Origin of the sequence: Streptomyces sp. NPDC047085, assembly GCF_040643735.1 — a bacterium.
In the GTDB taxonomy this organism is placed as follows: domain Bacteria; phylum Actinomycetota; class Actinomycetes; order Streptomycetales; family Streptomycetaceae; genus Streptomyces.
This window is the reverse complement of sequence record NZ_JBEYUW010000015.1, coordinates 1-222722: the sequence shown is the minus strand read 5'-3', so window position 1 is coordinate 222722 and position 222722 is coordinate 1. Positions and strand designations below refer to the sequence as shown.

Below are 222722 nucleotides of genomic sequence, written 5' to 3'. Positions count from 1 at the left end.
ACGCCCGGTTACATTCCGAACCCGGAAGCTAAGCCTCACAGCGCCGATGGTACTGCAGGGGGGACCCTGTGGGAGAGTAGGACGCCGCCGAACAAATTTTGAAAGGGTTGGATCCCGAACTTCGGTTCAGGGTCCAACCCTTTTTTGGTATGCGTAACTTCACGTTCACGTTGCGCACTCAGCATCCATCACATGGGTACTGCTGCAATGCTCAGGGCCGCCGGCGTAGGAGTCGGTGACGAGGTCGTCGTGCCGGCCTTCGGGAACGTCGAAGTCTCCGAGGCCGTGACCCTGGCGGGTGCGCTCCCGGTGTTCGCGGACATAGATCCGCTCACGTACTGCCTGGACACGGCAGCCGTGGAGGCGGCCATAACCCCCCGTACCGCGGCGGTCGTTGTCGTACACCGCTTCGGGCGGCGGGCCGGCGTCGGGCGGTTGCACGAGGTCGGTCAGCGGCACGGGCTGCTCGTGCTGGAGCAGGGTGAGTCCGAGGCGCCGTACGACGAGATAGCGCAGCGCAGGGAGCGGGCGGCGTATCTGGACGCCAAGCTCAAGGGTGTGCGGACGCCGGACGGCGGTGACGGGCACACCTACCAGCAGTACGTGGTGCGGGTGCCGGGCAACGGGCGGCCGGACCGCGACGCCTTCGCTCGGGCTCTGCGGTCCAGGGGAGTTGACTGCCGAGTGCCGGTGAAGACGCCCGTGCACCGGCTGCCGGAGTTCCGGCGCTGTGTGGCGCTGCCGGAGACCGAGCTGGCCGCCGACGAGACGCTGGCGCTGCCCGTGGACGCTTCGCTGACCAAGCGGGAGATGCAGCGCATCGTCTCCGCCTGCAATGCTCTCGGGGGACTGCTCCAGCCCGCCTTCTGAACGAGGCCGAACGGATTTGGGAAGTCGGGCCTGTTCAGGGTACGATCTTCTTGTTGCCGCGAGGGAAACCTCGAAAGTGACAAGCCCCTATAGCTCAGTCGGCAGAGCGTCTCCATGGTAAGGAGAAGGTCAACGGTTCGATTCCGTTTGGGGGCTCAAGGAAAAGGCCTCGCCCATAGGGCGGGGCCTTTTCGCATGCCCGGGTGGGTCCGGGCGCACCCGGAGTCCGGGGCGGGGCCCGGGCCTCAGTCCTGCTGAAGACCCGGGACCCGCATGGCCAGAATGGCCATGTCGTCCGACGGTGCGTCGGACGCGAAGCGTTCCACCGCGCGCATGATGCGGGCCGCGACCGCGCCCGCGGTGAGGCCCGTGCAGGTCGTGAGGACGTCGGCGAGGCCGTCGTCGCCCAACATGCGCGTGCCCTCGCGGCGTTCGGTGACGCCGTCCGTGACGCAGAGCAACACGTCGCCGGGGTCGAGCGTGACCGTCTCCTCGTACAGCTCCAGGTCCTCGATCACGCCCAGCAGGGGTTGCGGCTCGGCCGACGCGGCCACCGTGCCGTCCTGGCGCAGACGCAGCGGGAGCGGGTGGCCGGCGCAGACCAGCTTCAATTCGGCGCTGCCGTCCTCCTGGGGCCGCAACTCGCCGTAGAGCAGCGTCAGGAAGCGGCTGCGGTCGCCCTCGTCGAGGATCGCCGAGTTCAGGCGCTCCAGGACCGCCGGGGCGCTCAGGCCCTCCCGGGCCAGCAGGCGCAGGGCGTGCCGGGCCAGGCCGGTGACCGCCGCCGCGTTGGGGCCGGTGCCGCAGACGTCGCCGATGGCGAAGCCGTACGCGCCGTCGCCGATGGGGAAGACGTCGTAGAAGTCGCCGCCGACCTCGTTGCCCTCGCCGGCCGCGCGGTAGATGACCTCCACCTCGACGCCGTCGATCTGCGGCAGGCCCGGTGGGAGCAGGCTGCGCTGGAGGGACTGGCTGATGGCCGTGCGCTCCGAGTACAGGCGGGCGTTGTCCAGGGCGAGGGCGGCCCGGCGGGACAGGTCCTCGGCCAGTTCCAGGATCTCCTGGCGGAAGTGTTCGTCCGTGGGCTTGCCGAGGGTCAGCATGCCGATGACGCGGTTGCGTGCGACCAGCGGCAGCACGACCGTCTCGCCGCCGACGGCGGAGGCCGTCGCCAGGGTCGGGCCGATACCCGGGGCGACCTGGTGCGTGGGGCCGCCGGACAGGCCGAGGCTGCGCATCGAGGAGCGCAGGGCGGCCTGGTGGGCGAGCTCGCCGGGGGCGGTCCAGACGCGGGCGCCAGGCGTCGGCACCGGGTCGGGCGGGGGGACCTTCGACAGCAATGACTTGATGCCGTCGATGAGTTCCTCGTCCTCGTGCAGGACGTACGACAGATACGGTTCCGAGGCCTGGTCGGCGATCGTGTAGACCGCGCACCAGGTGGCCAGAGTCGGGACCGTCATCTGGGCCATCAGGGCGAGGGTCTGGTCGCGGTCCAGGGTGCCGGCCAGCAGGTCGGAGGCCTCGACCAGGAAGCTGAGGGAGCCGCGGCGCAGCCGCTCCAGCTCGCCGAGGCGGGCCGACTCGACGGCCAGGGCGATGCGGTCGGCGGCGAACTGCAGGCGCAGCGCCTCCTCGTTGGAGTACCGGCCGGGCGCCTCCGCCGCGACGCCGAGGGAGCCGGTGAGGCGGCCCTCGACCTTGAGCGGGACCGTGACGACCGAGCGCATGCCGGTGCCCGCGAGGAGCGGTACGGCGCCGGGTACGGCGGTGAGGTCGTCGTGGACGGCCGGCATGCGCGCGGAGCCGTAGCGGCCGGGGCCGGCCTCGACGGGGACGCGGGCGAAGCGCTGGCGGGCGGAGGGCAGGCCGGTGGAGGCGCGGACCTCCAGTTCGGTCTCGTCGTCGGTGGCCAGCAGCAGGAAAGCGGAGTCGCCGTCGAGCATGTCGCGGGCGCGCTCCACGGTGCGCTGCAGGAGGCCGTCGAGGTCGTCCGGCGCGGGGGAGCCGATGAACACCTCGAAGGGGTCGGCGTTCTGGCCGTCGGATCCGGTGCTCTGGTCGCCGGCGGGGACGCGCTGGGGTGTCTGCAGGACGGCGCGTTCGTGGTCGCGTACCAGGAGGCAGACGGTGGAGGGTTCGCCGCCGGTGTCGCGGACCCTGAGGTGGGAGGCGTACACCTGGGCGACCCGGCCGTCGGCCCCGCGGATGCCGTAGCTGCCCTCCCAGCGGGAGAGCTGCAGGGCCTCGGCGATGCCGGTGGCGGTGCCGGGGGTGTGCGGCCAGGCCGCGAGGTCGGTGAGCGGCTTGCCGATGACGTCGCTCGGCGCGTAGCCGAACAGTTCCTCCGCGTCGTCGTTCCAGGCGGCGATGGAGCCCTTCCGGTCGATCTGGAGGACCGCGACGCGGACCCGGCCGTCGGCCAGCGGCAGGAGGTCGGGGGGCAGGGCGGGGCCGGCGGCGCGGGTGCCGAGCGCGCGTTCGGGCAGGTGCAGCTGGAACCAGACGTTCTTGTGGGTGGGCGTGTAGTCGACGCCCCACCGGGCGGCCAGGGCCGCGCAGAGCTGGAGGCCGCGGCCGCCCTCGCGGTCGAGGTTGCCCATGGCGGCGTGGGCGCTCTGGAGGGGTACCTCCCGCTCCGGGTAGCGGTCCGACACCTCGATGCGCACGCCGTCGTCGGCGCGCAGGCACAGCACCTCCGCGTGCGTGCCCGCGTGCACGACGGCGTTGGTCACCAGTTCGCTGGTGAGCACCACGGCGTCGTCGACGACGTCGGCGAAGCCCCAGCCCTGGAGCGTGTCGCGGACGAAGGAGCGGGCGGTCGCGACCGATCGCCCCACGGGCTCGAAGCTGGCGGCCGCGCGCGCGGTGATCACAGAACTCCTCGGCCTGTCGTCGACGTGCAGGGCTGACCGGCCGACCGGCTCGTGCCGCTGCTGCGGCATGCGTTCGCCCGTCGGCCGTGGCTCCGGGGGATGTCCCCCCGGGATCAGTCCGGTGGTCATGGTCTGCGGCCGCCCCTCCGATGCCCGCTCGTTCTGGTGCCACCGCCCGGGCCGGTCGGACCGGTGCGGCTGGACAGCCGCATGCAAGGTTACTTACCTTCACCGTCCGAGCGGGTCCCGGTCGCCGGTGTTTACCCCCCAGGGTGTGCGGACGATGTGCGAAGCTGCCGAACTGTTATGGCCTGGTTCGGCGGGGGTGAAACACTGGGCAAGCTTCTGGTGAAGGTCCGGCCTGGCCGCGTGTGTTTCGTGAACGGCGGGAAGCAGCCCCTGGTGTGGCCGGATCTCGTCTGGCACAAATACCGAGCAGTAATGAGTACGCGGAAGTAACCGGTATGTCGGAACGGAACCGGCACGCTGGGCCGACGCGGCTGAGCACGGCAGTAACGGTCTACCCCTTCGGGAGGGACACAGTGGAGTCTGGCGGAGCGACGCGGGGCACGAAGACGCGCGCGAATGGCGGACCGTCCCTGGGCAGGAACGGTGGCACCACCACCGTGGACACGGCTGCCCTGAACCGGCTGCTGGCGGCTCTCGTGGCGATGCGCGACGGGAACTTCCGCAGGCGGCTCACGGTGTCCGGCGACGGTGTCATGTCGGAGATCGCGGCGGTCTTCAACGAGGTGGCCGACCGGAACATGCACCTGACAGGCGAGCTGTCCCGGGTGCGCCGCATGGTGGGGCGTGAGGGAAAGCTCACGGAGCGGCTGGAGACGGGCGCCTGCGAGGGTTCCTGGGCGACCGCTGTCGAGCACTCCAACGCGCTCGTCGACGACCTCGTGTGGCCCGTCTCGGAGGTCGGCCGGGTCCTGTCGGCGGTGGCCGAGGGTGATCTCTCGCCGCGCATGGACCTGCGCACGCAGGCACCGGACGGGACCGGACATCCGCTGCGGGGCGAGTTCCTGAAGGTCGGCCGTACCGTCAACAACCTGGTCGACCAGTTGTCGACGTTCACCGACGAGGTCACCCGGGTGGCCAGCGAGGTCGGCACCGAGGGCAAGCTCGGCGGTCAGGCCCGGGTGCGCGGCCTGTCCGGCTCGTGGAAGGACCTCACGGACTCCGTCAACACGATGGCGTCCCGGCTGACCGCCCAGGTGCGGGACATCGCACTGGTGACCACCGCGGTCGCCAAGGGTGACCTGTCACGGAAGGTCACCGTCCATGTCGCCGGCGAGATGCTGGAGCTGAAGAACACCGTCAACACGATGGTCGACCAGCTCTCCGCGTTCTCCTCCGAGGTGACGCGGGTCGCGCGCGAGGTCGGCACCGACGGCATCCTCGGCGGCCAGGCACACGTTCCGGGTGTCGACGGCACCTGGAAGGAACTCACCGACTCGGTGAACCTGATGGCCGGCAACCTGACGGCCCAGGTGCGGGGCATCGCCCAGGTCACCACCGCGGTGGCCAACGGTGACCTGTCGCAGAAGGTGACCGTTCCGGCGCGGGGTGAGGTCGCGCAGCTCGCGGACACGATCAACCAGATGACCGAGACGCTGCGGATCTTCGCCGACGAGGTCACGCGCGTGGCCAACGAGGTCGGTGCCGAGGGCCGGCTGGGCGGTCAGGCGACCGTGCCGGGCGTCGCCGGGACGTGGAAGGACCTCACGGACTCCGTCAACACGGTGTTCCGGAACCTGACGACGCAGGTGCGGGACATCGCCGCGGTGACGACCGCCGTTGCGAGTGGTGACCTGTCGCAGAAGGTCACCGTGGACGTGGCCGGCGAGATGCTGGAGCTGAAGAACACCGTCAACGGCATGGTGGACCAGCTGTCGGCGTTCGGTGCCGAGGTGACCCGGGTCGCGCGGGAGATCGGTGTCGAGGGTGAGCTGGGCGGTCAGGCACAGGTGCCGGGAGCGGCCGGTACATGGAAGGACTTGACGGACTCCGTCAACACTGCATTCCGCAACCTCACCGGGCAGGTGCGCAACATCGCCCAGGTGACGACCGCGGTGGCCAACGGTGACCTGTCGCAGAAGGTCACCGTGGACGTGTCCGGTGAGATGCTCCAGCTGAAGAACACCGTGAACACCATGGTGGACCAGCTGTCGAGCTTCGCCGACCAGGTCACGCGGATGGCCCGGGACGTGGGTACGGAGGGCCGGCTGGGCGGTCAGGCCCGGGTGGACGGCGTGTCGGGCACGTGGAAGGAGTTGACGGACTCCGTCAACTTCATGGCCGGCAACCTCACCTCCCAGGTGCGGCAGATCGCCCAGGTGACGACGGCCGTGGCGCGCGGTGACCTGTCGCAGAAGATCGACGTCGACGCGCGGGGCGAGATTCTCGAGCTGAAGAACACGATCAACACGATGGTTGATCAGCTGTCCGCCTTCGCCGACCAGGTGACCCGGGTCGCCCGGGACGTGGGTACGGAGGGCCGGCTCGGCGGTCAGGCCCAGGTGCCGGGCGTCGCCGGTGTGTGGCGGGACCTCACCGACTCCGTGAACGGCATGGCGGGCAACCTCACCGCCCAGGTGCGCAACATCGCTCAGGTCGCCACCGCCGTGGCCCGTGGTGACCTCTCCCAGAAGATCACCGTGGACGCGCGCGGGGAGATCCTGGAGCTGAAGAACACGCTGAACACGATGGTCGACCAGCTGTCGTCGTTCGCCCAGGAGGTCACGCGTGTGGCCCGTGAGGTGGGTACGGAGGGCATCCTCGGCGGTCAGGCCGAGGTGCAGGGTGTCTCCGGCACCTGGAAGGACCTCACGCAGTCCGTGAACTTCATGGCGAACAACCTGACGATCCAGGTGCGCAACATCGCCGAGGTCACGACCGCGGTCGCCAAGGGCGACCTGTCGAAGAAGATCACTGTTGACGCGAAGGGCGAGATCCTTGAGCTCGTCACGACGGTCAACACGATGGTTGATCAGCTGTCCAGCTTCGCCGAGCAGGTGACCCGGGTGGCCCGTGAGGTGGGCACCGAGGGCATCCTGGGCGGCCAGGCGCACGTGCCGGGTGTCACGGGCATCTGGAAGGACCTGAGCAACAACGTCAACCTGATGGCCAACAACCTGACCATGCAGGTGCGGAACATCTCCCAGGTGTCCGCGGCCGTCGCCAACGGTGACCTGACGCGGCAGGTCACCATCGAGGCGCGCGGCGAGGTGGCGCAGCTCGCCGACACCATCAACACGATGGTCAAGACGCTGAGTTCGTTCGCCGACCAGGTCACCAAGGTGGCCCGTGAGGTGGGCACGGACGGCATCCTGGGCGGCCAGGCGCACGTACCGGGTGTGGCCGGCACCTGGAAGGACCTCACCGAGTCCGTGAACCAGATGGCGTCCAACCTGACCGGCCAGGTTCGCAACATCGCCATGGTCACCACGGCGATCGCCAAGGGTGACTTGACGAAGAAGATCGACATTGACGCCCGCGGTGAGATTCTTGAGCTGAAGACGACGATCAACACGATGGTTGATCAGCTGTCCAGCTTCGCCGAGGAGGTCACCCGAGTCGCCCGCGAGGTGGGCACCGAGGGGCAACTCGGCGGCCAGGCACGCGTGCGTGACGTCGACGGCACCTGGCGGGACCTCACCGAGTCCGTGAACGAGATGGCCGGGAACCTGACCCGGCAGGTGCGCGCCATCGCGCGCGTGGCGACCGCGGTGACCCGCGGTGACCTGAACCTGAAGATCGACGTGGACGCGTCCGGCGAGATCCAGGAACTGCAGGACTACATCAACAAGATGATCGCCAACCTGCGCGACACCACGATCGCCAACAAGGAGCAGGACTGGCTCAAGGGCAACCTCGCCCGCATCTCCGCGCTGATGCAGGGCCGCCGGGACCTGGAGGACGTGGCCTCGCTCATCATGAGCGAGCTGACCCCGGTGGTCTCCGCGCAGCACGGCGCGTTCTTCGTGACGATGCCGCTCATGGACGGCCAGGACCTCGCCGGTGACGCCGAGGACCGCTACGAGCTGCGGATGCTCGGCGCGTACGGCTACTCGATGGGCTCCATGCCGACGTCGTTCCGGCCCGGTGAGGGGCTGATCGGCACGGCCGCCCAGGAGAAGCGCACGATCCTGGTGGAGAAAGCGCCCAGCGGCTATCTGAAGATCTCCTCCGGGCTCGGCGAGGCGCCGCCCGCGCAGGTGATCGTGCTGCCGGTGCTGTTCGAGGGCAAGGTGCTCGGCGTGATCGAGCTGGCGTCGTTCACGCCGTTCACGCAGATCCAGAAGGACTTCCTCAACCAGATCGCCGAGATGATCGCGACGAGCGTCAACACCATCTCGGTCAACACCAAGACCGAGCAGCTGCTGAAGCAGTCGCAGGAGCTGACCGAGCAACTGCGGGAGCGGTCGGCCGAGTTGGAGAACCGGCAGAAGGCGCTGCAGTCGTCCAACGCCGAACTGGAGGAGAAGGCCGAGCTGCTGGCCCGGCAGAACCGGGACATCGAGGTGAAGAACACCGAGATCGAGGAGGCCCGGCAGGTCCTGGAGGAGCGCGCCGAGCAGCTCGCGGTGTCGATGCGCTACAAGAGCGAGTTTCTCGCCAACATGTCGCACGAGCTGCGGACGCCGCTCAACTCCCTGCTGATTCTCGCCAAGTTGCTCGCCGACAACGCCGAGGGCAACCTGTCCCCGAAGCAGGTCGAGTTCGCCGAGACCATCCACGGCGCCGGCTCCGACCTGCTGCAGCTGATCAACGACATCCTCGACCTGTCGAAGGTCGAGGCGGGCAAGATGGACGTCTCCCCGACGCGCATCGCGCTCGTCCAGCTCGTGGACTACGTGGAGGCCACCTTCCGGCCGCTGACCGCCGAGAAGGGCCTGGACCTGTCCGTACGGGTCTCCCCGGAGCTGCCCGCGACCCTGCACACCGACGAACAGCGGCTGTTGCAGGTGCTGCGCAACCTGCTGTCCAACGCGGTGAAGTTCACCGACTCCGGGTCGGTGGAGCTGGTGATCCGGCCCGCCGGTCAGGGCGTGCCGCAGAAGATCAGGGAGCAGCTGCTGGAGGCCGGTTCGCTGACCGATCCGGACGCCGAGCTGATCGCGTTCTCGGTGACCGACACGGGCATCGGCATCGCCGCCAGCAAGATGCGGGTCATCTTCGAGGCGTTCAAGCAGGCGGACGGCACGACCAGCCGCAAGTACGGCGGCACCGGCCTGGGTCTGTCCATCTCCCGGGAGATCGCGCAGCTGCTCGGCGGTGAGATCCACGCGCAGAGCGAGCCGGGCCGCGGCTCGACGTTCACGCTGTACCTGCCGCTGCACCCGAGCGAACTCCCGCCGCAGGGCTACCAGCAGTCCGTGGCCCCGCTGGAGGCCGGCGAGCTGGTCGCCTCCGAGGCGCGGCTGTCCTCGGAGCTGTCCGCCGTGGAGATCGAGATGCCGGCCGAGGTGAAGTCGTACCGGGAGACGCAGAACGGGGCCGCCGCGCTGTTCCGGCGCCGCCGCCGGAGCCTGCCGCCGGCCGAGCAGCGGCCCGAGCAGTGGGCGGCCGCCGACGAGCACCAGGAGAGCGCGGCGGAGCAGGCCCGCGCGGTGCGGTTCGGCGGCGAGAAGGTGCTGATCGTCGACGACGACATCCGCAATGTGTTCGCGCTCACCAGCGTCCTGGAGCAGCACGGACTGTCGGTGCTGTACGCCGAGAACGGGCGCGAGGGCATCGAGGTTCTGGAGCAGCACGACGATGTCGCGGTCGTCCTGATGGACATCATGATGCCGGAGATGGATGGGTACGCGACGACCACGGCGATCCGCAGGATGCCGCAGTTCGCCGGGCTGCCGATCATCGCGCTGACCGCGAAGGCCATGAAGGGCGACCGGGAGAAGGCGATCGAGTCGGGTGCCTCCGACTACGTCACGAAGCCGGTCGACCCCGACCATCTGCTGGCGGTGATGCGGCAGTGGATGGGTGCCGAGTGAGGGAACCATCCGACTGTCGGTGAACGTTGCGGGTACGTCGGGTGTGCATACGGAACCGTCGGCGCGGCGGCGCCGACGGCATGATGGAATCTGGGATTCCGGGAACGTTCCGGGCTCCCTGCCCGTTTTTGCTATGTGCACAGTGACATCGCGGTGACAGGGTGTGGCGACGGGCGGGGTGCGGCTACGATGACCGGCACAAGGACGGGCGGCGAAAGGGAGTCGTCCCCTGGGGCGGCGCCCGGTGTACCGCCGGGGCGAGGAGGGCGGGCCATGGTGCAGAAGGCCAAGATCCTCCTGGTCGATGACCGGCCGGAGAATCTGCTGGCGCTGGAGGCCATCCTCTCTGCGCTCGATCAGACACTGGTGCGGGCATCGTCCGGGGAGGAAGCGCTCAAAGCACTGCTCACGGACGATTTCGCGGTCATTCTGCTGGATGTCCAGATGCCGGGCATGGACGGTTTCGAGACCGCCGCGCACATCAAGCGGCGGGAGCGGACCCGGGACATCCCGATCATCTTCCTCACCGCGATCAACCACGGCCCCCACCACACCTTCCGGGGCTACGCGGCGGGCGCGGTCGACTACATCTCCAAGCCGTTCGACCCGTGGGTGCTGCGCGCGAAGGTCTCGGTGTTCGTCGAGCTGTACATGAAGAACTGCCAGCTGCGCGAGCAGGCGGCGCTGCTGCGGCTCCAGTTGGAGGGCGGCGGCAAGGGCGCGGTCGCCGGCAAGGAGTCCGCCGGACTGCTCGCCGAACTCTCCGCGCGGCTCGCGGCCGTCGAGGAGCAGGCCGAGGCGCTGTCCAAGCAGCTGGACGACGAGTCCGCGGACGCGGCCGCGGTGGCCACGGCCGCCCATCTCGAGCGCAAGCTCACCGGGTTGCGCCGCGCGCTCGACGCCCTGGAGCCGGGGACGAACGGCAGCGGACCCACGGTGCCGACGCAGAACTGACGTATCGGGGCAGCGAGGTTGCCCATGAGCGGGCGTCAGTTCCGCGTCACGGCAAGGGCGACACGAACGGGTGAAGCACTGGGCACACGTGTCCGCTGTCGTCTCCCCCGGTAACCTCACACCCATGGCCTCACGTCCCTCCGCAGCCAAGAAGCCGCCCGCCAAGAAGGCGGCCGCTCCCGCGAAGGCTGCGGCGAAGAAGGCCGCCGCGAAGAAGGCCCCGGCCAAGAAGGCGCCCGCCAAGAAGGCTCCGGCGAAGAAGGCCGCGCCGCCCAAGCCGGCCCCGAACCCCACCGGGGGCGTGTACCGGCTCGTGCGCGCCCTCTGGCTGGGCGTCGCGCACGCGGTCGGCGCCGTCTTCCGAGGCATAGGGCAGGGCGCGAAGAACCTCGACCCGGCCCACCGCAAGGACGGTGTGGCGCTGCTGCTGTTCGGCATCGCGCTGATCGTCGCCGCCGGCACCTGGGCCGATCTGCGTGGTCCCGTCGGCGACCTGGTGGAGATCCTGGTCACCGGCGCCTTCGGCCGGCTCGACCTGCTGGTGCCGATCCTGCTGGCCGTGATCGCCGTACGGTTCATCCGGCACCCGGAGAAGCCGGACGCCAACGGCCGGATCGTGATCGGTCTGTCCGCGCTCGTGATCGGCGTGCTCGGCCAGGTGCACATCGCCTGCGGCTCGCCCGCCCGCAGCGACGGCATGCAGGCCATAAGGGACGCCGGGGGCCTCATCGGCTGGGCGGCGGCGACCCCGCTGTCGTCCACGATGACCGAGGTGCTCGCCGTACCGCTGCTGGTGCTGCTGACGATCTTCGGCCTGCTCGTGGTGACCGCCACCCCGGTCAACGCCATCCCGCAGCGCCTGCGCGGGCTCGGCGTGCGCCTGGGCGTGCTGCACGACCCCGTGGAGGACGAGTTCTCCGAGGACGACGAGCGGTACGACGAGCAGTGGCGCGAGGCGCTGCCCGCGCGCCCCCGCGGGCGCCGGAGCGCCCCCCGGGCGTACGACCCCGACGGCGCCGAGGAAGAGGCCCTCTCGCAGCGCCGCGGCCGCCCCAGGCGCTCCGCGGTGCCGCAGCCCGATCCGCAGCGGCGGATGGACGCCGTGGACGTCGCCGCGGCAGCCGCGGCCGCGCTCGACGGTGCCGTCCTGCACGGCATGCCGCCGTCCCCGCTCGTCGCCGACCTCACCCAGGGCGTGAGCGTGGGCGAGCGCGAGGAGACCACCCCCGTACCCACGCCCTCGCCGGTGCCCGCCCCCACCTCCCGCCCCAAGCAAGAGAAGCTCAGCGTCCCCGACCTCACGAAGGCCGCCCCCGACGCGCCCCGCGACCTGCCCGCGCGCGCGGAACAGCTCCAGCTCTCCGGGGACATCACCTACTCCCTGCCGACGCTGGACCTCCTCACGCGCGGAGGCCCCGGAAAGGCGCGCAGCGCGGCGAACGACGCGATCGTCGACTCCCTGCGCACCGTCTTCTCCGAGTTCAAGGTGGACGCCGACGTCACGGGCTTCACCCGCGGCCCGACCGTCACCCGCTACGAGGTCCAGCTCGGCCCCGCCGTGAAGGTCGAGCGGATCACCGCGCTCACCAAGAACATCGCGTACGCCGTCGCCAGCCCGGACGTGCGCATCATCAGCCCGATCCCCGGCAAGTCGGCGGTCGGCATCGAGATCCCCAACACCGACCGGGAGATGGTCAACCTCGGCGACGTGCTGCGCCTCGCGGAGTCCGCCGAGGACGACGACCCGATGCTGGTCGCCTTCGGCAAGGACGTCGAGGGCGGGTACGTGATGCACTCGCTGGCGAAGATGCCGCACATGCTGGTCGCCGGCGCGACCGGCTCCGGCAAGTCGTCCTGCATCAACTGCCTGATCACCTCGGTGATGATGCGGGCGACCCCGGAGGACGTCCGGATGATCCTGGTCGACCCCAAGCGCGTCGAGCTGACCGCCTACGAGGGCATCCCGCACCTCATCACGCCGATCATCACCAACCCCAAGCGGGCCGCCGAGGCGCTGCAGTGGGTCGTGCGCGAGATGGACCTGCGCTACGACGACCTGGCCGCGTTCGGCTTCCGGCACATCGACGACTTCAACCAGGCCATCCGCGACGGCAAGGTGAAGCTGCCCGAGGGCAGCGAGCGCGAGCTGCACCCGTACCCGTACCTGCTGGTGATCGTGGACGAGCTGGCCGACCTGATGATGGTCGCCCCGCGCGACGTCGAGGACGCGATCGTGCGCATCACGCAGCTCGCGCGCGCGGCCGGCATCCATCTGGTGCTGGCCACGCAACGGCCGTCGGTCGACGTGGTCACCGGCCTCATCAAGGCCAACGTGCCCTCCCGGCTGGCCTTCGCCACCTCCTCGCTCGCCGACTCCCGGGTCATCCTCGACCAGCCCGGCGCCGAGAAGCTCATCGGCAAGGGCGACGGCCTGTTCCTGCCGATGGGCGCGAACAAACCGACCCGTATGCAGGGCGCGTTCGTCACCGAGGCCGAGGTCGCGGCCGTCGTGCAGCACTGCAAGGACCAGATGGCGCCGGTCTTCCGGGACGACGTCGTCGTGGGCACCAAGCAGAAGAAGGAGATCGACGAGGACATCGGCGACGACCTCGACCTGCTGTGCCAGGCCGCGGAGCTGGTGGTCTCCACCCAGTTCGGGTCCACGTCCATGCTCCAGCGCAAACTGCGCGTCGGGTTCGCCAAGGCCGGGCGGCTCATGGACCTCATGGAGTCCCGGAACATCGTCGGACCGAGCGAGGGTTCGAAGGCTCGTGATGTTCTTGTGAAGCCTGACGAGCTGGACGGCGTGCTCGCGCTGATTCGCGGGGAGTCTGAGGGATAGGGCGACGGGCCGCCCGGCGTGTCGGATTACGCCGGGTGGCCGCATCGTCGTGACCTGCCCGTCCGAACTCGTGATCCACCCGTTAGAAGCCGGCGAGCAACCGTTTCCCTTTGACGTACGTCAAGTTGAGCGAGAGGACAGACACGGAGCCCAAGCTGGGCTTCGTGCCCGTTCCGCCGTCGGGCTGACCGGCCGATCCGATGGCGTACAAATCCCACTGCCCGGTTGCCCCACCCTTTCGTACCCCCCCTAGACTGAACCTCCAGCACAGGTGGCTTAAACGCTCGAAAGGCGCCCCCGTGTCCATCGGCAACTCCCCTGAAGACGAGCGTCCGTTCCAAGACGAGTCCGACGAAGTCCGTCCCTCCGTGGGCCGCGCACTGCAGCAGGCGCGCATCGCGGCCGGGCTCACCGTCGACGACGTCAGCAGTGCCACTCGCGTCCGTATCGCCATCGTGCACGCCATCGAGGCGGACGACTTCGCCCCCTGTGGCGGCGACGTGTACGCCCGCGGGCACCTCCGCACGCTGGCCAGGGCCGTCCATCTCGATCCCGAACCGCTGATCGCGCAGTACGACGCCGCGCACGGCGGGCGCCCCGCTCCCACCCCCGCGGCACCTCTGTTCGAGGCCGAGCGGATCCGTCCCGAGCGGCGCGGGCCCAACTGGACCGCGGCGATGGTCGCCGCGATCGTCGCGGTGATCGGCTTCGTCGGGTTCACCGCGGTCAAGGGCGGCGACAGCGGGAGCGACGGCAAGTCGCAGGTCGCCGGTGGCGGCGCCACACCCGCCGCCAGCAAGTCCGCCTCGCCCACGCCCAAGAAGGACAAGCCCGCCCCGCCGAAGTCCTCCGACCCGTCCGACAGCGCCATCGCGGCCGCGCCGCAGGACAAGGTGACCGTCCAGGTGAGCGCGGCCAACGGGCGCAGCTGGATCTCCGCCAAGGACCACAACGGCCGGATGCTCTTCGACGGGCTGCTGAAGAAGGGCGAGTCCAAGACCTTCCAGGACAGCTCCAAGATCAACCTGATCCTGGGCGACGCCGGTGCGATCCAGCTCTACGTCAACGGCAAGAAGATCGAGGACGACTTCCGGCCGGGCGCCGTCGAGCGCCTCACGTACACGAAGGGTGACCCCGAGGTCGGGTAAAGGGGCCTTCGACGAGCGGATGTGACGGGGTTGGCCAAGATCGGCCAACCCCGTCGACGTGGGGTGTCAGACAGACAAAGTAGTCTTGAGCCCATGCCTGAACGCCGTACCGTCGCACTCGTCACTCTCGGCTGCGCCCGTAACGAGGTGGACTCGGAGGAGCTCGCAGGCCGTTTGGAGGCGGACGGCTGGCAGCTCGTCGAGGACGCCGCGGACGCCGATGTCGCCGTGGTCAACACCTGTGGTTTCGTCGAAGCCGCCAAGAAGGACTCCGTCGACGCCCTCCTGGAGGCCAACGACCTCAAGGACCATGGCAGAACCCAGGCCGTCGTGGCGGTGGGCTGCATGGCCGAGCGGTACGGCAAGGAGCTGGCCGAGGCGCTGCCCGAGGCCGACGGCGTGCTCGGCTTCGACGACTACGCGAACATCTCCGACCGCCTGCAGACCATCCTGTCCGGCGGCATCCACGCCGCCCACACCCCCCGTGACCGGCGCAAGCTGCTGCCGATCAGTCCGGCCGAGCGCCAGGAGTCCGCCGCCTCCGTCGCGCTGCCCGGCCACGCCCCGGCCGACCTCCCCGACGGCGTCGCGCCCGCCTCCGGCCCGCGCGCACCCCTGCGCCGCCGCCTGGACGGCGCCCCGGTCGCCTCGGTCAAGCTCGCGTCCGGCTGCGACCGGCGCTGCTCCTTCTGCGTCATCCCGTCGTTCCGCGGCTCCTTCATCTCCCGCCGCCCCAGCGACGTGCTGAACGAGACGCGCTGGCTGGCCGAACAGGGCGTGAAGGAGATCATGCTGGTCTCCGAGAACAACACCTCCTACGGCAAGGACCTCGGCGACATCCGCCTGCTGGAGTCCCTGCTGCCCGAGCTGGCCGAGGTCGACGGCATCGAGCGGGTGCGCGTCAGCTACCTCCAGCCGGCCGAGATGCGCCCGGGCCTGATCGACGTGCTGACCTCCACCCCGAAGATCGCCCCGTACTTCGACCTGTCCTTCCAGCACTCCGCGCCCGACGTGCTGCGCGCCATGCGCCGCTTCGGCGACACCGACCGCTTCCTGGAGCTGCTGGACACCATCCGCACCAAGGCCCCCCAGGCCGGCGTGCGCTCCAACTTCATCGTCGGCTTCCCCGGCGAGAGCGAGTCCGACCTGGCCGAACTGGAGCGCTTCCTGAACGGCGCCCGCCTGGACGCCATCGGTGTCTTCGGCTACTCCGACGAGGAGGGCACGGAGGCGGCGACCTACGACGGCAAGCTCGACGAGGACGTCGTCGCCGAGCGCCTCGCCCACATCTCCCGGCTCGCCGAGGAGCTCGTATCGCAGCGCGCCGAGGAGCGCGTCGGCGAGACCGTGCACGTCCTCGTGGAATCCGTGGACGAGGAGGAGGGCGTGTACGGCCGTGGCGCGCACCAGGCGCCGGAGACGGACGGCCAGGTTCTGCTCACGAGCGGCGAAGGCCTGACCGTCGGACGTATGGTCGAGGCGAAGGTGGTCGGTACGGAAGGTGTCGACCTGGTGGCCGAGCCGCTGGCCGGCTCGCTCGCGTGTAGTGAGGAGGCGGGCAGATGACCGGAGTACCGGCATCCGCCGCGGGCGGCTCCTCCGGCGCGCACGGCGCCCGGGGCCATGCCGCCGCCGACGGCGCCGCTCCCAAGGCCGCCGGCTCTGCTCCCAAGGCCTCCGGCTCCGCTCCCGGCTCCGGCCCGGCGGGTGACACGAAGCCCGTGCGCGGCGGGAAGCTGGCGGCCGCTGCCGTCAACCAGGCCAGCGTGTGGAACGTCGCCAACCTGCTGACGATGCTCCGGCTGGTCCTCGTGCCCGGCTTCGTGGCACTGATGCTGGCGAACGGCGGCTACGACCCGGCCTGGCGCTCCCTCGCCTGGGCGGCCTTCGCCATCGCCATGATCACCGATCTGTTCGACGGTCATCTGGCGCGCACCTACAACCTGGTCACCGACTTCGGGAAGATCGCCGACCCCATCGCCGACAAGGCGATCATGGGGGCGGCGCTCATCTGTCTCTCCGCCCTCGGCGATCTGCCGTGGTGGGTGACGGCCGTGATCCTCGGCCGGGAACTCGGCATCACGCTGCTGCGTTTTCTGGTCATTCGCTACGGCGTGATCCCCGCCAGCCGTGGCGGCAAGCTGAAGACGCTCACCCAGGGCGTGGCAGTCGGGATGTACGTCCTGCCACTGACGGGGTGGCTGGCCACCCTGAGGTTCTGGGTGATGGCCGTGGCGGTCGTCCTCACCGTCGTCACCGGCCTCGACTATGTGAGACAAGCCATTGTGCTGCGCCGCCGGGGAATCGCCGAGCGCGCGGCGGCGTTGGAGGAGAACGAATCGTGAGTTCCACGGCCACCGAGCTGGTGCGACTACTGACGGTGAGAGGCGAGACGCTCGCTGCCGCCGAGTCGCTCACCGGTGGCCTGGTCGCCGCGGAGATCACGGCGGTGCCCGGCGCCTCCAAGGTGTTCCGGGGCTCGGTCACGGCCTACGCGACCGAGCTGAAGCAGCAGCTGCTGGGCGTCGACGCCACTGTGCTGGCCGAGCACGGAGCGGTGGACCCGCAGGTCGCCGCCCAGATGGCCGCCGGGGTGCGTAAGGCGCTCGGCGCCGACTGGGGCATCGCGACGACCGGCGTCGCCGGTCCGGACCCGCAGGACGGAAAGCCCGTCGGGACGGTGTTCGTGGCCGTCGACGGGCCGCTCACGGGCGGCTCCGGTTCTGCCGGTGGCGGAAAAGTGGAGGCCCTGCGGTTGAACGGCGACCGTGCGGACATTCGTATGGAGAGTGTACGGAGCGTACTCGCACGGCTCCTGAAGGAGCTTGCGGGCGAACAGACCGGGAATGAGCGGGCACAGGATACGGAACGGAACGGGGGGTTTTGATGTTTGCAGCCCTGAGTGAACACGACATCGCTCCCCGCACGGCCGCAGCGCGAGGCGGTACGGTGGGGCGAGAAGGATGCGGCTACGCGGTCCGAGGAGGGAGCCACCGATGATTCTGCTCCGTCGCCTGCTGGGTGACGTGCTGCGTCGGCAGCGCCAACGCCAGGGCCGTACTCTGCGCGAAGTCTCCTCGTCCGCCCGAGTCTCACTCGGCTATCTCTCCGAGGTGGAGCGGGGGCAGAAGGAGGCTTCCTCCGAGCTGCTCTCCGCCATCTGCGACGCGCTGGACGTACGGATGTCGGAACTCATGCGAGAAGTGAGCGACGAGCTGGCGCTCGCCGAACTGGCCCAGTCCGCCGCGGCCACCGAGCCCGTGCCCACGCCGGTCCGTCCGGTGCTGGGTTCCGTGTCGGTGACCGGTGTGCCACCGGAACGGGTGACCATCAAGGCGCCCGCCGGTGCGGTGGACGTGGTCGCCGCGTGACGTACGCGTCCGCGGTCTAGCGATCCGACAGATGTGAAGCCCCGTCCGGGCTTCTCCGGGAACTCCCGGGGGAGCGCGGTCGGGGCTTTCGCGTGCCCCGGTGCGCTTCACAGGGCTCCAGGTGCGCGCGGGCCTGGTGTGGCGGGTCCCAGTGCGTCTGTGGTGGCGGCTTTTGCTCCGTTTGCCGGTGTTCGGCGGGACGGTCATGGTGGAGGGACGTGATGGCCGCCGATGTGCCGGAGGAAGCGCATGTACGTGGTGAAGAGCCCGTTGCCCGACGACGATCTGAAGATCGTGTCCGAGGCGCTCCAGGGCGCGCTCGTCGACCTGGTGGACCTCTCACTGGTGGCCAAGCAGATCCACTGGAACGTGGTCGGACCCCGATTTCGGTCCATCCACCTCCAGCTGGACGAGGTGGTCGCCTCCGCCCGTACTCACTCCGACACGGTGGCCGAGCGGGCGTCCGCGCTGGGGGTCTCGCCGGACGGACGGGCGGCGACCGTGGCCTCCGGCAGCGGCATCGGGGCGACCCCGGGTGGCTGGATCAAGGACGCGGACGCGGTCGGCGCGATGGTGAAGGCACTCGGCGCGGTCATCACCCGTATGCGTGAACGGGTGACCGCGACCGCCGAGCCGGACCCCGTCTCCCAGGACATCTTCATCGGGATCACGGCGGACCTCGAGAAGCATCACTGGATGTTCCAGGCGGAGAACGCGTAGCGGAACCGGCCGGGGCAGAGGTGCCCGGCGTTGCATCGGTGAGCCCTTGGTGCGCCTTTCTCGCGGGTCGTGCGGCGGTCTAGGGTCTGTCTTCCGGATCAGGCCGGCTCCGGCCGACCGAGCCTCCTGGCCCGCGACCCCGGCAAGATCCGGAAGACAGGCCTAGCGTCCGGCTGGAGGTGGCGGCCATGGTGGAGCGGGCAGTGCGCTGGGGGGCCGGTCTCTGCTTGGGCGCGGCCTGGTGGTGGGCCGTGCTGCGGATCACCCTGGGGCAGGACGCGGGCGTTCTCGAAGGGGCCGTGGCGGTCGGAGGCTGGGGGCTGAGCCTGCTGCCGGTCCACTGCGTGCCCAAGGGGCGGGCGGCAGGGGCCGTGGCAACGGGGCGGTGGACGAGGGCCTGGCGGACGCAGGGCGCTACCACGGCATCGCCACACCCCCGTTCGGGCGAAGAATCTGACCCGTCGTGAACGCCGACGCGTCCGACGCCAGATGCAGCACCGTGTGCGCGACGTCGTCCGGCTCACCGACCCTGCCCAGCGGTGACATGCGCGCCATCAGCGACTCGGAGTGCGCCTGCGCCGCGCCGTCGTGACGGTCCGTCATGGGGGTGCGGATCCATCCCGGTGCGACCGCGTTGACCCGGATGCCGTGCCGGCCGACCTCCGTGGCCAGCGTCTTCGTCAACTGGACCACGGCCGCCTTCGCCGCGCCGTAGCACAGCAGCCCGGGGCCCCCGGTGTCGACGGCGCCGGAGGCCATGGTGACGATGCTGCCCCGGGTGCCGTGCTCGATCATCAGCCGGGCTGCCTCCTGGCAGGCGTACAGCACGCCCTTGAAGTTGACGTCGAGCACCCGGTCGAGATCCTCGTCCCGGGTCTCCAGGACGGGGCTGCTGTGCATGATCCCGGCGATCGCCGCCATCGCGTCCAGGCGGTGGCAGGAACGGACGGCCGCACCGAGAGCGGCCCGGTCGGTGACGTCGAGGACGTGTGTACGGGCGCTGCCGCCGCCGTCCTCGATCAGTTCGGCGGTGCCGCGCAGCCCGTCCGCGTCCCGGTCGGCGCAGTGCACCGTGGCTCCGGCCTCGGCCAGCAGAACGGCGGAGGCCCGGCCGATGCCGCCGGCGGCTCCGGTGACGAACGCGGTGCGTCCGGTGAGGTCGTACGCCATGAGGGGCATAGGGGGACGGTACGAGTGAATCTGACGGATCGTCAATTGGTCGGGTGGGGGCGGCTGGAGCGCCGGCGTGGGTCGGTGGGATGGGGAGCGCCGGCGTGGGTCAGCGGAACGGGGCGGGGATGGCGTGGGTCAGCGGAACGAAGAGGGGCGGCGCGGGTGGCGCTCGCGCCATTGCTGTGCCGCTCCCGGTGCCGGGGCGGGGCCGACCTGGCAGGTGGGGCACCAGTAGGTGGGGCGTTCCTGGGACCCGTCGCCCTGGTCGGCCACGCGGACCGAGGTGTGGCAGCGCAGGCAGGGGCGGGGCGCTCGGCCGTAGACGAACAGGTCGTGCCGGTGCAGGCCCGTGGTCTGGCGGACCGGGCGGTCGCGGTTGACCTCCAGGAGCTTCTTGGCGACGGCGGGCAGCTGGGCGGCGCGGTCCGCGGGCAGCGCGCCGACCGGCAGCCATGGGGTCACGCCGAGCAGGAAGCACAGCTCGCTCTTGTAGATGTTGCCGATGCCGGCGAGATTGCGCTGGTCGAGCAGGGCCTCACCGAGAGGCCGGGCGGGGTCCGCGAGGAGGTTGGCGAGGGCGCGCTCGGGGTCCCAGTCCGGGCCGAGCAGGTCCGGGCCGAGGTGGCCGACGACGCGCTCCTCCTCGCCGGTGCGCAACAACTCCAGCACCTGGAGGCGGTAACCGACGGCCGTGCGGTCGACGGTGCCGAGGACCACGCGGATCTGGTGGGCCGGGCCGCCCCGCCAGCGCTCGCCCGTGCCGTACACCTTCCAGGCGCCCTCCATGCGCAGATGCGTGTGGAGGGTCAGGCCGCCCTCGAAGCGGGTCAGCAGGTGTTTGCCGCGCGGTGCGGTGTTCAGAACCGTACGGCCGGTGAGGTCGACCGTGGCGTACTTCGGCACCCGGAAGTCGCTGCGGGTCAGCGCCTTGCCCGCGAGGGCCTCGTGCAGCCGCTTCGCGGCCTGCCAGACCGTGTCACCTTCGGGCATGGGTCCAGGGTGCCATGGCGGGACCGGGTCCGGCGGGCCCCCGGTGGCGGGCGGTGGGCTGCCGAGGTGCGCTCAGGCCCGCAGGCGCAGGCCGCGCGGGGTCGCTATGAAGCCGGCTCCTTCCAGGAGGGCGCCCATGGGGGAGGTCAGGGCCTGAGCGCCGTTGATCCGCTCGACCGTGACCGTGCCGAGGGAGCCCGCACGGGCGGCCGCGGCCAGGGCTTGCGCGGCCATGCGCAGGCGCGGATCGTCCTCGGCTGCGGTGTCCGGTGCGGCGGTCCAGGCCAGCAGGGTCTTGCCGCCGCGCTCCATGTACAGCGTCAGTTCGCCCTCGACCAGGACGACGAGCGAGCCCGCCTTGCGGCCCGGCTTGTGTCCGGCCCCGGTCGGCGGCTCGGGCCAGGACAGGGCCGCGCCGTAGGCGTTGGCGGGGTCGGCCGCGGCCAGGACCACCGCACGCGGGTCGGGGGCCGAGGCGCGGGTGCGGCGGTCGCCGAAGCGGCCGTTCGGCTGCGACCCGTACGGGGAGGCGGAGCCGCCTCCTCGGGGGCCGCCGTAGCCGGGGGAGGCGAAGGGGTCGGCGGGGGCGAGGTCGCGGGGGGACACGTAGTCGCCCGGAGCGGTTGGATGTTGCCTCGGGGGCCGGCCGAAGTCGCCGGGGGCGGCGGGGGTCGCCGGTGGCCAGGTGGGGCCGCCGGGAGTGACGGGATCGTCCTCCGGGGGCCACGTGAAGCCACTGGGAGTGGCGGGGCGGTCCCCAGGGGGCCAGGTGAAGCCGCCGTCGAGGCCCGGGTGGGCCAGCCCGCCGTCGCCCTGGTCGAACGGGCTCGGGGCGGTGTGGCCGCCGCCGAGGAGGAACGGGTTTCCGTCACCGCCGCCCAAGCCGTTCGCCGGGCCCGGGGCGGGCAGGGCCTCGCCGCGTTCGCGCGCGTTGGACACCGCGCGGAGCCGGTCGACCGCGCCGTCCATCGCGAACTGAGCGGCGCCCAGCCCCTCGACCACGTAACCGCGCCTCGCCTGGCCGCTCTCCTCGAAGGCGGACAGCACGCGGTACACCGCCGAGAAGCCGCCCTCGACGCCCTCCGCGGCGACCGCTCCCCGGGTCACCACCCCGTGCCGGTCGAGGAGCGTGCGGGCCCGTGCGTGGGCGCGCACGGTGGCGTCCGGTTCGGGGCCGGGGAGCAGGGACCAGCGGCCCGCGACGGTCGGCGGGCCGGTACGGGAGGCGGTCCGCGCCGCGGCGGTCAGGGAGCCGTAGCGCCCGCGCGGGACGGTGCGCTTGGCGCGGTGCGCCGTCGAGCCCGCCGTACGGCCGGAGCCCAGGAGGGAGCGCATCGGGGCGAGGGTGTCGTTGGTGAGCCGCCCGGACCAGGCCAGGTCCCACAGGGCGTCGGCCAGTTGGGGATCGGTGGTGTCGGGGTGGGTGGTGGCGCGGACCTGGTCGGCGATCTGTCGGAAGAACAGGCCGTAGCCGCCGGAGAGGGCGTCCAGGACGGACTGGTGGAGCGCGGTCAGCTCCAGGGGGTGCGGTGGCGGCAGCAGCAGCGGGGCCGCGTCCGCCAGATAGAGGGAGACCCAGCCGTCCTTGCCGGGCAGCGCGCCTGCTCCGGCCCACACCACCTCGCCCGCGGCGGTGAGTTCGTCGAGCATCGACGGCGTGTAGTTCGCCACCCGGGACGGCAGGATCAGCTTCTCCAGCGCGGACGCGGGCACGGACGCGCCCTGCAACTGCTCGATGGCACGCACCAGTCCGTCCAGACCGCGCAGGCCGTGGCCCCTGCCGATGTGCTGCCACTGCGGCAGGAACTGCGCCAGCGCGGCGGGCGGCACCGGCTCCAGTTCGTGCCGCAGCGCGGCCAGGGAACGACGGCGCAGGCGGCGCAGCACGGCCGCGTCGCACCACTCCTGGCCGATGCCCGCGGGGTGGAACTCGCCCTGTACGACTCGGCCGCTCGCGGCGAGCCGTTGCAGAGCGCCCTCGGTGACCGCCACGCCCAGGCCGAAGCGGGCCGCGGCGGTGGCCGATGTGAAGGGGCCGTGGGTGCGGGCGTAGCGCGCGAGGAGGTCGCCGAGGGGGTCCTTGACCGGCTCGGTGAAGGCCTCGGGGACGCCGACCGGCAGTGCCGTGCCGAGCGCGTCGCGCAGGCGGCCCGCGTCCTCGACGGTTGCCCAGTGGTCCGCGCCGGCGATGCGGACCTTGATGGCCCGCCGCGCCGCGGCCAGTTCCGGTGCCCACTGCGGCTCGGCGCCGCGCTCGACCAGCTCGGCGTCGGTCAGCGGGCCGAGCAGACGGAGCACGTCGGCGACGCCCTCGACGTCCTTGACCCGGCGGTCCTCGGTCAGCCACTGGAGCTCGCGCTCGAGCTCGGTCAGCACCTCCGCGTCGAGCAGCTCGCGCAGCTCCGCCTGGCCGAGCAGCTCGGCCAGCAGTCGGGAGTCCAGGGAGAGCGCGGCGGCGCGGCGCTCGGCGAGCGGGGAGTCGCCCTCGTACAGGAACTGGGCGACGTATCCGAAGAGCAGGGAGCGGGCGAAGGGGGACGGCTCCGGGGTGGTGACCTCGACCAGGCGGACCTTGCGGGACTCGATGTCGCCCATCAGCTCGACCAGGCCGGGAACGTCGAAGACGTCCTGGAGGCACTCGCGGACCGCCTCCAGGATGACCGGGAACGAGCCGAACTCGCTCGCCACCTGGAGCAACTGGGCCGCACGCTGACGCTGCTGCCACAGCGGGGTGCGCTTGCCGGGGTTGCGGCGCGGCAGCAGCAGCGCGCGGGCGGCGCACTCGCGGAACCGGGAGGCGAACAGGGCGGAGCTGCCGACCTGGTCGGTGACGATCTGGTCGACCTCGCCCTTGTCGAAGGCGACGTCCGCCGCGCCGACCGGGGCCTGCTCGCTGTCGTACTCGGTGCCGGCCTTCATGGGCTCCTGGTCGAGCAGGTCCAGGCCCATCAGGTCGGCGTCGGGCAGGCGCAGCACGATGCCGTCGTCGGCGTGCATGACCTGCGCGTCCATGCCGTAGCGCTCGGAGAGGCGGGCGCCGAGCGCGAGGGCCCAGGGGGCGTGGACCTGGGCGCCGAAGGGGGAGTGGATGACGACCCGCCAGTCGCCCAACTCGTCGCGGAAGCGCTCGACCACGATCGTGCGGTCGTCCGGGACATGACCGCAGGCCTCGCGCTGCTCGTCCAGGTACGACAGGACGTTGTCCACGGCCCACGCGTCCAGGCCCGCGGCGAGCAGGCGCGGCCGGGCGTCCTCCTTGGTCTGGGAGCCGACCTCGCGCAGGAACGCGCCCACCGCGCGGCCCAGTTCGAGCGGGCGGCCCAGCTGGTCGCCCTTCCAGAACGGCAGCCGGCCCGGCACGCCCGGCGCGGGGGAGACCAGCACCCGGTCGCGTGTGATGTCCTCGATGCGCCAGGAACTCGTGCCCAGCGTGAAGACGTCGCCCACCCGGGACTCGTACACCATCTCCTCGTCCAGCTCGCCGACCCGGCCGCCGCCCTTCTTGGGGTCGGAACCGGCGAGGAAGACGCCGAAGAGGCCCCGGTCCGGGATGGTGCCGCCGGAGGTGACGGCCAGGCGCTGGGCGCCCGGGCGGCCGGTGATCGTGCCGGCCACGCGGTCCCACACCACGCGCGGGCGCAGCTCGGCGAACGCGTCGGACGGGTAGCGGCCCGCGAGCATGTCGAGGGTGGCCGTGAACGCCGACTCGGGGAGCGAGGCGAAGGGTGCCGCGCGGCGGACCGTGGCGAGCAGGTCGTCGTACTGCCAGGTGTCCAGCGCCGTCATGGCGACGAGCTGCTGGGCGAGCACGTCCAGCGGGTTCGCCGGCACCCTCAGGGACTCGATCCGGCCCGAACGCATCCGCTCGGTGACCACCGCCGACTGCACCAGGTCGCCCCGGTACTTGGGGAAGACCACACCGGTGGACACCGCGCCCACCTGGTGCCCCGCGCGGCCCACCCGCTGCAGCCCGGAGGCCACCGAGGGCGGGGACTCGACCTGCACGACGAGGTCGACGGCGCCCATGTCGATGCCCAGCTCCAGGCTGGACGTGGCGACCACGGCGGGCAGCCGGCCCGCCTTCAGGTCCTCCTCCACGAGGGCGCGCTGCTCCTTGGAGACCGAGCCGTGGTGCGCGCGGGCGATCACCGGGGGCGCGCCCTGGGCCGCGCCCGAGCCGCCCATCAGCTCGGCCGGGGCGTGGTGCTCGTCCAGCGTCTCGCCGGTCGCCCGCTCGTAGGCGATCTCGTTGAGCCGGTTGCACAGCCGCTCCGCCAGGCGCCGCGAGTTGGCGAACACGATCGTCGAACGGTGGGCCTGGACCAGGTCGGCGATCCGCTCCTCCACGTGGGGCCAGATCGACGGCCGCTCCGCCCCTTCATTGCCGTCGGCGGCCGGGGAGCCGCCCAGCTCGCCCATGTCCTCGACCGGGACCACCACCGACAGGTCGAACTCCTTGCCGGACTCCGGCTGGACGATCTCCACCTTGCGGCGCGGCGACAGATACCGGGCCACCTCGTCCACCGGGCGGACGGTCGCCGACAGACCGATCCGGCGGGCCGGCTTCGGCAGCAGCTCGTCCAGCCGCTCCAGCGAGAGCGCGAGGTGCGCGCCGCGCTTGGTGCCCGCGACCGCGTGCACCTCGTCCAGGATCACCGTCTCCACGCCCGTCAGCGCGTCGCGCGTGGACGACGTCAGCATCAGAAAGAGCGACTCCGGGGTGGTGATCAGGATGTCCGGCGGTCGCGTGGACAGGGCGCGCCGCTCGGCGGCCGGGGTGTCGCCGGACCGGATGCCGACCTTGACCTCGGGCTCGGGCAGGCCCAGACGCACGGACTCCTGGCGGATACCGGTCAGCGGGCTGCGCAGGTTCCGCTCCACGTCGACCGCGAGGGCCTTCAGCGGGGACACGTACAGCACCCGGCAGCGCTTCCTCGGGTCGGCCGGAGGAGGGGTCGAGGCCAGCTGGTCCAGGGCGGCGAGGAACGCGGCCAACGTCTTGCCCGAGCCGGTCGGGGCGACCACCAGCACGTCCGAGCCCTGCTGGATGGCCTGCCACGCGCCCGCCTGGGCCGCGGTGGGCGCGGAGAACGCCCCCGTGAACCAGCCGCAGGTCGCGGGGGAGAAGCCGTCGAGGGCTCGGTGTGCGGAGCTGACCATGCGTCCATCCTGCACCCCGCCACTGACAATCGCTCTGACCTGGGCAAACGGGACGGGTGGGGGGGTGGTGGCCGTGGTGGGCCGTCGGGCGTGGCGGAGGGGCTGCCCGGTGTGGGGAAGAGGGGATGGCTCGTCGGGCGCGGAGGAGGGGGCGGGTGGTCTGCGGGGGGGCTTGTGGGTGTGGTGGGCCGGCGGGCGTGGCACGGCGTGGCCCGCCGGGCATGACGGAGGGGCGCCGGGCGTGGCGGAGGCTGGCCCGCCGGGCTCGGGGGAGGGGTGCTGGGTGTGGGTGTGGGTGTGGGGGTGGAGGGCGGTAGGCGGTGTGGCGGAGGTTGCCCACTAAACGGGGCGGAGGGGGTCCGGAGGGCGTGGCGGAGAATGGGCGTATGGCGGGTTCAGGGGAGCGGGCGCGGCACTGGCGGTACGAGGAGCTGCCCGGCGTCGACCTGCTGCGGGCCCGGTACATCCGCAAGACCTTCGTCCGGCACACCCACGAGAACTTCGTGATCGCGGCCATCGCCGACGGGGTCGAGGTCTTCCAGCACCGCGGCTCCGACGTGTCCGCCGGGGCGGGAGCACTCGCCCTGGTCAATCCGGACACCCCGCACACCGGCCGGGCCGGCGTGCCCGAGGGCTGGCGGTACGGCGCGGTCTACCCGTCGCCCGAGGTGGTGGCCCGCATCGCGGCCGAGACCACCACGATCCGGGGCACGCCCGGCTTCGTCAGTCCGGTCCTCGACGATCCGTACACCGTTCGCCTCGTCCACCAGGTGCTCCGCGCCGCCGAGGAGGGCAACGCACTGGCCGCCGACACCCTGCTGAGCGTGGCCGTGACCAGGCTGCTGCGGCTGAACGGCGGGCCCCTGCCGCAGCGCCGGACGCGGACGGCCGGTGCCGTGGTCGCCGCACGCGCGCGTGCCGTCCTCGAGGAGCGGATGGCCGAGCCGCCGACCCTGGAGCGCCTGGCCACCGACCTCGGGACCAGCCCCTTCGCCCTGCTGCGGGCGTTCCGCGACGCCTACGGCATGCCCCCGCACACCTGGCTGACCGACGCCCGGGTGCGCCGCGCGCGGCTCCTGCTGGACGCGGGGACCGCCCCGGCCGAGGCGGCGGTCGCCGTCGGCTTCACCGACCAGCCCCACCTCAACCGGCACTTCACCCGGATCGTCGGCGTACCCCCGGGCGCCTACCAGCGCGAGCGCAAGAACGTACAAGACCCGGACTGAAGAGCGGCCGTACCGTCCGAGGCGTGGCACAACGACAGACAGCACTCGCCGACAGGACCGCCGAGGACGTGGGAAAGCCGGACCGAGCCGTCGTACGGGACGCCTTGGGCGTCGGCGTCGCCGTAGGACTGTCCGGGTTCGCCTTCGGGGTCACCTCGGCGGGCAGCGGGCTCGGACTGCTCCAGACCTGCGCGCTCAGCCTCCTGGTCTTCACCGGAGCCTCCCAGTTCGCCCTGGTCGGCGCGCTCGCCGCCGGGGGCAATCCGTTCACGGCCGCCGCGGGCGCCTTCTTCCTGGGCGTGCGCAACGCCTTCTACGGGCTGCGCCTGTCACAGCTGCTGGCCCTCCCGCGCGCGGTGCGGCCGCTCGCCGCCCAGTGGGTGATCGACGAGACCACCGCGGTGACCCTGGCCCAGCCGGGCCGGCGGGCCGCGCGGATCGGCTTCACCGTCACCGGGCTCAGCCTGTACCTGCTGTGGAACCTGACCACCCTGCTCGGTGCCCTGGGCGCCAAGGCCATCGGGGACACGGACGCCTGGGGCCTGGACGCGGCCGGGCCCGCCGTCTTCCTGGCCCTGCTCGCCCCCATGCTGAAGACGCCCACCGAGCGCGTGGTCGCCGGGCTCGCGGTCCTCCTGGGCCTCGGTCTGCTGCCGGTCCTGCCGGCCGGAGTACCGGTCCTGGTCGCGGCGCTGGCGGCGCCGATCGCCCTGTTCGCAGAGGGCCGCCTCCGCCCCGGCCGTGCCGACGGCGACGCACCGGACTCGGCTGCCGTAGAGAGCGCATCGGAGGAGGATCGTTGAACACCTGGATCGCCATCGGTATCACCGCTGTCGGCTGCTACGCCGTCAAGCTCGCCGGACTGCTCGTGCCGGCGGGCGCCGTGGAGCGGCCGCTCGTCCGGCGGCTCGCCGCCCTGCTCCCCGTCGCTCTCCTCGCCGCGCTCACGGCCCAGCAGACGTTCGCCGACGGGCACGCGCTGGTGCTGGACGCCCGGGCAGCGGGGCTCGGCGCGGCCGCCGTGGCACTGGTGCTGCGCGCGCCGTTCCTGCTGGTCGTGGCGGCCGCCGTGGTGGTGACGGCGGGGATGCGCGCCCTCGGCGGATGAGGGGCCCGTCGGAGAACGCGGCGGGCCGTCGGCCGAACAACGTGCCTGGTCAGCCAGTGAAGCGGGGAGCCAGGTCGGCCCCGTAGCGGTGTGACCGGGTCAGCGCACGGATCGGTGGGCCCGGTCAGCCGACGAAGCGGCCGTACGCCCGGAGGATGCGCAGGGACTCGATCGTCACCATGGGGCGTGCCTCCAGCGCGGGAACCGGCGCCCACTGGCGCCAGCGGACCGGCCAGCCGCCGTCCTTCTGCTGCTCGGCGGCGAGGAAGTCCAGGGAGCGTGCCATCTCCTCGTCCGTGAACCACGCGCGCGCGAGCGACTGAGGGCTCTTGGCGAAGTCGTGCGGGAAGTGGTGCTCGCCCGGGGCGTACCCGGGGGCGACCGGATACGCGTCCAGGCGGTCCGGATCCAGCGCGGCGAGCCGCTGCTCACGCACCAGGCGACCGAGCCGGTCGGCCGCCGCCTGCGCGCGCGGGCGGTCGGGAGCGGAGTCCAGGAAGGCGACGGCGGCCTCCACCTCGTAGGGATGGGACTTCGCCAGGGACTCCACCGCTTGCCAGCAGAAGTCCGTCGCGCGGAACAGCCACGCGTGCCACACCTCGTTGCGGTGCAGCAGGCCCACCACCGGCCCGGTCGCCAGCAACTCCGCCGGAGGGTCGTCCACGACCGGCACGAACGGCGCCACCGGATAGCCGCGCTGGCTGGGACAGATCGCCGGCAGCGCGCCGTCCGCGGTGGACACGGACGTCAGATACCGGCACACGCGCTCCACCCGCTGCCCGCCGCAGCGCCCGACGGCGTCCAGCACGCGCAGCGCGTGCCCGGTGTGCAGGGGCTGGCTCACGGGGCCGCGCAGGTCGGGTTCCAGCGCGTGGCCGTACCCGCCGTCCTCGTTGCGGTAGGCGTCCAGGGCCACCTCCACCGGATCGGCGGCGCCGTTCAGGAAGTGGTACGCGAAGAGCCGCTGCTCCAGCACGCGCGCGGTGAGCCAGACGAACTGTTCGGCGCGGAAGAGCGGGGAGCGCGCCTGGGGCGTTGGGGGGAGTGGGGAAGCTCCTGTTTCGGCCATGCGTCAGACCGTAGGACGGAAAGCGGTCTCGGCAAGCGGTCCCGTGCGGGGCCCACTCTCAGGGGCGGGATACTGGAGTCATGCGGTTGACGGTCTTCTGGCAGCGGATGGCGGAACACTTCGGTCCGGGGTACGCCGAGAACTTCGCGCGCGATCACGTCATGTCCGAGCTGGGCGGGCGCACGGTGAACGAGGCCCTGGACGCCGGCTGGGCGGCCAAGGACGTGTGGCGTGTGGTCTGCTCGGTCATGAACGTGCCCGCGGAGAGGCGCTGAGCGGCAAGCGGTGACGGGCTCCGTGGATCACACGGGCGCACGGGGCACTCGTCGGTATGGGTGAGACTTGGCCCGTGGCTCCCATTGACGACACCGAGCCGGTAGACCGGCACGCAGCATCCCCGACCGGTACGACGCCGTCCGCCCGGCCCCCTGCCGACGGCGCCGCCGCCGCTCCGAGCGGCCGTATGCCGCGCTGGCTGCCGCGCGCCATGGTGCTCGCGCTCGCCCTGATCGCCACGTTCCAGTTGGGGAGCTGGGCCTTCCACCAGCTGACCGGGCTCCTGATCAACATATTGATCGCGTTCTTCCTGGCCCTGGCGATCGAGCCCGCGGTGAGCTGGATGGCCGCTCGCGGGATGCGCAGGGGGCTCGCCACCTTCCTGGTCTTCCTCGGCCTGGCGATCTTCGTCGCGGGCTTCATCACCTTGCTCGGCTCGATGCTGGCCGGCCAGATCATCAAGATGATCGAGGGCTTCCCGGACTATCTGGACGCGCTCATCAACTGGGTCAACCAGAAGTTCCACACGGACCTCAGGCGGGTGGACGTCCAGGAAGGCCTGCTGCATTCCGACTGGCTGCGCAAGTACGCGCAGACCAGCGCGGCCGGCGTTCTCGATGTGTCCACCCAGGTGCTCGGCGGCCTCTTCCAGCTGCTCACCGTCGCGCTGTTCTCGTTCTACTTCGCCGCCGACGGCCCCCGGCTGCGCCGCGCCCTGTGCTCCGTCCTGCCGCCCGCGCGCCAGGCCGAGGTGCTGCGCGCCTGGGAGCTCGCCGTCGACAAGACCGGCGGCTACCTCTACTCGCGCGGCCTCATGGCGCTCATCTCCGGAATCGCGCACTACATCCTGCTGCAGGCGCTCGGAGTGCCGTACGCGCCCGTGCTCGGTGTCTGGGTGGGGCTCGTCTCGCAGTTCATCCCGACCATCGGCACCTACCTCGCGGGCGCGCTGCCGATGTTGATCGCGTTCACCGTTGATCCCTGGTACGCGGTGTGGGTGCTGATCTTCGTCGTGGTCTATCAGCAGTTCGAGAACTACATGCTGCAGCCCAAGCTGACCTCCAAGACCGTCGACATCCACCCGGCCGTCGCCTTCGGCTCGGTGATCGCCGGCACCGCCCTGCTCGGCGCGGTCGGCGCGCTGATCGCCATCCCGGCCGTCGCCACGCTCCAGGCGTTCCTCGGGGCCTACGTGAAGCGGTACGACGTCACGGACGACCCCCGCGTGCACGGGTACCGCTCCCGCGGGCCGAGCGGGCCAGGGATGCTCACCCGGATACGGCGGCCGCGGGAGAGCCGGGCCGAAGCGGAGGAGCCCTCATAGGGACGTAGGGACCCTTTCAGGAGGGAATGCCTTCAGTACGTCAGCACCGCCCACACCCCCGCCCCGGCGACAGTGGCCCCGTAACAGCTGGCCGCCGTCGCCACGAGCCGCCACCGCGTCCGCTCGCTCCACGTGGTGCGGGACAGCAGCCAGGCCAGCAGCGGCAGGACCAGTACGGCGTGCAGGCTCACCCCGTGCAGCGGCTTGAGCGGGGCCGTCGAGTGGTAGGCGGCCTCCTGGTGGCCGGTCCGGGTGAGGACGACCCCGCGCGCGATCATCGCCGCGCCCGACGCCAGGGCCACGAGCAGGAAGGCGAACCCGGAGCGCACCGCGAGCGGCATGCCGGCGGGGCCCGTGGGCCGGTGCCGGAAGGACGCGACGGCGAACACGGTGAGCAGCGCCACCAGGACGCCTCCGCCCACCGCGAGCGTCATGGACACCGTCGTGTCGAAGGGCGTCTCCATGTTCAGGTGGGAGGGCACCCGGCGCCACGCCTGAAGAGTGATGCCGCCGACCTCCACCACGCAGTCCGCGGCGAAGACGACGAGCAGCACCGTACGCAGCCGCTCTCCGACGCGCAGGTATGACGTGACCCAGGCGAGCGCGATCAGCGTCACCCCGAAGGACAGCCCGAAGGTGACGGGCTTGCGCCAGGAGACGGGCCCGTACCAGGGGCCGCCGTCGACCGCGAACACCACGAGGTGGACGAGACCGGAGAGCACCAGGAGCAGACCGGTGGCGTGGCAGAGCCGTTCGACGGAGCGCGCGTTCTTCATGCGCCAAGGCTCCCGGGGGCGCCCCGGCCCCGTCGTCGTCCCGCCGAAGACAGCCGTCGTACGCCACCGGGAGTAGCGGTACCCGGCGCGGGGGAGGGGGAACCCGCCACCGGGCGATCGACTCGCTCAGCCGAGGTAGTTCGCGCGCCCCTCGTCGTCGAGCTCGAAGGGGCCCTCGGGGATGATGCAGAACTCATTGCCTTCGGGGTCCGCCATGACCAGGAACCCGCCGCCGGAGTACTGCTCCAGCCTGCTTCCGCCGAGCTTCTCGACCCGTTGCTGCTCGGCGGCGGGGTCGGGAGAGGTGATGTCGAAGTGCATCCGGTTCTTGCCCGACTTGGGTTCGGCCGTGCGCTGGAAGCCCAGCCCCAGGCCGTCTTCCCGCCGCAGCCAGACGTACGGGCCCATGCGGCCCACGACGGGCCTGCCGAGCAGTTCGGACCAGAACAGAGCGAGCCGCTCGGGGTCCGTGGCATCGACGATGAGGGCATTGATCTTCATGGGTGAGTCCGTCATGGCCCGATCCTCCCAAGCGGGCCAGAGCCGCTCAGCACCGGTGGTGCCCTTGACACGAAAATCGAACATCCATTCTCATGAAGGCTCAGGCGAGGCTCTCGACGGGGATTTCGGCGTGGTTTTGGTAGAGATGTCCCCCCGTTATCCACAGGCCGGGCCGACGTCGGGGCGCATTGTCAGTGGTAGGCGTTAGCGTCTTTGACGTGAAGCGATCGACTCAAGCAAACCGGGTGGAACCCATGGCAGGAACCGACCGCGAGAAGGCGCTCGACGCCGCGCTCGCACAGATTGAACGACAATTCGGCAAGGGCGCGGTCATGCGCATGGGTGAGCGGTCCAGGGAGCCCATCGAGGTCATCTCGACCGGCTCGACCGCGCTCGACGTGGCGCTGGGCGTCGGCGGCCTGCCGCGCGGCCGTGTAGTGGAGATCTACGGCCCGGAGTCCTCCGGTAAGACGACCCTGACCCTGCACGCCGTCGCCAATGCCCAGAAGGCGGGCGGCCAGGTGGCCTTCGTGGACGCCGAGCACGCCCTCGACCCCGAGTACGCGAAGAAGCTCGGCGTCGACATCGACAACCTGATCCTGTCGCAGCCGGACAACGGTGAGCAGGCGCTCGAGATCGTCGACATGCTGGTCCGCTCCGGCGCCCTCGACCTCATCGTCATCGACTCCGTCGCCGCACTCGTGCCGCGCGCGGAGATCGAGGGCGAGATGGGTGACAGCCACGTCGGTCTCCAGGCCCGTCTGATGAGCCAGGCCCTGCGGAAGATCACCAGCGCGCTCAACCAGTCCAAGACCACCGCGATCTTCATCAACCAGCTGCGCGAGAAGATCGGCGTGATGTTCGGCTCGCCGGAGACCACGACCGGTGGTCGCGCGCTGAAGTTCTACGCCTCGGTGCGCATCGACATCCGCCGCATCGAGACCCTGAAGGACGGCACGGAGGCGGTCGGCAACCGCACCCGCTGCAAGGTTGTGAAGAACAAGGTCGCCCCGCCCTTCAAGCAGGCCGAGTTCGACATCCTCTACGGCCAGGGCATCTCCCGCGAGGGCGGCCTGATCGACATGGGCGTGGAGCACGGCTTCGTCCGCAAGGCCGGCGCCTGGTACACGTACGAGGGCGACCAGCTCGGCCAGGGCAAGGAGAACGCGCGCAACTTCCTCAAGGACAACCCCGACCTGGCCAACGAGATCGAGAAGAAGATCAAGGAGAAGCTGGGCGTGGGTGTCCGGCCGGAGGAGCCCGCCGCCGAGCCCGGCGCGGACGCCGCGGTCACCACCGCGGCCGCCGACGACGCCAAGACGGCGCCCGCCCCCGCCGCCAAGGCCACCAAGCCCAAGGCCGCCGCAGCCAAGAGCTGACCCGTGACACGACGAACCGACTGGGCCGAGTACGAGTACGCCACCCCCGGTGCCCCACGGGGGAGGGGCACCGGGGGCGACACTACCTCTGCCCCGGCCGGTGACGACGGATACGGGGACCCGGCGTACGGCGGCCCCGGGGACCGCGGCACCCACCCGGACGACGAGCCCCACGGGGGCGGCTCGTCGGGCCGCGGCTCCCGGAGCACGGCCGGACCTGGCGGCGGCCGAGGGCGCGGCCGCCGACGGCGCGGCTTCGGGGAGCCGGCCGGTGAGGACGAAGGCGCCCCTTCCTCGTCGAGGGCCGAGCGGGGGGAGTCTTCAGGGGACCCGGCTGAGCGGGCGCGGGCCATCTGCCTGCGCCTGCTCACCGGGACCCCGCGCACCCGCAAGCAACTCGCGGACGCCCTGCGCAAGCGGGAGATCCCCGAGGACGTGGCCGAGGAGGTGCTCTCGCGGTTCGAGGAGGTCGGGCTGATCAACGACAGTGCCTTCGCGGACGCCTGGGTGGAATCCCGGCACCACGGCCGGGGGCTCGCCCGCCGCGCACTCGCCCAGGAACTGCGCACCAAGGGCGTGGACTCGGCGCTGATCGACGAGGCCGTCGCCCAGCTCGACTCCGAGCAGGAGGAGACGACCGCCCGCGACCTGGTCGCCCGCAAGCTACGGGCCACCCGCGGCCTCGACCGCGACAAGCGCATCCGGCGCCTCGCCGGCATGCTCGCCCGCAAGGGCTACCCCGAGGGCATGGCCCTCCGCGTCGTCCGCCAGGCCCTGGAGGAAGAGGGCGAGGACACGGAGTTCCTCGAGGGCGAGGGGTTCTGACGAGGGCGCTCTGAGGGGCTCGCACTTCTCCGCGTATCTCCGCGCACGAGGACGCCGGCCCTCTGAATTGTCATGTGCAGGCCAATGAAGGGGCGGCCTCGCCCCGGTGGGGTTAACCCCCGCCCAAGACGCCGGGTCGCCGCAATGCCCCCGGACCCGTGCGCGGGCGAAGGTGTATCCACGCTCCGGATCACGGCCCATGCCGGTCCCGGCAGGCGCACGGACAACCGAGCCCCATAACCGAGACGCACAACAGAAGAGAGCCCGCCCCGATGATGCTGCGTTACGCCCTCCAGACCGTCCGCGCCCGCAAAGCGGGCTTCCTCGGCGCCTTCCTCGCCCTGATGTGCGCGGCCGCTCTGATCACCGCCTGCGGCACCCTCCTCGACACCGGCCTGCGCGGCACGATCCGCACCGAGCGCTATGCCGCCACCCCCGTCGTGGTCTCCGCCGACCAGTACGTCCACCGCACCACCGTCAAGCACAAGCACGGCAAGACCAAGGTCAAGCACAAGGCGAAGCCGATCGCCGAACGCGCCTGGCTTCCGGCCCACTTGGAGGACGCCCTGGCCCGCACTCCCGGCGTGGCCCGTGTGGTCCCCGAACTGACCTTCCTCGCACAGCCGTTGACGCCAGCCGGCATGGGTGGCCGTACCGCCTACGGGCACGCCTGGGACTCCGCCGCGCTGACGCCGTACCGGCTCACCGAGGGCAGCGCGCCCAAGGCCGCCGGTGACCTCGTCATCGACCGCGACCTCGCCGCACGCGCCCACCTCCGGCCCGGCGACCGTCTCACCGTGCAGTCGACGCAGTCCCCGCGCGCCTACCGCATCACCGGTATCGCCGCCCCGGCCTCCCCGGTGCGCCACCAGACGGCCCTGTTCTTCTCCACCACGGAGGCTCGCCGGCTCGCCGCGCACCCCGGCCAGGTCACCACGTTCGGCGTGCTGCCGGCCAAGGGTGCCGATCCCGAGAAGGTGCGGCAGGCCGTGACGCGGGTGCTGCACGGCACCACCGCCCAGGTCAGCACCGGCGATGCCCGCGGCCCCGTCGAGTTCCTGGACGCGGCCACCGCCCGCACCCGACTGGTCAGCATGGGCGGCGCCATGGGCGGCACCTCGCTGCTGGTGGCCGTGCTCGTGGTCGTCGGGACCTTCGCGCTCACCGTCCAGCAGCGGCACCGCGAACTCGCCCTGCTCCGCGCCATCGCCGCCACGCCCGGTCAGATCCGCAAGCTGCTGGGCCGGGAAGCCCTGATCGTCGGCGCGGCGGCCGGCACCGTCGGCGCGCTGCTCGGGCTGCCGCTCGGCGGCTGGCTGCACTCCCGGTTCGTCGCCCTGGGCGCCGTACCCGACACGCTCCAGCACACCGTCAGCGTCTTTCCGCCGCTGGCCGCTCTCGCCGCCACCCTGCTCGGTGCCTGGGCCTCCGCCCGGATCGCCTCCCGCAGGGTCGCCCGGATCCGCCCCGCGGAAGCCCTGGCCGAGGCCAGGACCGAGGGCACCCGTCCCGTCTGGGGGCGTATCGTCGCCGGCCTGCTGCTTCTCGCCGGCGGAGTCGTCCTGGTCGTCGTCCTCACCTCCCTGCGCACCGAGCCCGCCTCGACTCCCGTGACCTTCCTCGCCGTCGTAGTGCTGTCCACCTCCGTCGCCCTGCTCGGCCCCCTCCTGGTCAAGGCGGCCGCACTGCTGCTCGCCGGTCCGCTGCGGCTCACCGGGCACGGCGGCCGGCTCGCCACCGCCAACCTGCGCGGCAACGCCGCCCGGATGGCCTCCGTCGTCACCCCCCTCACCCTGCTCATCGGTATGACCTGCACCGTGCTGTTCGTCCAGTCGACCCTCGGTGACGCCGCCCGGACCCAGGCACGCGAGGGTGTCACGGCCGACTGGGTCGTCGCCGCCCAGGGGCCCGGCGTCCCGGCCGATGCCGCACGGCGCCTGCGCGCCCAGCACGACACCGTCACCGAGGTGGTCCGCACGACCGTCCGTGTCGGACTCGACAAGTACCCCGCCCAGGGCGTCACTCCGGAAGGGCTGACCCGCACCTGGGACCCGAAGGTCACCGCGGGCTCCCTCGGCGACCTCGCCCCCGGCACCGTGGCCGTCAGTGAACTGGCCGCGGACCAGCACCACTTGAAGCCCGGCAGCACCCTGAAACTCACGCTCGGCGACGGCACGCCCGCCACGCTCACCGTCGCCGCCGTCTACGCCCGGGGTCTCGGCTTCGGCGATCTCACCTTCGCCCACGACCTCGTGGCCCGCCACGTCGACAACCCGCTCGCCTCCTCCGTCCTCGTCAGCACGACCCGTACACAGACACAACTCGCGACTACCCTCCGTGAGTTCCCGGCGCTGCGAATTCTTTCTCCGGCCGCGGCCGACCACCTCCAGGCCGACCGGCAGCAGACGAACGCCGAGGTCAACTACCTCGCCATGGGGCTCGTCCTGGCCTTCACCGCCATCGCCGTCGTCAACACGCTCGCCATGTCGGTCGCGGAACGTGTCCGGGAGTTCGCCCTGCTCCGCCTCGCCGGTGCGACCCGCCGGCAGGTGCTGCGCATGCTGCGTACCGAGGCGCTGTCCGTACTGCTGATCGGCACCGCGCTCGGCAGCGGCATCTCCCTCGCCGTGCTCACCGCGTTCAGCGTCGGCATGACGGGCCGCGCGGCCCCCACGGTCACCCCTCTGCTCTATGTCACCGTGGTCGCGGTCGCCGCCCTCCTCGCCCTGGTGGCCAGTGCCGTGCCCGGCCGCGCGGCGCTCCGCGTGCGGGCGGTGACGGTGGCCACCGCGAAGGAGTAGGGCGTCAGGGACGCGCCGACCGGCTCTCCAGCCAGCCTGGAGAGCCGTGTCCGGTTCAGGCCTCCGCCGCCTCCACAGCCTCCACCGGCAGCCCCGCCCTCCGCCATGCCTGGAAGCCGCCCACCAGGTCCGTCGCTCGGTGCAGGCCCAGCTGGTGGAGGGAGGCGGCGGCCAGGCTGGAGGCGTAGCCCTCGTTGCAGATGAGCACGACGCGCAGGTCGTGTCCGGTGGCCTGGGGAACGCGGTGGCTGCCCTGGGGGTCGAGACGCCACTCCAGTTCGTTGCGCTCGATCACGAGGGCGCCCGGAATCAGACCGTCCCGCTCGCGCAGGGCCGCGTACCGGATGTCGACGAGCACGGCCTCACCCGTCCGCGCCGCCTCGTGCGCCTCCCGTACCTCGATGCGCCGGTACCCACCGCGCACCCGCTCCAGCAACTCGTCGATCCCGACCGGCCGCACACCCGTACCGCTGCCCGGTGCCGGTCCACCACCTGGTGTCACTCCACCACCCGGTGCCGTTCCGCCGCTCGCCCCCGGACTTTCGGCCATCGCCGGCCCACCGCTCGCTGCCGGTCCCTCGGTCACTGTCGCCCCGCCACCCACTGTCACACCCGAGCCGCTCACTGCCAGTCCTCCGGCCGCTCGACCTGCTCCAGGCGCAGCACCTGGCCCGTGCGGCTGTAGCGACGGATGCGGGGGAGTGGCGGGTAGTAGGCGTGGACGGAGATCGCGTGACGGTCGGGGGACTCGTTGAGCACCTCGTGCACATGGTGGTGGCCGAAGGCGCGGCCCTGGCCGGCGGGCAGCCGGCGTTCACGGTCCACGCCGTCGGCGAGCTCAAGGGTCTTCCAGCCGTCGGTGGGCGGCCGGGTGGCCAGCGCGTTCTCCTTGAGTTCGCCCGAGGCGGTGACGAAGGCGCCGACCGAGTCCGCGTGGTCGTGCCAGCCGGTACCGGTACCGGGCGGCCAGCCGATCAGCCAGGCCTCGCTGCCGCCCGGACCCTCAAGCCGCACCCAGGTGCGGCCCTCGGGGTCGAGCGGGAGGGAAGCGATCAGCTCGGTGTCGGCGGCCGTGCGCCGCGCGAAGTCGAGGAGGTCCGCCTGGGTGGGCGCCGCCCCGGAGACACGGGGCGCTGCGGCAGGGGACGCGGATGAGGAGGCGGAGGCGGTGGGGAAGGCAGAGGTGGAGGAAGAGGCAGACGCGGAGGAAGAGGCAGACACGTGCACCGTCCTGAAGAGGGTTCGCCGAACGGGCGCACGACGGCACGGCGCCCGGAGAAAAATGGGGATGCGAATTCAGCAGGACGGGCGACACACGCAGCCCGCGTAGCGGACGAGGTCCATATGGACCCTCCGCCACAGGCGCACACAGGTGTCGGTCACGATCCGGAGTACAGCATGCCGCCGTACTCCGGTCAATTCACCGACACCATGTGGACACGGCGTGACCTGACTCACGGTCACCGCATGGCCGAGCCGGCCTCCGCCGTCGCCTCGTTCTCCTTCGCGGCACCGCCCAGCGTGGCCTCCGCCGCCGCGTACAGATCGGCCGGGCGAACTCCGCTCAGCGCGGTGACCAGGTGGCCGTCGGGGCGTACGAGCAGCACGCTGTGCGCCGGCGCACCCGGATACTCCTCGGCGACCAGCAGCTCGGCCGGGTGCGGCAGCGCGGTCACCGCGGCCGCGAGGCGGGGCATCACCCCGGCGGACACCCAGTGCTTGCGGTCCCACACGCCCGTGCCCGGCGCGATCAGCACCACGAGCAGCGCGCCCCGGCCGAGCCGGTCCCGTAGCCGGACGAAGGAGCCGTCCTCCGCCGTGACCCGCACATCGGTGACCGGTGCGCCGGGCGGCGTGTCGACCGCGATCTCGGCCTCCAGATGCCGGGGCGCGAGCGGCGAGCCGGCGTACGCCCCCGGCGCACCGAGAGTCCCGCGCCCCAGATGACCGTCGGTGAGCAGCGCGTCGTGGCCCCGGGCCACGCCGGGGACGTAGTGGCGCAGCCCGCCACCACCGCGCAGCACCGGCAGCAGCTGGTCGGCGGCGCGCAGCCGGGCGGCGACCACCGCGCGCCGCTCGGCCTGGTAGCTGTCCAGCAGTGCGTCGTGCGGGCCGTGGTGCCAGGCCGGGGCGAGCTTCCAGGCGAGGTTGTCGGCGTCGCGCAGCCCCTCGTCGAGCCCCTGGGTGCCGAGTGCGCCGAGCAGGTGGGCCGCGTCCCCGGCGAGGAAGACCCGGCCCGCGCGCCACCGGCGGGCCAGCCGGTGGTGCACCGTGTGGACACCGGTGTCGAGGAGGTCGTACGCCGGTGTGGGGCCGTCGCTCCAGCCCGCGAGGGTCTCGCGGATCCGGGCCACCAGCATCTCGGGTGTGACCAGGTCCTTGCCCGGCGGCAGCAGCCAGTCCAGGCGCCAGACGCCGTCCGGGAGGGGGCGGGCGGTCACCTCCCCGGCCGAGGGCCCGGACGGCCGCCACGGCGGCATCCGATGAAGCAACGCCTGACCCTCCCAAGGAAGTTCCGCGCGCAGGGCGGCGACCGCGTGCCGCTCCACCGCCGTACGGCCGGGGAAGCGGATGTCCTGCAGTTTGCGCACGGTCGAGCGGGGGCCGTCGCAGCCGACCAGGTAACTTCCGCGCCACCATGTGCCCTTGGGGCCACGGGTGTGCGCGGTGACGCCGGAACGCTCCTGCTCCATCGAGTCGAGCCGGCTGTCCACGGCAAGCTCGACCAGCGGCTGGTCCGCGACGGCCGCGCGCAGGGCGCGCGTGAGGACGTGCTGGGCGAGGTGCAGCGGGGCGGGTTCGTCCGCCGTGAAGTCGATCTCGCTCATCACCTGCCGGCGGCGCAGTGACCGCCAGCCGGTCCAGCGTGTGCCGTGGTCGCCGAGGGCGGCTCCGGTCAGCCGCTCCAGGAGGGCGGCCGTGTCCTCGCGTAGCACGACCGTGCGCGCCGGGCGGGGCTCGTCCTTGCCGGGGCCCTCGTCGAGGACGACGGACGGCACCTCCTGGCGGGCCAGCGCCAGCGCGAGCGTGAGCCCGACGGGCCCCGCTCCGACGATGATCACCGGGTCCATGACGCGGTGCCCCCTGCCCGTGACGATGCCCTGACGGTCACAAGTGAACAGGAAGGTGGAGCGGGGTGCACGATCACAGAACGTATGCAACCCATTGGCAGAGTTTGCGTCAAGCGAACGGAGGCAGTGGCGATCATGCCACTGCCTCCGGGTGGTGCATTCGGGTCTGAACGGGTGTCAGGCCGCCGTTCCGGTCGAGGCGGTGCCCGCGATGTCCGCCACGTCCTGGGCTGTGAGAACCGCACCGGTCGACTTCTTGCGCCGTCGCAGCCTTCCCTCCAGCCAGCTCGCGAGGGAGGTCAGCGAGAAGTTGATGATCACGTAGATCACGGCGATGACGGTGAAGGAGGCGATGGTGTTGGCGCCGTAGTAACCGCTCATCGGGTTGGCGGACGCGAGCAGTTCGGGGAAGGTCAGGACCGCACCGCCGAGTGCGGTGTCCTTCACGATCACGACGAGCTGGCTGACGATCGCCGGGAGCATCGCGGTGACCGACTGGGGCAGCAGGATGAGCCGCATCACCTGGTTCTTGCGCAGACCGATCGCCAGGGCGGCCTCGGACTGTCCCTTCGGCAGGGCGAGGATGCCCGCGCGGACGATCTCCGCGAGCACGGACGCGTTGTACAGCACCAGGCCGGTGACGACTGCGTACAGAGGACGGTCGTCCGAACTGACGTCGGTGTACTCGGCGAACAGGGCGAGCCCGAAGATCATCAGGACCAGCACCGGGATCGCGCGGAAGAACTCCACGACCACCGCGACCGGGATACGTATCCACGCGTGGTCCGAGAGGCGGGCGATGCCGAGCGTGGCGCCCAGCGGGAGCGCGATGACCATGGACAGGGCCGCGGCCTTCAGGGTGTTCTGCAGACCGGGCCAGATGTACGTCGAGTAGGCCTCGGTGCCGCTGAAGAACGGCTTCCAGAGCAGCCACTCCAGCTGGCCCTTGTCGTCCAGAGCCTTGTACACCCACCACAGGACGGCCGCGAGGACGACGAGGAAGCCCGTCGTGTACAGGATGTTGCGCCGCTTGGCCCGGGGGCCCTGGGCGTCGTACAGGACCGAACTCATCGCTTCACCGCCACCTTCTTGCCCACCCAGCCGAGGATCAGACCGGTCGGCAGAGTCAGACAGCAGAACCCGAAGGCGATGATCGCGGAGATCAACAGCAGCTGTGCCTCGTTCTCCACCATCTCCTTCATCAGGAGCGCCGCTTCCGCCACGCCGATCGCGGCCGCCACGGTCGTGTTCTTCGTCAACGCGATCAGCACGTTGGTCAGCGGGCCGACGGCCGCGCGGAAGGCCTGCGGCAGCACGATCAGGCCCAGGACCTGAGTGAAGCTGAGGCCGATGGCTCGGGCGGCCTCCGCCTGGCCGACCGGAACCGTGTTGATGCCGGCGCGGATCGCCTCGCAGACGAATGCCGACGTGTAGACGCTCAGACCGAGTACGGCCAGCCGGAAGCTGGTCGTGTCGACCTGATCCGACCCCAGGCTGACACCCAGCGTGTCCTTCAGGCCGAGCGACGAGAACAGGATGATCACCGTGAGCGGGATGTTCCGCACGATGTTCACGTAGGCGGTGCCGAAACCGCGCATCAGCGGTACCGGGCCCACCCGCATGGCGGCCAGCAGCGTGCCCCAGACCAGGGAGCCCGCGGCCGACAGCAGCGTGAGCTGCACGGTCGTCCAGAAGGCGCCCAGCACGTCGTACTTGTCAAGAAAGTCGAACACGATCTCCCGCGCTTCCGCGTGTAGGGATGCCCAGGCGCGCCGCCGCCGTCAGGAACGGCGGCGCGCCGGTGGGGCGTTGCCTCAGCTCTTGATGTCGCCGATCTTCGGGGCGGGCTCGTTCTTGTAGCCGGCCGGGCCGAAGTTCTTGTCCACGGCCTTCTGCCAGGAGCCGTCGGAGACCATCTCCTCCAGGGCCTTGTTGATCTTGGCCTTGAGGTCGCTGCCCTTCTTGACGCCGATGCCGTAGTTCTCGTTGGTCATCTTGAAGCCGCCGAGCTTGAACTTGCCCTTGAACTGGCTCTGCGAGGCGTAGCCGGCGAGGATCGAGTCGTCCGTGGTCAGGGCGTCGATCGCCTTGCTCTGCAGACCGGTCAGGCAGGCCGAGTACGCCGGGTACTGCTGGAGCTGAGCCTTGGGGGCCAGCTTGTCCTTGACGTTCTGCGCCGACGTCGAGCCGGTCACCGAACACAGCTTCTTGCTGTTCAGGTCCGACGGCGACTTGATCGTGCTGTCGTCCGCGCGGATCAGCACGTCCTGGTGGGCCAGCAGGTACGGGCCGGCGAAGTCGACCTTCTGCTGGCGCTCCGGGGTGATCGAGTAGGACGCGGCGATGAACTGGACGTCACCGCGCTGCAGCATCGTCTCGCGGTCGGCGCTCTTCGACTCCCTCCACTCGATCTGGTCCGGCTTGTAGCCGAGCTTCCCGGCGACATAGGTGGCCACGTCGACATCGAAGCCCGAGTAGCCCTGCGGGGTCTTCTGGCCGATGCCCGGCTGGTCGAACTTGATGCCGATGGTGATCTTCTTGCCGCCACCGGAGGAGCTGTTGTCGTCCTTCTTGTCGCCGCCGCACGCGGTGGCGGACACGGTGAGGGCGAGAACGACGGCCGAGGCGGCGGTGACCTTGCGGAGCTTCATGGTGAACATCCTTTGAGTGGTGAAGGAACGAGGTCCTTGAGGTACGGGTGACCCCGGATGGTCCGGGGAGCCGGGGCTCGGTGCCGTCAGTGGTGCAGGATCTTCGACAGGAAGTCCTTGGCCCGGTCGCTGCGCGGATTGCTGAAGAACTGCTCGGGCGCGGCCTGTTCGACGATCCGGCCGTCCGCCATGAAGACCACCCGGTTCGCGGCCGAACGCGCGAAGCCCATCTCGTGGGTGACGACGACCATCGTCATGCCCTCGCGGGCCAGCTGCTGCATGACCTCGAGGACCTCGTTGATCATCTCGGGGTCGAGAGCCGAGGTCGGCTCGTCGAAGAGCATGACCTTCGGGCCCATCGCCAGCGCCCTGGCGATGGCGACACGCTGCTGCTGACCGCCGGACAGCTGCGCGGGGTACTTGTCGGCCTGGGTGCCCACACCGACCCGGTCGAGCAGGGCGCGCGCCTTCTCCTCGGCCTGCTTCTTCTCCGCCTTGCGGACCTTGATCTGGCCCAGCATCACGTTCTCGAGCACGGTCTTGTGCGCGAAGAGGTTGAAGGACTGGAAGACCATCCCGACGTCGGCGCGCAGCCGGGCCAGCTCCCTGCCCTCGTCGGGCAGCGGCCTGCCGTCGATCGTGATGGTGCCCGAGTCGATCGTCTCCAGGCGGTTGATGGTGCGGCACAGGGTCGACTTTCCGGACCCGGAGGGCCCGATGACCACGACGACCTCGCCGCGCGCGATCGTCAGGTCGATGTCCTGGAGCACATGCAACGCGCCGAAGTGCTTGTTGACGCTCTTCAGGACGACCAGGTCGTCGGACGTGGCCACGTCTTCCTTGGCCACCGATACTTTGGTCATCGCTCTCGGCTCCGTCCTCCTCGGTTTCGGTGGACAGTAGTGAGGCCCGGTGACCAGCGTCATCACATCTGAGGTGAATCTGAGCATCACGATCCGGTAGCAGTCGGACACGTGTCGTAGCACTCGTCACCTGCGTGCGTATCGGCCGGATAACGGAAGCCGCGGGCAACCGGAACCCTCTTGACGCCGTCCTTATCCATCGGCGTCACTGCCATGGTGCACACGCGCGTGCGTGCGAGATACAAGCCGAACGAGAACCGTGACCGTACGACCGCTGAACCGGAGGGGGCTGGGATGAGGCTGCTGCTCGTCGAGGACGACAACCACGTCGCAGCGGCTCTGTCCGCGGTCCTCGCGCGGCACGGCTTCCACGTCACCCACGCGCGCAGCGGCGAGGAAGCCCTCCAGGCGCTCGTCCCCGAGGGCAACGGATTCGGCGTGGTCCTGCTCGACCTGGGCCTGCCCGACCAGGACGGCTACGAGGTCTGCGGCAAGATCCGCAAGCGCACCAGCACCCCGGTGATCATGGTCACCGCCCGCTCCGACGTCCGCTCCCGCATCCACGGGCTCAACCTGGGCGCCGACGACTACGTGGTGAAGCCGTACGACACCGGGGAACTGCTCGCCCGGATCCACGCCGTCAGCCGGCGCACCGCCCACGAGGACCCCGCCACCGGAGGCGACAGCTCCCTGCTGCTCGGCCCGGTCCGCATCGAGCTGCCCACCCGGCAGGTCAGCGTGGACGGTTCGGTTGTCCAACTGACCCGCAAGGAGTTCGATCTGCTCGCGCTGCTCGCCCAGCGGCCGGGGGTGGTCTTCCGGCGGGAGCAGATCATCAGCGAGGTGTGGCGCACCAGTTGGGAGGGCACCGGACGCACCCTGGAGGTGCACGTCGCCTCCCTGCGCGCCAAACTGCGCATGCCCGCGCTGATCGAGACCGTACGCGGCGTCGGCTACCGGCTCGTCGCCCCGGCCGGGTAGCGGGGACGGGTGCGCACACGGCTCCTGCCGCTGCTCATCATTCTGATGGCGGCCGTCCTCCTGGCGCTCGGCGTCCCGCTCGCCGTCAGCGTGGCCGCCGCCCAGCAGCAGAAGGTCGTCGTCGACCGGATCGACGACACCGCGCGCTTCGCCGCGCTCGCCCAGTTCGTCACCGACGCACCCGGCGGATCACGCCCCACCGCCCCGGACGAGCGCCGGGAGACGCTCCGCCGCGAACTGGTCAGCTACTACGGCGTCTACGGCATCCGCGCGGGCGTCTTCTACCGCAACGGCTCGGCGATGGCCAACGCCCCCGGCGACTGGCTCGTACCGCCGACGGGGGAGCTGCGGGAGGCCTTCGACGAGGCACTGCTCAGCCGTCGCAGCCACGACCCCCGGCAGGTGTGGCCCTGGCAGCGCACCCGGCTGGTCGTCGCCTCGCCGGTCATCCGGGACGGGGACGTCGTGGCGGTCGTCGTCACCGACTCGCCCACCGGGCAGATGCGCTCGGGGACCCTGCGCGGCTGGCTGTTCATCGGGGCCGGCGAGATCGCCGCGATGCTGCTCGCCGTCGGTGCCGCGCTGCGGCTCACCGGCTGGGTGCTCAAGCCTGTACGGATCCTGGACGCCACCACCCACGACATCGCCACCGGTCGCCTCAAGTCCCGTGTCGCGGCCGCCGGCGGGCCGCCGGAACTCAGACGCCTGGCCCGGTCGTTCAACGAGATGGCGGACAACGTCGAGGACGTGCTGGAGCAGCAGCGCGCCTTCGTCGCCGACGCCTCGCACCAGCTGCGCAACCCGCTCTCGGCGCTGCTGCTGCGCATCGAACTGCTCGCCCTCGAACTCCCGGAGGGCAACGAGGAGATCGCCTCGGTCCGCACCGAGGGCAAGCGCCTCGCCCAGGTCCTGGACGACCTGCTCGACCTGGCGCTGGCCGAGCACGCCGAGGCCGACCTCGGGCTGACCGACATCGGCGCGCTGGCCGGGGAGCGGGTGGCCGCCTGGGCACCGGCCGCCCACGCCAAGGGCGTCCGGCTGACCGGCGACTGCCCGCCCACCACCGCCTGGGCCGACCCGATCACCCTGTCCAGCGCCCTGGACGCGGTGATCGACAACGCCGTGAAGTTCACCCCCGAGGACGGCACGGTGGAGGTCACCGTCTCCTCCAACGGCGACAGCTCGACGGTCGTGGTCACCGACACCGGCCCCGGCCTGACCGACGAGGAACTCGCGCGCGTGGGCGACCGTTTCTGGCGCAGCGGCCGCCACCAGAACGTCAAGGGCTCGGGGCTCGGCCTGTCCATCACCCGCGCCCTGCTCGCGGCCGGCGGCGGCTCGATCGACTACGCCCACCACGACCCTCAGGGGCTACGGGTGACCGTGACCGTCCCGAGGGACACGCAGCCGTAGCGCTCCACCGACCGGTACAGCCCTTGCGCTTCACCGACCGGTGCAGCCAGCCCTTGCGCTTCCCGAGCAGTGCAGTCCTAGGGCTTCACCGAGCGGTAGTAGCGCCGGGCGCCCTCGTGCAGCGTCAGCGGGTCGGTGTAGATCGCCGTGCGCAGGTCGACCAACTGCGCGGAGTGGACGTGCGCACCGATGTCGTCGCGGCTCTTGATCACCGTGCGGGTCACCCACTCGGTGAGCCGCGGATCCATGTCCTTACGGGTCATCAGCAGGTTGGAGACCGCGATGGTCGGGATCGCGGAGCCGTGCTGCACGGACGGGTACGCCGACTCGGGGATGGTGGTGGCCCGGTAGTAGCGCGCCGCCTCCCCGGCGGCGTGCAGCCGGGCGACGAGGTCCTCGTCTATCGGTACGAACTTGAAGCCGGACTTCCCGGCCAGGCCGACCAGGCCCTTCGTGGGCAGCCCCCCCGACCAGAAGAAGGCGTCGATCCGGCCCTGCCGCAGCCGGCCCGGCCCCGTGTCGATGCCCTCGGACACCGGGGTGATGTCCTTCTGAGGGTCGATGCCCGCCGCCCTCAGCACCCGGTTCGCGATCAGCCGCACCCCGGAGTTCGGCAACCCGGTGGCCACCCGCTTGTGCCGCAGATCCGCCACGCTGGAGACGCTGGAGCCGCTCGGCACGATGAGCTGCACATAGTCGTCGTAGAGCCGGGCCACACCGCGCAGTCGGCCCGCGCTGTCCGGGTGCCGCAGCTCGTACGTCTCCACCGCGTCCGCCGCGGCGATGGTGAAGTCGGTCTCCCCGTCCGCCAACCGCTGGACGTTCTCCTGCGAACCGGCACTGTTGAGCAGCTTCACCGTCAGGCCGGGCATGTCCTTGCCCAGCTCGGTGCGCAGCCGCTCGCCGTACTCCTGGTAGACCCCTCGGGGTGTGCCCGTGCTGAAGACGATGGTCCCGGTCGGCGGCTTCTCGCCCAAGGGCAGCAACCACCACAGCAGGAGGCCGAGGGCGACGACACCGACGGCCGCGCCGCGCAGCGCGTGGCGCCTGCTGAGAGAGGGGAACACCTTGGGCATGCGGGCGATCCTGCCAGGCCGGGCACGGGGCTGACCAGGGCCGAGATCACTCCGCAGGCCGGACACGGGCGGCGGCCGGCCTGTGGATGACTCTGAGGCGCTGTCAGCGGTGGCGGCTAGAGTCGCCGTATGAGCACTTCGCCCGCCCATCTCGTCCGTGAGTTCCACCTCGCCTTCGGCCTCGACGCCCGCACCAGGCCGGCCGAGGTGCCCCCCGAGCTGGCCGCACACCGCGGGGAGCTGCTCGCCGAGGAGGCCGCGGAGGTCGCCGAGGTGGCGGTCGAAGGCCCACTGGACCGGCTCGCGCACGAACTGGCGGACGTGGTCTACGTGGCCTATGGCACGGCCCTCGTCCACGGCATCGATCTCGACGAGGTGATCGCCGAGATCCACCGCGCCAACATGAGCAAGCTCGGCCCCGACGGCCAGGTCGCCCGCCGCCCGGACGGCAAGGTCCTCAAGGGCGAGCACTACCGCGCGCCGGACGTGTCGGCCGTCCTGCGCCGCCAGGGGTGGATACCCGACGGCGCCTGACGGCTACGCCTACGACTCCAGGGAGCCGCCCGCCAGCTTCCACTCGCGGTGCAGGGAGCCCAGCGGGATGCTCCGCTGCAGCACCGGAGTACCGAAGATCGACAGCTGGAGGCGCAGCGTGCCCGACAGATCGACACCGCCGTACAGCTCCCAGGCGCCCTTCGCCTTCGGGGTGCCGTCAGAGGATGTGGTGACCGTCCCGGAGGCCTCGCCGCGCAGGTACGGCGCGAGGTCGGCGGTGACGCCGACGGTGCCGTAGAGACCGACCGAGGCCTCGGCGCCGAGGGCCGTCTTCACGCTCCCGGCGGTGGTCAGGGAGGCCCGGACCGGCGTACTCGTCATGTCGGCGGAGCTGACCGGCGTCCACCCCTTGGCCGGGCCGAAGGTGCCGCCGGCCTTGAAACCGCCCTTGACGCTCTGCTCCACGTCGACGGTGACGTGCCCGTCGCCGCTGATCTGGACGTAGCAGGTCAGGTCGAGGTTGACGACCACCGGAACCGGGCCGACCTGGAGCACCGGGTCGGCGTGCAGCTTGGCGAACGGGATCCGCAGCGGAGTGGAGGTGGTGGCCGCGGCCCGGCCCTTCACCGCCCAGCCGGAGGACCAGTCGCCGGACACGCCCAGGTACGCCGAGCCCGGCGCGGCACCGGTGCCCGTGCCGCCGTAGGTGAAGTCGACCTGCGGGGCCACCTGCACGAATCCGGACACCGAGGCGCTCGCCGAGACAGGGGCGCCCTCGGCCGTCGGCACCGTGGCGCCGACGTCGATCCGGAGGCTGCCGAGCGGCACGGTGGCGCCCTTGGGACCGACGTGGACGTCACCCGCCTTCGACCAGGAGACCTTCACGTCGGGGAGCAGCTTGTCGACGGTGAAGGCGGACGGGTCCACCGGCACGGTGCCCTTGGCCGTGTCGTCGCCCAACACGGAGTTGAGCGCGGCCGGTTCGGTCTGCACCTCTGTGCCCCGGTCCGTCTCGCCGATCACCTTGGTGACCCGGGCCAGCAGCCCGTGCGGCGCGCCGGGCGCCGGTGCGCTGGCGATGACATCGCCCACGGCGGCCCTGCCGGGGGCGGCGGGTGAGGTGGAGGAGGGGGCGGAGGTGGGGGAGGTGGGGGAGGCGGGGGGCGAGGAGGGGGAGGGGGAGGGGGAGGAGGGCGAAGTCGGTTTCATCGCACCACCGTTGGAGATGACGGCTCGATGGCTCCGACTGTCGTACGAGCTGACGGTCAGTCTGGTCTTGTGGGCCCGCGTGCCCGAGCCGGCCGGGCTCGCGGTGGCGGTCGCGGTCGCGTCGGGGGCCGCCGCGACGGTGAGCGAATGGTCCTGGCCGGCGGCGTGACCGTCGGTGGCCCGGATCTCCTGGCCGTGCTCGGCCGAGGGCCGCTCGGCGTGCGGTGCGGGCGAGGAGCAGCCGGCCGCGAGGAAGAGGGTGGTCACGGCGAAGGCGGGCAGCAGGGCACGCCTGCGCCTCATGCGTGTGCGCAAAGTCGATCCTGTGTGGAGTGGGGGGTACCGAAGAAACACCACAGGGCCGGCCGCCGAGAGGTGGAACCGGCTACCGCCTGGTAACTCTGTGGTGAGGCATGAGCATGCCATGCCTGGCGCAGGCGCCCCTCACAATCCGGTCACATCCCAAGGTGACCTGAAACACGGCGAGTTCAGGTCACCTCATAGATGGCCGGATTCCGGATGGGACAGGGGTCAGCGAGGCATCTCGCGGTGGCCGGGCAGCCCGGTGCCGCCGAGACGGGTCAGCAGGGTGGAGAGCAGGCCGATGTCCTCCTTGCTCCAGGGCGGTGCGGCGAAGAACTCGGCGGCGGTCTCCTCGGCCGTGGCCCGCATCTCCGCCAGGAGTCGCCGGCCGGTGTCGGTCAGTGAGGCGTAGGCCACGCGCGCGTCACGGGCGTCCCGTTCGCGGGTCACCAGCCCGATCCGCTCCAGGGGCGCCAGTCCGCGGGTCACTCCGGAGGCGGTCAGCCCCAGCGCCTCGGCCAGATCGACCCGGCGCATCCGGCCGCCGGGTGCCTGTCCCAGCCGCAGCAGCAGCGTGAAGTCGGCCAGGCTCACCCCATGCAGCCCGCCCAGCCGCGCGTCGAAGCGCCGTACGAGCGCGGCCTGCGCCCGCATCAGCCGCAACGACGCGTCCAGTGCCTCACTCATCGCACATTCCTTTGCAGACTCCTTGAGTAGTCAAGTTTATGAGCCGATCATGCGGGCGTTGCGTCGCTGCCGCTTCCCCAAGGGGGCCTGCGAGAGGTCCTCGGCGCTGGAGCGGAAGTTCTTGAAGCCGTAGCCGCGCTCGGTCAGCCACGCCTTCGCCGCCTCCTCGGCCCGCTCGGTCGCCTCCAGGATGTCCTCCTCTTCCTCCCCGGTGTCCGAGAAACGGAAGACGAAGGCCGGCCGGGCGGCGATGTCGTAGCTGAGGTGCCCCTCGGGCGTGTAGGCGGAGCGCAGCACGTCGTGCTCGGCGGCATCGGCCAGCAGTTCGGCCCGCTGTGCGTCGCTGAGGCTGTCGAAGGCGCCGCGGATGGTGATGCGGAAGGTCCGAGTGGTCATTGCGCGACCTTAGGCGGAGCGGGCACTGCGGCTCCATCGGATTTCCGGTGGATGGAATGATGATCGGTGACAGGGCGACGGCGGTCCGAGGAAGCCGGTGTGAATCCGGCGCGGTCCCGCCACTGTGATCGGTGAGCGAACTCCCGCCGGGCCACCGCCCCCTGACGGGTGGGAAGGCCGGGACGAGCGACGACCCGAGAGCCAGGAGACTCACGCGGTCGCCTCCTCGACGGACCCCGGGGCGGTTCTCCCCGGAGAGGGGTGAGCGGCGTGCCCGGGAAACCGACGGAAGAGACGTTTGACGGCGAGGCGGCCACAGAGGCGGTCCCGAAGGGGACCGGCCCGGTGCCGAGCCGGGTCGTCGTCTGCAGGGACTGTTGCTGTGGCAGCCCCAAGGTGACCGGTGTCGACCACGCGGCGCAGACGGCACGTCTGCGTGCCGAGGTGCCCGTGCGCATCTCGGCCTGCCTCGACGTGTGCGAGCAGGCCAACGTCATCGTCGTACAGCCCTCCGCCGCCGGCCGGGCCGCCGGGGCAAGGCCGGTCTGGCTGGGTCTCGTCAACGACCCGGGCGCTGCAGAGGACATCGTCGACTGGGTGCGCGCCGGCGGCCCCGGCGTCGCACCTCTGCCGGACATCCTCGACCTCTACACCATCACGCCCCCGCGCCGCCGGGCGGCTTCCACAGGGCGGCGCCGAGTTGATCCCTGATCGGAACTCCGCCCGAACAGCACCGATCGCAATTCCGCCCGACCAACGCCACCGTTGACCCGTGGGCCACAGGATCGGTCACCTGACGCGAGAGCAAGATCACGTCAGGTGGTGCGGTCTTGGCCATGCACCCGTCACGCGGTACGGTCTGTCCGATATCGACGACGGTACGACGGAAGCCGGTGAGAGTCCGGCACGGTCGCGCCACTGTATGCGAGCGCCCTGGGCGGTTCGTGAGTCAGACCCGTGGCCGTCGTCCTGTGCACCACCGAGTTGGGACGCGAACTCCCAGAGGAGGTCCTGCCATGGCGCAGACCGTCGTTCAGCCGACAGCCACCACCACCGTCGTTCCCGCCAAGCTGCCGCTGAAGGCGATCGCTCCTTGGGCGGTCTTCTTCGGTGTCCTGATGCTCGTCCTGCTCTACTTCGTCGGCGCCGAGCAGGGCGCCACCTCCGTGTTCAACGGCACGGACGTCCACGAGTGGGTCCACGACGCCCGTCACCTGCTCGGCTTCCCCTGCCACTGAGGCGAGGGCGCCGCACGCTCATGAATTCCGCGACAGTAAGAAATCTGCTGGTGCGGGGCATGCTCGCCGGCCTCGGTGCCGGCGTGCTCGCCCTCGTCGTCGCGTACTTCCTCGGTGAGCCGAACGTCGACAGCGCGATCGGCTTCGAGGACGCCCACTCCCACGAGCACGAGATGGAAGTCGTCTCCCGCTCCCTGCAGTCCACCGCCGGTCTCGCCACCGGCGTCCTGGTCTACGGGGTCGCCTTCGGCGGCGTCGCCGCGCTCGCCTACTGCGTCGCGCTCGGCCGCGTGGGCCGCTTCTCCCCGCGGGCGACCGCACTGCTGCTGTCGGGCTGCGCACTGCTCACCGTGTACGTCGTGCCGTTCCTGAAGTACCCGGCCAACCCGCCGTCGGTCGGCGACCCCGACACCATCGGCAAGCGGACCGGCCTGTACTTCCTGATGATGCTGCTCAGCGTGCTCCTCGCGATCGCCGCCACCATCCTGGGCAAACGGCTCGCACCCCGGCTGGGCACCTGGTACGCCACCGTCGTCGCGGTGGCCGGATTCGTCCTCGTGATCGGTCTGGCGTACGCCTTCCTGCCGGTCGTCAACGAGGTGCCGAAGGACTTCCCGGCCACCCTGCTGTGGCGGTTCCGACTGTCGGCTCTGGCCATCCAGGCCGTTCTGTGGGGCGGATTCGGGCTGCTCTTCGGCGAGTTGGCCGAACGGCTCCTGAATCCGAAGCCGGCGACCTCCGCGTCGGGGCGGGCGGTGCCGTCCGCGCACTGAACCCTGCAGGACATGCAGGACATGAGAGGGCCCTTGGGAACCTTCCGGGGCCCTCTCGCGTTCTCGGGAAAACGGTCAAGGCCCGTGTCAGCGGCCCGTGTCGTCCTGGGGCGAGGACAGTACGTGCCCGACCCGTAGGTTCCAGCGCCCGGCCCGGCCGGTGAACTCCGTTGCCGTGAGCGGGGGGACGTCGACGCGCCAGAACGCGGCCTCGGGCGCGCCCAGTACGTGCCCCACCACGGCCCGCACCACCTCCGGCTCCACCACGGCGACCGTCCTGCCGTCGGCCGCCCCTGTCGTCTCCCACCACCGCACGACCCGCGCGCACAGCTCCCGCACCGACTCCCCGCCGTGCGGTGCGGCGCCCGGGTCCGCCAGCCAGCGGGCCACCGCGTCGGGCTCGTCGGCGCCGACCTCCTCCAGCGCCCGCCCGCGCCAGCGGCCGACGTCCAGGCCCGACAGTTCCGGCTGCTCCGAGGCGTCGAGTCCGAGTGCCGAGGCCGTCTCCCGGCACCGCACGCTGGGCGAGACGTAGACACGGCCGGAGGCCGCCAGGGGCACCGCCGCCGATCCGGCCCGCACAGCCGCGCTGTCCTCGATCGAGTCACCGTCGTCGAAGCGGGCCCGCCGCAGCGACGGCGTGATCGCGGGTGAGATGAGGGTGACACGGCTGGTCACGCGGTTGCTCCTTGTGGTTCGGCCGAGAGGGGGCTGGGCGCGGGTGACTGATCCCGTACGAAGGTACGCCCGGCCCGGATACCGGGGAGCGGCCTGCCAAGGGGAGCGGCCTCGCGGGACGGCCTAGGCTTGAGGTGTCCGGCGGTGCGTCCCGTGCGGGAAGGCGGTGACGTTCCATGCGGTACGTGTCGGTGAGCGCGCTCAGTCACCCCGGGCTCCTCCGCGAACGGAACGAGGACAGCCTCGTGATCGGGCCGTGGACCCTGTGCGCCACGGTCACCGAGAATCCGCAGACCCTGGTCTTTCCGACCGGTACGCCCCTGGTCGTCGCCGTCGCCGACGGGCTCGGCGGGCATCCCGGCGGCGATGTGGCCAGCGCGCTGGTCGTGCGCCGGATCGCGTCGATGGGCCCCGCCCTGAGCAGTGAGGACGCCGTCCGCGACGCCTTGAACGCCTGCAACCGCGCCGTGTACGAGGCCGCCGGCGGCGACGCGGGAGGCGAACTGGCGGCCATGGGGACGACGGTCGCCGGCGCCGTCGTGAAGCCCGGTTCGCTGCTGGTGTTCAACGTGGGCGACAGCCGGGTCCTCGCGTCCTGCGACGACGGGCTGCGCCAGGTCAGCGTCGACGACAGCCCCCCACTCGAACCAGGGCGGCGCACCACGTCCCTCGTCACCCAGTGCCTGGGCGGCACCCGCACGTACCGTGCCATCCAGCCCCACGTGACGGCCGAGCCCCTGTCTCCCGGTGCCCGCTACCTCATCTGCACCGACGGACTCACCGACCCTCTGCCGAATGAAGAGATCAACGAGGTGATGCGGGAGCCCAACGACGGCCGGGCGGCGTTCGAGCTGTGGAAGGCCGCCATCGCGGCGGGCGGCCCCGACAACATCACGCTGGCGCTCGTACGCATCGCGGACGCATAGGTTCGGCTCGTGCTTGGTCTCGCGGATCATCCGTGAAGATCCGCGTCGTCCATCGGAAAGCCATACCGCCCCTGCAGCCGGACGAAATAGGCCAAGGTCAGCACGCGCAGCCGCGCCAGCCCGGACGCCGTGCGCTCGAAGCACACCACCTCCTCATGGCCGCCCGGCCCGATCGGCTGGACCAAGCGGCCACCCTGCCGCACCTGTGCGACCAGCGGCGCGGGCACCTCCGTGAACGCGGCGGACACGAGGATCGCGTCGTACGGAGCGAGATCCGGCACGCCACCGCTGCCGTCCCCGACCCGCAGCTCCACGTTTCCCACGCCCTGACGCGAGAGGTTCGCACGCGCCTGCCGGGCTATCTCCGGCCGCGTCTCGATGCTGACCACGTCGGCGGCCAGGCGGGCGAGCAGGGCCGTCTGGAAGCCGAGCCCCGTCCCTACCTCCAGGACGTGCTCGCACCCGCACAGGGCAAGCCCCTCGATCATCATGGCGGACAGCGAAGGCTGCGTGGTGACCTGTCCTTGCCCGATCGGAACGGGGACGTCCCGGTAGGCGTCGGCCACCTGACCGGTCGGGACGAATTCGGCCCGGGGCGTCGTGCGCACGGCCTCCAGCAGCCGCTCGTCCCCGATCCCGGCGGCTGTGAGGGCTCGTACGAGGTCCTCGGGCGCCCTGGCTACGGCGTTCACGGGCGAGTCACCTCACCACCAGGCTAGGGCGGCTGAGGTGCGGGGTCGCCGGGGCGAAACGATCCTCGCAGGCGCGTCGGCGCATCCAGGACCGCCGGGACACTACGGTGGAGACATGACCGAGATCGTCGTCTACGAACTCGTCAAGCCTGCGGCAACGAGATCCGCCTCGGGAACGCCGGATGAGGTGGAACGGCGCGTCCGCAGGGTGCACGCCGCACCCGCGGCCCCGGGTTCGCATACCGCAGTAGGACCGCGGACCCTGTGCGGCAAGGACACCTTCGCGATGGAGACGTCCCACTGGAAGCCCTCCGACCACCCTGGAGAGCCCTGGTATCCCGCGGAATACGCGTCTCTGGTGTGCACGGACTGCAATGCCGTGATCGAGACCTGACCGGAGTGCCGACTGCCCGGCGTCGCCGCGCTCGCCTGATTCCGCAGCTCACAGTGTTTCCGCAGCTCACCGCGCCTTCAGGGGTCACCGTTGTTCGACGAACTCCTTGAAGTGCTCCAGATCGCTGCGGACGAGGCGCTCGATGGCGTTCGTCTGGGCGAATCCCTTCGGGCCACCGAAGGAGTCCCGGATCGTGTCGGGGTCGTACTCTAGCCGTGCCTGGATCCGGGTGTGGTTCTTGTCGATCGGCGCGACCGAGAAGGAGCCCGTCAGCTCCGGGGCGCTCGTGGTGAGCCACTCCATCACGCGGTCACCGCGGTCGGAAACCTCGGCATCGAGCTCCTGGGCCCGGCCACCGGTCTCGACCTCCAGATGTGCTCGGCCCCCCGCCTCCGTACGCGCGCCGCGCACTCCTTCCACGAAGCGCGGATAGTGCTCCAGCTGGTGCAGGGTCTCCCATGCTCTGTCTATCGGAACGCCGACGTCGACGTGTAGTTCGAGGGTGCTCATGACTACCTCCACGTGCAGCTCATGACGCATGGCCTACTGCTTCCAGTGTGCGCCCGGGAAGAACCGGCACGCGAAGCGCCGCAGCGGTGGAGACGCCGGGAGACCGACCAGCCCGCTCACGCGGCGCATCGCGCCTACTGGTGGGGCGGAAGACTGGACCACGGGGCACTCCGCGGACCGCCTACCCTTGAGCCATGACCATCAGCAGCGACCGGAGCCCCGCAGTGGACGTAGCAGCACCCAAGACCTACGAAGTCCGTACCTACGGGTGCCAGATGAACGTCCACGATTCCGAGCGATTGGCCGGGCTGCTCGAAGACGCCGGGTACGTGCGGGCCCCCGAGGGGTCGGACGGGGACGCGGACGTCGTGGTCTTCAACACGTGCGCCGTGCGCGAGAACGCCGACAACCGGCTCTACGGCAACCTCGGCCGACTCGCGCCCAAGAAGGCGAGCCGCCCCGGTATGCAGATCGCGGTCGGTGGCTGCCTCGCGCAGAAGGACCGGGACACCATCGTGAAGAAGGCGCCCTGGGTGGACGTCGTCTTCGGTACGCACAACATCGGCAAGCTGCCCGTCCTGCTGGAGCGCGCCCGCGTCCAGGAGGAGGCTCAGGTCGAGATCGCCGAGTCGCTGGAGGCGTTCCCCTCCACGCTGCCGACGCGGCGCGAGAGCGCGTACGCGGCCTGGGTGTCGATCTCCGTCGGCTGCAACAACACCTGCACGTTCTGCATCGTCCCGGCCCTGCGCGGCAAGGAGAAGGACCGCCGCCCCGGCGACATCCTGGCCGAGGTCGAGGCGCTCGTCGCCGAGGGCGTCTCCGAGATCACGCTGCTCGGCCAGAACGTCAACGCGTACGGCTCCGACATCGGCGACCGCGAGGCCTTCAGCAAGCTGCTGCGCGCCTGCGGGAAGATCGAGGGCCTGGAGCGCGTCCGCTTCACCTCCCCGCACCCGCGCGACTTCACCGACGACGTCATCGCCGCCATGGCCGAGACGCCGAACGTGATGCCGCAGCTGCACATGCCGCTCCAGTCCGGCTCGGACACCGTCCTGAAGGCGATGCGCCGGTCGTACCGGCAGGAGCGTTACCTCGGGATCATCGAGAAGGTCCGCGCCGCCATCCCGCACGCGGCGATCACGACGGACATCATCGTCGGCTTCCCGGGCGAGACCGAGGAGGACTTCGAGCAGACCCTGCACGTCGTCCGCGAGGCCCGCTTCGCGCAGGCGTTCACCTTCCAGTACTCCAAGCGCCCCGGCACCCCCGCCGCGACCATGGAGAACCAGATCCCCAAGGAGGTCGTCCAGGCGCGCTACGAGCGTCTCGTCGCCCTCCAGGAGGAGATCTCCTGGGAGGAGAACAAGAAGCAGGTCGGCCGCACCCTGGAGCTGATGGTCGCCGAGGGCGAGGGCCGCAAGGACGGCGCCACGCACCGCCTCTCCGGCCGCGCCCCCGACAACCGCCTGGTCCACTTCACCAAGCCGGACCAGGACGTGCGCCCGGGCGACGTCGTCACCGTCGAGATCACGTACGCCGCCCCGCACCACCTCCTCGCCGAGGGCCCGGTCCTCGCCGTGCGCCGCACGCGCGCGGGTGACGCCTGGGAGAAGCGCAACGCCGCCGAGGCCGCCAAGCCGGCGGGCGTCATGCTCGGCCTGCCGAAGATCGGCGTACCGGCGCCGCTTCCGGCCGCGTCGAGCGCCTGCGGCTGCGACTGAGGTTCGGAAGACCCACTGGGTGGAGCACGTCGGCCGTGATCGTCCGGCCGACGTGCTCCGCGCGTACTGACGCTCGCCCGCTGTACGGCATCACGGTGGACCCGCGCCCGGCAGCCGTACGGCGTCACCGTGGACCGGCGCTCGGCAGCCGTACGGGGTCACGGCGGACTGCCACTCTGCCGCCGTACGGCGTTACTCTGCCGATCATGCTTGTCGCCGCCGCAGTCTGCCCCTGCCCGCCGCTGCTCGTGCCCGAGCTCGCCGCGGGTGCCGCGCCCGAGCTGGATGCCGCGCGCGCGGCGTGTACCGACGCGCTCGGTGTGCTTGCCGCGGCCCGCCCGGACCAGCTCGTGGTCGTCGGCCCCGCCGAGCCGAGCGGGCGCGGGTGGCACCCGCAGGGGACCCCGGGGTCCTTCCGCGGCTTCGGCGTCGACGTGGACGTACGGCTCGGAACGCCCACCGGCGCCGTCCCCGACCGCGAGCTGCCGACCTCGCTGGCCGTAGGGGCCTGGCTGCTGCAGCGCACCGGCTGGGCGGACGCCCCGATCGAGGGGCTCGGCGTCGGGGAACCGCTGGCGCCCGAGCGGTGCGTCGAGGTCGGCCGGGAGATCGCCGCCCGGGCCGGTCGGGTGGCGATGCTGGTGATGGGGGACGCCAGCGCCTGCCGCACGCTCAAGGCACCGGGATACCTCGACGAGCGGGCGGAACCCTTCGACGCGCAGGTCGCGCGAGCGCTGGAGGCGGCGGACGTGGCGGCCGTCGCGGCACTCGACGCCGAGCTGGCGTACGAACTGAAGGCCGCCGGCCGCGCGCCCTGGCAGGTGCTCGCCGGAGCGGCCGAGGGCGCGAACCTCGGTGGTGCGCTGCTGTACGACGACGCGCCCTACGGCGTGGGATACCTGGTCGCCACCTGGTCCTAGGCCCCGCCTGGTGGCGTTTGGACGTGTCCCCGGTGCCCGGACGCGACCGCAACCGCACCGCACATGAAACGACGGCGGACGGCCGGGAGCCGTAGCGCTCCGCGGCCGCCCGCCGATCCGTGCACCCTCGGGAAGCGATCCCGCGCACCCCTCGGGAAGTGATTCCGCGTGCCGTTCAGGAAGCCGGGGGCGGGCCCTCCGGCTGGTCCGGCTGGGTGGGGCCGGTGGCTTCGCCGGCGTGCGGACCCTCCTTGTGTGCCAGGCGGTCCACCGCACCCTTCGCCTTGTCCGTTCCGGCGTGGATCTTCTCGCTGTACTTGCCCTTGGTGCGCTCGTCGACAGCGTGGGCGGCCTTGTCGAGGCCGTGCTGCACCTTGTCGCCGTGCTGGCGCGCCAGGTCCGACACCTTGTCCCTGGCCGGGCCGAGCTTGGCCTTCATGTTGTCCAACAGACCCATGGTCCACCTTCCCTCGCGGGACAGTTATGTGCGGGCGCCCTCGCCGGACTCGCTGTCGGCGACGTCGTCCGCGGACTTCTGCTTGGGGATCGCGCCCTCGGCCGCGCCCGGCTCGGCGGTCTCCGACTCCGCCGCCACGCCCTCGCGCCCGTCCTCGGCCGAACCCTTCGCCTCCGCGGCCTCAGCCGCCTCCACCGCCTCGGCTCCTCCCGCCTCGGCCCCTCCCGGCTCGGCACCGGCCCGCGCTTCGGCGGCCGACGCCTCCCGTGTCGCCTTCGACCTGCCGAGGAGCCGTGCAAAAACGCCCATATCCACTCCATACGGTACTCGTGCGGGCGAAATCCCGCGTCACACGGTGCGTCCGGTTGCGCCACCCGGGTCACCGCCTCCGGGCGGCGGCGGTCGCACCCCGCCACGGGCAACGACCCGGGATACGCGCCGTCACGTAACTCGTTCGAGGAGCGGTCGTGAGGTTTGCGAAACTGGTGCGGTGAGCAGCGCAGCCCCCGCCCCCCGCGTCATCGCCGTCGTCGGACCCACCGCGGCCGGAAAGTCCGATCTCGGCGTGTTCCTGGCCCAGCAGCTCGGCGGTGAGGTCGTCAACGCCGACTCCATGCAGCTCTACCGAGGGATGGACATCGGGACAGCCAAGCTGACGCCCGAGGAACGCGGTGGCATCCCGCACCACCTGCTGGACATCTGGGACGTGACGGTCACCGCCTCCGTCGCCGAGTACCAGAAGCTGGCCCGCGCCCGGATCGACGCCCTGCTCGCCGAGGACCGCTGGCCGATCCTCGTCGGCGGCTCCGGACTGTACGTCCGCGGAGCCGTCGACAACCTGGAGTTCCCCGGCACCGACCCCGAGGTCAGGGCCCGCCTGGAGGAGGAGCTGGCCCTGCGCGGCTCCGGCGCCCTGCACGCACGCCTGGCCGCCGCCGACCCCGAGGCCGCCCGCGCGATCCTGCCCAGCAACGGCCGCCGTATCGTCCGGGCCCTGGAGGTGATCGAGATCACCGGCCAGCCCTTCACCGCCAACCTCCCCGGCCACGACTCCGTCTACGACACCGTCCAGATCGGCGTCGACGTCGCCCGCCCCGAACTCGACGAGCGCATCGCGCACCGTGTCGATCGGATGTGGGAGGCGGGGCTCGTGGACGAGGTACGCGTCCTGGAGGCGCAGGGGCTGCGCGAGGGGCGCACGGCATCGCGTGCGCTCGGTTACCAGCAGGTGCTCGCGGCGCTCGCCGGGGAGTGCACGGAAGAGGAGGCGCGCGCCGAGACCGTACGCGCCACCAAGCGCTTCGCGCGCCGCCAGGATTCATGGTTCAGGCGCGACCCCCGGGTGCACTGGCTGAGCGGGGCTCTGGAGGACCGCGCGGAACTTCCACACCAGGCTCTGGCGTTGGTCGAACGACCGGTTACAGCCTGATCACGTCATGGCATCGGGATGCGCCGCGGGTCAACGAGGCCTCTGGCGCCGTGCCATCATCGAGCTTCGATCGACCAGTGGAGTCCTAGTTGGGAGGGCGCGTGGCGATGGAGGCCGGCCCTCGCGACACTGCACAGAGCGCCGAGCATGTCACCACCGACGGTGACGGCCCGGACCCGGGCGAGGCCCGTCCGGACGAGGACCGTTTCGTCGAGGAGCGACTGGTCGAGGACCCGTTGATCGACGAGGATCGGCTGATCGACGACGATGGGTTGGTCGACGACGATGGGTTGGTCGACGACGATGGGTTGGTCGACGACCGGTTGGCCGGGGACCGTCTCATCGAGGATCGTCTGACCGACGACGGGCCCGACGAGATTCCGGGCGGGGTGACCGCCGACGGACCCACGCCCGAGGAGATGTACGCGAGCGGACCGGAGGTCGAGGTCGAGCTGCGCCCGCAGCGGCGGCTGCGCATCTGGCAGCTCGCCCCCATCGTGGGCCTGGCCGCGGTCGGCTCCCTGATGTTCGCCTTCCCGCTCGCCTTCGACTTCGGCGACAGCGGCGCGGTCATCGCCATGCTGGGCCTGTTGATCTGCTCCTGTGCCGCCGGCTGGGGCATGATGGCCGCCCGCCGCGTGGGCTACACCTGGCCGGGGCTGCCGGCGCGCGGCTCGGGACGCCGGCCCGACTGGCGGGTCGTGCTCGGCTACGTCCTGCTGGTGGCCTTGATCGCTGTTCTCGCCGTGTGGCGCGTGGCCCGGCTCCGCTAGCGCCGGCGGCGGCTCGAGCACCGGCTGTCGTACCCAGCCCGTACGATCGAGGAATGAGCACGCGGATCGCCTTCCTCAAGGGTCACGGCACCGAGAACGACTTCGTGATCGTCCCGGACCCCGAGAACGCCCTCGACCTGACACCCGCCGCCGTCGCCGCCCTGTGCGACCGCCGTGCGGGCATCGGCGCCGACGGGGTGCTGCACGTCGTGCGGTCCGCCGCGCACCCGGAGGCCAGGGAGATGGCCGCCGAGGCGGAGTGGTTCATGGACTACCGCAACGCCGACGGCTCGATCGCCGAGATGTGCGGCAACGGAGTGCGTGTGTTCGCGCGCTACCTCCAGCACGCGGGACATGTGGCCGAGGGGGACCTCGTGATCGCCACGCGCGGGGGCGTGAAGACCGTGCACATCGCCAAGGAGGGTGACGTCACCGTCGGCATGGGCCGCGCCCGCCTCCCCGAAGGGGACGTCACGGTGAGCGTCGGCGAGCGCAGCTGGCCCGCGCGCAACGTGAACATGGGCAATCCGCACGCCGTCGCCTTCGTGGACGACCTCGCCCACGCCGGTGACCTGTACTCCCCGCCGCCCTTCAGCCCGGCCTCCGCCTACCCGGACGGGGTGAACGTGGAGTTCGTCGTCGACCGCGGACCCCGCCACGTCGCGATGCGCGTGCACGAGCGCGGTTCCGGCGAGACCCGCTCCTGCGGCACGGGCGCGTGCGCCGTCGCCGTGGCCACCGCCCGGCGCGACGGCGCCGACCCGGCCGTCACCGGCACCCCGGCGACGTACACCGTGGACGTGCCCGGCGGACGCCTCGTCATCACCGAACGGCCCGACGGGGAGATCGAGATGACGGGTCCGGCCGTGATCGTCGCCGAAGGCGAGATCGACGGCGAGTGGCTGGAAAGCGCACTCCGCTGATCTGAACGAACCGAGGCGAAGACGGCTCCGGACCCGGTGGACCAGCGCGTCCCGGTGACCGGGGCCGTTCGAAACCACGGGCGAACCACCGCTGAGAGCAAGGCAGGTGGCGCAAACCCTGAACCTCCTTTTCGTCGCTCGAATGGGTGATCCGTTTCACGCTCGGCGAGAGGCGGTCAGTCGCGCGTGGTGGGCTCGGTAGCATCAAGCACCGGCACGGACGGGGGAACGTCGCCTTCCCTGAGCCGCGCATGCCCTGGGGCCCCGTCCGCCGGTCCACGAGCCGGAGGTGCCCATGAGTGCGGAGGCCACGAACCCTGCGACGCCTGGCCCGGTAGCGCCCACAGCGTCCACGACGCCGACCGCGCCCACGGCGGCCCGCAGGAAGTCCCGGCCGCGCATCGATCTGCGCCGGCTCGGCCGGGCCGCGCTGCTGGGCCCCGCCACCCGCGGGAAGCTGCCCGACGCCATCAGCCACGTCGTGGAGGCGCACCGCGCCCACCACCCCGACGCGGACCTCGAACCCCTGCGCCGCGCCTACGTCCTGGCGGAGTCCTCGCACCGCGGCCAGATGCGCAAGAGCGGCGAGCCGTACATCACGCACCCGCTGGCCGTGACCCTCATCCTCGCCGAACTGGGCGCCGAGACCACCACCTTGACGGCCTCTCTGCTCCACGACACGGTCGAGGACACCGACGTGACGCTGGATCAGGTGCGGGAACAGTTCGGCGAGGAGGTTCGTTATCTCGTCGACGGTGTCACGAAACTGGAGAAGGTCGACTACGGGGCCGCCGCCGAACCCGAGACCTTCCGCAAGATGCTCGTCGCCACCGGCAACGACGTGCGCGTGATGTCGATCAAACTCGCCGACCGCCTCCACAACATGCGCACCCTCGGCGTGATGCGCCCCGAGAAACAGGCGCGGATCGCCAAGGTCACCCGCGACGTCCTCATCCCGCTCGCCGAACGCCTCGGCGTGCAGGCCCTGAAGACCGAGCTGGAGGACCTCGTCTTCGCCATCCTGCACCCCGAGGAGTACGAACACACCAGGGAACTCATCGCCGCCAACACGGCCCGCCCCGACAACACCCTCGCCGAGATCGCCGACGAGGTCCGTGGAGTGCTGCGCGAGGCCGACATCCCCGCCGAAGTCCTCATCCGTCCCCGCCACTTCGTCTCCGTGCACCGCGTCGCCCGCAAGCGCGGACAGCTGCGCGGCGCCGACTTCGGCCGCCTGCTGGTGCTCGTGAACGAGGACGCGGACTGTTACGCCGTCCTCGGCGAGCTCCACACGTGCATGACGCCGGTCGTCTCGGAGTTCAAGGACTTCATCGCCGTACCGAAGTTCAACCTGTACCAGTCCCTGCACACGGCCGTCGCCCGCGCGGACGGCCAGGTCGCCGAAGTGCTCATCCGTACCCACCAGATGCACAAGGTCGCCGAGGCCGGCGTGATCGCGCTCGGCAACCCCTACGCGCCGTCCGCGGAGGACCAGTCCCAGGCCGCCGACGGCGAGCGCGCCGACCCCACCCGCCCCGGCTGGCTCTCCCGCCTCCTCGACTGGCAGCAGGCGGCCCCCGACCCCGACACCTTCTGGTCCACCCTGCGCGAGGACCTCGCCCAGGACCGCGAGATCACCGTCTTCCGGCCCGACGGCGGCACCCTGGGCCTGCCCGAGGGCGCCACCTGCGTGGACGCCGCGTACGCGCAGTACGGCGAGGACGCCCACGCCTGCATCGGCGCCCGCGTCAACGGCCGCCTCGCGACCCTCAGCACCGTTCTGAGGGATGGCGACACCGTTCAGCTCCTCATGGGCCAGGACCCGGCCTCCGAGCCGTCCCGCGAGTGGCTGGAGCACGCCCACACGCCCGCCGCGCGCATCGCCATCCAACGGTGGCTTGCCACCCATCCCGGCGACGGCGCCGCCGGAGCACCGGTGACGGACGCGGACGGCGAAGAACCCACGGACACTGCGGGCCACCCTGTGGAGAACGCGGACAGCGCGTTTCCCGGGCGGTCGACGAGCGGTGCCCCCGTCGCCCGCCCCCGCGGTGCCGATGTCGTCGTGGACCCGCCCGGCGCCGTCGTACGGCTCGCCGGGTGCTGTACGCCCGTACCCCCCGACGAGATCACCGGCTTCGCCGTACGCGGGGGAGTGGTGACCGTGCACCGCGTGGGGTGTGCCGCGGCGGCGCACATGAAGGACAGGGGGCGCGCGGAGATCGACGTGCGCTGGGGAGACACCACCGAGTGCCGGGTCACCCTCGTCGCTGAATCGTTCGGCCGCCCCCACCTGCTCGCCGACCTCACCGAGGCGATCGCCTCCGAGGGCGCTGAGATCGTCTCCGCGACGGTGGAACCTCCCAGCCAGCAGCGGGTGCGTCACACGTACACCCTCCAGCTGCCCGACGCGGCCCACCTCCCGGCCCTCATGCGCGCGATGCGCGACGTTCCGGGGGTGTACGACGTGAGCCGGGCCCAGGCCCCGACGGCGTCGTGAGCGCCGGGGCCGGGAGGTGGCCGCGATTGGACCCTCCTGAAGGAGGCTTCACGGGACCCTCCTGCAGGAGACACCACCGGCCCTCCTGCACGCAGGCACCACCGGACCTTCCTGACGCAGGGGGCTCCGCCGGACCTTCCTGAAAAAGGCCCCCGGGGCCAACCCGTTCGGGTGGGCCGGGCGCGCGTCGCCTCCGTACCCGTGAGGCGCGCTGGTAGCGGTGGTGCATGCTGCTCACCCTCCGCCCGCGCGCGACCTCTCCGGCGCGCCCCAACCCTCGGCCCTTCCGTCGGCCCCTCCGAGAGTCCTTCCGGCCCAGGAAGGCGGCCCTGCTCGCCTCCGCCGTCAGCGTCTGCCTCCTCGCCGCCAGTGCCCCCGCCGAACCCCTGGGCGTCGGCGACCGGCTCTTCCCGTACCTGGGCAACCCGGGCTACGACGTGGCGTCGTACGACCTGTCCTTCACCTACCCCGGCGCCAACGACAAGCCGCTGCAGGCCGTCACCACCATCGAGGCCCGGACGACCACCGAGCTGAACCGCGTCAACCTCGATTTCGCGCACGGCACGGTCGAGTCCGTCGAGGTCGACGGCCACCCGGCGGACTTCACCAGCGCCGGCGACGACCTGGTCGTCACGCCGGACAAGCCGCTCCACCTGGGCACCTGGACCCGGATCACCGTGCGGCACACGAGCAACCCCGTCGGCGCCGAGGACCAGGACGGGGGCTGGGTGCGCACCTCCGACGGGCTCGCCATGGCGAACCAGGCCGACGCCGCCCACCTGGTCTTTCCGTGCAACGACCACCCGTCCGACAAGGCGATGTTCACCATCCGGATCACGGCCCCGGACGGCTACACCGCCGTGGCCAACGGCCTGCCGACCGGCGTGGACCGGGCCGGCGGCGCCACCACCTGGACGTACCGCTCCCAGCACCCCATGGCCACCGAACTCGCCCAGGTGTCCATCGGCCGCTCCGACGTAGTGCACCGCCAGGGCCCGCACGGACTGCCGGTCCGGGACGTCGTCCCCAGCGCCGACCGCAAGGCGCTCGAACCCTGGCTCGCGAAGACGCCCGACCAGATCGCCTGGATGGAGAGCAAGGTCGGTCCCTTCCCGTTCGAGACCTACGGCGTGCTCCTGGCCCAGGCCTCCACCGGGTTCGAGCTGGAGACGCAGACCCTCTCCCTCTTCGAGAAGGGCCTGTTCACCGAGCCCGCCTACCCCCAGTGGTACATCGAGTCGATCATGGTGCACGAGCTGTCCCACCAGTGGTTCGGCGACAGCGTCAGCCCCCGCACCTGGTCCGACGTCTGGCTGAACGAGGGGCACGCCACCTGGTACGAGGCCCTCTACGCGGAAGAGAAGGCACACAAGCCCCTCGAGGACCGGATGAAGGCCGCCTACAGTGCCTCCGACCGCTGGCGCGCCTCCGGCGGCCCGCCCGCCCGGCCCAATGCGCCCGCGCCCGGCCAGAAGATCAGCATCTTCCGCCCCAACATCTACGACGGCGCGGCCCTCGTGCTGTACGCCCTGCGTCAGGAGATCGGCCGCCCGGCCTTCGAGCGCCTGGAGGAGGTGTGGGTCCAGGGGCATCGGGACTCCACGGCCACCACCGCCGATTTCGTCCGGCTCGCCTCGGCCATCGGAGGCCGCGATCTGAGCGGTTTCTTCCAGGACTGGCTCTACGGCGAGAAGACCCCGCCGATGCCCGGCCACCCCGACTGGAAGACCACGGAGCCGACCAAGTCGACGAAGCCGGTCGAGACGGTCAAGCCGGACAAGTCGACGACGCCAGCCAAGTCGGCCAAGCAGGCCAAGCAGGCCAAGCAGGCCAAGTCGGCCAAGTCGGCGCCACCGGCCGCAGGGCCGGCGCCGGAATGACCGGGCCGATCAGGGGACCTGCCCTGAAACAAGCCGATCAGTGGCTCTGCCCAGCAATAAGACGGCGACGAGACGGGAAATAAGACGGTGACGAGACGAGCCGTGCCGTGCGACCATCTTCGGGTCGGCGCGGCACGGGACCCGGGAATCTCCCGGGGTGCTCGAGCGTTGCCCCTGATGACAGCTGATCTCTCGAATGCCGCACAGGCACTCCCATCGACGTAAGGATCCAATGACCTCCTCTTCTTCCCCTTCCCAGGACACCAAGCGCCTCGCGTACGCCTACTCCGAGGGTCTTCGGGCCGATGCCCTGATGGAAGAGGACGTCGCCTGGAGCCACGAGATCGACGGAGAGCGGGACGGCGACCAGTTCGACCGCTCCGAGCGCGCGGCCCTGCGCCGCGTCGCCGGTCTCTCCACCGAGCTGGAGGACGTCACCGAGGTCGAGTACCGCCAGCTCCGCCTGGAGCGGGTCGTGCTCGTCGGCGTGTGGACCACGGGCACCGCGCAGGACGCGGACAACTCCCTCGCCGAGCTGGCCGCCCTCGCCGAGACGGCGGGCGCGCTGGTGCTCGACGGTGTCATCCAGCGCCGCGACAAGCCCGACGCGGCCACCTACATCGGCTCCGGCAAGGCCCAGGAGCTGCGCGACATCGTCCTCGAAACGGGCGCGGACACTGTCATCTGCGACGGTGAGCTGAGCCCCGGCCAGCTGATCCAGTTGGAGGACGTCGTCAAGGTCAAGGTCATCGACCGTACGGCCCTGATCCTGGACATCTTCGCCCAACACGCCAAGTCCCGAGAGGGCAAGGCACAGGTCGCGCTCGCGCAGATGCAGTACATGCTGCCGAGGCTGCGAGGCTGGGGTCAGTCGCTGTCCCGCCAGATGGGTGGCGGTCGCGGCGGCCTCGCCACCCGTGGTCCCGGTGAGACCAAGATCGAGACAGACCGGCGCCGGATCCGCGAGAAGATGGCGAAGATGCGCCGGGAGATCGCGGACATGAAGACCGGCCGCGAGATCAAGCGCCAGGAGCGCCGGCGCAACAAGGTGCCGTCCGTCGCCATCGCGGGCTACACCAACGCCGGCAAGTCCTCGCTGCTCAACCGCCTCACCGGCGCCGGTGTCCTGGTCGAGAACGCGCTGTTCGCGACCCTGGACCCGACCGTCCGCCGCGCGGAGACCCCGAGCGGCCGCTTGTACACGCTGGCCGACACCGTCGGCTTCGTCCGGCACCTGCCGCACCACCTGGTCGAGGCGTTCCGCTCCACCATGGAGGAGGTCGGCGACTCCGACCTGATCCTGCACGTGGTGGACGGCTCGCACCCGGCTCCGGAGGAGCAGCTGGCCGCCGTGCGCGAGGTGATCCGGGATGTCGGCGCCACCGACGTGCCCGAGATCGTCGTGATCAACAAGGCGGACGCGGCCGACCCGCTGGTCCTCCAGCGGCTGCTGCGGGTGGAGAAGCGCTCCATCGCGGTCTCGGCCCGCACCGGACGAGGCATCGAAGAGCTGCTCGTACTCATCGACAACGAGCTGCCCAGGCCCTCGGTCGAGATCGAGGCGCTGGTGCCGTACACGCAGGGCAAGCTCGTCGCCCGCGCCCACACCGAGGGCGAGGTGATCTCCGAGGAGCACACCGCGGAGGGCACCCTGCTCAAGGTCCGGGTGCACGAGGAACTGGCGGCGGACCTGGCGCCGTACGCACCCGCGTCCGCGGTCTGACCGTCCACGGGTTCGCCGGTCCGACGTTCCGTGGGTCCGGCGTTCCGTGGCGCCGGTCCTCGCAGGCTGACCCACCCGCGGTCCGGCCCCGTACGGACAGGACGGCCCCGACAGGACCGATCACCCATGACGAAGGCCCGCCACCCTTTCCCGGGCGGCGGGCCTCCGTCATGCCGGCAGCGGCGCTGTCCCCGCTGTCACTGGCCGCCGTAGGTCTTGCTCATGTTCTGGTAGAGCCCTTCGGCCTCCTTGCCGAGCTGCGGGCCGGCGAGCCAGGTGTTGGTGACCGGGCCGATCGAGGTGTTCGACACCAGCTCGGTCTTGCCGTTCACCACCCGGAACCAGCCGCCTCCGGAGGAGCCACCGGTCATCGTGCAGCCGATCCGGTACATCGTCGGCAGCGACGGGGTGAGCGACAGCCGGCCGGGCCGGTCGAGGCACTTGAACATCTTCAACCCGTTGAACGGGGGCGCCGCCGGGTAGCCCCAGGCGCCCATCGTGTTCACCTCGGTCGCGGACGGCGCCGAGAAGTCGACATCGAGCGCCGCGCCGACCGTCTCCTCCAGCGACTTCGACCCGGACTCGGGCTTCACGTGCAGCACCGCGTAGTCGTATGGCGCGCCGTCACCGCCCGATTCCGAGCCGCCCTGGATCCACTCGTTCGAGGTCGAGGCCCAGTCCGCCCACCAGGCGCCGTACGGAGCGATCTCGGAGGCCGACGCGTTCGACAGCTCCGACTCCGACTTGCCGAGGTCGTTGTACGCCGGCACGAACGCGATGTTGCGGTACCAGCCGCCGCCCTTGCCCGCGTGCACGCAGTGGCCGGCGGTCCACACCAGGTTGGACTTGCCCGGGTGGTTGACGTCCTTGACCACCGTGCCGGAGCAGACCATCGAGCCCTCCGGGGAGTCGAAGAACACCTTGCCCACGGGGGCCGCGTTGTCGTGGTACGGCGTCTTCTCCGCCTGAGCCTTGACCGGCTGTGGCTCGGGATCGCTGACGCCGGTGTCGGCGGCGGCGTCCTTGGTGGAGACGGTCTTGTTGGCCTCCTTCGCGGACTTCATCCGCTCCGGCTTCCACAGACCCTCGATCACCGGGTTGACGAAGTCCTTGGCCTCACTGAGCCACTTGTCCTTGTCCCAGTTCTTCCAGCCACCGTTCTGCCACTTGTCGACATCGATGCCGTGCTTCTTGAGCTTGTCGGCGATGTCGGCCGGGACCTGGACCTTGCCGCCGCCGTCGCCGCCGCCGTCGGCGGCCTGCGAGGCGCCGGCGCCTGCCTGGCCGCCCGCCTTGTCGTCGTCGGAGCCGTTGCAGGCGGTGGCGGTCAGCGCCAGCGCGGCGACCAGACCGGTCGCCGCGAGGACGGTACGGCGCCGCCCGCCACGGCGTGTTGACGGCACACGTGTGGAACGCATGGTGCGATTACCCCCGTTGAAGTGATGGTGACACCCCACTATGCCCGCGGAGTTGGGGACGGACGGCGGCGAGGTGGTGAATGTTCATGTCAGACACCCGGCCGCCGCCCATCACCTCGCTGTGCGCGCGGACCCTTACTGACCCGCGAACTTCTTGCTGACCGAGTCGTACACACCCTTGGCCACCGGACCCAGTCGCGGACCGGCCAGCCAGCCCGAGGACACCGGGCCGATCGAGGTGTTGGACACCAGTGCGGGCTTGCCGTCCGAGCCCGTCTCCACCCAGCCGCCACCGGAGGAACCACCGGTCATCGAGCAGCCGATGCGGTACATCGTCGGGTCCGCCTTGTTGATCGACAGCCGGCCCGGCTTGTCCTGGCACTGGTACAGCAGCTGACCGTCGTACGGCGGCGCGCCCGGGTAGCCGCTCGCCGTGATGTTCTGCACCTTCGGCACGGCCGGGGCGTTGAAGTTCACCGGGAGTGCGCCGCCGACCGTCTCCTCGAGCGACTTGCCGGCGTTGCCCTGCTCCGGCGTCACATGGATCACGGCGAAGTCGTACGACGCACCGTTGCCGCCGGTTTCGCCACCCTGGTCGATCCACTGCTGCGAGGTCTTGGCCGCGTCGGCCCACCAGACGCCGTACGGGGCGATCTCGTCCCGGGTGGCCTTCTGCAACTGGTCGGTCGACATGGCCTGGTTGTTGTACGACGGCACGAAGGCGATGTTGCGGTACCAGCCGCCCTTCTTGCCGGCGTGCACACAGTGGCCCGCCGTCCAGATGAGGTTGGACTTGCCCGGGTGCGCCGGGTCCTCGACGACCGTCGCCGAGCAGACCATCGTGCCCTCGGGGGAGTCGAAGAACACCTTGCCCGACGTGGCCGCGTTGGTGTGGTACGGCGCCTTGACCGTCTGCGCCTTCACGGGCGCCGGCGTCGGGTCCGTCACCCCCTGGTCACCGGAGATGTCGTTGTCGTCGACGCCCTTGCCCTTGTCCGGGTCGTCGGCGCCCCGCATCCGGTCCGGGTCCCACAGGCCCTTGATGATCGGGTTGATGAAGTCGTTGGCCTCGCGCAGCCAGTCGTCCTTGTTCCAGTTCTTCCAGGCGCCGTTCTTCCACTTGTCGATGTCGATCCCGTGTTCCTTGAGCCTCTGCCTCAGGTCGTCCGGGATCTGGATCTTTCCGTCGCCGCCTGCGGTCGCGGTGGCGGACGGCTTGCCGTCTGCGTTGTCGTCACTGTCGCCGTTGCAGGCGGTGGCGGTCAGCGCCAGCGCCGAGACGAGGGCGACCGTCGCCAGCACGGGGGAGGTTCTGCGGGTCGCACCCCTCCCTCGGCGAACGGTGAACGACGGCCGTATGGATCGCATGGTCTTGACTCCCCCTGCTGTGAAGGTACTTGGCGCTGCGGACCGGCATCGGCACGGAACCCATGGGGAGTTCACGCCGATCGCACGGCCGGGTGGAACGGTGTCTCACACTATGCGCTCGCTGTGGGGGACTTCCGATGGAACGGCAACGGTTCCGTCACAGCAAGGATCTTGAGGCAACCCGTAACCCGCAGGCCCATGCGGGGTTGTAGGGGGTGGGGGGCCCGCTGCCTGCGTCCGGTCCCCCTTGATCAACTCGCCTCTGAACAGCGGGGAGGACAGCGAGCCGTGGCCGTGACCGAGTCGGTGGCTGAAGGCGCGTACGGGGGAGCGCGCGCCGTGCACGAGGGGATCCTCAGACGCCAGTCGGCGCGCGAATCCGCGGCGCGGACCTATGCGCGGGCCCTGCCCATCGTGCCCGTGCGGGCGCGCGGCCTGACCATCGAGGGCGCCGACGGCCGCCGCTACCTGGACTGTCTGTCCGGCGCCGGCACCCTCGCCCTCGGCCACAACCACCCCGTGGTGCTGGAGGCCATCCGCAAGGTCCTCGACTCCGGTGCCCCGCTCTCCGTGCTCGACCTGGCGACCCCGGTCAAGGACGCCTTCATCACCGAGCTGTTCCGCACCCTGCCGCCCGGTCTCGCCGACCGTGCCCGCATCCAGTTCTGCGGACCGGCCGGCACCGACGCGGTCGAGGCCGCCTTCAAACTGGTCCGGGCCGCGACCGGGCGTACGGGCATCCTCGCCTTCACCGGCGCCTACCACGGCATGACCGCCGATGCCCTCGCCGCCTCCGGCGGCGCCGCCGACGTACGGTTCGCCCGGCTGCCCTACCCGCACGACTACCGCTGCCCCTTCGGCGTCGGCGGCACCCGTGGCGCCGAGCTGTCCGCCCACTGGACCGAGTCCCTCCTCGACGACCCGAAGTCGGGCGTGCCCCTGGCCGCCGGGATGATCCTCGAACCCGTCCAGGGCGAGGGCGGGGTGATTCCGGCACCGGACGACTGGCTGCGCCGCATGCGACAGCTCACGGCCGACCGGTCCATCCCGCTGATCGCCGACGAAATCCAGACCGGCGTCGGCCGGACCGGCGCCTTCTGGGCCGTCGAGCACAGCGGGGTCACCCCCGACGTCATGGTCCTCTCCAAGGCCATCGGCGGCAGCCTCCCGCTGGCCGTGGTCGTCTACCACGAGGACCTCGACGTCTGGCGCCCCGGCGCCCACGCGGGCACCTTCCGTGGCAACCAGCTCGCCATGGCCGCGGGCACCGCCACCCTGGCCCACGTCCGCGAGAACGGCCTCGCCGAGCGTGCGGCCGACCTCGGCGCCCGCATGCTGTCCCAACTGCGCGAACTTGAGTCGGAGTTCGCGTGTGTGGGCGACGTCCGCGGGCGCGGACTGATGATCGGGGTCGAGCTGGTGAACCCGGAGAGCGAGGGGGACGCGCCGGGCGAGGCCGAGGTCCCCTCCGTCGGCGCCCAACGAGCCGAGTCGCCCGGCTCGGACGATGCCCGGACCCCGCATCCCGCAGCCCCCGAACTCGCCGCGGCCGTCCAACGGGAGTGCCTCCGCCGCGGCCTCATCGTCGAACTCGGCGGCCGCCACCACAGCGTCGTACGGCTCCTGCCACCCCTCACCATCACCGACGAGCAGGCGGCAGCCGTGCTGGACCGTCTGACCGAAGCGGTGGCAGCGGCGGCCCGCGATCACCAGCCCCGTGATCCCCAGACCCGCGACCGCCAGACCCGCGACCACCAGGGCCACGGCCGACAACACCGACGCCACGGCGGCCCAGCGGAACGAGCGGGCTGACAGTCGCATCCAGGGCGCCCAGCCACTGAGGCGAACCGGACGACGATCTCGCCGGCCGCCGCAGAGTACGCCTCCCCGGCCGCCCTCACGCCTCATCTCTTCCGCACCTCCTTCCAGGGCGCCCATACGGACGCCGACATCCCTCCACAACCCGACCACCGTCCGGGAAGCGCCCGTTCGCTCCACCTCCGTCTCGCTCCGCCTCCGTCTCTCTCCCCATCGGCACAGCGAACCGACGGCGCCCCCGCAACACCCCAGCACAGCCCCGAGGAGCCGCCTTGAACGCCACCCCCGCACCCGACGGCCGTTCGGGCACCCCCGACGAAACGGGGGACCCCAGCAACCCGCCCACTCCCGCGCCGCGCACCGAGTCGGTTCCCCCGCAGAAGAGGCGGCAGCCGGACACCACGCGACGAGCAGAGCCCGGCGCCGACCCGCTGGAGGACCCGGACTCGGACCCGTACGTCGCCGCACAGGCCGCTGCCGTGGAGAACCTCCTGCGCTGCTGGGTCCGCGAGAACGACCTCGCCGCCCCAGCCACCAGCACCCTCCGCATCCCACTCCCGGCCACCGGCACCGCACTGCTCTCCCCCGTCCGCTACTGGTCCCCGACGGGCTGGCACCGCTTCGGACCACCACGTCTCGCCGACGCCCCCGCGAAGACCGCACCGGTCGACGCGGTCACTCTCGCCGCACTCCTCACCAGGGAGACACCCGGCCCCGCTGCCGCCGACGCCACGTTCCCGCCGTCCGCCGGCGAGGACGGAGCGGATCTCGTCGCCAGGGTCGCCGACTCGCAGCGCCGCACCGCGACCTTCCTCCACGACCGACGTGCGCACCTCGCCGACGGCCCCGACCTGTTCCTCAGCGCCGAGCAGGCCCTGCTCCTCGGACACCCCCTGCACCCGACCCCGAAGAGCCGCGAGGGGCTGACCGAGGCCGAAGCCCGGCTGTATTCACCGGAGTTGCGTGGCTCCTTCCCCCTGCACTGGTTGGCTGTCGCCCCCTCCCTTCTCTCGACCGACTCCGCCTGGACCGAACGCGGCCGTCCCGTCACCGCGGACCACCTCACCCGCCGACTCGCCGGAACCGTCCTGCCCTTGCCCGACGATCACGCTGTCCTACCCCTGCACCCCTGGCAGGCGCGTGAGCTGCGGCACCGCCCGGCGGTCGCCGGACTGCTCGACTCCGGCCTGCTCCGCGACCTGGGACCCCTGGGCTCGCCCTGGCACCCCACCTCCTCCGTACGAACCGTCCACCGAACCGGCGCGCCTGCCATGCTCAAGCTGTCGCTCGGCCTGCGCATCACCAACTCCCGCCGTGAGAACCTGCGCAAGGAACTCCACCGCGGGGTCGAGGTGCACCGCCTGCTGCGCGCCAGGTTGGCCAAGCAGTGGCAGGCCGTACACCCCTGCTTCGACATCGTCCGCGACCCGGCGTGGCTCGCCGTCGACGACCCGGACGGCCTGCCCGTGCCCGGGCTGGACGTGGTGATCAGGCACAACCCGTTCGCCCCCGCCGACGATGTCAGCTGTGTCGCCGGACTCGTCTCGCCCCGTCCACTCGCCGCACCGGGTATCGACTCCCCATCGGTGGAAACCTCTTGGCACATCCGGTCCCGGCTGGCCCAGCTCGTCGACCAGCTCGCCGCACGCACCGGCCGGTCCGTCGGAGCCGTGGCCACGGAGTGGTTCCTGCGCTATCTCGAGCAGGTCGTGCGTCCCGTGCTGTGGCTCGACGGCGAGGCCGGAATCGCTCTCGAAGCCCATCAGCAGAACACGCTGATCCTGCTCGACCGCGACGGCTGGCCTGCCGGCGGCCGCTACCGCGACAACCAGGGCTACTACTTCCGCGAGTCCCGACGAGCCGACCTCGACGCCCGGCTGCCCGGGATCGGCGAGCGCAGCGACACCTTCGTCTCCGACGAGGTCACCGACGAACGCTTCGCGTACTACCTCGCCATCAACAATGTGTTCGGTCTGATCGGCGCGTTCGGTTCCCAGCGTCTCGCCGACGAACAACTGCTTCTCGCCGCGTTCCGCCGATTCCTCACCGACGTCGCCACGGGACCCGCCCCGCTCCACACCTCCCTGCCCGCCCACCTGCTCGACTCACCCGTCCTGCGGTGCAAGGCCAACCTGCTGACCCGGCTGCACGGACTGGACGAACTCGTCGGGCCGGTCGAAACCCAGTCGGTCTACGTCACCATCGCCAACCCCCTTCGCTCCTGAACGAACAGCACCTCTCGCACCACCGTTTCCATCGCCTGCGCAGAACCCGACCCCTTCGAACAGCCCGGCCCATTCGAGGAACCCCCACCCCTTCGAAGAAGCCCCGATTCACCTCGCCTCCTGAAAGAAATCCCGATCCACTTCGTCCCCTGAGGTGTTCGACCCACCTCGCCTCCCGAGAGGAGCGCACTGTGCCTCCCACCGACGCGAACGCCGGCTCCAGCCCCGCCTCCGTCCATCCGGGCCGCACCGGCACCCGAGCGGGCGCGGGCCCGGCTGGCGCCACTGTCCTCGGGGCCCGCGAGGACAGTGAGACCACGCTGAACCTGCGCCTGCCCGACGAGTTCGTCGCGCTCTTCGCCGACCGGACGGGGCATGAGCCGGCACGGCCCGACGACCTCCTCGACCACGTCCACACCTGGGTGCCGACCGACACCCCCGCGGGCCGGTTCCGACTGGAGCCGGTCCGCGTCGAGCGGGACCTGTCGCTCGTCCACCGGTGGATGAGCGACCCCACCGTCGCCGATTTCTGGGACCTGGCCGGGTCCCAGAGCGCGACGGAGAACCACCTGCGCGCCCAACTCGACGGCGACGGTCGCAGCGTGCCGTGCCTCGGCGTGCTGGACGGCACTCCCATGAGCTACTGGGAGATCTACCGGGCGGACCTCGACCCGCTGGCCCGCCACTACCCGGCGCAGCCACACGACACCGGGGTTCACCTCCTCCTCGGTGAGGCAGCCGACCGAGGACGGGGACTGGGCTCGACCCTGATCAGAGCCGTAGCCGACATGATCCTTGACCGGCGCTCCGCCTGCGCGCGAGTAGTAGCGGAGCCCGACCTGCGCAACACCCCCTCTGTTGCCGCTTTCCTGAGCGCAGGATTCCGATTCGGGGCGGAGGTCGACCTGCCCGGCAAGCGGGCCGCCCTCATGATCCGGGACCGAGTCCTGCGCGATGTGCTGTAGCACTGCGTGATTGAGCGCTCACATGCTGTACGAACGGCGAACTGATTCAGTTCCCGCTCCATTCGCCCACTCAGAAAAAATTCGGGAGCGGTGCCGAGGACCCGGCGCCACCCCGATCGGGTTCGCCGTTCCCGCCCCACCGCCGCCCCGACCGAGTCGCCCGTCCCCATCCCCACCCAGGAGCCCCGGTAGTGATCCCACCCTCCACCCTCGCCGTGATCGCCCGTTTGTCAGTGCCGGGCCGTAGGGTGGTCGGGCTATGACGAAGCCCTCACTCCCCGAACTCCTGCATGCCGCCGTCGCAGCCGTCGGCGGTACGGAGCGCCCTGGCCAGGTGACGATGGCCGAAGCGGTCGCCGAAGCGATCGACGGCGGATCCCACCTGCTGGTCCAGGCCGGCACCGGCACCGGAAAATCGCTCGGTTATCTGGTGCCCGCGCTCGCGCACGGGGAGCGCGTGGTCGTCGCCACGGCCACGCTCGCGCTGCAGCGCCAGCTCGTCGAGCGCGACCTGCCGCGCACGGTCGACGCCCTGCATCCGCTGCTGCGGCGCCGGCCCGAGTTCGCGATGCTCAAGGGCAGGTCGAACTATCTGTGTCTGCACCGCCTGCACGAGGGTGTCCCGCAGGACGAGGAGGACGGCCTCTTCGACCAGTTCGAGGCGGCCGCGCCCACCAGCAAGCTCGGCCAGGACCTGCTGCGCCTGCGCGACTGGTCCGACGAGACCGAGACCGGCGACCGTGACGACCTCACTCCGGGCGTCTCCGACCGGGCCTGGGCGCAGGTGTCGGTGTCGTCGCGGGAATGCCTGGGCGCGTCGAAGTGCGCCTACGGCGCCGAGTGCTTCGCGGAGATGGCCCGGGAGCGGGCCAAGCTCGCCGAGGTCGTCGTCACGAATCACGCCCTGCTGGCGATCGACGCCATCGAGGGCGCCCCGGTGCTGCCCCAGCACGAGGTGCTGATCGTGGACGAGGCGCACGAACTCGTCTCCCGCGTGACCGGCGTCGCCACTGGCGAACTCACTCCCGGCCAGGTCAACCGTGCCGTGCGCCGGGCCGCGAAGCTCGTCAACGAGAAGGCCGCCGACCAACTGCAGACCGCCGCCGAGGGGTTCGAGCGGCTGATGGAACTGGCCCTTCCGGGCCGTCTGGAAGAGATCCCGGAAGACCTCAACTATGCGTTGATGGCGTTGCGGGACGCGGCCCGTACGGTGATCTCCGCGATCGGCGCGACCCGTGACAAGTCGGTCCAGGACGAGGACGCGGTCCGCAAGCAGGCCCTGGCCTCGGTGGAGACGGTCCACGACGTGGCGGAGCGCGTGCTCAACGGCTCGGAATGGGACGTCGTCTGGTACGAGCGGCACGACCGCTTCGGCGCCTCCCTGCGCGTCGCCCCCATGTCGGTCTCCGGGCTGCTGCGGGAGAAGCTCTTCGCCGACCGAAGCGTGGTCCTCACCTCGGCCACGCTCAAGCTGGGCGGTGACTTCAACGGCGTCGGCGCCTCCCTGGGGCTGGGTCCCGAGGGCACCGAGGGCGAGGACCTGCCGCAGTGGAAGGGGGTCGACGTCGGCTCGCCCTTCGACTACCGGAAGCAGGGCATCCTCTATGTCGCCAAGCACCTCGCACGCCCCGCGCGGGACGGCGAGCGCGCCGACATGCTCGACGAGCTGACGGAGCTGATCCAGGCCGCCGGCGGCCGTACCCTCGGGCTGTTCTCGTCCATGAGGGCCGCCCAGCTCGCCGCGGAGGAGCTGCGCTCCCGGATCCCCGAGTTCCCGATCCTCCTCCAGGGCGAGGAGACACTCGGCGAGCTGATCAAGAACTTCGCGGCCGAGCCCCGGACCTGCCTGTTCGGCACGCTCTCGCTGTGGCAGGGCGTCGATGTCCCGGGCCCCAGCTGTCAGCTGGTGGTCATGGACAAGATCCCGTTCCCGCGCCCCGACGACCCTCTGATGAGCGCCCGCCAGAAGGCGGTGGAGGACGCGGGGGGCAACGGCTTCATGGCGGTCGCCGCGACCCACGCGGCCCTGCTCATGGCGCAAGGCGCCGGCCGCCTCGTACGGGCCACGGGGGACCGCGGTGTGGTCGCCGTACTGGACCAGCGACTCGCTACCGCGCGGTACGGCGGGTATCTGAAGGCGTCGCTTCCCGACTTCTGGTTCACCACGGACCGGAACCAGGTGCGCAGGTCGCTCGCGGCGATCGACGCGGCGGCCAAGCAGGCCGAGGAATAGGCCCTTCCCGTCCCGGCAGCCGGATGGCCGAGCCGGGGGTTGGACGGCGGCTTACGGCGGCTCCGGGCGGAGCCGCACGCACAGGGCCCCGGAACCGGCGCAGGGGTTCCGGGGCCCGGTCAGGGGGACGAGCCGGCAGGCCCGCCGCGGCGGTCAGACGCGCCGCAGCACTGCGACGACCTTGCCCAGGATGGTCGCGTCGTCGCCAGGGATGGGTTCGTAGGCCGAGTTGTGCGGGAGAAGCCAGACATGGCCGTCCTCGCGCTTGAAGCGCTTGACCGTGGCTTCGCCGTCGAGCATGGCCGCCACGATGTCGCCGTTCTCGGCGACCGGCTGACGGCGGACCGTGACCCAGTCGCCGTCACAGATCGCGGCCTCGATCATGGAGTCGCCGACGACCTTGAGGACGAACAGTTCGCCGTCACCGACGAGCTGCCGGGGGAGGGGAAAGACGTCCTCGACCGACTCCTCGGCGAGGATCGGGCCACCGGCGGCGATGCGGCCGACCAGCGGGACGTACGACGCGGCGGGCTTGCCGGCCGTGTCCGTGGGCTGCACGGTCATGGCCTGGTCGGAACCGCGCACCTCGTACGCGCGCGGGCGGTGCGGGTCGCGACGCAGGAAGCCCTTGCGTTCCAGCGCCATCAGCTGGTGCGCCACCGAGGACGTGCTGGAAAGGCCGACGGCCTGGCCGATCTCCCGCATCGACGGCGGATAGCCACGCCGCTGCACGGAGTCCCTGATGACCTCGATCACCCGGCGCTGGCGGTCGGTGAGTCCGGAACTGTCCGCCCGGATGCCTGGAGGTCGGCCCGGCAGGGAGCGCTTGTGCCCCTCAGGCTGCGCGGCTTCGCTCAACGCGTGTACCGGCTCGACTCGGCCCTGGGAGCGGTCCTGGGCAGTGATGGTGGCACTGTCTGCGGTGGTGGTCACGTCGGCCCCTCTCGATGGTCTCCCTGCTGGACAACGGTAGTTGCTTTCGAAAGGTTGCGCCAAACACACGTTCGAGTGAAAAAGTGCGATTCACCTGACGTGATCATGTGTCCGGGTGTATGGCTTACGCGACCTCTGGCGGGCAAAAGCGCCCATTGTTGTACTCTTCACCGCTGAGGTCGTCGACCTCGTGAGTCGCACCCCAGTGTGCCATCCGGAACCTTGCCGTCCGGGATCCGGGCCCCTTCTGCGCCGGAGTCCCACGCGTCCTCCGTGTGGCGCCCACCGTATCTCCGTAAGTGCCCGAGCGGTACGGATGTGTGTCCGCGTGTTCGCCTCGGGTGTCCGCCGCGTGCCGCTGTGTGTCGGGTGCGTGCCTCTCCGTAGCGACACGCGAATCTGCCTCGGTGTATGAGCCAATCCCCACATCTAGTGGTTGGATGGCTACTGCAGCCCACAAGTTGTGTTTTCCGTCGACCCCCGGGTCTTCGGGGTCTCCACGATCGCCTATGCTTGTGGCTGCTTCGAGGGGCCTGTGAGGCCCAGCGAGGCTATTGAGTCTGCTGTGAGGAGGGTTGGAGATCATGCACTGCCCCTTCTGCAGGCACCCCGACAGCCGCGTGGTCGACAGTCGTACGACCGACGACGGCACGTCGATCCGCAGGCGCCGCCAGTGCCCTGACTGCTCCCGTCGTTTCACGACCGTGGAGACGTGCTCGCTCATGGTGGTCAAGCGGTCCGGAGTCACCGAGCCCTTCAGTCGCACCAAGATCATCAACGGCGTGCGCAAGGCGTGCCAGGGGCGGCCCGTCACCGAGGACGCGCTCGCCCAGCTCGGCCAGCGGGTCGAAGAGGCGGTGCGGGCCACCGGGAGCGCCGAGCTGACCACCCATGACGTGGGGCTGGCCATACTCGGCCCGTTGCAGGAACTCGACCTCGTCGCCTATCTGCGATTCGCCTCCGTCTACCGGGCGTTCGACTCGCTCGAGGACTTCGAGGCCGCCATCGCGGAGCTGAGGGAAGCGACCAGGGGCCCCGCCGCGGACGACGAAGACGCGGGGGCGGGGAGCCAGGAAGACGAACGCGGGCCCGCCCGGACCACTGAGGTCCCGGTGCCCGCCCACGCCGCCGACTGAACGGCGGGCCCGAATCCGGGAGGAGAACCGGATTCCGGCCGGAAGGCGGCAACCAAAGACCTGTTGCGGGGGCAGTTGAGGGTGCCCGCAACACAAGACAGAACACCGTGCCACGGGAACAAACGGGGCACTTCAGGGCGTTTTTGCCCGTACAGGGAGGCGGCATGACAGAGACGGCGAGCGGTCCGGCACGAGGTTCCCGAGCCAAGGGCGCCAAGGCCAGCAAGGGCCTGCGTATCGAGCGCATTCACACGACTCCCGGCGTGCACCCGTACGACGAGGTGGAGTGGGCGCATCGTGACGTCGTCATGACCAACTGGCGCGACGGCTCGGTCAACTTCGAGCAGCGTGGCGTCGAGTTCCCCGACTTCTGGTCGGTGAACGCGGTCAACATCGTCACCAGCAAGTACTTCCGTGGTGCCGTCGGCACCCCGCAGCGCGAGGTCAGCCTCAAGCAGCTGATCGACCGCATCGTGAAGACGTACCGGAAGGCCGGCGAGGACTACAAGTACTTCGCCTCGCCCGCCGACGCCGAGATCTTCGAGCACGAGCTGGCCTACGCCCTCCTGCACCAGATCTTCAGCTTCAACAGCCCCGTCTGGTTCAACGTCGGGACCCCGCAGCCCCAGCAGGTCTCCGCCTGCTTCATCCTGTCCGTCGACGACTCCATGGAGTCGATCCTCGACTGGTACAAGGAAGAGGGCATGATCTTCAAGGGCGGCTCCGGCGCCGGCCTGAACCTCTCCCGCATCCGCTCCTCCAAGGAGCTGCTCTCCTCCGGCGGCAACGCCTCCGGCCCCGTCTCCTTCATGCGTGGCGCCGACGCCTCCGCCGGCACCATCAAGTCCGGTGGTGCCACCCGTCGCGCCGCCAAGATGGTCGTTCTCGACGTCGACCACCCCGACATCGAGGACTTCATCGAGACCAAGGTCAAGGAAGAGGAGAAGATCCGCGTCCTGCGCGACGCGGGCTTCGACATGGACCTGGGCGGCGACGACATCACCTCCGTCCAGTACCAGAACGCCAACAACTCGGTCCGTGTGAACGACGAGTTCATGACGGCGGTCGAGAAGGGCGGCAACTTCGGCCTGCGTGCCCGTATGACCGGCGAGGTCATCGAGGAGGTCGACGCCAAGGCGCTCTTCCGCAAGATCGCCGAGGCCGCCTGGGCCTGCGCCGACCCCGGCATCCAGTACGACGACACCATCAACAACTGGCACACCTGCCCCGAGTCCGGCCGGATCACCGCGTCGAACCCGTGCAGCGAGTACATGCACCTGGACAACACGTCCTGCAACCTGGCCTCGCTGAACCTGATGAAGTTCCTCAAGGACGACGGCAAGGGCACCCAGTCCTTCGAGACCGAGCGCTTCCAGAAGGTCGTCGAGCTGGTCATCACCGCGATGGACATCTCGATCTGCTTCGCGGACTTCCCGACCCAGAAGATCGGCGAGAACACGCGCGCGTTCCGCCAGCTCGGCATCGGCTACGCCAACCTGGGCGCCCTGCTGATGGCCACCGGCCACGCCTACGACTCCGACGGCGGCCGCGCCCTGGCCGGCGCCATCACGTCCCTGATGACGGGTACGGCCTACCGCCGTTCCGCCGAGCTGGCCGCGGTCGTCGGCTCGTACGACGGCTACGCCCGCAACGCCGACGCCCACAAGCGCGTCATGAAGCAGCACGCCGACGCCAACGGCACCGCCGTCCGCATGGACGACCTGGACACCCCGGTGTGGGCCGCCGCCACGGAGGCCTGGCAGGACGTGCTGCGCCTCGGTGAGCAGAACGGTTTCCGTAACTCCCAGGCGTCCGTACTCGCCCCGACCGGCACCATCGGTCTGGCGATGTCCTGCGACACCACCGGTGTCGAGCCCGACCTCGCGCTGGTGAAGTTCAAGAAGCTGGTCGGCGGCGGCTCGATGCAGATCGTCAACGGCACCGTCCCGCAGGCCCTGCGCCGCCTGGGCTACCAGGAGGAGCAGATCGAGGCGATCGTCGCCCACATCGCCGAGCACGGCAACGTCATCGACGCCCCGAGCCTCAAGCACGAGCACTACGAGGTGTTCGACTGCGCCATGGGCGAGCGCGCCATCTCCCCGATGGGCCACGTCCGCATGATGGCCGCGATCCAGCCGTGGATCTCGGGCGCCATCTCCAAGACGGTCAACATGCCGGAGACGGCGACCGTCGAGGAGGTCGAGGAGATCTACTACGAGGCGTGGAAGCTCGGCGTCAAGGCGCTCGCGATCTACCGCGACAACTGCAAGGTCGGCCAGCCGCTCTCCGCCAAGAAGAAGGAGGACGAGAAGGCCGAGATCACCGAGAAGGCCGAGGACACGATCCGTGCCGCGGTCGAGAAGGTGGTCGAGTACCGCCCGGTCCGCAAGCGCCTCCCCAAGGGCCGCCCGGGTATCACCACGTCCTTCACGGTCGGCGGCGCCGAGGGCTACATGACCGCCAACTCCTACCCGGACGACGGTCTCGGCGAGGTCTTCCTGAAGATGTCGAAGCAGGGTTCGACCCTCGCGGGCATGATGGACGCCTTCTCCATCGCCGTCTCCGTCGGCCTCCAGTACGGCGTCCCCCTGGAGACGTACGTCTCGAAGTTCACCAACATGCGCTTCGAACCGGCCGGCATGACGGACGACCCGGACGTGCGGATGGCGCAGTCGATCGTCGACTACATCTTCCGCCGCCTGGCGCTGGACTTCCTGCCCTTCGAGACCCGCTCCGCCCTCGGCATCCACTCCGCCGAGGAGCGTCAGCGGCACCTGGAGACCGGCTCCTACGAGCCGGCCGAGGACGAGGTCGACGTCGAGGGTCTGGCCCAGTCCGCCCCGCGCCAGACCGACCTGAAGGCCGTCGCCGCCCCGAAGGCCGAGTCCGAGGCGGCCAAGCCCGCCCCGAAGCAGGCACACACCAGCGCCGAGCTGGTGGAGATGCAGCTGGGCATCCAGGCCGACGCCCCGCTGTGCTTCTCCTGCGGCACCAAGATGCAGCGGGCCGGCTCCTGCTACATCTGCGAGGGCTGCGGCTCGACCAGCGGCTGCAGCTGATGACACGCGGTTCCTGAAGTAAGGGGCGCCGGCAATTGCCGGCGCCCCTTACTTTGCGCTGCGCCCGTAGTGAGGGCTTGACCGCGACGCCTGTCCGGACGGCGCACGGCACTCAGGGCCGGTGAGCCCTGCCCATGACGCGGGTGAAGGCCGCCGGATCCTCGTCGAAGCCATGGACACCGGCGTGGAAGATCCACGCGCCGGACTCGTCCCGTACGAACTCGGCGATCGTGGCGGACGTGGCCTCCCGGACCGAGCCGAAATCGTCCTCGGCGAGGACGGTGTAGCCCTCGCGAATGCGCAGGGCGGGGTTCAGCACCTGAGCGAACGCCCTGTGCCCGCCCCCCTGCTGGATGACGACCCCGACCACCACGCGCGCGTACCGGCCGTCGAGCCGGTCGAGTTCGAGCGTCATGATCTCGTCCCAGCCGAAGCCCTTGCCGTCGGTGCTGTCCCGGTTCAGGAAGATCGTGCCGTCCGGCGAGCGGCTGTCGAAGTGCACCAGATAAGCCGGTGCCCCATAGGCGTCTCCCGACACGAACGTCGCGGCGACGATGTCGAGATCGGTGGGCGCCTGACCCGCCGGACTGGGGTCCCACTTCAGTGCGACCTCGATCTTGCGGTTTCCCTTGCTGAAGCCGGTCACCGGGCTTCCCCTTCCCCCTTGAGGCTCCCTCTTCCCCAACTCCCGTGAAGTCAGGACTCCTTGTCCATCGTGCCACGCGCGCGGGAGCGTATGTGCGGGTGATCTCCGCCGGAGCGTGACCGACGCCACGCCCCCTGGCCTTACGATGGCGCGGTGCTGGTCAAGTGGATTCGCTGCACCGTGGTGGACCGCCGCGGCTTCGAGCGGGGGCAGCGGAAATGGGCGGGGCTTCTGGGGGAGCCGGGGTTTCGGGGACAGGGCGGAGGCTGGAGCCGGCAGCGGCCCGGGGTGGCGCACATCTTCGCCTTCTGGGAGAGCCGCGCCTTCTACGACTCCTTCATGGCCCGCTCCCACGACCGCCTGGCCGCTTCCCAGTCCGGCACGTTCAAGGACGCCCGGGTCAAGCTGTTCGAATACCGCTTCGACGTGAAGACCGGCTTCGAGCCCCGGTTCACCGACACCGACCTGATCCGTGTGGCCCTCTGCCGCGTGCACGAGGAGCGCGTCGACCACTTCACCCTCATGCAGGAGAAGGTCTGGAACCCCGCGATGGCCGGATCGCCGGGCATGATCCGGGGAATGTTCGCCGAGGCTCCCGAGCAGGAGTTCCTGATCCTGTCCATGTGGCGGTCGGCGGCCGAGCACGGAAAGTACCGGACCGAACGCGTGGAGCGCCTGGCCCTGCGGGCCCAGACGGAAGCCGACATCGCGGCGCTCTCGGGTGACATCGTGGAACTGGAGCCCTCCTGGACGGTCTGAGGCGCACGATTCGTGTGACCTACGCCGTAGAGGGCCGTTACGAGTGCTCGATCGTCCCTCGTTCGATCTAGGGTTTTGGCATGGCACGACCACGGCGCATCGTCCTTGTCCGGCACGGCGAGTCAACGGGCAATGTTGATGACTCCGTGTACGAGCGGGAGCCCGACCACGCTCTCGCGCTGACCGAGCGCGGCTGGCGGCAGGCCGAGGAGACCGGCAAGAGACTCCGGGAACTCTTCGGACAGGAACGCGTGAGCGTGTACGTCTCCCCGTACCGTCGTACGCACGAGACCCTGCGCGCCTTCCACCTCGACCCCGACCTCATACGGGTACGGGAGGAGCCCAGACTGCGCGAGCAGGACTGGGGCAACTGGCAGGAACGCGACGACGTGCGCCTGCAGAAGGCGTACCGGGACGCGTACGGCCACTTCTTCTTCCGGTTTCCGCAGGGCGAGTCCGGCGCCGATGTGTACGACCGTGTCGGAGGCTTCCTGGAGAGCCTGTTCCGCAGCTTCGAGGCCCCCGACCACCCGCCGAACGTGCTTCTGGTGACGCACGGGCTCGCGATGCGGCTGTTCTGCATGCGCTGGTTCCACTGGTCGGTGGCGGAGTTCGAGTCGCTGTCGAACCCCGGGAACGCCGAGATGCGGGTGCTCGTTCTCGGGGAGGACGGCAAGTACACCCTTGACCGGCCTTTCGAGCGCTGGCGGGACCCGGTGCCGTACTGGATCAGTGGATAGAGCCGGTCACCGGATAGAGTGGCAGGGCGATGACCGCTGACTCCTCTTCCTTCGGGCGCCTGGGACGCGCCCTGGCCAGCCTCCGCGGACTGGCGGTGGGCGACGCGCTCGGCTCACAGTTCTTCGTTCCCGTGAACTATCCCCTGCTCAAGCGGCGCGAGCTGCCCGCGGGTCCCTGGCAGTGGACGGACGACACGGAGATGGCTTGCTCCGTCGTGGCCGTCCTGGCCGCCCACCAGCGCATCGACCAGGACGCGCTGGCCCACTCCTTCGCCCACCACCACGACTTCGACCGGGGATACGGCCCCGCGGTCAACCGGCTGCTCCGCCTCGTCCGGGAGGGCGAGGACTGGCGGGAGCTGGCCTCCGCGCTCTTCAACGGACAGGGTTCCTGGGGCAACGGCGCCGCGATGCGCATCGCGCCCCTCGGCGCCTGGTACGCGGACGACCCCGAGCAGGCGACCCACCAGGCCGAGATCTCCGCATACCCCACGCACCAGCACCGGGAAGCCGTCGTCGGCGCCATGGCCGTCGCAGCGGCGGCCGCACTCGCCGCCTCTCCGGACGGCCCGCCCAGCCCCGAGGCGCTCCTCGACGGCGTCGTCGCGCTCGTGCCGAAGAGCGCCGTCGGCGCGGGGCTGAGGCGAGCGCGGGACATGCTCGACTACGGAGACGCTGCCACGGTGGCGGCTGTCCTGGGGTGCGGTCGTCGTACGAGCGCCCATGACACCGTGCCCTTCGCCCTCTGGTCCGCCGCGCGGGCCCTCGGCGACTTCGAGACGGCGTTCTGGACGACCGCGCAGGTGGGCGGCGATGTGGACACCACCTGCGCGATCGTGGGCGGCGTACTCGCGTCCTGCAAGACGGGGACGCCGCCGGCCGAGTGGGTGGAGCGGACCGAGGCGCTGCCGGACTGGGTGCCTGCGGGGTCCTGACAGCCGCGGTGCTGGGATCGGTTTGGCCAGTGCGCTGGCGCGGGCTTCCTTCCCGCCCCCGGTTGAAAACTCTCCGTGTATGCCGGGAACTCTGCGTGACCGTCGCCCGTTTTCCTCGTATCCGCCATCAGCCGTCGGCTGTGGGCCATCCAGTCGGGCCGAGTTTGGGTCGGCTCCGAGTCGGCTCGGTTTCGCTCGGGAGGCGGGGTGAAGGTTCGAGGGGGTGTGGGTGTTGTCGTCGGTCGCGGTGGGTGTGCTGGTTGTGCTGCTCGGGGCGTTCGTGCCGCTCGCGCTGATGCGGTTGTCGGGGCTCGTGCCGGTTCGTCTTCCGCCGGCTGTGGTGCGGCCGGCCGGTCCGCCGCCCGTGTCGTCTGTCCCCCGGCGGCGGTCCGGCCGGCCGCGGCTCCGCGCGGCGCCCGACGGGTCAGCCGATGCCCGGTCCCGCGGTGCCGGCGAGGGCGTCGAGGTCGCTCTTCCGGACTTTGATCACCAGCCAGGCGGTGAGGACGGCGAGAACGGCCATCGCCGCGGCGGGCACGAAGGCCATGGATATCCCGTGGGCGAGCACCTCGTGGCCCCAGGGTGCGGGCAGCTGCTTGGTCTTGGCGAACTCCGCCTTCTGCTCCGGCGAACCGCCCGCGAGGAACTTCGGCAGCTGCTTCTTCGCCTCGTCCTTGCTGGCAGAGCCGAAGACGGTCGTCAGGATGGACAGGCCGAGCGAACCACCCACCTGCTGCGTGGCGTTGAGCAGCCCGGAGGCCGCGCCGGCCTCGTGCGAGGCGACACCGGAGACCGCCGTGACGGTCACCGTCACGAAGATCAGACCCATGCCGAAGCCGAACACCAGCATCGGACCGAGTATCCCGCTGACGTAGGAACTGTCCGGGGTGATGAAGGTCTGCCAGATCAGTCCGATGACCACGAGCGTCGAACCGGCCATCATGAACGGCTTGGGTCCGAGCGAGGGCAGGAACCGCTGCGAAAGACCGGCGCCGACCGCGATCGCGACCGTCACGGGCAGGAAGGCGACACCAGCCTTGATGGGGCTGTAGCCGAGCACGTTCTGGACGAACAGCACGATGTAGAAGAACATGCCGAACATCGCCGCGGCCAGGCTCAGCATGACCACGTACGTGCCCGAGCGGTTGCGGTCGGCGAACATCTTGAGCGGAGTGATCGGTTCCTTCGCCCGCATCTCGGTGAGGACGAAGGCCAGCAGCAGGACCACCGCCGCGCCGAACGAGCCGAGGGTGAGCTCGTCGCGCCAGCCGTCCTCCGAGGCGCGGATGAAGCCGTACACCAGCGAGGCCATGCCGGCTGTGGACGTCAGCGCGCCCACGAGGTCGAACCGGCCCGGGTGGCGTTCGGATTCGCTGATGTAGAGCGGAGTGAGCGCGGCGATCAGCAGTCCGATGGGCACGTTGACGAAGAGCACCCACCGCCAGTTGAGCCAGTCGGTCAGCATGCCGCCCGCGAGCAGGCCGATGGCACCACCGCCTGCGGAGACGGCCGCGAACACACCGAACGCCCGGTTGCGCTCCGGCCCTTCGGGGAAGGTGGTGGTGATCAGTGCCAGCGAGGTGGGCGATGCGATCGCGCCGCCTACGCCCTGCAGGGCGCGTGCCGCCAGCAGCTGCCAGGGCTCCTGGGCGAGACCGCCGAGCAGCGAGGCGATGGAGAACAGCAGGATGCCGACGATGAACACCCGGCGGCGGCCGAGGATGTCACCGGCGCGGGCGCCGAGGAGCAGCAGACCGCCGAAGGTGAGCGTGTAGGCGCTGACCACCCAAGTGAGGTCCGTCGTGCTGAACTTGAGCGCGTCTTGAATGTGCGGGAGTGCGATGTTCACAATCGTCGCGTCGAGTACCACCATGAGTTGGCACGCCGCGATGACGGTGAGCGCGATGCCGGGGTGTCCCTCCCGGCGGGCCGCGCCCGGCTTGTCGTCCTTGAGCAGTTGAGAGGTTGTCACTATGGGTCCCCCACAAAGGAGTTAGTGAACGCTCGCGTTCACTGTCGCGTCAACGGTAGTGAGTCCCCAACAGTGAACGCAAGCGTTCACTTAAATCCTCGCCGCATGTCGTGTCCCCCTCTGTTGCGACGCGGCGAGATCCACCCCGAAACCCCCGCTTCCCTTTGTCTGCTGGAGAAACACAGATGGATACCTCGCGCTGGACGGCCGCTCCCGCTCAGGCGGCCTCTCCTCGTCGGCGCGGTGCGGTGCTGGAGCGCGCGATCCTGGACGCCGCTCTGGAGCAGCTCAGTACGGTGGGCTGGAAGGGCCTGACGATGGAGGGTGTCGCGGCCGGAGCTCAGACCGGCAAAGCCGCGGTCTATCGCCGCTGGCCCTCCAAGGAGGATCTGGTCGCCGACGCACTCGAGGCCGGACTGCCTCGCGTGGAGGAAGTGCCCGACCTCGGAAGTGTTCGCGAGGACCTGTTGGCTCTGTGCCGCCTGGCGCGGGACGCCATGTATTCGCGACCTGGATTCGCCCTTCGCGCAGTGATTCACGAATGCGATCCCACGCAGGCCGAGCGATTTCATGGTGTGATCTTCGAGGGTGTGGTGGAGCCGACGATCAAGCTGCTGCGCGAGGTCATCACCCGTGGGATAGAGCGAGGAGAGGTCCGCCGCGACGCGGCCAACGGTTACGTCTTCGATGTCGTTCCGGCGATGATGATGTACCGATCGAAGATGTGCACCAGTGAATGGAACGACCGGGATCTCGAGGAGATGATCGACCAGCTGATGGTTCCGCTGCTGCGGCCGCACGGAGCCTGACGTCCGGCGGCGGTCGTCCCGCCCCGGCGCGGGGGCCGGGGTGTCGCGCGGGGATCACGGCGGCGTACGCTAAGGGCGCCATGGCCTACGAACCACCCACTCACACTGTCGAGCGCTCCCTGCGCGCCACCACCGGAGCGAAGGTCATCGCCGGTGTCGACGAGGTGGGGCGGGGCGCCTGGGCCGGCCCCGTCACCGTCTGCGCGGCGATCACCGGACTCCGCCGGCCACCGCAAGGTCTCACCGACTCCAAGCTCCTGACGCGCATGCGGCGTACGGAACTGGCCGAGATACTGCGGTTGTGGGTGACGGCCTACGCCCTGGGGCATGCTTCCCCGGAGGAGATCGACGACCTGGGGATGACCGCCGCGCTGCGGCTTGCCGCGGTCCGTGCTCTGGACTCCCTGCCGGTCCGCCCCGACGCCGTGATCCTCGACGGGAAGCACGACTATCTCGGTGCCCCGTGGAAGGTGCGCACGGTCATCAAGGGTGACCAGTCGTGCGTGGCCGTCGCGGCGGCGTCGGTGATCGCCAAGGTTCAGCGCGACAAAATGATGGCCGAACTGGGTATCGACCATGCAGACTTCGGGTTTGCGGACAACGCCGGGTATCCGTCGCCCGTGCACAAGGCCGCACTGGAGGAGCGGGGGCCCACCCCGTACCACCGCTTGTCGTGGGCGTATCTTGATGCGCTGCCCCAGTGGCGGCACCTCAAGAAGGTCCGCAGCTGGGCGGACGGAGGCGTTCCGGAGATCGAGGGCCAGCTCGGCTTCGATTTCTGACGGTTCCGCTCGCACTGATGTGCCACCCGCTCATCCGCGGCGCACCAACGTTTGATAAATATCAGCTCATGCCTCTCATTCCCGAGGAGCCTCAGATTCACGAGAGTGCCCAGGGTCCCCGCGCCACGCCGGCCAGCGGCCGTACCGCGCCGACCCCCCGCCCCGTACCCGGCCCCCGCCCCGCGGCGCCGCCCCGCCCCGGTCGTCCCGGCCCTGTGAGGCCCACGGCTCCGGTGCAGCGCACGCCGCGTGACGTGGCTCCGGCCAAGCCTGGCCCGTCGGGCCCGGCCGCTCCCGCCGCCACCGCGGCGACTCCGCAGATCCAGCTGATCCCGGCCTCGGTCGAGGGCGCGCTCGACGCAGCCGAGGAGGCGGTGGACCTGCTCCTCGACTCGGGCCGCGCCCCCAGCGACGTCCTGGTGCTCACCACCGGTGCCCAGCACCCGTGGGCCGAGCACGAGTTGTCCTTCGGCGAGGCCTCCTACTGGGCGCAGCACGACGCCGGTGACGACGTCTTCTACGCGGACGCCGCCGCGGCCTCCCGTGCCGCGTCCCGCCCCGTGGTCGTTGTGGCCGTCAACGGCGGCTCCGCCTCCGCTGCCGCCACCGCCCTCCCGCTGGCCCACTCCCGGGCCGGAGCCCTGCTGATCGTCTGCGGCGACCCGCAGCAGATCAACTCGGTGCTGGGCGCCGGCGTCTGAGCCGTTTCCCTGCCCAGGGGTTACCGGAGCGAAGAGGGAGCCGCCTCCGGCGGCATCGGCACGGTGCTGCCTTTGCCATGCCCGGATGACGGAGGTGGCGGGCTCCCTCGCTCCGCCGCCACCGGACGGTCACCGGTGCTGAGGGCCGGGGTGCCACCGCGAGGGCGGACAACGGTTCCCCGGCAGCGCCCTGTGCTCGGTGCGGGCCCCGCGCGCGGCGCACAGCCGAGTGCCGAAGAGCCAGGGTGTCGTGCGACCACTGGGCGGGGCGCAAGCTGAACTGCGGGCCGTACTGGCACCAGGTGCACGTGCTCGGAGAAGCCGCAGTCCTGGCCTCGTGCCCGGAGGCGGTTCTGTTGCTGTATCTCCGGCCGCCGGGACAGGGGTGCCGCGTGCGGGCCAGGCGCGGTCGGCGCGGGAGTTGCCCTGGGCCACCGCCGCTTCCCGCTCCTCAGCGGGCCGCCGCGCGGCGGAGGACCTCGGAGACCGGGCCTCCGGTGCGGGGCATCACCGGCGGGCCCTCCGCCAAGGCGAACGGTTCCGGCGTCGAGTGGGAGTTCGGACGGCGTCCACCGCGTCCCTCGCCGAGCACCTGCCAGCCTTCCTGCGTCAGCGTGATGTACGCGCCGCAGCGCAGCCCGTGGAGCGTGCAGGCGTCACGCAGCCCCCACATCCAGGCGCCGTCCTCCTCGGTCCAGCGCGCGTCGCCCTCACGGCAGTAGAGCAGCACCGCGGTACGAACCGGGGTGCGGCGGCGCAGGTCGTGCGGGATGACCCGGCGCAGCTGGTCGAGCAGCGCGTTGCGGAACATCCAGCCGTCGGCCGCGGTGGCACGACGAGTGAACGAGGCGCTGGCGAGCAGCCGCTCCTCCGGATCGAGGACGGCCACGATCGCCGTGGACGCCCTGGGGCGATGGCGGGCGTGCAACCCGCTGACGACCTCACGGGGGTTGCGCAGCAGGGGGATCCCGGCGTCGGCCCACTCCGCGGGCTCGAGCAGACGAGTGGCGGAAGCGGCGGACGCGGACGTCGACAACGAGGCCGCCGAGGACGAGGCGAATCCGAAGGTCACGTTCCTCCCTTCGGCTACGCGCCCACACTGCGGGCGAGGTCGGATTCGGGGGAGCGCGCACCGCAGTAGAGCCCAACCGGATCACGGACGAGCCGTGCGGGGAGCGGACCTCAATTCTTCCTGTCGAACTGGAATGCGGCAACGAGCAATTGGGGCCACCGACTGTTATCTGGAGGTGCGTGGCTTATATCCCTACCCACAGGGACCCCTCATGACCCCTGGAGCGTTCGATGACGGCGCGCCGGGACGCGGCAACCAGGGCCGACGCGCGTCGACGCGAAGCACGTCAGCCCTGGACGGCCAGCACCAGGGGCAACACCCCGCGTGCCCCCGCCTTCCTGAGCAGGCGTGCCGCGACCGCGAGAGTCCAGCCGGTCTCCGTGAAGTCGTCCACCAGCAGCACCGGGCCAGGAGCCTCGGCCAGCGCGGAGGCGAGGGCGGCCGGCACTGCCAACGCGCCGTCGAGTGCCTTCAGCCGCTGGGCGCTGTTGCTGCGCGGCAACCTCGGCGCGTCGTCGGCGTACTCGACGGAGCCGAGCAGAGGCAGTCGGCCGATCTCGGCGATGCGGGTGCCCAGCGAGTGGATCAGCCGCGGCCTGGTGCGTGAGGGGAGGGTGACCACACCCACCGGCCGGGGCTGGGCGTCCGCCACGCCCGGAGCCCAGCCTCCCGGGCTCTTCGCCCAGTCGGCCAGCACGTCCACCACGGCTCGCGCCACGTCGTCCGCCACCGGCGCGTCCGCAGCCTGAGGCGTGAGGAGGGGGCGGAGCCGGTTTCCCCAGCCGATGTCCGAGAGCCGCCCCAAGGCCCGCCCCGGTGAGGCCTGTTCCCCGGCCGGAATACGGCCCTTGAGGTCGACGCCGATCGTTGCAAGGCCGGTTGGCCACATGCGACGGGGTTCCACCTCGACCCCGGCGCGGCCCAGGTCGACGCGCGCGGCGTCCACCGCCGTCGTGGACGTGTCGGCGGTGAAGCGCGGCCCCGCACAGTTGTCGCAGCGGCCACAGGCTTTGGCGCCCTCGTCGTCCAGCTGCCGCTGGAGGAACTCCATCCGGCAGTCCGTGGTGGACGCGTACGCGCGCATGGCCTGCTGCTCGGCCTCACGCTGCCGGGCCACCCACGCGTACCGGTCGCCGTCGTACGACCACGGCTGCCCGGTCGCGATCCAGCCGCCCTTGACGCGCTTCACGGCTCCGTCCACGTCGAGGACCTTCAGCATCGTCTCCAGCCGGGAGCGGCGCAGCTCCACCAGTGGCTCCAGCGCCGGCAGCGACAGCGGCCTCTCCGACCGGGCCAGCACGTCCAGGGTCCGGCGCACGAGGTCTTCGGACGGGAAGGCCAGCGACGCGAAGTACGACCAGATCGCCTCGTCCTCCTTGCCGGGCAGCAGGAGCACCTCGGCGTGCTCCACTCCGCGGCCGGCGCGGCCGACCTGCTGGTAATAGGCGATCGGGGAGGACGGCGAGCCGAGGTGCACGACGAACCCGAGGTCCGGCTTGTCGAAGCCCATGCCGAGCGCGGACGTGGCGACCAGGGCCTTGACCCGGTTGGCGAGCAGATCGTCCTCGGCCTGCTGCCGGTCCGCGTTCTCCGTCTTGCCCGTGTACGAGGCGACGGTGTGACCGCGCTGCCGCAGGAAGGCGGCCACCTCCTCGGCGGCTGCCACGGTGAGCGTGTAGATGATGCCGGATCCCGGCAGGTCGTCGAGGTGGTCGGCGAGCCAGGCCATCCGGTGCGCGGCGTCCGGCAGCCGCAGCACGCCGAGGCTCAGGCTCTCCCGGTCCAGCGGCCCGCGCAGCACCAGAGCGTCCGAAGTGCCGCCGGTGCCGAGCTGGTCGGCGACGTCGGCGGTCACGCGTGCGTTGGCCGTCGCGGTGGTGGCCAGCACGGGGACGCCGGGCGGGAGGTCGGCGAGCATGGTGCGCAGCCGCCGGTAGTCGGGGCGGAAGTCGTGACCCCAGTCCGAGATGCAGTGCGCCTCGTCCACGACCAGCAGTCCGGTCGCCGCGGACAGCTTGGGCAGCACCTGGTCACGGAAGTCGGGATTGTTCAGCCGCTCCGGGCTGACGAGCAGCACGTCGACCTCGCCCGCCGCGATCTCGGCCTGGACCTCCTCCCACTCCTCCGTGTTGGAGGAGTTGATGGTGCGGGCGTGGATGCCCGCCCGGGCCGCGGCCTCCACCTGGTTGCGCATGAGCGCGAGCAATGGCGACACGATCACCGTGGGCCCGCCGCCTCTGGCCCGCAGCAGTGCGGTTGCCACGAAATACACCGCGGACTTGCCCCATCCCGTGCGCTGCACGACCAGGGCCCGGCGCCGGTCGGCGACCAGCGCCTCGATCGCCCGCCACTGGTCCTCGCGCAGCCGTGCCGCGCCCGTGGCGTCCCCGACGAGCCGGGCGAGGACGGCGTCGGCCTGTGCCCGGAGGTCCGCGTTGCTCGTGTGCTCCATGCGTCCCATCCAACAGGACGGGACTGACAATCCGGCGCGGCCGGTGCCGGCCCGACCGATCTTGTCGTGTCCCTGATTCGAGTTATCCACAGGCCCAAGCGGAATCTCAAGATCCGCGAGATCGTCGGCGCATGACGAATCACGGCGAAACCACAGGACCCTTCGAAAACGGCGACATCACGGGAGGAACACCGCTCGACGGACCGTCCGCGCACGACAGTCAGGTCACTCTGCGCACCCCGGCCGAGCTGGCCGACGCCCTGCCCTACCTGCTCGGCTACCGCCCCGAGGACAGCATCGTCCTGGTCGCTCTCCACGACCGGGACGGCGGAGGACGCTTCGGCGGCCGTGCCCGGCTCGGCATCCCGGCGAGCGAGGAGGACTGGGAGGCGGCCGCACGGCAGCTGGCCAAGGGGCTGGTGACCGGCGGCGAGCGACGGGGCGCCCGGCCCGAGCAGATGGTCGCCTACGTCTGCCAGGAGCCACGTCCCGGCGAATCGGGCCGCGACGTCAAGGTCCGGCTCGGCCCGCTCGTGCACAGTCTGCGGACCGCCTGCGGCAACCTCGACGTGCCCGTGGTCGAGGCACTGTGCATTTCGGACGGCCGCTTCTGGTCGTACGTCTGCCCGATCGTGGGATGCTGCCCGGAGGAGGGCACGCCGATGGGCCTGCCCGGCACCTCGGTGCTGGCCGCGGCGGCCACCTACGCCGGGATCCAGGTACGCGGCACGCTGAGGGAGTTGCGCGCCAGGATGCTGCCCTGGGAGACCTCCGCAGCTTTGGAGCAGGAGATCGCCCTGGACGCGGCCGGCATGTCCCTGGTGCCCCGCATCCTGGACGACGCGCACCGCGCGGCTGTGGCGCAGGAGACCCTCGACCTCGCCGAGGTGATCATCCGCCGTTTCGCGGCGGCACCACCGGTCTCCGGCGCCCACCCGGCGGACCTGCGTGACGACGCCCTGCTCGCGCACGACGAAGCGGCGACCCTGATCCTCGGGCTCCAGGACCGTACGACCCGCGACCAGGCCGCCGCCTGGATGGAGGGCGACGAGGCCGGCCCGGCCCTGCGACTCTGGCGCGCACTCGCCCGTCGATGCGTCGGGCCGTACGGCGAGCACGCCGCGGCCCCGCTGACCCTGGCAGGCTGGGTCGCCTGGTCGACCGGCGACGAGTTGGAGGCCCGCGAGGCCCTGGCGATGGCCCTGGGCGCGGATCCCGACTATCTCTTCGCCCGCCTGCTGCACCAGGCCTGCAACGAGGGGCTCGACCCCGAGGCGATCCGCCGCTGCCTGCGCGCGGAACGGGCCGGACGGGCACGCGAGGGCGTCATGGGCGACACCGATGCCACGTCGGAGACGGCTCCGGACCGGTCTTCGGGCACTCTCACCGAAGCGCCCGGAGCAGAGGGCCGAGGCGACGGCGGTGCCGAGCAGACCTCGGGGGTCACGTCTCGCCGCCGGCGGCGAACGCGGTCCACGGAGGCCGGCGCCACCGGTACCGGCCCGGCACGAGCAGAGGGCGGACGGCGGCGCCCGACCGGCTCCCGCCCCCAGCAATCCGCCACCGCACCCTCGCATCCGGGCCGCACGAGGCCGAGCGCCACGCGCACGCGTACCGGCGACGGCACCGGCAGTGGAACCCAGGCGGGCAGGGGGCGCCGTGAGACCGAGGGGGATGGGTGAGAGCCGGTCAGGGGAGTGGTGACCGAAGTCAGGAGCGGTCCGCTCTCAGCAGCGCGGACTGCTCAAATCCTGCAGGTCGCCGGGGCCCTGCCCGCTCGGAGCCGACCCGGCCGGCCCGCCGGCGTCGCTCGTGTGGTCGGGCTGTACCACCTGTCCTGCTGCTGTGCCGAGCCCAGCGTGGTTCCTACGGCGTGCTCGACCTTCCGCCGGCCTCCCCGGGCCCGCTTGGCGCAGACCGAGCACCTCGCCCGGTTGCTCGGTGGCCCCGCGATGGACACGGGCTGGGGGCTGCGCGGCCTCGGCGCCAAGGAGGCGGGATACCACCCGTTCGGTCACAGGACCGGAGCGGTGCGGGTCCAGGAGACCGCGCTCGCCGTCTCGGGACTGGCAGCGGCCGGCTACGAGAAGGCGGGCGACTTCATGCGAGGGCTGCTCGAAGCCGCGGCGCACTTCGGTCACCGGTTGCCCGACATGTTCGCGGGGGAGCAGCGTTCCGCCGGGAGGGCTTCCGCGCCGCACCCCGCGCCTGTCGCCCTGCGGCCACGGCCGCCGCCCCGCGCTACTGGTCCTCGCCGCTCTCGCCGACGTCCGTCCCGACGCGCCCGCCCGCACCGTCACGCTGCGACCCGTGCGGAGCCCCCGGCGAGATCGGCCTCACCGGGTTGCGGGTCGCCGGAGCTCCCTTCGCGGTGCGGGTCGGCCGACTGGGACTCGCCATGGTCGAGGAGGTGGCAGACGCCCTGCGATTGGGAGCGTGACCTCGTACGACGCGAACGACAGGACCAGCAGGAGGCGATGCTGCGCCCCATACCGCAACGAAGCGGATCCACCCTCGATGCGACCGACGAAGGGAGTGTTTATCGTCAGGAAGACGACTATGATCGCGGCATGCCCTACGACCCGTCAGCGTTCCCGCCCTTTGCCGTCACCGTGGACCTGGTCGTGCTGACCGTGCGCCGCCATGCCCTGTGCGCGCTGGCGGTACGCAGGGGCGAGCCGCCGTTCCAGGGGCGCTGGGCGCTGCCCGGCGGCTTTGTACGGGCCGACGAGGACCTGTCCCAGGCGGCGGCGCGTGAGCTGGCCGAGGAGACCGGGCTGTGCGCCCATGATCCAGCAGCCCCGGCTCAGGACAACGGCGCCCATCTGGAACAGCTCGCCACCTACGGGGACCCGAAGCGCGACCCGCGGATGCGTGTGGTCAGCGTGGCGCACCTCGCCCTCGCCCCCGACCTGCCCGCACCCCGGGCAGGCGGCGACGCGAGCAACGCGCGTTGGGCACCGGTCGAGGAGCTCCTCCAGCAAGGCGGATACGGCCGTGACGGCGAGCCCGTGGCGCCGCTCGCCTTCGATCATGCCCAGATCCTCGCCGACGGGGTGGAACGGGCCCGCTCCAAGATCGAGTACTCGTCGCTGGCCACCGCCTTCTGCCCGCCCGAGTTCACCGTCGGGGAGCTGCGCCGCGTCTACGAGGCGGTCTGGGGCGTGGCCCTCGACCCGCGCAACTTCCACCGCAAGGTCACCGGAACGCCCGGGTTCCTCGTCCCGACGGGCGGCACGACCACCCGGCAGGGCGGGAGGCCGGCCCAGCTCTTCAGGGCCGGCGGCGCCACCCTGCTCAACCCCCCGATGCTCCGGCCCGAGGTGTGACGCGCCGGCGCTCGACTGCCTGTACGGCGTTGGGAGCGGCGTGGCTCGCCCCGCTCCCAACCCCCTGATCCCTCGAACGGCTCACCCGGGTTGCATCGCCCGTCACGCCACCTGAGAGCAGATCTGGCGATACCCGAAAAAACGGACATCTCGCGCTATCTTGCTTTGGGTGATCCAGGCCTTCGGACTGACCAGCAACCCCCGCAAGGCGCACCCGCCCGCCGTCGACGACGTCTCCTTCGAAGCGCGCGCCGGCCGCGTCACCGCGCTTCTCGGCGCGACGGGCGCGGGCAAGACCACGGTGCTCAGGCTGATGCTCGAACTCCAGCAGGGGCGCGGCATCACCTACTTCAGGGGGCACCCCCTGCACCGGATCGCCCACCCGTCCCGGGAAGTCGGCGTGCTCCTCGGCGATGTACCCGGGCATCCGGCCCGCTCCGTGCGCGGCCATCTGCGCATGCTCTGCGCGGCAGCCGGAGTCCCGGCCCGACGCGCCGACGAGGTCCTCGAAGTGGTCGGGCTCGTCAGCCTCCGCGAGGAACGGCTCGGCACCCTGTCGCGCGGCATGGACCGCAGGCTCGGCCTCGCCTGCGCCCTGCTGCCCGACCCCCACACGCTCGTCCTGGACGAGCCCACCGACGGTCTCTCCGCCCGTGAGGCGCGCTGGCTGCACAGCATGCTGCGGGCACACGCCACCCAGGGCGGCACGGTGCTCGTCACGACGGCCGACCCCAAGGAAGCCGCGCGCACGGCCGACCGCGTCGTGACCCTCGACGGCGGGAGGCTCGTCGCCGATCAGGAGGCCAAGGAGTTCGCCCGCACGCGGCTGCGCCCGCGAGTGGCCGTCCGCAGCCCCTACGCCGCGCGCCTGGCCGCCCTGCTCACCAAAGAGGCCCGCACCGCGCACCGCTCTGTCGAGGTCGTGCGCGAGGGCGGCAACCGCCTCTCGGTGTACGGCAGTACGACCGCCGCCATCGGCGAGATGGCCTTCCGGCACGGCATCCTCGTCCACCAACTCGCCGACGAGGTCGGAGACATGGGGCCAGGCGGCGGGACAGGGCCGGAGGCTGAGGCGGATTCGGACAGCGATGCGGTGCCGGGCGCACTGGAGCAGGTCGCTCCGGAATCCTCCCCGGATAGAGTGGCGCTGGCCGGCTCCAGCGCCGGCTTCGGTTCGGGCGCCGATGGCGTGCGAGGGGAGCAGAGTGCCGGGCGCCCCCAGGCCGGGGCCGGCATCTCGGCGCAGGACAAGAAGCGGGCCGTACCCAGCATCTCCTTGGTGGAGCAGAAGCAGGACGGCGGCGGTAGGTGGCCGTCGGTCGGGCACCCCCGCTGGCACGACTCGATGCCCAATCGCACCGAGAGTAACGACAGCACCATCAGTGCCTCGACCGTCAGTACCTCGCCCGAAGACGCGTCGACAGCCGCCGACACCTCCAGAGCCGAGAAGGCCTCGGTCAGTAAGGCCAGTACGGCCAGTGCAGCCGGCTCAGGATCCGATGGCACAGCCGTCGACGCCGCCGCCTCAGGTGCCGTAGGCGCGACGGACGAAGGCGCCCGCCCCCTGCCCGTCGCCGCCCTCGCGAGCGCCGAGCGCCTCCGCTCCGCCGAAGGCACGCGGGAGACGGGCCTCCCGGCGACCTCTGCCGCCCCCGAGGCGCAGGCCGACACCCCGCATCCCGTTGCCGCGACCGTTCCCGTCGGCGACGCTCCCGCAACCAGCACCTCGCTCCCCGGTGCCAGGACCCCCGGCGCCCGCCGAAGCGAGGCCGGCCGCCCTCCGCGCTCCGCTGAAGACCGTGAGCTGGACGCGCTGTCCGTCCTTCCGCCTCCCATCTCCGTCCGTCCCGCCTCGAGCCCCCTCCGCCCCCTGCGCTACGAACTGCGGCGTGCCACCGGTACCGGTACCGGTTTCCTCACCTGCGGCGCCGTGCTGGTGGTGTCCGCCCTCACCGCCGTAGTCCTGGCCCGGCTCGGCCATACTCCGCAGGCGCGGCTGTTCGCCGCGTGGCCGCGGGAGCTGCCGTTGCCGCCCGTGGCACTCGCGGCCGGGCTGCTCGGCGCGCTGGCCTTCGGAGACGAGTTCCGCCACCCCGCGCTGGCGGCGGACCGCGGCACCGTGCCCCGTCGGCTGGGGCTGCTCACCGCGAAACTCCTCGTCTCCGGAGCCACCGCCGTGCTGCTGGCCTTCCTCGGTCTGGGCTGTGACGCCGAAGCGCTCTATCTCGTCTACGGTCGGGAGCTGACACAAGTTCCCGCGGACTGGCTTTCGCTGAGCGCGAGTTGGTTCGGGCTGGTGATCGGCTGCGCCTGGGCCGGTGTGCTCGCGGCCGGTGTCTTCCGCTCCACCACGGCGGGCCTCGCCGCGGTCCTCGCGGTACCGGTCGTCGTCGTACCGCTCGTGCACAAGGTGCTCGGCGGCCCGGCCGTGCGGGCCGCCGCCGGTCTTCCGGTGCGGATGCGGGAGGTCTTCCTGCTGCAGTGGCCCTTCGGGGGTGAGCGCTATCTGCTCGCCGCGGCCCGGGTGATCGCCCAACCTGTGGGTGGCGCGCTGACGTTGTCGCTCACCGCGCTGCTCTGCGCGTATGTGTTCACGACGCTGCGCGTCAGGGCCCGGTGACGGAGTTCCGTATGGTTCCCGTCCTGCTGTGCGCACAACTCCCCGGAGAAAGCCCATTTCTTTCCGATAAGGCGTCAATTGCGACGGGGTGAGCGATCACCCTTTCGTGTGCTTTTCACCAAAGCCCTCAAGGGAGTTGGAGGCGAGGCCGACAAAGGATCCGTGAGTACCCTTGCGCACACCATGATGACCGCCGCCCGCTCCACCGACTCAGGTCTGGTCGGCCCGGGCGAACTCGACCGCTACCCCTACGCCGAGGCCCCGGCGACCGACCGCGTCGGAGCACCCTCCTGGGAGGGAGCGGACCCCGAGCTGGGCCGCGTGAGCCGGCGCGCCGCAGGCAGCCGCGGCCGCGGGCTGCACGGCCAACTCGTCCAGCAGCTGGGGCAGATGATCGTCTCCGGCGACCTGGGCGCGGACCGCCCGCTGGTGCCCGAGGAGATCGGCCAGCGCTTCGAGGTCTCCCGCACCGTCGTCCGAGAGTCGCTCCGCGTCCTGGAGGCCAAGGGCCTCGTCAGCGCCCGTCCGAACGTCGGCACGCGCGTGCGCCCCGTCAGCGACTGGAACCTCCTGGATCCGGACATCATCGAATGGCGGGCCTTCGGCCCGCAGCGCGACGACCAGCGCCGCGAGCTCAGCGAACTGCGCTGGACGATCGAGCCGCTCGCCGCCCGCCTCGCCGCCGGGCACGGCCGTGAGGAGGTGCAGCAGCGCCTCTCGGACATGGTCGAGATCATGAGCCATGCCCTAGCGCAGGGCGACGCGCTGACCTTCTCGCGCGCCGACACCGAGTTCCACACGCTGCTCATCCAGATCGCGGGCAACCGCATGCTGGAGCACCTCTCCGGGATCGTCTCGGCCGCGCTCCAGGTCTCCGGCGGGCCGGTCACCGGATGTGACCGGCCGAACGAGGCCTCGCTCGCGCAGCACGCGCGGATCGTGGACGCGCTGGGCACCGGCGACGGGTCGGCGGCCGAGGCCGCCATGCGCCAGCTGCTCACCGTCCACCCCGAGGTGGAGCGCGTGGTGCCGGCCCCGCGCGAGCACTGAACCGCGCCGAAGGCGGTGCGGTCATCGGTGTGCCGCGTTCTCGTGGTTCTGCGTTCTCGTGGTTCTGATGCCGCGCCGGGCCCGGGTCCCGGCCGTCGCCGGACCCCGCCGGATTCCGCGAATTCCGGTGGGGCCCGGCGGTGCGACGGGCCGCCCGGGCCCGCGGGGTGGTTCCTGCGGGATGGTCTCGGTCGGATGGAGGAGAACCATTTCGCTCATATCTGACCGTTTTTGACCGCTTACGGGGTGTGACTCGGGCCACGCAGATTGGGCGTAACGCTCGCGGAAGCAACGCGATGACCTAATAGGTGACAGCCGCGGAGGGAATACGGACGCCATCACAGGCGCTGTGATTCTTCCCGGCCCACGCCCGCGCCGTCGGCCCATCCCCAGGCCGGTGGTCGGCTCCTGTCCACTGTGGATGGGGCCGGAAGCCGCTTTCCAACGTTCCGAGAGGTTGTTCGTGTCGGCCAGCACATCCCGTACGCTCCCGCCGGAGATCGCCGAGTCCGTCTCTGTCATGGCGCTCATTGAGCGGGGAAAGGCTGAGGGGCAGATCGCCGGCGACGATGTGCGTCGGGCCTTCGAAGCTGACCAGATTCCGGCCACTCAGTGGAAGAACGTACTGCGCAGCCTCAACCAGATTCTTGAGGAAGAGGGTGTGACGCTGATGGTCAGTGCCGCAGAGCCCAAGCGCACCCGAAAGAGCGTCGCAGCGAAGAGCCCGGCGAAGCGCACCGCCACCAAGACGGTCGCGGCGAAGACGGTGACCACCAGGAAGGCCACCGCCAGCACAGCTGCAGCCCCGGCCGCGCCCACCGCTCCGGTCGCCGACGATCCCGCCGAGGAAGCCGCACCCGCCAAGAAGGCCGCAGCCAAGAAGACGACCGCCAAGAAGGCGGCCGCGAAGAAGACCGTCGCCAAGAAGACGGCCGCGAAGAAGACCACGGCCAAGAAGGACGACGCCGAGCTTCTCGAGGAAGAGGTCCTCGAGGACACCAAGGTCGCCGACGAGCCCGAGGGCGCCGAGAGCGCGGGCTTCGTGCTCTCCGACGAGGACGAGGACGACGCGCCTGCCCAGCAGGTCGCCGCGGCCGGTGCCACCGCCGACCCGGTCAAGGACTACCTCAAGCAGATCGGTAAGGTCCCCCTGCTCAACGCCGAGCAGGAGGTCGAGCTGGCCAAGCGCATCGAGGCGGGCCTGTTCGCCGAGGACAAGCTGGCGAACTCCGACAAGCTCGCCCCGAAGCTCAAGCGCGAGCTCGAGATCATCGCCGAGGACGGCCGGCGCGCCAAGAACCACCTCCTGGAGGCCAACCTCCGTCTGGTGGTCTCCCTGGCCAAGCGCTACACCGGCCGCGGCATGCTCTTCCTGGACCTCATCCAGGAGGGCAACCTCGGTCTGATCCGCGCGGTGGAGAAGTTCGACTACACCAAGGGCTACAAGTTCTCCACGTACGCCACCTGGTGGATCCGTCAGGCGATCACCCGCGCCATGGCCGACCAGGCCCGCACCATCCGTATCCCGGTGCACATGGTCGAGGTCATCAACAAGCTCGCGCGCGTGCAGCGCCAGATGCTCCAGGACCTGGGCCGCGAGCCCACCCCGGAGGAGCTGGCCAAGGAACTCGACATGACCCCGGAGAAGGTCATCGAGGTCCAGAAGTACGGCCGCGAGCCCATCTCGCTGCACACCCCGCTGGGTGAGGACGGCGACAGTGAGTTCGGTGACCTCATCGAGGACTCCGAGGCCGTCGTCCCCGCCGACGCCGTCAGCTTCACGCTCCTGCAGGAGCAGCTGCACTCCGTCCTGGACACCCTGTCCGAGCGCGAGGCCGGCGTCGTCTCGATGCGCTTCGGTCTCACCGACGGTCAGCCGAAGACCCTCGACGAGATCGGCAAGGTGTACGGCGTGACGCGTGAGCGCATCCGCCAGATCGAGTCCAAGACCATGTCGAAGCTGCGCCACCCCTCGCGTTCGCAGGTGCTGCGCGACTACCTCGACTAGGTCGTCACTCACGCCCAGGTCGTACGCGTACGACGGCGAAGGCCCGGTTCCCCACCGCGGGAGCCGGGCCTTCGTGCTGCGGGCTTCGGCGCGGTGGATGACTCTGGGTGTTCCAGTACCACCCTGAGTGAGGAGTCAGCATGCGCCGTTCCGTTGTCCGGACACTGATCCGGCCGCTGGTCCTGGCGGCCGCCATGAGCGCCATACCCCTGGTCGGAGCTGCCCCGTCGGTTGCCGGCAGCGTTGTGGTCGGGGGATTTCCGATAGACGTCTCCCAGGCCCCGTGGACGGTGGCGCTGTCCAGCCGTGACCTGTTCGGGGGTACGCGGGCGGGGCAGTTCTGCGGCGGCGTGGCGGTCGCGCCGACCACCGTGCTCACCGCGGCCCACTGCCTGGCGGACGACGTCCTGGGGGCGCCACCGAACCAGGTGCGCGACCTCAAGGTCATCGCGGGCCGCACCGACCTGCTGTCGGGCGACGGCGAGGAGGTCGCCGTCCAGGACGCCCGGGTCAATCCCGGCTACGACGCCGTCACCAACGCCGGCGACTTCGCCGTACTCACGCTTGCCCAGCCCCTGCCGCAGAGCGCGGTCGTGACCATGGCGGCCGCCGGAGACCCGGCGTACACGCCGGGTACGGAGGCGTTGGTCTCCGGATGGGGCGACACGAGCGGAGTCGGCTCCTATGCACACAGCCTCCATGGGGCGCGCGTGCACGTGCTCGCCGACGATCTCTGTGCCAAGGCCTATCCGGGTGGCCCGGACGGCGCCTACCGGGCCGACTCCATGCTCTGCGGCGGAGAGGCCGCAGGGGGCCCGGACGCCTGCCAGGGAGACAGCGGTGGCCCGCTGGTGGCCGGGGGACGGCTGATCGGGCTGGTGTCCTGGGGGAGCGGCTGCGGGCGGCCGGGGAACCCCGGTGTCTACACGCGCGTGTCCGACGTCGTACGCCTGCTGGGAACGGGGGCCGGAGACCCACAAGGGGCCAAGGCGCCCTCCTGAGGGCGCTCTCGGGGTATGAGCGCGGGCGGCCGCTCCTGTGGAGGAGCGGCCGCCCGTTCACCGGCCTGTGCCGGGGCTGGCTCGTCGTGGTTGCGAGATTCAGCGCTCTTCTTCGGAAGCGGTGCCGGGGGCGGCCGTCAGCCGCTCCGTCTCGTCCTGTATCTCAGCGGCGATCTTCTTGAGTTCCGGCTCGAACTTGCGACCGTGGTGGGCGCAGAAGAGCAGTTCTCCGCCGCTGAGCAGCACGACGCGCAGGTATGCCTGGGCGCCGCAGCGGTCGCAGCGATCGGCGGCCGTCAGTGGGCTCGCGGGGGTCAGAACAGTAGTCACGTCGCCTCTTCTCTAGCTCGACGAGCTGTCGTACCAGGGTCAACATCCAACCAGTCCGAAAACGTTCCCGCTCGGGGCTTTTTCTCGAAAGAATCTTTCCGGGGCGGCTGTCTGCTGCCGGTTGGCGGCGAATGTGCCGTAGTGCGTGTCTTGTGTGCTTTACGGTTTCGCGCTCGGTCTCGGTCCTCCCGGCCGGGTTGCCGGTTGTTCATGAGGACGTGCCCGGAGCCTAAATGGTTCATGCCTCCAATGGAACGTGATGTGTGCTTCACTCCATCGAGGGATCGAACACTCATGCGAGTGTGGACTAGTCTGAGTTTCCCGATGAGGGTGGCGTTACACCGGCTCTACCAGGCCTCGGTACCCTCTGAGCGGCGACCGAAGCCGCCCCGCACCCAAACGGGGCCCACCTGAAATTCAGCGAGGAGCGAACCGCGTGACCGCCGACACGTCCGTGCCGTCCACAGCGCTGCTGGCAGGAGCAGACCGGGACGGTTCCAACTACACCGCGCGGCACCTGCTCGTACTCGAGGGTCTCGAGGCCGTGCGCAAGCGCCCGGGCATGTACATCGGCTCGACCGACAGCCGCGGTCTGATGCACTGCCTGTGGGAGATCATCGACAACTCCGTGGACGAGGCCCTCGGCGGCTACTGCGACCACATCGACGTGATCCTCCACGACGACGGCTCCGTCGAGGTCCGGGACAACGGCCGCGGCATCCCCGTGGACGTGGAGCCCAAGACCGGCCTGTCCGGCGTCGAGGTCGTCATGACCAAGCTGCACGCCGGCGGCAAGTTCGGCGGCGGCTCCTACGCGGCCTCCGGCGGTCTGCACGGCGTCGGCGCCTCCGTGGTCAACGCGCTCTCCGCGCGCCTAGACGTCGAGGTGGACCGCAGCGGTCACACCCACGCCATCAGCTTCCGGCGCGGCGTCCCGGGTGCCTTCGCGGGCAACGGTCCGGACGCCAAGTTCGAGGCCAAGAACGGCCTCGCCAAGGCCAAGAGGATCCCCAAGACCCGCACCGGCACGCGCGTGCGGTACTGGGCCGACCGGCAGATCTTCCTCAAGGACGCCAAGCTCACCCTGGAGACCCTGCACCAGCGCGCTCGCCAGACCGCGTTCCTGGTGCCCGGCCTGACCATCGTCGTCCGCGACGAGTTCGGCCTCGGCGAGGGCGGCAGCAAGGGCGAGGAGTCCTTCCGCTTCGACGGCGGCATCAGCGAGTTCTGCGAGTACCTGGCAAACGACAAGCCGGTGTGCGACATCCTCCGCTTCTCGGGCAAGGGCACCTTCAAGGAGACCGTCCCGGTCCTGGACGAGCACGGCCAGATGACGCCCACCGACGTCACCCGCGAACTCGGCGTGGACATCGCGCTGCGCTGGGGGACCGGTTACGACACGACCCTGCGGTCGTTCGTGAACATCATCGCCACTCCCAAGGGCGGCACCCACGTCGCCGGCTTCGAGCAGGCCATCACCCAGACGATGAACGACGTGCTGCGCGCCAAGAAGATGCTGCGCGTGGCCGAGGACAACATCGTCAAGGACGACGCCCTGGAGGGCCTCACCGCCGTCGTCACCGTGCGCCTGGCCGAGCCGCAGTTCGAGGGCCAGACCAAGGAGGTCCTCGGCACCTCGGCGGCCCGCCGCATCGTGAACAACGTGGTCACCTCGGAGCTGAAGGCGTTCCTGACCTCCACCAAGCGGGACGCGGCCGCCCAGGCCCGGGTCGTCATGGAGAAGGTGGTCGCCGCCGCACGCACGCGCGTGGCCGCTCGCCAGCACAAGGACGCCCAGCGGCGGAAGACCGCCCTGGAGTCCTCGTCCCTGCCGGCCAAGCTCGCCGACTGCCGCAGCGACGACGTCGACCGCAGCGAGCTGTTCATCGTCGAGGGCGACTCCGCACTCGGTACGGCGAAGCTCGCACGGAACTCCGAGTTCCAGGCGCTGCTGCCGATCCGGGGCAAGATCCTCAACGTGCAGCGGTCGTCCGTGACCGACATGCTCAAGAACGCCGAGTGCGGCGCGATCATCCAGGTCATAGGAGCGGGCTCCGGCCGCACCTTCGACATCGACGCGGCCCGCTACGGCAAGATCATCATGATGACCGACGCCGATGTGGACGGCTCCCACATCCGCTGCCTGCTGCTGACCCTCTTCCAGCGCTACATGCGGCCCATGGTCGAGGCGGGCCGGGTCTTCGCCGCGGTGCCGCCGCTGCACCGCATCGAGCTGATCCAGCCGAAGAAGGGCCAGGACAAGTACGTCTACACGTACTCGGACCGCGAGCTGCGCGACAAGCTGATGGAGTTCAAGAGCAAGGGCATCCGGTTCAAGGACTCCATCCAGCGCTACAAGGGTCTGGGCGAGATGGACGCCGACCAGCTGGCCGAGACCACGATGGACCCGCGTCATCGCACCCTGCGCCGGATCAATCTCTCCGACCTCGAGGCCGCCGAACAGGTCTTCGACCTGCTGATGGGCAACGATGTGGCCCCGCGCAAGGAGTTCATCTCCAGCTCGGCGGCGACCTTGGACCGCTCGCGCATCGACGCGTAACCGCTGCGCTGGGCTTCGGCCGACCGTGGTGCTTGTCGGCGCCGCGGTCGGCTGGTGCGTCGGTCGCCTGGTGCGGCTGCGGTCGGCCCGTGTGGTGGCGGTGGCCGGGGCTTCGACTGGTGTGGTGGCGGTGGCCGGAGCTTCGGCCGGTGCGGTGGCGGCTCGCCGTGGTGGCGGGCCGGGGCCCAGGCGCCGGAGCGGTGGTTCGCCGCCGCACCGGCCGATGAGCCGGGCTGCCGTTTGATCTGTCGCCGACTTCCCGCGGTCAGATCCGATGCCCCGCCTGCCGCCTGCCGCCTGCCGCCTGCCGCCTGCCGCCTGCCGCCTGCCGCCTGCCGCCTCTCGCTCTGTCTCCGCGGACTGTTGTTTCTCTACGGCCCTCCCCGTGCCGGCGCCTCCCGCCCCGTGCCCCGACCGAACCCAGGCCGAGCGGGCAAGTCGCACCCTCGATCCGTCGAGCCGTCGCTACGGCCTCCTCGCCGCAGATGTCTCCACCCGTGGGTGGAGGTCGGCGGCTCGTGGGGTTCCACCCGTGATCCACCCCGGCTCCGATCTCCCGACCTGCGAATTTCCGTAACTTCGAAGGCGTCGGCAGCGCTCGCTCCCGACACCACCTTCTCGCTCACGGAGGCTGCGATGTCCGGGCTCGTCAACGCGTTGGTGATCGTGGCCGTCGTGGCCATTGTGATCGTGCGGCAGTTCCGCGCCCGCGCGATCGACACCGACCGGCGCTGGTGGCTGCTGCCCGTGATCCTCGCGGTCATGGCGGTGCACGGGGGCGGCGTGCTCGACGTCCACCACCGCACCGGATCCGCCGCTCTGCTCGCCGTGGAGCTGCTCATAGGCCTGGCCACCGGCGCCGGCTGGGCCTGGACCAGCCGGGTGTGGGCGGCGCCGGACGGTGTCGTCTGGAGCAAGAGCACAAAGGCGAGCATCGTCGTATGGGGCGTTGGCATAGCCCTGAGGGTCGGCGTCTTCGCCCTCGGCCGAGGGCTCGGCATACACCAGGACACTTCCGCCCTCATGCTCGGCCTCGCCGTCACCCTGCTGGTCCGAGCGGGGATCGTGACCTGGCGGGCCCAGTCCCTGGGCTCCGCGAGCGGTTCGGCACCGACGTACGGTGACGAGGTTCGGTCGGCCCGGAAGGAGCTTGTGTGACGGAGAACGCCTGGACCCACTGGCCGTCGCGCGAGGCGCTGGGCCGTGCGGGAACCAGCAGGCCCCGACGCCTGATCGCCTGGGCTGTCCGGCTGCTCGTGCTCGGATTGCTCCTGTGGGGGGCCTTCCACCAGAAGCACGTCGGCATCGCGGGCGCACTCGCCGGAGCCGCCGGAGTGGCGCTGGCGGGCGTCGTCTCCTGGGCTTTCTTCCGCACCACCTACGAGCACCGCCTGATCCCGTCCCTGGCGCTCCTGAGCGTGCTGTTGGGCTTGGCGCTCCTCGCTCAGGCCACGGGCTTCAGGGAACCCGCACTGGTGATCTGGTGCGGCTGTGGAGTCGCTGCTTTGGAGCGGCTGCCCCTTGCGGCCGCCCTGCCCGTGACCTCGTTGGCGCTGGCTTCGTACTCGGCGTTCAACAAGGACGTGTGGCTGACCACGGCTGCCACCGCGGCGGGAATGGCCCTGGCCGGCTACGTCCTGCGGCTGGACGCGGAGGCCCGGGGCCAAGCGCAGCGGCTGCTCGCCCAGGAGCGGGCCGCGCGGGCCGCCGAGGCGGAGTCGGCGGCGCTGGCCGAGCGGGCGAGGATCGCGCGGGAGATCCACGACGTGCTGGCGCACAGCCTCTCGGCGCAGCTGGTGCACCTGGAGGCGGCTCGGTTGCTGATCGAGCGCGACGCCGACCGGGAGCAGATCCTGGAGCGGGTGGTGGCCGCTCGGGGGATGGCCCGCGACGGCCTCGCCGAGACGCGGCAGGCCCTGTCGGCTCTGCGCGGCGACCTCAGCCCGCTGGAGGACTTCCTGACGGAACTCGTCAGTGCGACCGACGGCGCCGAGGTCACCGTCACGGGTGAGCGCAGGCTTCTCTCGGCCGAGGCGTCCCAGGCCGTGCGGCGGGTGGCGCAGGAGGCGATGACGAACGTCCGCAAGCACGCCCACGGCTCCAAGGTACGGGTGCGGCTCGACTACACCGAGCGGGAAGTGACGTTGAACGTCCGGGACTGGGGAGGTCGGCCGGGAGAGTTCTCGGGATCCGGCGGCGGGTACGGTCTGCTGGGTATGCGGGAGCGCGCCGAGCTGCTGGGCGGCTCGCTGGACGCGGGTCCGGACGAGGAGGGGTTCGTGGTGACGCTGAAGGTGCCCGTATGACGGAGACGGAGGGAGCGAGGAAGCCCGCGCGGGTGGTGGTCGCCGACGACCAGACCGTGGTCCGGGAGGGCATCGTGATGCTGCTCGGGCTGCTGCCCGGAGTGGAGGTCGTGGGTTCGGCGGGGGACGGTGAGGATGCGGTGCGGCTGGTCGGGGACCTCGCGCCGGATGTGGTGCTGATGGATCTCCGGATGCCCCGCTGCGACGGCGTGGAGGCCACGCGGCGGATCCGGGCGGAGTATCCGGGGACCCAGGTCGTGGTGCTGACCACGTTCGCGGACGACGAGTCGCTGTTCCCAGCGCTGCGCGCGGGAGCGCGGGGCTACCTCACCAAGGACGCGGGCGGTGACGAGATCGTGCGTGCGGTGGAGAGCGTCCTGTCGGGGGACGCGGGACTGTCGCCGAGTGTCCAACGCCGGTTGCTGGAGAGGCTGTCGGAGCCCGAGGCCGAGCCGGCGGCGCCACCGGAGGCGCCCGACGGGCTGACGGCGCGGGAGACCGAGGTGCTCGTACTGATCGCCGAGGGTCTGACCAACCAGGAGATCGCCCGGGCACTTCATGTCTCCACCGCGACAGTGAAGACACATATCAACAACCTCTTCGCCAAGACGGGCCTCAAGGACCGGGCGCAGGCGGTGCGTTACGCGTACGGAAAGGGGCTGGTGCGGCCGCCGACGAAGTGAATCACCTGATGGGGTGAAGAGCTGGGGGAAGAAGAGTCAGGGATCTTCCCGATCTGTCCATCCTTGGGCATGCAGTCAAGCAACGGTCGTCCCCACGGGACCGGGGACGGTCCCGAGAGTTCGGCCGAGAACCAGGACGAAGACGGCGTGGCCTCCCGCGGCGTGCGGTACGAGGACCCTTGGTACGACGCGCTGGCCTCGGGCTGGGGCGAGTTGGACGGCACGGGCAGGCCGGCACCCGTCGTACCGTCCGCCCGCGGGGAGCGGGACGGAGCGGCTGTTCGCGCCCGCGACGTGTATGCCGAGGTGCAGCGCAGCGAGGCATTCCAGGAGGTGCGCAGCCGGTACCGGAGGTTCGTGGTGCCGGGGGTCGCCGCCTTCCTGGTCTGGTACGTGGGGTACGTGGTCGCCGCGACGGCTGCGCCCGGCTTCATGGCCCGGCCCGTGGTGGGGGCGGTGAACGTGGGGATGCTCGCGGGGCTCGGGCAGTTCCTCAGCACGTTCCTGCTCACCTGGGCCTACGCCAGGCACGCCCGGCTGCGCCGGGACCGGGCCGCGCTGGAACTGCGCTGGGACACCCAGGAACTGACCCGTGGCGCTCAGGGAGGTGCCTCGTGACCGGTGATCACCAGACGCTGGCGCTGGTGCTGTTCAGCGGGTTCGTGGCCGTCACGCTGGGGATCACCACGTGGGTGAGCCGCAGGCGGCACGGGTCGGCGGAGGAGTTCTACGCCGGCGGGCGGCTCTTCTCCCCGATGGAGAATGGTTTTGCCATCGCAGGTGACTACATGTCGGCGGCTTCCTTCCTCGGGGTCACGGGGCTCATCGCGCTGTTCGGCTACGACGGGATGCTGTACGTGGTGGGGTTCCTCGTGGCCTGGCTGGTCGTGCTGTTCCTGGTGGCGGAACTGGTGCGCAACTGCGGGCGGTTCACCCTGGCCGACGTGGTGGCCGCGCGGATGAGCGAGCGGCCGGTGCGGATCGCCGCGGGAACCTCCTCGGTCACCGTGTCCGTTCTGTATCTGGTGGCGCAAATGGTGGGCGCGGGCAGCCTGGTGGCGCTGCTGCTGGGGCGGACGAGTGGGGCGGCCCAGGTGTGGGCGGTCATCGGGGTCGGCGCACTCATGGTGATCTATGTGTCGTTGGGAGGGATGCGGGCCACCACCTGGATCCAGATCGTGAAGGCGGTCCTGCTGCTCGGCGGGACGATCGTGCTGACCGTGCTCGTCCTGGTGCGGTTCCACGGCGACTTCGACCGGTTGCTGGTCACGGCCGCCGAGCGCAGCGGGCACGGGGAGGCGTTCCTGGCGCCGGGGCTGAAGTACGGCGGGGACTGGACCGCCCGCCTGGACTTCATCAGCCTGGGGCTCGCGCTGGTGCTGGGTACGGCGGGCCTGCCGCACATCCTGTCCCGCTTCTACACCGTGCCGACCGCGCGGGCCGCCCGGCGCTCGGCGGTGTGGTCGATCGGCCTGATCGGTGGCTTCTACCTGATGACGATCGTGCTGGGGTTCGGGGCGGCCGCGATCGTGGGCCCTGAGGCCGTGCGCGGGTCGAACGCGGCCGGGAACACGGCCGTTCCGCTGCTGGCGCTCGACCTGGGCGGCGGTGCGTCGTCCACTGGTGGAACGGTTTTGTTCGCGGTCGTCGCCGCCGTCGCCTTCGCCACGATCCTCGCCGTGGTCGCCGGGATCACGCTCGCCTCCTCGGCATCCGTGGCCCACGACCTGTACGCCTCGCTCAGGCGCTCGCGGGCCAAGGCGCGCAGCGAGGTGGCGGTGGCGCGGATCGCCGCGGTCGGGATCGGCGTCGTCGCGATCGCGCTCGGGCTGCTGGCCCGCGACCTCAACGTCGCCTTCCTGGTGGGCCTCGCCTTCGCCGTGGCCGCGTCGGCGAACCTGCCGGTGCTGCTGTACTCGCTGTTCTGGCGCGGCTTCACCACGCGCGGCGCGGTGTGGGCCGTATACGGAGGGCTGATCCCCGCGCTGGGGCTGGTGCTGCTGTCGCCGGTGGTGTCCGGCAGCCCGGGAGCGCTCTTCCCGGACGTCGACTTCCAGTACTTCCCCTTGCAGAACCCGGGCATCGTCTCCATCCCGCTCGGCTTCGTCGCCGGCTGGCTGGGCACGATCACCTCCGACGAGGTCGCCGACGAGGCCAAGTACGCGGAGACAGAGGTGCGGTCACTGACGGGTGCCGGAGCCGTCTGACCAGCGGCGCCGACATCGCCGTAACCGTCCACGGCTTCGGTTCCGCTACGGCGCCAGCCAGGCGTACCGGTGCTCCGGGCGGCCGGTGTCGCCGTACTTGAGGGAGAGCCGCAGGCGGCCCGCCTGTTCCAGGTGGCGGAGGTAGCGCTGGGCCGTGGAGCGGCTCAGACCCGTCCTGGTCGCGACCTCGTGGGCCGACAGCGGTTGGTCCGCGCTGTGCAGGACTCCGCAGATGAGGTCCGTCGTGGGTTCCGAGTGGCCGCTGGGCAGGCCGGGCGCGGACGGCGCCGGGGCGGTGCGCAGGGCGCCGAAGATCCGGTCGACCTGTTCCTGGCCCGTCAGTCCCCGGCCGCCCACCCGGTCGACGGTGCGGCGCAGGGCGGCGTAGGAGTCCAGGCGGCTGCGGAGGGCGGTGAAGGTGAAGGGTTTGACCAGGTAGTGCAGGGCGCCGAGCCGCATCGCCTTCTGGACGGTCGTCACATCGCTGGCCGCCGTGATCATGATGACGTCGGTGCCGTGGCCCTGTTCCCGCATGCGGTGGACGAGTTCGAGGCCGGTCTGGTCCGGCAGGTAGTGGTCCAGCAGTACCAGGTCGATGGCGCCGCGCTCGACGGCGGTCAGGGCCTGGGCGGCGCTGTGCGCGCGGGCGGTCACCCGGAAGCCGGGAACCTTTCCCACGTACTTCGCGTTTATCTCTGCGACGCGGAAGTCGTCGTCCACGACCAGGACGTCAATCATCAGGCCTCTCCTTCAAGGCCGGCGAGCGTTAAGCCCGTGTTTCGTGCTCCGCAGTTGTAGCGCGAGCAAAATGAGCACAACAGGTTCTTGCGAGCAAAAGAACGGCTTGTGCTCACAAGACTGCTGCTGTGGCCGGGGCCACACCTACCGTCCCGGCCATGAGCACAGACACCAGCCCCGCCATCGAGCTACGGGGCGCGAGCAAAACCTTCCGGACCCCGTCGGGGGGTCTGCACACGGCCGTGCGCGGACTGGACCTCACCGTGCGGCGCGGTGAGTTCGTGGCCGTCGTCGGGCCGACCGGCTGCGGCAAGTCCACCACGCTGACCCTGGTCAGCGGCCTGGAGGAGCCCACCGAGGGCGAGGTGCTGGTGGCCGGGGCGCCGGTCGACGGCGTCGGCGACAAGGTCGGTTTCGTCTTCCAGCAGGACGCCACCTTCCCCTGGCGGACCGTGCTGTCCAACGTCATGGCGGGTCCCCGCTTCCGGGGCGTGCCGAAGGCGGAGGCCAGGGAGAGGGCTCGTGAGTGGCTGGCTCGCGTGGGCCTCGCCGCGTTCGAGGACCGCTACCCGCACCAGCTCTCCGGCGGGCAGCGCAAGCGCGTCGCCCTCGCCGCCACCTTCGTCAACGACCCCGAGATCCTGCTCATGGACGAGCCGTTCTCCGCGCTCGACGTGCAGACCCGGGCCCTGATGTCGGACGAACTGCTGGAGCTGTGGGAGGGCACCGGCGCCTCCGTCGTCTTCGTCACCCACGACCTGGAGGAGTCGATCGCGCTGGCCGACAAGGTCGTCGTGATGACCGCCGGGCCCGCGACCGTGAAGCAGGTCTTCGACATCGACCTGCCCCGGCCGCGCAAGGTCGAGTCGGTGCGCCTGGAGCCGCGGTTCATCGAGATCTACCGCGAGATCTGGGAGTCCCTCGGCGAAGAGGTCCGCATCACCCGCGAGAGGGGTGCCGCTCATGTCGCCTGACGTCCTCAGCACACCGGTCGTCGACACGGCCAAGACCCCGGACCGCGCGCAGTCGCGGGCCCAGGCCGCCCGTAGACGCAAGGCACTCGTGGCCGGCGCACGGGTGCTCCTCCTGGTGGCCGTGCTCGGTCTGTGGGAGTGGCTGTCCCGGGCCGGGGTCATCGACCCGTTCAACTTCTCGATGCCCTCGAAGATCTGGGACCAGATCTGGACCTGGGTGATGCACGGGACCGCCCAGGGCTCCCTCGGCGAGCAGATCTGGTACACGCTCCACGAGGCGCTGCTCGGCTGGGGGCTCGGTGTGGTCGCCGGCGTCGTGTTCGGTATCGCGCTCGGGCGGATCGCCTTCCTCGCCGATGTCCTTGGTCCATACATCAAGGTGCTCAACTCGATCCCCAGGATCGTCCTCGCCCCGATCTTCGTGATCTGGTTCGGGCTCGGCCCCGCCTCCAAGGTCGCCTCGGCCGTGGTGCTCGTCTTCTTCCCGGTGTTCTTCAACGCCTTCCAGGGCGCCCGCGAGGTCGACCGCAACCTGGTCGCGAACGCCCGCATCCTGGGCGCCAGCGACCGAAGGGTGACGCTCCAGGTCGTCATCCCGTCGGCCACCTCGTGGATCTTCACCAGCCTCCACGTCAGCTTCGGCTTCGCGCTCATCGGCGCCATCGTCGGCGAGTACATCGGCGCCACCAAGGGCATCGGCCTGCTCGTCGCCCAGTCCCAGGGCACCTTCAACGCGGCCGGCGTGTACGCCGCCATGGTCATCCTCGCGGCCGTCGCACTCGTCGCCGAGGGCCTGCTGACCTTCGCCGAGTCCCGCATCTTCCGGTGGAAGCCGGCCGGCTCGGACAGCTGACCGAGCCCCGCCAGACACCCCCCACAGACTCCGTTCCCATCCCCGCACCGCCCTCTCACAAGGACGTGAACCACCATGCGCAAGACCGCCAGATACGCGTCGCTGGCCGCCGCCGGCCTGCTCGCTCTGACCTCCCTCACCGCCTGCGCCAACGACGCGGCCGGCACCGCCTCCAGCGGCTCCGGCAGCAAGGGCGACGGCAAGGGCGAGAAGGTCAAGATCATGGTCGGTGGCCTGGACAAGGTCATCTACCTGCCCGCGATGCTCACCCAGCGGCTCGGCTACTTCGACGCCGAGGGCCTCGACGTGGAACTGCTCAGCGAGCCCGCCGGCGTCCAGGCCGAGACCGCGCTCGTCTCCGGCCAGGTCCAGGGAGCGGTCGGCTTCTACGACCACACCCTCGACCTGCAGGTGAAGGGCAAGGCCGTGGAGTCCGTCGTGCAGTTCTCCCACGCGCCCGGCGAGGTCGAGATCGTGTCCACCAAGGCGGCGGGCGACGTCACCTCGCCCAAGGACTTCAAGGGCAAGAAGCTCGGCGTCACCGGCCTCGGCGCCTCGACGGACTTCCTCACCAAGTACCTGGCGGTCAAGAACGGTGTGCAGGTCAACGAGTTCACGCCGGTCGCGGTGGGAGCCGGCCCGACGTTCATCGCGGCTCTTCAGAAGGGCGCCATCGACGCGGGCATGACGACCGACCCGACCGTGGCGACGATCCTGTCGAAGAAGGCCGGCAAGGTGCTCATCGACATGCGAACCCCCGAGGGGTCGCAGGAGGCGCTGGGCGGGCCGTACCCGTCGTCAAGTCTGTACATGCAGACGGACTGGGTTAATGCACACAAGGACACCGTCCAGAAGCTGGTCAATGCATTCGTCAAGACGCTCACGTGGATGTCCACCCACAGCGCCGACGAGATCGCGGCCAAGATGCCCGCCGACTACTCCCAGGGTGACAAGACGCTCTACGCCGACGCGATCAAGAGCACGCTGCCGATGTTCACCAAGGACGGCGTGATGCCCGCCAACGGCCCCGAGACCGTCGAGAAGGTCCTCAAGGCGTTCAACCCCAACATCAAGAACGCCAAGGTGGACCTCGGCAAGACGTACACGACCGAGTTCGTCGAGAAGGCCGCCAAGTGACCGCTCGCTGACACAGTCACCGACACTCCCGCTGACGTCCTGTCAGGCGCGGGTCGCCCACACGTAACGGTGTTCCGGGCGGCCCGCGTCGCCGTATTTCAGGGTCAGCCGGGCCCGTCCGGTGCGCTCCAGGAGTTTGAGATAGCGCTGGGCGGTCTGCCGGCTCACCCCGGTCCGCTCGGCGATCTCCTGGGCGGACAGCGGCCCCTCGGCGCTCATCAGGGACTGGCGCACCAGTTCGGCGGTGGTGGGGGAGTGCCCCTTGGGCAGCTCCGGTTCCGACGGTGCGGACAGGGCGCGGAAGATGCGGTCCACCTCGGCCTGTTCGGCCTCGCCGCCGCCGTCCAGGGTGCGGCGCAGCGTGGCGTACGCCTCCAGCTTGGCCCGCAGCCCCGTGAAGCCGAACGGCTTCACCAGGTACTGCAGGGCGCCGTGCCGCATGGCCGCCTGGACGGTCGACACGTCCCGTGCGGCCGTCACCATGATCACGTCGGTCTGATGGCCCCGCCTGCGCATCTCCTGGACGACCGCGAGCCCCGTGTCGTCGGGCAGGTAGTGGTCCATCAGGACCAGGTCGAGCCGGGGCAGGGTCTCCAGCCGGTGCAGCGCCTCGGCCGCGTTGTGCGCCTCGCCGGCGACATGGAAGCCGGGCACCTTCTCGACGTAGGCGGCGTTGACCCGGGCGACCCGGGCGTCGTCGTCCACGACCAGGACCTCGATCATCGCGCCTCCTCCTCGGCACCGGCCGGACCGTCGACGGGAACGGCACCGGCCTCCCCGGACGACCTGGCGTTCGGCAGGAGCGCCCCGGACTCCCCGTATCCGGTGAGCGCGGGCGTCAGTTCCGGCTCGGACAGGGCCTCGGGCAGGACGACGGTGAACTCCGCGCCCCCGCCGTCCGCCGCGCCCACCGTCGCGCTCCCGCCCTGCCGTTCGGCGAGCCGGCGCACCAGCGAGAGACCTATGCCGCGCTTGCCGTGCGCGGGCGGCTTCTTCGTGGACCACCCCTCGGTGAAGACCAACTCCCGTTGGTCCTCCGGGATGCCGGGCCCGGTGTCGTGCACGCGCAGGACGACCGTACGTCCCTCGGTGCGCAACTCGACCTCCACGCGCGCGTGCAGGGTGCCCGCGACCGCGTCGAGCGCGTTGTCCACCAGGTTGCCCACGACCGTGACCAGCCCACGGGGGTCGATCAGCCGGTCCGGGAGCAGGGTGCGCTCCGACACCCACAGGGCCACTCCGCGCTCGGCCGCGACGGTGGCCTTGCCGACCAGCAGCGCCGCGAGCAGCGGGTCCTGGATCTTCTCCGTGACCTGCTCGGCGGTGACCCGGTGGTCGCCGACGACCTCGCCGACGAACTCCACGGCGTCGTCGTACATCTCCAGTTCCAGCAGGCCGAGCAGGGTGTGCATGCGGTTCGCGTGTTCGTGGTCCTGCGCGCGCAGGGCGTCGATCAGACCGCGCGTGGAGTCGAGTTCGCGGCCCAGCTGCTCCAGCTCGGTGCGGTCGCGCAGGGTGGCCACGGCGCCGCCGTCGTCGGTGGGCATACGGTTGGCCACCAGGACGCGCTGCCCGCGCACGGTGAGCAGATCGGTGCCGGTCACCCGCCCGGCCAGGACGTCCGTGGTACGCCCGGCGCCGAGCGCCTCGTCGGGGGACAGTCCGACGGACTCGTCGCCGATGCCCAGCAGTCGTCGCGCCTCGTCGTTGAGCAGGCGTATCCGGCCGCCCCGGTCCAGGGCGACCACGCCCTCCCGGATGCCGTGCAGCATCGCCTCGCGCTCCGCGAGCAGCGCGGAGATGTCGGAGAAGGCCAGGTCACGGGTCTGCCGCTGGACCCTGCGGGAGATCAGCCAGGCGGCCAGCGCGCCCACCGCGAGGGCGCCGCCGGCGTACGCGAACAGCCCCGGGATGGCGCTGATCAGCCGGGCGCGCACGCTGTCGTAGGCGATGCCGACCGACACCGCGCCGACGATCCGGTGATCGGCGTCGTACAAGGGCACCTTCCCGCGCGCGGAGCGTCCCAGGGTGCCGTTGTCGATCTCCATGACGTTCTTGCCGGCCAGGGCGTCGCTGGGGTCGGTGGAGACAGGGTGGCCGATCTCGCTCGGGGTGGGGTGCGACCAGCGCACCCAGTTCCGGTCCAGCACCACGATGTACTCGGCGTGGGTGGCGTACCGGATCCGCTCGGCCTCCTTCTGCACCGGGCCGTTCCTGGTCGGCGGGGTGGTGAGGACGCCCTCGGCGATCTGCGGGTCCTGCGCGGTGGTCTGTGCGATGGCCAGCGCGCGGCGCATCGCCTCCTGGTCCAGCTGCTTGCTCAGCGGCGCGAGGAAGAGCCCGGTCGCGAGCACCGCGACTCCCGCGGCGATCGCCACCTGCATCAGCAGGACCTGCGAGAAGACCCGCCGTGGCAGACCGAGGCGCAGGCGGCGTGCGGGGGGAGTGGGGCTCATACGCACGACGGTACGTGGCGGGACCGGCGTGCCCCCAGGGGGTGTGGCGTGGATCTCTTGACCAGTTCTTGACGGAAGCCCGCTGCTCCGGCGGCTTCGGTGAGGAATCGGTTCCTCGGTGCGTGCTCAGCTCGCCAGTGCCGTCGTCCTGAGCTCGCGCACCGATACGACGTCCATCCGCGCCGGCGTGCCCAGCACCGCCGCGCCGCAGCTTTCCGGGCGCGGCGGCAGCCCGGCGGACTGGGCCACCGTGACGCGCCACCCACGGCCGTCCGTGTGGGCGACGGTGACCTCCCAGCGGGGCGCCGCGCCCTGGGTCCGTACGACGCTGAGCGCGTCCGCCGCGTACTCGCCCGCCGCGGCGCGCACGGCCAGCTCGGCGGCCTGGCCGGGACGTTCCCAGGCGCTGCGCCCGCGGCACTCCTCGACCACCACGCGCCCCTCCTGGGCGCGGTGCAGGGCCTCCTTGACGATGTGCGCCTCGGCGCGGCCGTACGCGTAGCCGTACGGCAGGACGAGAACCGTCGGCGCGAAGCGATGTCCACCCAGATGGGTGACCTCCCAGACGCCCTGGACACCGGACGCGGCCAGTTCGGCGGCGAGGGGCCGGCCGAGCAGGGCGCAGCAGCGGTCGCGCTTGCCGTTGGTGCACACCAGGGCGAGCGGGTCGCCGGTGTGCGGCCGTCCGCCGAGCGCCGCGCCGAAGGAACGGTGGTCGCCCGCGCCGAGCGCGGCGAAGTCCAGGCCGAGCAGCCGGCTCGGATCGCGGGTGGTGGCGCTGTGGAGCCAGACCTTCCCGGGCACGGTGTGGGCCGCGTACACCTGCCGGATCGGGGGCGTGCCGGGGTCGGCGTGGCGGCCGGGGCGCCGGATGAGGGCGACGCGTACGCCCGTTCCGTCCGCGGCGGCCTCCAGGGCGCGGCCCAGCGCGGGGTCCAGGTGGCTCGAAGTGAGCGCCTTGGCACCCCAAGGACCGGGCTGCTCCAGCAGCAGCCACGTCGTCGCCGTGGCCGCCGTACCGGAAACGGGCTCGTCGAGGCTCCGGGACACGGTTGCGCACCTACTCACAGAGGTGAGCCTAACCTGACTCTGCTCAGGGCGACTTCCGGCCGTGATCGTGTCCTACTTCGGCACGGGTTGCGGGGGCCGCGGACCGACGTAGTGACCGACGGGGCGCATGCGCAACGGGCGCTCGCCGTACTCCTCCAGGGCGTGCGCGAGCCAGCCCGCCGTGCGGGCGACGGCGAAGATCGTCTCGCCGGCCGTGGCGGGCATGCCGGAGGAGGCGGTGAACACGGCCAGGGCCAGGTCCACGTTGGCGTGCAACGGGGCGTGGCGGGCGGTCGTGGCGACGACGTCGCGGGCCGCGAGCAGGGCGGGCTCCGCGCGCGGGACCTGTTCCAGGAGCCCGAACAGCACCCGCGCGCGCGGGTCCTCGCCGGAATAGAGCCGGTGACCGAGGCCGGGGACACGGCGGCCCGCTCGGAGTTCGTCGGCGATCACGGGGACCGCGGTGCCCTGGTCGAGCACGTCGAGCAGCATCCGGTGGGCCAGGCCGCTGGCGGCGCCGTGCAGCGGGCCCTCCAGGACGCCGAGACCGGCCGAGACGGCCGCGTAGGCGTGCGCGCGGGCCGAGGCGGCGACCCGGACGGCCAGCGTGGAGGCGGCCAGGTCGTGGTCGGCGAGCAGGGCGAGGGCGGTGTCCAGGACGCGCAGGGAGGCCTCGTCGGGCGCGCGGCCGGTCAGCCGGGCCCACAGGCGTTCGGCCAGCGGACCGCCGTCCTTGTGGTCGTACCGGGCCGGCGGCAGTGCGGCGACGAGCGTGGGGATCAGGACGCGTCCCGTGCCGAGCACGGCCTCCTCGGACAGGTCGAAGCGCAGCGGGTCCTCGGCCGCCGCGGCGATCGCGGCCACGCGGAGCCGGTCGGTGGGGGAGGTGTGTTCGGACAGGGCGTTCACGGCGCGACGGGCGACCTCGACGGTGGCCTCGGGCGCGGTGAAGGTGGCACCGGGGGCCGGGCGGCCCGTCCACAGCCACTCCGCGACCTCCTCGTAGGAGTGGCGGGTGGCCAGCTCCGTGGCGTCGACGCCACGGAAGTAGTAGCGGTCCTTCTCGATGAGCGTGATGCGGGTCCGTACGGACAGGTCGGCGCCGGATCCCGAAGTACCCGCAGCCTCACGCCTGTTGCGCCGGGCGAGGGCCTCCACCTCCTTGGTGTCGAAGGTGCTGGCACGGCCACCGGGCTCGCGTCTGCTGCTGAGCAGGCCGCGGCTCACGTAGGCGTAGACCGTCTCGGGCTTCACGCCGAGCAGTTCGGCCGTCTCCTTGGTCGTGAGCCTTCGCCCGGGGCGGCCGGGAGCGGGTTCGTGATCGCGCATGGGGTCACCGTAGTCGCCTCTGCACATGTTGATTGTTTCATATTGATCGAATCAATATTGACAGGAAATGAGTCAAGCATGGACAGTCGGATCAAGTCCAGGGAGGAACATCATGTCCATCAACAGGACCGCGCCCCTCGTCGACGTACCGCGTGGTCTCGCGGGCGTCGTCGTCACCGACACCCGGATCGGAGACGTCCGAGGGCGCGAGGGCTTCTACCACTACCGTCAGTACTCGGCCGTCGAACTCGCGCGGACCCGCGGCTTCGAGGACGTCTGGCACCTGCTCGTCCACGGCGCGCTCCCGGACGCGGAGCGGCGTGCCGCCTTCGTCGCCGAGACCGCGGCGCTGCGCCGGCTGCCCGAGGAGGTACGCGCGGCGCTGCCCGCCGTCGCCGCGGCGAGCCGGATCTCCGGTCCGCTGGCCGGGCTGCGTTCGGCGCTGTCGCTGCTCGGCGCGGCCCAGGGGTTCCGCCCGGTCTACGACATCGACGAGGGCCGGCGGCGCGCCGACACCATCGCCGCCTGTGCGGCCGTGCCCACGCTGCTCACCGCGCTGTACCGGCTCGGGCAGGGCCTGGACCCGGTGGAGCCGCGCGAGGACCTGCCGTACGCGGCCAACTACCTCTACATGCTCACCGGAGAGGAACCGGATCCCTGCAAGGCGCGTGCGGTCGAGCAATACCTGATCTCAACCATTGATCACGGATTCAATGCGTCCACCTTCACCGCGCGGGTCATCGCGTCCACGGGCGCCGATGTCGCGGCCTGCCTGGTGGGGGCCGTGGGCGCGCTTTCCGGACCGCTGCACGGCGGGGCGCCGAGCCGTGCGCTGGACACGCTGGACGCGATCGGCACGCCGGACCGGATCGATCCCTGGATCCGGGAGCGGGTGCTCGCGGGTGACCGGATCATGGGCTTCGGGCACGCCGTCTACCGCACCGAGGACCCCCGTTCGCGGATGCTGCGCGAGATCGCCCTCGGCTTCGGGAGCGCGCGGGTCGACTTCGCCGTCGAGGTCGAGCGCCGCGTCGAGGCGATCCTCGCCGAACTCAAGCCCGGCCGTGAACTCCACACCAACGTCGAGTTCTACGCCGGCGTGGTCATGGAACTGTGCGGCCTTCCCCGCGAGATGTTCACCCCCACCTTCGCGGCGGCACGCGTGGTGGGCTGGAGCGCCAACATCCTGGAGCAGGCGGCCGACCCGAAGATCATCCGCCCGGTGGCCCGCTATGTGGGCCCGGAACCGCCGGTCGCGGTGCCCGCACAGGCCTGAGCCGGGAGCGGGCCCGCCGCCGTCCCGGCCCTGTCCCGGCCCTGTCCGGCGGCCCCGGCGCACGGATGCGCGCCGGGGGTTCCACGGCGCACGCGCGGCGCAGGGGCGCGTGCACCCGGCGGGAACGACGGCACGGCGTACGCGAGGCGCACGGCACACGCCCGCGTCAGCGACCGCCCCTCCCCGCCACGCCCCACTGATGCGGGCCCGCCGATGCCCATGCCGGTACTGCTGCTGATGCCGGCACCGACGCCGGCGCCACCCGGGCGAAGCCCCGCCCCGGACGAATCCGCCACCCCGGGCGAACCCGCGGCCCCGGCCTCCGCCTCCGCGCTACGCGCTACGCGTCCGGAATATCCGCCTTGGCGCGCACCAGCGTCTCGCGGCTGATGACCACGATGCGTTCGTAGTCGGCGCGGGCCGCGTCGGCGGGCAGCACGGCATCGAGTTCCGCGGTGCGGTCGGTGCCGATCACCGCGAAGTCTCCGCTCTGCAGTTCAAAGATGTCCGGGCAGGTCTGTCCGGTCACGCTCCCTCTTTCACGAGGTGACGCACCGATACGGCGCACGATCTTCACGTCGATCCCGGTCCTTGCTTGGTCGGTCAGTGGCTGTCCTCGTGCCGGCCGCCAGGAACGGGGGTGGGTCCGGGGTGGCAACGACGGTGGTGCCCGCCGGGGCGGCGTTGGTGTGCGCGCGGGGCAGGCGGGGACAACCTAGCCTGCGGAGATCGTTCGTGGGGCGGGACCCGGGAGGTCTGAGCGAGTGATTCGGAAGAAGGTCAGGGGCGCGACGACGCGTACCTGTTGCCGGGACATCAGTGGGGAGTCTCGTCCGCCGGGTTCCCCACCACCCACCACTCCTCCGTCTCCGCGTCGTCCAGCTCCGCCAGCAGCTCGTCGGTCATCCGGCCGACCTCGGCCTCCTCCGAGCCGTCGGGAAGGCTCGCCCGGTGATGGCTGGTGGCGTCCCAGTAGGCGCGCATGGCCGGGCTCTGGAACAGGCCTCGGACGTAGCCGCGCAGTTCGGCGCGGCTGAGCAGGCCGGTCCGGTAGCCGTGCACGGCGTGGACGTACAGGGCGTTGGCGAACAGGTACTGCTTCTGGACCTGTGGGGACACGGCCGCGTCGTAGGCGTCCAGGACGGGCAGCAGATCCGGGTCGCGCATGCCGGCCAGCAGCAGGTTGCGGTGATCGCGCTGGTACTCGATCCGGTCCGCGCGACGGGTGGCCCGGCGCCGCTCCTCCTCCAGGGTTTCCAGGCGCCGCAGCAGTTCGGCGTTGGCGCGCAGGAGGGCGTCCAGGGTGCGGCGATGGGCCAGGTAGCCGGCGGCGGTGCCGACCGACAGCATGAGGGCCGCCGTGACGGCGTTCAGCCCACGCTTCCCCGACTTCTGTGTGACCATGTCAACCCCCGATTCGGGCGGCCGTCCGCCTGTCGTCGGGCGCGGGTCGACGGAGGGGACCGGCGAGATAAGGGCGGCGCTGGGCGTGTTCCTCAGGGCTTTACGAGCAGGCACAGCTCCGTTGCTTCCGGCCGGCGTGCTCCGGAAGACACCCCCGGGCCGCCTCCCAGACTGCCGAGCGGCTCTGATCGGCGGGGAGGCGGAGAGGAGGCGCACAGAGGGAAGCGAGGGTCGCACACCTCGGCGCCATGTCCAACGTCTGCCCCGCAAGACGTGCTAACAATCGTTCACTTCGCCGAGTTTCCTCCCGCTCGTATCCTGGTCGCTCAGCAATTCCTCAATCGCCGAGTCGAGGTGCCGCCCGTTGGGCAACAACCGCAGTCCGCAGCAGATCCCCGTCGTCGTGCTCGCCGGATTCCTGGGCTCCGGGAAGACCACGCTCCTCAACCATCTGCTGCACCGCGGCGGGGGCAGCCGCATCGGGGCGATCGTCAACGACTTCGGCGCCATCGAGATCGACGCCATGGCCGTCGCGGGCGCCCTCGGCGACTCGACCGTCTCGCTCGGCAACGGCTGCCTGTGCTGTTCCGTGGACGCGAGCGAACTGGACGTCTATCTCGACCGGCTCGCCGCGCCCGCCGCCCGCATCGACGTCATCGTCATCGAGGCCAGCGGCCTCGCGGAGCCGCAGGAACTCGTGCGGATGGTGCTCGCCAGCGAGCATCCCGGCATCGTCTACGGCGGCCTCGTCGAGGTCGTCGACGCCGCCGAGTTCGACGACACCCGCGGCCGGCACCCCGAGATCGACCGGCACCTCGCCCTCGCCGACCTCGTCGTGGTCAACAAGCTCGACCGGGCGCCGGATGCCGACCGCGTCCTCGGCCTGGTCCGCTCGCTCGCCGACCGCGCCGCCGTCGTCCCCGCCACCTACGGCCGCGTCGACCCCGAGTTCCTCTTCGACTGCAGGCCGGGCGAGGAGCGCCTCGGGCAACTGTCCTTCGACGACCTCCACGAGCACGGCGAGGACGAGCACGATCACGCCGGTCATCTGCACACCGGGTACGACAGCCTGTCCTTCGACTCCGACGTGCCCATGGACCCCCGGCGGCTCATGGGGTTCCTGGACAGCCGGCCCGAGGGGCTGTACCGGATCAAGGGGTACGTCGACTTCGGGCCGTACGACACCCGCAACCGGTACGCCGTACACGCCGTCGGCCGGTTCCTGCGGTTCTACCCGGAGCCGTGGGGCCCGGCCGACGCCCGCCGCACCCAGCTCGTGCTGATCGGCTCCGGGATCGGCGCGGACACGCTCCGCAAGGAACTCGAGGGGTGCAAGAACGACGCCCCACACGCCGACGAGCACGGCATGTGGGGCGTCCTGCGCTACGTACAGGGCCCGGACGAGGCGGACCTGGAAGAGCCGGCCCTCTAGAACACCGGCCCCGCCACCACCGCCACCGTCTTCGGCAGCGAGGTGCCCGAGCCGTCACGGCGCGGGTCCAGCTCCGGCAGGTCCGCCGGGGTGCCGTTCTTCTGCGCCGCCCGGGCCGGGGTCGCGCCCGCCCAGGCCAGCGCCAGGCAGTCCTCGCCCTTCAGGAACCGCTGGCAGCGCACGCCGCCGGTGGCCCGGCCCTTGCGCGGGTACTGGTCGAACGGGGTCAGCTTGGCCGTCGTCTGCACGGAGTCGTCCAGCGTGCCGCGCGAGCCCGCCACCGTGAAGACCACCGCGTCGGCGGCCGGGTCGACCGCCGTGAAGGAGATGACCTTGGCGCCCTCGGAGAGCTTGATGCCGGCCACACCGCCCGCCGGGCGGCCCTGCGGACGGACCTGAGAGGCCTGGTAGCGCAGCAGCTGCGCGTCGTCCGTGATGAACACCAGGTCCTCCTCGCCGGTGCGCAGCTCCGCCGCGCCGACGATCCGGTCGCCCTCCTTGAGGGTGATGACCTCCAACTCGTCCTTGTTGGACGGGTAGTCGGGCACCACGCGCTTGACGACACCCTGCTCGGTGCCGAGCGCCAGACCGGGGGAGGACTCGTCCAGCGTGGTCAGGCAGATCACCGTCTCGTCGTCCTCCAGGGAGACGAACTCCGCCAGCGGCGCTCCTCCGGAGAGGTTCGGGGCCGTCGCCGTCTCGGGCAGCTGGGGCAGGTCCACCACGTTGATCCGCAGCAGACGGCCCGCCGAGGTCACCGCGCCGATCTCCCCGCGCGCGGTCGCCGGGACCGCCGAGACGATCACGTCGTGCTTGGCGCGCCGGGCGCCCTTGTCCTCCGGGAACGGCGCGTCGCCCGCCGTACGGGCGAGCAAGCCGGTCGAGGACAGCAGCACCCGGCACGGGTCGTCGGCGACCTGCAGCGGCACGGCGGCCACCGGGGCGCCCGCGGACTCCAGCAGGACCGTGCGCCGGTCGGTGCCGAACTTCTTGGCCACGGCGGCCAGTTCGGCCGAGACCAGCTTGCGCAGCTCCGCGTCCGACTCCAGGATCCGGGTCAGCTCCTCGATCTCCGCGGTGAGCTTGTCCTTCTCCGCCTCCAGCTCGATGCGGTCGTACTTAGTGAGCCGGCGCAGCGGCGTGTCGAGGATGTACTGGGTCTGGACCTCGCTCAGCGAGAAGCGCTCCATCAGGCGCTCCTTGGCCTGCGCGGAGTTCTCGCTGGACCGGATCAGCCGGATGACCTCGTCGATGTCGACCAGGGCGGTCAGCAGACCCTCGACCAGGTGCAGCCGGTCCCGGCGCTTGGTGCGGCGGAACTCGCTGCGCCGCCGGACGACGTCGAAGCGGTGATCGAGGTAGACCTCCAGCAGCTCCTTGAGGCCCAGGGTGAGCGGCTGGCCGTCGACCAGGGCCACGTTGTTGATGCCGAAGGACTCCTCCATCGGGGTCAGCTTGTACAGCTGCTCCAGGATCGCCTCCGGCACGAAGCCGTTCTTGATCTCGATGACCAGGCGCAGGCCGTGCTCGCGGTCGGTGAGGTCCTTGATGTCGGCGATGCCCTGGACCTTCTTCGCGTTGACCAGGTCCTTGATCTTCGCGATCACCTTCTCCGGGCCGACCGTGAAGGGCAGTTCGGTGACGACCAGGCCCTTGCGGCGGGCGGTCACCGTCTCGATCGAGACCGTCGCGCGCATCCTGAAGGTGCCGCGGCCCGACGCGTACGCGTCCCGGATGCCGTCCAGGCCGACGATCCGGCCGCCGGTGGGCAGGTCCGGGCCCGGGACGTGCCGCATCAGCGCGTCCAGGTCCGCGTTCGGGTGCTTGATCAGGTGGCGGGCGGCCGCGATGACCTCCCGCAGGTTGTGCGGCGGCATGTTCGTCGCCATGCCGACCGCGATGCCCGAGGAGCCGTTGACCAGCAGGTTCGGGAAAGCGGCGGGCAGTGCGACCGGCTCCTGCTCCTGGCCGTCGTAGTTCGGCGTGAAGTCGACCGTGTCCTCGTCGATCGACTCGGTCATCAGGCCCGTCGCCTCGGCCATCCGGCACTCGGTGTACCGCATGGCGGCCGGCGGGTCGTCGTTGCCCAGCGAGCCGAAGTTGCCGTGGCCGTCGACCAGCGGGAGCCGCATCGAGAAGGGCTGCGCCATGCGCACCAGCGCGTCGTAGATCGACGCGTCGCCGTGCGGGTGGAGCTTGCCCATGACCTCGCCGACGACACGGGCGCACTTCACGTACGCGCGGTCCGGGCGCACGCCCATCTCGTTCATCTGGTACACGATGCGGCGGTGCACCGGCTTGAGGCCGTCACGGGCGTCCGGCAGGGCGCGCGAGTAGATGACCGAGTACGCGTACTCGAGGTAGGAGCCACGCATCTCGTCCACGACGTCGATGTCGAGGATCTTCTCCTCGTACGAATCGTCGGGCGGCGGGGTCTTCGTGCTGCGGCGGGCCATCGCCGGCTCCTCCTGATTTCTGCTCGCGCTTGACGGATCTGACGCGGACCATTGTGGACCGCGGCACTGACAACCCGAGCCGCGACCCGGTCCCCCGCAGGCGCGACCGGCGCCGGGAGCCGTCCCCCCGGTGCCCGGGAACCGTCCGACGGCACGCCTGACGCAGGCTACGCGATCCGCTGTGGGCGTACGTCCCGCGGGAACTCCGCCGAGGCCTCGCACGCTTTGCATACAGTGGCAGGAACGGCAGGAAAACCGCGGTTTCTATCAACCGCTTCCGCTCGCGAAGGGACGTACATGCCCATGGGTCACACGACCACAGCCGAGGCAGGCTCCGGGGGCCTGGCAGCGACCGAGCACCGCCTGGCCAACGGTCTGCGCGTGGTGCTCTCCGAGGACCACCTGACCCCGGTGGCGGCGGTCTGCCTCTGGTACGACGTCGGTTCCCGCCACGAAGTCAAGGGACGTACCGGCCTGGCTCACCTTTTCGAGCACCTGATGTTCCAGGGCTCGGGCCAGGTGAAGGGCAACGGCCACTTCGAGCTGGTCCAGGGCGCCGGCGGCTCGCTCAACGGCACCACCAGCTTCGAGCGCACCAACTACTTCGAGACCATGCCCGCCCACCAGCTGGAGCTCGCCCTCTGGCTGGAGGCCGACCGCATGGGCTCCCTGCTCGCCGCCCTGGACGACGAGTCCATGGAGAACCAGCGGGACGTCGTCAAGAACGAACGCCGCCAGCGCTACGACAACGTGCCCTACGGCACCGCCTTCGAGCGGCTGACCGCCCTCGCCTATCCCGAGGGCCACCCGTACCACCACACGCCGATCGGCTCCATGGCGGACCTGGACGCGGCCACCCTGGAGGACGCCCGCCAGTTCTTCCGCACCTACTACGCGCCGAACAACGCGGTGCTCTCCGTGGTCGGCGACATCGACCCCCAGCAGACCCTCGCCTGGATCGAGAAGTACTTCGGGTCCATCCCGGCGCACGACGGCAAGCCCCAGCCCCGCGAAGGCTCCCTGCCCGAGGTCATCGGCGAGCAGCTGCGCGAGGTCGTCGTGGAGGAGGTCCCGGCCCGCGCCCTGATGGCCGCCTACCGGCTCCCGCACGACGGCACGCGCGCGTGCGACGCGGCCGACCTGGCGCTCACCGTCCTCGGCGGCGGCGAGTCCTCCCGCCTGTACAACCGGCTCGTGCGCCGCGACCGCACGGCCGTGGCGGCCGGCTTCGGCCTGCTGCGGCTGGCCGGCGCGCCCTCGCTGGGCTGGCTGGACGTGAAGACCTCCGGTGACGTCGAGGTGCCCGTGATCGAGGCCGCCATCGACGAGGAGCTCGCCCGGTTCGCCGAGGAGGGCCCCACGCCCGAGGAGATGGAGCGCGCCCAGGCCCAGCTGGAGCGCGAATGGCTGGACCGGCTCGGCACGGTCGCCGGCCGCGCCGACGAACTGTGCCGGTACGCCGTCCTGTTCGGCGACCCGCAGCTCGCCCTCACGGCCGTCCAGCGCATCCTGGCCGTGACCGCCGAGGAGGTGCAGGAGGTCGCCAAGGCCCGCCTGCGCCCCGACAACCGCGCGGTCCTCGTCTACGAGCCGCTGTCCGCCGAGTCCGCCGAGCACACCGAGGAGGCGGGGCGCGGCGAGGACCCGGAGTCGGAAGCCACCGTGGAAGCGGGCGTCGCCCCGGCCGACCAGAACGACAACGAGGAGACGGACCGGTGACCGAGCTCGCCACGATGGACTTCCACCCCCAGCCGCAGCCCGGCGAGGCCAAGCCCTGGGCCTTCCCCGCCCCCGAGCGCGGCGCGCTGGACAACGGCCTGACCGTCCTGCGCTGCCACCGCCCCGGCCAGCAGGTCGTCGCCGTCGAGGTGCTGCTGGGCGCGCCCCTGGACGCCGAGCCGGGCGGCCTGGACGGCGTCGCCACGATCATGGCGCGGGCCTTCTCCGAGGGCACCGACAAGCACTCCGCCGAGGAGTTCGCCGCCGAGCTGGAGCGGGCCGGCGCCACGCTCGACGCGCACGCCGACCACCCCGGCGTCCGGCTCAGTCTGGAGGTCCCGGCCTCCCGGCTGGCCAAGGGTCTCGGCCTGCTCTCCGACGCCCTGCGCGCGCCCGCCTTCGCCGAGAGCGAGGTCGAGCGGCTGGTCCGCAACCGCCTGGACGAGATCCCGCACGAGCTGGCCAACCCCGGCCGCCGGGCCGCGAAGGAACTCTCCAAGGAGCTGTTCCCGGCCACCTCGCGCATGTCCCGCCCGCGTCAGGGCACCGAGGACACGGTCGAGAAGATCGACGCGGCCGCCGTACGCGCCTTCTACGACCGCCATGTGCGCCCCGCCACGGCCACCGTGGTCGTCGTCGGCGACCTCACCGGCACCGACCTGGACGCGCTGCTCGGCGACACCCTGGGCGCCTGGACCGGCACCCCCGGGCAGCCGCGTCCGGTGCCTCCCGTGTCCGCCGACGACACCGGCCGCGTCGTCATCGTCGACCGGCCCGGCGCCGTCCAGACGCAGCTGCTCATCGGCCGGATCGGACCCGACCGGCACGACCAGGTGTGGCCCGCCCAGGTGCTCGGCACCTACTGCCTCGGCGGCACCCTCACCTCCCGCCTGGACCGCGTCCTGCGCGAGGAGAAGGGCTACACCTACGGCGTGCGCGCCTTCGGGCAGGTCCTGCGCTCCGCACCGGACGGCACCGGCGCCGCGATGCTCGCCATCAGCGGCTCCGTGGACACCCCGAACACCGGCCCCGCGCTCCAGGACCTGTGGACGGTGCTGCGCACACTCGCCGCGGAGGGCCTGACCGACGCCGAGCGGGACGTCGCCGTGCAGAACCTCGTCGGGGTGGCGCCGCTGAAGTACGAGACCGCGGCGGCCGTCGCGAGCACGCTGGCCGACCAGGTCGAGCAGCACCTGCCCGACGACTTCCAGGCGCATCTGTACCAGCGGCTCGCCGCCACCGGCACCGTGGAGGCCACCGCGGCGGTCGTCAACGCCTTCCCGGTGGACCGCATGGTGACCGTCCTCGTCGGTGACGCCGCCCAGATCAAGGCGCCGGTCGAGGCGCTCGGCATCGGTGAAGTCACCGTCGTGGCAGCCGATTAGGAACTGCCGGTCAGGGACTTCCGATCAGGGACTGCCGATTAGGGACCGAAGCGCGAGGCGGCAGCCGTACGCGCGCGTGGGGCCCTGGCGACCGACGGGTCGTCAGGGCCCTTGCCGTTCCCGGCCATGCCGAAGCCCCGGTCCCCAGATGTCCGGATTGAGGCGGAGGTTGCCTGTCTGCCCTGTGGGATGCGCTACAAAAGCCCGGATCCGTTTGGGGATCGCGAGCCGCCGCCCGTAGCGTCTTTCGGGCTGTCCGTCAGGCAGTGCGCCGCGCCCGCGGCACCGGACAGTCATCGCCGAGTCCCCGTACGGCGCGAGCCAGGGGAGCCGGGGACCCAACCGCAGTCCCTGGGGTGAATCGGACGCCCGCGCGCGAGCGAGGGGGTCCGTAGGAGACCTTCCTGCTCCGAACCCGTCAGCTAACCCGGTAGGCGAGAGGGAAGGAAAGGACCAGCCACTTCATGGCGTTCATGTGCGCCACCGGGAAGCACCGCAAGCCCGGCCGGGTCAAGCGCACCACCGCTCAGGCGGCCGGCATCGCGGCCCTCACCACCTCAGGCGTCGTCGGCACCCTCGCGGCATCGCCTGCGGTCGCCGCGGAGAACTCCGTCGAGCAGACCGGTCTCACTCCCGTCATCACCGTCAGCGACACGCTGGCCGAGGAGATCGACGCGCAGGCGGCCGCCCAGAAGGCCACCGCCGAGCGCAAGGAGGCCGAGGAGGCCGCGGCCAAGGCCGCCGCCGAGCGCGTGAAGGAGGAGCGTGAGGCAAAGGCCCGCGCCGCCCGTGCGGCGGAGCGCGAGCGCCTGAACGCCTTCGTCGCCCCGATCGCGCACTCGTACGTCTCCACCGGCTACATGGCGAGCAGCTCCCTGTGGTCCTCCGGTTCCCACACCGGCATCGACTTCCACGCGGCCAGTGGGACGCCCGTCCACGCGGCCGGCTCCGGCACCGTCGTGTCCACCGGCTGGGGCGGGGCGTACGGCAACCAGATCGTGATCCGGATGGCCGACGGCATGTACACCCAGTACGGCCACCTGTCGTCCATCGGCGTCACCGTGGGCCAGCAGGTCACCCCGGGCCAGCAGATCGGCCTGTCCGGCGCGACCGGCAACGTCACCGGCCCGCACCTGCACTTCGAAGCGCGTACGACCCCCGAGTACGGCTCGGACGTCGACCCCGTCGCCTACCTCCGCAAGCACGGCGTGAACGTCTGACGCCCGCGCGCACGGCATCCGAAGCATCCGAAGCATCCGAAGCATCCGAAGCATCCGAAAGCCCCGGCTCACGCGCCGGGGCTTTCGCCGTTTTTCTGTGAGCCCGCCGTACCCGTTGTCCAAAAAATATCCATGGATTCCGGCCCGCCGTCGGAAATTCCGGCTCATTGCAATAGAGTCACGGAACACACGTCCATCGTCGACGTTTCACGGGGATTAAGACGGAGGTCGGGCATGCGTATTCCGGCGCACTCGGTGTGCACGGCGATCCGGGACGACATCGTCGCGGGTGTCTACGAGCGCGGCGGCCGCCTCACCGAGGAAGTCCTGGCCCGCCGCTACGGCGTCTCGCGCGTTCCCGTCCGCGAGGCCCTGCGCACCCTGGAGGCCGAGGGGTTCGTGGTGACCCGGCGGCACGCGGGCGCGTGCGTGGCCGAGCCGACCGAGCTGGAGGCGGCCGACCTGCTGGAGATGCGGATGCTGCTGGAGCCGCTCGGCGCCTTCCGGGCCGCCCAGCGGCGCACGGAGGCCCATCTGAAGGTGCTGCGCGGCCTGGTCCGGCTGGGCCAGGAGCGGGCCAGGCGGGGCAACAGCGAGGATCTGCGCTCGCTCGGCGGCTGGTTCCACGAGACGCTCGCCCAGGCCTCCGGCAGCCAGTCGCTGTCCTCGACGCTCACCCAGCTGCGGCACAAGATCGCCTGGATGTACGCGGTGGACGCGCCGCCGAGCCCGGTGGAGTCCTGGGCGGAGCACGGAGCGATCGTGGACGCGGTGGCGCGCGGCGACGGCGAGCGCGCGCGGGCGATCACGGCATTGCACACCGAGCGCGCGACGGCCGTGCACCGGCTGCGTTTTTCCGGCGGCGCGGATCGCGCGGAGCGCGTGAGGACTTCGCAACATGCCGTAAACATGTCGAGCCCGCGGCATTAACACCGGCGCCGTATACAAAGAAGAGCAATTCGGTGGGGCGTATTTCTGCTGCCCGCATTTCCGACGTGCCCGCGATTTTCCTGGAAGCCGGAAGCCGGAAGCCGGAAGCCGGAAAGCGCGGAGGCATGGAAGCGCGGAGGCATGGAAGCGCGGAGGCATGGAAGCGCGGAAGCCGCGCCGCCCGTGAAGGGCGACACGGCTTCCGTGTCGGTCGTGCCGAAGCTCAGACGGTCTCGGGCAGTTCCTCGAGGCCCTCGGAGACCAGCTTGGCCAGACGGTCCAGGGCGGCGTCCGCGCCCTCGGCGTCGGAGGCGAGGACGATCTCCTCGCCACCCTGGGCGCCCAGGCCCAGGACAGCCAGCATGGAGGCCGCGTTGACGGGGGTGCCGTCAGCCTTGGCGATCGTCACCGGGACGCCTGCGGCCGTGGCGGCTCGGACGAAGATGGAGGCGGGGCGGGCGTGGAGGCCCTCGGCCCAGCCGACGTTGACGCGGCGCTCAGCCATGTGTTGCTGCCCTTCAGAGTCTCAGGGTTGTCTAGACCAGTTTCCCATACGGTGAAGCGTGCCCGGAGCGGACCCTCGTCGTGCCCCGGTGTGTCGTCGGACCGCGGCCTCGGCCCGACTTCCGTTCCCCACAGACTGCCTCGCGCCGTTGTCGTTGGCGAGCCGTACTCTGGGGCCCATGCAGACCCCGGCGGACCGGCAGGACCGGCACGAGTACCCCGCCCACTGGGAGGCGGACGTAGTGCTGCGCGACGGGGGCACCGCGCGCGTCAGGCCCATCACCGTCGATGACGCCGACCGCCTGGTCAGCTTCTACGAGCAGGTCTCGGACGAGTCGAAGTACTACCGCTTCTTCGCGCCGTACCCCCGACTCTCCGCCAAGGACGTCCACCGCTTCACGCACCACGACTTCGTGGACCGGGTGGGACTCGCGGCCACCATCGGCGGTGAGTTCATCGCCACCGTACGCTACGACCGCATCGGCCCCGACGGCATGCCCGCCTCAGCCCCCGCCGACGAGGCCGAGGTCGCCTTCCTAGTGCAGGACGCCCACCAGGGCCGCGGCGTCGCCTCCGCCCTCCTGGAGCACATCGCCGCCGTCGCGCGCGAGCGCGGCATCCGCCGCTTCGCCGCCGAGGTGCTGCCCGCCAACACCAAGATGATCAAGGTGTTCACGGACGCCGGGTACACCCAGAAGCGCAGCTTCGAGGACGGCGTCGTACGCCTGGAGTTCGACCTCGAACCCACCGACCGCTCCGTCGCCGTGCAGCGCGCGCGGGAGCAGCGCGCCGAGGCCCGCTCGGTACGACGGCTGCTGGCACCCGGCTCGGTCGCGGTCGTCGGCGTCGGCCGCGCACCCGGCGGGGTGGGCCGGGGCGTCCTCGGCAACATCCGGGACGCCGGCTACACCGGCCCGTTGCACGCCGTGAACAAGGCCTTCCCCGACCACCTCAAGGAGGTCGACGGAGTGCCCGCGTACCGCTCGGTGCGGGACATCGAGGGGCCCGTGGACCTCGCGGTCGTCGCCGTACCGGCCGAGCACGTGCCCGCGGTCGTCGCCGAGTGCGGCGAACACGGCGTGCAGGGCCTCGTCGTGCTCTCCGCCGGATACGCCGAGAGCGGCCCCGAGGGACGCGAGCGGCAGCGGGCCCTCGTGCAGCTCGCGCGCGCGTACGGCATGCGGATCATCGGCCCGAACGCCTTCGGCGTCATCAACACCGCCCCGGACGTCCGGCTCAACGCCTCCCTCGCCCCGGAGATGCCCCGTCCCGGCCGCATCGGACTGTTCGCCCAGTCCGGCGCCATCGGCATCGCCCTGCTGTCCCGGCTGCACCGGCGCGGAGGAGGGGTGACCGGGGTCACGGGCGTGTCCACCTTCGTCTCCTCCGGCAACCGGGCGGACGTCTCCGGCAACGACGTCATCCAGTACTGGTACGACGATCCCGAGACCGACGTCGTCCTCATGTACCTGGAGTCCCTCGGCAACCCCCGCAAGTTCACCCGCCTCGCCCGGCGCACGGCTGCGGCCAAGCCGCTGGTCGTGGTGCAGGGCGCCGGGTCCGCGCCCCAGGGGCACGCGGTACGGGCGACGCGGCTGCCGCACGCGACCGTCTCCGCGCTGCTGCGGCAGGCCGGCGTGATCCGGGTCGACACGATCACGGAGCTGGTGGACGCGGGCCTGCTGCTCGCCCGCCAGCCGCTGCCTGCCGGGCCGCGGGTGGCGATCCTCGGCAACTCCGAGTCGCTGGGGGTGCTCACGTACGACCGGTGTCTCGCGGAGGGCCTGCGGCCGGCGCCGCCGGTGGACCTGACGACCGGGGCGACGGCGGAGGACTTCCATCGGGCGCTGTCGCGGGCGCTGGCGGACGAGACGTGCGACGCGGTGGTCGTCACGGCGATTCCGGCGATCGGGGAAGGATCGCCGGGGGACGCGGAACTGGCGGAGGCGTTGAGCTCGGCGGCCGCTCTGGTCCCGGGCAAGCCGGTGCTGGTGGTTCACGTGGAGCTGGGCGGGCTCGCGGAGGCGCTGTCGGCCGCGACGAGCACGGCACCCCAGGCCGCCGCGAAGGCGCACGGCGCCGAGGGCGGTGCGCACCTTCCCCCACTCGAAGAACCCCGCTCCCCTGCGGAACGCCCGCCCACCGCGGAGACAGCCGCTCCCGAAGGCGCCGAGCCCCGCCTCATCCCCGCCTACCCCGCCGCCGAACGAGCCGTACGCGCCCTCGCGGAAGCCGTGAAGTACGCGCAGTGGCGGCGGGAGGCGGCCGATCCGGGGAAGGTGCCGGAGTACGAGGACATCGACGAGAAGGGGGCCGCCGAGCTGATCGAGGGCCTGCTCCAGCGGGGGGAGGGCCTGACCATCGGGGAGGCGGAGACCTGTGAGCTGCTCGGGAAGTACGGCATACGGGTGCGCCGCGCGCTGCCGGCGCTCACCCCGGACGCCGCCGTCGAGGCCGCCCGCACTCTCGGGTACCCGGTCGCCCTCAAGGCCACCGCCCCCCACCTGCGGCACCGCGCCGACCTGGGCGGGGTACGGCTGGACCTCGCGGACGAGGAGCAACTGCGTCGGTCCTACGCCGAGTTGACTGGACTGTTCGGGGAGCCGGAGGGGCTGCGGCCGGTGGTGCAGGGCATGGCACCCCGGGGCGTCGACACCGTCGTACGGGCGGTGATCGATCCGGCGGCCGGGGCCGTGCTGTCCTTCGGCCTCGCCGGGGCCGCCTCGCAGCTGCTCGGGGACATGGCGCACCGGCTGGTCCCGGTCACCGACCGGGAGGCGACTTCGCTGGTGCGGTCCATCCGGACGGCACCGCTGCTGTTCGGCTGGCGCGGCTCCACGCCGGTCGACACGCCCGCGCTGGAGGAACTGCTGCTGCGGGTGTCCCGGCTGGTCGACGACCACCCCGAGGTCGTCGCCGTGACGCTCGAACCGGTCGTCGTCGCCCAGCACGGCGTGAGCGTCCTCGGCGCCACCGTGCGGCTCGCCCCGCCGCCCGCCCGCGACGACCTCGGCCCGCGCACGCTGCCGGCCTACTGAGCGGCCGCCGGTCCACAGAGCAGGGGAGGGGACATCGCATGGAGATCGCCGGGCAGCGGCTGCCCGAGGGCAGCTGGTGGGACTGGGAAGTGATCGTCTGGGACGGCGGGCAGCTGCGTCTGGCCGCCGGGTACGACCTCACCCACCACCACGGCCTGGAGCTGGTCTTCGTCGCGCCCGCCTTCGTGTCCTGCCCGCCGGACTTCCAGGACCCCGTCTTCCGTGCCCCCACGGCCGAGGAGACGGCGCGCCTCGCGCGGCAGCCGGGCGAAACCCCGCCCCTCGTGGTCGCCTTCGAAGCGGACGCCGGTGGCCGGGGACCCGTCTCCTGCCTGGTCGCCGCCGAGCGGCTGGACATCCTGCCGGGGCTCGTCCAGCGACACCCCGCGAGCGGTCCTCAGGCCGCCTCGGGTGTCGCCGACTGGCCCGGACCGCCCTTGCCCACGGATTAGGATGGACGCCATGGCCAAGACCAGTACGACGACCCAGGGGCTGCGCGCGGCGATCGAGCGCAGCGGCTACTACCCGGCCCTCGTGGCCGAGGCGGTGGAGGCCGCTGTGGGCGGCGAGCCCATCCGGTCGTACCTGGTCCACCAGGAGACGACGTTCGACCAGAACGAGGTCCGCCGGCACGTGACCGTCCTGGTCCTCACCGGCAACCGCTTCATCGTCAGCCACACCGACGAGCAGGCCGCCGACAGCACCTCCCCGACGCCGTACGCCACGACTTCCACGGAGTCCGTGAAGCTCGACCGGATCTCGTCGGTCGTGGTCAGCCGTGTGGTCGCGAACCCGGAGCAGTACACGCCGGGCACGCTGCCCCGCGAGGTCGTGCTGACCATCGGCTGGGGCGCCGTCAGCCGCATCGACCTGGAGCCCGCCGCCTGCGGCGACCCCAACTGCGAGGCCGACCACGGCTACACGGGCAGCTCCACCGCGGACGACCTCAGCCTGCGGGTCAGCGAGGCCGGGGACGGCCCGGAGACGGTGCGCCAGGCGCTCGCCTTCGCGCAGGCCATCTCCGAGGCGACCGCGGACCTCACGCACTGATGTCCCAGCTCTCCGCCTGGGACCACCCGGAACCGCTCGCCCTGGACACCGCACCGCTGCCCGAGTACGGCAGCGGCTCCCTCGCCGACCTCCTGCCCACCCTGGCCGCCGGTCTCGGCGTCCCCGGCATGACCGCCACGATCGAGGAACTGACCGCGGCCGACCGGGTCTGTGTCTTCCTGGTCGACGGGCTCGGCTGGGAGCAGCTGCGGGCACACCCGGACGAGGCTCCCTTCCTGAACTCGCTGCTCGGCAGCTCGCGCGGCGGCACCGGACGCCCGCTCACCGCCGGCTACCCGGCGACCACCGCGACCTCCCTCGCCTCCGTCGGCACCGGCCTGCCCCCGGGCGCCCACGGCCTGCCTGGCTACACGGCCCGCAACCCGGACACCGGCGAGCTGATGAACCAGCTGCGCTGGCACCCGTGGACCTCGCCGCGCCTGTGGCAGCCGTACCCCACCGTGTTCCAGCTGGCCGAGGAGGCAGGCGTGCACGCCGCCCAGGTGTCCTCGCCCGCCTTCGCGAACACCCCGCTCACCAAGATCGCGCTCAGCGGCGGCACGTTCCTCGGACGCCTGAGCGGCGAGGACCGCATGGACCTCGCGGCCGAGCGGCTCGCCGCCGGCGACCGCTCGCTGGTGTACACGTACTACGCCGAGCTGGACAGCGCCGGACACCGCTACGGCGTCGCCTCCGACACCTGGCGCGGCCAGCTCATGTACGTCGACCGGCTCGCCCAGCGGCTCGCCGAGCAGCTGCCCCCGCGCAGCGCGCTGTACGTCACCGCCGACCACGGCATGGTCGACGTCCCGTTCGACGAGCGGCACCGCTTCGACTTCGACGAGGATTGGGAGCTGCGCGCCGGCGTCGCCCTGCTCGGCGGGGAGGGGCGCGCGCGGCACGTGTACGCGGTGCCGGGCGCCGAGAACGACGTACTGACCGTCTGGCGCGAGGTGCTCGGCGAGCAGTTCTGGGTGGCCTCGCGCGACGAGGCCATCGCGGCGGGCTGGTTCGGGCCGCACATCGACGAGCGCGTGTACCCGCGGATCGGGGACGTGGTCGCGGCCGCGCACGACGACGTGCTCATCATCGCGACCGAGCGGGAGCCCAAGGAGTCGGCGCTGGTCGGCAACCACGGTTCGATGACCCCGGCCGAGCAGCTGGTCCCGCTGCTCGAAGTACGCACCTGACTCCCGGTGCCCTGAACCACCCCGCCCCCCGACCCTCGTCCGCCCCCTCACCGAAAGGTGCTCAACTCCTCATGCCCGAGCTGGTGTTCTTCTCCGGAACGATGGACTGCGGGAAGTCGACGCTGGCTCTGCAGATCGAGCACAACCGCTCCGCGCGCGGCCTCGTCGGCATGATCTTCACCCGCGACGACCGGGCGGGCGAGGGCAAGCTGTCCTCCCGGCTCGGCCTGGTCACCGACGCGGTGGAGGTCGAGGACGGCCAGGACCTGTACGCCTATCTCGTCGACCACCTCTCGCAGGGCGGCCGCGCGGACTACGTGATCGCGGACGAGGCGCAGTTCCTCGCGCCGGACCAGATCGACCAGCTCGCGCGCGTGGTCGACGACCTCGGCATGGACGTCTTCGCCTTCGGCATCACCACCGACTTCCGCTCCAAGCTCTTCCCCGGCTCCCAGCGGCTGGTCGAGCTGGCCGACCGCATCGAGGTGCTCCAGGTCGAGGCCCTGTGCTGGTGCGGCGCCCGCGCCACGCACAACGCCCGCACGATAGACGGCGAGATGGTCGTCGAGGGCGCCCAGGTGGTCGTCGGCGACGTCAACCAGTCAGCGGGCGAGGTCGGCTACGAAGTGCTGTGCCGTCGTCATCACCGCAAGCGGATGACGAGCGCGACGGCGCGAGCGGCGGCACTGTCCCCTGACGTACTGCCGGTCACCTCGGGCTGACCCACGGCGGACGCCGGGTCCGCGGATCGAGTGAGGCCGGGTCCGCGGCTCTTCATCCGGCCTGCTTGCCGAGCTCCGCCTCCACCGCGCCGGCGGCCTTGTGCAGCATCGCCACCAGCGTCGGCAGCCGATGCCGGTCGTAGCGGACGCTGGGAATCGAGAGCGAGATGCCGGCGAGCACGGCGTGTTCGGCGCCGCGCACCGGCACGCCGACTGCGACGATGCCCCGCTCGGAGCGACCCTGGTTGAGCGCGAAGCCGTTGCGCCGGATCCGGGTGAGCTCGGCCCGCAACTTGGCGAGGTCGGGGCGGTCGTCGGGGCTCTCGTCGTAGCGCTCCGCGGCGTACACCTCGTCCAGTTCGGCGGCCGACAGTTCGGACAGGAGCAGCAGCCCGGCGGTGGTGCGGTGGGCCGGGAAGACCATGCCCTCGCGCGACCCGACGCGCAGCGCCTGGCCGCACTCGACCGAGGCGATGAAACGAGTGGTGTCACCGGTGCGGATGGCGAGGTTCGCCGACTCGTCGACCACGTCGACCAGCCGGCGCAGGTGAGGCAGCGCGACCGCCCGCAGGTGCGAGGTGCCCGACCGCGAGTGCGCGGCGAGCTCGAGCACCGGCCCGGCGTGATAGCCGCGGCTCGCGTCCTGCACCGCGAAGTCGCGGTAGACGAGCATCTGCAGCAGCCGGTGCGCGGTCGAGCGTGCGACGTCCAGCCGGTCGGCCGCCTCGGCGACGGTGATCGAGCCCTCGAGCTGCAGCAGGGTGGCCAGGCGCAGGGCGTGGTCGACGGACGCGATGGCGTACGCCGGAGGCTGCTTGAGCTCGCGCGCCATGAAGCTCCTCGATTCTGCTCTGCGGAATCTACTGTTCCGCCAGCGATGCTAACAGGCACGTTGCGAACATGACCACACCAACGAGCGGCCCCACCGCAGTGGCCGTGCACGGGCGGCCCGCCGCCCTTGTCATCGGGCTGTGCTGGTTGATCGTCGTCTTCGACGGCTACGACCTCATCGTCTACGGCACGACGATCCCCGCCCTGCTCAAGGAGCCGGGCTGGCACCTCACCCCGGCCCAGGCCGGCGACATCGGAGGCCTCGCGTTCGCCGGCATGCTCGTCGGTGCCCTGTCCGCGGGCAACCTCGCCGACCGGCTGGGCCGACGGCGCACGATCCTCGCCTGCGTCACCTGGTTCACGCTCTTCACCGGCCTGTGCGGCGTCGCGCCGAACGCGGACGTCTTCGGCCTCCTGCGCTTCGTCGCGGGCATCGGCCTCGGCGGCCTGGTGCCCTCCGCGAACGCGCTCGCCGCGGAGTTCGTCCCGGCCCGCTTCCGCTCGGTCGGGGCCACCGTGATGATGTCCGGCGTCCCCATCGGCGGCGCGCTCGCCGCGCTCGTCGGCATCCCCGTCCTGCCGGCGCTCGGCTGGGAGGCGCTCTACCTCTTCGCCTTCGCGGGCTTCGTGCTCGTCGCGGCCCTCGCCCTGTGGCTGCCGGAGTCGGCGGCCTGGCTGCGCAGCAAGGACCGCGCCGACGAGGCCCGGACCGTCGAGGCGCGCTACGGTCTCAGCGCGCCCGAGGACGCCCGCGACGCCGCCCCGGAATTCCGCCCGACGCTGAGCAGCGTCCTGCGCCCGCCGTTCCTGCCGGCCACGCTGCTCTTCGGCCTCGCCACGGTCGCGACCCTCTTCGCGTGGTACGGACTGGGCACCTGGCTGCCGAAGCTGACCGCCAGTGAGCCGCGCTTCGACCTCGGCAGCGACCCCCTCACCTACCTGCTCGCCCTCAACCTGGGCGCGGTCGCGGGCTCCGCGGTCACCGCCTGGGCCGCCACCCGGATCGGCCCGCTGCGCAGCGCGATCATCGGCGCCGCCTGCGCCGCCGTCGGGCTGGCCTCGCTGGTGACCTACCCCTCGTCGATCCTCGTCGTGTACGGCGCGCTGATCCTCGCCGGCGTCGGCAGCCACGGCACCCAGTGCCTCATCATCTCCGCCATCGCCGGTCACTATCCGCCGATCCTGCGCGGTACGGCCCTCGGGTTCGCGCTCGGCGCCGGCCGGATCGGCGCCGTGATCGCCCCGACCCTGGCTGGCCGGCTGCTCGACGGCGGCTACGGCGCGAGCTCCAACTTCCTGCTCTTCGCCGGCGCCTCCGCACTGTCCGCCCTGCTGCTCGTCGGGACGTACCTCCTCACCCGTCCCGTCCGCACGGCCGAGCCCCTCGGCGACCTCGTCCACTGACCCCCGAAACACCCCATGACCCCGAACGACCCCCCAACTGAAACGACCCCCGACCCGATCAGGACCCCGAGATGACCACCTCGCCCGTCCGTCTCCGTGCGGAGGCGGCCCCCGACCAGCCCGACGTGACCCCGGCCCTCGAGGAGCTCTACCGCGGCTTCGAGCAGGAGCTCCTGGTCCCGCTGTGGACCGAGATCGGCGACCTCATGCCGGCCCACCCGCGCTCCCGCGCCGTGCCGCACCTGTGGCGCTGGGGAAGCCTGCGCCGCCTGGCCGAGCAGGCCGGAGACCTGGTCCCGGTCGGCCGCGGCGGCGAGCGCCGCGCGATCGCGCTGGCCAACCCGGGCCTAGGCGGCCGCCCCTTCGCCACCCCGACGCTGTGGGCCGCGATCCAGTACCTCATGCCCGGCGAGGACGCCCCCGAGCACCGCCACACCCAGCACGCGTTCCGCTTCGTCGTCGAGGGCTCGGGCGTCTGGACCGTCGTCGGCGGCGACCCGGTCCCGATGAACCGCGGCGACTTCCTGCCCCAGGCCGGCTGGAACTGGCACGCCCATCACAACGCGACCGACCGACCGTTGGCCTGGATCGACGGGCTCGACATCCCGTTCCAGTACGCCACCGAGGCGCAGTTCTTCGAGTTCGGCCGCGACGAGATCGGCGACGCCGAGCGCACCACCCCCGAGCGGTCCCGCTCCGAGCGACTGTGGGGCCACCCCGGCCTCCGCCCGCTCGGCGCCCCGGCCCCCACCCCGGGCAGCCCGCTGCTGGCGTACAAGTGGGAGTTCACCGACCGCGCCCTCGCCGACCAGCTCGCGCTGGAGAAGGAGGGCTACGCCGGGACGGTGGAGCCCGGCCACGCGGCCGTCCGCTACAGCAACCCGCACACCGGCGGCGACGTGCTGCCGACCGTCCGCGCGGAGTTCCACCGGATCGCCCGCGGTGCCGGCACGGCGCCGGTGCGCGAGACCGGCTCCAGCGTCTACCAGGTCTTCGACGGCGCCGGCACGGTCACCGTCGGCGACCGCACCTGGTCGGTCACCCGCGGCGACCTCTTCGTGGTGCCGTCCTGGGCGCACTTCTCCGCCCGCTCCGAGGCCGGGTCGTCCGACTCCGACTCCGGCGCCCTCGACCTCTTCCGCTTCTCCGACGCGCCCGTCTTCGAGGCGCTCCACCTCGACCGTCAGGAGTCCACCCGATGAAGCTCGCCACCCTCCGCACCGACGCCGGTACCCGCGCCGTCCGTCTCGAGGGAGACACCCTCGTCGACCTCGGACACACCGACCTCGGGGAGCTCTTCGCCCAGGCCGACTGGCAGTCGATCGCCGCCTCGGCGACCGGCCCGACGTACGCCGTCGACGGCGCCGACCTCGCCCCCGTCGTGCCGCGGCCGTCGAAGGTCGTCTGCGTCGGCCACAACTACACCAACCACATCAAGGAGATGGGGCGCGAGCTGCCGGCGTACCCGACCCTCTTCCCGAAGTTCGCCGACACCCTCTGCGGCCCGCACGACGACATCGTCAAGCCCGCCGAGACCGACGCCCTGGACTGGGAGGTCGAGCTGGTCGTCGTCATCGGCAAGCCGGTGCGGCGCGCCACCGAGCAGGAGGCGGCCGACGCCATCGCCGGCTTCACGGTGATGAACGACGTGTCGGTGCGCGACTGGCAGTTCCGGACCATCGAGTGGACCCAGGGCAAGATCTGGGACTCCTCCACCCCGGTCGGGCCGTACGTCGTCACCCCCGACGAGCTGCCCGGCGGGGTCCGCCCGGCGCTGTCGGTGCGCACCGTCGTCGACGGGCAGGTCATGCAGGAGGACAACACCGGCACGCTGCTCTTCGACCCCGTGCACCTGGTGCGGTACATCTCCACGGTCGTCCGGCTCAACCCCGGTGACCTGATCGCCACCGGCACCCCCGCCGGGGTCGGCCACGCCCGCGACCCGAAGGTCTACCTGCTCGGCGGCGAGACCGTCGTGACCGAGATCGAGGGGCTCGGCGCCTGCACGAACAAGGTGGTGAAGGCGTGAGCCGTACGGCGCGGGACACCCGGCGCTGGATGCGGCAGGGCACCGACCTGCTCCTCGGCGCGGCGGCCGGCCTCGACGCGACCGCCCTCGACGAGCCGACCGGTCTGCCGGGCTGGACCCGGCGCCATCTGGTGGCCCACGTGGCGGCCAACGCCGACGCGCTCGGCAACCTCGTGCGCTGGGCGGCCACCGGCGAGGAGACCCCCATGTACGCCTCGCCCGAGGAGCGCGCCGCCGGCATCGAGCGCGGCGCCGCCCTGCCGGCCGCCGAACTGCTCGGCCGGCTGCGCGACTCGGCCACCCGCCTCGAGGAGGCGACCGCGGCTCTCACCCCCGAGCAGTGGGAGCGCGAGGTCGTCACCGCCCAGGGCCGCACCGTGCCGGCCACGGAGATCCCGTGGCTGCGCGCCCGCGAGGCCTGCGTGCACGCCGTCGACCTCGGCACCGGGGTCCACTTCGCCGACCTGCCGGACGACTTCCTCGCCGCGCTCCGCGACGACATCCGCGCCAAGCGCGGCCTCGCGGAGCTCCCGGCGGAGGTCGCCGGTGCGCCGCTCGCCGACGTCGCCGCCTGGCTCGCCGGCCGCCCCCACCCCCTGAGCGCCGCCCCGGACCTCGGCCCGTGGCTGTAGGCATCACACGGAAGGAACGGAAGGAACACCCGATGAATCAGCAGACCCCTGACGTCCTCGTCGTCGGCGGCGGCATCGGCGGCCTCGCGGCGGCGCTGTCGCTGACCCGGCAGGGTCTGGCCGTGCGCGTCCTCGAACAGGCGCCCGCCTTCGGCGAGGTCGGGGCCGGCATCCAGCTCGCCCCCAACTGCAGCCGCATCCTTGGCGACTTCGGCCTTCTCGACGAAGCCAAGGGCCTCGGTGTCGTGCCCGACTCGATGGTCATGCGCGACGCCGTGGACGGCACCGAGCTCACCCGGCTCGACCTGCGCGACCTGGAGCGGCGCTACGGCTTCCCCTACCTCGTCATCCACCGCAGCGACCTGCACGGCCTCTTCCTGCGTGCCTGCCGGCGCGCCGGCGTCGACCTCGTCACCTCCCAGAAGGCGGTCGGCTACGAGAACACCGCCGACGGCGCCCGGGTGAGCTTCGCCGACGGCCACACCGAGCAGGCCCCGGTCGTCATCGCCGCCGACGGTCTGCACTCGGTGGCGCGGCGGCTGCTCTCCGACGACCGGCCGGTGAGCTCGGCGTACGTCGCCTACCGTGGCACGGTGCCCGGGGCCGAGTCGCGCGCCGGTGCGGTCGACCTCTCCGAGGTCGTGGTGCACGTCGGCCCCCGGTGCCACTTCGTCCACTACGGCCTGCGCGGCGGGAAGCTGCTCAACCAGGTCGCGGTCTTCGAGTCACCCAAGGCGCTCGCGGGCGAGGAGGACTGGGGCACCCCCGACGAGCTCGACGAGGCCTTCGCGCAGACCTGCGACTTCGTCCGCGAGGGCCTGCCGTACATGTGGCGCGACAAGTGGTGGCGGATGTACGACCGCGACCCGATCCCCACGTGGGTCGCCGGCCGGATCGCCCTGCTCGGCGACTCGGCGCACCCGCCGCTGCAGTACATCGCCCAGGGCGCGATCATGGCGATCGAGGACGGCTGGGTCCTCGGCGAGCACGTCGCCCGCAACCGGGGCGAGGACGGCCTGATCGACTGGACGGCGGCGCTCGCGGCGTACGAGGCCGTCCGCACCCAGCACACCCGCCGCGTGACCACGACCTCCCGCGCCTGGGGCGAGTTGTGGCACCTCGACGGCATCGCACGCGAGCAACGCAACGTGCTGTTGCGGGCGCGCGACACCTACGACTATTCCTTCGTCGACTGGCTCTACGGCCCGACCGCGCTCTTCCCCGAGGACGAGCCGGCGATGTTCACCCCGATCCCGCTGAGCTCCGTCACCGTCGAGCCCGAACTGGCGGATGTCCCCTAGGTACAGCCGGTGCTCAGCGCGGGTTCTCGACCACAGAGAAGGGTGCCCCCTCCAGGTCGGAGACCAGTGCGATCCGGCCGTGCGCGGTGTCGCGGGCCGGCTTCAGGGTCCGGCCGCCCAGTTCGACGACCTGCCGCACCGTGTCGTCGGCGTCCGCGACCTGGAAGTACGTCAGCCAGTGCGAGCCCCGGTCCCGGGGCAGCGCGTGGCCCACACCGTGCAGGCCGGCCACCGGGCGTCCTTCGACGCGCAGGGTGACGTAGTCGAAGTCGGCGGAGACCTCCGGCTCCTCCTCGTACCCGAACACCGCCTCGTAGAACTTGGCGACGCTGACGGTCTCGTAGGTGAGCAGTTCGTTCCAGGCGGGGGTGCCGGGGACGCCGCTGAGGGCCGCGCCGGGGTGTGCCGCCCCCTGCCAGATGCCGAACACCGCCCCGGAGGGGTCGGAGGCGATGGCCATCCGCCCGGCGTCGGGCTCGTCCAGCGGCCCTACGGCCACCGTGCCGCCGCACAGCCGCACCTGATCGGCCGTCTGGTCCACGTCGTCCGAGGCGAGGTAGGGCGTCCAGGCGACCGGCAGCCGGAGGTCCGGCGGCAGCTGGCCGATGCCCGCCACCTCGCGCCCGTCCAGCAGGGCCCGGACATAGGGGCCGAGCTCCTGCGGGCCGGGCCCGAACTCCCAGCCGAACAGCTCCTGGTAGAAGTCCTTGGTGTCGGCAAGGCCGTGCACCATCAGGGTCGCCCAGCAGGGCGTTCCGGGCGCGCGTCGCGCGTGCGGGCCTGCCGACTCCCGTGCCTCGGTCATCGATCACTCTCTCCCCGGCCCCTCATGGTGGCCGTGTCGCATCCGCTTCCCGGAACGGGTGTGCCGCTGAGGCGCGCACGTCCGTGCCGGTACCCACATCCTGCGCCGTGTCACACGCCGCGCTGAGCCGCCGCTCGGTACCTCCCCGGAGGATGTCCGGTCCGCCGCCTCTCGCCGCTTCCCGAAGGCGGCCGGCGGGTGTCGGTCAGCTGTACAGCGCGTGCCCGATCCCGTACACCTCGTGATCGAGCCTGTCCGGCCGAGCAGAGTAGCCGGACCTGGACGCCGGGGCCACCCCTGGCGTATGGATGGACGTCATGAGAGCCATCATCACCGCGTCCGAACTGGCCCATGAACTGAGCGGAGAGCGCCCGCCCGTCCTGCTGGACGTCCGCTGGCAGTTGACCCTGGCGAAGGCCGCGGGCGCACCGCCCTTCGACGGCCGGGCCGAGTACGCGGCCGGGCACATCCCCGGCGCGGTCTACGTCGACCTGGACGAGGAACTCGCCTCGCCTCCCGGCGCGCACGGCCGGCATCCGCTGCCGGACGTCGCCGCGTTCGGAGCCGCGATGCGCCGCGCGGGCGTGTCGGCCGGCCGGCCGGTCGTCGTGTACGACGGCGGACTGGGCTGGGGCGCCGCGCGCGCGTGGTGGCTGCTGCGCTGGACGGGTCACCCGGACGTGCGGGTGCTCGACGGCGGATTGCCGGCGTGGGAGGGCCCGCTGTCGACGGACGTGCCGACCCCTGCCGAGGGCGACTTCGAACCGGCCCCGGGCGCGGCTGGGTTGCTCGACGCGGACGGGGCCGCCGCCCTGGCCCGCTCGGGCGTGCTGCTGGACGCGCGCGCGGGGGAGCGGTACCGCGGCGAGGTGGAGCCGATCGACCGGGTCGGCGGGCACATCCCGGGCGCGGTGTCGGCGCCGACGACGGAGAACGTGGGCCCGGACGGCCGTTTCCTGCCCGCGGCGGACCTGAGGGACCGCTTCAAGGCCCTCGGCGTGTCCGAGGAGGCGCCGGTGGGCGTGTACTGCGGCTCGGGTGTCTCGGCCGCGCACGAGGCGCTGGCCCTCGCGGTCGCGGGCATGCGGGCGGCCCTGTATGTCGGTTCCTGGTCGGAGTGGTCCTCCGACCCGTCCCGTCCGGTCGTGGTGGGGCCGGACCCGCAGTAGGCAGCCGAAGGGTGAGGCCGGACCCGCGGTAGGCAGCAGAAAAGTGGGGGCACGCGCGCGTGCCCCCACTTCAAACGGCTGTACGGCCCGTTTACTCCTGCTTCTTGCGCCGCGTACCGAACACGATCTCGTCCCAGCTCGGTACGGCGGCCCTGCGGCCGGGGCGGACGCCGTCGGCCTCGGCCTGGCGGTCGGTGGCGCCGATGAGCCGGTCGCGGTGGCTGCCCACGGAGCGGGGCATGAGGACGTCCGCGTAGGCGGAACCGGCCGACGCCGCGGGCGCCGGGGGCTCCTCCGCCGCGGGCTCCTCGGGGGGCTCCTCCGGGGTCTCCGACGGCCGTTCCGGGACGACCAGGTCGCCGCGGAAGCTCGGCACCGCCTCCAAGAGGCTGGTCAGCGAGTCGCGTTCGCTCGTGCTCTCCTCGGCCGGCTCCGACGCCTGCGCGGGCAGGCTCGGCCGCTCGCGGTCGCCCCGGTCGAGGGCGCGGTCCATCGAGCGGTCGCGCGGCAGCCGGGCGATGCGCGGCACGAACGGGAAACTCGGCTCCGGTACGGCGAGGTCGTCGGACTCGCCGATCAGCGAGCGGGCCTCGTCGTCGACGGCCTGGACGAGCCGCCGGGGCGGGTCGTACGTCCAGCTCGCCGAGTGCGGTTCGCCCGCGACCCGGTAGACGAGCAGGACCTCCCAGGTGCCGTCGTCCCGTCGCCAGGAGTCCCACTGCACGGTGTCCTTCTCGGCACCGCGCAGCAAGAGCCGTTCCTGGACGGCCTCGCCGAGCAGCGGACCGGAGTTCTCGCCGGGGCGGCGGACCGGGGTCTTGCGGGCCCGCTCGGCCATGAAGGCGCGCTCGGCCAGCACCGGTCCCTCGAAACGGCGGACCCGGTCGACGGGGATGCCGGCGAGCTGGGCGACCTCTTCCGCGGTGGCACCGGCGCGTATACGGGCCTGGATGTCACGGGGGCGGAGATGGCTCTCCACCTCGATCTCGATCTGGCCGAGACGGGGCCGGTCGCCGCGCACGGCGGCGCGCAGCCGTTCGTCGATCGGAAGCGTGTATTCCGTTGCGTCGGCAGCCTTGAGCACCAGCCGTGTGCCGTCATTCGAGACGGCCACGACACGCAGTTCGGGCATGGGGACCTCCCGGGTGGTGCCTGCCGACGTCACGTGCGTCGCTGCTTCCGCTAGTCGAGTGTGGCCTGCCCGGGTGCAGCCTGCCACAACCTTGCCGAGTTGCCCGGCGTGTCGGGCACGGGCCCTGGATCGCCGTTATGGCACGGTTACCTATTCGCAACGCTAAGTGACGAAATCCGTCACCCTGTGCAACTAGCCCCCTCCCGGCGGTCCTTCAAGGCCGCGGACACCCTGGTGGGAGACCGGACCCAGGGCTCGCAACAGTACTCCATTTGGACCACGGACGTGGATTGGCGCGCCGCCCAACTTCTGGCAAGGGATGCGACTTGGCCGGACGCAAGCCGGTTTTACCGATCACGAACGTGGCGAACTTCACGCAATCCCCAGAAACGGAACTATTGGTTTCGTCCGTACGTCCCTTTCTCGTGCGGCTGATCGGTCAATGTCGATCAAGTTCGAGAGGTCGATCAAGGCCGTGAAGTCGATCAAGTACGGGAAAGCGAGGCAGTTCCGGGTATGGGTGAAGCGCCCGATGAGGGCCGCAAGCGGTTCGACCTGAACGTCCCCCAGGTCGCGGGCAGCGCGCTGGCGGCGGTCGTGGCGGCCAAACTGGCCTCGTACTTCGGGGTGTACGGCACGATCCTCGGCGCCGGAGTCGTCAGTGTCGTCGCCACCTGCGGCGGCTCGGTCTTCCAGCACTTCTTCAAGCGGACCGGGGAGCAGATCCGTGAGGTCTCCGTCACCGGCCGCCCGAAGGAAGGGACGCGGAACGATCAAGTGACCGTCGCTCCGGGCGAGTTCACCGAGGGGACCGTCTACCGCGCGCGTGTGAAGAGCTGGAGACGTCCGGTCCTCGCGGCCGCCGTCGTCTTCGGGGTCACCATGGGCGGCATCACGGCGTACGAACTCGTGTCCGGCAACAGCTTCAGCGGCGGCACGGGCACCACGGTCAGCGACGCCGTCGGCGGCAAGGGCCCGTCCTCGTCCAGGTCCGGCCCGGACTCCGGCGGAAACTCCGGCCCCACCGAGCCCTCCTGGTCCCCCTCGGACCCGCCCCGCGGCGACGCTCCCTCCGGTGACAGCGGTACGACGCGGCCGGCGACGCCCACCCCGAGCGACTCCCCGAGCCGGGAGCCGGGCGGCGACGCCCCGGCCACCCCGACTCCCACGCCCGGCGCGCCCACGGCCACGCCCACGCCTACGCCTACGCCCCCAGAACCCTCCGCACATAGTCGTTCTGGAACAGCCGTTCCGGGTCAAGACGGTCCCGCAACGCCGTGAACTCGCCGAAGCGCGGGTACACCCCGGCGAAGTACTCCGCGTCCCGGGTGTGCACCTTGCCCCAGTGGGGCCGGCCCTCGTGCGCGGTGAAGATGCGCTCGGCGGCGGTGAAGTAGGCCTGGTACGGCGTGCCCCGGAACATGTGGACGGCGATGTACGCGCTGTCCCGGCCGGAGGCGGTGGACAGGGTGATGTCGTCGGCCGGGGCGGTGCGCACCTCGACCGGGAAGCTGACGCGCAGACCGGAGCGGTCGACCATGGCCTTCAGCTCGCGCACCGTCTCGACGAGGGCCGCGCGCGGGACGGCGTACTCCATCTCCACGAAGCGCACCCGGCGCGGCGAGGTGAAGACCTTGTAAGGGATGTCGGTGTACGTCCGCGCGGACAGCGCCTTGCTGGAGACCTGCGCGATCGCCGGGACGGTGGCGGGTGCGGCGCGGCCGACCCACTGGGCCACCTGGAAGACGCCGTTGGAGAGGAACTCGTCCTCGAACCAGCCGGCCAGCTGCCCCACCGGCTGCTCCGGGCCCGCGCTGCGGTTGTTGCGCTTGGTGTTGGTGCTGCCCGTGTGCGGGAACCAGTAGAACTCGAAGTGCTCGTTCTCGGCCCACAGTTGATCGAACTCGGAGAGAACCCGGTCGAGGGGCATCGGCTCCTCGCGGGCGGTGAGCAGGAACAGCGGCTCGACGGCGAAGGTGATCGCGGTGACGACGCCGAGCGCGCCGAGGCCTATCCGGGCGGCGGCGAAGACGTCCGGATTCTCCTTCTCGGAACAGGTGAGCACCGAGCCGTCCGCCGTGACCAGTTCGAGGCCCTTGATCTGGGCGGCGATGGAGGCCGACTCGCGGCCGGTGCCGTGGGTGCCGGTGCTGGTGGCGCCGGAGACGGTCTGCTCCATGATGTCGCCCATGTTGGTGAGCGAGAGTCCCTCGCGCGCCAGGGCCACGTTGAGCCTCTTGAGCGGGGTGCCCGCCTCGACCGTGACCGTCATGGCATCGCGGTCGATGTTGCGGATGCCGGTCAACAGTTGAGGACGGATCAACACACCGTCGGTGGCGGCGATGGACGTGAAGGAGTGGCCGGTGCCGACCGCCTTCACCTTCAGGCCGTCCTCGGCGGCCTTGCGCACCGCGGCCGCCAGTTCCTCCACCGAGGCCGGTGTGACCTGCCGGGCGGGCCGGGCGGAGACAATGCCGCCCCAGTTACGCCAGGTGCCGTTCTTCCCGCTCGCTGTGGTGCTCAACGGTGCCTCCCCGACCCGCGGCCGGCCTGCGGAGCCGGCGGTACCCGAGGAAACCGACCGCGACCGCGACGGCCCCGGACGCGACCGGAACCCCGTACCCGGCGTGCGCACCGGCTGCGTCGATCACCCAGCCGGCCGCGGAGGAGCCGAGCGCGACCCCGACCGCGAGGCCGGTGCTCACCCAGGTCATGCCCTCGGTGAGGTTCGCGCGAGGTACGTGCTCTTCGATGAGGGACATCGTCGTGATCATCGTCGGTGCGACGGACAGCCCCGAAACGAACAGCGCCACGGCCAGAAGCGGCAGGTTTCCGACCAGTAGGAGGGGGATCATACTCATGGCCATCGCCACCACGCCCAGCAGCCAGCGGCGTTCGGGCGCCCCGCCCGGGCGCAGCAGCCCGAAGACCATGCCGGCCACACAGGATCCGGCGGCGTACAGGGCGAGCACCACGCTCGCGCCGGCCTTGTGGCCCCGCTCGTCGGCGAACGCGACGGTGACCACGTCGACCGCGCCGAAGATCGCGCCCGTGGCCACGAAGGTCGCCACCAGCACCTGGAGCCCGGCCGAGCGCAGCGCGCTGCCGCTGCCGCCGTCGCGTCGCGCGCGCGGGTGCGGCGCGGGCTCGGTGGCGCGCTGGGCGGTCAGCCAGAGGACGCCGACGGCCAGGAAGCAGGCGGCCAGCAGGGGGCCCGCCTCCGGGAACCAGGCCGTGCACAGGCCGATGGAGATGATCGGCCCGAAGATGAAGCACACCTCGTCCACGACCGACTCGAACGAGTAGGCGGTGTGCAGCTTCGGGGTCCCCGCGTACAGGGCGGCCCAGCGGGACCGGATCATCGCGCCCAGGCTCGGCACCGAGCCGATGCCCGCGGCGCACACGAACAACGTCCAGTCCGGCCACCGCAGATGCGCCGCGAGCAGCAGCCCGGCGGCCGCGACGAGCGCCGCCAGCGTCGCGGGGCGCAGCACCCGGCGCTGCCCGTGCCGGTCGACGAGCCGGGAGATCTGCGGCCCGATGGCGGCGGCGGAGAGCGCGATCGTGGCCGAGAGCGCGCCGGCGAGGCCGTAGCGCCCGGTGAGCTGGGAGACCATCGTGACCACGCCGATGCCCATCATCGACAGCGGCATCCGCCCGAGGAAACCCGCGGCGGAGAAGGCCTTGGTGCCGGGTTCGGCGAACAGGGCGCGGTAGGGGCTGGGCACGTGGTCTCCGGGGGCGGCTCGTAAGGCGCGAATGCAGTCGATACAGCTTACGGATTAGGCGACCCTAACCGCGCGGGAATTCATGGCCGAGCAGAACAAGTGATCGAGTCGGGCGGGGCGGACCGGCGACGCGGCGGGATATACCGGACTAAACCGGATGGAAGTCGACTCTTCACCCCGCTGTTGCCCGCCTGTCAGTGCCGGGTGGCAGGATCAAGACATGCCAGACGCGCTCGATGCCACCCCCTACGACGCCCTGCTCCTGCTCTCCTTCGGCGGCCCCGAAGGGCCCGACGACGTGGTCCCGTTCCTCGAGAACGTCACGCGCGGGCGCGGCATCCCCACGGAACGCCTCAAGGAGGTCGGGCAGCACTACTTCCTGTTCGGCGGGGTCAGCCCGATCAACGGCCAGAACCGCGCCCTGCTCGACGCCCTGCGCAAGGACTTCGCCGAGCACGGCCTGGACCTGCCCGTCTACTGGGGCAACCGCAACTGGGCGCCGCACCTGACGGACACCCTGCGCGAGATGGTCGCCGACGGCCGCCGCCGCATCCTGGTCCTCGCCACCAGCGCCTACGCCTCCTACTCGGGCTGCCGCCAGTACCGCGAGAACCTCGCCGACGCGCTGGCCACGCTCCAGGACGAGGGCCTGGAACTGCCGCGGATCGACAAGCTGCGGCACTACTTCAACCACCCGGGCTTCGTCGAGCCCATGGTCGACGGCGTCCTGCGCTCCCTCGCCGACCTCCCCGAGGACGTCCGCGACGGCGCCCACATCGCCTTCACCACCCACTCCATCCCGACCGCCGCCGCCGACACCTCCGGCCCCGTCGAGGCCCACGGCGAGGGCGGCGCGTACGTCGAGCAGCACCTGGACGTGGCCCAGCTGATCGCCGACGCCGTCCGCGAGCGCACCGGCGTCGACCACCCCTGGCGGCTCGTCTACCAGTCCCGCTCCGGCGCCCCGCACATCCCCTGGCTGGAGCCGGACATCTGCGACCACCTCGAGGAGCGGCACGCCGCCGGCGCCCCGGCCGTCGTCATGGCGCCCATCGGCTTCGTCTCCGACCACATGGAGGTCCTCTACGACCTCGACACCGAGGCGACCGCCAAGGCTGAGGAACTGGGCCTGCCGGTGCGCCGCTCGGCCACCGTGGGCGCCGACCCGCGGTTCGCCGCCGCCGTCCGCGAGCTGATCCTGGAGCGGGCCGGCGTGGAGCGCGGGCAGCGGGTCACGCCGTGCGCCCTCGGCGCGCTCGGCGCGAGCCACGACGTCTGCCCGGTCGGCTGCTGCCCGTCCCGCACCCCCCGCCCGGCCGCCGCGGGCGCCGACAGCCCCTACGCGTGAGGAGACCCGTGACCGACGCCCTGCACTCGGAACTGCTGGAACTCGCCCAGGAGGCCGCCCGCCGCGCCGGCGAGCTGCTGCGGGACGGCCGCCCGGCCGACCTCTCGGTGGCGAGGACGAAGTCCAGCCCGATCGACGTCGTCACCGAGATGGACATCGCGGCGGAGAAGCTGATCACCGATCTGATCTCCGCCCGGCGTCCCGGCGACGGCTTCCTCGGCGAGGAGGGCGCCGCCACCGAGGGCACCACCGGCATCCGCTGGGTGATCGATCCGCTCGACGGCACGGTCAACTACCTGTACGGGCTGCCGACCTGGGCCGTGTCCATCGCCGCCGAGCAGGACGGCGAGACCGTCGTCGGGGTCGTCGCGGCCCCGATGCGCGGTGAGACGTACCAGGCGGTGCGCGGCGGCGGGGCGTGGGTCTCCGGCGCGTGGGAGGGCAAGCGCGCCCTCTCCTGCCGCCCCGCGCCCCCGCTGGACCAGGCGCTCGTCTCCACCGGGTTCAACTACGTCGCCGAGGTCCGCGCCCACCAGGCCGAGGTGGCCGCCCGGATCGTCCCGCTGCTGCGGGACATCCGGCGCGGCGGGTCGGCGGCGGTCGACCTGTGCGACGTGGCCTGCGGCCGGCTCGACGGGTACTACGAGCGGGGACTCAACGCGTGGGACTTCGCCGCGGGTGACCTGATCGCCCGCGAGGCGGGCGCCCTGACCGGTGGACGGCCCGGAGAGCGGCCCTCAAGGGATCTGACCGTCGCGGGTACACCGGGGGTCTTCGAGCCCCTCCAGCGGCTGCTGGAGGACTTCGGAGCGTGGCACGACTGAGCGCGGCGGGCGCACCCGCGCGGGTGACGGGACCGGTGCGGGACGCGAGGAACGACGGAACCCCCGGCGCTGGATTCGCCGGGGGTTCCGTCGTGTGCGTTTCGGGTCGATCAGACGCGTGACGCGCCGACCTCCACACCGTGTTCGGCGGCGAGGCGTCGCAGGTCGTCGAGCTCTCCCTGCTCCACTTCGACGAGGAAGTCGTCGCCCTCGTCACGAGCCCGCGACAGGTCGGACTCGGTCGCCCTTATGCGCTGCAGAAGTCCTGCGGTGAATGCGTCCATGTGCGCCCCCTCGTCCTGGGTCGTGGGTCGGTGGCACGGGGGTGTGCCGGTCGGGAAGGGGCGATCACGGCTCTCGCGGGTGCCCAGCGACGCCCAGCTGGGCGGCGACGGTGCCGGACACCCACGCCCGCTCTGCCGAAGCGGGACCGCCAAGTACCACATGGTGTTGCGGCACACGCAGAGCGTGATCGCGGGGTGTACCAGCCGTCCTCCCCCCGCTCCCTTCCGCGGAAACCTCAACTGGAGGAGAAAATCTCGTATTCCCGCCCCGCCGCCCCCGTCTCTGCGGCCCCGGCCCCCGTCTTACAGCCGACTTATGGCCGAAAAGGGCAGGATGGGAGTCACACTCCCACGGACATCCCTGCCCGCGCGCGCTCCGGCGCGCCCCGCGGGCGGACAGAGGAAGGACAAGCGACGTGCGCGTACTCGTCGTCGAGGACGAGCAGCTGCTCGCCGATGCGGTGGCCACCGGACTGCGCCGGGAGGCCATGGCCGTCGACGTCGTGTACGACGGTGCGGCCGCCCTGGAGCGCATCGGCGTCAACGACTACGACGTGATCGTCCTCGACCGCGACCTCCCGCTGGTGCACGGCGACGACGTGTGCCGCAAGGTCGTGGAGCTGGGCATGCCCACGCGCGTGCTCATGCTCACCGCCTCCGGCGACGTCAGCGACCGCGTCGAGGGCCTGGAGATCGGCGCCGACGACTACCTCCCCAAGCCGTTCGCGTTCAGTGAGCTGATCGCGCGCGTGCGCGCCCTCGGACGGCGTACGAGCATGCCCCTGCCCCCGGTCCTGGAGCGCGCCGGGATCAAGCTCGACCCCAACCGCCGCGAGGTCTTCCGCGAGGGCAAGGAGGTCCAGCTCGCGCCCAAGGAGTTCGCGGTCCTGGAGGTCCTGATGCGCAGCGAGGGCGCGGTCGTCTCCGCCGAGCAGCTGCTGGAGAAGGCCTGGGACGAGAACACCGACCCGTTCACGAACGTGGTGCGCGTGACGGTCATGACGCTGCGCCGCAAGCTCGGCGAGCCGCCGGTCATCGTCACCGTGCCCGGCTCCGGCTACCGGATCTGATCGCCGTGGCCGCGACGCCCGCGCCGCCCCAGGCGCCCCCGAAGCCCACCTGGGATCCCAGGAAGCCGCAGCCCCCCTTCCCCTGGCTGCGCCCCACCATCCGGATACGCCTCACGCTGCTGTACGGAGGCATGTTCCTGATCGCCGGCATCCTGCTGCTGTCGATCATCTATCTGCTGGCCGCGCAGGCGATCAACACCGGCAACCAGCCGCTGTTCAAGATCGTCAGCTTCGACAACCTGCAGGTCTCCAGCTCCAGCTGCCCCGCGATCAACACCACTCGCCTGTCGCTGTCGGACTTCAACGACGCGATCGCCCACTGTGTGGACCAGCAGCGTCAGACGGCCCTGGACGACCTGCTCAGCCGCTCGCTCTTGGCCCTGCTGGGGCTCGCGGTGATCGCCTTCGCGTTCGGCTACGCGATGGCAGGCCGCGTCCTGTCCCCGCTCGGCCGGATCACCCGCACCGCCCGTCAGGTGGCCGGATCCGATCTGTCCCGCCGGATCGAGCTGGACGGTCCGGACGACGAGCTGAAGGAGCTGGCGGACACCTTCGACGACATGCTGGAGCGGCTGGAGCGCGCCTTCACGGCCCAGCAGCGCTTCGTCGGCAACGCCTCCCACGAGCTGCGCACGCCCCTGGCGATCAACCGCACGCTCCTGGAGGTGCACCTGTCGGACCCGAACGCGCCGGTGGAGCTGCAGCAGCTCGGCAAGACGCTGCTGGCCACCAACGAGCGCAGCGAGCAGCTGGTGGAGGGCCTGCTGCTGCTCGCCCGCAGCGACAACCAGATCGTCGAGCGCAAACCCGTCGACCTGGCCGAGGTCGCCACCCAGGCCATCGACCAGGTGCACGGCGAGGCGGAGGCCAAGGGCGTCGAGATCCGCGGCGAGCGGAGTCCCGCCGTGGTGCAGGGCAACGGCGTGCTGCTGGAGCGGATCGCGCTGAACCTCGTCCAGAACGCGGTGCGCTACAACGTGCCCGAGGAAGGCTGGGTGGAGGTCACCACCGAGGTCGAGCACGGTCAGGCCGTGCTCACCGTGTCGAACACCGGGCCGGTCGTGCCGGCGTACGAGATCGACAACATCTTCGAGCCGTTCAGACGCCTCCGTACGGAGCGCACGGGCAGCGACAAGGGTGTGGGTCTCGGACTGTCCATCGTGCGGTCCGTGGCGCGTGCCCACGGCGGTCACATCACGGCGCAGCCCCGTGAGGGCGGCGGTCTGGTGATGCGCGTCACCCTGCCGCTGTGACGAGGATCCGACACACGCGGAGGAAGTTCGCTTTGCGCGGAATTTTCCGACCACCTGGTGAGGTTTCTCTTGTGTGATCGATCACACGGGCGGATTTTCGGCCATGTACTCTCCGTGATCATGACAGTCGGTGGAAAGCCGGGAAAATCCGGGTTTTCAGGGCTCTTGATCACGGGAAGTACACGGTGAGGCGCCTTTGAGGTGCGACGTTGGAACCGTGTACGGTCCTCACCGCCATCCAAGCCGATCACTCTTGAGGGGTCGGATTGGGTGTCGATTGAGTAACAGACCTTGATGTGAGGCAAAATCTCCGCCTCAGGTCGGGCACAAGTCCGGCCTCTCACGCGTTACGTGCGCTGGAGACACCGCAGACACCCAGAGGGGGAGAGCGACATGGCAACCGATTACGACACTCCACGCAAGACCGACGACGACGTCGACTCGGACAGCCTTGAAGAGCTGAAGGCTCGCCGGAACGACAAGTCCACCTCCGCGGTGGACGTCGACGAGTTCGAGGCCGCCGAAGGCCTCGAGCTGCCGGGCGCCGACCTCTCGAACGAGGAGCTGGCCGTCCGCGTGCTGCCGAAGCAGCAGGACGAGTTCACCTGCATGAGCTGCTTCCTGGTGCACCACCGCAGCCAGCTGGCCCGGGAGAAGAACGGCCAGCCGATCTGCCGCGACTGCGACTGAGGACGGGTCGGCCGTGACTGGCTCGACCCCTCCGCGGAAGCACCGCTTCCCCTTCGGGGGAGCGGACCCAGGGCCGTCCGACGGCCCGCACGGCGCGCGTGACGACGAGCGGGGCTCATCCGAGCCGGGAGCCTCGCTCGAGCCGTCGGCCGACGGGCACGACCTGCCTGCGCCGGCGCAGGAGCACGCTGCCAGGGGCCGGGCCGCGGCGATCCGGGAGAAGGCCCGGCATCTGGCCACGGAAGGCGCCCGCAGGGGCGTCGACCACGCCAGGGCGGGCCTGGCCTACGTCGCGGACCGGATCATCGACATCGCCCCGCGCATCCCCGTACGCGACCTCGCGACGCTGCGCAGGCAGTTCCCGGACGCCGGGCCCGAGCAGCTCGCCGACAAGCTCGTGGCGGGCGCCGCGACCGGCACCTCGACGGTCGGCGCGGGCATCGGAGCGGCGGCGATGCTGCCGGTGCCGCCCGCCATGCCGACCGAGCTGGCCGCGGAGATCACCGCGGTCGCCGCGATCGAGCTGAAGCTCATCGCCGAGCTGCACGAGGTGTACGGCGTACGGCCGCCGGGGAACCTCAAGACCCGCAGCACCGCGTACCTGTCCTCCTGGGCGGGGGAGCGCGGGATCGACGTGATGAAGCCGTCGACGATCGACTCGGCCCTCGGGGGCCGGATGAAACGCGAACTGCGTCAGCAGGTCATGAAGCGGATGGTGCGGGACCTGCCCAGCCTCATGCCGTTCATGATCGGCGCGGCGGTGGGGGCGGCGATGAACCGCCGCGACACCAAGAAGCTCGCCGCGCGGGTGCGTGAGGATCTGCGGAAGATCCAGGTGCCGTGGGAGGAGCTGACGGAGCTGCCGCCGCTGGAGAAGCCGGCGGATCCGCTCCGGCTCGGGGAGATCCCCAAAGAGCTCGGGAAGTGACGGCGAAGACGCCGCTCGGGGGCGGGCGCTACTTCCGCGCCGCCTCGATCGCCGCCGCCAGGCGCTCCGGCTCCCGCGTCGACAGGTACAGGTACGGCGTCGGGTCCTCCGGGTCCGTGACCTCGACGCGCAGCGCGGTCGGGATGTAGGCGCGCAGCAGCAGGAAGGCGCGGGTGTCGGCCTTGTAGGTGCGCCAGGCGCGGGCCTCCTCCGGGTCCAGCACGTGCGACGTGCCGAGCGCCGCCACCGGGATCTTCGCCTCGCCCGCGATCAGGGAGTCGCCCACGACACGGATGCGCGGGGAGCCGTACGCGCTGGCCACCACCGCCGCCGCGGCCGTACCGCCGACCAGGCCGCCGAGCAGCGGCAGGGTGCCGAAGGGGAGCAGGATCAGGGCGAACGAGACGCCCACGAGGAAGCTGATCAACCACCACGAGCGGGGGGCGGTGAGGCGTTCTTCGTAGGGGGTGGCGGAGAGCTGCATGAAGCCAAGCTTGGCACGGTGTCCGGGAACGGCGGACGCGCGGGTAAGGTCTGCGCCTGTGAGTGGTAGTTCCGCAGCTCTTCAGCCTCCCGCCGACGCCGTACCACCGGTACGGCACCCCGACGCTCCCGCGCCCGGGGAGCTTCTCGGCGCCCACTACGAACACTGTTTCGGTTGTGGCCCCGGGCAGCCGCACGGGCTGCTCCTGGAGGCGCGCGCCGGCGAGGGTGTCTCGCTGACCGCCGAGTTCACCGTCCAGCCCGCCCACCAGGGCGCCCCGGGCCTCGCGCACGGAGGTGTGCTGGCCACCGCCCTCGACGAGACCCTCGGCTCGTTGAACTGGCTGCTGCGGACGATCGCCGTCACCGGCCGGCTGGAGACAGACTTCGTGCGCCCGGTCCCGGTAGGCACCACGCTGCACCTGGAGGCCGAGGTCACCGCCGTCGCCGGGCGGAAGATCTACTCGACCGCCACCGGACGCATCGGCGGCCCCGACGGCCCCGTCGCCGTCCGCGCCGACGCCCTCTTCGTCGAGGTGAAGGTCGACCACTTCATCGACCACGGCCGCACGGAGGAGATCCAGGCCGCCATGAGCGACCCGGACCAGACCCGGCGTGCCCGCGCCTTCGAGGTGAACCCGTGAACCCCGAGCAGCACCTCACCGGCCCGGCGCGCCGCGATCCCCTGAACGTGCAGATCCGCCGCCTGGACCCGGACGTACCGCTTCCGGCGTACGAGCACCCCGGGGACGCCGGAGCCGATCTGCGCACCACCGAGGCCTGCGAGCTGGCGCCCGGTGAGCGGGCCGTGCTGCCCACGGGTGTGTCGATCGCCCTCCCGGAGGGGTACGCGGCCTTCGTGCACCCGCGATCCGGTCTCGCCGCCCGCTGCGGTGTCGCCCTCGTGAATGCCCCGGGGACGGTTGATGCCGGGTACCGTGGGGAGATCAAGGTGATCGTGGTGAACCTCGACCCGCGCGAGTCCGTGCGGTTCGAGCGCTTCGACCGGATTGCCCAACTGGTCGTCCAGCAGGTCGAGAGGGTCCGCTTCCAGGAGGTCGCGGAGCTTCCCGATTCGGCGCGGGCCGCGGGGGGCTTCGGGTCCACCGGTGGTCACGCCGCGGTGGGCGGCGGAAGCGGCACAAGCGGTCAGGCCGCCATGGGCGGTCCGACGGGTGGGAATCGATACGCTTCGGTCGTATCCGACCGGGAAGGACAGTGACGTGTTCGGACGTCGCAAGAAGAAGGGTGCCGCCGAGGACGCGGCCGGCGAGGCCGAGCAGGTCGTCGACAGCGTCGACACCGAGGCGGACGAGGTCGAGGCCGAGCGCGAGCGCGTCCGGCTGGAGCCGGGACCCCGGCCCGAGGGGCCGTGGGACGACTCCGAGGTGCGCGACCCGGCCGAGGGCCGGGTGGACCTCGGCGGTCTTTTCGTGCCGGGCGTCGACGGCATGGAGCTGCGGGTGGAGGTCGCCGGTGACGCGATCGTCGCGGCGACCGTCGTGCTGCGCGACAGCGCCATCCAGCTCCAGGCCTTCGCCGCGCCCAAGCGCGAGGGCATCTGGGGCGAGGTCCGCGAGGAGATCGCGGGCGGCATCACCCAGCAGGGTGGCATCGTCGACGAGGTCGAGGGGCCGCTGGGCTGGGAGCTGCGTGCCCAGGTGCCGGTGCAGCTGCCGGACGGCACCGGCGGCTTCCAGGTCGTACGGTTCGTCGGCGTGGACGGCCCGCGCTGGTTCCTGCGCGGTGTGATCTCCGGGCAGGGCGCGGTGCAGCCGCAGGCGGCCGGCGTGCTGGAGCAGATCTTCCGGGACACGGTCGTGGTGCGCGGCGAGGGCCCGATGGCGCCCCGCGACCCGATCGTCCTCAAGCTGCCGAACGACGCCCAGATGGTCCCCGAGGGCGTCCAGCAGGAGGAGGGCTCGCGCTTCTCCGGCGGCATGGGCCAGCTGCAGCGCGGACCGGAGATCACCGAAGTCCGCTGAGACCGAAGTCCGCTGAGATCGGGTCTGCTGACACCGGACGGCTGAGGGCCGTACCCCCATGGGGTGCGGCTCTCTCGCATGCGGGCACCGAAGTCGACGGTGTGCGCGCCCGTCAGAGTTGTGTCAAAGACCCCTGTTGAACGGCTCATCGTCCCGTTTGTCCACATCGTTGGTCGTAAGGTCGACGCTGCGTACGCAGCAGCCACCGGAAGACAATGGAGCCATGGGACGCGGCAAGCTTCGGATCTACCTCGGCGCGGCACCGGGCGTGGGCAAGACCTACGCGATGCTCTCCGAGGCGCACCGCCGCATCGAGCGGGGCACCGACTGCGTCGTCGCGTACGTCGAGCACTACGACCGGCCGCGCACCGAGGTGATGCTGCACGGCCTGGAACAGGTCCCGCGCCGGGAGCTCGGGTACCGGGACAGCACGTTCACCGAGATGGACGTCGACGCGGTGCTGCGCCGCGCCCCCGCCGTCGCCCTGGTCGACGAGCTGGCGCACACCAACATCCCCGGCTCGCGCAACGCCAAGCGCTGGCAGGACGTCGAGGAACTCCTCGCGGCCGGCATCGACGTGGTCTCCACGGTCAACATCCAGCATCTGGAGTCCCTCGGCGACGTCGTGGAGTCGATCACCGGGGTGCGGCAGCGGGAGACCGTCCCCGACGAGGTCGTACGGCGGGCCGACCAGATCGAGCTGGTCGACATGTCCCCGGAGGCCCTGCGCCGTCGCATGGCGCACGGCAACATCTACAAGCCGGACAAGGTCGACGCGGCGCTCTCCAACTACTTCCGTCCCGGCAACCTGACAGCTCTGCGTGAGCTGGCCCTGCTGTGGGTGGCCGACCGGGTCGACGAGTACCTGAACGCGTACCGCAGCGAGCACCAGGTCTCGAAGATCTGGGGCTCGCGCGAGCGGATCGTGGTCGGCCTGACCGGCGGCCCGGAGGGCAGGACGCTGATACGGCGTGCCGCGCGTCTGGCGGAGAAGGGGGCCGGCGGCGAGGTGCTCGCGGTCTACATCGCCCGTAGCGACGGCCTGACCGCCGCCTCCCCGAAGGAGCTGGCCGTCCAGCGCACCCTGGTGGAGGACCTGGGCGGCACCTTCCACCACGTCGTCGGCGACGACATACCCGCCGCCCTGCTGGACTTCGCCCGGGGCGTCAACGCCACCCAGATCGTGCTGGGCTCCTCGCGCCGCAAGGCCTGGCAGTACGTCTTCGGGCCCGGCGTCGGCGCCACGGTGGCCCGCGAGTCCGGCCCCGACCTCGACGTCCACATCGTCACCCACGAGGAGGTCGCCAAGGGTCGCGGACTGCCCGTCGCCCGGGGCGCCCGGCTCGGCAGGACCCGCATCGTCTCGGGCTGGCTGGTCGGCCTGGTCGGCCCGGCCGTGTTCGCCCTGCTGCTGAACACGGTCGACCTCGGCCTCGCCAACGACATGCTGCTGTTCCTGGCCGTCACGGTCGCGGCGGCCCTGCTCGGCGGCCTGCTGCCCGCCCTGGCCTCGGCCGCCTTCGGCTCGCTGCTGCTGAACTACTTCTACACCCCGCCCCTGCACCGGCTGACGATCGCCGACCCGAAGAACATCGTGGCCATCGCGATCTTCTTCGGGGTCGCCGTGTCCGTGGCGTCGGTGGTGGACCTCGCCGCCCGGCGCACCCACCAGGCGGCCCGGCTGCGCGCCGAGGCCGAGATCCTGTCCTTCCTCGCGGGCAATGTCCTGCGGGGCGAGACAAGCCTGGAGGAGCTGCTGGAACGGGTCCGGGAGACCTTCGCCATGGAGTCGGCCGCCCTGCTGGAGCGGGCGAGCGACGTCGACCCCTGGACCTGCGCGGGCCGCGCCGGACTCGGTCCGGAGCTGGAGCGGCCCGAGGACGCTGACGTCGACATGCCGATAGGCGACCACATGGCCCTCGCGCTGACCGGCCGGGTGCTGCCCGCCGAGGACCGCCGGGTGCTGGCCGCGTTCGCCGCGCAGGCCGCCGTCGTCCTGGACCGCCAGCGGCTGCGGCACGAGGCCGACCAGGCCCGGGCGCTCGCCGAGGGCAACCGCATCCGCACCGCCCTGCTGGCCGCCGTCAGCCACGACCTGCGCACCCCGCTGGCCGGCATCAAGGCCGCCGTCTCCTCGCTGCGCTCCGACGACGTGGCCTGGTCCGAGGAGGACCAGGCGGAGCTGCTGAAGGGCATCGAGGACGGCGCCGACCGGCTCGACCACCTCGTGGGCAACCTGCTCGACATGTCCCGTCTCCAGACCGGCACCGTCACCCCGCTCATCCGCGAGATCGACGTGGACGAGGTCGTGCCCATGGCGCTCGGGGGCGTCCCCGAGGACAGCGTCGACCTGGACGTCCCCGAGACGCTGCCCATGGTCGGCGTCGACCCCGGACTGCTGGAGCGGTCCGTGGCCAACCTGGTGGAGAACGCCGTCAAGTACAGCCCGCCCGGATGCCGCGTCCTGGTGTCCGCCAGCGCGATGGGGGACCGGGTCGAGGTGCGGGTGGTCGACCGCGGGCCCGGCGTCCCCGACGAGGCCAAGGACCGCATCTTCGAGCCCTTCCAGCGCTACGGCGACGCCCCGCGCGGCGCCGGGGTCGGCCTCGGCCTCGCGGTCGCCCGTGGCTTCGCCGAGGCCATGGGAGGGACCCTGAACGCCGAGGACACGCCGGGCGGCGGGCTCACCATGGTGCTCAGCCTCCGGGCGGCAGGACCGCGTCCCGAGGCCTTCACCACGGGGCGGGACATCGCAGAACCAGAAAGGCAGGCCCAATGCTGAGCCCGACCGGGGGCACCCCCCAGACCCCCACGAGGGTGCTCGTGGTCGACGACGAGCCGCAGATCGTGCGCGCCCTCGTGATCAACCTCAAGGCACGCAAGTACGAGGTCGACGCCGCTCCCGACGGCAGGACCGCCCTCGAGCTCGCCGCCTCCCGCCATCCCGACGTGGTCGTCCTCGACCTGGGCCTGCCGGACATGGACGGCGTCGAGGTGATCAAGGGCCTGCGCGGCTGGACCCGCGTGCCCATCCTGGTGCTGTCCGCCCGCCACTCCTCCGACGAGAAGGTCGAGGCGCTGGACGCGGGCGCCGACGACTACGTCACCAAGCCCTTCGGCATGGACGAGCTGCTCGCCCGGCTGCGGGCCGCCGTGCGCCGGGCCGAGCCGGTCGGGGCCGGCGACGACGACGTGACCACCGTGGAGACCGAGGGCTTCGCCGTCGACCTGACCGCGAAGAAGGTCAACCGGGCCGGCAAGGACGTCCGGCTCACCCCGACCGAGTGGCACCTGCTGGAGGTGCTGGTCCGCAACACCGGACGCCTGGTCAGCCAGAAGCAGCTGCTGCAGGAGGTGTGGGGGCCGTCGTACGGGACGGAGACCAACTACCTGCGGGTGTACATGGCCCAGCTGCGGCGGAAGCTGGAGGCGGACCCGTCGCATCCGAAGCACTTCATCACCGAGCCGGGCATGGGGTACCGCTTCGAGAAGTGAGCGGGGGCTCCCGGGAAGTGAGCTGGGCTACGGCGCTGTCGGTGCACCCCGGTACGCTTCAGATATGACTGCTGTTCCTCGTTCCGAAAAGTCGGCCGGCCGGTTCCGGCGCATGCTCGACCGGCTCTCCTCCTCGCAGGAGGACCTGGAGTCCGAGGAACTGCGGGAGGACGCCGAGACGGCCGGGTGTACCCGGATCGGTGACTGTCAGGACCGCCAGATCGTCACCGTAACTGGTACCTTGCGCACGGTCACCCTGCGGCCGCGCGCCGGGGTCCCGGCCCTGGAGGCCGAACTGTTCGACGGCTCCGCCGCGCTGGACGTGGTGTGGCTCGGCAGGCGCTCCATCGTGGGCATAGAACCGGGGCGCAAGCTGATCGCATCGGGCCGGATCTCGATGAGCCGGGGCCGCCGGGTGCTGTTCAACCCGAAATACGAACTGCGACCCCTCGGACGGGAGTAGCCGGTGACGTCCCTCGACAAGCCGACCCAAGACGCCGCTGAGGCGCCGACCGACGACGCCCGGGCGGTGACCGAGGCCGCGCTGTTCGAGGCGTTCGGCGGTGTCCGCGGCATGGTCGAGACGGTCCTGCCCGGCCTCCTCTTCGTCGCGATCTTCACCGTCGACAAGAACCTGCACGTCTCGGCGATCGCCGCGCTGGCCGTGTCCCTGGTGCTGGTCGTGGTCCGGCTGGTGCGCAAGGACACCGTCAAGCACGCCTTCAGCGGTGTCTTCGGCGTGGCGTTCGGCGTCGTGTTCGCGATGTTCACCGGCAACGCCAAGGACTTCTACCTCCCCGGCATGCTCTACACGCTGGGCCTGGCGCTCGCCTACATCATCACGACCCTCGCCGGTGTCCCCCTGATCGGCCTCATCCTCGGCCCGGTCTTCAAGGAGAACCTCTCCTGGCGCACCCGCAACCCCGGCCGCAAGAGGGCCTACGCGAAGGCCAGTTGGGCCTGGGGTCTGATCCTGCTCGCCAAGTGCGCCATCCTCTTCCCGCTCTACTGGTGGTCCGACACCACCAAGCTCGGCTGGATCCTGGTCGCCCTGAAGATCCCGCCGTTCCTGCTGGCGGTCTGGCTCACCTGGGTCTTCCTGGCGAAGGCGCCCGCGCCGATCGACGTCTTCGCGGAGATGGAGGCCGAAGAGAAGGCGGAGGAGGAGCGCAAGGCCGCGCTGGCCGCCGAGGGCGGGGAGCCGACGGGCGGACGGCACCGCCGGGGGGCGTAGGACAGCCGTCGTACGACGAGAAGGGCGCCCTTGGCATCGAGGGCGCCCTTTCGCTGTCCTGGCGGCTGCTGCGGCTCAGCCTTCCTCGCGCCGCACCGACAGCAGGTCCTCCAGCTGCTCCTCGCGGGCCTGGGCGGCCACGAAGAGGAGTTCGTCGCCCGGCTCCAGGGAGTCCTCCTTGGACGGGGTCAGGACACGCGTGCCGCGGATGATCGTGACCAGGGAGGTGTCCTCGGGCCACTCCACGTCGCCGACCTGGGTGCCGGCCAGCGCCGACTCCTCGGGCAGGGTCAGCTCGACGAGGTTGGCGTCGCCGTGGCTGAAGCGGAGCAGCCGGACCAGGTCGCCGACGCTCACCGCCTCCTCGACCAGGGCGGACATCAGACGCGGGGTGGAGACGGCCACGTCCACGCCCCAGGCCTCGTTGAACAGCCACTCGTTCTTCGGGTTGTTGACGCGGGCGACGACGCGCGGGACGCCGTACTCCGTCTTGGCGAGCAGCGAGACGACCAGGTTGACCTTGTCGTCGCCGGTCGCGGCGATGACGACGTTGCAGCGCTGGAGCGCCGCCTCGTCCAGGGACGTGATCTCGCAGGCGTCGGCCAGCAGCCACTCCGCCTGGGGCACCCGCTCCACCGAGATGGCGGTCGGGGCCTTGTCGATCAGCAGGACCTCGTGGCCGTTCTCCAGCAGCTCGCCCGCGATCGAGCGGCCGACGGCGCCGGCTCCGGCAATGGCGACCCTCATCAGTGACCGCCCTCCTCTTCCGGGCCCCCGGCGAACGCCGCCTCGACCTTCTCGACGTCGTCGGTGCGCATCATCACGTGCACCAGGTCACCCTCCTGCAACACCGTCTGCGAGGTGGGCAGGACGGCCTCGCCGAGTCGGGTCAGGAACGCCACCCGGACGCCCGTCTCCTCCTGCAGCTTGCTGATCTTGTGGCCGACCCACTTGGCGGAGGCGTGCACCTCGGCGAGCTGGACGCCTCCGCTGGGGTCGCGCCACAGCGGCTCGGCGCCCGCGGGCAGCAGGCGGCGCAGCATCTGGTCGGCGGTCCAGCGGACCGTGGCCACGGTGGGGATGCCCAGGCGCTGGTAGACCTCGGCGCGGCGGGGGTCGTAGATGCGGGCCGCCACGTTCTCCACGCCGAACATCTCGCGGGCCACGCGCGCGGAGATGATGTTCGAGTTGTCACCGCTGGAGACGGCGGCGAAGGCGCCGGCCTCCTCGACGCCCGCCTCGCGCAGGGTGTCCTGGTCGTAGCCGACTCCGGTGACCCGGCGGCCGCCGAATCCCGGGCCGAGCCGGCGGAAGGCGGTGGGGTCCTGGTCGATCACTGCGACCGTGTGGCCCTGTTGCTCCAGGGTCTGGGCAAGAGCGGAGCCCACTCTTCCGCAGCCCATGATGACGATGTGCACGACCGTCCTTCCGGTGTCCAAAAGTTGCTGCTCAGCATCAGGGTCTCAGACCGACGCCCAAAGCTACACAAGGGCGCTGCGGCGCGGGCACCCTTGTGCCAGAGTTGCGACGATCACTGTCGGCGATCATCCCCCACGCGCGGTGACGCCACTCGTCTCCGCGCCCGTCGGCGTCACTCGTCCCCGGCCGGTGCCGGCACGCTCACCGGTGGCACCCGTCGCCGCGTGATACTGCGCACGCTGCACGCGGTCAGGATTCCGAGGCAGATGAGGGCGACCGTGGCCCCGATCAGCTCTGCGGTCGCGGGCATGGAACCTCCGAAGTCCGATGAACAGGCGGGGTTTGCCATCTAGGCACGCAGAGCGCGCGGACCGCGGAATCCGTAGTTCTATACGCCCGCGATTTCACTCGTGAGGCAGATCGGGGGGCTTTCGCCCCACTCGATCGAAGTCGAGGGCGGGGGAGGGTGGGCGGCCGGCTGTTCGAAGGCTTACGATCCTCTGTCGTGTCCAAACTGACCGACGTGCCCAAACGGATCCTGATCGGGCGCGCACTGCGCAGTGACCGGCTGGGCGAAACGCTCCTGCCGAAGCGCATCGCCCTCCCCGTCTTCGCTTCCGACCCGCTGTCCTCCGTCGCCTACGCGCCCGGAGAGGTCCTGCTGGTCCTGTCCGTCGCTGGCGTGTCGGCGTACCACTTCAGCCCCTGGATCGCGGTCGCGGTCGTCGTGCTGATGTTCACCGTGGTCGCCTCCTACCGGCAGAACGTGCACGCGTACCCGAGCGGCGGCGGCGACTACGAGGTGGCGACGACCAACCTCGGCGCCAAGGCCGGCCTCACGGTCGCCAGCGCCCTGCTCGTCGACTACGTGCTCACCGTCGCCGTCTCCATCGCCTCCGGCATCGAGAACCTCGGCTCCGCGGTCCCCTTCGTGGTCGAGCACAAGGTGCTGTGCGCGACGGCCGTGATCGTCCTGCTCACGCTGATGAACCTGCGCGGCGTGAAGGAGTCCGGCAAGCTCTTCGCGATCCCGACGTACGTGTTCGTCGGCGGCGTCTTCATCATGATCGCCTGGGGCGCGGTCCGGGGCCTGGCCCTCGGCGACACCATGCGGGCCCCCACGGCGGACTACCACATCAAGGCCGAGCACCAGGGCCTCGCGGGCTTCGCGCTCGTCTTCCTGCTGCTGCGCGCCTTCTCCTCCGGCTGTGCCGCGCTCACCGGCGTGGAGGCCATCTCCAACGGCGTGCCCGCCTTCCGCAAGCCCAAGTCGAAGAACGCGGCCACCACGCTCGCGATGATGGGCCTGCTCGCCGTCACCATGTTCTGCGGCATCATCGCCCTCGCGATGACGACGAAGGTCCGCATGGCCGAGCACCCGGCCACCGACCTGATCCACAACGGCAGCCCGGTCGGCTCCGGCTACGTCCAGAACCCGGTGATCTCCCAGGTCGCCGAGGCGGTGTTCGGCAAGGGCAGCTTCCTGTTCGTCCTGCTGGCGGCCGCCACCGCCCTGGTGCTGTTCCTCGCGGCCAACACGGCGTACAACGGCTTCCCGCTGCTCGGCTCGATCCTCGCCCAGGACCGGTACCTCCCGCGCCAGCTGCACACCCGCGGCGACCGCCTCGCGTTCTCCAACGGCATCGTGCTGCTGGCCGGCGCGGCGGCCCTGCTGACCGTCATCTACGGCGCCGACTCGACCCGCCTGATCCAGCTGTACATCGTCGGCGTGTTCGTGTCCTTCACGCTCAGCCAGACCGGCATGGTCAGGCACTGGAACCGGCACCTGGCGACGGAACGGGACCAGGCCAAGCGCCGCCACATGATCCGCTCCCGCGCGATCAACGCGTTCGGCGCCTTCTTCACCGGCCTGGTGCTGGTCGTCGTCCTGGTCACCAAGTTCACGCACGGCGCCTGGGTCGCCCTGCTGGGCATGGTCATCTTCTACGCGACGATGACGGCGATCCGTAAGCACTACGACCGTGTCGCCGAGGAGATCGCGGCCCCCGAGGGCCCGAGCGACGACAGCGTCCGCCCCTCCCGGGTGCACTCGGTCGTCCTCATCTCCAAGATCCACCGCCCCACCCTGCGCGCCCTGGCCTACGCCAAGCTGATGCGCTCGGACACCCTGGAGGCGCTCACCGTCAACGTCGACCCGGCGGAGACCAAGGCGCTGCAGGAGGAGTGGGAGCGGCGCGGGATCGACGTACCGCTGAAGGTGCTCGACTCGCCGTACCGCGAGATCACGCGGCCGATCATCGAGTACGTCAAGAGCCTGCGCAAGGAGTCCCCGCGCGACGCGGTCTCCGTGATCATCCCCGAGTACGTGGTCGGCCGCTGGTACGAGCACCTGCTGCACAACCAGAGCGCCCTGCGCCTGAAGGGCCGCCTGCTGTTCACGCCCGGCGTGATGGTGACCTCCGTCCCCTACCAGCTCGCCTCCTCCGAGGCGGCCAAGCTGCGCGCCCGCAAGCGGCAGGAGTGGAACGCCCCCGGCGCGGTCCGCCGCGGCCCGGCGACGGAGCGTCCGAAGGAGCCGGTCGCAGGCGACTGAGGGGCCCAGGGCGCCGAAGTCCGGAGTGCCAAGGGAAGGCCGTAGACTGGTGGGCTGTTGTCAGGCCCACCGGCTGCGGCCGCTTCCTTTTCCGCCGTCGCTGCCGCTGTCGCCGGCTGCCATCTGTTACTGGCTGCCGTCTGTCATCCGTGTCCGCTGTCCTCTCCCGATCAGGAGTCACCCCACCATGCAGGCAGAACCGACCACGTCTCTGGTGGGCGCGGAGTACGAGGTCGAGATCGGCCCCGTCGCCCACGGCGGCCACTGCATCGCCCGTACCTCCGAGGGCCAGGTGCTGTTCGTCCGGCACGCGCTGCCCGGCGAGCGGGTGGTGGCCCGGGTGACCGAGGGCGCTGAGGGCGCCCGCTTCCTGCGCGCGGACGCCGTCGAGATCCTGGAGGCCTCCAAGGACCGCGTCGAGGCCCCCTGCCCCTTCGCCGGCCCCGGCCGCTGCGGCGGCTGCGACTGGCAGCACGCCAAGCCGGGCGCCCAGCGCCGTCTGAAGGGCGAGGTGATCGCCGAGCAGCTCCAGCGGCTCGCGGGCCTCACGCCCGAGGAGGCCGGCTGGGACGGCACGGTGATGCCGGCCGAGGGCGACAAGCTGCCGGCGGGACAGGTGCCGCAGTGGCGCACGCGCGTCCAGTACGCGGTGGACGCCTCGACGGGCAAGGCGGGCCTGCGCCGGCACCGCTCGCACGAGGTCGAGCCGATCGACCACTGCATGATCGCCGCCGAGGGCGTGACCGAGCTGGGCATCGAGAAGCGCGACTGGACCGGCATGGAGTCGGTGGAGGCCATCGCGGCGACGGGCTCGCAGGACCGCCAGGTCGTCCTGACCCCGCGCCCGGGCGCCCGCCTTCCGCTGGTCGAGCTGGACAGGCCGGTCTCGGTCCTCCGGGTCGACGAGAAGTCCGGCGGCGTGCACCGGGTCCACGGCCGCCCCTTCGTCCGCGAGCGCGCGGACGGCCGCACCTACCGGGTCGGCAACGGCGGCTTCTGGCAGGTCCACCCGAAGGCCGCGGACACCCTGGTGACGGCGGTCATGCAGGGCCTGCTGCCCCGCAAGGGCGAGATGGCCCTCGACCTCTACTGCGGCGTCGGCCTGTTCGCCGGTGCCCTCGCCGACCGGCTCGGCGAGAAGGGCGCGGTCCTCGGCATCGAGTCGGGCAAGCGGGCGGTCGAGGACGCGCGCCACAACCTGGCCGACTTCCCCCGGGTCCGCATCGAGCAGGGCAAGGTCGAGTCGGTCCTCCCGCGCACCGGCATCACCGAGGTCGACCTCATCGTCCTCGACCCCCCGCGCGCGGGCGCCGGCCGCAAGACGGTCGAACACCTCTCCTCCCTGGGCGCCCGCCGCATCGCCTACGTCGCCTGCGACCCCGCCGCACTGGCCCGTGACCTGGCCTACTTCCGGGACGGCGGGTACCGGGTGCGGACGCTGCGGGCGTTCGATCTGTTCCCGATGACGCATCATGTGGAGTGCGTGGCGATTCTGGAGCCTGCCGCAAAGGGTCTCTGACCTGCGGTTTTATTGGGTTCCCCATGGCTTGGCCGGTTGTGCTCGACCTGTTTCCCAAAGTGCACGACGTGAACCACGTCAGGTGCCCATGAACGTCGTTGGCCTGCTGTTTTGCGAGCCATGCCGGGGCGACGGATCTACCTCCCGGGCCGGGGCTCGCTCGGCGCCAGGTCGTCTTGACGCTGAGTCGACGCTCGTTCTGACTGTCTGTCAGCGCTGTCGCGCCGGACGAGGGACTCCGGGTGGCAGTTGCTCCATGTCGGCTCAGACTGCGAGCCGGTTCCCGAGTCGACACCGACGGCATCGACCTGGCTTCGCCGCCGGCGGCCGAACCTGGCGAGCTGGCCTTGGCCGGCCTGCCCGGTGGCAGCGCGGACCCTCGTAACGAGTGGGTGATCCGCGAGGTCCCGGCCGACATCGTCGTCGAGGCCACGTACACCGATCTCGACGACGGTGAGCCCGCCCTCTCCCACGTGCGATGGGCGGAGTCCGGCAAGCACGTGTGCACCACCAGCAAGGGACCGATCGCTCTGGTCGGCCGGCAGCCCGGGCAACTGGCCGCCGAACACGGTGCCAGCTTCGAGTTCGAGGGCTCGGTGCTCAGCGGCACTCCCATCCTGCGCAGGGCTCAGCGCCTGTTCGGCGGGCTGGAGATACCGGGGTGCAGGGCATGAACGGCACCTCGAACTGTGCATGGGCTGGGCTGGATGCTGACCGACGCGTACGCGCACCGGCACATGGTCGGGGACCTGGTGCTGGGAGCGGACGCCGCCGTGGTCGTCCCCGAGTACGACGTACCGGAGGACGCGTGGCATCCGAGTGCCGTCGAGCGGGCGCACACCGTCGCCCGGTGGATCGCCCGCCACGGCGAGCAGTGCCGGCTGGACGGGAGCAGGATGGCGGTCGTCGGCGCCAGCGCGGGCGCTCATCAGGCCGCCGCGCTGACGATCGTGGCGCTGGAGCGCGGCGGGCCGAGCTTCCGCCACCAGGTGCTGGTCTGCCCGGTGACCGACGCGGCCATGGACACCCCTTCCTGCCGGGACTTCGCGGACGGGTACTTCCTGACCCGGGCCGCCATGTCCGAGTACTGGCAGCAGTACGCGCCGGACCCGGAAACCCGGACGCACGGCATCGTCTCCCCGCTGCGCGCACCGTCCCGCCGGCTGCGCGGCCTGCCGCCGGCCCTCGTCCTCATCGCCGAGGCCGACGTGCTCCGCGATGAGGGCGAGGCGTACGCGGCGCGTCTGCGGGAAGCCGAGGTCCCGGTCGTGTCGATGCGCTACCACGGGACGATCCACGGATTCGTGCTGTTCGACCTGCTCCGCGGCTCGCACGCCTCCCAGGTGGCCCGGGTGCAGGTGACGGACACCTTGTACATCGTCCTGCACGCGGCCTGACCCCGGCTGCGCCTGTAGGCCGTCACCCGGATCGCGCCGGGCGGCGTCTCACTCGTGGCCGGCCGTGAGCCGGTCGATGACGCGGTCCACATCGATGTGGTGGTGCTCGGTGCCCGGCGGCACCAGCGCCGCGGACCGGCGCAGGAAGTCCGTGACCACGAGGGCGTGGACCGCGAGAAGCGCCGCCCCGGTGCGGGTCCTGAAGAGGATGCGGACCGACTCCGGACGGCGGCGGTGCCGCGGGATAACCACCACGTCTCCGATTCCCGTGGGCCGGTGGAGTCCGTCCGCGAGCAGCGACCGGGCGAAGACCCAGTCGACGGAAGGGGCCGCAGGGGCGCCCATGGACAGGCGCACGGCATACGGGTCGGCCACGTCGTAACGGAGTGCGGCGGGGAGCGGTACCCACGCTTCGCCGGCCACGCTGATATGGACTTCCGTGGGAAAGACGATCGAGCACGCATCCGCGGAATCGGAAAGAGGGATTATCACTCCGCCCCCTGTATCTGACTGTTCGTACGGTTGTGGACGACCGTAAGCCGCGGCTGCTCCGTTGCCTTGCCGACAAGTGCACCGGGGGTTGTCCGAAAAGGCACTTGTGCGGCACGCGTGTTCCCGGAGTGCACGGATTCCGCTCGCCCCTCGCCCTTTCCGCTTCACGCCGGTGACAACGTCTACGCCCCGCCGAACCCGCTGCGCGGTGTCGCCCAGGACGCCGAGACGCTGTCCGACTTCCTGGCGACCATCTCCGGTCCAGTGGTCCTCGTCGGCTACTCCTACGGCGGGGGATCACCAACGCGGGGTGAAGAGCCCTGGGTGGGGGAACCACCGGCGTCACGCGTCGGAGCGGTGGCGAGGGGTGAGCCTCGAATCCGACCGGTTCGCCTTCGACGGGGGACGGACGGCGCCGGGGTATCGCCCGAGGAGGTGGCGATGCATCTGATCCCGGACTCCGAGACCGACTGACGCAACGACAGTAAGGGGCCAGGGCCGAACACGGCCTTGGCCCCTTCCGTGCGCCGCCGGTACAGCCCCGTACGGGGACTACGCGCACGCCCGCTCCACGGCCCGTCCGAGTCGTACGACGGCATCCGCAGCGCCCTCCAGCAGGCCGAGGTCCTGTTCCTGGAGGGCGATCACCAGCGCGGTCTGCGGCAACGCCCGGGGCAGCGCGGCCAGGAGCGCCTCGGCGGTGGCGCGGTCCAGGCCCGCCACCGGCTCGTCGAGCAGCAGGATCCGAGGACGCCTCAGTACGGCGCGGGCCGTGGCGAGGCGCCTTCGCTGCCCTTGGGACAGCAGACGGCCGCCAGGACCCACCGGCGTCTGCAACGGAAGCGCCGACAGGCCGACCACTTCCAAAGCGGCCCGCAGTGCGGCGGTGTCGGCCGACGGTGCCGCCTGGCGGAGGTTGGCCGCGATCGTGTCGTCGGCCAGCCAGTCGTCTGCCTCGACGAGGGTGAGCGTCTCGGCGGCGGCCTCGGCGGACAGGTCGTGCAAGGGAGTGCCGTCGAGGAGGACGGTGCCGGCGGGCGCCGGTTCGCGCCCGGCGAGTTGGCCGAGCAGGGTCGACTTCCCGCTGCCATTGGGGCCGGTGATCAGGACGAGGGCGGGACCCGCGGCGGTCAGGGTGAGTGCCGTGAGGGAGCCGACGAGCGGAAGGCCGACCACGTCGAGGATGCCCTCGGTCGCCTGCTGCCGGCCCGCCGGGTGCGCCTCGGTGGCGAGGGGGGCCAGCCGCCCGGCCGCGTCCTTGGCCTGAGTCAGGTGCTGGGCCAGTCGCGGAAACCGTTCCAGCAGCTCCCATCCGGCGGCTATGAGCAACACCTCGCCGACTGCCACCGCGATCGGCTGGGCCGGGGCTGCGCGCAGGGCGATGACCAGGACCGCCGCCTGGCCGAGCGCGGCGAGGAGACGCAGTGCCAGGCGGCCCTGCCGCTCGGCCCGGGCCGCGGCCCACTCGGCGGACTCGACCGCCGCCATGGCGCTCGTGGCCGTTCGCCGTGCCAACGGCACCGCGTCCAGGCACCGCAGCTCGTTGAAGGCCGTCCGGCTGCCCAGCAACACGGTACGCAGCGCGGCCCTGGCTGCGGCGGCGTCGGCGAGGTGGGTGCGCGCGCGGAAGTGAAAGCGGCGGACGCAGGCGAGGCCGACCGCCCAGACGGCCAGTTCGGTCAGGCCCAGGATCGGCATCGCCCACAGCAGCAGGACATCGACCAGGCCCGCGGTCGCGAGCGCGGCCGTCAGCGGGGCGAGGGCGTTCGCCGGCAGGCCCGCGACGGTCTCCACATCGGCTGTGAGCCGGGTGAGCAGCGTTCCGTCGCGCTCGGCGCGCAACTGACGGGGCGTCAGACCGGCGGCGCCGCGTGCCAGCAGGGCCCGCAGGGCCACCTGGGTGTCCAGCAGGGTCCGGTGGTTGACCAGGCGTTCCAGGTAGCGCAGACCGGTGCGGGTGAGGGCCAGGGCCCGGACCGCACCCGAGGGATACATCCAGGACCACGTGGTGTTGGCCTGGAGGGTGACCACAGCACACGTCGTCAGGAACCAGCCGGACACCCCGAGCAGCGCGGCCCCGCTGACCTCCGCCGCGGCGGCGCACAGCACGCCGGTCAGCAGGGCGCGGCGGGAAGTCGCCGTACGCAGCAGCCGCCATGCGCTGATCCCGTTCACCGGCTTCATCGGGTCCTCCCGTGGTCCAGCCTGACGACCTGGTCCGCAAGCGTCAGCAGCGCGGGGCTGTGGGTGGCGAGCAGGACCGTACGGTCGCGGGCCAGCGTGCGCAGCGCGGACAGGACGCGCCGCTCCGCCTCCGGCTCCAGGTGCGCGGTGGGTTCGTCCAGGCACAGCAGCGGCGCGTCTTGCAGCAACGCCCGTACCAGGGCGAGCCGTTGGGACTGGCCGGAGGACAGGCCGGAGCCGCGTTCGCCGAGCGGGGTGTCCAGTCCCCGCGGCAGCGCGGCGAGGAGGTCCTCGAAGCCGAGGGAGGCGATGGCGTCCAGCAGGTCGTCGTCGTTCGCGGCGGGCCTCGCCAGTAACAGGTTCTCGCGCAGGGTACCCGGCAGCAGGTGCGCGGGCTGGCCCACCCAGGCGACCCGGCCGGGGTCGGCGGGGACGGGCCGGCCGTCCAGCACATGGAACGCGCGCCCGCCGCGCGGCGCGTACAGCCCGGCCGCGACGGCGAGCAGCGTGGACTTCCCGGCCCCGCTGGGACCGGTCACGGCGAGGCACCGCCCCGGCGCAAGACGCAGCTCGACGCCCTTCAGCGCCGGTACCCTCCGGCCTGGATGACGAACCGTCACCATGTCCAGGCGCAGTCCGGGCGGCGCGGTGGCACATTGTGGAGCCGGTGGCACCGCGGTGACCTCACGCCCCGCGTCCAGCACTTGGCCCAGCAGGCCCGCCGCGGCACTCGCCCGCGCGCGGGCGTGGTACCCGGCGGCCAGTTCCCGGGCCGGCGCGAAGTAGGCGGGCACCAGGACCAGCACGAACAGGGCGGCGGACAGGCTCATGTGGGCCGGTACGACGGGCAGGGACAGATAGTCGAGCAGTACCAGTCCGCAGTAGGTCGCCACCACGGCGAGGGTGCCGGTGATGAGCAGTTCGACCCACGCGGTCGACAGGAAGGCGATGCGCAGCACCTTCTCAGTGCGTCCGGCGACCTCCCGGTCGTTCCGGGCCAGCTCGTCGGCCGCTCGGTCGTGCGCCCCGAGCCCGACCAGGGTGGGCAGGCCGCGCAGGTGGTCGAGGAGCCGGGCCCGGTGGCCGCGGATCGCGGTCAGCTGGGCGCGTACGGCGGTCTGGGTGCCGAGGCCGATGACCTTGAGGTTGGCGGGCAGCAGAGGAGTGGCGGCCAGCACGAGCAGGGCGACGAACCAGCTGCGGGCGGCGATCGCCGCCAGGACGAGGCCGCTGCCGAGCAGCATGCTGGTCCGCGCGGGCAGGTAGTCGGTGAGCCAGTCGGTCAGCTCGTCCACCTCCCCGTCGACGGCCTGGATCACGGCCGCGTCGTCGGCCTCGGCAGAGGCCGGGCCGTGCGCGGGCAGCGCCGTCTCGACGAGCCGCCCGCGCAGGGTCTCCCGTACGGTACGCGCGCCGTGCGCGGCCGCAGCGTCGCCCGCGGCCAGCAGGACGGCGCGTAGGGCGACGCCACCCGCGATCAGCAGCGCGGGCGGCAGCACGGCGGACGCGGGGCCGCTATGCAGGGCGGACAGGCCGCGCTCGGCGCCCCAGGACAGCCCGCCCGCCCACAGAACCGTCCCGAGCTGGGCCGCGCCGCGCAGCAGCCCCGCCCGGCGCAGCTCCGCTCGGCCGGCGTCCGCCCACCCCCTGAGCCGGGCGGTAGGCACCGCGTCCCCGGCCAGTTCGTCCAGGAGCACGTCCGAGGCAGTCACGAGGCGCTCTCCGCCTCGGCGTCCGCGTCGAAGTATCCGGCACGCCGGTCCCGGCGGTCACCCGCGATCCACGCCGCCATTGCCGTACCGCCCAGGACGGTGATGCCGACAGGACCGATCCAGTCCGCCACACCGCCGAAGACGTCCTGGGACAGGGCGGTGGCCAGGATGCCGAGCACCACCAGCGGGATCCGTCGTACGACCGTCCGCCCGCCGCCTTCGGACACGGTGGGGGCCGTCAAGGGGCGGGTGCGGACGGGCAGCGGCGGGAGCGGACGCTCCACCGGATCTGTGTACTTGCCGCGGAAACTCCGCCAGGCGTAGAGGTTGTAGGCCAGCACGAACGGCATGCACAGCCCGACGCCCAGGACCAGGAAGAGCTGCGAGGAGTGCGGGCTCGCGGCCTGGTGGACGGTCAGCGCGGACGGTACGACGACCGGTGCGGTGAGCGCCAGCAGGCCCAGCATCCCGCAGACCGTCATCGTGGCCACGGCGGCGAACGGCCGCCAGTCGGGGCGCTGCCCGAAGCCGTACCACGCAACCGCACAGGCCACGGCGGCGGCGCCGACCGCGAGCCAGATCAGTACGGCCCGCAGGGGTTGGTCGAGAGCGAACCGCTGCGGGTCGGCGCCCGGCAGCAGCAGGCCGAGGACGACCGCCATCAGCGCCGTGGCCACGAGCAACGCCCGCCCGGCGCGCCGGACTTCCGGCCTCGACCATCCCTCGGTCTTGTCCTGCAGCCAGGCGGCACCGGCCAGCAGGTACACGGCGACCAGGCCCAGTGCGCACAGCACGCCGTAGCGGCTGAGCCAGTCGAACGCCCCGCCCTGGAAGACGCCGTCGCGCTGGTGCGGGCCGGTGAGCACGGTCCCGAGGACGAGCCCCTGGCACACGGCCACGGCGAGCGACGCCCCACCGAACAGCAACGCCCAGCCCCGCCGGTAGCCGCCGGCCGCGCTGTGCATCTCCAGGCCGAGGCCGCGCAGGATGACGGCGATCAGCATGCCGGTCAACGGCAGGTAGACGGCGGGCAGGACCACGGCGTAGACACCCGGCAGTCCGGCCCACAGGACGACCCCGGCCAGAATGAGCCAGCTCTCGTTGGCGTCCCAGGCGGTGGCGACGATCTCGCCGTACTCCCGTCGGCCGCGCGGCCAGGCTGAGCATGCCCACCCCGAGGTCGTAGCCGTCCAGGACGACGTACATGGCGAGGGAGAAGAGGACGAGCGCGTAACTGGCGTACTCAAGCAACGAGGGCCTCCGATGCGTCGGGCGCGGCGGGGCCCGTGGGCAGGGCCTCGGGGCCGGCCTTGACCGTGCGGACGATGTAGCGGGCCCAGATGGCCAGCAGGGTGAGATAGAGCAGGACGAAGCCCGCCAGGCTGACGGTGACTTCGAGGACACTGAGGTGGGAGACCGCGTCGGCGGTGCGTAGTTGGCCGTAGACAACCCAGGGCTGGCGACCCGTCTCGGCGACGATCCAGCCGCCGGTGATGGCGATGATCCCGGCCGGGGTCATCCACACCAGCCACTTGAGGAAGCGCCGCGAGTCGAACAGGCGGCGCCGCATACGCAGGACCACGCCCGCGAAGGCCGTGCCGAACATGAGCAGCGCGGTGAAGTACATCGCGCGGAAGCCGTAGAAGGTGGTCCACATGTTGGGGCGTTCACCGGGCGGGGTCAGCAGCAGGCCGGGCGTGTTCGTCTTGCCGCTGAGGTCCTGGGCGATGGCCGAGCCGAGGTAGGGGATCTCGACGTGCAGCCTGTTCTCGCCCTTGTCGGTGTCGGGGACGACGAACAGGTTGTAGCCGTTGTTGTCGCTCTTCCAGTTGCCCTCGAACGCCTCCAGCTTGGGCAACTGGTGCTGACCCATGAAGACCGCTGTGCCGTCTCCCACGTACAGCTGAATCGGCATCAGCACGCCCAGCACACCGAGCGCGATGGACAGACAGCGGCGGGCCATGGGCTGGGCGTGCACCCGGTTCTTCACCAGATACCAGGCGGAGATCCCGCCGACGAACCAGGCGGCGCTGATCAGCACGGCCAGCAGCATGTGCGGGAAGCGGTGGGCGAAGGCGGGATTGAGCAGGATGCCGGCCCAGTCCCGGGCGTGGAACTGGCCGTCGGCCTTCTCGTAGCCGACGGGGTCCTGCATCCAGCTGTTGGCCGACAGGATCCAGGTGGTGGACAGCAGCGTGCCGAAGGCGACCATCCAGCTGGCCAGGGCCATGGTGCGGGGGCGGATCCGTCCGTCGCCGTACAGCATCAGGCCGATGAACCCCGCCTCCAGGAAGAAGGCGGTGATCACCTCCATGCCGATCGTGACCCCGATGACCGGACCCACAGCGTGGGCGTAGACGCCCCAGTTGAGGCCGAACTCGAACGTCATCACCGTGCCGGCGACGACGCCCAGGCCGAAGCCGACGGCGAAGATCTTCTTCCAGAACCGGAAGATCTGCAGATACAGGGGGTTGCCCGTGCGCACGTAGACCGAGTACACGACCGCGAGGAGCACGGACAGGCCGACGGTGAGCGCGGGGAAGGTCATATGGAAGATCGCGGTGATCGCGAACTGCCATCGGGACAGTTCGACGACGGTTGCGGAAGCCATGGGTACTCCGGGGAAGCAGAGGGGACTGCCACGCTAGGCAGCCGACCGGGTACGGCGATTGCCTCTCAGCGCCCGTGCAGTGGCCCCACGCTGCACAGTCGCGGACGGAAAGGCGGCAGCTCACCCCGGGGGCCGCAGGAGGGCACTGAGGGACCAGCACCGCTGCACGCACGGACAAGGGGCATCGCCCGAGCCGTGCCTACATTTCCGGCATCCACACAGCTCGCCGGAACGAAGAGGCGCCCATGCAGTTCGGAATCTTCTCGGTGGGGGACGTCACCCCCGACCCGACCAACGGCCGTACCCCCTCGGAGCACGAGCGGATCAAGGCGATGGTCGCCATCGCGCTCAAGGCGGAGGAGGTCGGCCTGGACGTCTTCGCGACCGGTGAGCACCACAACCCCCCGTTCGTGCCGTCGTCGCCGACCACGATGCTCGGCTACATCGCGGCCCGCACCGAGAAGTTGATCCTCTCCACGGCCACGACGCTGATCACCACCAACGACCCGGTGAAGATCGCCGAGGACTACGCGATGCTCCAGCACCTGGCCGACGGCCGGGTGGACCTGATGATGGGGCGGGGCAACACCGGCCCGGTCTACCCGTGGTTCGGTCAGGACATCCGGCAGGGCATCAACCTCGCCAAAGAGAACTACGCGCTGCTGCGCCGGCTGTGGCGCGAGGACGTCGTCGACTGGGAGGGCACGTTCCGCACGCCCCTGCAGGGCTTCACGTCCACGCCCCGCCCGCTGGACGGCGTACCGCCGTTCGTGTGGCACGGCTCGATCCGCTCGCCCGAGATCGCCGAACAGGCCGCCTTCTACGGCGACGGCTTCTTCCACAACAACATCTTCTGGCCCGCCGACCACACGCGACGGATGGTCCAGCTGTACCGGCGCAGGTACGCTCACCACGGTCACGGCCGGCCCGAGGAGGCCATCGTCGGCCTCGGCGGGCAGGTGTTCATGCGGAAGAACTCCCAGGACGCCGTACGGGAGTTCCGCCCGTACTTCGACAACGCGCCGGTCTACGGCCACGGGCCGTCCCTGGAGGAGTTCACCGAGCAGACCCCGCTGACGGTGGGCTCCCCGCAGCAGGTCATCGAGCGGACGTTGTCCTTCCGTGAGACCGTCGGCGACTACCAGCGGCAGCTGTTTCTGATGGACCACGCGGGCCTGCCGCTGAAGACCGTGCTGGAGCAGCTCGACATCCTCGGCGAGGAGGTCGTACCGGTGTTGCGCAAGGAGTTCGCGATCCGCCGCCCGGCCGACGTGCCGGACGCGCCCACCCACGAGTCCCTGCGGACCGCGCGGGAGGTGGCCGCCGCGTGAAGCTCGTCGTCGTCTCGGCGGGGCTGAGCACCCCGTCGTCCACCCGCCTGCTCGCCGACCGGCTCGCCGAGGCCGCCCGCGCCGACCTGGCCGCCGCGGGCCACGAGGTACAGACCGAGGTCATCGAGCTGCGCGAACTGGCTGTCGCCGTCGCCAACCACCTCGTGACCGGTTTCCCGCCGCCCCAGCTGGCGTCCGCGATCGACGCGGTGACGGGCGCGGACGGCCTGATCGCCGTGACGCCCGTGTTCACCGCCTCCTACAGCGGGCTGTTCAAGTCCTTCTTCGACCTCATCGACCCGGACGCCCTCACCGGCACGCCGGTCCTGATCGCGGCGACGGGAGGGACGGCCCGCCACTCCCTGGTCCTGGAGCACGCGCTGCGCCCGCTCTTCGCCTACCTGCGCGCCGGTGTCGTCCCCACCGCGGTGTACGCGGCGTCTGAGGACTGGGGGTCCGGTGGCGACGACTACACCGAGGGCCTGCCCGCCCGCATCCAGCGGGCGGCCGGTGAACTGGCCGTCGCCATGGCGGCCCGCCCGGCGTCGGAGACGACGCCCGACGACGAGGTCACCGCCCTCGAACGGCAGCTCTCCGACCTGCGCTTCGACTGAGGCCCCGCGGTCTCCCGTATCTCCGCCCCGTATCCCGGATCTAGTGCGTTCACTCGATGCGCCACCCCGTGCCCCGCTGGCACGGTGTCCGCAGCGCACACCGGTTGAAGGGCGGAGATCATGTCGGACGTATCGGTGAAGGGGACGGGGAAGCAGCCCGCGGGCATCTTCTACACCACGGACGGGGTGCCCAGGGAGCGAAGACGGACCTACTGGCGCGACGCCGTGGCCCACACCTTCGGAGCCGTGGACGTCAAGCTCGCCGAGGAGGTGTTCTCCGGCACGATCCATGCGTCACCGACGGGCCGGACACGGGGCGTCACGGTGGACAGCGAAGCCCTGCAGACCGTGCGCACACCGCGCCTCATCGCGGGGTCCACAGGCGACGACCACGTGGTCGTGATGCTGCTGAGCAGCGGGCTCGCCCGGGTCGAGCAGGACGCGCGCGACGCGTATGTCGAGCCCGGGCAGCTCTTCGTCTACGACCGGGCGCGTCCCATGCGGCTGACCTTCCCCGACACCTTCCAGACGAAGGCCCTCGTCCTGCCCCGGCACCTCCTGAGTCTGAGGGAGTCGGACCTGTGCCGGATCACGGCGTCTCCCCTCGACTCCACGACGCCCCTCGGCGACCTGCTGTCCCCCTTCCTGTCCCGGCTCGTGGACACCGCGGGCGCGTATCCGCAGCACGTCGGCGACCTGATCACCCGCAACGTCCTGGACCTGCTCACGGTGCTGGCCGACGAGCGACGCGGCGGTGACACCACGGGCACACCGAGCGCCGCCCGCGTGCTGCTGATGCGGGTCCAGGCGTACATCGACCGTCACCTGGCGGACCCCGACCTGACCCCGGAGGCCATCGCCCGGGCCAACCAGATCTCCCTGCGCTACCTGTACAACCTCTTCCAGAACGAGGGCACCACCGTCCGCCGGTGGATCCAGGGCCGCCGGCTGGAGCAGTGCCGACGCGAGCTGGCCCGCCGGGACGCGGCGAGCCGGACCATCGCCGCGGTGGGCCGACGGTGGGGCTTCGTCAGCGCCGCCCACTTCAGCCGGGCGTTCCGGGCCGCGTACGGGATGTCCCCCGTCGAGTGGCGGGACTCCGCGGCACTCGAGCGTCGTACGCACACGTCGCCACCGGGCGCCTAGAGCCACCGCACGGCCCTGGACGCACCCCCGGGGTATGCACTGAGCTGCGGTTCTTGCGATAGTGGACACGCGGAGCGCCGTCCGCGCCCCGGCCGCCCCCCCACCCGGACAGGCGGGGGACGGCGAAGGGCGACAGCGCCGCTCCGCATGGCCTGGACCGGAGGCGGTCGGCGAGTGCGGACAGAGGGGCGTGGGTGGAGCGGTCGGACGGGTCGCTGTCCCGGCGCGGTCTGCGTGGCCGAGAGGCCGAACTCGAGCAGCTGCGCGCAGTGCTCACATCGGTCGTCCGCACCGGAAGCGGCGCGTTGGTCCTGCTCCGGGGGGAGCCGGGCATCGGCAAGACCGCGCTGCTCGGCGAGGTCGTCACCACGGCCGGTGCGGCGGGCTTCTCGGTCGGTCTGGGCAAGGCCGACGAATTGCACCACATCGTCCCGCTCTCCTCGCTGGCGGCCTGCCTCCTGTACGGTGACCGGCCGCTGCTGTCCAGTGACGCGTTCGCCGACCTCACCCGCCACCACGACCAGCGGATCTGGCTGGTCGAGCGCGTGGCGGAAGCGATCGAGGCCAGGGCCGCCGAGATGCCCGTGCTGATCGCCCTGGACGACGTGCAGTGGGCCGACCCACTGAGCAGATTCGCCCTGAAACAGCTCCCGACACGCCTGCGGACATCGCCGGTTCTGTGGGTGCTCACCGGGCGACAGGATCCCGCCGGCCCGGCGCAGGAGATCGTCGCGGTGGCCAAGGGCGGGCTCCCGTCGGTCACCGTGCCCCTGGGACCGCTCTCCGGCACGGCGATCGGCCAGCTGGCCGACGACACCCTGGGCGCGGCCGTCGACGACCGGGTACGGCAGCTGCTCGACGGAGCCGGCGGGAACCCGTTCCTGGCGGTCGAGATGCTCACGGGACTGGGGACCACCGGCCCGTCGGGGGAGCCCGTGCCCGAGGGGCTCGTGGTGGGCGTGCGCGGCAGGCTCAGGTCACTTGAGCCCAGCACCCTGCGCTTCCTGCAGATGGGAGCGGTGCTGGGACGCAGATTCGGCTTCCTCGACGCCGCCGCGCTCTACGGCCGACCGTCCGCCGGTTTGCTCGCGGAGCTGGAGGAGGCGGTGCGCGCCGGGCTCCTGGACGACGACGGCGAACAGCTGGTCTTCCGGCACGATCTGCTGCGCCAGGCCGTCTACGTGGACATCCCGCCGTCGGCCCGCAAGGCTCTGCACCGGGAGGCCGCGGGACACCTGGTCGCGGCCGGGCACCGGCCGATCGACGCGGTGTCGCACATTCTCCGGGGCGCCCAGGCCGGAGACGACGAAGCGGTGACGCTGCTGCGGCAGGCCGCCGACGACGTCCTGTCGGTCACGCCGGGCCTCGCGGCCGACCTGATGACGCGCGCCCTGGAACTGGTGCCTCCCGGACGGTCGTTGTGGTACGACGTCGGTGTGCAGGCGATCGTTTGTCTGACCCGGGCCGGCCGGAACCGCGAGGCGCTGGAGACCGGCGACCGGCTGCTGGCCGCCCGGCCGCCTCTGGAGACGTTCGGCCGGATCCAGGCCGCCCTCGGCGGGACGCTCTGGAACCTGGACGTCGCCGAGGAGTTGCGCCGCCGCGCCGAGACAGCCCTCGCGCTTGGCGGTGCCGCCCCGGAGGTCGAGGCGCGGCTCACCGCCCTGCGTGCGCTGGCCCTCTCCCGGGGCGAGGATCTCGGCGCGGCACTGGAGGCTGGCGAGAACGCCCTGCGTGCGGCCATCGCGACCGGTGACCGGGAGGCACACGTGCTGGCCCTGTTCGGTCTGGGGGAGAGCGCTCTGAACGCCGGTGCGAACGCCGTCGCGCTGGAACGCTTCACCGCGCTCAGCGCCGTCGAGCCCGCCTTCCTGCCCGAGGAGATCGTCGCGCACCAGCACATGGACGACTTCGAGGCCGGTCGGCGGCTGCTGCTGCGGGCGGCGGACGACGGCGGCTCGGTGCCGCAGACCATGCTGCTGTGGGCACAGGCCTCGCAGCATCTGGGGCTGGGCGACCTCGACGACGCGGAGTCCGACCTGGTCACCATGGAGCGCCTGGAGAACGACGTACACATCTGCGTCCAGCAGGTGAACGCCCGGGTGATCCGCTCCTGGATGGCCCTGCTGCGCGGCGACCAGGAAGCGGCGCGGCACCAGCTGACCGCCGCGCGGGAACGACGCGCGACCAAACCGAACCCTGGCAACACGGCGGCGGTGCGCTTCCTGGAGGCGCTCATCGCCGACGACGAGGGGAACACCGCGCTCGCCCTCGACAGGATCCGGCAGGTGCAGCAGGAAGGTCCCTTCATGCGCTGGCGGCTGCTGCGCACCTGGGTCGACTCCGCGATACGCATGGCCCTCAGCGGCGCGGACCGGGCGCTGGCCGAGGATCTGGCCGCACAGGCCGAGGCGCACGGCGCTCGCAACCCGGCCGTGCCCACCGCCACGGGCATCGCCGCCCAGGCCGCGGGCCTGGTGCGCAACGACCTCACCCTGCTGGAACGCGCGGTGGCCCTCCTCGAGGAGAGTCCGCGCCCATTGGTCCGGGCCGGGGCCCAAGCCGACCTCGGCCGGGCACTGCTGACGGCAGACCGGGGAGCCGAGGCCAATGCCGCCCTGACCCGCGCCCATGACTTGTTCGTCGAGTCGGGTGCCCATGCCGCGGCGGCACGCGTGCAGCGCGATCTGGACCGTGCCGGGGCCGGCAGCCGCAGGGCGACCACGCCGCGCCCGGTCCAGGGCTGGGAGGCCCTTACGGCCTCGGAGAAGAAGATCGCGCGCCTGGTCGCCGCCGGCCACACCAACCGGTCGGCCGCCGATCTGCTCGTCGTTTCCCCGCACACGGTCAACACGCACCTGACCTCCGCCTTCCGCAAACTGTCGGTCAACTCGAGGGTCCAGCTGGCCCATGTGGTCATGGCCTTGCCCGAGGACTGAGCGGATCCGCCGGTACGTCCGGCACGTCTTGGTACGTTCACGCGATGCCCGCGGTAACCGGATGCGCTTGGCTGGAACGCCAGGACTCATTCGGAGGTCATCGGAACGTGAACGGACCCGCCCCCCACCCGCCGACCGTCGTGCTCGTGCACGGGGCGTTCACCGACGCCTCCTCCTGGGCGGGGGTCATCACCCTCCTGCAGGCCGCCGGCCTGACCGTGCTCGCCCCGGCGAACCCGCTGCGCGGACTGGCGCAGGACGCCGCCTACATCAGGAGCGTGGTGCGCCAGATCGACGCCCCGGTCGTCCTGGTCGGACACGGTTACGGAGGCGCTGTCATCACCCATGCCGCCGGCGACTGCGACCAGATTGTGGCCCTGTGCTACGTCGCGGCGTTCGGCCTGGACGCCGGAGAGTCCGTCCTGGACATCCTGAGCCGTTTCGCCTCCGCACCGGTGACCGACACCACCATCACGGCAGCGCTGCCCGCCCGGTTCACCGGTGGCCCGGAGGGCGAGATGTACCTCATCGAGGAACAGTTCGGGCCGACGTTCGCCGCCGACCTGTCACCGCACGTCACCGATGCGCTGGCCGTGACCCAACGCCCCATCGCGCGACGCGCGTTGACCGGTACGTCGGGGCCGCCGGCCTGGGCCTGCAAGCCGTCGTGGTACGCCATCGCGGCCGCCGACCGGATGCTCGCCCCCACGGCCCAGCGTTTCATGGCCCAGCGCATGGCGGCCACCGAGTACTCGGTGGCCGCTTCGCACGGCGTCGTCCTGTCACAGCCCGGCGCCGTGGCGGCGATGATCCGGGAAGCCGCCGAACAGGGCACGGACCGTGGCGACGGCTACGGGCTCCCGCGCAGCTGATGCGCAGGTCAATCGGCTAGCATCCCTGTTCGATCGGTAAAACGCCGGTGTCAGAGCCTCTCCTCGGCCACGCGGACACCTGGCCTCGACCACAGGCTTGCTCGGGAAGGCACCACCTTGAACTCACCGGCCAGACCGTCGGCGCGACGGATCACCACCCTTCTCGGGACCGTCGCCCTCGCACTGGCTGCCACCGGCTGCGGCGGGGGAACCGGCGCCGCATCGGCCTCGGATAAGGTGACCTCCATCACCGCGCTCGACTACTACACCGACGCGACCGAGCACGCCCAGTGGAGCAAGCGGCTCACCGACTGCGGTAGGACCGCCGGCGTCAGGGTCGAGCACACCAGTGTCCCGGCGCCGTCGCTCATCCCCCGGGTCCTGCGACAGGCGTCGTCACGCACCCTGCCCGACCTGCTGATGCTCGACAACCCCGACCTCCAGCAGATCGCGAGCACCGGCGCACTGACGCCGCTGGACCGCTACGGCATCGACACCACCGGCTTCGCCGAGGGCATCCTGTCGGCGGGCACCTACCGCCGAAAGGTGTATGGGCTGGCGCCCGCCGTCAACACGATCGCCCTCATCTACAACAAGGACATGCTCGCCGAGGCCGGTGTCGCCGTGCCACGGACCTGGAACGAGCTGAAGACGGCGGCCGCCCGCCTGACCCGCCCGGGGCGCTACGGCATCGCCGTCTCCGCCAACGCCACCCCCGAAAGCACCTGGCAGTTCCTGCCCTTCCTGTGGTCCGACGGCGGGGACGAGAAGCACCTGGACACCCCGCAGGCCGCTCAGGCCCTCCGGCTGTGGACCGACCTGGTGAAGAGCGGATCCATGTCGAAGTCGGCACTGAACTGGACCCAGGCCGACCTCCACGACCAGTTCGCCGCTGGAAAGACCGCCATGATGGTCAACGGACCCTGGCGGATTCCCGCGCTGAACAAGGACCATGACCTGCACTGGGGAGTGGCCCCCCTCCCCGTCCGCCAGAAGGGGCAGAAGCTCGTCACGCCCCTCGGCGGCGAGGTGTGGACGGTACCGCAGAACTCTTCCCCGTCCCGGCAGGAGAAGGCCGCCCGGGTCCTGGCCTGCCTGAACGACCCCACGACCATGCTGGCCGTGGCGAAGGATCACCTCACCGTGCCCTCCCGCACCGCGGTGGCGGCCCGGTACGCCGAGCAGGTCCCGTCGATGTCCGGCTTCGTCACCAGCGTGGAGCGGGCCCGCTCCCGTACCGCCGAACTCGGCGTCAAGTGGCCCGGAACGGCGACGGCGATATCCACGGCGATCCAGTCCGCGCTGACGGGCCGGCAGACGCCGGAGGAGGCACTCGCCCGCGCGCAGCGGCTCGCGACCGCTTCATGACCTGTCCGCCGGCCCCCACCCGGACCCGCTTGCGGGCACTGCTCGCCCAGTGGGGGTTCGTCGTGCCCGCCGTGGTCTACCTGCTGCTGTTCTTCGGCTACCCGATCGTCGAGAACGTGGTGATGAGCTTCCAGCAGTACACGCCCGCCACCTTCTACACCGGGGCCGCGCCGTTCGTCGGGCTGCGGAACTACGCGGAGATCCTGGCGTCGGGCCTGTTCTCCCAGGCACTGCTGACCACGGTCCTGTTCACCGCGGGTTCGGTCGCCGGGCAGTTCCTGCTCGGTCTCGCCCTGGCCCTGTTCTTCCGCCGCAGCTTCCCGCTCGGCGGCCTGTTGCGCTCGCTCCTGCTGCTGCCGTGGCTGCTGCCGCTGGTCGTCTCGGCCACGACGTGGAAGTGGATGCTCGACACCGACGACGGAGTCGTCAACAACGCACTGCGCGCCCTCCACATCGTGTCGTCCGGCATCCCCTGGCTCACCGGCACCTCACAGGCACTCGTGTCGGTGACCCTCGTCAACATCTGGGTGGGAATCCCCTTCAACACCGCGATCCTGTACAGCGGTCTGCGGAACATCCCGGCCCAGCTGTACGAGGCGGCAGACCTGGACGGCGCCGGTCCGGTGGCGTCGTTCCGCCACATCACGTGGCCGCTGCTGCGGCCCGCCGTGAGCGTCGTGCTGGTGCTGGGCGTGGTCTACACCCTCAAGGTGCTGGACATCATCCTCGTCGTGACGGGCGGAGGACCGGCCGACGCCACGCAGACCCTCGCCACCCAGTCCTATGAACTGTCCTTCCAGCAGTTCGAGTTCGGGCGCGGCGCCGCCATGGGCAACGTACTCATCATCCTCTCGCTCGTCCTCGCCCTCGTCTTCCTGCGCGCCGACCGGCGCGCCGCGCACGCATGAGGGGCGGGCCGGTGCGGCGCGGACGCCGCCGTGGCCTGCTCTCCACCGTCGTCGGGACAGTCCTGCTCGCGGTGATGCTGTTTCCCGTCTACTGGATGGTGAACGCCTCTCTGCAGCCGACGGGCACCACACTGCGGGCGGGCTGGTTCCCTTCCCACCCGGACTTCAGCGGCTACGCCACGGCACTGCGCGATCAGGGACCCAACCTGGTCACCAGCCTCGTCGTGGCCCTCGGCAGCGTCGCGCTCAGCCTCGGGCTCGCCGCTCCGGCTGCCTACGCCCTGGCCCGGTTCTCCCTGCGGGGAACCAGCCTCGTACTCTTCGGGGTCCTGATCACGCAGATGGTGCCGGGCATCGTCGTGGCGAACGCGCTCTACGGCGCCTACAACGACCTGGGACTGCTGAACTCCCGCCTGGGACTCGTCCTCGCGGACTCCACCGCCGGGGTCCCGTTCGCCGTCATCATCCTGCACTCGTTCATGGGGGGCATTCCCAGGGAGATCATCGAAGCCGCGCGCGTGGACGGCGCCGGGAGGCTGCGCACCTTCTGCGCCGTGGTGCTGCCGCTGAGCCGGAACACACTGGTCACCGCCGCTCTCTTCACCTTCCTCTTCACCTGGAGCGACTTCCTCTTCGGCCTCACACTGACCACCACCGAGACAGTGCGGCCGGTCACCCTGGGCATCTACGAGTACATCGGTGCTCACACGACCCAGTGGAACGCGGTGATGGCCACCGCGGTCCTGGCGTCGGTGCCGGCCGCGGTGCTGCTCGTCGTCGCCCAGCGCTTCATCACCGTCGACGCCACCAGCGGCGCGGTCAGGTGAGGGTCCGCAGCTCGGTCTTGAGCCGGCGCAGGATCTCCGGGGTCACCGGGTCGGTGATGTCCGCGAACTCCTCGTGCTTCTTCAGGAACTTGGCCACATAGGGGCAGACCGGCACGATGCGCATGCCTGAGCGGCGTACGTCGGTGAGGGCCTCCTGGACCAGGCGCGCGGCCAGTCCCTGTCCGGCGAAGGCGTCGTCGACTTCCGTGTGGTAGAAGACCCGCTGCTCACCATGGTCGCGATAGGCGGTCAGACCGGCGAGCCGGCCGCCGACCAGAATCTCGTAACGGTGTCTGTCGTCTGCTCGTTCCACGGTCGAGGTGGGGGAGGGCTGGCTCATCGGGTTCCTTTCGACGGGTTCGGGTCGGCGGTGTGCCGGACCTCCCGGGGACGAGGGGTCCCGAGGAGGCGCCGAAGGTCCGGCTCCGGCGTCCGACCGGGGGGTGGTCACCACCGCGTTCACGGCCGTGGCCGCAGCCAGGGGGCGTCGGCGGCGGAGAGGCGGTGGGTGGTCACGGAGGTGACCGCGAGCAGGACCAGGGTGAGGCTCAGGACGACGACCAGGTGGCCGTGCAGCAGGAGCGCGGCTCCGATCAGGGCGCCGAGGAACATGGCGAGCACGGACAGGATTCGGCGGCCGGGGCGCGGCGCCTCGCCGCCGGCCGGGGTGGAGTCGGCGGCCAGACTCGTCAGCGTCAGGGTCAGCACGGTGGTGGTGAGGTCCGGCACGCCGAGGCGCCGGGCGACCGCGTTCTGCAGTCCCATGGCGAGCCCCAGGAACACGATCAGCGTGTACTGGACGGAGGTGGTGACCCGGCCGTCGGCCACCGCGGCGACCACCACGGTGACCGCGACCAGCACCGTCTGCACCGCCGTCGCCGCTCTCAACATGTGCCCTCGGTGCGTGGCGAACCGCGTGCCGAGCCTGCCGCCCGCGAGCGCGCCCAGGAGGAACACGGTCATCGAGACGACGGACGCGAACGCGGACAGGCTCTCGGCGCCTCCCAGGGCGAACCCCAGAAAGACCACGTTGCCGGTCATGTTGGCGACGAAGACGTGTCCGAGGGCCAGATAGCTCACCGAGTCCACCAGGCCGGTGACCACCGTCATGGTCAGCAGCAGCGGGGGCAGCGGACCGTGGCGTTCCTCGCCCCGGGGCACCAGCGTGCCGACGGCGTCACTCAGCAGCTTGCGCATGTCGCGTCCCTTCCACCTGGGAGTCCGTCCGGTGCAGCACCACGCGGGCGAGCAGTCCGCTCATCGGGCCGAGCACGATCGCGGCGACGGCGATCCACAGCGGCCTGGGGGTGGTGCCCAGCGCGTGGTCCACGGACCACCGTCCGGGCCCGGTGAGGGCCAGCGAGGCCGAGACGACGACGAGGACCATCGGGTACTCGTAGCCGTCGTTCTGCACCCACAGGCCCTTGTGCCACTTGACGGTGCCCGCGACCGTCATCACGCCCATGGCGGCCATCGTGGCCAGGGGCGTGAGCAGCCCGAGGGCCAGGAACAGGCCGGCACCGATCTGACTGGCTCCCGCGACGAGTGCGGTCAGCACTCCGCCGCGGAATCCGTCGCGGCGGAATTCCTCGGTTCCGCCCGCCAAGCCGTTGCCCCCGAGCCGGAAGCTCACCTTCTGCACCCCGTGACCGGCGATGAGCAAGCCCGCCACCAGCCGCAGGACCAACAGTCCAGCGTCCATCGTGTTCCTGCCTGTTCCTGGATCAGAATCGGTGCGGTCAGCCGGCGGCGTGGGCGCCGATGACGGACTGCGCGTACACCACACCGAGGCCGTAGGCGCCGGCGTGCTCCTTGACGACCTCGGTGACCGGGACGTATGTCTCCGTGCGCGCCCAGTCCCGCTGGAGCTCCAGGAGCACCTGCACCCATGTCACCGGAATCGCGCCGGCCTGGATCATGCGCTGGACGGCGTGCTCGTGGGCCTGCGGGCTGACACCGCCGGACGCGTCGGTGACGACGTAGACCTCGTAGCCCTGGGCGAGGGCCGACAGCGTCGGCAGGACGACACAGACCTCGGTCCACAGGCCGGCGATGACCAGCTTCTTGCGGCCTGTCGCCTTGACGGCCTCGACGAAGGGCACGTCCTCCCAGGCGTTCATCGAGGTGCGGTCGATGATCTTCTGGTCGGGGAAGACCGCGGCCAGTTGCGGCATGATCGGGCCGGAGAAGGACTCGGCGGCCACGGTGCTGAGCACGGTCGGCACGTCGAAGACCTTGGCGGCCTTCGCCAGGCCCACGGTGGCGTTCATGATCGAGGTGCGGTCGCCGCTGGCGGCGGCGAAGAACATCTGCGGCTGGTGGTCCACGAAGAGCACGGCGCAGTTATCGGGGGTGAGCAGGTCGGGGCTGGGGGCGGCGGTGACGTCGGAGATGTTGACCATGAGGATGAACCTTTCCTATCCAGGTAGAACCGTCCGTGTGCGGACGGAGTCGGTGGGTGTCCCGGCAGGGGCGCTCAACGGCCCGGCCCCTGCCGGGTGTACTAGAGGTCGAAGCAGGGATCGAAGGGCGTGCTCGCGGTCTCTGGGGTGAGGCCACGGGCGATGCGCCAGTGGCGGTGCTGCTCCGATTCGGCGACGGCCTGGCCGAGGGACTCCGCCTGGCGGGCGCCGGCCGCTGAGGGAGACGCCTGGTAGCCGCCGAAATGCGCCACCGGGCTCCAGGCGGGGCTGACGGGCGGCAGTTCCTCGTCGAGCCCCTCGTAGGTGCCGGCGGCGTAGACGATCCGCCCGCCGGTCACCGTCAGCAGCGACTCGATGTGCCCGATCTCAGGCTCGGGCACGGTGAAGTAGTCCTCGGACAGCATCGCCAGGTCCGCGTAGCAGCCCGGCCGCAGGACGCCCTTGACCTCGTCCTCGCCGGTCAGTACGGCGCCGGCGCGGGTGAACATCGTCAGCGCGCACTGCCGGTCGACGCGGTTGGCCGGCGGCCGCAGCGTCAGGTCGCCGACGGTGCGGCCGCTGACCAGCCAGTGCAGGGCCACCCACGGGTTGTAGGAGGACACCCGGGTGGCGTCGGTGCCGGCGGCCACGGTCAGCCCGCGGTCCAGCATGGCCCGGATCGGCGGGGCGTCCGCGGCGGCGCCGGGACCGTAGCGGCGCAGGAACGCCTCACCCTGGAAAGACAAACGATTCTGCACGGACATGGCGCCGCCGAGCGCGGCGATGCGGTCGAGGCTGTCCGTGGAGACGGTTTCCGCGTGGTCGAACAGCCACCGGTTCCCGGCCGGGAACAGCCCGTCCGCGGCGAGTTTCTCGAAGACCGCGAGGTCCCGGCGGATGGTCTCGTCGTAGGTGGCGTGCAGCCGGAAGCCCCACCCGTTCTCCATGAGGAGACGGACGGCCTTCTCGAACTCGACCTCGTAGTCCGACGTGAGTTCTGGACGCGGCTCGGCGAAGTTCTCGAAGTCCGCGGCGGCCCAGGTGAGGTTCTCGCCCGCGCCGTTCAGGCGCAGCCATTCGTCCCCGTCCTCGGGGCGGGCCATCTCGATCCAGCGGGCGAGATCGTCGACCTCCTGGCCCGGAGTCTGCGGGAAGAGATGATAGGCGATGCGCATCGAGAGCTGGCCGGCCTTGGCCAGTTCGATGACGGTGGCGTAGTTGTCGGGGAAGTTCTGGAATCCGCCGGCGGCGTCGATCGCCGAGGTCAGTCCGAACCTGTTCAGCTCGCGCAGGAAATGACGGGTGGAGGTCTTCTTGTCCTCCTCGCTCTCCAGGACCGGCGCCTTGGCGAGGGTCGAGTAGAGGATGAGGGCGCTGGGCGCGGCCAGCAGCATGCCGGTCGGTTCCCCGTCCCGGCCGCGCATGATCTGGCCGCCCTTGGGGTCGGGCGTGTCCTTGGTGTAGCCGGCGGCCTTGAGCGCCGCACGGTTCAGTACGGCCGAGTGGTACAGGTGCAGCACGAACACCGGGGTGTCCGGGGCGGCCGCGTTCAGTTCGGCGACGGTTGGCAGCCGGCGCTCGGCGAACTGCTCGACGGACCAGCCGCCCACCACCCGCACCCACTGGCCCTTCGGGGTACGCGCGGCCTGCTCACGCAGCATCGCCAGCCCCTGCCGCAGGCTGCGCACCCCGTCCCAGCGCAGCTCCAGTACGTAGTTCAGGCCCCCGCGGATCACGTGCAGGTGGGCGTCGTTGAGGCCGGGGACGACCCGGCGGCCGCATGCGTCGACCACCTTGGTGGCCGTACCGATGTGCGGGGCCACGTCGTTGTCGTCGCCGACGACGGTGATGACGCCGTCCCGGACCGCGATGGCCTCGGCGTGCGGGCGCCTCGGGTCGGCTGTGTGGATCTTCGCGTTGCGGACGACGAGGTCTGCGGCATCGTCGGAGGCATGCGGAACGAGCCCGCCGACCGGCATTGTCGACATCTCTTGAAGTCCTTTCCGGGACAGGGGAGTTCGGTTCCGTCCACTCGCGGCGCGCCAAGGCGAAGTCCGGGATACGCGCCGCGCCGGTGGGATGGAGGGCAGACGCGGCAAGGGGCCGCGGTCTCGCTCGGGCCCTCACGATAGGCACGGCCGACCTGCGGCAATGTCTCCGCAGTGCACCGGACTTGGTCCCACAGTGCACTGCGTCGCTCAGTACTCCGCACGCTCGCGAGACGGCCGGAAGCCCGCAGTGCGCTGGGGGAACAGCGGTGGTGCGCTCACGGAGAACCCCGACCTGGCGACGCTCACTAGCGTGACCGGCGCACCACACGAAACAGTCCCTTGGAACAACGGGAGAGGCACATGTCCCACACCGTCGAGCCGGTTCAGCCGGTACTGGAACCCGCGGCGGCCGCCTTCGCGGAGGCGACCGCCAACCCGCCCTACCTCTTCGACCTGCCCCCGGCGGAGGGACGCAAGGCCGTCGACGAGGTGCAGTCCGGCGAGATCGACAAGCCGGCGATCGACGAGGAGTGGATCACCGTCTCCGGCGGCCCCACGGGCAGTGTCCGGGCCCGCATCGTCAAGCCCGCCGGGGCCACCGGCACCCTGCCGGTGATCCTCTACATCCACGGCGCCGGCTGGGTGTTCGGCAACGCCCACACCCACGACCGCCTGGTGCGCGAACTCGCCGTCGGCGCGAAGGCCGCGGTGGTCTTCCCCGAGTACGACCTCTCGCCCGAGCACCGATACCCGGTCGCCATCGAGCAGAACTACGCGGTCGCGCGGTGGGTCGTGCAGGAGGGCGCCGTCAAGGGCCTGGACGGCACACGGCTGGCCGTGGCCGGGGACTCCGTCGGCGGCAACATGAGCGCCGCCCTCACCCTGATGGCCAAGGAGCGCGGCGACGTCTCCCTGGTGCAGCAGGTGCTGTTCTACCCGGTGACGGACGCGAACTTCGACACGCCGTCCTACCACCAGTTCGCCACCGGTTACTTCCTGCGTCGCGACGGCATGCAGTGGTTCTGGGACCAGTACACGACCGACGAGGCCGAGCGCGCCCGGATCACCGCCTCCCCGCTGCGCGCCACCACCGAGCAGCTCACCGGCCTGCCCCCGGCCCTCGTCATCACCGGCGAGGCCGACGTCCTGCGCGACGAGGGCGAGGCGTACGCCAACAAGCTTCGCGAGGCCGGCGTCCCCGTCACCGCCGTGCGCTTCCAGGGCATCATCCACGACTTCGTGATGCTCAACGCCCTGCGCGGGACCCACGCCGCCGAGGCCGCCATCACGATGGCCGCCGGCACCCTGCGCGCCGCCCTGCACACCGCCTGACCGCAAGGAGATCCAGCAGACATGAGCACCACCACTCCCACCGTCGTCCTCGTCCACGGCGCCTTCGCCGACGCGGCCAGCTGGTCCGGCGTCATCGAGGAGCTCCAGCGCCACGACATCCCGGTCATCGCCCCGCCCAACCCGCTGCGCGGCCTGGCCTCGGACGCCGCGTACGTCGCCTCCGTGGCCGCCCAGATCGACGGCCCCGTCGTGCTGGTCGGCCACTCCTACGGCGGTGCGCTGATCACCGTCGCCGGCACCACGGAGAACGTCGTCGGGCTGGTCTACGTGGCCGCCTACGTCCTCGAAGAGGGCGAGAGCCTCGGCGAGCTGCAGGGCCGCTTCCCGCTCTCCCCGCTGGTGAGCAACCTCAAGCAGTGGACGTACCCCGTCGCGGACGGCGACCCGGCCGTCGAGGTCACCATCGCCGCGGACGCCTTCCCCGCGGTCTTCGCCGCCGACGTGCCCGCAGACGTCACGAAGGTGCTGGCCGTGGCGCAGCGCCCGCTGGCCGCCGCCGCCTTCGAGGAGAGGGCCTCCGCCGCTGCCTGGAAGACCAAGCCGTCCTGGGCGCTGGTCGCGGGCGCCGACACCGCGATCAACCCCGAGGTGGAGCGCTTCGGCGCGAAGCGCGCGGGGGCGACCGTCGTCGAGATCGAGGGCGCCTCGCACGCGGTCGCCGTCTCCCAGCCGAAGCAGGTCGCCGAGCTGATCCGCGAGGCGGTGCGCGCCACGAGCTGACCAGGGGAAAGGGGTGCTGCGCGGAGAAAGACTCCGGGCGGCACCCCATTCCGTCTCACGGCCCCTCTCGCCGTACCCGCTCGGCCCGGTCGACCAGCGTGACCACGACGACCAGGGCCGCCGCCGCCAGAGCGGCGAGGAGGGCCGGCGCCGGCGAGCGGGCAGCCATCAGGACTGCCACCGCCACCGCGGGAAACGCAAGCTGTTCGACCCGGCTCCGCCGGTGCGGCCGGACATGCACAGCCCACAGGGTGATGAGGAAGACCGCCGCCGGCACCGTGACCGCGCCACCCGCCGACAACGGCGGGGCACCGGTGCGCCCGGTGATCAGCTGGGCGTACGCCGCCAGACCGGCTCCCTCGGCGGCTGCCGAGGCCAAGATCAGATAGTGGCCGTACGCCCAGGTGAACCTCCTGCGATGGGCCTGGTGCGAGGTGGCGAGCAGGGTGTGGGCCGGCCGGGCGAAGTACAGCCACCACAGGGCAAAGACGAGCAGCAGGCCGCCCGCCGCCAGCAGGTACAGCGCCGCGGTGTCACGGTCCCGGTTCAGGGCACCGCGGACCGCCGCCGCGGCGGCCGCGACGGACTCACCCAGCACGATGAGGACGAACAGCCCGTACCGCTCGGCGATGTGGTGCGGATGCCACGGGGTCATTCCGGCGGACTGCGCCCACACCGGAACGCAGACCTCGGCGACGATCAACGCGATGATGGCCGGCAGGCGCGCCGGGACCGGGAGGAAAAGCACCCCGACCCAGCCGACCTGACAACTCGTCACTCCCGTGGCGAAGCGGAGCGCGGTCCGCCGCCGAGGGGGATCCGATCGTGCGACACGCAGCCACAGCGTGGTCAGCGTCGTACGCAGGACGACGTATCCGAGCGTGACGACGCGCAGATCGCTTTCCTCGCACGCGCTGGGGACACCGGCGGCGAGGATGAGGGAGCCCGCGATCTGGACCAGCACCGTCAACCGGTAGGGGACGTCGTCAGGGTCATAGGCGGATGCGAACCAGGTGAAGTTCATCCAGGCCCACCAGATCGTGAAGAAGACCAGCGCGAAGCGCAGGGCGCCGGTGAGCCAGTGCCCGCTCGTCACCGCCGTGTTCAGACACGCGGACGCCTGCGCGACCGCGATGACGAAGCACAGGTCGAAAAAGCACTCCAGCGTCGTGGCGGTTCTGTGCGCTTCCCTCGGGTCCCGCCCCCGCAGGCTCAGCGCGGGGCTCCCGGAGCGCAATCCACCCTCCGCTGCTCGCTCGGCATCATGCCTCTCCTCGTCGTTTTCCGGGCCCACGTCGTCAGCGACGTTAGGCGGGACGAGGTGCTGAGCCGTGCCCGCCGGCGCACGGGGGCTTGCCCGCGAGTGAACAAGGGCACGCACGGATCGTTCCGTGCGCTCCCGAGCACGTGCATGTGCGCTTCAGGGCAACCCACCCGCCGTGCCGGCACCTAGCGTCACTCGTGTCCACGGCCACTCAGCAGGAGGCGGAACATGACCATCGAATCCCAGCACGTCGGCAGCCAGCCGTGGCTGCACCAGAAGGGCGAGATCATCCAGGAGTTCGGGACCGTGAAGCAGTTCCCCCTCGGCCTGTCCTACGAGACGCGCATGTACTCCTGCCAGCGCCTCAACAAGGTCCTCGCGGACACCCAGATCCTTCACGGCCTCTACAAGAAGCACCACTGGCTGATGCGCGGGGCGACCTTCTACCAGCTCCACCTGGTGCTGGACAAGCACGCGGCGGAACAGCTGGAACTCGTCGACGCCCTTGCCGAGCGGGTCCAGACCCTGGGCGGTGTCGCTGTGGGCGATCCGCGGCACGTCGCCGAGATCACGTCGATCCCGCGCCCTCCGGACGGTGTGGAGGAGGTCCCCGCGATGCTCTCGCGACTGCTGGAGGCCCACGAGGTCATCCTGACGGAGGCCCATGATGCGGCTGCCCGCACCGCCGAGCTGGGCGACGACGGCACCAACGACCTGCTCGTCTCCCAGGTGGTCCGGACCGGCGAACTCCAGGCGTGGTTCCTCGCCGAACACCTGGTCGATACGCCCTTGGTCCGTGTCCGTGCCTGAGCGATGACTTCCTCACCGCCCTTTGAATCGCCCGCCCCGGGTTCGTGCGCGGCGGGCGATGTCCTTGCCGAAGCGTCCGGTTGTGGAGTGCGTGGCGATTCTGGAGCCTGCAGTAAAGGGCGTCTGACCTGCTGGTTTCCTGACTTCCCAGGTTGCGGCGGGTCGCGCCGACCTGTTTCCGTGGTGCGGCCGGGGGCCGGGAGGGGATGTTCTCGCGAGGGGTGGCTGAACTGGAGTCCGGTCAGGCTCTGTTGGGCGGGTCCGCCGTCCCGGTGGAGGTCGGAAGAAGGCGACTGAGGTGCGTGGGGCTGCGCCCTGCGCGGCTGGCGTTGGTCGAGCCCGTCATGACGTGACTTCGCGCGCGGAAGGCTCCGCGGAACTCCGCCAGCGGGGTGCGCGGGGCGGCCGTCCGGCACGGCGGTCACGAGATCGACATGCCTCCGTCGATGGACAGGACCTGACCGGTCATGTAGTCGGCGTCCAGCAGCAGTTCGATGCCGCGGGCCACCTCGTCGGGCGTGCCCATGCGGCCGAACGCGGTCCGGGCCACGAGCGTGGCGCTGACCTCGGCGGGCACCTCCTCGGTGAGCGCGGTGGCCATGAGGCCGGGTGACAGCGCGTTGACCGTCACATTGAACCGCCCGCACTCCAGGGCCAGGCTCCGGGTCATCCCCACCACACCGGCCTTGGCCGCCGAGTACGCCGTCTGGCCCCGGCTGCCGAGGAGACCGGCGGGCGAGACGACGTTGATGACGCGTCCCCAGCGGCCCCGCAGCATGTCCGGGAGCGCCGCCCGGCAGGTATGGAAGGTGCCTGTCAGATTGACGGCGATGGTCCGGGTCCAGTCGTCGACGGACTGGGTGACCATGAGACCGTCCCGGCGGATCGCCCCCGCGTTGACGAGGACGCTGATGCTTCCCAGCTCGGCGCGTACCCGGTCGACCATGTCCCGGGTGGCGGCCCAGTCGGCGACGTCCGCCTGCACGAGCGCGCTCGGCCCGCTGAGCTCGGCCGCCACCTTGCGGGCCCGGTCCTCACCACTGGTGTAGTGCAAGGCCAGCCGGTAGCCACGGTGATCCAGGACCCGTGCCACGGCGGCGCCGAGCGCTCCCGAAGCGCCGGTGACGAGAGCGACGCGGCCGTCGGTACCCGGCGCCGCCATCAGACCTGCGCTCCCGTACGCGTGCCGGCCGGGCGGCACGGCGCGGTCAGGGAGGCCGCCGGTGCGAGGGCTCCCACCATGGTCTCGCGTTGACGTGCCCTCCGTGTGCGCCGAAGGCCGAAGATCCGCGTCCGGTCGAAAGCCATCACACCACTCCGCAGGTACGGGTCGGGAAAGGGACGGGTCGGGATCCGATCCTCCGGGGGAGGTCCGGCCGCCCTCGCACCCGGGCAGGCGGTTCACAGCGGACAAGGCGCGACGAGCCGAGTCCGGTCAAGGGGTCGGCGCGGGGCGCGAGGACCTCCGGGCGCGGTGTCACCTTCGACAGGCTCCACCTCGCCCGGAGGTCCCGTTTGCGTACCCGTTCGGTTCCGCTACGAGGCGACGGACGATTCGTCGGCCGCTTCCGTCACGAAACGCTCGGCCGCCGCCGCGTCGACGCCCAGCGAGGACAGGAACCCGGCGCCGTCCTCCTCCTCCAGCAGCCCCAGCAGGACGTGGCCGGTGCTGACGGTGTCGTCGGCGAGGCGCAGGGCCACCCGCGACGCCAGTTCCAGCGCCTTCTTCGCGCGGGTGTCGTACGGAATCAGCACCGGATCGGCGTCGCTGCGCGGCGGCAGGGCGGCCAGCGCCGTGTCCCGCGCCTGGTCGAGGTCGATGCCCTGTGCCCGCAGGGCGCCGACCGCGCAGCCCTCGGTGCCGAGCAGGCCGAGGAAGACGTGCACGGGGACGATCTCAGCGTTGCCGGCCACCTTGGCCTCGTTCATGCCGGCGATGATGGCGCTGCGGGCGGGCTGGGAGAACTTCTCGAAGGCGTTGGACGGCTTGGCGTCCGGCTTGCCGACGAACCGCTTCTGGGCCGCCTGCCGGGTGACGCCCATGCTGCGGCCGATGTCGGTCCAGGACGCGCCGGAACGACGGGCCTGGTCGACGAAGTGACCGATGAGGTGGTCGGCGACCTCGCCGATGTGGTCGGCCAGCAGGACGGCGCCGGCGAGCTGGTCGAGGGCGTCGGTGTGGTTCTCGGTGATAGCCGTGATCAGCTCATCGAGCTTGACCGGCGGAGTGATCTGCGTCATGTGTCAACCTTAGGTTGTCAGCAGCGGAGGTGTCAACCCGAGGTTGTCACTTCTCTCTCGGCCGGTCCCGGACCGGCGTGGCCGCCGCGCTCCGCGGCGGCCACGCCCGCTGCCGACGGGTGCGTGGCGGCCGTCACTCCTACCAGGTGACCGGCATCTCGGCCGGGCCGAACGCCTGGATCGAGTGGTACTTGTACGTCAGTTCCGCCTCGGGCACGGCGAGCGCGAGCGTCGGGACCCGATCGAAGAGGGTCGTGTAGACGATCTCGAGCAGGCCCGGCACCAGGCGGTCCGCCGGGCACTTGTGCGGTCCGTGACCGAACGCCATGTGCCGGGCGGGCTCCTCCCGCATGAGGTTGAGCTGGTGGGGATACGGACACACCGACGGGTCGCGGTTGACGGGCAACGTCGGCACCGCCACACCGTCACCGGCCTTGATCAGCGTGTCGCCGATGAGCACGTCCTCCGTGGCCAGCCGCATGGGGGTTCCGTCGTTGACCGAGAAGTACCGGAGCATCTCGTCCACCGCGACCGTCATCCGGTCCGGATCGGCGAGCAGTGTCGGCCGCTCCTCCGGGTGGTTCAGCAGGGTGAGCACGCCCAGCGAGATCATCGTGGACACCGAGTTGTGAATGCCCTGGGCGTTCGACAGCATCAGCGGCGCCATCTCGTACCAGTCGATCTCGCCGTGCTTCTCGCGTTCCTGCACGATCAGGCGACTCATCATGTCGTCGCCGAGGTGGTTCGCCTTCTCCTTCAGGACCTCTATCGCGTGCCCGTTCAGACGGTCGGCCGCTTCCCTCTCCTCCGCCTCGGTGGAGGTGCCCAGCAGCAGCTTCCAGACGTTCTCCCGCATGATCCGCAGCTCGGCCGCGGGGATACCCAGGAACATCTCCTGCAACCGCCAGGCGATGGGGAACGCCAGCTCCTCCACCAGGTCGACCGGTTTGGTCTGCTGACCCAGCATTGCGTCGATCTTCTCCTCCACGGCGACGCGCAGACGCGGCATCAGTCGGGCCAGCCCTGCCGGGGAGAACTCCTGAATGATCGACTTCTTCTTCTCCAAGTGTTCCGGGCCGTCCAGGTTGATCATGAACGGCGCGCAGTACTTCAGCTTCTTCAGCGAGTCAGGAGTCAGCTTCGGAAAGCGGTCGTCCGTCTTGTCCGAGCTGAATCGTGGGTCGGAGAGCGCGATGCGGGCGTACTCGGGCCTCACGATCATCCACACCAGTTTGCCCGTGGGCAGTGCCACCTGGCCGATGCCGCGTTCCCGCAGCGTTTCGTACTCGGCCGGCAGCACGCCGGGGAGCTGCCGACGAATGGGGTGGGTCGGGAGTTTGGTCATGCCGGCACCTCTGCAGCCCAGTGGTAGAAACGGGTGGCCAACGAATTGCCTTGCGGGTCGTACGGCGGAATGAGCTCCGTGAGGTCGTCGACGAGCTGGAGGAAGCGGGGGTCGCCCTCCGTCCACACCTCGCTGATCGCCTGCATGCTGTTGGCTACGGCGAAGTCCTGGATGTGCAGGTAGATACCGCGCCACAGATAGATCTGGCGGCGCAGCGTCCCCATCTTCTGCGGGATATCGGTCGCATCCGACTCCGCGAACAGCCGCGACACCTCGGGGATGTGTTCCTGGCGCTGGACGTTGACGATCACCGCGCTGTACGTCTGCTCCAGGTCGTCCAGTTGTTCAGCCGGCCACAGGTAGAAACGCTCGGCCGTCGGCCGGTCGACCGGGCCGTCCCAGTCCTCCGTCGCGGCGTGATCGCCGAAATAGGGCGACAGGTGTTCGTTCAGCCGAGTGCACCGGGGGTCGGTGGTGATGATCCGGTACGCCTCGTCCGGGTCGGCGACGTCCCAGTCCTGCATATGCACGTAAAGGTCGCTGTAGCTGAAGACCTGTCTGCGGCGCAACTGCGGCAGTTCAGAAGCGACCTCGCCATCGAACTCCCGAAGGATCTTGGTGACGTCGGCGACGTTACCACTGTCGAACGAGCCGACAGTGATGATGCTCGGCATAAGCGTCTCCTCACGATGGGCGGGGTGCCTTTCGAGCGCGCTCAGCTTGCGCTCGCGCCTTCGACGCCGGATCGACGCCCGATCAACGGCCGGGGCCGACCGCGGACGGCGAACTCGAAGGGTCCTCGAAGCGAGATCGATCGAGGACGGACATGGTCGGGCGTGACGGATCCGGACGCTACGACGCTTGTGAGGTGTCTTGTTGTGTCGAGTACACAGCGGCGAGTTGACCACGGCATCACCATCGACGCCGACGTGGAGACGGTGTTCGACACGGTCGCGGACATCGCGAGTTGGCCGCAGTTCCACCGGTCCGCCGTGCACGCGGAAACAGTCCACGTCAACGAGAAGGGGGAACTGGTCAAGCACTGGGCGCTGGCCGGTGACGCCGCCGTCCGCACCTGGCAGATCGTGCGCCGCACGGACCGGCCTGGGCGCCGCATCACCTTCGCGCACATGGAGCCCGAAGGGCCCGCCACCGAGCTGCGCGGCGAGTGGGTCTTCACCGAACTGGCGCCGAACCGGACCCGGGCCGAGCTGGTTCACCACGTCGGCGCGCCGGCCGACGCCGATCTCGGCCCGTTGCTGGACGGCATCGACGAGGACAGCGAGGACTGCCTCGCCACGCTGCGCGACACGGCGGAGCGCCGCGCCGACCTGGACGAACTCGTCGTGTCCTTCACCGACCCACTGTTCATCGCCGGTTCCGTCGAAGACGCCTACGACTACCTCTACCGGGCGGACCTGTGGCCCGAGCGCATTCCGCACGTGGTGGGGCTCGCCATGACCGAGGACGTGCCGAACATCCAGTTCTTCGACATGGACACCAAGGGCCCGGACGGCAGCACGCACACCGTCCGCTCGGTGCGGATCTGCCTCCCGCCCAAGCTGATCGTGTACAAGCAGATCTCGCTGCCGACGATGCTGGACGCGCACACCGGCCACTGGCGGTTCACCGAGGTGCCGGAGGGCGTCATCGCCGAAGCCCGGCACACCAGCACGATCAAGCGCTCGGCGCTGTCGCAGCTGGGCGGCGCGACGACGGTCGGTGAGGCGCGCCGGTACCTGCGGCGTCTGCTGAGCGGCAACAGTATGAGCAACCTCCGCCTGGCCAAGACGTACGCGGAGGAGCGCGCCGGTTTCTGAACCGGGCGCGCACCAGCCTCCGCGCGACCTCGCCACGGCGCGAGGGGTGATGAACCGCCCGGCCGGACCGTGAGCTGCCGTACCGGCACCGACACCGTCCGGGCCGGGTCCAACGAACAGAGAACCGACCAGTCAGGAGGGGCAATGGCCAAGGAGACGACCGCCAGAGGCGGGGGAGTGTGGGCAGCCGCCGATCTGCTGACCCCGATGGCGGTCCGGGTGGCGGCGACGTTGCGGTTGGCCGACCACATCGCCGCGGGCACCCGGACGACCGAGGCGTTGGCCAAGGCCGTGGACGCCGACCAGGACGCGCTGGGGCGGCTGCTGGACCACTTGGTGACCGCGGGCGTGCTGTCGAGCACCGGGCCCGCCGCCTACGAGCTGACGGCCATGGGTCACCACCTGTGCGAGGGCGAACCCGAGGGAATGCGCGCGATACTCGACATCGAAGGTGCCCTGGGGCACGCCGAGTTGAGCCTCGTCCACCTGCTGCACACGGTCCGTACCGGGGAGGCCGCGTTCCCGCAGCAGTACGGCGTGGCGTTCTGGGACGACCTGTCGGCCGACGACGGGCGCGCCGAGTCCTTCGACGCTTTGATGGGCGCAAGGCTGGCGGCGCACGCGCCCGCCGTGGCCGAGGCGTATCCGTGGGGAACGCTCCGTCATGTCGTCGATGTCGGCGGTGGCGACGGCAGCATGCTGATCGCCATTCTGCAGTCCCATCCCGATCTGCGGGGAACGGTCGTCGACCTGCCCGGCCCCGTGCGCCGTGCCGGGAAAGCCATCGCCGCGGCCGGTCTCGACCACCGGGCCGACGCGGTGACAGGCAGCTTCTTTGACGCTCTTCCAGCCGGAGCGGACGGCTACCTGCTGTCGAGCATCCTGCACAACTGGGACGACGCGGCGGCCGCCCGCATCATGCGCCGCTGTGCCGACGCGGCGCAGACGACGGGACGTGTGCTCGTCGTCGACTACTTCAACGATCAGACCGTGCAGACGGAGGGCGACCTCCGGATGCTCGCCTACTTCGGAGGCCGCCAGCACACCCTCGACCAACTGGCCGACCTGGCCGGAGCGGTCGGCCTGCACATCACCTCGGTCACCCCGGCCGGCCGTTACTCCGTCGTCGAACTGCGCGCTCCCCGCTGAACGGTCGCGCGCCGCGTCGGACGCGGGGCACCGCCGGTGCCGCTGACCGGCCGGCGCGAGCGGTTCTTCTCGCCGGCCGTCGAGAAGCGGGCTTCGATTCCGTCCAGGATGATCGCCAGACCCTTCTCGAACCGCTCGTCGGCCTCCCCGATCTCGGACGCCTGGACCATCCGGCTCAGATGCGGGAACTCGCCCGTCGCCAGCAGGGACTTGAGGTACGGCTCCATCCGCAGCCGCCAGGTATGACGATCGACGCCGGACTGGTCCGCGGTCGCCCGCTCGGTCAACTCGGCCTGCACGGCACCGCTGACCCAGGAGTGGATCAGGTTGAGTACGTCGACCGTTTCGTCCATGCTCAGGCCGCAGCCGGTGAGAACGGCGAGATCGCGTTCCATGCCGCGCATGAAGTTGGGGCCCATGATCGGGCGGGTGGCGAGGAGCGGGGCGAGCCAGGGGTGCCGCAGGAAGATCTGCCGGCGACGGTGTGCCAGGGTCGTCAGGTCCGCACGGAGATCGCCGGTCGGCTCCTGCGGCTCGAAGCCGGTCGCCTCGTCGATCATCACCGTGTACAGGTCTTCCTTGGTCGGCAGGTAGCGGTAGAGGGTCATCGCACCGGTGCCGAGTCTCTTGGCGATGGCGCGCACCGACGCGGCTTCGATGCCTTCGGAGTCCGCGATGTCGATCGCCACCGCGGCGATCTGCGCACGACTGTGCGTCGGTGCGGGGCCTCGCGCCGGCTTTTCCGGTCGCATCCAGATGATTGGTTTCGAGTCCGACACAGCAGCCATCCTACGCGTCCGGCGACATCTTGCGTACAGCGTACTCAGTTGGATAGGTTAAAACCGCGTACGCCGTACTCGGTCAGGGGTTGATGCATGGAAGACGCGATCATGTACACCGAAAATGTGAGGAAGCAGTTCGGGGACGTCGTCGCGCTGGACGGCCTGGACCTGGTGGTGCCGTCGCACACCGTCTACGGCCTGCTCGGCCCGAACGGCGCGGGCAAGAGCACCACCGTGCGGATCCTGGCCACCCTGACCCGGCCCAGCAGCGGGCGGGCCGTCGTCGCCGGCTTCGATGTGGCCCGTAACCCGGCGGACGTGCGGAAGGTGATCGGCCTGGCCGGCCAGGACGCCTCGCTCGACGAGGAGCTGACGGGCCGTGAGAACCTGCGGATCTTCGGCCGCCTCTCCCGGCTCGGCTCCCGCGGCGCCCGCCGGCGCGCCGACGAGCTGCTGGAACGGTTCGGTCTCGCCCACGCCGGTGACCGGCTGGTCGGCACCTACTCCGGGGGCATGCGCCGCCGGATCCACCTGATCGCCAGTCTGTTGCGGGCTCCCGCCGTGCTCTTGCTCGACGAGCCGACCACGGGGCTCGACGCCCACAGCCGCGTCGAGGTCTGGGAAAGCGTCCGCCGACTGGTGGCCGACGGCACCACGGTCCTGCTCACCACCCAGTGCCTGGAGGAGGTGGACAGGCTTGCCTCGGCGGTCGGCGTGATCGACCGCGGCCAGCTGATCGCCGAAGGCAGCCCGGCTCAGCTCAAGGCGCAGATCGGCAACCATATCGACGTCGTGGTGGAGTCGACTGACCAACTGCCCAGCGCCATGGCGAGGCTGGAGAGGCTCACCGGCCGGTGCCCCGAGGCGGACGGATCACGCATCGTCGTCTCCGCGGTGGACCGGATGCCCACCCTGCCGCTGATCGTGAGCGAACTGGACGCGGCCGGCGCGGTGATCCGCAACGTCGGCATCCGTGAACCCGGCCTGGACGACGTCTTCCTGACCCTGACCGGCAAGAACATCGAACCGGCGGAACCGGCCGAGACGCCGGAGGCGGTGTGGTGAACCTCCTGGCCGACGGCTGGACGCTGACCCAGCGAAGGCTGTTCCGGTTACGCCACCAGCCCGGCACCTTGCTCACCATGCTCATGATGCCGACCGCGTTCGTGGTGCTGTTCGGATTCGTGTTCGGCAGCGCGATCCGCGTACCCGGCACCTCCCACTACCGCGAGTTCATGATGCCGGGCCTGTTCGTGATGACGACCGGGACCGCCCTGTCCACGGCCATGGTGGAGGTGGCGACGGACCAAGCGCGCGGGGTGATGGAACGCCTGCGGTCGCTGCCGACCCATCGGGTGTCCGTGCCGCTCGGCCAGAGCGGCGCGGAGGGGATCCTCGGGGCCTACGGACTGGCGGTCCTGATGGTGTGCGGGCTCGTCGTCGGCTGGCGGCCGCACCACGGCGTGTTGCCGACACTCGTCGGCGTCGGCCTGCTCCTGCTGCTCCGCTACACGCTGGCATGGGTCGGCACCTACCTGGGACTGGTGGTGCGTTCGGCACGGACCGCGGCCGGCCTGACGCCCCTGACACTGCCACTCGCCATGGTGTCCAACGCCCTCGTGCCCACCGACCGGATGCCGGTCCGGCTCCGGGCGATCTGCGAGTGGAACCCGCTCAGCGCCACGGCGACGGCAGCGCGCAAGCTGTTCGGCAACCCGGGTACTCCCGGGCCGGACGCCGCGTGGCCGCTGACCCACCCGGTGACCGCGAGTCTGCTGTGGGCCGGCCTGCTGTTGCTGATCTTCGTGCCGCTGTCGGCGCGCCGCTTCGCCCGCGCCGGACTGTAGATCCGTACGCGCACTCTCCTGCCCGAGGGCGCGGCGGGTCAGAACCGGAAGCACCTTCAAAACCGGAAGCACCTCAGAACCGGAAAGCACCGTCAGAACCTCGATGGGTGCCACGTACCCGCGAGGAAACCGCTGTTCGCGCTTACGGAGGGACAAGCATGCGCGTAGTGATCATCGGAGGCGGCACCGTCGGGTTGTGCACCGCCGTCTTCCTCGCCCGTCAGGGTGTCTCGGTCCATGTACTGGAGCGCCGGGAACAGGTCAACGACCATCCGCGGGCCTTCGGGATCACCGACCGGTCGGCGGAGATCCTGCGGGAAGCCGGCATCCACATCGAGACCCAGCATCTCGCCAGGGGCCTGATGACGGGAACGAGCCTGGCCGACCTGACCACCGTCACGGCCAAGTTCGAACCGCCGGAGATCGGCCCGGCCAAGCTGGGAAGCTGCCCGCAGGACCGGGTCGACCGGGCCGCGCTGGCGCGGCTGCGGGAACTCGGCGGCCAGGTGGACTTCGGCAGCGAGGTGGTCGCGGTGGCGGACGGCAGCGTCACCACGGCGGACGGCAGGACCGTCACGGGTGACTATGTGATCGCCGCCGACGGACACCGCAGCAAGGTCCGGGAGCTCCTCGGCATCGGCATGAGCGGCCCGGGACCACTGAGCACCTCACACATGCTCAACGTGCTGTTCCGCGCCGAACTGCCCACCCCGCCGTTGTCCATGACGTTCCTGCGCAACGAACGGGCCTCGGGCATCCTGCTGAAGGTCGACAACACCGGCCGCTGGGTCTTCCACATCCCGAACGGCGACCCGGACACCCCCATCGAGCGGATACAGCAGCACATCAGGGACGCCACCGGGGTCACCGGCATCGAGCCGGAGATCATCAGCCTGTTGCCCTGGTCGTCGACGGCGCGGGTGTCCGACCGCTTCAGGCAGGGCAACGTCTTCCTCGTCGGTGACGCGGCACATGTGGTGCCGCCGGTCGGCGGTCTCGGACTCAACGGCGGTATCGCCGACGGCCACAACCTGGCGTGGAAACTGGCTGCCGGCGGTGACGCACTGCTCGACACCTACGAGGCCGAGCGCCGGCCGGTCGCGCTGTTCACCATGGAACAGACCGTGCTCCGCGCCCACAACCGTGACCTGCACTGGGACAACGATCCGAGCCGGGCCGCCGACCGGGCGGCCGTCGGCATGGCCGGCATCATGATCCCGGTGATCGGCTACCGGTACGACTCCCGCGCGGTGATCGACCCCGAACCGCTCACCGACATGGAGAACCTCGTCCTGGACGGCGCACCGGGCAGCCGCCTGCCGCACCGGTGGCTCCCGGACGGACGGTCCACGGTCGACCTCGTCGACGGCTTCACGCTGATCACCGGGACCGCGGCCGACCACTGGCTGGACGCGGCACGGAACCTGGGCATCACGGCGCACGCGGTCGAGGGGTGGGCCGAGGCCGCCGGCATCAAGGAGGACGGCGCCGTACTCGTCCGCCCGGACGGGTTCGTCGGCTGGCGTACGGCCACCACGCGGTACGCCGAGACGGCGAGCACACAACACCTGCGGGACGTGCTCGACCGGATCCTGTGCCGACAGGAGGCGTGACCCGGATCCGGACCTGTGGCATGCGGTCGACACCGGCGCGGTCGGTGTCGGCCGCATGCCGCTCTGGCGTGGGTCGGTGACCGGGCCGCCCCCGCTCGCTCCACCTCCTGGGTCGAACCACTCACGAACTCGCCTCGAACCGCTGCCGCGAGCATCGGCGCACAGTGATCCCTTGACCCCCGACCTCGAGCAAACGCGCGTCAACCGCGCCCTGTTCGCGGACGTTCCCAGCGCGACGGTGAAGGCCGGGCCGGAACGGATCAGGTCCGAGTGGGACGCGAGGCCGGTCACGAACCGAACACCGAGGCAGAGGAGGCGGAGGATGGATTTCGGCGCTGATCCCTATCCCGAGTACGCGTGGTTGCGTGCGGAGGAACCGGTCCGGCAGGTCATGGAGGGCAAGGGCCTCTACGGACTGCTGGTGACCCGGTACGAGGACGTGCGCAAGTTGCTGACCGATCCCAGGATGAGCAAGGACCCGCGCAACGCACCGCTCGACTGGCAGGAGGCGGGCAAGGGGCGGCCGCTGGAGGACCGGACCGGGCTCGGGACGCACCTGCTGACCACCGACCCGCCCGAACACACGCGGCTGCGCCGGCTGGTCTCGACCGCCTTCACCGCCCGCCGTGTCGAGGGCCTGCGCGACCAGGTGCAGCACATCACGGACGGGCTCCTCGACACGATCGTGCCGCGGGGGCGGGCCGACCTGATCACCGAGTTCGCGTTCCCGCTGGCGATCACGGTGATCTGCGAGCTGCTCGGAGTGCCCAAGGCGGACCAGGACGTGTTCCGCCAGTGGACGAAGGACTTCCGGCGGTGGACGAACACCGACTCCGCCCAGGCCGACCGCGGTGACGCGCGGCCGGTCGGACTGCGCGACCTCCTCGAGTACCTGACCGACCTGGTCGCCAAGCGCCGGCGCGAGCCGGCCGACGGTCTGGTCGACGCGTTGATCGCGGCCCGGGACGACGACGACCGGCTGGACGAGACCGAGTTGCTGTCCATGCTGTCCCTGCTGTTGATCGGGGGCTTCGAGACGACGGTCAATCTGATCGGGAACGGCACCCTGGCCCTGCTGCGCCACCCCGACCAACTCGCCCTGCTGCGCGAGCGACCGGATCTGCTGGACTCCGCGCTGGAGGAGATGCTGCGGTACGACGGGTCGTTCGAGACGGCGACATGGCGGTTCCCGCTCGAACCCATCGAGATAGCGGGTACGCGCATCGAGAAGGGCCACCCGGTGCTGCTGTCCCTGGCATCGGCCAACCGGGACGGGGCGAAGTTCCCGGCACCGGACGACTTCGACGTCGCTCGCGCGGACAACGCGCATGTGGCCTTCGGACGTGGTGCGCACTTCTGCCTCGGCGCGCCGCTGGCCCGGCTGGAGGGCCGGATCGCGTTCGAGGGGCTGCTGCGCCGGCTGCCCGGCCTCGCGCTGGCCGTACCGCAGGCGCAGTTGCGCTGGCAGCGGAGTCTCACCATCCGCGGACTCGAAGCGCTGCCGGTCACCTTCGATGCCTGACCCCGGCATCGAACATTCCGTTCACTCGCCATGGACCGTTATCAGGAAAGAGACTCACATGCCGAATGCTGCAGTCAGCGCGCGAATGGTGAGGGCACGATGAACCGCCGGATCGCCATCACGGGGATCGGCGTACGTGCCCCGGGCGGTGGAAACGCCAAGGAATTCTGGAAACTGATCTCGTCCGGCACCTCGGCCATCCGCACCATCTCGCTGTTCGACGCGTCCGGGTGCCGCTCCCGGATCGCGGGCGAGTGCGACTTCGACCCGGTCGCGGAGGGCTTCTCCGCGCAGGAGATCCGGCGCATGGACCGAAGCGCGCTGCTCGCCGTCGCCGCGACCAGGGAAGCGCTCGCGGACGCCGGCCTCGACCTGGCCGAGGCCGACCCGCATCGCTGCGGAGTCAGCGTCGGCAGCGCCATCGGCGGCACGATGAGCCTGGACCGGGAGTACAACGTACTGTCCGACGGTGGCCGCAAGTGGCTCCTCGACCACGAGTACGCGGTGCCCCACATGTACAACTATCTCGTCCCGACGTCGATCGCCGCGGACGTGGCCTGGACGGCCGGGGCGGAGGGCCCGGTGTCCCTGGTGTCCACGGGATGCACCGCGGGCATCGAGTCGGTGTCCCACGCGGCGCAGCTGATTCGCGAAGGCTCCGCCGACGTGATGCTGTCCGGCGGCTCGGACGCGTCCATCTCGCCGATCTGCGTCGCCTGCTTCGACGCGATCAAGGCGACGACGCCCCGCAACGACGAACCGGTAACCGCCTCCCGTCCGTTCGACCGCACCCGGAACGGCTTCGTGCTCGCCGAAGGCAGTGCGATGCTGGTGCTGGAGGAGCTGAACCACGCCAGGGAACGCGGTGCGCACATCTACGCCGAGATCGGCGGATGGGGCGTGCGTGCCAACGCGTACCACATGACCGGGCTGCGGGCCGAGGGCCCCGAACTGGCCACGGCCATCGAGGTGGCGCTGCGGATGGCCGGGCGCGTGCCCGAACAGGTCGACTATGTGAACGCGCACGGCTCCGGTACGAAGCAGAACGACAGACACGAGACCGACGCGTTCAAGCGCAGTCTGGGCGACCACGCCTACCGGACGCCGGTCAGTTCGATCAAGTCCATGATCGGCCACTCGCTGGGCGCGATCGGTTCGATCGAGATCGCGGCGTGCGCGCTGGCCATCGAGGCCGGACTGATTCCGCCGACGGCCAACCTGCACGAGCCCGACCCGGAGCTGGGCCTCGACTACGTGCCACTGACAGCGCGGCCGGCGGATCTGCGGACGGTGCTCAAGGTCGGCAGCGGGTTCGGTGGTTTCCAGAGCGCCATGGTGCTGACCAAGGGGGGATCCGATGAGTAGGACAGTCCCGGGGAGTGACAACGGCACGACGCCGACGCCCCCTCGTGCGGTGATCACCGGTCTCGGGGTGGTCGCGCCGAACGGATTCGACGCCGACGAGTACTGGGATGCCGTCCTGCACGGGCGTGGCGGCATAGACCGGGTCACCCGGTTCGATCCGGCGCAGTACCCGGCCGAACTGGCGGGTGAGGTTCCCGACTACGACGTGCGGGCGTACATCCCCGGCCGTCTGGTGCCGCAGACCGACCAGACCACCCGGCTGGTACTGATCGCGACGGACGCCGCGGTCCGGGACTCCGCCCTCGACCTGGCCGCACTCCCCGACGAGCAGGTCGGCATCGTCACCGGTCTCTCCGCCGGCGGGCTCGAGTACAGCCAGCGCGAGCTGGAGAAGCTCTGGAGCCGCGGCAGCGACCATGTGAGTGCCTACCTCTCGTTCTCCTGGTTCTACGCGGTGAACACGGGGCAGATCTCCATCCGGCACGGGTGGCACGGACCCGGCGGCGTCCTGACCGGGAACACCGGCGGCCTGGACGCCATCGCGCAGGCCCGCCGGTATGTGGGCGAGGGCCTGCCGGTGGTGATGTGCGGTGCGGTGGAAAGCGCGATGTGTCCGCTCGGGTGGGCGATCGAGCTGACCACCGGCCGGATGAGCACGGTGACCGACCGGACGCAGGCCTACCTGCCGTTCGACACCGCCGCGTCCGGCTACGTGCCGGGAGAGGGCGGCGCCATGGTCGTCGTCGAGGAGGCCGGACACGCGCGCGAGCGAGGTGCTCAGGTGTACGGCGAAATCGCCGGATACGCCACCACCTTCGACCCGCGGCCCGGTTCGGCACGGGAGCCCGGACTGCGCCGGGCGATCGAGGCCGCGCTGACGGACGCCGGTGTGACGCCGGCCGAGATCGACGTCGTGTTCGCGGACGCGGCCGGGGTCGGCGAACTCGACCGCGCCGAAGCCGCCGCCGTCACCGGCGTGTTCGGTCCACGGGCTGTTCCGGTGACCGCGCCGAAGACGATGACCGGCCGGCTGTACTCCGGTGGCCCGGCGCTCGACGTGGCCACGGCGTCGTTGAGCATGCGGCACGGCGTCATCCCGCCCACGATCAATGTGACCGATCCCGTCCGGTCCGACCAGCTCGACCTGGTACTCGGCCGGCCGAGGGAAGCGACCGTGTCCACCGCGCTGGTGCTGGCCCGCAGCGACGGCATCAACTCCGCGATGGTGTTGACGGCGGCGTAACGGGACGCCGGTGGCAGCCGTCCAAGACGGCTGCCACGTACGGCGTCGGCGGCTGCCCCGCATCGCGTCGGCGGCTGCCCCGCATCGCGTCGGCGGTTGCCACGCACGGCGTCGGCCCGGTCGAGGCGCCCGGTGGTGACGCGGACGCCTTGGCTCGGCACCGCCTGGTTCACGGCTTGGCGATGATCTCCAGGACGCCGGCCGTCCAGGTGAAGCCGGCGCCGACGCCGGCCAGCAGACACGTCTGCCCCGGCTCCAGGGCGCCCTCGGAGATCAGATGGGCCAGCCCGGCGAACTGGTCGCCCGCGCCGAGATGTCCGACCCGCCGGCCCCAGGACCAGGTCGAGCGCTGCGGATCGATGCCGAACGGGTCGAAATACTGCGCCCGCATCCGGGTCCGGCCCAGGTTCGGCAGCACATACCAGTCGATGTCGCTGAGTTTGACGTCAGCCTGGGCGCAAGCCCGGTCGAACGCCTCCCGTTGACCCGCTTCGATGCGGTTGAGCAGGGCCTCCACGCCGAGTTCTCGCACCAGGGCGTCGCTGTTCAGGTCGATCGGCGCTTGTGCGGCCAGCGGAGCGTCGCTGAACCGCTCGCTCCGGCTGCCGTGCTCCAGCCCGGAGTCGGACACCGTGGCCAGTCCGCGCAGCTCGGCGAATCCGGTGCGGGTGGACACCACCACGGCGGTGCCGCCGTCGCCGCAGATGGTGCTCGGGTCGCTGCGCCACCGGTCGAAGCCGGGCAGGCAGAACCGGTCCGCTGTGGTGACCAGGGCGGTCGGCCGGTCGTGCGCCCGCAGGTAGCCGGCCGCGAGTTCCAGGGCGGCCATGCCGCCGTTGGACATCTGGCGGACCTCGACGGCCGGGCAGGAGCCACCGCCGCAGAAGCGCTGGACGTACGACGCCGCCGGCCACATGTCGTGACCCTGGTGGTACGCGCAGGCGTGCAGCAGCAGGTGCAGGTCCTTCGGCCCGACCTCGGCGCGCCCGAGCGCGTCCCGTGCCGCCAGCACCGCCATCTCCGGCGCCGACTTGTCCGCCGAGACGCACACCGACTCGATGCCGGTGTTCCAGACCCGCGCCCGGTCGGCGAGCCCGGCTCGTTCCGCCTCGTCGAGTGTCAGGCGCTCGGGCAGCCACGAACTCGCGGCGGCTATGTAGAGACCGTCGCTCATTGTCTTCCTCCCACGGATCGGATTGCCTCGGGTTTCCCGTCTCTGGTCATGGTCGTCATGTCCCGCGGAGGTTCGTTCGAGACCCAGGCGAGGCGTTGCCGCGGGGAACGCATACCGACAGACCCGAGAGCGAATACCGGCGGCCTCCGTCGATCGGAACTCGATCGGGTGTCGAAGCATCCCGGCAATGTTGGTTTCGACGTCACGAGACGAAGGGGCAACAATGGCGACTTTCACCCAGGCGGACCTGGTGCGGTGCATACGCGAGGCGGCCGGCGAGGACGAAGGACTCGACCTGGACGGCGATATCGCCGACATGACGTTCGCCGACATGGGCTACGACTCCGTCGCGATGGTGGAGGTGACGCTCCTGGTCGAGCGAGAGCTCGGCATCGGTCTGCCCGAGGACGACAGGACGGGCAAGGAGGCGACGCCGAAGCAGTTCGTCGAACTGGTCAACGAGCTGCTGCCCGCCTCGATCTAGCCGCGGGCGCGGTGGCGTGCCCGGCTCACCAAGGAGAAGACCATGTACAGCACAGAGCACGAGCAACGCTTCGACAACGGTGCGCCGGAGGCGCCCGAGCAGCTCGGCCTGCTCTCCGAGATCCTCAACCGGGAGACGTTCCGCACCCTGGGCCAGGAGGTGGGTGTCGGCCATGGTTGGCGCTGCTGGGACGTGGGCGCCGGGGACGGCTCCGTCGCCCGCTGGCTGGCCGCCAGAGTGGGAACGTCCGGACATGTGGTGGCCAGCGACCTCAAACCACAGCACATACCCAGCCATCCGCGTATCGAGGCGATCCGCCACGACCTCACCGAAGACCCGTGGCCCGAGCCGGAGTTCGACCTCATTCACGCCCGGCTGGTGCTGATGCATGTGGCCGAAAAGGAGACGGTCGCGGCAAAGCTGGCGGCGCACCTTCGGCCGGGCGGTGCGCTGGTGCTCACCGACTGGTATTGCGGTTGTGCAACCGAGGGCATCATCAAATCCCCGGTCAACGCATACACGGCGCGCATCTTCCAGCAATATCACGACGGCGTGCATAAACTCGCCGGAGAAACCGGTATGGATTTCGACTGGGCGTCGCGTACGCCGGATGTGCTGTCCGCCGCCGGCTATCGGGACATCACGGTGCGCGACTTCCGGGCGCCGGGGGAGGGCGGGGCGCCGACCGCACGGCTCGCCCGGCTGCACAGCAGCATGCTGGAGCCCTTCCTGCTGAGCCAGACCGATCTGACCGTCGACGACCTCTCGGTAATCCGGGAAAAACTCCTGGACCCGGAATTCGAGATGGTGACAAATCACACGTACACGACCGTCGTCCGGGTGCCGAAGTAAAGGCGAGTCATAGGGAATAGGCGGCGTCGAAAGGCAGGCACCCGACAGTCCCGGGCGGGGTCGGCCGGCCCTGGCGGTCACGGCGGCCGCGGCGACGCGGCCGCCAGGGTCGCGTCCCGACTCCCCCCGCCGCACGGACCGGCTCCCACCGTCGCAGCACGTCAAACCGGGACAGGCTACCCGCGCACCCCCCCCGGAGCCGCACTGCATGGTCCCCCTGAGCACCGCACGGTGGCCCCTGCCCGTCGAGCAGCAGCGAACCGATGCGGCGGGGCAACCCGTAGGACGTATCCCGGGCTTGCCGCCCCGATCTCCTTCACCAAGAAAGGTTAAAACAGCTCGAACGATCTTGTTGGGAAGCGGAGGCCCGGGCTACGGTATGTTGCGCGCCAGCGAACATATTGGGGGAGTTATGGTAGCTGTTGCGGCAAAGGCCTTAGCGAAAAAACAACTTGCGGATTTTGCGGTCGATAGTGTGAGACGGGCGCTGGAATGGCAAAGGCCCCGCTCGGGGGCGCGGCATGCGGCCTGACCGCGCCGGCCCGTTACGGATAGTGCTGATCGACGACCATGCGCTGGTGCGCGAGGTGGTGTGCGAGGCGCTCGACGCGGAACCGGACATGGTCGTGGTCGGCGACGCCTCCAACGGTGCGACCGGCATCCTGCGCTGCAAGACCGAACAACCCGACGTCGTCCTGCTCGACGGGAACATTCCTGACGAGTCGGTGACCGAAACAGTGCAGGCCATCCGCTCCGCATCACCGAACGCCAGAATCCTGGTGGTCGGTATGCGTGACGACCCGGCGCTGGTACGCCAATTGCTCGACTGCGGTGTCCGGGGCTATCTGAACAAGTCGGCGAGCCGGACCGATCTGGTGTCCAGCATTCGCGCGGTGTGCGCCGACGACTTCCGCATCGTGCTCCACGTATCCGTCGAGGCGCTGACGTACATCGCCACGACGGCGAACTACCCGGAGACGCTCACCAGACGCGAGCTGGAAATCCTGACCCTGGTGAGCAAGGCGATGAGCAACCGGCAGATCTCGCGGCGGTTGACGATCGCCGAAGGCACGGTGAAGCGCCATCTGGGCGCCATTTTCTCGAAGTTGGGCGCTCGTTCTCGGCTGGAAGCGGTCAACAAGGCGGTTTCCATCGGGCTCATCGCCCGCGGTGGGTGAAACGTTCTGGGGAAATGCCCGCCGGCCGCCGAGGTGCGAGAACCGCACGTGCAGATCACCCCGAAGGGAAGGCAGGCAGACTGTGGCAACCTTGAACGGCAAGACCGCGCTGGTGACCGGCGGTCGGACCGGTATCGGCTTCGGCATCGCCACCGCGCTGGTCGAGCGGGGCGCGAACGTCGTGATCACTTCACGCGATGAGGACAAGCTGCGCAAGGCGGCCGCCGAACTCGGCGAGCAACGGGCCGTCGCGGTCGCCGGTGAGGCCACCGACCCCGAGCATCAGCGGAACGCGGTGGCGACCGCCGTCGACCGGTTCGGATCGCTCGATCTGCTGGTCAACAATGTCGGCGGTACGGAGCGGACCGCCCGTCGGTTGGTCGACGTCGACGTGGCGGCGTACCGGCGCACGGTAGAGATCAACCTGATGTCCGCGCTGACCTGGGTACAGGCGGCCTGGCACGGCTGGCTCGGCGAGCACGGCGGCGCCATCGTCAACATCTCCTCGATCGCCGGCGAACTCGCCGTTCCCGACGGCACGTCCTACGGCACGGCCAAGGCGGCGCTGAACCACTTCACCCGGCAGATGGCGAACGAACTCGCGCCCACGGTCCGGGTGAACGGCGTCGCCTCCGGCACGGTACTCACCGACTTCACCAGGGCGAACGTCGAGGGCAGGGAGGACAAGGTGATCGGCTCCATCCCGCTGAGGCGACTCGGCGAACCCGCCGACGTGGGTGCGGCCGTGGCCTTCCTGCTGTCCGACGAGGCGTCCTGGATCACCGGGCACACGCTCGTCGTCGACGGCGGCAGGCTCCTCCACAACAGGTGACACGGCACCGGTGCGACCGAGGATGGCCTCGCAGCGATCCTCGAGCCGTCACCGTGGCCCTTCCGCGGAGCGGTGACTACCGCGTGACCCGCTCCGCGCGGGGCTCCTCCGAGAGCCCCCAGTCCGACCAGGAGTCACGTCCGGCCAGCACCTCCCGATGCAGTTCCTGCAGCATCACCGAGGGTTCGAGGCCCAGATCGGCGGACAGCGTTCTGCGCAGGTGCTGGTAGGCGACCAGCGATTCGTTCCGCCTGCCGCTGGAGGCCAACGCCTTGATCAACTGTGCGTGGTACCACTCGTTGAGCGGGTCGGCCACCAGCATGGCCTTCAGCTCCCCCACGAGTTCCCGGTGCCGTCCCAGCATCGCGTCGGCCTGGATACGCAGTTCGACGGTGTGCGCCCGCTGCTCCGTGAGATGGACGACGTGCGCCTGGATCGACGGGCCGGCCGTCACATCGGCGAGCGCCGGTCCTGACCACAGGTCGAGCGCCTGCCGCAGCAGCCGCGCCGCCGCGGCCGGATCGCCGGCGGCGAGCGCGGTGCGTCCCTGCTTGGCCAGCCGGAGAAACGCTTCCAGGTCGAGCTGGTCCGGGTCCACCCGGAGCATGTAGCCGGTGCCGCAGGTGGCGAGCACCTGCTCGACCGTACCCTCCGGCACCCACGGTTCGAACTGACGCCGCAGTTGGTAGATGTACGTCTGCGCGGTGGGGACGGCACTCTTCGGCGGCTTGTCACCCCACAGTTCGTCGATGATCGCGTCGAGCATGACGATGTTGTTCGCGCACAGGAGCAGCTGCGCCAGCACCCTCCGTGCCATCGGCGCGGTCGGCGTGCAGTCGCCCAGGTCGTTGGTGACGGTCAGGCGGCCGAGTACCTGGAATCGCAACACGGATGAATGCCTCCACACGGTGATCGTCGGGTCGGGCCTCGAACCAGACTCTGCCGATCGCTTTGCTCGGCAGGCAATGCTGCGGGGCGAAGGTCCCACCCCGGTGACCGTGTCGGATCGTGTCCTCTACAACCTTCGTCGCATTGCCGTGGACGAGAGGTTTGCGAGCGGCGGCACCGGATGAGCCCACCCTCCGAGAGCAGAGTGAGATTCCGCTGTCATGACAGAGGCTTTGGTGAAAGCGAGTGGTCAGGACGTCGTCGCGGTGGTCGGTCTGTCGTGCCGCCTTCCGGGCGCGAGTTCCCCCGAGGCGTACTGGGACCTGCTCGCGGCCGGCCGGGAGGCCGTCGGTGAGGTTCCTGCCGACCGCACCGTACACGTCGGAGCACGGGTGGCCCGGGCCGGGCTGATCGACGGCGTCGCGGACTTCGACGCGGGCTTCTTCGGGGTGTCGCCACGCGAAGCCGCAGCGATGGACCCACGGCAGCGACTGATGCTGGAACTGGCCTGGGAAGCGCTCGAACACTCGGGAGTCGACCCGTCGGCGGTGCGGGGCAGCCGGGCGGGAGTCTTCCTCGGGGCGATGGGGGACGACTACGCCGGTCTGGTGCGCGACCAGGGCGCGGGAGCGATCGACAGCTTCACCCTGTCCTCGCTCCAGCGCGGTGTCCTCGCCAATCGGATCTCCTTCTTCCTGGGGCTGTCCGGCCCGAGTGTGGTCGTGGACTCGGCGCAGTCCTCCGCCCTGGTCGCCGTGCACCAGGCGTACGAGAGCGTGCGGCGGGGCGAGTCCGCGTGGGCGCTGGCGGGTGGGGTCAACCTGATCCTCTCGCCGGACTCGACGGCGACCGCGAGCGAGTTCGGCGCGCTGTCGCCGGACGGCCGTTGCTACACGTTCGACGCACGCGCCAACGGCTACGTGCGCGGCGAGGGCGCCGGCCTGGTGGTGCTCATGCCACTGGCCGACGCCCTCGCGTACGGGCTCGACGTGGTGTGCGTGATCCGCGGCGGCGCGGTGAACAACGACGGTGGCGGCGAGCAGCTCACCACCCCGAGCCGGGCGGGGCAGGAGGACGTGCTGCGGGCCGCCCTCGCCGCCGCGGGAACGGACCCCACCGAGGTCGGATACGTGGAGCTGCACGGCACCGGCACACCGGTGGGGGACCGCGTGGAGTCGGCGGCGCTGGCCGCGGTCTTCGCCGACCGGGACCGCCCGCTGGTGGTGGGCTCGGCGAAGACCAACGTGGGCCATGCGGAGGGCGCGGCGGGGATCGTCGGCTTCATCAAGGCGGCGCTGTCCGTACAGCGTGGTCGGGTCCCGGCGAGTCTGAACTTCGCCGCTCCGGCGGACGACGTCCCGCTCACCGAGATGGGCATCGAGGTCGCCGCCGAGCTGGGCGAGTGGCCCGGCGACGGGCCGCGGGTGGCCGGCGTGTCGTCGTTCGGGATGGGCGGGACGAACTGCCATCTCGTGGTCGCGCAGGCTCCTGATCCGTCCCCGGGCGAGGAGAACCGTGGCGCGAGCGCGGGCACCCTTGCGTGGCTGGTGTCCGGCGGCACCGCGCGGGCCCTGCGCGCCCAGGCCGAGTCGCTGGCCGGGCACGTCGCCGCACAGGACGGCCCGGACCCCCTCGACATCGGGTTCTCGCTGGCGACCACCCGCGCCGCGCTCACCCACCGCGCCGTCGTGATCGGCGCCGACGCGACCGAGCTGAGCGAGGGGCTGGCCGCGCTGGCAGTGAACCGGCCGGCGCCGAACGTCGTGTCCGGTGCGGTCCGCGAGGGCGGCACGGCCTTCCTGTTCACGGGACAGGGAGCGCAACGCGTCGCCATGGGCCGGGAGCTGTACGCGAAGTTCCCGGTGTTCGCCGAGTCCTTCGACGCCGTGTGCGCGGAACTGGATCCGCACTTGGGCCGAGGTCTGCGTCAGACCGTGTGGGCCGACGCGGACCTGCTCGGCCGGACCCGGTACACGCAGGCAGCGCTGTTCGCGCTGGAAACGGCGTTGTACCGGCTGGTGGAGTCGTTCGGAGTACGTCCGGACCATGTCCTCGGGCATTCGATCGGTGAGGTCACCGCCGCGCACGTCGCGGGGGTGCTGTCACTGTCCGACGCCTGCATACTCGTCGCGGCACGCGGACGGCTGATGCAGGCGGCCCCGTCCGATGGGGCGATGGTGGCCGTCAACGCCGACGAGCACGACGTACGGTCGCTGCTGCCCGGGTCCGGAGTGGGTATCGCCGCCGTCAACGGGCCCGGCTCGGTCGTCATCTCCGGTGACCGCGACCCGGTGCTCGCGATGGCGGAATCCTTCCGCGCCAGGGGAGTGAAGACCAAGCACCTCAAGGTCAGTCACGCCTTCCACTCCCACCACCTCGACGCCATCCTCGACGAGTTCGCCGACGCCATCCGCAGGCTGGCCTTCCACGCCCCTCGGATCCCCGTCGTCTCCAATCTCACCGGGCGCACCGCCACCACGGACGAGCTGACCGACCCGGCCTACTGGGCACGCCAGATTCGTGGCACCGTCCGCTTCGCCGACGGCATCCGAACCCTGCACGACGCGGGCGTGTCCCGGTACCTCGAACTCGGTCCCGACCCCGTGCTCACCGGCATGGCCCGCGAAACGCTCGCCGAGCAGGCACCGGTGGCCGTGTCCACGCTGCGTGACGGACAACCGGAAGTCCATACGCTGCTGAAGGCGCTCGGCACCCTGCATGCCACGGGGGCGGCAGTGGACTGGACGCCGCTGCTGAACGGCGGCCGCAGGACCGCGCTGCCCACCTACGCCTTCCAGCGTCGCCGGCACTGGATCGGTGAGGCGCGCGAGACAGCGCCCACCGCGGAGCCGGCACCCGTCCGCGACCGCGAGGGCGTGCTCGACACGGTGCGCACGCACCTCGCGGCCGTCCTGGGCTACGACGCGGCCGACATGACGTCGTCGGCGTCGTTCAAGGACCTCGGGCTGACCTCACTCACCGCGGTCGAGCTGTGCGCCGGGCTGTCGAGCGAGCTGGGTCTGGTCCTGCCCGCGTCTCTGGTGTTCGACCACCCCACCCCGGACCGGCTCGCTGCGTACCTGCACGCCGAGCTCACCGGGCACGGCGACGCGGGCGGCACGGGTGACACCGTGAGCATCCGGCCGGCCGGCGACGGCGGCGCCGACGATCCGATCGTCATTGTCGGGATGGGGTGCCGGTATCCCGGTGGCACGTCGTCGCCGGACGAGCTGTGGGAGTTGGTGCGGTCGGGCCGGGACGCCGTCTCCGAGCTGCCCCGCGATCGTGGCTGGGACCTGGACAACCTGTTCGACCCCGACCCCTCGGTGTCCGGCCGGACCTACGCGCGGCACGGCGGATTCCTCGATGACATCGCCGGCTTCGACGCCGGGTTCTTCGGCATCTCGCCGCGTGAGGCGCTGGCGATGGACCCGCAGCAGCGGCTGCTGCTGGAGACCGCGTGGCAGACGCTGGAGGACGCCGGGATCGAGCCCGGTTCGCTGCGCGGCAGCAGGACAGGTGTGTTCATCGGAGCCATGGCAGGCGACTACGGCCCCCGGCTCGACACCCCGCACGGCGGGGTCGACGGATACGTACTGACCGGTACCAGTGGGAGTGTCACGTCGGGTCGGCTGGCGTATTTCCTCGGTCTGGAGGGGCCGGCGGTGACGGTGGACACGGCGTGTTCGTCGTCGTTGGTGGCGTTGCATCAGGCGGTTCAGGCGGTGCGGAGTGGTGAGTGTGCTCTGGCGCTGGCCGGTGGTGTGACGGTGATGTCTTCGCCGGGAATGCTGGTGGAGTTCTCGCGGCAGCGTGGGTTGTCGGTGGACGGGCGGTGCAAGGCGTTCGCGGCGTCGGCGGATGGCACTGGCTGGGGTGAGGGTGCGGGGCTGGTGGTGCTGGAGCGTCTGTCGGATGCGCGGGCGCGTGGGCATCGGGTGCTGGCGGTGGTGCGGGGTTCGGCGGTGAACCAGGACGGTGCGTCCAACGGACTGACCGCGCCGAACGGTCTGTCCCAGCAGCAGGTGATCCGTACGGCGTTGGCGGCTGCGGGACTCACCGGCGCGGAGGTCGACGCGGTCGAGGCGCACGGCACGGGAACACAGCTCGGTGATCCGATCGAGGCGCACGCGTTGGTGGCCACGTACGGCCAACAGCGGTACGACGAGCGACCGTTGTACCTGGGGTCGTTGAAGTCGAATGTGGGTCACACCATGGCGGCGGCGGGGGTCGGTGGTGTGATCAAGATGGTGGAGGCGATGCGGCATGGGGTGTT

At 71.1% G+C, this 222722-nt stretch carries 189 protein-coding genes, 1 tRNA gene, 1 rRNA gene, 3 pseudogenes and 3 riboswitches; of the genes and pseudogenes, 125 read left to right on the top strand and 69 right to left on the bottom strand.

Features of this window, described 5'->3' with window-relative positions; all coding sequences use genetic code 11:
• From rrf to ABZ865_RS36595, 3 genes are all read left to right on the top strand, one after another.
• A 5S ribosomal RNA gene (gene rrf, locus ABZ865_RS36605) occupies positions 1-93 on the top strand; the annotation flags it as partial.
• 114 nt (positions 94-207) lie between these two features.
• Positions 208-870, top strand: coding sequence for a DegT/DnrJ/EryC1/StrS family aminotransferase (locus tag ABZ865_RS36600; protein ID WP_361240070.1), 663 nt, complete (start codon positions 208-210; stop codon positions 868-870).
• Between the two features lie 83 nt (positions 871-953).
• Positions 954-1026 (top strand) — tRNA-Thr (locus ABZ865_RS36595).
• Between the two features lie 89 nt (positions 1027-1115).
• On the opposite strand, the gene ABZ865_RS36590 is transcribed toward ABZ865_RS36595, so the two are convergent.
• Positions 1116-3872 (bottom strand): SpoIIE family protein phosphatase, encoded by a 2757-nt coding sequence (locus tag ABZ865_RS36590; protein WP_361240064.1) that lies wholly within the window; start codon positions 3870-3872, stop codon positions 1116-1118.
• A 413-nt stretch (positions 3873-4285) separates the two neighbouring features.
• Between ABZ865_RS36590 and ABZ865_RS36585 the strand changes: the two genes are divergently transcribed.
• The 10 genes from ABZ865_RS36585 (at position 4286) to ABZ865_RS36540 (ending at position 19250) form a co-directional block, all read left to right on the top strand.
• Positions 4286-9748 carry a HAMP domain-containing protein gene (locus ABZ865_RS36585; RefSeq protein WP_361240062.1) on the top strand — a complete coding sequence of 1821 codons (5463 nt, stop codon included), beginning with the start codon at positions 4286-4288 and terminating at the stop codon, positions 9746-9748.
• Between the two features lie 273 nt (positions 9749-10021).
• Complete coding sequence (locus tag ABZ865_RS36580; RefSeq protein ID WP_361240060.1) at positions 10022-10702, top strand: response regulator; 681 nt, start codon at positions 10022-10024, stop codon at positions 10700-10702.
• A gap of 124 nt (positions 10703-10826) precedes the next feature.
• A complete protein-coding gene (locus tag ABZ865_RS36575; RefSeq protein ID WP_361240058.1) occupies positions 10827-13544 on the top strand; it encodes a DNA translocase FtsK in 2718 nt (905 codons plus the stop codon).
• A 299-nt stretch (positions 13545-13843) separates the two neighbouring features.
• Positions 13844-14692 carry a helix-turn-helix domain-containing protein gene (locus ABZ865_RS36570; RefSeq protein WP_361240056.1) on the top strand — a complete coding sequence of 283 codons (849 nt, stop codon included), beginning with the start codon at positions 13844-13846 and terminating at the stop codon, positions 14690-14692.
• 93 nt (positions 14693-14785) lie between these two features.
• Entirely contained in the window at positions 14786-16258 is a 1473-nt protein-coding gene (gene rimO, locus ABZ865_RS36565; protein WP_361240054.1) for a 30S ribosomal protein S12 methylthiotransferase RimO, read from the top strand.
• A complete protein-coding gene (pgsA, locus tag ABZ865_RS36560) occupies positions 16255-17037 on the top strand; it encodes a CDP-diacylglycerol--glycerol-3-phosphate 3-phosphatidyltransferase (protein WP_361240052.1) in 783 nt (260 codons plus the stop codon). Before rimO ends, pgsA begins: the two co-directional genes overlap by 4 nt.
• Entirely contained in the window at positions 17034-17579 is a 546-nt protein-coding gene (locus ABZ865_RS36555) for a CinA family protein (protein WP_361240050.1), read from the top strand. Before pgsA ends, ABZ865_RS36555 begins: the two co-directional genes overlap by 4 nt.
• A gap of 109 nt (positions 17580-17688) precedes the next feature.
• Positions 17689-18063 (top strand): helix-turn-helix transcriptional regulator, encoded by a 375-nt coding sequence (locus ABZ865_RS36550; RefSeq protein WP_351209052.1) that lies wholly within the window; start codon positions 17689-17691, stop codon positions 18061-18063.
• 249 nt (positions 18064-18312) lie between these two features.
• Positions 18313-18783, top strand: a complete 471-nt coding sequence (locus ABZ865_RS36545) for a DNA starvation/stationary phase protection protein (protein ID WP_361240048.1) — start codon at positions 18313-18315, stop codon at positions 18781-18783.
• Between the two features lie 188 nt (positions 18784-18971).
• On the top strand, positions 18972-19250 hold the full coding sequence (locus tag ABZ865_RS36540; protein ID WP_361240046.1) for a hypothetical protein: 279 nt from the start codon (positions 18972-18974) through the stop codon (positions 19248-19250).
• Here the strand turns inward: ABZ865_RS36540 and ABZ865_RS36535 are convergent.
• The 3 genes from ABZ865_RS36535 to ABZ865_RS36525 form a co-directional block, all read right to left on the bottom strand.
• Entirely contained in the window at positions 19198-19962 is a 765-nt protein-coding gene (locus ABZ865_RS36535) for an SDR family NAD(P)-dependent oxidoreductase (protein ID WP_361240044.1), read from the bottom strand. The genes ABZ865_RS36540 and ABZ865_RS36535 overlap by 53 nt on opposite strands.
• Positions 19963-20091: 129 nt before the next feature.
• Positions 20092-20946 carry a DNA-formamidopyrimidine glycosylase family protein gene (locus ABZ865_RS36530; protein WP_361240042.1) on the bottom strand — a complete coding sequence of 285 codons (855 nt, stop codon included), beginning with the start codon at positions 20944-20946 and terminating at the stop codon, positions 20092-20094.
• A gap of 72 nt (positions 20947-21018) precedes the next feature.
• Entirely contained in the window at positions 21019-26106 is a 5088-nt protein-coding gene (locus ABZ865_RS36525) for an ATP-dependent helicase (RefSeq protein WP_361240040.1), read from the bottom strand.
• 386 nt (positions 26107-26492) lie between these two features.
• On the opposite strand from ABZ865_RS36525, the pseudogene ABZ865_RS36520 reads away from it, so the two are divergent.
• The 3 genes and pseudogenes from ABZ865_RS36520 (at position 26493) to ABZ865_RS36510 (ending at position 28440) form a co-directional block, all read left to right on the top strand.
• A pseudogene (locus ABZ865_RS36520) lies at positions 26493-27458 on the top strand (AraC family transcriptional regulator).
• On the top strand, positions 27356-28135 hold the full coding sequence (locus tag ABZ865_RS36515) for an AzlC family ABC transporter permease (protein WP_361240038.1): 780 nt from the start codon (positions 27356-27358) through the stop codon (positions 28133-28135). Before ABZ865_RS36520 ends, ABZ865_RS36515 begins: the two are co-directional and overlap by 103 nt.
• Positions 28132-28440 carry an AzlD domain-containing protein gene (locus tag ABZ865_RS36510; protein WP_361240036.1) on the top strand — a complete coding sequence of 103 codons (309 nt, stop codon included), beginning with the start codon at positions 28132-28134 and terminating at the stop codon, positions 28438-28440. Before ABZ865_RS36515 ends, ABZ865_RS36510 begins: the two co-directional genes overlap by 4 nt.
• Positions 28441-28564: 124 nt before the next feature.
• Here the strand turns inward: ABZ865_RS36510 and ABZ865_RS36505 are convergent, their stop codons facing one another.
• Positions 28565-29509: a hypothetical protein gene (locus ABZ865_RS36505; RefSeq protein WP_361240034.1), complete on the bottom strand. Its 945-nt coding sequence runs from the start codon at positions 29507-29509 to the stop codon at positions 28565-28567.
• Between the two features lie 80 nt (positions 29510-29589).
• Here ABZ865_RS36505 and ABZ865_RS36500 point away from each other — a divergent pair, with 80 nt between their 5' ends.
• A complete protein-coding gene (locus ABZ865_RS36500; protein WP_100828598.1) occupies positions 29590-29784 on the top strand; it encodes a DUF3046 domain-containing protein in 195 nt (64 codons plus the stop codon).
• 74 nt (positions 29785-29858) lie between these two features.
• Positions 29859-31109: an AI-2E family transporter gene (locus ABZ865_RS36495; protein ID WP_361240032.1), complete on the top strand. Its 1251-nt coding sequence runs from the start codon at positions 29859-29861 to the stop codon at positions 31107-31109.
• A gap of 32 nt (positions 31110-31141) precedes the next feature.
• On the opposite strand, the gene ABZ865_RS36490 is transcribed toward ABZ865_RS36495, so the two are convergent.
• Positions 31142-31885, bottom strand: a complete 744-nt coding sequence (locus tag ABZ865_RS36490; RefSeq protein WP_361240030.1) for a hypothetical protein — start codon at positions 31883-31885, stop codon at positions 31142-31144.
• 126 nt (positions 31886-32011) lie between these two features.
• On the bottom strand, positions 32012-32401 hold the full coding sequence (locus ABZ865_RS36485; protein ID WP_361240028.1) for a VOC family protein: 390 nt from the start codon (positions 32399-32401) through the stop codon (positions 32012-32014).
• Positions 32402-32640: 239 nt separating this feature from the next.
• Between ABZ865_RS36485 and recA the strand changes: the two genes are divergently transcribed.
• The 3 genes from recA (at position 32641) to ABZ865_RS36470 (ending at position 37391) form a co-directional block, all read left to right on the top strand.
• Entirely contained in the window at positions 32641-33765 is a 1125-nt protein-coding gene (recA, locus tag ABZ865_RS36480; protein WP_361240026.1) for a recombinase RecA, read from the top strand.
• Positions 33766-33768: 3 nt separating this feature from the next.
• Positions 33769-34590, top strand: coding sequence for a recombination regulator RecX (recX, locus tag ABZ865_RS36475; protein WP_361240024.1), 822 nt, complete (start codon positions 33769-33771; stop codon positions 34588-34590).
• Positions 34591-34862: 272 nt separating this feature from the next.
• Entirely contained in the window at positions 34863-37391 is a 2529-nt protein-coding gene (locus ABZ865_RS36470; RefSeq protein WP_361240022.1) for an FtsX-like permease family protein, read from the top strand.
• A gap of 55 nt (positions 37392-37446) precedes the next feature.
• Here ABZ865_RS36470 and ABZ865_RS36465 read toward each other — a convergent pair whose 3' ends face one another.
• From ABZ865_RS36465 to ABZ865_RS36430, 8 genes are all read right to left on the bottom strand, one after another.
• Complete coding sequence (locus ABZ865_RS36465; protein ID WP_361240020.1) at positions 37447-37893, bottom strand: rhodanese-like domain-containing protein; 447 nt, start codon at positions 37891-37893, stop codon at positions 37447-37449.
• A 119-nt stretch (positions 37894-38012) separates the two neighbouring features.
• A complete protein-coding gene (locus ABZ865_RS36460; protein ID WP_361240018.1) occupies positions 38013-38612 on the bottom strand; it encodes a cysteine dioxygenase in 600 nt (199 codons plus the stop codon).
• A gap of 75 nt (positions 38613-38687) precedes the next feature.
• Entirely contained in the window at positions 38688-38759 is a 72-nt protein-coding gene (locus ABZ865_RS36455; RefSeq protein WP_309544753.1) for a putative leader peptide, read from the bottom strand.
• 92 nt (positions 38760-38851) lie between these two features.
• The gene (locus tag ABZ865_RS36450) at positions 38852-40462 is read right to left on the bottom strand and encodes an FAD-dependent monooxygenase (protein WP_361240016.1); all 1611 of its coding nucleotides are present in this window, start codon (positions 40460-40462) and stop codon (positions 38852-38854) included.
• Between the two features lie 177 nt (positions 40463-40639).
• On the bottom strand, positions 40640-41533 hold the full coding sequence (locus tag ABZ865_RS36445; RefSeq protein ID WP_361240014.1) for an amino acid ABC transporter permease: 894 nt from the start codon (positions 41531-41533) through the stop codon (positions 40640-40642).
• Positions 41530-42195, bottom strand: a complete 666-nt coding sequence (locus ABZ865_RS36440; RefSeq protein ID WP_361240012.1) for an amino acid ABC transporter permease — start codon at positions 42193-42195, stop codon at positions 41530-41532. The genes ABZ865_RS36445 and ABZ865_RS36440 overlap by 4 nt, the downstream gene beginning before the upstream one ends.
• An 81-nt stretch (positions 42196-42276) precedes the next feature.
• Positions 42277-43113, bottom strand: coding sequence for a glutamate ABC transporter substrate-binding protein (locus ABZ865_RS36435; RefSeq protein ID WP_361240010.1), 837 nt, complete (start codon positions 43111-43113; stop codon positions 42277-42279).
• Positions 43114-43199: 86 nt separating this feature from the next.
• Positions 43200-43976: an amino acid ABC transporter ATP-binding protein gene (locus ABZ865_RS36430; protein WP_361240008.1), complete on the bottom strand. Its 777-nt coding sequence runs from the start codon at positions 43974-43976 to the stop codon at positions 43200-43202.
• 294 nt (positions 43977-44270) lie between these two features.
• Here ABZ865_RS36430 and ABZ865_RS36425 point away from each other — a divergent pair, with 294 nt between their 5' ends.
• On the top strand, positions 44271-44957 hold the full coding sequence (locus tag ABZ865_RS36425; RefSeq protein ID WP_361240006.1) for a response regulator transcription factor: 687 nt from the start codon (positions 44271-44273) through the stop codon (positions 44955-44957).
• 9 nt (positions 44958-44966) lie between these two features.
• On the top strand, positions 44967-46370 hold the full coding sequence (locus tag ABZ865_RS36420; protein WP_361240004.1) for a HAMP domain-containing sensor histidine kinase: 1404 nt from the start codon (positions 44967-44969) through the stop codon (positions 46368-46370).
• Between the two features lie 77 nt (positions 46371-46447).
• Here the strand turns inward: ABZ865_RS36420 and ABZ865_RS36415 are convergent, their stop codons facing one another.
• Complete coding sequence (locus ABZ865_RS36415; RefSeq protein WP_361240002.1) at positions 46448-47446, bottom strand: TAXI family TRAP transporter solute-binding subunit; 999 nt, start codon at positions 47444-47446, stop codon at positions 46448-46450.
• A gap of 129 nt (positions 47447-47575) precedes the next feature.
• On the opposite strand from ABZ865_RS36415, the gene ABZ865_RS36410 reads away from it, so the two are divergent.
• Positions 47576-47980 carry a MazG nucleotide pyrophosphohydrolase domain-containing protein gene (locus ABZ865_RS36410; RefSeq protein ID WP_361240000.1) on the top strand — a complete coding sequence of 135 codons (405 nt, stop codon included), beginning with the start codon at positions 47576-47578 and terminating at the stop codon, positions 47978-47980.
• A 9-nt stretch (positions 47981-47989) separates the two neighbouring features.
• On the opposite strand, the gene ABZ865_RS36405 is transcribed toward ABZ865_RS36410, so the two are convergent.
• From ABZ865_RS36405 to ABZ865_RS36395, 3 genes are all read right to left on the bottom strand, one after another.
• Entirely contained in the window at positions 47990-49453 is a 1464-nt protein-coding gene (locus ABZ865_RS36405) for a hypothetical protein (RefSeq protein WP_361239999.1), read from the bottom strand.
• Between the two features lie 228 nt (positions 49454-49681).
• A complete protein-coding gene (locus ABZ865_RS36400; protein ID WP_361239998.1) occupies positions 49682-50140 on the bottom strand; it encodes a MarR family transcriptional regulator in 459 nt (152 codons plus the stop codon).
• Positions 50141-50176: 36 nt separating this feature from the next.
• A complete protein-coding gene (locus tag ABZ865_RS36395) occupies positions 50177-50536 on the bottom strand; it encodes a DUF6204 family protein (RefSeq protein ID WP_361239996.1) in 360 nt (119 codons plus the stop codon).
• Positions 50537-50623: 87 nt separating this feature from the next.
• Positions 50624-50748: riboswitch (cobalamin riboswitch) on the top strand.
• Between the two features lie 133 nt (positions 50749-50881).
• On the opposite strand from ABZ865_RS36395, the gene ABZ865_RS36390 reads away from it, so the two are divergent.
• From ABZ865_RS36390 to ABZ865_RS36380, 3 genes are all read left to right on the top strand, one after another.
• The gene (locus ABZ865_RS36390) at positions 50882-51247 is read left to right on the top strand and encodes a (2Fe-2S) ferredoxin domain-containing protein (RefSeq protein ID WP_361240068.1); all 366 of its coding nucleotides are present in this window, start codon (positions 50882-50884) and stop codon (positions 51245-51247) included.
• 128 nt (positions 51248-51375) lie between these two features.
• Positions 51376-51516, top strand: a riboswitch (cobalamin riboswitch).
• 36 nt (positions 51517-51552) lie between these two features.
• Positions 51553-51774 (top strand): CbtB-domain containing protein, encoded by a 222-nt coding sequence (locus tag ABZ865_RS36385; RefSeq protein ID WP_100828616.1) that lies wholly within the window; start codon positions 51553-51555, stop codon positions 51772-51774.
• 20 nt (positions 51775-51794) lie between these two features.
• Entirely contained in the window at positions 51795-52547 is a 753-nt protein-coding gene (locus ABZ865_RS36380; RefSeq protein WP_361239994.1) for a CbtA family protein, read from the top strand.
• A gap of 87 nt (positions 52548-52634) precedes the next feature.
• Here the strand turns inward: ABZ865_RS36380 and ABZ865_RS36375 are convergent, their stop codons facing one another.
• Complete coding sequence (locus ABZ865_RS36375) at positions 52635-53225, bottom strand: histidine phosphatase family protein (protein WP_361239992.1); 591 nt, start codon at positions 53223-53225, stop codon at positions 52635-52637.
• A 176-nt stretch (positions 53226-53401) separates the two neighbouring features.
• Here ABZ865_RS36375 and ABZ865_RS36370 point away from each other — a divergent pair, with 176 nt between their 5' ends.
• Positions 53402-54151 (top strand): PP2C family serine/threonine-protein phosphatase, encoded by a 750-nt coding sequence (locus tag ABZ865_RS36370; protein ID WP_361239990.1) that lies wholly within the window; start codon positions 53402-53404, stop codon positions 54149-54151.
• Positions 54152-54177: 26 nt separating this feature from the next.
• On the opposite strand, the gene ABZ865_RS36365 is transcribed toward ABZ865_RS36370, so the two are convergent.
• Complete coding sequence (locus tag ABZ865_RS36365) at positions 54178-54843, bottom strand: protein-L-isoaspartate O-methyltransferase (RefSeq protein WP_361239988.1); 666 nt, start codon at positions 54841-54843, stop codon at positions 54178-54180.
• 115 nt (positions 54844-54958) lie between these two features.
• Here ABZ865_RS36365 and ABZ865_RS36360 point away from each other — a divergent pair, with 115 nt between their 5' ends.
• Positions 54959-55237: a hypothetical protein gene (locus tag ABZ865_RS36360; protein ID WP_361239987.1), complete on the top strand. Its 279-nt coding sequence runs from the start codon at positions 54959-54961 to the stop codon at positions 55235-55237.
• Positions 55238-55321: 84 nt separating this feature from the next.
• Here ABZ865_RS36360 and ABZ865_RS36355 read toward each other — a convergent pair whose 3' ends face one another.
• Positions 55322-55747, bottom strand: a complete 426-nt coding sequence (locus tag ABZ865_RS36355) for an SRPBCC family protein (RefSeq protein ID WP_361239985.1) — start codon at positions 55745-55747, stop codon at positions 55322-55324.
• A 194-nt stretch (positions 55748-55941) separates the two neighbouring features.
• Here ABZ865_RS36355 and miaB point away from each other — a divergent pair, with 194 nt between their 5' ends.
• Entirely contained in the window at positions 55942-57468 is a 1527-nt protein-coding gene (miaB, locus tag ABZ865_RS36350; RefSeq protein WP_361239983.1) for a tRNA (N6-isopentenyl adenosine(37)-C2)-methylthiotransferase MiaB, read from the top strand.
• 206 nt (positions 57469-57674) lie between these two features.
• Entirely contained in the window at positions 57675-58388 is a 714-nt protein-coding gene (locus tag ABZ865_RS36345) for a class III extradiol dioxygenase subunit B-like domain-containing protein (protein ID WP_361239981.1), read from the top strand.
• A gap of 175 nt (positions 58389-58563) precedes the next feature.
• Here the strand turns inward: ABZ865_RS36345 and ABZ865_RS36340 are convergent, their stop codons facing one another.
• Both ABZ865_RS36340 and ABZ865_RS36335 read right to left on the bottom strand, forming a co-directional pair.
• The gene (locus tag ABZ865_RS36340; RefSeq protein ID WP_361239979.1) at positions 58564-58845 is read right to left on the bottom strand and encodes an antitoxin; all 282 of its coding nucleotides are present in this window, start codon (positions 58843-58845) and stop codon (positions 58564-58566) included.
• A gap of 24 nt (positions 58846-58869) precedes the next feature.
• Complete coding sequence (locus ABZ865_RS36335) at positions 58870-59154, bottom strand: hypothetical protein (RefSeq protein WP_361239977.1); 285 nt, start codon at positions 59152-59154, stop codon at positions 58870-58872.
• Between the two features lie 181 nt (positions 59155-59335).
• Here ABZ865_RS36335 and miaA point away from each other — a divergent pair, with 181 nt between their 5' ends.
• The 6 genes from miaA (at position 59336) to hflX (ending at position 68073) form a co-directional block, all read left to right on the top strand.
• Entirely contained in the window at positions 59336-60274 is a 939-nt protein-coding gene (miaA, locus tag ABZ865_RS36330) for a tRNA (adenosine(37)-N6)-dimethylallyltransferase MiaA (RefSeq protein WP_361239976.1), read from the top strand.
• 290 nt (positions 60275-60564) lie between these two features.
• Positions 60565-61047, top strand: a complete 483-nt coding sequence (locus ABZ865_RS36325) for a hypothetical protein (RefSeq protein WP_361240066.1) — start codon at positions 60565-60567, stop codon at positions 61045-61047.
• A 53-nt stretch (positions 61048-61100) separates the two neighbouring features.
• Complete coding sequence (gene dapF, locus ABZ865_RS36320) at positions 61101-61970, top strand: diaminopimelate epimerase (RefSeq protein ID WP_361239974.1); 870 nt, start codon at positions 61101-61103, stop codon at positions 61968-61970.
• Between the two features lie 295 nt (positions 61971-62265).
• A complete protein-coding gene (locus ABZ865_RS36315; RefSeq protein ID WP_361239972.1) occupies positions 62266-64470 on the top strand; it encodes an HD domain-containing protein in 2205 nt (734 codons plus the stop codon).
• Between the two features lie 227 nt (positions 64471-64697).
• Positions 64698-66350: a M1 family metallopeptidase gene (locus ABZ865_RS36310; RefSeq protein WP_361239970.1), complete on the top strand. Its 1653-nt coding sequence runs from the start codon at positions 64698-64700 to the stop codon at positions 66348-66350.
• 232 nt (positions 66351-66582) lie between these two features.
• Complete coding sequence (hflX, locus tag ABZ865_RS36305) at positions 66583-68073, top strand: GTPase HflX (RefSeq protein WP_361239968.1); 1491 nt, start codon at positions 66583-66585, stop codon at positions 68071-68073.
• Between the two features lie 197 nt (positions 68074-68270).
• On the opposite strand, the gene ABZ865_RS36300 is transcribed toward hflX, so the two are convergent.
• Together ABZ865_RS36300 and ABZ865_RS36295 are read right to left on the bottom strand one after the other, a co-directional pair.
• Complete coding sequence (locus ABZ865_RS36300; RefSeq protein WP_361239966.1) at positions 68271-69491, bottom strand: hypothetical protein; 1221 nt, start codon at positions 69489-69491, stop codon at positions 68271-68273.
• Between the two features lie 135 nt (positions 69492-69626).
• On the bottom strand, positions 69627-70859 hold the full coding sequence (locus tag ABZ865_RS36295) for a hypothetical protein (protein WP_361239964.1): 1233 nt from the start codon (positions 70857-70859) through the stop codon (positions 69627-69629).
• Positions 70860-71147: 288 nt separating this feature from the next.
• Here ABZ865_RS36295 and ABZ865_RS36290 point away from each other — a divergent pair, with 288 nt between their 5' ends.
• The 4 genes from ABZ865_RS36290 to ABZ865_RS36275 all read left to right on the top strand — a co-directional run bounded on the left by ABZ865_RS36290 (position 71148) and on the right by ABZ865_RS36275 (position 78100).
• On the top strand, positions 71148-72671 hold the full coding sequence (locus ABZ865_RS36290) for a diaminobutyrate--2-oxoglutarate transaminase family protein (RefSeq protein ID WP_361239962.1): 1524 nt from the start codon (positions 71148-71150) through the stop codon (positions 72669-72671).
• A 278-nt stretch (positions 72672-72949) separates the two neighbouring features.
• On the top strand, positions 72950-74902 hold the full coding sequence (locus tag ABZ865_RS36285) for an IucA/IucC family protein (protein ID WP_361239960.1): 1953 nt from the start codon (positions 72950-72952) through the stop codon (positions 74900-74902).
• A 191-nt stretch (positions 74903-75093) separates the two neighbouring features.
• Positions 75094-75867, top strand: a complete 774-nt coding sequence (locus ABZ865_RS36280; RefSeq protein WP_361239959.1) for a GNAT family N-acetyltransferase — start codon at positions 75094-75096, stop codon at positions 75865-75867.
• Between the two features lie 259 nt (positions 75868-76126).
• The gene (locus tag ABZ865_RS36275) at positions 76127-78100 is read left to right on the top strand and encodes an ATP-dependent DNA helicase (RefSeq protein WP_361239957.1); all 1974 of its coding nucleotides are present in this window, start codon (positions 76127-76129) and stop codon (positions 78098-78100) included.
• A 153-nt stretch (positions 78101-78253) separates the two neighbouring features.
• Here the strand turns inward: ABZ865_RS36275 and lexA are convergent, their stop codons facing one another.
• On the bottom strand, positions 78254-79033 hold the full coding sequence (gene lexA / locus ABZ865_RS36270; protein ID WP_361239955.1) for a transcriptional repressor LexA: 780 nt from the start codon (positions 79031-79033) through the stop codon (positions 78254-78256).
• Positions 79034-79617: 584 nt separating this feature from the next.
• On the opposite strand from lexA, the gene nrdR reads away from it, so the two are divergent.
• Both nrdR and ABZ865_RS36260 read left to right on the top strand, forming a co-directional pair.
• Positions 79618-80169 carry a transcriptional regulator NrdR gene (gene nrdR, locus ABZ865_RS36265; protein WP_100830800.1) on the top strand — a complete coding sequence of 184 codons (552 nt, stop codon included), beginning with the start codon at positions 79618-79620 and terminating at the stop codon, positions 80167-80169.
• Positions 80170-80333: 164 nt separating this feature from the next.
• Positions 80334-83228, top strand: a complete 2895-nt coding sequence (locus ABZ865_RS36260) for a vitamin B12-dependent ribonucleotide reductase (RefSeq protein WP_361239953.1) — start codon at positions 80334-80336, stop codon at positions 83226-83228.
• A 112-nt stretch (positions 83229-83340) separates the two neighbouring features.
• On the opposite strand, the gene ABZ865_RS36255 is transcribed toward ABZ865_RS36260, so the two are convergent.
• Entirely contained in the window at positions 83341-83874 is a 534-nt protein-coding gene (locus ABZ865_RS36255) for a TerD family protein (RefSeq protein ID WP_361239951.1), read from the bottom strand.
• Between the two features lie 153 nt (positions 83875-84027).
• Between ABZ865_RS36255 and ABZ865_RS36250 the strand changes: the two genes are divergently transcribed.
• The 3 genes from ABZ865_RS36250 (at position 84028) to ABZ865_RS36240 (ending at position 86308) form a co-directional block, all read left to right on the top strand.
• Positions 84028-84633 (top strand): YdbC family protein, encoded by a 606-nt coding sequence (locus ABZ865_RS36250; protein ID WP_361239949.1) that lies wholly within the window; start codon positions 84028-84030, stop codon positions 84631-84633.
• 80 nt (positions 84634-84713) lie between these two features.
• Complete coding sequence (locus tag ABZ865_RS36245) at positions 84714-85373, top strand: histidine phosphatase family protein (protein ID WP_361239947.1); 660 nt, start codon at positions 84714-84716, stop codon at positions 85371-85373.
• 29 nt (positions 85374-85402) lie between these two features.
• On the top strand, positions 85403-86308 hold the full coding sequence (locus tag ABZ865_RS36240) for an ADP-ribosylglycohydrolase family protein (RefSeq protein WP_361239945.1): 906 nt from the start codon (positions 85403-85405) through the stop codon (positions 86306-86308).
• Positions 86309-86732: 424 nt separating this feature from the next.
• Here ABZ865_RS36240 and ABZ865_RS36235 read toward each other — a convergent pair whose 3' ends face one another.
• Positions 86733-88280 (bottom strand): MFS transporter, encoded by a 1548-nt coding sequence (locus ABZ865_RS36235; RefSeq protein ID WP_361239943.1) that lies wholly within the window; start codon positions 88278-88280, stop codon positions 86733-86735.
• A gap of 185 nt (positions 88281-88465) precedes the next feature.
• On the opposite strand from ABZ865_RS36235, the gene ABZ865_RS36230 reads away from it, so the two are divergent.
• From ABZ865_RS36230 to ABZ865_RS36220, 3 genes are all read left to right on the top strand, one after another.
• Positions 88466-89089, top strand: a complete 624-nt coding sequence (locus tag ABZ865_RS36230; RefSeq protein WP_361239941.1) for a TetR/AcrR family transcriptional regulator — start codon at positions 88466-88468, stop codon at positions 89087-89089.
• 80 nt (positions 89090-89169) lie between these two features.
• On the top strand, positions 89170-89871 hold the full coding sequence (locus ABZ865_RS36225; protein ID WP_361239939.1) for a ribonuclease HII: 702 nt from the start codon (positions 89170-89172) through the stop codon (positions 89869-89871).
• A 68-nt stretch (positions 89872-89939) separates the two neighbouring features.
• The gene (locus ABZ865_RS36220; protein WP_361239937.1) at positions 89940-90572 is read left to right on the top strand and encodes a hypothetical protein; all 633 of its coding nucleotides are present in this window, start codon (positions 89940-89942) and stop codon (positions 90570-90572) included.
• Positions 90573-91023: 451 nt separating this feature from the next.
• Here the strand turns inward: ABZ865_RS36220 and ABZ865_RS36215 are convergent, their stop codons facing one another.
• Both ABZ865_RS36215 and ABZ865_RS36210 read right to left on the bottom strand, forming a co-directional pair.
• Positions 91024-91644, bottom strand: coding sequence for a hypothetical protein (locus tag ABZ865_RS36215; RefSeq protein WP_361239935.1), 621 nt, complete (start codon positions 91642-91644; stop codon positions 91024-91026).
• A gap of 286 nt (positions 91645-91930) precedes the next feature.
• Positions 91931-94096, bottom strand: coding sequence for a RecQ family ATP-dependent DNA helicase (locus tag ABZ865_RS36210; RefSeq protein WP_361239933.1), 2166 nt, complete (start codon positions 94094-94096; stop codon positions 91931-91933).
• Between the two features lie 131 nt (positions 94097-94227).
• Between ABZ865_RS36210 and ABZ865_RS36205 the strand changes: the two genes are divergently transcribed.
• From ABZ865_RS36205 to ABZ865_RS36175, 7 genes and pseudogenes are all read left to right on the top strand, one after another.
• Complete coding sequence (locus ABZ865_RS36205; protein WP_361239931.1) at positions 94228-95778, top strand: DUF4192 family protein; 1551 nt, start codon at positions 94228-94230, stop codon at positions 95776-95778.
• Between the two features lie 231 nt (positions 95779-96009).
• Positions 96010-96536, top strand: a pseudogene (locus tag ABZ865_RS36200) (glycogen debranching protein); the annotation flags it as partial.
• Positions 96537-96666: 130 nt separating this feature from the next.
• Positions 96667-97425, top strand: coding sequence for an NUDIX hydrolase (locus tag ABZ865_RS36195; RefSeq protein ID WP_361239929.1), 759 nt, complete (start codon positions 96667-96669; stop codon positions 97423-97425).
• A gap of 160 nt (positions 97426-97585) precedes the next feature.
• The gene (locus ABZ865_RS36190; protein WP_361239927.1) at positions 97586-100045 is read left to right on the top strand and encodes an ATP-binding cassette domain-containing protein; all 2460 of its coding nucleotides are present in this window, start codon (positions 97586-97588) and stop codon (positions 100043-100045) included.
• Positions 100046-100207: 162 nt separating this feature from the next.
• Positions 100208-101095: a FadR/GntR family transcriptional regulator gene (locus ABZ865_RS36185; protein WP_361239925.1), complete on the top strand. Its 888-nt coding sequence runs from the start codon at positions 100208-100210 to the stop codon at positions 101093-101095.
• 463 nt (positions 101096-101558) lie between these two features.
• The gene (locus ABZ865_RS36180; protein WP_361239923.1) at positions 101559-103103 is read left to right on the top strand and encodes an RNA polymerase sigma factor; all 1545 of its coding nucleotides are present in this window, start codon (positions 101559-101561) and stop codon (positions 103101-103103) included.
• A gap of 140 nt (positions 103104-103243) precedes the next feature.
• Positions 103244-104104, top strand: coding sequence for a serine protease (locus ABZ865_RS36175; protein ID WP_361239921.1), 861 nt, complete (start codon positions 103244-103246; stop codon positions 104102-104104).
• A gap of 99 nt (positions 104105-104203) precedes the next feature.
• Here the strand turns inward: ABZ865_RS36175 and ABZ865_RS36170 are convergent, their stop codons facing one another.
• Positions 104204-104434: a hypothetical protein gene (locus tag ABZ865_RS36170; protein WP_319145717.1), complete on the bottom strand. Its 231-nt coding sequence runs from the start codon at positions 104432-104434 to the stop codon at positions 104204-104206.
• Between the two features lie 436 nt (positions 104435-104870).
• Between ABZ865_RS36170 and ABZ865_RS36165 the strand changes: the two genes are divergently transcribed.
• The 6 genes from ABZ865_RS36165 to ABZ865_RS36140 all read left to right on the top strand — a co-directional run bounded on the left by ABZ865_RS36165 (position 104871) and on the right by ABZ865_RS36140 (position 112190).
• Positions 104871-106994 (top strand): DNA topoisomerase IV subunit B, encoded by a 2124-nt coding sequence (locus ABZ865_RS36165; RefSeq protein ID WP_361239919.1) that lies wholly within the window; start codon positions 104871-104873, stop codon positions 106992-106994.
• 636 nt (positions 106995-107630) lie between these two features.
• Positions 107631-108152 carry a DUF1453 domain-containing protein gene (locus tag ABZ865_RS36160; RefSeq protein WP_361239917.1) on the top strand — a complete coding sequence of 174 codons (522 nt, stop codon included), beginning with the start codon at positions 107631-107633 and terminating at the stop codon, positions 108150-108152.
• Positions 108149-109300, top strand: a complete 1152-nt coding sequence (locus ABZ865_RS36155; protein ID WP_361239915.1) for a histidine kinase — start codon at positions 108149-108151, stop codon at positions 109298-109300. Before ABZ865_RS36160 ends, ABZ865_RS36155 begins: the two co-directional genes overlap by 4 nt.
• Positions 109297-109983, top strand: coding sequence for a response regulator transcription factor (locus ABZ865_RS36150; RefSeq protein ID WP_361239913.1), 687 nt, complete (start codon positions 109297-109299; stop codon positions 109981-109983). The genes ABZ865_RS36155 and ABZ865_RS36150 overlap by 4 nt, the downstream gene beginning before the upstream one ends.
• Positions 109984-110052: 69 nt before the next feature.
• A complete protein-coding gene (locus ABZ865_RS36145; RefSeq protein WP_361239912.1) occupies positions 110053-110601 on the top strand; it encodes a DUF485 domain-containing protein in 549 nt (182 codons plus the stop codon).
• Complete coding sequence (locus ABZ865_RS36140; protein WP_361239910.1) at positions 110598-112190, top strand: cation acetate symporter; 1593 nt, start codon at positions 110598-110600, stop codon at positions 112188-112190. Before ABZ865_RS36145 ends, ABZ865_RS36140 begins: the two co-directional genes overlap by 4 nt.
• A gap of 45 nt (positions 112191-112235) precedes the next feature.
• Here the strand turns inward: ABZ865_RS36140 and ABZ865_RS36135 are convergent, their stop codons facing one another.
• Positions 112236-112928, bottom strand: a complete 693-nt coding sequence (locus tag ABZ865_RS36135) for a response regulator (RefSeq protein WP_361239908.1) — start codon at positions 112926-112928, stop codon at positions 112236-112238.
• 158 nt (positions 112929-113086) lie between these two features.
• On the opposite strand from ABZ865_RS36135, the gene ABZ865_RS36130 reads away from it, so the two are divergent.
• From ABZ865_RS36130 to ABZ865_RS36120, 3 genes are all read left to right on the top strand, one after another.
• Positions 113087-113902: an ABC transporter ATP-binding protein gene (locus tag ABZ865_RS36130; protein WP_361239906.1), complete on the top strand. Its 816-nt coding sequence runs from the start codon at positions 113087-113089 to the stop codon at positions 113900-113902.
• Complete coding sequence (locus tag ABZ865_RS36125; protein ID WP_361239904.1) at positions 113892-114755, top strand: ABC transporter permease; 864 nt, start codon at positions 113892-113894, stop codon at positions 114753-114755. The genes ABZ865_RS36130 and ABZ865_RS36125 overlap by 11 nt, the downstream gene beginning before the upstream one ends.
• A 75-nt stretch (positions 114756-114830) precedes the next feature.
• The gene (locus ABZ865_RS36120) at positions 114831-115892 is read left to right on the top strand and encodes an ABC transporter substrate-binding protein (protein ID WP_361239902.1); all 1062 of its coding nucleotides are present in this window, start codon (positions 114831-114833) and stop codon (positions 115890-115892) included.
• A gap of 42 nt (positions 115893-115934) precedes the next feature.
• Here the strand turns inward: ABZ865_RS36120 and ABZ865_RS36115 are convergent, their stop codons facing one another.
• The 4 genes from ABZ865_RS36115 to ABZ865_RS36100 all read right to left on the bottom strand — a co-directional run bounded on the left by ABZ865_RS36115 (position 115935) and on the right by ABZ865_RS36100 (position 120727).
• On the bottom strand, positions 115935-116615 hold the full coding sequence (locus tag ABZ865_RS36115) for a response regulator (protein WP_361239900.1): 681 nt from the start codon (positions 116613-116615) through the stop codon (positions 115935-115937).
• Complete coding sequence (locus tag ABZ865_RS36110; RefSeq protein ID WP_361239898.1) at positions 116612-118348, bottom strand: sensor histidine kinase; 1737 nt, start codon at positions 118346-118348, stop codon at positions 116612-116614. The genes ABZ865_RS36115 and ABZ865_RS36110 overlap by 4 nt, the downstream gene beginning before the upstream one ends.
• Positions 118349-118474: 126 nt before the next feature.
• Entirely contained in the window at positions 118475-119416 is a 942-nt protein-coding gene (locus ABZ865_RS36105; protein ID WP_361239896.1) for a sucrase ferredoxin, read from the bottom strand.
• Positions 119417-119470: 54 nt separating this feature from the next.
• A complete protein-coding gene (locus ABZ865_RS36100) occupies positions 119471-120727 on the bottom strand; it encodes a citrate synthase (RefSeq protein ID WP_361239894.1) in 1257 nt (418 codons plus the stop codon).
• A 112-nt stretch (positions 120728-120839) separates the two neighbouring features.
• Here ABZ865_RS36100 and ABZ865_RS36095 point away from each other — a divergent pair, with 112 nt between their 5' ends.
• Complete coding sequence (locus ABZ865_RS36095; RefSeq protein ID WP_361239892.1) at positions 120840-122003, top strand: citrate synthase/methylcitrate synthase; 1164 nt, start codon at positions 120840-120842, stop codon at positions 122001-122003.
• A 340-nt stretch (positions 122004-122343) separates the two neighbouring features.
• On the opposite strand, the gene ABZ865_RS36090 is transcribed toward ABZ865_RS36095, so the two are convergent.
• Together ABZ865_RS36090 and ABZ865_RS36085 are read right to left on the bottom strand one after the other, a co-directional pair.
• On the bottom strand, positions 122344-122580 hold the full coding sequence (locus ABZ865_RS36090) for a hypothetical protein (RefSeq protein ID WP_361239890.1): 237 nt from the start codon (positions 122578-122580) through the stop codon (positions 122344-122346).
• 239 nt (positions 122581-122819) lie between these two features.
• On the bottom strand, positions 122820-123407 hold the full coding sequence (locus ABZ865_RS36085; RefSeq protein ID WP_361239888.1) for a DUF6082 family protein: 588 nt from the start codon (positions 123405-123407) through the stop codon (positions 122820-122822).
• Positions 123408-123771: 364 nt separating this feature from the next.
• Between ABZ865_RS36085 and ABZ865_RS36080 the strand changes: the two genes are divergently transcribed.
• Positions 123772-124839 carry a GTP-binding protein gene (locus ABZ865_RS36080; protein WP_361239886.1) on the top strand — a complete coding sequence of 356 codons (1068 nt, stop codon included), beginning with the start codon at positions 123772-123774 and terminating at the stop codon, positions 124837-124839.
• Here ABZ865_RS36080 and ABZ865_RS36075 read toward each other — a convergent pair.
• Complete coding sequence (locus tag ABZ865_RS36075; protein ID WP_361239884.1) at positions 124836-127295, bottom strand: DNA topoisomerase IV subunit A; 2460 nt, start codon at positions 127293-127295, stop codon at positions 124836-124838. The genes ABZ865_RS36080 and ABZ865_RS36075 overlap by 4 nt on opposite strands.
• Before the next feature lie 297 nt (positions 127296-127592).
• Here ABZ865_RS36075 and ABZ865_RS36070 point away from each other — a divergent pair, with 297 nt between their 5' ends.
• From ABZ865_RS36070 to ABZ865_RS36055, 4 genes are all read left to right on the top strand, one after another.
• Positions 127593-129014, top strand: a complete 1422-nt coding sequence (locus tag ABZ865_RS36070) for a pitrilysin family protein (protein ID WP_361239882.1) — start codon at positions 127593-127595, stop codon at positions 129012-129014.
• Complete coding sequence (locus ABZ865_RS36065; protein WP_361239880.1) at positions 129011-130399, top strand: pitrilysin family protein; 1389 nt, start codon at positions 129011-129013, stop codon at positions 130397-130399. Before ABZ865_RS36070 ends, ABZ865_RS36065 begins: the two co-directional genes overlap by 4 nt.
• 287 nt (positions 130400-130686) lie before the next feature.
• Positions 130687-130851: riboswitch (cyclic di-AMP (ydaO/yuaA leader) on the top strand.
• Positions 130852-130863: 12 nt separating this feature from the next.
• Positions 130864-131619 carry a M23 family metallopeptidase gene (locus ABZ865_RS36060; RefSeq protein ID WP_361239878.1) on the top strand — a complete coding sequence of 252 codons (756 nt, stop codon included), beginning with the start codon at positions 130864-130866 and terminating at the stop codon, positions 131617-131619.
• A gap of 234 nt (positions 131620-131853) precedes the next feature.
• Positions 131854-132549: a GntR family transcriptional regulator gene (locus ABZ865_RS36055; protein ID WP_361239876.1), complete on the top strand. Its 696-nt coding sequence runs from the start codon at positions 131854-131856 to the stop codon at positions 132547-132549.
• Positions 132550-132772: 223 nt separating this feature from the next.
• Here the strand turns inward: ABZ865_RS36055 and ABZ865_RS36050 are convergent, their stop codons facing one another.
• Positions 132773-133054, bottom strand: coding sequence for an HPr family phosphocarrier protein (locus tag ABZ865_RS36050; protein WP_114255742.1), 282 nt, complete (start codon positions 133052-133054; stop codon positions 132773-132775).
• 178 nt (positions 133055-133232) lie between these two features.
• On the opposite strand from ABZ865_RS36050, the gene ABZ865_RS36045 reads away from it, so the two are divergent.
• From ABZ865_RS36045 to ABZ865_RS36025, 5 genes are all read left to right on the top strand, one after another.
• Positions 133233-136091 (top strand): GNAT family N-acetyltransferase, encoded by a 2859-nt coding sequence (locus tag ABZ865_RS36045; RefSeq protein WP_361239873.1) that lies wholly within the window; start codon positions 133233-133235, stop codon positions 136089-136091.
• Positions 136092-136129: 38 nt separating this feature from the next.
• On the top strand, positions 136130-136543 hold the full coding sequence (locus ABZ865_RS36040; protein ID WP_361239871.1) for a hypothetical protein: 414 nt from the start codon (positions 136130-136132) through the stop codon (positions 136541-136543).
• A gap of 1 nt (position 136544) precedes the next feature.
• Positions 136545-137141: a DUF5998 family protein gene (locus ABZ865_RS36035; RefSeq protein ID WP_361239869.1), complete on the top strand. Its 597-nt coding sequence runs from the start codon at positions 136545-136547 to the stop codon at positions 137139-137141.
• Entirely contained in the window at positions 137141-138331 is a 1191-nt protein-coding gene (locus tag ABZ865_RS36030) for a nucleotide pyrophosphatase/phosphodiesterase family protein (protein ID WP_361239867.1), read from the top strand. Before ABZ865_RS36035 ends, ABZ865_RS36030 begins: the two co-directional genes overlap by 1 nt.
• Before the next feature lie 71 nt (positions 138332-138402).
• Complete coding sequence (locus ABZ865_RS36025) at positions 138403-139053, top strand: thymidine kinase (protein WP_361239865.1); 651 nt, start codon at positions 138403-138405, stop codon at positions 139051-139053.
• Positions 139054-139105: 52 nt separating this feature from the next.
• On the opposite strand, the gene ABZ865_RS36020 is transcribed toward ABZ865_RS36025, so the two are convergent.
• Positions 139106-139885, bottom strand: a complete 780-nt coding sequence (locus tag ABZ865_RS36020) for an IclR family transcriptional regulator (protein WP_361239863.1) — start codon at positions 139883-139885, stop codon at positions 139106-139108.
• 68 nt (positions 139886-139953) lie between these two features.
• Here ABZ865_RS36020 and ABZ865_RS36015 point away from each other — a divergent pair, with 68 nt between their 5' ends.
• From ABZ865_RS36015 to ABZ865_RS35995, 5 genes are all read left to right on the top strand, one after another.
• Positions 139954-141288, top strand: coding sequence for an aromatic acid/H+ symport family MFS transporter (locus tag ABZ865_RS36015; protein ID WP_361239861.1), 1335 nt, complete (start codon positions 139954-139956; stop codon positions 141286-141288).
• A gap of 71 nt (positions 141289-141359) precedes the next feature.
• A complete protein-coding gene (locus tag ABZ865_RS36010) occupies positions 141360-142490 on the top strand; it encodes a cupin domain-containing protein (protein WP_361239859.1) in 1131 nt (376 codons plus the stop codon).
• Positions 142487-143317, top strand: a complete 831-nt coding sequence (locus ABZ865_RS36005; protein WP_361239858.1) for a fumarylacetoacetate hydrolase family protein — start codon at positions 142487-142489, stop codon at positions 143315-143317. Before ABZ865_RS36010 ends, ABZ865_RS36005 begins: the two co-directional genes overlap by 4 nt.
• Positions 143314-143949 (top strand): maleylpyruvate isomerase N-terminal domain-containing protein, encoded by a 636-nt coding sequence (locus tag ABZ865_RS36000; protein WP_361239856.1) that lies wholly within the window; start codon positions 143314-143316, stop codon positions 143947-143949. Before ABZ865_RS36005 ends, ABZ865_RS36000 begins: the two co-directional genes overlap by 4 nt.
• Before the next feature lie 32 nt (positions 143950-143981).
• Positions 143982-145250: an FAD-dependent monooxygenase gene (locus ABZ865_RS35995; protein ID WP_361239854.1), complete on the top strand. Its 1269-nt coding sequence runs from the start codon at positions 143982-143984 to the stop codon at positions 145248-145250.
• A 13-nt stretch (positions 145251-145263) separates the two neighbouring features.
• Here the strand turns inward: ABZ865_RS35995 and ABZ865_RS35990 are convergent, their stop codons facing one another.
• Positions 145264-146055 (bottom strand): VOC family protein, encoded by a 792-nt coding sequence (locus tag ABZ865_RS35990; RefSeq protein WP_361239852.1) that lies wholly within the window; start codon positions 146053-146055, stop codon positions 145264-145266.
• A gap of 317 nt (positions 146056-146372) precedes the next feature.
• Between ABZ865_RS35990 and ABZ865_RS35985 the strand changes: the two genes are divergently transcribed.
• A complete protein-coding gene (locus ABZ865_RS35985) occupies positions 146373-147224 on the top strand; it encodes a sulfurtransferase (RefSeq protein ID WP_361239850.1) in 852 nt (283 codons plus the stop codon).
• A 91-nt stretch (positions 147225-147315) separates the two neighbouring features.
• Here the strand turns inward: ABZ865_RS35985 and sepH are convergent, their stop codons facing one another.
• Positions 147316-148356, bottom strand: a complete 1041-nt coding sequence (gene sepH / locus ABZ865_RS35980) for a septation protein SepH (RefSeq protein WP_361239848.1) — start codon at positions 148354-148356, stop codon at positions 147316-147318.
• A 516-nt stretch (positions 148357-148872) separates the two neighbouring features.
• On the opposite strand from sepH, the gene ABZ865_RS35975 reads away from it, so the two are divergent.
• Entirely contained in the window at positions 148873-149637 is a 765-nt protein-coding gene (locus tag ABZ865_RS35975; RefSeq protein ID WP_361239846.1) for a hypothetical protein, read from the top strand.
• Here ABZ865_RS35975 and ABZ865_RS35970 read toward each other — a convergent pair.
• Positions 149561-150880: a D-arabinono-1,4-lactone oxidase gene (locus tag ABZ865_RS35970; RefSeq protein WP_361239844.1), complete on the bottom strand. Its 1320-nt coding sequence runs from the start codon at positions 150878-150880 to the stop codon at positions 149561-149563. The genes ABZ865_RS35975 and ABZ865_RS35970 overlap by 77 nt on opposite strands.
• Positions 150840-152084 (bottom strand): MFS transporter, encoded by a 1245-nt coding sequence (locus ABZ865_RS35965; RefSeq protein ID WP_361239842.1) that lies wholly within the window; start codon positions 152082-152084, stop codon positions 150840-150842. The genes ABZ865_RS35970 and ABZ865_RS35965 overlap by 41 nt, the downstream gene beginning before the upstream one ends.
• Positions 152085-152304: 220 nt before the next feature.
• Here ABZ865_RS35965 and ABZ865_RS35960 point away from each other — a divergent pair, with 220 nt between their 5' ends.
• Complete coding sequence (locus tag ABZ865_RS35960; protein WP_361239840.1) at positions 152305-153432, top strand: ferrochelatase; 1128 nt, start codon at positions 152305-152307, stop codon at positions 153430-153432.
• 8 nt (positions 153433-153440) lie between these two features.
• The gene (locus tag ABZ865_RS35955) at positions 153441-154256 is read left to right on the top strand and encodes an inositol monophosphatase family protein (protein ID WP_361239838.1); all 816 of its coding nucleotides are present in this window, start codon (positions 153441-153443) and stop codon (positions 154254-154256) included.
• A gap of 110 nt (positions 154257-154366) precedes the next feature.
• Here ABZ865_RS35955 and ABZ865_RS35950 read toward each other — a convergent pair whose 3' ends face one another.
• Positions 154367-154540 carry a hypothetical protein gene (locus tag ABZ865_RS35950; RefSeq protein WP_199843157.1) on the bottom strand — a complete coding sequence of 58 codons (174 nt, stop codon included), beginning with the start codon at positions 154538-154540 and terminating at the stop codon, positions 154367-154369.
• 416 nt (positions 154541-154956) lie between these two features.
• Between ABZ865_RS35950 and ABZ865_RS35945 the strand changes: the two genes are divergently transcribed.
• The 4 genes from ABZ865_RS35945 (at position 154957) to ABZ865_RS35930 (ending at position 158481) form a co-directional block, all read left to right on the top strand.
• Complete coding sequence (locus tag ABZ865_RS35945; RefSeq protein ID WP_100828692.1) at positions 154957-155610, top strand: response regulator transcription factor; 654 nt, start codon at positions 154957-154959, stop codon at positions 155608-155610.
• Positions 155611-155615: 5 nt separating this feature from the next.
• Positions 155616-156863 (top strand): HAMP domain-containing sensor histidine kinase, encoded by a 1248-nt coding sequence (locus ABZ865_RS35940; RefSeq protein WP_361239835.1) that lies wholly within the window; start codon positions 155616-155618, stop codon positions 156861-156863.
• 393 nt (positions 156864-157256) lie between these two features.
• The gene (locus ABZ865_RS35935) at positions 157257-157553 is read left to right on the top strand and encodes a DUF4193 domain-containing protein (RefSeq protein WP_005481602.1); all 297 of its coding nucleotides are present in this window, start codon (positions 157257-157259) and stop codon (positions 157551-157553) included.
• A 13-nt stretch (positions 157554-157566) separates the two neighbouring features.
• Complete coding sequence (locus ABZ865_RS35930) at positions 157567-158481, top strand: hypothetical protein (RefSeq protein ID WP_361239833.1); 915 nt, start codon at positions 157567-157569, stop codon at positions 158479-158481.
• Positions 158482-158509: 28 nt separating this feature from the next.
• Here ABZ865_RS35930 and ABZ865_RS35925 read toward each other — a convergent pair whose 3' ends face one another.
• Positions 158510-158965 carry a DUF3093 domain-containing protein gene (locus ABZ865_RS35925; protein WP_361239831.1) on the bottom strand — a complete coding sequence of 152 codons (456 nt, stop codon included), beginning with the start codon at positions 158963-158965 and terminating at the stop codon, positions 158510-158512.
• Between the two features lie 58 nt (positions 158966-159023).
• Between ABZ865_RS35925 and ABZ865_RS35920 the strand changes: the two genes are divergently transcribed.
• The 7 genes from ABZ865_RS35920 to ABZ865_RS35890 all read left to right on the top strand — a co-directional run bounded on the left by ABZ865_RS35920 (position 159024) and on the right by ABZ865_RS35890 (position 165678).
• On the top strand, positions 159024-159608 hold the full coding sequence (locus ABZ865_RS35920) for a PaaI family thioesterase (protein WP_361239829.1): 585 nt from the start codon (positions 159024-159026) through the stop codon (positions 159606-159608).
• Positions 159605-160186: a dUTP diphosphatase gene (gene dut / locus ABZ865_RS35915; RefSeq protein ID WP_361239827.1), complete on the top strand. Its 582-nt coding sequence runs from the start codon at positions 159605-159607 to the stop codon at positions 160184-160186. Before ABZ865_RS35920 ends, dut begins: the two co-directional genes overlap by 4 nt.
• A gap of 1 nt (position 160187) precedes the next feature.
• Positions 160188-160949: a DUF3710 domain-containing protein gene (locus ABZ865_RS35910; RefSeq protein WP_361239825.1), complete on the top strand. Its 762-nt coding sequence runs from the start codon at positions 160188-160190 to the stop codon at positions 160947-160949.
• Between the two features lie 223 nt (positions 160950-161172).
• Positions 161173-163731: a sensor histidine kinase KdpD gene (locus ABZ865_RS35905; protein ID WP_361239823.1), complete on the top strand. Its 2559-nt coding sequence runs from the start codon at positions 161173-161175 to the stop codon at positions 163729-163731.
• Positions 163725-164444, top strand: coding sequence for a response regulator (locus tag ABZ865_RS35900; protein ID WP_361239821.1), 720 nt, complete (start codon positions 163725-163727; stop codon positions 164442-164444). The genes ABZ865_RS35905 and ABZ865_RS35900 overlap by 7 nt, the downstream gene beginning before the upstream one ends.
• A 64-nt stretch (positions 164445-164508) precedes the next feature.
• Positions 164509-164907, top strand: coding sequence for an OB-fold nucleic acid binding domain-containing protein (locus ABZ865_RS35895; RefSeq protein ID WP_100828699.1), 399 nt, complete (start codon positions 164509-164511; stop codon positions 164905-164907).
• Between the two features lie 3 nt (positions 164908-164910).
• Entirely contained in the window at positions 164911-165678 is a 768-nt protein-coding gene (locus tag ABZ865_RS35890; RefSeq protein WP_361239820.1) for a DUF3159 domain-containing protein, read from the top strand.
• Positions 165679-165753: 75 nt separating this feature from the next.
• Here the strand turns inward: ABZ865_RS35890 and ABZ865_RS35885 are convergent, their stop codons facing one another.
• The 3 genes from ABZ865_RS35885 to ABZ865_RS35875 form a co-directional block, all read right to left on the bottom strand.
• Positions 165754-166425, bottom strand: coding sequence for a TrkA family potassium uptake protein (locus ABZ865_RS35885; RefSeq protein WP_100828701.1), 672 nt, complete (start codon positions 166423-166425; stop codon positions 165754-165756).
• Positions 166425-167096, bottom strand: coding sequence for a TrkA family potassium uptake protein (locus ABZ865_RS35880; protein ID WP_361239818.1), 672 nt, complete (start codon positions 167094-167096; stop codon positions 166425-166427). The genes ABZ865_RS35885 and ABZ865_RS35880 overlap by 1 nt, the downstream gene beginning before the upstream one ends.
• 173 nt (positions 167097-167269) lie before the next feature.
• Complete coding sequence (locus ABZ865_RS35875; RefSeq protein WP_361239816.1) at positions 167270-167407, bottom strand: hypothetical protein; 138 nt, start codon at positions 167405-167407, stop codon at positions 167270-167272.
• Between the two features lie 195 nt (positions 167408-167602).
• Between ABZ865_RS35875 and ABZ865_RS35870 the strand changes: the two genes are divergently transcribed.
• The 4 genes from ABZ865_RS35870 to ABZ865_RS35855 all read left to right on the top strand — a co-directional run bounded on the left by ABZ865_RS35870 (position 167603) and on the right by ABZ865_RS35855 (position 172567).
• Complete coding sequence (locus tag ABZ865_RS35870; protein WP_361239814.1) at positions 167603-169651, top strand: APC family permease; 2049 nt, start codon at positions 167603-167605, stop codon at positions 169649-169651.
• A gap of 187 nt (positions 169652-169838) precedes the next feature.
• Positions 169839-171170: a TRAM domain-containing protein gene (locus ABZ865_RS35865; RefSeq protein WP_361239812.1), complete on the top strand. Its 1332-nt coding sequence runs from the start codon at positions 169839-169841 to the stop codon at positions 171168-171170.
• 242 nt (positions 171171-171412) lie between these two features.
• Positions 171413-171844: a hypothetical protein gene (locus tag ABZ865_RS35860; protein WP_361239810.1), complete on the top strand. Its 432-nt coding sequence runs from the start codon at positions 171413-171415 to the stop codon at positions 171842-171844.
• Positions 171845-171859: 15 nt separating this feature from the next.
• Positions 171860-172567, top strand: coding sequence for an alpha/beta hydrolase (locus ABZ865_RS35855; RefSeq protein WP_361239808.1), 708 nt, complete (start codon positions 171860-171862; stop codon positions 172565-172567).
• Between the two features lie 48 nt (positions 172568-172615).
• On the opposite strand, the gene ABZ865_RS35850 is transcribed toward ABZ865_RS35855, so the two are convergent.
• Positions 172616-172990 carry an SsgA family sporulation/cell division regulator gene (locus ABZ865_RS35850; RefSeq protein ID WP_351806050.1) on the bottom strand — a complete coding sequence of 125 codons (375 nt, stop codon included), beginning with the start codon at positions 172988-172990 and terminating at the stop codon, positions 172616-172618.
• A 249-nt stretch (positions 172991-173239) separates the two neighbouring features.
• Between ABZ865_RS35850 and ABZ865_RS35845 the strand changes: the two are divergent.
• A pseudogene (locus ABZ865_RS35845) lies at positions 173240-173353 on the top strand (alpha/beta hydrolase); the annotation flags it as partial.
• 258 nt (positions 173354-173611) lie between these two features.
• Here ABZ865_RS35845 and ABZ865_RS35840 read toward each other — a convergent pair.
• From ABZ865_RS35840 to ABZ865_RS35825, 4 genes are read right to left on the bottom strand one after another with little or no spacing between them, the layout of a single operon-like run.
• Entirely contained in the window at positions 173612-175243 is a 1632-nt protein-coding gene (locus tag ABZ865_RS35840; RefSeq protein WP_361239806.1) for an ATP-binding cassette domain-containing protein, read from the bottom strand.
• Positions 175240-176955 carry an ATP-binding cassette domain-containing protein gene (locus tag ABZ865_RS35835; RefSeq protein ID WP_361239804.1) on the bottom strand — a complete coding sequence of 572 codons (1716 nt, stop codon included), beginning with the start codon at positions 176953-176955 and terminating at the stop codon, positions 175240-175242. The genes ABZ865_RS35840 and ABZ865_RS35835 overlap by 4 nt, the downstream gene beginning before the upstream one ends.
• On the bottom strand, positions 176952-178202 hold the full coding sequence (locus ABZ865_RS35830; RefSeq protein ID WP_361239802.1) for a cytochrome d ubiquinol oxidase subunit II: 1251 nt from the start codon (positions 178200-178202) through the stop codon (positions 176952-176954). The genes ABZ865_RS35835 and ABZ865_RS35830 overlap by 4 nt, the downstream gene beginning before the upstream one ends.
• Positions 178199-179566 (bottom strand): cytochrome ubiquinol oxidase subunit I, encoded by a 1368-nt coding sequence (locus tag ABZ865_RS35825; protein ID WP_361239800.1) that lies wholly within the window; start codon positions 179564-179566, stop codon positions 178199-178201. The genes ABZ865_RS35830 and ABZ865_RS35825 overlap by 4 nt, the downstream gene beginning before the upstream one ends.
• A 245-nt stretch (positions 179567-179811) precedes the next feature.
• Here ABZ865_RS35825 and ABZ865_RS35820 point away from each other — a divergent pair, with 245 nt between their 5' ends.
• The 8 genes from ABZ865_RS35820 (at position 179812) to ABZ865_RS35785 (ending at position 189571) form a co-directional block, all read left to right on the top strand.
• A complete protein-coding gene (locus ABZ865_RS35820) occupies positions 179812-180897 on the top strand; it encodes an LLM class flavin-dependent oxidoreductase (RefSeq protein ID WP_361239799.1) in 1086 nt (361 codons plus the stop codon).
• A complete protein-coding gene (locus ABZ865_RS35815) occupies positions 180894-181511 on the top strand; it encodes an FMN reductase (protein ID WP_361239797.1) in 618 nt (205 codons plus the stop codon). The genes ABZ865_RS35820 and ABZ865_RS35815 overlap by 4 nt, the downstream gene beginning before the upstream one ends.
• A 120-nt stretch (positions 181512-181631) precedes the next feature.
• Entirely contained in the window at positions 181632-182657 is a 1026-nt protein-coding gene (locus tag ABZ865_RS35810) for a helix-turn-helix domain-containing protein (protein WP_361239795.1), read from the top strand.
• A 194-nt stretch (positions 182658-182851) separates the two neighbouring features.
• Positions 182852-185596, top strand: a complete 2745-nt coding sequence (locus tag ABZ865_RS35805) for an AAA family ATPase (protein WP_361239793.1) — start codon at positions 182852-182854, stop codon at positions 185594-185596.
• 107 nt (positions 185597-185703) lie between these two features.
• Positions 185704-186468, top strand: a complete 765-nt coding sequence (locus ABZ865_RS35800) for an alpha/beta hydrolase (RefSeq protein WP_351806067.1) — start codon at positions 185704-185706, stop codon at positions 186466-186468.
• A 237-nt stretch (positions 186469-186705) separates the two neighbouring features.
• Positions 186706-187836, top strand: coding sequence for a sugar ABC transporter substrate-binding protein (locus ABZ865_RS35795; RefSeq protein ID WP_361239791.1), 1131 nt, complete (start codon positions 186706-186708; stop codon positions 187834-187836).
• Complete coding sequence (locus ABZ865_RS35790; protein WP_351806071.1) at positions 187833-188744, top strand: sugar ABC transporter permease; 912 nt, start codon at positions 187833-187835, stop codon at positions 188742-188744. Before ABZ865_RS35795 ends, ABZ865_RS35790 begins: the two co-directional genes overlap by 4 nt.
• Before the next feature lie 11 nt (positions 188745-188755).
• Complete coding sequence (locus tag ABZ865_RS35785) at positions 188756-189571, top strand: carbohydrate ABC transporter permease (protein ID WP_361239789.1); 816 nt, start codon at positions 188756-188758, stop codon at positions 189569-189571.
• Here ABZ865_RS35785 and ABZ865_RS35780 read toward each other — a convergent pair.
• From ABZ865_RS35780 to ABZ865_RS35760, 5 genes are all read right to left on the bottom strand, one after another.
• The gene (locus ABZ865_RS35780; RefSeq protein ID WP_361239787.1) at positions 189564-189911 is read right to left on the bottom strand and encodes a GNAT family N-acetyltransferase; all 348 of its coding nucleotides are present in this window, start codon (positions 189909-189911) and stop codon (positions 189564-189566) included. The genes ABZ865_RS35785 and ABZ865_RS35780 overlap by 8 nt on opposite strands.
• Before the next feature lie 119 nt (positions 189912-190030).
• Positions 190031-190768 carry a YoaK family protein gene (locus ABZ865_RS35775; RefSeq protein ID WP_361239785.1) on the bottom strand — a complete coding sequence of 246 codons (738 nt, stop codon included), beginning with the start codon at positions 190766-190768 and terminating at the stop codon, positions 190031-190033.
• A complete protein-coding gene (locus tag ABZ865_RS35770; RefSeq protein ID WP_361239783.1) occupies positions 190749-191273 on the bottom strand; it encodes a DoxX family protein in 525 nt (174 codons plus the stop codon). Before ABZ865_RS35770 ends, ABZ865_RS35775 begins: the two co-directional genes overlap by 20 nt.
• A gap of 37 nt (positions 191274-191310) precedes the next feature.
• Positions 191311-191973: a hydrolase gene (locus ABZ865_RS35765; protein WP_351806080.1), complete on the bottom strand. Its 663-nt coding sequence runs from the start codon at positions 191971-191973 to the stop codon at positions 191311-191313.
• 101 nt (positions 191974-192074) lie between these two features.
• A complete protein-coding gene (locus ABZ865_RS35760) occupies positions 192075-193961 on the bottom strand; it encodes an amidohydrolase (protein WP_361239781.1) in 1887 nt (628 codons plus the stop codon).
• Between the two features lie 363 nt (positions 193962-194324).
• Between ABZ865_RS35760 and ABZ865_RS35755 the strand changes: the two genes are divergently transcribed.
• A complete protein-coding gene (locus ABZ865_RS35755) occupies positions 194325-195296 on the top strand; it encodes an alpha/beta hydrolase (protein WP_351806085.1) in 972 nt (323 codons plus the stop codon).
• 21 nt (positions 195297-195317) lie between these two features.
• The gene (locus tag ABZ865_RS35750; RefSeq protein ID WP_361239779.1) at positions 195318-196037 is read left to right on the top strand and encodes an alpha/beta hydrolase; all 720 of its coding nucleotides are present in this window, start codon (positions 195318-195320) and stop codon (positions 196035-196037) included.
• Between the two features lie 55 nt (positions 196038-196092).
• Here ABZ865_RS35750 and ABZ865_RS35745 read toward each other — a convergent pair whose 3' ends face one another.
• On the bottom strand, positions 196093-197274 hold the full coding sequence (locus tag ABZ865_RS35745; RefSeq protein WP_361239778.1) for a low temperature requirement protein A: 1182 nt from the start codon (positions 197272-197274) through the stop codon (positions 196093-196095).
• A 255-nt stretch (positions 197275-197529) separates the two neighbouring features.
• On the opposite strand from ABZ865_RS35745, the gene ABZ865_RS35740 reads away from it, so the two are divergent.
• On the top strand, positions 197530-198111 hold the full coding sequence (locus tag ABZ865_RS35740) for a DNA starvation/stationary phase protection protein (protein WP_361239776.1): 582 nt from the start codon (positions 197530-197532) through the stop codon (positions 198109-198111).
• Between the two features lie 421 nt (positions 198112-198532).
• On the opposite strand, the gene ABZ865_RS35735 is transcribed toward ABZ865_RS35740, so the two are convergent.
• The 4 genes from ABZ865_RS35735 to ABZ865_RS35720 all read right to left on the bottom strand — a co-directional run bounded on the left by ABZ865_RS35735 (position 198533) and on the right by ABZ865_RS35720 (position 202371).
• Complete coding sequence (locus ABZ865_RS35735) at positions 198533-199273, bottom strand: 3-oxoacyl-ACP reductase family protein (protein ID WP_361239774.1); 741 nt, start codon at positions 199271-199273, stop codon at positions 198533-198535.
• Between the two features lie 374 nt (positions 199274-199647).
• A complete protein-coding gene (locus ABZ865_RS35730; RefSeq protein ID WP_361239772.1) occupies positions 199648-200352 on the bottom strand; it encodes a Clp protease N-terminal domain-containing protein in 705 nt (234 codons plus the stop codon).
• A gap of 139 nt (positions 200353-200491) precedes the next feature.
• The gene (locus ABZ865_RS35725) at positions 200492-201697 is read right to left on the bottom strand and encodes a cytochrome P450 (RefSeq protein WP_361239770.1); all 1206 of its coding nucleotides are present in this window, start codon (positions 201695-201697) and stop codon (positions 200492-200494) included.
• Positions 201694-202371: a TcmI family type II polyketide cyclase gene (locus ABZ865_RS35720; RefSeq protein ID WP_361239769.1), complete on the bottom strand. Its 678-nt coding sequence runs from the start codon at positions 202369-202371 to the stop codon at positions 201694-201696. The genes ABZ865_RS35725 and ABZ865_RS35720 overlap by 4 nt, the downstream gene beginning before the upstream one ends.
• Before the next feature lie 204 nt (positions 202372-202575).
• Here ABZ865_RS35720 and ABZ865_RS35715 point away from each other — a divergent pair, with 204 nt between their 5' ends.
• Together ABZ865_RS35715 and ABZ865_RS35710 are read left to right on the top strand one after the other, a co-directional pair.
• Positions 202576-203517 (top strand): aromatase/cyclase, encoded by a 942-nt coding sequence (locus ABZ865_RS35715; protein ID WP_361239767.1) that lies wholly within the window; start codon positions 202576-202578, stop codon positions 203515-203517.
• Positions 203518-203661: 144 nt separating this feature from the next.
• Positions 203662-204666, top strand: a complete 1005-nt coding sequence (locus ABZ865_RS35710) for a methyltransferase (protein ID WP_361239766.1) — start codon at positions 203662-203664, stop codon at positions 204664-204666.
• Here the strand turns inward: ABZ865_RS35710 and ABZ865_RS35705 are convergent.
• A complete protein-coding gene (locus ABZ865_RS35705; protein WP_361239764.1) occupies positions 204633-205418 on the bottom strand; it encodes a TetR/AcrR family transcriptional regulator in 786 nt (261 codons plus the stop codon). The two genes, ABZ865_RS35710 and ABZ865_RS35705, sit on opposite strands and share 34 nt — an antisense overlap.
• Positions 205419-205541: 123 nt before the next feature.
• Here ABZ865_RS35705 and ABZ865_RS35700 point away from each other — a divergent pair, with 123 nt between their 5' ends.
• From ABZ865_RS35700 to ABZ865_RS35675, 6 genes are all read left to right on the top strand, one after another.
• On the top strand, positions 205542-206513 hold the full coding sequence (locus tag ABZ865_RS35700) for an ATP-binding cassette domain-containing protein (RefSeq protein WP_361239762.1): 972 nt from the start codon (positions 205542-205544) through the stop codon (positions 206511-206513).
• The gene (locus tag ABZ865_RS35695) at positions 206507-207295 is read left to right on the top strand and encodes an ABC transporter permease (RefSeq protein WP_361239760.1); all 789 of its coding nucleotides are present in this window, start codon (positions 206507-206509) and stop codon (positions 207293-207295) included. The genes ABZ865_RS35700 and ABZ865_RS35695 overlap by 7 nt, the downstream gene beginning before the upstream one ends.
• Positions 207296-207453: 158 nt before the next feature.
• Positions 207454-208908: an FAD-dependent oxidoreductase gene (locus ABZ865_RS35690; RefSeq protein WP_361239759.1), complete on the top strand. Its 1455-nt coding sequence runs from the start codon at positions 207454-207456 to the stop codon at positions 208906-208908.
• Positions 208909-209230: 322 nt separating this feature from the next.
• The gene (locus tag ABZ865_RS35685; protein ID WP_361239757.1) at positions 209231-210430 is read left to right on the top strand and encodes a cytochrome P450; all 1200 of its coding nucleotides are present in this window, start codon (positions 209231-209233) and stop codon (positions 210428-210430) included.
• Positions 210431-210529: 99 nt separating this feature from the next.
• The gene (locus ABZ865_RS35680; protein WP_361239755.1) at positions 210530-211795 is read left to right on the top strand and encodes a beta-ketoacyl-[acyl-carrier-protein] synthase family protein; all 1266 of its coding nucleotides are present in this window, start codon (positions 210530-210532) and stop codon (positions 211793-211795) included.
• Positions 211788-213038: a ketosynthase chain-length factor gene (locus tag ABZ865_RS35675; RefSeq protein ID WP_361239753.1), complete on the top strand. Its 1251-nt coding sequence runs from the start codon at positions 211788-211790 to the stop codon at positions 213036-213038. The genes ABZ865_RS35680 and ABZ865_RS35675 overlap by 8 nt, the downstream gene beginning before the upstream one ends.
• 169 nt (positions 213039-213207) lie before the next feature.
• Here the strand turns inward: ABZ865_RS35675 and ABZ865_RS35670 are convergent, their stop codons facing one another.
• Positions 213208-214212 carry a ketoacyl-ACP synthase III family protein gene (locus ABZ865_RS35670; protein WP_361239752.1) on the bottom strand — a complete coding sequence of 335 codons (1005 nt, stop codon included), beginning with the start codon at positions 214210-214212 and terminating at the stop codon, positions 213208-213210.
• Positions 214213-214435: 223 nt separating this feature from the next.
• Here ABZ865_RS35670 and ABZ865_RS35665 point away from each other — a divergent pair, with 223 nt between their 5' ends.
• The 4 genes from ABZ865_RS35665 (at position 214436) to ABZ865_RS35650 (ending at position 217558) form a co-directional block, all read left to right on the top strand.
• Positions 214436-214696 (top strand): acyl carrier protein, encoded by a 261-nt coding sequence (locus tag ABZ865_RS35665; protein WP_039653140.1) that lies wholly within the window; start codon positions 214436-214438, stop codon positions 214694-214696.
• Positions 214697-214738: 42 nt separating this feature from the next.
• The gene (locus ABZ865_RS35660; protein ID WP_361239751.1) at positions 214739-215548 is read left to right on the top strand and encodes a methyltransferase domain-containing protein; all 810 of its coding nucleotides are present in this window, start codon (positions 214739-214741) and stop codon (positions 215546-215548) included.
• A gap of 554 nt (positions 215549-216102) precedes the next feature.
• Positions 216103-216726 carry a response regulator transcription factor gene (locus ABZ865_RS35655; protein ID WP_361239749.1) on the top strand — a complete coding sequence of 208 codons (624 nt, stop codon included), beginning with the start codon at positions 216103-216105 and terminating at the stop codon, positions 216724-216726.
• 82 nt (positions 216727-216808) lie between these two features.
• Positions 216809-217558, top strand: coding sequence for an SDR family oxidoreductase (locus ABZ865_RS35650; RefSeq protein WP_361239747.1), 750 nt, complete (start codon positions 216809-216811; stop codon positions 217556-217558).
• 76 nt (positions 217559-217634) lie between these two features.
• Here ABZ865_RS35650 and ABZ865_RS35645 read toward each other — a convergent pair whose 3' ends face one another.
• The gene (locus ABZ865_RS35645) at positions 217635-218447 is read right to left on the bottom strand and encodes an AfsR/SARP family transcriptional regulator (RefSeq protein WP_361239746.1); all 813 of its coding nucleotides are present in this window, start codon (positions 218445-218447) and stop codon (positions 217635-217637) included.
• Between the two features lie 220 nt (positions 218448-218667).
• Between ABZ865_RS35645 and ABZ865_RS35640 the strand changes: the two genes are divergently transcribed.
• A partial coding sequence (locus ABZ865_RS35640) for a beta-ketoacyl synthase N-terminal-like domain-containing protein (RefSeq protein WP_361239744.1) occupies positions 218668-222722 on the top strand: 4055 nt, incomplete at its 3' end.

Coding starts and splice junctions, on each gene's coding strand:
- ABZ865_RS36600 (WP_361240070.1), top strand. CDS start 208: ATGCTCAGGGCCGCCGGCGTAGGAGTCGGTGACGAGGTCGTCGTGCCG.
- ABZ865_RS36590 (WP_361240064.1), bottom strand. CDS start 3,872: ATGACCACCGGACTGATCCCGGGGGGACATCCCCCGGAGCCACGGCCG.
- ABZ865_RS36580 (WP_361240060.1), top strand. CDS start 10,022: ATGGTGCAGAAGGCCAAGATCCTCCTGGTCGATGACCGGCCGGAGAAT.
- ABZ865_RS36575 (WP_361240058.1), top strand. CDS start 10,827: ATGGCCTCACGTCCCTCCGCAGCCAAGAAGCCGCCCGCCAAGAAGGCG.
- rimO (WP_361240054.1), top strand. CDS start 14,786: ATGCCTGAACGCCGTACCGTCGCACTCGTCACTCTCGGCTGCGCCCGT.
- pgsA (WP_361240052.1), top strand. CDS start 16,255: ATGACCGGAGTACCGGCATCCGCCGCGGGCGGCTCCTCCGGCGCGCAC.
- ABZ865_RS36550 (WP_351209052.1), top strand. CDS start 17,689: ATGATTCTGCTCCGTCGCCTGCTGGGTGACGTGCTGCGTCGGCAGCGC.
- ABZ865_RS36545 (WP_361240048.1), top strand. CDS start 18,313: ATGTACGTGGTGAAGAGCCCGTTGCCCGACGACGATCTGAAGATCGTG.
- ABZ865_RS36540 (WP_361240046.1), top strand. CDS start 18,972: ATGGTGGAGCGGGCAGTGCGCTGGGGGGCCGGTCTCTGCTTGGGCGCG.
- ABZ865_RS36535 (WP_361240044.1), bottom strand. CDS start 19,962: ATGCCCCTCATGGCGTACGACCTCACCGGACGCACCGCGTTCGTCACC.
- ABZ865_RS36530 (WP_361240042.1), bottom strand. CDS start 20,946: ATGCCCGAAGGTGACACGGTCTGGCAGGCCGCGAAGCGGCTGCACGAG.
- ABZ865_RS36525 (WP_361240040.1), bottom strand. CDS start 26,106: ATGGTCAGCTCCGCACACCGAGCCCTCGACGGCTTCTCCCCCGCGACC.
- ABZ865_RS36505 (WP_361240034.1), bottom strand. CDS start 29,509: ATGGCCGAAACAGGAGCTTCCCCACTCCCCCCAACGCCCCAGGCGCGC.
- ABZ865_RS36500 (WP_100828598.1), top strand. CDS start 29,590: ATGCGGTTGACGGTCTTCTGGCAGCGGATGGCGGAACACTTCGGTCCG.
- ABZ865_RS36490 (WP_361240030.1), bottom strand. CDS start 31,885: ATGAAGAACGCGCGCTCCGTCGAACGGCTCTGCCACGCCACCGGTCTG.
- ABZ865_RS36485 (WP_361240028.1), bottom strand. CDS start 32,401: ATGACGGACTCACCCATGAAGATCAATGCCCTCATCGTCGATGCCACG.
- recA (WP_361240026.1), top strand. CDS start 32,641: ATGGCAGGAACCGACCGCGAGAAGGCGCTCGACGCCGCGCTCGCACAG.
- ABZ865_RS36470 (WP_361240022.1), top strand. CDS start 34,863: ATGATGCTGCGTTACGCCCTCCAGACCGTCCGCGCCCGCAAAGCGGGC.
- ABZ865_RS36450 (WP_361240016.1), bottom strand. CDS start 40,462: ATGGACCCGGTGATCATCGTCGGAGCGGGGCCCGTCGGGCTCACGCTC.
- ABZ865_RS36445 (WP_361240014.1), bottom strand. CDS start 41,533: ATGAGTTCGGTCCTGTACGACGCCCAGGGCCCCCGGGCCAAGCGGCGC.
- ABZ865_RS36435 (WP_361240010.1), bottom strand. CDS start 43,113: ATGAAGCTCCGCAAGGTCACCGCCGCCTCGGCCGTCGTTCTCGCCCTC.
- ABZ865_RS36430 (WP_361240008.1), bottom strand. CDS start 43,976: ATGACCAAAGTATCGGTGGCCAAGGAAGACGTGGCCACGTCCGACGAC.
- ABZ865_RS36425 (WP_361240006.1), top strand. CDS start 44,271: ATGAGGCTGCTGCTCGTCGAGGACGACAACCACGTCGCAGCGGCTCTG.
- ABZ865_RS36415 (WP_361240002.1), bottom strand. CDS start 47,446: ATGCCCAAGGTGTTCCCCTCTCTCAGCAGGCGCCACGCGCTGCGCGGC.
- ABZ865_RS36410 (WP_361240000.1), top strand. CDS start 47,576: ATGAGCACTTCGCCCGCCCATCTCGTCCGTGAGTTCCACCTCGCCTTC.
- ABZ865_RS36405 (WP_361239999.1), bottom strand. CDS start 49,453: ATGAGGCGCAGGCGTGCCCTGCTGCCCGCCTTCGCCGTGACCACCCTC.
- ABZ865_RS36400 (WP_361239998.1), bottom strand. CDS start 50,140: ATGAGTGAGGCACTGGACGCGTCGTTGCGGCTGATGCGGGCGCAGGCC.
- ABZ865_RS36395 (WP_361239996.1), bottom strand. CDS start 50,536: ATGACCACTCGGACCTTCCGCATCACCATCCGCGGCGCCTTCGACAGC.
- ABZ865_RS36385 (WP_100828616.1), top strand. CDS start 51,553: ATGGCGCAGACCGTCGTTCAGCCGACAGCCACCACCACCGTCGTTCCC.
- ABZ865_RS36380 (WP_361239994.1), top strand. CDS start 51,795: ATGAATTCCGCGACAGTAAGAAATCTGCTGGTGCGGGGCATGCTCGCC.
- ABZ865_RS36370 (WP_361239990.1), top strand. CDS start 53,402: ATGCGGTACGTGTCGGTGAGCGCGCTCAGTCACCCCGGGCTCCTCCGC.
- ABZ865_RS36360 (WP_361239987.1), top strand. CDS start 54,959: ATGACCGAGATCGTCGTCTACGAACTCGTCAAGCCTGCGGCAACGAGA.
- ABZ865_RS36355 (WP_361239985.1), bottom strand. CDS start 55,747: ATGAGCACCCTCGAACTACACGTCGACGTCGGCGTTCCGATAGACAGA.
- miaB (WP_361239983.1), top strand. CDS start 55,942: ATGACCATCAGCAGCGACCGGAGCCCCGCAGTGGACGTAGCAGCACCC.
- ABZ865_RS36345 (WP_361239981.1), top strand. CDS start 57,675: ATGCTTGTCGCCGCCGCAGTCTGCCCCTGCCCGCCGCTGCTCGTGCCC.
- ABZ865_RS36340 (WP_361239979.1), bottom strand. CDS start 58,845: ATGGGTCTGTTGGACAACATGAAGGCCAAGCTCGGCCCGGCCAGGGAC.
- ABZ865_RS36335 (WP_361239977.1), bottom strand. CDS start 59,154: ATGGGCGTTTTTGCACGGCTCCTCGGCAGGTCGAAGGCGACACGGGAG.
- dapF (WP_361239974.1), top strand. CDS start 61,101: ATGAGCACGCGGATCGCCTTCCTCAAGGGTCACGGCACCGAGAACGAC.
- ABZ865_RS36315 (WP_361239972.1), top strand. CDS start 62,266: ATGAGTGCGGAGGCCACGAACCCTGCGACGCCTGGCCCGGTAGCGCCC.
- ABZ865_RS36310 (WP_361239970.1), top strand. CDS start 64,698: ATGCTGCTCACCCTCCGCCCGCGCGCGACCTCTCCGGCGCGCCCCAAC.
- hflX (WP_361239968.1), top strand. CDS start 66,583: ATGACCTCCTCTTCTTCCCCTTCCCAGGACACCAAGCGCCTCGCGTAC.
- ABZ865_RS36300 (WP_361239966.1), bottom strand. CDS start 69,491: ATGCGTTCCACACGTGTGCCGTCAACACGCCGTGGCGGGCGGCGCCGT.
- ABZ865_RS36295 (WP_361239964.1), bottom strand. CDS start 70,859: ATGCGATCCATACGGCCGTCGTTCACCGTTCGCCGAGGGAGGGGTGCG.
- ABZ865_RS36275 (WP_361239957.1), top strand. CDS start 76,127: ATGACGAAGCCCTCACTCCCCGAACTCCTGCATGCCGCCGTCGCAGCC.
- nrdR (WP_100830800.1), top strand. CDS start 79,618: ATGCACTGCCCCTTCTGCAGGCACCCCGACAGCCGCGTGGTCGACAGT.
- ABZ865_RS36260 (WP_361239953.1), top strand. CDS start 80,334: ATGACAGAGACGGCGAGCGGTCCGGCACGAGGTTCCCGAGCCAAGGGC.
- ABZ865_RS36245 (WP_361239947.1), top strand. CDS start 84,714: ATGGCACGACCACGGCGCATCGTCCTTGTCCGGCACGGCGAGTCAACG.
- ABZ865_RS36240 (WP_361239945.1), top strand. CDS start 85,403: ATGACCGCTGACTCCTCTTCCTTCGGGCGCCTGGGACGCGCCCTGGCC.
- ABZ865_RS36230 (WP_361239941.1), top strand. CDS start 88,466: ATGGATACCTCGCGCTGGACGGCCGCTCCCGCTCAGGCGGCCTCTCCT.
- ABZ865_RS36225 (WP_361239939.1), top strand. CDS start 89,170: ATGGCCTACGAACCACCCACTCACACTGTCGAGCGCTCCCTGCGCGCC.
- ABZ865_RS36220 (WP_361239937.1), top strand. CDS start 89,940: ATGCCTCTCATTCCCGAGGAGCCTCAGATTCACGAGAGTGCCCAGGGT.
- ABZ865_RS36210 (WP_361239933.1), bottom strand. CDS start 94,096: ATGGAGCACACGAGCAACGCGGACCTCCGGGCACAGGCCGACGCCGTC.
- ABZ865_RS36205 (WP_361239931.1), top strand. CDS start 94,228: ATGACGAATCACGGCGAAACCACAGGACCCTTCGAAAACGGCGACATC.
- ABZ865_RS36195 (WP_361239929.1), top strand. CDS start 96,667: ATGCCCTACGACCCGTCAGCGTTCCCGCCCTTTGCCGTCACCGTGGAC.
- ABZ865_RS36175 (WP_361239921.1), top strand. CDS start 103,244: ATGCGCCGTTCCGTTGTCCGGACACTGATCCGGCCGCTGGTCCTGGCG.
- ABZ865_RS36160 (WP_361239917.1), top strand. CDS start 107,631: ATGTCCGGGCTCGTCAACGCGTTGGTGATCGTGGCCGTCGTGGCCATT.
- ABZ865_RS36150 (WP_361239913.1), top strand. CDS start 109,297: ATGACGGAGACGGAGGGAGCGAGGAAGCCCGCGCGGGTGGTGGTCGCC.
- ABZ865_RS36145 (WP_361239912.1), top strand. CDS start 110,053: ATGCAGTCAAGCAACGGTCGTCCCCACGGGACCGGGGACGGTCCCGAG.
- ABZ865_RS36135 (WP_361239908.1), bottom strand. CDS start 112,928: ATGATTGACGTCCTGGTCGTGGACGACGACTTCCGCGTCGCAGAGATA.
- ABZ865_RS36130 (WP_361239906.1), top strand. CDS start 113,087: ATGAGCACAGACACCAGCCCCGCCATCGAGCTACGGGGCGCGAGCAAA.
- ABZ865_RS36125 (WP_361239904.1), top strand. CDS start 113,892: ATGTCGCCTGACGTCCTCAGCACACCGGTCGTCGACACGGCCAAGACC.
- ABZ865_RS36120 (WP_361239902.1), top strand. CDS start 114,831: ATGCGCAAGACCGCCAGATACGCGTCGCTGGCCGCCGCCGGCCTGCTC.
- ABZ865_RS36115 (WP_361239900.1), bottom strand. CDS start 116,615: ATGATCGAGGTCCTGGTCGTGGACGACGACGCCCGGGTCGCCCGGGTC.
- ABZ865_RS36110 (WP_361239898.1), bottom strand. CDS start 118,348: ATGAGCCCCACTCCCCCCGCACGCCGCCTGCGCCTCGGTCTGCCACGG.
- ABZ865_RS36100 (WP_361239894.1), bottom strand. CDS start 120,727: ATGCGCGATCACGAACCCGCTCCCGGCCGCCCCGGGCGAAGGCTCACG.
- ABZ865_RS36095 (WP_361239892.1), top strand. CDS start 120,840: ATGTCCATCAACAGGACCGCGCCCCTCGTCGACGTACCGCGTGGTCTC.
- ABZ865_RS36085 (WP_361239888.1), bottom strand. CDS start 123,407: ATGGTCACACAGAAGTCGGGGAAGCGTGGGCTGAACGCCGTCACGGCG.
- ABZ865_RS36075 (WP_361239884.1), bottom strand. CDS start 127,295: ATGGCCCGCCGCAGCACGAAGACCCCGCCGCCCGACGATTCGTACGAG.
- ABZ865_RS36070 (WP_361239882.1), top strand. CDS start 127,593: ATGCCCATGGGTCACACGACCACAGCCGAGGCAGGCTCCGGGGGCCTG.
- ABZ865_RS36060 (WP_361239878.1), top strand. CDS start 130,864: ATGGCGTTCATGTGCGCCACCGGGAAGCACCGCAAGCCCGGCCGGGTC.
- ABZ865_RS36055 (WP_361239876.1), top strand. CDS start 131,854: ATGCGTATTCCGGCGCACTCGGTGTGCACGGCGATCCGGGACGACATC.
- ABZ865_RS36050 (WP_114255742.1), bottom strand. CDS start 133,054: ATGGCTGAGCGCCGCGTCAACGTCGGCTGGGCCGAGGGCCTCCACGCC.
- ABZ865_RS36045 (WP_361239873.1), top strand. CDS start 133,233: ATGCAGACCCCGGCGGACCGGCAGGACCGGCACGAGTACCCCGCCCAC.
- ABZ865_RS36040 (WP_361239871.1), top strand. CDS start 136,130: ATGGAGATCGCCGGGCAGCGGCTGCCCGAGGGCAGCTGGTGGGACTGG.
- ABZ865_RS36035 (WP_361239869.1), top strand. CDS start 136,545: ATGGACGCCATGGCCAAGACCAGTACGACGACCCAGGGGCTGCGCGCG.
- ABZ865_RS36030 (WP_361239867.1), top strand. CDS start 137,141: ATGTCCCAGCTCTCCGCCTGGGACCACCCGGAACCGCTCGCCCTGGAC.
- ABZ865_RS36025 (WP_361239865.1), top strand. CDS start 138,403: ATGCCCGAGCTGGTGTTCTTCTCCGGAACGATGGACTGCGGGAAGTCG.
- ABZ865_RS36020 (WP_361239863.1), bottom strand. CDS start 139,885: ATGGCGCGCGAGCTCAAGCAGCCTCCGGCGTACGCCATCGCGTCCGTC.
- ABZ865_RS36015 (WP_361239861.1), top strand. CDS start 139,954: ATGACCACACCAACGAGCGGCCCCACCGCAGTGGCCGTGCACGGGCGG.
- ABZ865_RS36010 (WP_361239859.1), top strand. CDS start 141,360: ATGACCACCTCGCCCGTCCGTCTCCGTGCGGAGGCGGCCCCCGACCAG.
- ABZ865_RS36005 (WP_361239858.1), top strand. CDS start 142,487: ATGAAGCTCGCCACCCTCCGCACCGACGCCGGTACCCGCGCCGTCCGT.
- ABZ865_RS35995 (WP_361239854.1), top strand. CDS start 143,982: ATGAATCAGCAGACCCCTGACGTCCTCGTCGTCGGCGGCGGCATCGGC.
- ABZ865_RS35990 (WP_361239852.1), bottom strand. CDS start 146,055: ATGACCGAGGCACGGGAGTCGGCAGGCCCGCACGCGCGACGCGCGCCC.
- ABZ865_RS35985 (WP_361239850.1), top strand. CDS start 146,373: ATGAGAGCCATCATCACCGCGTCCGAACTGGCCCATGAACTGAGCGGA.
- sepH (WP_361239848.1), bottom strand. CDS start 148,356: ATGCCCGAACTGCGTGTCGTGGCCGTCTCGAATGACGGCACACGGCTG.
- ABZ865_RS35975 (WP_361239846.1), top strand. CDS start 148,873: ATGGGTGAAGCGCCCGATGAGGGCCGCAAGCGGTTCGACCTGAACGTC.
- ABZ865_RS35960 (WP_361239840.1), top strand. CDS start 152,305: ATGCCAGACGCGCTCGATGCCACCCCCTACGACGCCCTGCTCCTGCTC.
- ABZ865_RS35950 (WP_199843157.1), bottom strand. CDS start 154,540: ATGGACGCATTCACCGCAGGACTTCTGCAGCGCATAAGGGCGACCGAG.
- ABZ865_RS35935 (WP_005481602.1), top strand. CDS start 157,257: ATGGCAACCGATTACGACACTCCACGCAAGACCGACGACGACGTCGAC.
- ABZ865_RS35925 (WP_361239831.1), bottom strand. CDS start 158,965: ATGCAGCTCTCCGCCACCCCCTACGAAGAACGCCTCACCGCCCCCCGC.
- ABZ865_RS35905 (WP_361239823.1), top strand. CDS start 161,173: ATGGGACGCGGCAAGCTTCGGATCTACCTCGGCGCGGCACCGGGCGTG.
- ABZ865_RS35900 (WP_361239821.1), top strand. CDS start 163,725: ATGCTGAGCCCGACCGGGGGCACCCCCCAGACCCCCACGAGGGTGCTC.
- ABZ865_RS35895 (WP_100828699.1), top strand. CDS start 164,509: ATGACTGCTGTTCCTCGTTCCGAAAAGTCGGCCGGCCGGTTCCGGCGC.
- ABZ865_RS35885 (WP_100828701.1), bottom strand. CDS start 166,425: ATGAGGGTCGCCATTGCCGGAGCCGGCGCCGTCGGCCGCTCGATCGCG.
- ABZ865_RS35875 (WP_361239816.1), bottom strand. CDS start 167,407: ATGCCCGCGACCGCAGAGCTGATCGGGGCCACGGTCGCCCTCATCTGC.
- ABZ865_RS35865 (WP_361239812.1), top strand. CDS start 169,839: ATGCAGGCAGAACCGACCACGTCTCTGGTGGGCGCGGAGTACGAGGTC.
- ABZ865_RS35840 (WP_361239806.1), bottom strand. CDS start 175,243: ATGAAGCCGGTGAACGGGATCAGCGCATGGCGGCTGCTGCGTACGGCG.
- ABZ865_RS35825 (WP_361239800.1), bottom strand. CDS start 179,566: ATGGCTTCCGCAACCGTCGTCGAACTGTCCCGATGGCAGTTCGCGATC.
- ABZ865_RS35820 (WP_361239799.1), top strand. CDS start 179,812: ATGCAGTTCGGAATCTTCTCGGTGGGGGACGTCACCCCCGACCCGACC.
- ABZ865_RS35810 (WP_361239795.1), top strand. CDS start 181,632: ATGTCGGACGTATCGGTGAAGGGGACGGGGAAGCAGCCCGCGGGCATC.
- ABZ865_RS35790 (WP_351806071.1), top strand. CDS start 187,833: ATGACCTGTCCGCCGGCCCCCACCCGGACCCGCTTGCGGGCACTGCTC.
- ABZ865_RS35780 (WP_361239787.1), bottom strand. CDS start 189,911: ATGAGCCAGCCCTCCCCCACCTCGACCGTGGAACGAGCAGACGACAGA.
- ABZ865_RS35775 (WP_361239785.1), bottom strand. CDS start 190,768: ATGCGCAAGCTGCTGAGTGACGCCGTCGGCACGCTGGTGCCCCGGGGC.
- ABZ865_RS35770 (WP_361239783.1), bottom strand. CDS start 191,273: ATGGACGCTGGACTGTTGGTCCTGCGGCTGGTGGCGGGCTTGCTCATC.
- ABZ865_RS35765 (WP_351806080.1), bottom strand. CDS start 191,973: ATGGTCAACATCTCCGACGTCACCGCCGCCCCCAGCCCCGACCTGCTC.
- ABZ865_RS35760 (WP_361239781.1), bottom strand. CDS start 193,961: ATGTCGACAATGCCGGTCGGCGGGCTCGTTCCGCATGCCTCCGACGAT.
- ABZ865_RS35755 (WP_351806085.1), top strand. CDS start 194,325: ATGTCCCACACCGTCGAGCCGGTTCAGCCGGTACTGGAACCCGCGGCG.
- ABZ865_RS35750 (WP_361239779.1), top strand. CDS start 195,318: ATGAGCACCACCACTCCCACCGTCGTCCTCGTCCACGGCGCCTTCGCC.
- ABZ865_RS35740 (WP_361239776.1), top strand. CDS start 197,530: ATGACCATCGAATCCCAGCACGTCGGCAGCCAGCCGTGGCTGCACCAG.
- ABZ865_RS35735 (WP_361239774.1), bottom strand. CDS start 199,273: ATGGCGGCGCCGGGTACCGACGGCCGCGTCGCTCTCGTCACCGGCGCT.
- ABZ865_RS35730 (WP_361239772.1), bottom strand. CDS start 200,352: ATGACGCAGATCACTCCGCCGGTCAAGCTCGATGAGCTGATCACGGCT.
- ABZ865_RS35725 (WP_361239770.1), bottom strand. CDS start 201,697: ATGACCAAACTCCCGACCCACCCCATTCGTCGGCAGCTCCCCGGCGTG.
- ABZ865_RS35720 (WP_361239769.1), bottom strand. CDS start 202,371: ATGCCGAGCATCATCACTGTCGGCTCGTTCGACAGTGGTAACGTCGCC.
- ABZ865_RS35710 (WP_361239766.1), top strand. CDS start 203,662: ATGGCCAAGGAGACGACCGCCAGAGGCGGGGGAGTGTGGGCAGCCGCC.
- ABZ865_RS35705 (WP_361239764.1), bottom strand. CDS start 205,418: ATGCGACCGGAAAAGCCGGCGCGAGGCCCCGCACCGACGCACAGTCGT.
- ABZ865_RS35700 (WP_361239762.1), top strand. CDS start 205,542: ATGGAAGACGCGATCATGTACACCGAAAATGTGAGGAAGCAGTTCGGG.
- ABZ865_RS35690 (WP_361239759.1), top strand. CDS start 207,454: ATGCGCGTAGTGATCATCGGAGGCGGCACCGTCGGGTTGTGCACCGCC.
- ABZ865_RS35685 (WP_361239757.1), top strand. CDS start 209,231: ATGGATTTCGGCGCTGATCCCTATCCCGAGTACGCGTGGTTGCGTGCG.
- ABZ865_RS35680 (WP_361239755.1), top strand. CDS start 210,530: ATGAACCGCCGGATCGCCATCACGGGGATCGGCGTACGTGCCCCGGGC.
- ABZ865_RS35675 (WP_361239753.1), top strand. CDS start 211,788: ATGAGTAGGACAGTCCCGGGGAGTGACAACGGCACGACGCCGACGCCC.
- ABZ865_RS35670 (WP_361239752.1), bottom strand. CDS start 214,212: ATGAGCGACGGTCTCTACATAGCCGCCGCGAGTTCGTGGCTGCCCGAG.
- ABZ865_RS35665 (WP_039653140.1), top strand. CDS start 214,436: ATGGCGACTTTCACCCAGGCGGACCTGGTGCGGTGCATACGCGAGGCG.
- ABZ865_RS35660 (WP_361239751.1), top strand. CDS start 214,739: ATGTACAGCACAGAGCACGAGCAACGCTTCGACAACGGTGCGCCGGAG.